The sequence below is a fragment of the Luteimonas sp. GW821-FHT14E02 genome, from assembly GCF_058803905.1.
The window spans coordinates 53,983-280,094 of sequence record NZ_JBXAPK010000007.1; the positions used below are offsets into that span (position 1 = coordinate 53,983).

General features: G+C 64.5%; 194 protein-coding genes, 1 tRNA gene and 1 pseudogene (1 of these 196 running past the window's edge). 109 read left to right on the forward strand and 87 right to left on the reverse strand.

Features of this window, described 5'->3' with window-relative positions:
• The 6 genes from AC1RNP_RS12765 to AC1RNP_RS12790 form a co-directional block, all read right to left on the reverse strand.
• A protein-coding gene (locus tag AC1RNP_RS12765; protein WP_493051833.1) for a beta-ketoacyl-[acyl-carrier-protein] synthase family protein crosses the window boundary here: on the reverse strand, positions 1 to 271 show its 5' end (the start). The gene continues 950 nt to the left of window position 1, outside the view; the window shows 271 of its 1,221 coding nt (coding positions 1-271); its start codon is at positions 269 to 271; its stop codon lies off the left edge, out of view.
• Between the two features lie 170 nt (positions 272 to 441).
• Positions 442 to 2,457, reverse strand: a complete 2,016-nt coding sequence (locus AC1RNP_RS12770; RefSeq protein WP_493051640.1) for an XVIPCD domain-containing protein — start codon at positions 2,455 to 2,457, stop codon at positions 442 to 444.
• Positions 2,458 to 2,502: 45 nt separating this feature from the next.
• A complete protein-coding gene (locus AC1RNP_RS12775) occupies positions 2,503 to 3,027 on the reverse strand; it encodes a hypothetical protein (protein WP_493051641.1) in 525 nt (174 codons plus the stop codon).
• 158 nt (positions 3,028 to 3,185) lie between these two features.
• Positions 3,186 to 3,845, reverse strand: coding sequence for a hypothetical protein (locus AC1RNP_RS12780; protein WP_493051642.1), 660 nt, complete (start codon positions 3,843 to 3,845; stop codon positions 3,186 to 3,188).
• 66 nt (positions 3,846 to 3,911) lie between these two features.
• Positions 3,912 to 4,571 (reverse strand): orotate phosphoribosyltransferase, encoded by a 660-nt coding sequence (gene pyrE, locus AC1RNP_RS12785; protein WP_493051643.1) that lies wholly within the window; start codon positions 4,569 to 4,571, stop codon positions 3,912 to 3,914.
• A gap of 65 nt (positions 4,572 to 4,636) precedes the next feature.
• On the reverse strand, positions 4,637 to 5,140 hold the full coding sequence (locus AC1RNP_RS12790; protein WP_493051644.1) for a GNAT family N-acetyltransferase: 504 nt from the start codon (positions 5,138 to 5,140) through the stop codon (positions 4,637 to 4,639).
• Between the two features lie 111 nt (positions 5,141 to 5,251).
• On the opposite strand from AC1RNP_RS12790, the gene AC1RNP_RS12795 reads away from it, so the two are divergent.
• On the forward strand, positions 5,252 to 6,067 hold the full coding sequence (locus tag AC1RNP_RS12795; RefSeq protein WP_493051645.1) for an exodeoxyribonuclease III: 816 nt from the start codon (positions 5,252 to 5,254) through the stop codon (positions 6,065 to 6,067).
• Complete coding sequence (locus tag AC1RNP_RS12800) at positions 6,064 to 7,377, forward strand: AmpG family muropeptide MFS transporter (RefSeq protein WP_493051646.1); 1,314 nt, start codon at positions 6,064 to 6,066, stop codon at positions 7,375 to 7,377. The genes AC1RNP_RS12795 and AC1RNP_RS12800 overlap by 4 nt, the downstream gene beginning before the upstream one ends.
• A 36-nt stretch (positions 7,378 to 7,413) precedes the next feature.
• On the opposite strand, the gene AC1RNP_RS12805 is transcribed toward AC1RNP_RS12800, so the two are convergent.
• Positions 7,414 to 8,520: an anhydro-N-acetylmuramic acid kinase gene (locus tag AC1RNP_RS12805; RefSeq protein ID WP_493051647.1), complete on the reverse strand. Its 1,107-nt coding sequence runs from the start codon at positions 8,518 to 8,520 to the stop codon at positions 7,414 to 7,416.
• A gap of 4 nt (positions 8,521 to 8,524) precedes the next feature.
• On the opposite strand from AC1RNP_RS12805, the gene AC1RNP_RS12810 reads away from it, so the two are divergent.
• Positions 8,525 to 8,815: a hypothetical protein gene (locus tag AC1RNP_RS12810; protein ID WP_493051648.1), complete on the forward strand. Its 291-nt coding sequence runs from the start codon at positions 8,525 to 8,527 to the stop codon at positions 8,813 to 8,815.
• Positions 8,816 to 9,133: 318 nt separating this feature from the next.
• Here the strand turns inward: AC1RNP_RS12810 and AC1RNP_RS12815 are convergent, their stop codons facing one another.
• Positions 9,134 to 10,594 carry a M23 family metallopeptidase gene (locus AC1RNP_RS12815; RefSeq protein ID WP_493051649.1) on the reverse strand — a complete coding sequence of 487 codons (1,461 nt, stop codon included), beginning with the start codon at positions 10,592 to 10,594 and terminating at the stop codon, positions 9,134 to 9,136.
• Positions 10,595 to 10,778: 184 nt separating this feature from the next.
• Here AC1RNP_RS12815 and tyrS point away from each other — a divergent pair, with 184 nt between their 5' ends.
• Positions 10,779 to 11,999, forward strand: a complete 1,221-nt coding sequence (tyrS, locus tag AC1RNP_RS12820) for a tyrosine--tRNA ligase (RefSeq protein WP_493051650.1) — start codon at positions 10,779 to 10,781, stop codon at positions 11,997 to 11,999.
• Positions 12,000 to 12,073: 74 nt separating this feature from the next.
• Here the strand turns inward: tyrS and AC1RNP_RS12825 are convergent, their stop codons facing one another.
• The gene (locus AC1RNP_RS12825; RefSeq protein ID WP_493051651.1) at positions 12,074 to 12,466 is read right to left on the reverse strand and encodes an MAPEG family protein; all 393 of its coding nucleotides are present in this window, start codon (positions 12,464 to 12,466) and stop codon (positions 12,074 to 12,076) included.
• Between the two features lie 92 nt (positions 12,467 to 12,558).
• Here AC1RNP_RS12825 and AC1RNP_RS12830 point away from each other — a divergent pair, with 92 nt between their 5' ends.
• Entirely contained in the window at positions 12,559 to 12,744 is a 186-nt protein-coding gene (locus tag AC1RNP_RS12830; protein ID WP_493051652.1) for a hypothetical protein, read from the forward strand.
• A gap of 89 nt (positions 12,745 to 12,833) precedes the next feature.
• On the opposite strand, the gene AC1RNP_RS12835 is transcribed toward AC1RNP_RS12830, so the two are convergent.
• Together AC1RNP_RS12835 and AC1RNP_RS12840 are read right to left on the reverse strand one after the other, a co-directional pair.
• On the reverse strand, positions 12,834 to 14,561 hold the full coding sequence (locus AC1RNP_RS12835) for a M28 family metallopeptidase (protein WP_493051653.1): 1,728 nt from the start codon (positions 14,559 to 14,561) through the stop codon (positions 12,834 to 12,836).
• 77 nt (positions 14,562 to 14,638) lie between these two features.
• Positions 14,639 to 15,328 (reverse strand): DUF4097 family beta strand repeat-containing protein, encoded by a 690-nt coding sequence (locus AC1RNP_RS12840; protein WP_493051654.1) that lies wholly within the window; start codon positions 15,326 to 15,328, stop codon positions 14,639 to 14,641.
• Positions 15,329 to 15,462: 134 nt separating this feature from the next.
• Here AC1RNP_RS12840 and AC1RNP_RS12845 point away from each other — a divergent pair, with 134 nt between their 5' ends.
• Both AC1RNP_RS12845 and AC1RNP_RS12850 read left to right on the forward strand, forming a co-directional pair.
• Positions 15,463 to 16,767, forward strand: a complete 1,305-nt coding sequence (locus tag AC1RNP_RS12845) for a murein hydrolase activator EnvC family protein (protein ID WP_493051655.1) — start codon at positions 15,463 to 15,465, stop codon at positions 16,765 to 16,767.
• 113 nt (positions 16,768 to 16,880) lie between these two features.
• Positions 16,881 to 18,242 (forward strand): annotated as a pseudogene (locus AC1RNP_RS12850) (S41 family peptidase); the annotation flags it as partial.
• Positions 18,243 to 18,296: 54 nt separating this feature from the next.
• On the opposite strand, the gene AC1RNP_RS12855 reads toward AC1RNP_RS12850, so the two are convergent.
• The 3 genes from AC1RNP_RS12855 to AC1RNP_RS12865 form a co-directional block, all read right to left on the reverse strand.
• Positions 18,297 to 18,749 (reverse strand): hypothetical protein, encoded by a 453-nt coding sequence (locus AC1RNP_RS12855; RefSeq protein ID WP_493051656.1) that lies wholly within the window; start codon positions 18,747 to 18,749, stop codon positions 18,297 to 18,299.
• Positions 18,750 to 18,841: 92 nt separating this feature from the next.
• Positions 18,842 to 19,171 (reverse strand): DUF1820 family protein, encoded by a 330-nt coding sequence (locus AC1RNP_RS12860; RefSeq protein ID WP_493051657.1) that lies wholly within the window; start codon positions 19,169 to 19,171, stop codon positions 18,842 to 18,844.
• A gap of 75 nt (positions 19,172 to 19,246) precedes the next feature.
• Positions 19,247 to 19,939, reverse strand: coding sequence for a rhomboid family intramembrane serine protease (locus AC1RNP_RS12865; protein WP_226469555.1), 693 nt, complete (start codon positions 19,937 to 19,939; stop codon positions 19,247 to 19,249).
• A 196-nt stretch (positions 19,940 to 20,135) separates the two neighbouring features.
• On the opposite strand from AC1RNP_RS12865, the gene AC1RNP_RS12870 reads away from it, so the two are divergent.
• From AC1RNP_RS12870 to AC1RNP_RS12885, 4 genes are all read left to right on the forward strand, one after another.
• Positions 20,136 to 21,518: an OmpP1/FadL family transporter gene (locus AC1RNP_RS12870; RefSeq protein ID WP_493051658.1), complete on the forward strand. Its 1,383-nt coding sequence runs from the start codon at positions 20,136 to 20,138 to the stop codon at positions 21,516 to 21,518.
• Between the two features lie 313 nt (positions 21,519 to 21,831).
• Positions 21,832 to 22,839: a Fic family protein gene (locus AC1RNP_RS12875; protein ID WP_493051659.1), complete on the forward strand. Its 1,008-nt coding sequence runs from the start codon at positions 21,832 to 21,834 to the stop codon at positions 22,837 to 22,839.
• Between the two features lie 12 nt (positions 22,840 to 22,851).
• Complete coding sequence (locus AC1RNP_RS12880) at positions 22,852 to 27,105, forward strand: RHS repeat-associated core domain-containing protein (RefSeq protein ID WP_493051660.1); 4,254 nt, start codon at positions 22,852 to 22,854, stop codon at positions 27,103 to 27,105.
• The gene (locus AC1RNP_RS12885; RefSeq protein ID WP_493051661.1) at positions 27,102 to 27,500 is read left to right on the forward strand and encodes a hypothetical protein; all 399 of its coding nucleotides are present in this window, start codon (positions 27,102 to 27,104) and stop codon (positions 27,498 to 27,500) included. The genes AC1RNP_RS12880 and AC1RNP_RS12885 overlap by 4 nt, the downstream gene beginning before the upstream one ends.
• A gap of 236 nt (positions 27,501 to 27,736) precedes the next feature.
• Here AC1RNP_RS12885 and AC1RNP_RS12890 read toward each other — a convergent pair whose 3' ends face one another.
• Entirely contained in the window at positions 27,737 to 28,576 is an 840-nt protein-coding gene (locus AC1RNP_RS12890; protein ID WP_493051662.1) for a class I SAM-dependent methyltransferase, read from the reverse strand.
• 281 nt (positions 28,577 to 28,857) lie between these two features.
• Here AC1RNP_RS12890 and AC1RNP_RS12895 point away from each other — a divergent pair, with 281 nt between their 5' ends.
• The 7 genes from AC1RNP_RS12895 (at position 28,858) to AC1RNP_RS12925 (ending at position 42,592) form a co-directional block, all read left to right on the forward strand.
• Positions 28,858 to 31,308 carry a GH92 family glycosyl hydrolase gene (locus tag AC1RNP_RS12895; RefSeq protein ID WP_493051834.1) on the forward strand — a complete coding sequence of 817 codons (2,451 nt, stop codon included), beginning with the start codon at positions 28,858 to 28,860 and terminating at the stop codon, positions 31,306 to 31,308.
• On the forward strand, positions 31,305 to 32,393 hold the full coding sequence (locus tag AC1RNP_RS12900; RefSeq protein ID WP_493051663.1) for a LacI family DNA-binding transcriptional regulator: 1,089 nt from the start codon (positions 31,305 to 31,307) through the stop codon (positions 32,391 to 32,393). The genes AC1RNP_RS12895 and AC1RNP_RS12900 overlap by 4 nt, the downstream gene beginning before the upstream one ends.
• A gap of 183 nt (positions 32,394 to 32,576) precedes the next feature.
• Positions 32,577 to 35,492 carry a TonB-dependent receptor plug domain-containing protein gene (locus AC1RNP_RS12905; RefSeq protein ID WP_493051664.1) on the forward strand — a complete coding sequence of 972 codons (2,916 nt, stop codon included), beginning with the start codon at positions 32,577 to 32,579 and terminating at the stop codon, positions 35,490 to 35,492.
• A gap of 77 nt (positions 35,493 to 35,569) precedes the next feature.
• On the forward strand, positions 35,570 to 38,263 hold the full coding sequence (locus tag AC1RNP_RS12910) for a beta-mannosidase (protein WP_493051835.1): 2,694 nt from the start codon (positions 35,570 to 35,572) through the stop codon (positions 38,261 to 38,263).
• An 8-nt stretch (positions 38,264 to 38,271) separates the two neighbouring features.
• Positions 38,272 to 39,684, forward strand: coding sequence for a glycoside hydrolase family 47 protein (locus AC1RNP_RS12915; RefSeq protein WP_493051665.1), 1,413 nt, complete (start codon positions 38,272 to 38,274; stop codon positions 39,682 to 39,684).
• A 128-nt stretch (positions 39,685 to 39,812) separates the two neighbouring features.
• Complete coding sequence (locus tag AC1RNP_RS12920; RefSeq protein ID WP_493051666.1) at positions 39,813 to 41,399, forward strand: PKD domain-containing protein; 1,587 nt, start codon at positions 39,813 to 39,815, stop codon at positions 41,397 to 41,399.
• 176 nt (positions 41,400 to 41,575) lie between these two features.
• Entirely contained in the window at positions 41,576 to 42,592 is a 1,017-nt protein-coding gene (locus AC1RNP_RS12925) for a class I SAM-dependent methyltransferase (RefSeq protein ID WP_493051667.1), read from the forward strand.
• Positions 42,593 to 42,706: 114 nt separating this feature from the next.
• Here AC1RNP_RS12925 and AC1RNP_RS12930 read toward each other — a convergent pair whose 3' ends face one another.
• The 6 genes from AC1RNP_RS12930 to AC1RNP_RS12955 all read right to left on the reverse strand — a co-directional run bounded on the left by AC1RNP_RS12930 (position 42,707) and on the right by AC1RNP_RS12955 (position 45,993).
• Positions 42,707 to 42,949 (reverse strand): hypothetical protein, encoded by a 243-nt coding sequence (locus AC1RNP_RS12930; protein WP_493051668.1) that lies wholly within the window; start codon positions 42,947 to 42,949, stop codon positions 42,707 to 42,709.
• Between the two features lie 151 nt (positions 42,950 to 43,100).
• Entirely contained in the window at positions 43,101 to 44,168 is a 1,068-nt protein-coding gene (arsB, locus tag AC1RNP_RS12935) for an ACR3 family arsenite efflux transporter (protein ID WP_493051669.1), read from the reverse strand.
• Positions 44,169 to 44,273: 105 nt separating this feature from the next.
• Positions 44,274 to 44,768: an arsenate reductase ArsC gene (locus AC1RNP_RS12940; RefSeq protein ID WP_493051670.1), complete on the reverse strand. Its 495-nt coding sequence runs from the start codon at positions 44,766 to 44,768 to the stop codon at positions 44,274 to 44,276.
• Complete coding sequence (gene arsN2 / locus AC1RNP_RS12945; protein ID WP_493051671.1) at positions 44,765 to 45,235, reverse strand: arsenic resistance N-acetyltransferase ArsN2; 471 nt, start codon at positions 45,233 to 45,235, stop codon at positions 44,765 to 44,767. The genes AC1RNP_RS12940 and arsN2 overlap by 4 nt, the downstream gene beginning before the upstream one ends.
• Positions 45,199 to 45,645, reverse strand: a complete 447-nt coding sequence (locus AC1RNP_RS12950; protein WP_493051672.1) for an ArsI/CadI family heavy metal resistance metalloenzyme — start codon at positions 45,643 to 45,645, stop codon at positions 45,199 to 45,201. Before AC1RNP_RS12950 ends, arsN2 begins: the two co-directional genes overlap by 37 nt.
• Before the next feature lie 9 nt (positions 45,646 to 45,654).
• Entirely contained in the window at positions 45,655 to 45,993 is a 339-nt protein-coding gene (locus tag AC1RNP_RS12955; protein ID WP_493051673.1) for an ArsR/SmtB family transcription factor, read from the reverse strand.
• A gap of 187 nt (positions 45,994 to 46,180) precedes the next feature.
• Between AC1RNP_RS12955 and rpoH the strand changes: the two genes are divergently transcribed.
• On the forward strand, positions 46,181 to 47,068 hold the full coding sequence (gene rpoH / locus AC1RNP_RS12960; protein ID WP_493051675.1) for an RNA polymerase sigma factor RpoH: 888 nt from the start codon (positions 46,181 to 46,183) through the stop codon (positions 47,066 to 47,068).
• Between the two features lie 83 nt (positions 47,069 to 47,151).
• Here the strand turns inward: rpoH and AC1RNP_RS12965 are convergent, their stop codons facing one another.
• The 6 genes from AC1RNP_RS12965 to AC1RNP_RS12990 all read right to left on the reverse strand — a co-directional run bounded on the left by AC1RNP_RS12965 (position 47,152) and on the right by AC1RNP_RS12990 (position 55,564).
• Complete coding sequence (locus tag AC1RNP_RS12965) at positions 47,152 to 48,135, reverse strand: hypothetical protein (RefSeq protein WP_493051676.1); 984 nt, start codon at positions 48,133 to 48,135, stop codon at positions 47,152 to 47,154.
• A gap of 281 nt (positions 48,136 to 48,416) precedes the next feature.
• A complete protein-coding gene (locus tag AC1RNP_RS12970) occupies positions 48,417 to 49,592 on the reverse strand; it encodes a vWA domain-containing protein (RefSeq protein WP_493051677.1) in 1,176 nt (391 codons plus the stop codon).
• 162 nt (positions 49,593 to 49,754) lie between these two features.
• The gene (locus AC1RNP_RS12975; RefSeq protein ID WP_493051678.1) at positions 49,755 to 50,600 is read right to left on the reverse strand and encodes an AAA family ATPase; all 846 of its coding nucleotides are present in this window, start codon (positions 50,598 to 50,600) and stop codon (positions 49,755 to 49,757) included.
• 60 nt (positions 50,601 to 50,660) lie between these two features.
• Entirely contained in the window at positions 50,661 to 51,920 is a 1,260-nt protein-coding gene (locus AC1RNP_RS12980) for an NAD(P)/FAD-dependent oxidoreductase (protein ID WP_493051679.1), read from the reverse strand.
• A 5-nt stretch (positions 51,921 to 51,925) separates the two neighbouring features.
• On the reverse strand, positions 51,926 to 53,245 hold the full coding sequence (locus AC1RNP_RS12985; protein WP_493051680.1) for an MFS transporter: 1,320 nt from the start codon (positions 53,243 to 53,245) through the stop codon (positions 51,926 to 51,928).
• Between the two features lie 84 nt (positions 53,246 to 53,329).
• Positions 53,330 to 55,564, reverse strand: coding sequence for a primosomal protein N' (locus AC1RNP_RS12990; protein ID WP_493051682.1), 2,235 nt, complete (start codon positions 55,562 to 55,564; stop codon positions 53,330 to 53,332).
• Positions 55,565 to 56,145: 581 nt separating this feature from the next.
• Between AC1RNP_RS12990 and AC1RNP_RS12995 the strand changes: the two genes are divergently transcribed.
• Positions 56,146 to 57,207, forward strand: a complete 1,062-nt coding sequence (locus AC1RNP_RS12995) for a hypothetical protein (protein WP_493051683.1) — start codon at positions 56,146 to 56,148, stop codon at positions 57,205 to 57,207.
• Positions 57,194 to 57,856, forward strand: a complete 663-nt coding sequence (locus AC1RNP_RS13000; protein WP_493051684.1) for a DUF3106 domain-containing protein — start codon at positions 57,194 to 57,196, stop codon at positions 57,854 to 57,856. The genes AC1RNP_RS12995 and AC1RNP_RS13000 overlap by 14 nt, the downstream gene beginning before the upstream one ends.
• 18 nt (positions 57,857 to 57,874) lie before the next feature.
• Here the strand turns inward: AC1RNP_RS13000 and AC1RNP_RS13005 are convergent, their stop codons facing one another.
• Complete coding sequence (locus AC1RNP_RS13005) at positions 57,875 to 59,038, reverse strand: DUF3667 domain-containing protein (RefSeq protein WP_493051685.1); 1,164 nt, start codon at positions 59,036 to 59,038, stop codon at positions 57,875 to 57,877.
• 153 nt (positions 59,039 to 59,191) lie between these two features.
• Between AC1RNP_RS13005 and AC1RNP_RS13010 the strand changes: the two genes are divergently transcribed.
• Both AC1RNP_RS13010 and sppA read left to right on the forward strand, forming a co-directional pair.
• Positions 59,192 to 60,592, forward strand: coding sequence for an MATE family efflux transporter (locus AC1RNP_RS13010; protein ID WP_493051686.1), 1,401 nt, complete (start codon positions 59,192 to 59,194; stop codon positions 60,590 to 60,592).
• 185 nt (positions 60,593 to 60,777) lie between these two features.
• On the forward strand, positions 60,778 to 62,694 hold the full coding sequence (sppA, locus tag AC1RNP_RS13015; protein WP_493051687.1) for a signal peptide peptidase SppA: 1,917 nt from the start codon (positions 60,778 to 60,780) through the stop codon (positions 62,692 to 62,694).
• A 69-nt stretch (positions 62,695 to 62,763) separates the two neighbouring features.
• On the opposite strand, the gene AC1RNP_RS13020 is transcribed toward sppA, so the two are convergent.
• Positions 62,764 to 62,985: a hypothetical protein gene (locus tag AC1RNP_RS13020; protein ID WP_493051688.1), complete on the reverse strand. Its 222-nt coding sequence runs from the start codon at positions 62,983 to 62,985 to the stop codon at positions 62,764 to 62,766.
• Between the two features lie 62 nt (positions 62,986 to 63,047).
• Here AC1RNP_RS13020 and AC1RNP_RS13025 point away from each other — a divergent pair, with 62 nt between their 5' ends.
• Positions 63,048 to 63,824, forward strand: coding sequence for an SDR family oxidoreductase (locus tag AC1RNP_RS13025; protein WP_493051689.1), 777 nt, complete (start codon positions 63,048 to 63,050; stop codon positions 63,822 to 63,824).
• 147 nt (positions 63,825 to 63,971) lie between these two features.
• On the opposite strand, the gene AC1RNP_RS13030 is transcribed toward AC1RNP_RS13025, so the two are convergent.
• The 4 genes from AC1RNP_RS13030 to gltB form a co-directional block, all read right to left on the reverse strand.
• Positions 63,972 to 64,646, reverse strand: coding sequence for a DUF4124 domain-containing protein (locus tag AC1RNP_RS13030; protein ID WP_493051690.1), 675 nt, complete (start codon positions 64,644 to 64,646; stop codon positions 63,972 to 63,974).
• On the reverse strand, positions 64,646 to 65,473 hold the full coding sequence (locus tag AC1RNP_RS13035; RefSeq protein ID WP_493051691.1) for a DUF4124 domain-containing protein: 828 nt from the start codon (positions 65,471 to 65,473) through the stop codon (positions 64,646 to 64,648). Before AC1RNP_RS13035 ends, AC1RNP_RS13030 begins: the two co-directional genes overlap by 1 nt.
• Positions 65,474 to 65,538: 65 nt before the next feature.
• Entirely contained in the window at positions 65,539 to 67,023 is a 1,485-nt protein-coding gene (locus AC1RNP_RS13040; protein ID WP_493051692.1) for an FAD-dependent oxidoreductase, read from the reverse strand.
• On the reverse strand, positions 67,020 to 71,495 hold the full coding sequence (gene gltB / locus AC1RNP_RS13045) for a glutamate synthase large subunit (RefSeq protein WP_493051693.1): 4,476 nt from the start codon (positions 71,493 to 71,495) through the stop codon (positions 67,020 to 67,022). Before gltB ends, AC1RNP_RS13040 begins: the two co-directional genes overlap by 4 nt.
• 522 nt (positions 71,496 to 72,017) lie before the next feature.
• Here gltB and AC1RNP_RS13050 point away from each other — a divergent pair.
• Positions 72,018 to 72,332 carry a hypothetical protein gene (locus AC1RNP_RS13050; RefSeq protein ID WP_493051694.1) on the forward strand — a complete coding sequence of 105 codons (315 nt, stop codon included), beginning with the start codon at positions 72,018 to 72,020 and terminating at the stop codon, positions 72,330 to 72,332.
• 80 nt (positions 72,333 to 72,412) lie between these two features.
• Here AC1RNP_RS13050 and AC1RNP_RS13055 read toward each other — a convergent pair whose 3' ends face one another.
• From AC1RNP_RS13055 to AC1RNP_RS13105, 11 genes are all read right to left on the reverse strand, one after another.
• Positions 72,413 to 72,844 carry a hypothetical protein gene (locus AC1RNP_RS13055; protein ID WP_493051695.1) on the reverse strand — a complete coding sequence of 144 codons (432 nt, stop codon included), beginning with the start codon at positions 72,842 to 72,844 and terminating at the stop codon, positions 72,413 to 72,415.
• Between the two features lie 72 nt (positions 72,845 to 72,916).
• A complete protein-coding gene (locus AC1RNP_RS13060; RefSeq protein ID WP_493051696.1) occupies positions 72,917 to 73,246 on the reverse strand; it encodes a hypothetical protein in 330 nt (109 codons plus the stop codon).
• A gap of 41 nt (positions 73,247 to 73,287) precedes the next feature.
• Entirely contained in the window at positions 73,288 to 73,911 is a 624-nt protein-coding gene (locus AC1RNP_RS13065) for a DUF1579 domain-containing protein (RefSeq protein ID WP_493051697.1), read from the reverse strand.
• A gap of 89 nt (positions 73,912 to 74,000) precedes the next feature.
• Complete coding sequence (tsaC, locus tag AC1RNP_RS13070) at positions 74,001 to 74,564, reverse strand: L-threonylcarbamoyladenylate synthase type 1 TsaC (protein ID WP_493051698.1); 564 nt, start codon at positions 74,562 to 74,564, stop codon at positions 74,001 to 74,003.
• Between the two features lie 66 nt (positions 74,565 to 74,630).
• Positions 74,631 to 77,132 (reverse strand): DNA topoisomerase I, encoded by a 2,502-nt coding sequence (locus AC1RNP_RS13075; protein ID WP_493051699.1) that lies wholly within the window; start codon positions 77,130 to 77,132, stop codon positions 74,631 to 74,633.
• Positions 77,133 to 77,313: 181 nt separating this feature from the next.
• A complete protein-coding gene (locus AC1RNP_RS13080) occupies positions 77,314 to 78,198 on the reverse strand; it encodes an RDD family protein (protein ID WP_493051700.1) in 885 nt (294 codons plus the stop codon).
• Between the two features lie 67 nt (positions 78,199 to 78,265).
• Positions 78,266 to 78,682: a pilin gene (locus AC1RNP_RS13085; RefSeq protein WP_493051701.1), complete on the reverse strand. Its 417-nt coding sequence runs from the start codon at positions 78,680 to 78,682 to the stop codon at positions 78,266 to 78,268.
• 178 nt (positions 78,683 to 78,860) lie between these two features.
• Positions 78,861 to 79,379 carry a pilin gene (locus AC1RNP_RS13090; RefSeq protein ID WP_493051702.1) on the reverse strand — a complete coding sequence of 173 codons (519 nt, stop codon included), beginning with the start codon at positions 79,377 to 79,379 and terminating at the stop codon, positions 78,861 to 78,863.
• Between the two features lie 159 nt (positions 79,380 to 79,538).
• Positions 79,539 to 80,012: a DUF494 family protein gene (locus AC1RNP_RS13095; RefSeq protein WP_226469515.1), complete on the reverse strand. Its 474-nt coding sequence runs from the start codon at positions 80,010 to 80,012 to the stop codon at positions 79,539 to 79,541.
• Positions 80,009 to 81,202: a DNA-processing protein DprA gene (dprA, locus tag AC1RNP_RS13100; RefSeq protein WP_493051703.1), complete on the reverse strand. Its 1,194-nt coding sequence runs from the start codon at positions 81,200 to 81,202 to the stop codon at positions 80,009 to 80,011. Before dprA ends, AC1RNP_RS13095 begins: the two co-directional genes overlap by 4 nt.
• 100 nt (positions 81,203 to 81,302) lie before the next feature.
• Positions 81,303 to 82,481 (reverse strand): LysM peptidoglycan-binding domain-containing protein, encoded by a 1,179-nt coding sequence (locus AC1RNP_RS13105; RefSeq protein ID WP_493051704.1) that lies wholly within the window; start codon positions 82,479 to 82,481, stop codon positions 81,303 to 81,305.
• Positions 82,482 to 82,617: 136 nt separating this feature from the next.
• Here AC1RNP_RS13105 and def point away from each other — a divergent pair, with 136 nt between their 5' ends.
• From def to AC1RNP_RS13135, 6 genes are all read left to right on the forward strand, one after another.
• Positions 82,618 to 83,133, forward strand: coding sequence for a peptide deformylase (gene def / locus AC1RNP_RS13110; RefSeq protein ID WP_493051705.1), 516 nt, complete (start codon positions 82,618 to 82,620; stop codon positions 83,131 to 83,133).
• A 224-nt stretch (positions 83,134 to 83,357) separates the two neighbouring features.
• Positions 83,358 to 84,281 carry a methionyl-tRNA formyltransferase gene (gene fmt, locus AC1RNP_RS13115; protein ID WP_493051707.1) on the forward strand — a complete coding sequence of 308 codons (924 nt, stop codon included), beginning with the start codon at positions 83,358 to 83,360 and terminating at the stop codon, positions 84,279 to 84,281.
• Between the two features lie 24 nt (positions 84,282 to 84,305).
• The gene (locus AC1RNP_RS13120; protein ID WP_493051708.1) at positions 84,306 to 84,725 is read left to right on the forward strand and encodes a hypothetical protein; all 420 of its coding nucleotides are present in this window, start codon (positions 84,306 to 84,308) and stop codon (positions 84,723 to 84,725) included.
• Entirely contained in the window at positions 84,722 to 86,035 is a 1,314-nt protein-coding gene (gene rsmB / locus AC1RNP_RS13125; protein WP_493051709.1) for a 16S rRNA (cytosine(967)-C(5))-methyltransferase RsmB, read from the forward strand. The genes AC1RNP_RS13120 and rsmB overlap by 4 nt, the downstream gene beginning before the upstream one ends.
• Positions 86,036 to 86,128: 93 nt before the next feature.
• The gene (locus AC1RNP_RS13130) at positions 86,129 to 87,847 is read left to right on the forward strand and encodes an ArnT family glycosyltransferase (protein WP_493051710.1); all 1,719 of its coding nucleotides are present in this window, start codon (positions 86,129 to 86,131) and stop codon (positions 87,845 to 87,847) included.
• 58 nt (positions 87,848 to 87,905) lie between these two features.
• A complete protein-coding gene (locus AC1RNP_RS13135) occupies positions 87,906 to 88,913 on the forward strand; it encodes a glycosyltransferase (protein WP_493051712.1) in 1,008 nt (335 codons plus the stop codon).
• On the opposite strand, the gene AC1RNP_RS13140 is transcribed toward AC1RNP_RS13135, so the two are convergent.
• From AC1RNP_RS13140 to AC1RNP_RS13155, 4 genes are all read right to left on the reverse strand, one after another.
• Positions 88,898 to 89,761: a glycosyltransferase family 2 protein gene (locus AC1RNP_RS13140; protein WP_493051713.1), complete on the reverse strand. Its 864-nt coding sequence runs from the start codon at positions 89,759 to 89,761 to the stop codon at positions 88,898 to 88,900. The two genes, AC1RNP_RS13135 and AC1RNP_RS13140, sit on opposite strands and share 16 nt — an antisense overlap.
• Positions 89,758 to 90,669 (reverse strand): glycosyltransferase family 2 protein, encoded by a 912-nt coding sequence (locus tag AC1RNP_RS13145; RefSeq protein ID WP_493051715.1) that lies wholly within the window; start codon positions 90,667 to 90,669, stop codon positions 89,758 to 89,760. Before AC1RNP_RS13145 ends, AC1RNP_RS13140 begins: the two co-directional genes overlap by 4 nt.
• A gap of 205 nt (positions 90,670 to 90,874) precedes the next feature.
• On the reverse strand, positions 90,875 to 91,681 hold the full coding sequence (locus AC1RNP_RS13150; protein WP_493051716.1) for a glycosyltransferase family 2 protein: 807 nt from the start codon (positions 91,679 to 91,681) through the stop codon (positions 90,875 to 90,877).
• Complete coding sequence (locus tag AC1RNP_RS13155) at positions 91,678 to 93,234, reverse strand: DUF6798 domain-containing protein (RefSeq protein WP_493051717.1); 1,557 nt, start codon at positions 93,232 to 93,234, stop codon at positions 91,678 to 91,680. Before AC1RNP_RS13155 ends, AC1RNP_RS13150 begins: the two co-directional genes overlap by 4 nt.
• Positions 93,235 to 93,430: 196 nt before the next feature.
• On the opposite strand from AC1RNP_RS13155, the gene AC1RNP_RS13160 reads away from it, so the two are divergent.
• Positions 93,431 to 94,483 carry a UDP-N-acetylglucosamine 2-epimerase gene (locus AC1RNP_RS13160; protein WP_493051719.1) on the forward strand — a complete coding sequence of 351 codons (1,053 nt, stop codon included), beginning with the start codon at positions 93,431 to 93,433 and terminating at the stop codon, positions 94,481 to 94,483.
• 24 nt (positions 94,484 to 94,507) lie between these two features.
• Here the strand turns inward: AC1RNP_RS13160 and AC1RNP_RS13165 are convergent, their stop codons facing one another.
• From AC1RNP_RS13165 to AC1RNP_RS13175, 3 genes are all read right to left on the reverse strand, one after another.
• Positions 94,508 to 96,004 (reverse strand): PH domain-containing protein, encoded by a 1,497-nt coding sequence (locus tag AC1RNP_RS13165; RefSeq protein WP_493051836.1) that lies wholly within the window; start codon positions 96,002 to 96,004, stop codon positions 94,508 to 94,510.
• Between the two features lie 43 nt (positions 96,005 to 96,047).
• Positions 96,048 to 96,593, reverse strand: a complete 546-nt coding sequence (locus AC1RNP_RS13170) for a PH domain-containing protein (protein ID WP_493051720.1) — start codon at positions 96,591 to 96,593, stop codon at positions 96,048 to 96,050.
• Positions 96,594 to 96,660: 67 nt separating this feature from the next.
• Complete coding sequence (locus tag AC1RNP_RS13175) at positions 96,661 to 97,602, reverse strand: lauroyl acyltransferase (protein ID WP_493051721.1); 942 nt, start codon at positions 97,600 to 97,602, stop codon at positions 96,661 to 96,663.
• Positions 97,603 to 97,721: 119 nt separating this feature from the next.
• On the opposite strand from AC1RNP_RS13175, the gene AC1RNP_RS13180 reads away from it, so the two are divergent.
• The 4 genes from AC1RNP_RS13180 (at position 97,722) to AC1RNP_RS13195 (ending at position 101,979) form a co-directional block, all read left to right on the forward strand.
• The gene (locus AC1RNP_RS13180; protein WP_493051722.1) at positions 97,722 to 98,870 is read left to right on the forward strand and encodes a CDP-glycerol glycerophosphotransferase family protein; all 1,149 of its coding nucleotides are present in this window, start codon (positions 97,722 to 97,724) and stop codon (positions 98,868 to 98,870) included.
• A 57-nt stretch (positions 98,871 to 98,927) separates the two neighbouring features.
• A complete protein-coding gene (gene dtd, locus AC1RNP_RS13185) occupies positions 98,928 to 99,380 on the forward strand; it encodes a D-aminoacyl-tRNA deacylase (protein WP_493051723.1) in 453 nt (150 codons plus the stop codon).
• A 149-nt stretch (positions 99,381 to 99,529) separates the two neighbouring features.
• Positions 99,530 to 101,386: an RNA polymerase sigma factor RpoD gene (gene rpoD / locus AC1RNP_RS13190; RefSeq protein WP_493051724.1), complete on the forward strand. Its 1,857-nt coding sequence runs from the start codon at positions 99,530 to 99,532 to the stop codon at positions 101,384 to 101,386.
• Positions 101,387 to 101,487: 101 nt separating this feature from the next.
• Positions 101,488 to 101,979, forward strand: a complete 492-nt coding sequence (locus AC1RNP_RS13195; RefSeq protein ID WP_493051725.1) for a hypothetical protein — start codon at positions 101,488 to 101,490, stop codon at positions 101,977 to 101,979.
• A gap of 95 nt (positions 101,980 to 102,074) precedes the next feature.
• On the opposite strand, the gene AC1RNP_RS13200 is transcribed toward AC1RNP_RS13195, so the two are convergent.
• The 5 genes from AC1RNP_RS13200 to AC1RNP_RS13220 form a co-directional block, all read right to left on the reverse strand.
• On the reverse strand, positions 102,075 to 102,446 hold the full coding sequence (locus tag AC1RNP_RS13200) for a SnoaL-like domain-containing protein (RefSeq protein ID WP_493051726.1): 372 nt from the start codon (positions 102,444 to 102,446) through the stop codon (positions 102,075 to 102,077).
• 47 nt (positions 102,447 to 102,493) lie between these two features.
• Positions 102,494 to 103,795 (reverse strand): AGE family epimerase/isomerase, encoded by a 1,302-nt coding sequence (locus AC1RNP_RS13205; RefSeq protein ID WP_493051727.1) that lies wholly within the window; start codon positions 103,793 to 103,795, stop codon positions 102,494 to 102,496.
• A complete protein-coding gene (locus AC1RNP_RS13210; protein ID WP_493051728.1) occupies positions 103,792 to 104,796 on the reverse strand; it encodes a carbohydrate kinase family protein in 1,005 nt (334 codons plus the stop codon). The genes AC1RNP_RS13205 and AC1RNP_RS13210 overlap by 4 nt, the downstream gene beginning before the upstream one ends.
• Positions 104,796 to 106,103: a sugar MFS transporter gene (locus tag AC1RNP_RS13215; protein ID WP_493051729.1), complete on the reverse strand. Its 1,308-nt coding sequence runs from the start codon at positions 106,101 to 106,103 to the stop codon at positions 104,796 to 104,798. Before AC1RNP_RS13215 ends, AC1RNP_RS13210 begins: the two co-directional genes overlap by 1 nt.
• A gap of 169 nt (positions 106,104 to 106,272) precedes the next feature.
• The gene (locus tag AC1RNP_RS13220; protein WP_493051730.1) at positions 106,273 to 106,452 is read right to left on the reverse strand and encodes a hypothetical protein; all 180 of its coding nucleotides are present in this window, start codon (positions 106,450 to 106,452) and stop codon (positions 106,273 to 106,275) included.
• Between AC1RNP_RS13220 and AC1RNP_RS13225 the strand changes: the two genes are divergently transcribed.
• From AC1RNP_RS13225 to AC1RNP_RS13255, 7 genes are all read left to right on the forward strand, one after another.
• Positions 106,451 to 108,754: a GH92 family glycosyl hydrolase gene (locus tag AC1RNP_RS13225; RefSeq protein ID WP_493051837.1), complete on the forward strand. Its 2,304-nt coding sequence runs from the start codon at positions 106,451 to 106,453 to the stop codon at positions 108,752 to 108,754. The genes AC1RNP_RS13220 and AC1RNP_RS13225 overlap by 2 nt on opposite strands.
• 101 nt (positions 108,755 to 108,855) lie before the next feature.
• A tRNA-Ile gene (locus tag AC1RNP_RS13230) sits at positions 108,856 to 108,931 on the forward strand.
• Between the two features lie 385 nt (positions 108,932 to 109,316).
• Positions 109,317 to 109,910 carry a TetR/AcrR family transcriptional regulator gene (locus tag AC1RNP_RS13235; protein WP_493051731.1) on the forward strand — a complete coding sequence of 198 codons (594 nt, stop codon included), beginning with the start codon at positions 109,317 to 109,319 and terminating at the stop codon, positions 109,908 to 109,910.
• Complete coding sequence (locus tag AC1RNP_RS13240) at positions 109,907 to 111,355, forward strand: phytoene desaturase family protein (RefSeq protein WP_493051732.1); 1,449 nt, start codon at positions 109,907 to 109,909, stop codon at positions 111,353 to 111,355. Before AC1RNP_RS13235 ends, AC1RNP_RS13240 begins: the two co-directional genes overlap by 4 nt.
• A gap of 221 nt (positions 111,356 to 111,576) precedes the next feature.
• Positions 111,577 to 112,023, forward strand: coding sequence for a carboxymuconolactone decarboxylase family protein (locus AC1RNP_RS13245; protein WP_493051733.1), 447 nt, complete (start codon positions 111,577 to 111,579; stop codon positions 112,021 to 112,023).
• Positions 112,024 to 112,092: 69 nt separating this feature from the next.
• The gene (locus AC1RNP_RS13250) at positions 112,093 to 112,785 is read left to right on the forward strand and encodes a glutathione S-transferase family protein (protein ID WP_493051734.1); all 693 of its coding nucleotides are present in this window, start codon (positions 112,093 to 112,095) and stop codon (positions 112,783 to 112,785) included.
• Between the two features lie 20 nt (positions 112,786 to 112,805).
• Positions 112,806 to 113,231: a GFA family protein gene (locus tag AC1RNP_RS13255; protein ID WP_493051735.1), complete on the forward strand. Its 426-nt coding sequence runs from the start codon at positions 112,806 to 112,808 to the stop codon at positions 113,229 to 113,231.
• Between the two features lie 282 nt (positions 113,232 to 113,513).
• On the opposite strand, the gene AC1RNP_RS13260 is transcribed toward AC1RNP_RS13255, so the two are convergent.
• Positions 113,514 to 114,488, reverse strand: coding sequence for a hypothetical protein (locus tag AC1RNP_RS13260; RefSeq protein WP_493051736.1), 975 nt, complete (start codon positions 114,486 to 114,488; stop codon positions 113,514 to 113,516).
• 564 nt (positions 114,489 to 115,052) lie between these two features.
• Between AC1RNP_RS13260 and AC1RNP_RS13265 the strand changes: the two genes are divergently transcribed.
• A complete protein-coding gene (locus AC1RNP_RS13265; RefSeq protein ID WP_493051737.1) occupies positions 115,053 to 115,493 on the forward strand; it encodes a hypothetical protein in 441 nt (146 codons plus the stop codon).
• Positions 115,494 to 115,532: 39 nt separating this feature from the next.
• Here AC1RNP_RS13265 and AC1RNP_RS13270 read toward each other — a convergent pair whose 3' ends face one another.
• From AC1RNP_RS13270 to AC1RNP_RS13285, 4 genes are read right to left on the reverse strand one after another with little or no spacing between them, the layout of a single operon-like run.
• Positions 115,533 to 118,103 carry a CHAT domain-containing protein gene (locus AC1RNP_RS13270; protein WP_493051738.1) on the reverse strand — a complete coding sequence of 857 codons (2,571 nt, stop codon included), beginning with the start codon at positions 118,101 to 118,103 and terminating at the stop codon, positions 115,533 to 115,535.
• Positions 118,072 to 118,878 (reverse strand): choice-of-anchor P family protein, encoded by an 807-nt coding sequence (locus AC1RNP_RS13275; protein WP_493051739.1) that lies wholly within the window; start codon positions 118,876 to 118,878, stop codon positions 118,072 to 118,074. Before AC1RNP_RS13275 ends, AC1RNP_RS13270 begins: the two co-directional genes overlap by 32 nt.
• Entirely contained in the window at positions 118,875 to 119,591 is a 717-nt protein-coding gene (locus AC1RNP_RS13280; protein WP_493051740.1) for a zf-HC2 domain-containing protein, read from the reverse strand. Before AC1RNP_RS13280 ends, AC1RNP_RS13275 begins: the two co-directional genes overlap by 4 nt.
• A complete protein-coding gene (locus tag AC1RNP_RS13285) occupies positions 119,588 to 120,181 on the reverse strand; it encodes an RNA polymerase sigma factor (RefSeq protein ID WP_493051741.1) in 594 nt (197 codons plus the stop codon). Before AC1RNP_RS13285 ends, AC1RNP_RS13280 begins: the two co-directional genes overlap by 4 nt.
• 485 nt (positions 120,182 to 120,666) lie before the next feature.
• Here AC1RNP_RS13285 and AC1RNP_RS13290 point away from each other — a divergent pair, with 485 nt between their 5' ends.
• Positions 120,667 to 122,949 carry a hypothetical protein gene (locus AC1RNP_RS13290; RefSeq protein WP_493051742.1) on the forward strand — a complete coding sequence of 761 codons (2,283 nt, stop codon included), beginning with the start codon at positions 120,667 to 120,669 and terminating at the stop codon, positions 122,947 to 122,949.
• Between the two features lie 203 nt (positions 122,950 to 123,152).
• Positions 123,153 to 123,515: a hypothetical protein gene (locus tag AC1RNP_RS13295; protein WP_493051743.1), complete on the forward strand. Its 363-nt coding sequence runs from the start codon at positions 123,153 to 123,155 to the stop codon at positions 123,513 to 123,515.
• A gap of 337 nt (positions 123,516 to 123,852) precedes the next feature.
• Here AC1RNP_RS13295 and AC1RNP_RS13300 read toward each other — a convergent pair whose 3' ends face one another.
• From AC1RNP_RS13300 to AC1RNP_RS13315, 4 genes are read right to left on the reverse strand one after another with little or no spacing between them, the layout of a single operon-like run.
• Positions 123,853 to 124,629, reverse strand: coding sequence for a DeoR family transcriptional regulator (locus AC1RNP_RS13300; RefSeq protein WP_493051744.1), 777 nt, complete (start codon positions 124,627 to 124,629; stop codon positions 123,853 to 123,855).
• 33 nt (positions 124,630 to 124,662) lie between these two features.
• The gene (locus AC1RNP_RS13305; protein ID WP_493051745.1) at positions 124,663 to 125,997 is read right to left on the reverse strand and encodes a D-tagatose-bisphosphate aldolase, class II, non-catalytic subunit; all 1,335 of its coding nucleotides are present in this window, start codon (positions 125,995 to 125,997) and stop codon (positions 124,663 to 124,665) included.
• 30 nt (positions 125,998 to 126,027) lie between these two features.
• A complete protein-coding gene (locus AC1RNP_RS13310; RefSeq protein WP_493051746.1) occupies positions 126,028 to 126,993 on the reverse strand; it encodes an ROK family protein in 966 nt (321 codons plus the stop codon).
• Positions 126,980 to 128,143 carry an SIS domain-containing protein gene (locus AC1RNP_RS13315; protein ID WP_493051747.1) on the reverse strand — a complete coding sequence of 388 codons (1,164 nt, stop codon included), beginning with the start codon at positions 128,141 to 128,143 and terminating at the stop codon, positions 126,980 to 126,982. The genes AC1RNP_RS13310 and AC1RNP_RS13315 overlap by 14 nt, the downstream gene beginning before the upstream one ends.
• A gap of 360 nt (positions 128,144 to 128,503) precedes the next feature.
• Between AC1RNP_RS13315 and AC1RNP_RS13320 the strand changes: the two genes are divergently transcribed.
• From AC1RNP_RS13320 to AC1RNP_RS13370, 11 genes are all read left to right on the forward strand, one after another.
• Positions 128,504 to 131,836, forward strand: a complete 3,333-nt coding sequence (locus AC1RNP_RS13320) for a TIM-barrel domain-containing protein (RefSeq protein WP_493051748.1) — start codon at positions 128,504 to 128,506, stop codon at positions 131,834 to 131,836.
• Between the two features lie 127 nt (positions 131,837 to 131,963).
• A complete protein-coding gene (locus AC1RNP_RS13325) occupies positions 131,964 to 134,972 on the forward strand; it encodes a TonB-dependent receptor domain-containing protein (RefSeq protein WP_493051749.1) in 3,009 nt (1,002 codons plus the stop codon).
• A 104-nt stretch (positions 134,973 to 135,076) separates the two neighbouring features.
• Complete coding sequence (locus AC1RNP_RS13330; protein WP_493051750.1) at positions 135,077 to 136,351, forward strand: DUF3472 domain-containing protein; 1,275 nt, start codon at positions 135,077 to 135,079, stop codon at positions 136,349 to 136,351.
• 129 nt (positions 136,352 to 136,480) lie between these two features.
• On the forward strand, positions 136,481 to 137,836 hold the full coding sequence (locus AC1RNP_RS13335; protein WP_493051751.1) for a Gfo/Idh/MocA family protein: 1,356 nt from the start codon (positions 136,481 to 136,483) through the stop codon (positions 137,834 to 137,836).
• A gap of 139 nt (positions 137,837 to 137,975) precedes the next feature.
• Positions 137,976 to 138,374, forward strand: a complete 399-nt coding sequence (locus tag AC1RNP_RS13340) for a heavy metal-responsive transcriptional regulator (protein WP_493051752.1) — start codon at positions 137,976 to 137,978, stop codon at positions 138,372 to 138,374.
• A gap of 122 nt (positions 138,375 to 138,496) precedes the next feature.
• On the forward strand, positions 138,497 to 140,836 hold the full coding sequence (locus AC1RNP_RS13345) for a heavy metal translocating P-type ATPase (RefSeq protein WP_493051838.1): 2,340 nt from the start codon (positions 138,497 to 138,499) through the stop codon (positions 140,834 to 140,836).
• A gap of 153 nt (positions 140,837 to 140,989) precedes the next feature.
• Complete coding sequence (locus AC1RNP_RS13350; RefSeq protein ID WP_493051753.1) at positions 140,990 to 141,361, forward strand: CopL family metal-binding regulatory protein; 372 nt, start codon at positions 140,990 to 140,992, stop codon at positions 141,359 to 141,361.
• A 114-nt stretch (positions 141,362 to 141,475) separates the two neighbouring features.
• The gene (locus AC1RNP_RS13355) at positions 141,476 to 144,208 is read left to right on the forward strand and encodes a TonB-dependent receptor (RefSeq protein WP_493051754.1); all 2,733 of its coding nucleotides are present in this window, start codon (positions 141,476 to 141,478) and stop codon (positions 144,206 to 144,208) included.
• Positions 144,205 to 144,345, forward strand: coding sequence for a hypothetical protein (locus AC1RNP_RS13360; RefSeq protein WP_493051755.1), 141 nt, complete (start codon positions 144,205 to 144,207; stop codon positions 144,343 to 144,345). Before AC1RNP_RS13355 ends, AC1RNP_RS13360 begins: the two co-directional genes overlap by 4 nt.
• A gap of 12 nt (positions 144,346 to 144,357) precedes the next feature.
• Positions 144,358 to 145,050, forward strand: coding sequence for a hypothetical protein (locus AC1RNP_RS13365; RefSeq protein WP_493051756.1), 693 nt, complete (start codon positions 144,358 to 144,360; stop codon positions 145,048 to 145,050).
• Positions 145,047 to 146,882, forward strand: coding sequence for a 2Fe-2S iron-sulfur cluster-binding protein (locus tag AC1RNP_RS13370; protein ID WP_493051757.1), 1,836 nt, complete (start codon positions 145,047 to 145,049; stop codon positions 146,880 to 146,882). Before AC1RNP_RS13365 ends, AC1RNP_RS13370 begins: the two co-directional genes overlap by 4 nt.
• A 138-nt stretch (positions 146,883 to 147,020) precedes the next feature.
• On the opposite strand, the gene AC1RNP_RS13375 is transcribed toward AC1RNP_RS13370, so the two are convergent.
• The 6 genes from AC1RNP_RS13375 to AC1RNP_RS13400 form a co-directional block, all read right to left on the reverse strand.
• Positions 147,021 to 147,296 carry a hypothetical protein gene (locus tag AC1RNP_RS13375; RefSeq protein ID WP_493051758.1) on the reverse strand — a complete coding sequence of 92 codons (276 nt, stop codon included), beginning with the start codon at positions 147,294 to 147,296 and terminating at the stop codon, positions 147,021 to 147,023.
• A 49-nt stretch (positions 147,297 to 147,345) separates the two neighbouring features.
• Complete coding sequence (locus AC1RNP_RS13380; RefSeq protein ID WP_493051759.1) at positions 147,346 to 148,071, reverse strand: c-type cytochrome; 726 nt, start codon at positions 148,069 to 148,071, stop codon at positions 147,346 to 147,348.
• Positions 148,072 to 148,081: 10 nt separating this feature from the next.
• Complete coding sequence (locus tag AC1RNP_RS13385) at positions 148,082 to 149,152, reverse strand: copper resistance protein B (RefSeq protein WP_493051760.1); 1,071 nt, start codon at positions 149,150 to 149,152, stop codon at positions 148,082 to 148,084.
• The gene (locus AC1RNP_RS13390; protein WP_493051761.1) at positions 149,149 to 151,053 is read right to left on the reverse strand and encodes a copper resistance system multicopper oxidase; all 1,905 of its coding nucleotides are present in this window, start codon (positions 151,051 to 151,053) and stop codon (positions 149,149 to 149,151) included. The genes AC1RNP_RS13385 and AC1RNP_RS13390 overlap by 4 nt, the downstream gene beginning before the upstream one ends.
• A gap of 121 nt (positions 151,054 to 151,174) precedes the next feature.
• Positions 151,175 to 151,606 carry a CopL family metal-binding regulatory protein gene (locus AC1RNP_RS13395; RefSeq protein WP_493051762.1) on the reverse strand — a complete coding sequence of 144 codons (432 nt, stop codon included), beginning with the start codon at positions 151,604 to 151,606 and terminating at the stop codon, positions 151,175 to 151,177.
• 118 nt (positions 151,607 to 151,724) lie between these two features.
• Positions 151,725 to 152,552, reverse strand: a complete 828-nt coding sequence (locus AC1RNP_RS13400; protein ID WP_493051763.1) for an AraC family transcriptional regulator — start codon at positions 152,550 to 152,552, stop codon at positions 151,725 to 151,727.
• A 120-nt stretch (positions 152,553 to 152,672) separates the two neighbouring features.
• On the opposite strand from AC1RNP_RS13400, the gene AC1RNP_RS13405 reads away from it, so the two are divergent.
• The 7 genes from AC1RNP_RS13405 (at position 152,673) to AC1RNP_RS13435 (ending at position 158,630) form a co-directional block, all read left to right on the forward strand.
• Positions 152,673 to 153,101 (forward strand): organic hydroperoxide resistance protein, encoded by a 429-nt coding sequence (locus tag AC1RNP_RS13405; protein ID WP_493051764.1) that lies wholly within the window; start codon positions 152,673 to 152,675, stop codon positions 153,099 to 153,101.
• A 37-nt stretch (positions 153,102 to 153,138) separates the two neighbouring features.
• Positions 153,139 to 153,999, forward strand: coding sequence for an alpha/beta fold hydrolase (locus AC1RNP_RS13410; protein ID WP_493051765.1), 861 nt, complete (start codon positions 153,139 to 153,141; stop codon positions 153,997 to 153,999).
• Between the two features lie 352 nt (positions 154,000 to 154,351).
• Complete coding sequence (locus AC1RNP_RS13415) at positions 154,352 to 155,368, forward strand: transporter (RefSeq protein WP_493051766.1); 1,017 nt, start codon at positions 154,352 to 154,354, stop codon at positions 155,366 to 155,368.
• A gap of 59 nt (positions 155,369 to 155,427) precedes the next feature.
• On the forward strand, positions 155,428 to 156,258 hold the full coding sequence (locus tag AC1RNP_RS13420; RefSeq protein ID WP_493051767.1) for a helix-turn-helix transcriptional regulator: 831 nt from the start codon (positions 155,428 to 155,430) through the stop codon (positions 156,256 to 156,258).
• 186 nt (positions 156,259 to 156,444) lie between these two features.
• Positions 156,445 to 156,600 (forward strand): hypothetical protein, encoded by a 156-nt coding sequence (locus tag AC1RNP_RS13425; protein ID WP_493051768.1) that lies wholly within the window; start codon positions 156,445 to 156,447, stop codon positions 156,598 to 156,600.
• A gap of 2 nt (positions 156,601 to 156,602) precedes the next feature.
• Positions 156,603 to 157,469, forward strand: coding sequence for an alpha/beta fold hydrolase (locus AC1RNP_RS13430; protein WP_493051769.1), 867 nt, complete (start codon positions 156,603 to 156,605; stop codon positions 157,467 to 157,469).
• Between the two features lie 159 nt (positions 157,470 to 157,628).
• Positions 157,629 to 158,630, forward strand: a complete 1,002-nt coding sequence (locus AC1RNP_RS13435) for an alpha/beta fold hydrolase (RefSeq protein ID WP_493051770.1) — start codon at positions 157,629 to 157,631, stop codon at positions 158,628 to 158,630.
• 8 nt (positions 158,631 to 158,638) lie between these two features.
• Here AC1RNP_RS13435 and AC1RNP_RS13440 read toward each other — a convergent pair whose 3' ends face one another.
• Together AC1RNP_RS13440 and AC1RNP_RS13445 are read right to left on the reverse strand one after the other, a co-directional pair.
• Positions 158,639 to 159,220, reverse strand: coding sequence for a hypothetical protein (locus tag AC1RNP_RS13440; RefSeq protein ID WP_493051771.1), 582 nt, complete (start codon positions 159,218 to 159,220; stop codon positions 158,639 to 158,641).
• Between the two features lie 110 nt (positions 159,221 to 159,330).
• The gene (locus tag AC1RNP_RS13445; RefSeq protein ID WP_493051772.1) at positions 159,331 to 159,915 is read right to left on the reverse strand and encodes a hypothetical protein; all 585 of its coding nucleotides are present in this window, start codon (positions 159,913 to 159,915) and stop codon (positions 159,331 to 159,333) included.
• An 83-nt stretch (positions 159,916 to 159,998) separates the two neighbouring features.
• Between AC1RNP_RS13445 and AC1RNP_RS13450 the strand changes: the two genes are divergently transcribed.
• The 7 genes from AC1RNP_RS13450 (at position 159,999) to hemC (ending at position 167,900) form a co-directional block, all read left to right on the forward strand.
• Positions 159,999 to 161,021: a helix-turn-helix transcriptional regulator gene (locus AC1RNP_RS13450; protein WP_493051773.1), complete on the forward strand. Its 1,023-nt coding sequence runs from the start codon at positions 159,999 to 160,001 to the stop codon at positions 161,019 to 161,021.
• A 91-nt stretch (positions 161,022 to 161,112) separates the two neighbouring features.
• The gene (locus tag AC1RNP_RS13455; RefSeq protein ID WP_493051774.1) at positions 161,113 to 161,595 is read left to right on the forward strand and encodes a hypothetical protein; all 483 of its coding nucleotides are present in this window, start codon (positions 161,113 to 161,115) and stop codon (positions 161,593 to 161,595) included.
• A 236-nt stretch (positions 161,596 to 161,831) separates the two neighbouring features.
• On the forward strand, positions 161,832 to 163,358 hold the full coding sequence (locus AC1RNP_RS13460) for an OpgD/OpgG family glucan biosynthesis protein (protein ID WP_493051775.1): 1,527 nt from the start codon (positions 161,832 to 161,834) through the stop codon (positions 163,356 to 163,358).
• Between the two features lie 8 nt (positions 163,359 to 163,366).
• On the forward strand, positions 163,367 to 165,292 hold the full coding sequence (mdoH, locus tag AC1RNP_RS13465) for a glucans biosynthesis glucosyltransferase MdoH (RefSeq protein WP_493051776.1): 1,926 nt from the start codon (positions 163,367 to 163,369) through the stop codon (positions 165,290 to 165,292).
• Between the two features lie 151 nt (positions 165,293 to 165,443).
• Positions 165,444 to 166,112, forward strand: a complete 669-nt coding sequence (locus tag AC1RNP_RS13470; protein ID WP_493051777.1) for an alpha/beta hydrolase — start codon at positions 165,444 to 165,446, stop codon at positions 166,110 to 166,112.
• An 84-nt stretch (positions 166,113 to 166,196) separates the two neighbouring features.
• A complete protein-coding gene (locus AC1RNP_RS13475; protein ID WP_226469452.1) occupies positions 166,197 to 166,934 on the forward strand; it encodes a LytR/AlgR family response regulator transcription factor in 738 nt (245 codons plus the stop codon).
• 51 nt (positions 166,935 to 166,985) lie between these two features.
• A complete protein-coding gene (gene hemC, locus AC1RNP_RS13480; protein ID WP_493051778.1) occupies positions 166,986 to 167,900 on the forward strand; it encodes a hydroxymethylbilane synthase in 915 nt (304 codons plus the stop codon).
• Between the two features lie 43 nt (positions 167,901 to 167,943).
• Here the strand turns inward: hemC and AC1RNP_RS13485 are convergent, their stop codons facing one another.
• The 4 genes from AC1RNP_RS13485 to AC1RNP_RS13500 all read right to left on the reverse strand — a co-directional run bounded on the left by AC1RNP_RS13485 (position 167,944) and on the right by AC1RNP_RS13500 (position 173,465).
• On the reverse strand, positions 167,944 to 168,702 hold the full coding sequence (locus AC1RNP_RS13485) for a DUF481 domain-containing protein (RefSeq protein WP_493051779.1): 759 nt from the start codon (positions 168,700 to 168,702) through the stop codon (positions 167,944 to 167,946).
• Between the two features lie 148 nt (positions 168,703 to 168,850).
• Positions 168,851 to 169,807, reverse strand: a complete 957-nt coding sequence (locus AC1RNP_RS13490) for a dimethyl sulfoxide reductase anchor subunit family protein (protein ID WP_493051780.1) — start codon at positions 169,805 to 169,807, stop codon at positions 168,851 to 168,853.
• Between the two features lie 36 nt (positions 169,808 to 169,843).
• Positions 169,844 to 170,602: a 4Fe-4S dicluster domain-containing protein gene (locus tag AC1RNP_RS13495; protein ID WP_493051781.1), complete on the reverse strand. Its 759-nt coding sequence runs from the start codon at positions 170,600 to 170,602 to the stop codon at positions 169,844 to 169,846.
• A gap of 10 nt (positions 170,603 to 170,612) precedes the next feature.
• Positions 170,613 to 173,465 carry a molybdopterin oxidoreductase family protein gene (locus AC1RNP_RS13500; protein WP_493051782.1) on the reverse strand — a complete coding sequence of 951 codons (2,853 nt, stop codon included), beginning with the start codon at positions 173,463 to 173,465 and terminating at the stop codon, positions 170,613 to 170,615.
• Between the two features lie 202 nt (positions 173,466 to 173,667).
• Here AC1RNP_RS13500 and AC1RNP_RS13505 point away from each other — a divergent pair, with 202 nt between their 5' ends.
• The 14 genes from AC1RNP_RS13505 (at position 173,668) to AC1RNP_RS13570 (ending at position 187,429) form a co-directional block, all read left to right on the forward strand.
• Positions 173,668 to 174,015 carry a DUF7709 family protein gene (locus AC1RNP_RS13505; RefSeq protein ID WP_493051783.1) on the forward strand — a complete coding sequence of 116 codons (348 nt, stop codon included), beginning with the start codon at positions 173,668 to 173,670 and terminating at the stop codon, positions 174,013 to 174,015.
• Between the two features lie 75 nt (positions 174,016 to 174,090).
• Positions 174,091 to 175,059 (forward strand): helix-turn-helix transcriptional regulator, encoded by a 969-nt coding sequence (locus tag AC1RNP_RS13510; protein ID WP_493051784.1) that lies wholly within the window; start codon positions 174,091 to 174,093, stop codon positions 175,057 to 175,059.
• A gap of 162 nt (positions 175,060 to 175,221) precedes the next feature.
• Positions 175,222 to 176,118: a patatin-like phospholipase family protein gene (locus AC1RNP_RS13515; RefSeq protein WP_493051785.1), complete on the forward strand. Its 897-nt coding sequence runs from the start codon at positions 175,222 to 175,224 to the stop codon at positions 176,116 to 176,118.
• 92 nt (positions 176,119 to 176,210) lie between these two features.
• The gene (locus tag AC1RNP_RS13520; RefSeq protein WP_493051786.1) at positions 176,211 to 176,591 is read left to right on the forward strand and encodes a hypothetical protein; all 381 of its coding nucleotides are present in this window, start codon (positions 176,211 to 176,213) and stop codon (positions 176,589 to 176,591) included.
• A gap of 94 nt (positions 176,592 to 176,685) precedes the next feature.
• Positions 176,686 to 178,872: a prolyl oligopeptidase family serine peptidase gene (locus tag AC1RNP_RS13525; protein ID WP_493051787.1), complete on the forward strand. Its 2,187-nt coding sequence runs from the start codon at positions 176,686 to 176,688 to the stop codon at positions 178,870 to 178,872.
• A gap of 165 nt (positions 178,873 to 179,037) precedes the next feature.
• On the forward strand, positions 179,038 to 181,215 hold the full coding sequence (locus AC1RNP_RS13530) for a S9 family peptidase (RefSeq protein ID WP_493051788.1): 2,178 nt from the start codon (positions 179,038 to 179,040) through the stop codon (positions 181,213 to 181,215).
• Between the two features lie 90 nt (positions 181,216 to 181,305).
• Positions 181,306 to 181,665: a YbaN family protein gene (locus tag AC1RNP_RS13535; protein ID WP_493051789.1), complete on the forward strand. Its 360-nt coding sequence runs from the start codon at positions 181,306 to 181,308 to the stop codon at positions 181,663 to 181,665.
• Between the two features lie 93 nt (positions 181,666 to 181,758).
• A complete protein-coding gene (gene lptM, locus AC1RNP_RS13540; RefSeq protein WP_493051790.1) occupies positions 181,759 to 182,040 on the forward strand; it encodes an LPS translocon maturation chaperone LptM in 282 nt (93 codons plus the stop codon).
• A 57-nt stretch (positions 182,041 to 182,097) separates the two neighbouring features.
• On the forward strand, positions 182,098 to 182,958 hold the full coding sequence (gene dapF / locus AC1RNP_RS13545) for a diaminopimelate epimerase (protein WP_493051791.1): 861 nt from the start codon (positions 182,098 to 182,100) through the stop codon (positions 182,956 to 182,958).
• Positions 182,955 to 183,635, forward strand: a complete 681-nt coding sequence (locus tag AC1RNP_RS13550) for a DUF484 family protein (RefSeq protein WP_493051792.1) — start codon at positions 182,955 to 182,957, stop codon at positions 183,633 to 183,635. The genes dapF and AC1RNP_RS13550 overlap by 4 nt, the downstream gene beginning before the upstream one ends.
• A gap of 32 nt (positions 183,636 to 183,667) precedes the next feature.
• Positions 183,668 to 184,555 carry a tyrosine recombinase XerC gene (gene xerC, locus AC1RNP_RS13555; protein ID WP_493051793.1) on the forward strand — a complete coding sequence of 296 codons (888 nt, stop codon included), beginning with the start codon at positions 183,668 to 183,670 and terminating at the stop codon, positions 184,553 to 184,555.
• A 217-nt stretch (positions 184,556 to 184,772) separates the two neighbouring features.
• Entirely contained in the window at positions 184,773 to 185,324 is a 552-nt protein-coding gene (gene hslV / locus AC1RNP_RS13560) for an ATP-dependent protease subunit HslV (protein WP_493051794.1), read from the forward strand.
• Positions 185,325 to 185,399: 75 nt separating this feature from the next.
• Positions 185,400 to 186,770 (forward strand): ATP-dependent protease ATPase subunit HslU, encoded by a 1,371-nt coding sequence (hslU, locus tag AC1RNP_RS13565; RefSeq protein WP_493051795.1) that lies wholly within the window; start codon positions 185,400 to 185,402, stop codon positions 186,768 to 186,770.
• A gap of 209 nt (positions 186,771 to 186,979) precedes the next feature.
• The gene (locus tag AC1RNP_RS13570) at positions 186,980 to 187,429 is read left to right on the forward strand and encodes a type II 3-dehydroquinate dehydratase (protein WP_493051839.1); all 450 of its coding nucleotides are present in this window, start codon (positions 186,980 to 186,982) and stop codon (positions 187,427 to 187,429) included.
• A 57-nt stretch (positions 187,430 to 187,486) separates the two neighbouring features.
• Here AC1RNP_RS13570 and AC1RNP_RS13575 read toward each other — a convergent pair whose 3' ends face one another.
• Positions 187,487 to 187,942 (reverse strand): OsmC family protein, encoded by a 456-nt coding sequence (locus tag AC1RNP_RS13575; RefSeq protein WP_493051797.1) that lies wholly within the window; start codon positions 187,940 to 187,942, stop codon positions 187,487 to 187,489.
• 49 nt (positions 187,943 to 187,991) lie between these two features.
• Between AC1RNP_RS13575 and AC1RNP_RS13580 the strand changes: the two genes are divergently transcribed.
• Positions 187,992 to 189,299 (forward strand): SDR family oxidoreductase, encoded by a 1,308-nt coding sequence (locus tag AC1RNP_RS13580; protein ID WP_493051798.1) that lies wholly within the window; start codon positions 187,992 to 187,994, stop codon positions 189,297 to 189,299.
• 4 nt (positions 189,300 to 189,303) lie between these two features.
• Complete coding sequence (locus AC1RNP_RS13585; protein WP_493051799.1) at positions 189,304 to 189,765, forward strand: DUF2269 family protein; 462 nt, start codon at positions 189,304 to 189,306, stop codon at positions 189,763 to 189,765.
• 99 nt (positions 189,766 to 189,864) lie between these two features.
• Here the strand turns inward: AC1RNP_RS13585 and AC1RNP_RS13590 are convergent, their stop codons facing one another.
• On the reverse strand, positions 189,865 to 190,692 hold the full coding sequence (locus AC1RNP_RS13590; RefSeq protein WP_493051800.1) for an alpha/beta hydrolase: 828 nt from the start codon (positions 190,690 to 190,692) through the stop codon (positions 189,865 to 189,867).
• A 109-nt stretch (positions 190,693 to 190,801) separates the two neighbouring features.
• The gene (locus AC1RNP_RS13595) at positions 190,802 to 191,257 is read right to left on the reverse strand and encodes a nucleoside deaminase (RefSeq protein ID WP_493051801.1); all 456 of its coding nucleotides are present in this window, start codon (positions 191,255 to 191,257) and stop codon (positions 190,802 to 190,804) included.
• A 139-nt stretch (positions 191,258 to 191,396) separates the two neighbouring features.
• On the opposite strand from AC1RNP_RS13595, the gene ubiE reads away from it, so the two are divergent.
• The 6 genes from ubiE to AC1RNP_RS13625 all read left to right on the forward strand — a co-directional run bounded on the left by ubiE (position 191,397) and on the right by AC1RNP_RS13625 (position 199,087).
• Positions 191,397 to 192,161 (forward strand): bifunctional demethylmenaquinone methyltransferase/2-methoxy-6-polyprenyl-1,4-benzoquinol methylase UbiE, encoded by a 765-nt coding sequence (gene ubiE / locus AC1RNP_RS13600; RefSeq protein ID WP_493051802.1) that lies wholly within the window; start codon positions 191,397 to 191,399, stop codon positions 192,159 to 192,161.
• Between the two features lie 10 nt (positions 192,162 to 192,171).
• A complete protein-coding gene (locus AC1RNP_RS13605; RefSeq protein WP_493051803.1) occupies positions 192,172 to 192,642 on the forward strand; it encodes a YbaK/EbsC family protein in 471 nt (156 codons plus the stop codon).
• A 95-nt stretch (positions 192,643 to 192,737) separates the two neighbouring features.
• A complete protein-coding gene (locus AC1RNP_RS13610; protein WP_493051804.1) occupies positions 192,738 to 194,687 on the forward strand; it encodes a M1 family metallopeptidase in 1,950 nt (649 codons plus the stop codon).
• A gap of 228 nt (positions 194,688 to 194,915) precedes the next feature.
• The gene (locus AC1RNP_RS13615) at positions 194,916 to 195,875 is read left to right on the forward strand and encodes an alpha/beta fold hydrolase (RefSeq protein ID WP_493051805.1); all 960 of its coding nucleotides are present in this window, start codon (positions 194,916 to 194,918) and stop codon (positions 195,873 to 195,875) included.
• Between the two features lie 56 nt (positions 195,876 to 195,931).
• The gene (locus AC1RNP_RS13620) at positions 195,932 to 196,666 is read left to right on the forward strand and encodes a hypothetical protein (protein WP_493051806.1); all 735 of its coding nucleotides are present in this window, start codon (positions 195,932 to 195,934) and stop codon (positions 196,664 to 196,666) included.
• A 99-nt stretch (positions 196,667 to 196,765) separates the two neighbouring features.
• Positions 196,766 to 199,087 carry an XVIPCD domain-containing protein gene (locus tag AC1RNP_RS13625; RefSeq protein ID WP_493051807.1) on the forward strand — a complete coding sequence of 774 codons (2,322 nt, stop codon included), beginning with the start codon at positions 196,766 to 196,768 and terminating at the stop codon, positions 199,085 to 199,087.
• 149 nt (positions 199,088 to 199,236) lie between these two features.
• Here the strand turns inward: AC1RNP_RS13625 and AC1RNP_RS13630 are convergent, their stop codons facing one another.
• The 5 genes from AC1RNP_RS13630 to AC1RNP_RS13650 form a co-directional block, all read right to left on the reverse strand.
• On the reverse strand, positions 199,237 to 201,156 hold the full coding sequence (locus AC1RNP_RS13630; protein WP_493051808.1) for an XVIPCD domain-containing protein: 1,920 nt from the start codon (positions 201,154 to 201,156) through the stop codon (positions 199,237 to 199,239).
• 11 nt (positions 201,157 to 201,167) lie between these two features.
• On the reverse strand, positions 201,168 to 201,761 hold the full coding sequence (locus tag AC1RNP_RS13635) for a hypothetical protein (RefSeq protein WP_493051809.1): 594 nt from the start codon (positions 201,759 to 201,761) through the stop codon (positions 201,168 to 201,170).
• 192 nt (positions 201,762 to 201,953) lie between these two features.
• Positions 201,954 to 203,948, reverse strand: a complete 1,995-nt coding sequence (locus AC1RNP_RS13640; RefSeq protein ID WP_493051810.1) for an alpha/beta hydrolase family protein — start codon at positions 203,946 to 203,948, stop codon at positions 201,954 to 201,956.
• A gap of 125 nt (positions 203,949 to 204,073) precedes the next feature.
• Positions 204,074 to 205,075: an alpha/beta hydrolase family protein gene (locus AC1RNP_RS13645; RefSeq protein WP_493051811.1), complete on the reverse strand. Its 1,002-nt coding sequence runs from the start codon at positions 205,073 to 205,075 to the stop codon at positions 204,074 to 204,076.
• A 115-nt stretch (positions 205,076 to 205,190) separates the two neighbouring features.
• Positions 205,191 to 206,123 (reverse strand): carbohydrate kinase family protein, encoded by a 933-nt coding sequence (locus AC1RNP_RS13650; RefSeq protein WP_226469424.1) that lies wholly within the window; start codon positions 206,121 to 206,123, stop codon positions 205,191 to 205,193.
• Between the two features lie 318 nt (positions 206,124 to 206,441).
• Here AC1RNP_RS13650 and AC1RNP_RS13655 point away from each other — a divergent pair, with 318 nt between their 5' ends.
• From AC1RNP_RS13655 to AC1RNP_RS13690, 8 genes are all read left to right on the forward strand, one after another.
• Positions 206,442 to 207,485 carry a rod shape-determining protein gene (locus AC1RNP_RS13655; protein WP_226469423.1) on the forward strand — a complete coding sequence of 348 codons (1,044 nt, stop codon included), beginning with the start codon at positions 206,442 to 206,444 and terminating at the stop codon, positions 207,483 to 207,485.
• Positions 207,486 to 207,706: 221 nt separating this feature from the next.
• Entirely contained in the window at positions 207,707 to 208,693 is a 987-nt protein-coding gene (mreC, locus tag AC1RNP_RS13660) for a rod shape-determining protein MreC (protein ID WP_493051812.1), read from the forward strand.
• Positions 208,690 to 209,169, forward strand: coding sequence for a rod shape-determining protein MreD (gene mreD, locus AC1RNP_RS13665; protein WP_493051813.1), 480 nt, complete (start codon positions 208,690 to 208,692; stop codon positions 209,167 to 209,169). The genes mreC and mreD overlap by 4 nt, the downstream gene beginning before the upstream one ends.
• A gap of 13 nt (positions 209,170 to 209,182) precedes the next feature.
• A complete protein-coding gene (mrdA, locus tag AC1RNP_RS13670) occupies positions 209,183 to 211,291 on the forward strand; it encodes a penicillin-binding protein 2 (RefSeq protein ID WP_493051814.1) in 2,109 nt (702 codons plus the stop codon).
• Positions 211,288 to 212,400, forward strand: a complete 1,113-nt coding sequence (gene rodA, locus AC1RNP_RS13675; protein ID WP_493051815.1) for a rod shape-determining protein RodA — start codon at positions 211,288 to 211,290, stop codon at positions 212,398 to 212,400. The genes mrdA and rodA overlap by 4 nt, the downstream gene beginning before the upstream one ends.
• Positions 212,401 to 212,625: 225 nt before the next feature.
• Complete coding sequence (gene mltB / locus AC1RNP_RS13680; RefSeq protein WP_493051816.1) at positions 212,626 to 213,774, forward strand: lytic murein transglycosylase B; 1,149 nt, start codon at positions 212,626 to 212,628, stop codon at positions 213,772 to 213,774.
• Positions 213,771 to 215,273 (forward strand): septal ring lytic transglycosylase RlpA family protein, encoded by a 1,503-nt coding sequence (locus tag AC1RNP_RS13685; protein ID WP_493051817.1) that lies wholly within the window; start codon positions 213,771 to 213,773, stop codon positions 215,271 to 215,273. Before mltB ends, AC1RNP_RS13685 begins: the two co-directional genes overlap by 4 nt.
• Positions 215,274 to 215,414: 141 nt before the next feature.
• A complete protein-coding gene (locus AC1RNP_RS13690) occupies positions 215,415 to 216,641 on the forward strand; it encodes a D-alanyl-D-alanine carboxypeptidase family protein (RefSeq protein ID WP_493051818.1) in 1,227 nt (408 codons plus the stop codon).
• An 82-nt stretch (positions 216,642 to 216,723) separates the two neighbouring features.
• Here the strand turns inward: AC1RNP_RS13690 and AC1RNP_RS13695 are convergent, their stop codons facing one another.
• The gene (locus AC1RNP_RS13695) at positions 216,724 to 217,674 is read right to left on the reverse strand and encodes a CsgG/HfaB family protein (RefSeq protein WP_493051819.1); all 951 of its coding nucleotides are present in this window, start codon (positions 217,672 to 217,674) and stop codon (positions 216,724 to 216,726) included.
• Between the two features lie 114 nt (positions 217,675 to 217,788).
• On the opposite strand from AC1RNP_RS13695, the gene AC1RNP_RS13700 reads away from it, so the two are divergent.
• The 5 genes from AC1RNP_RS13700 (at position 217,789) to AC1RNP_RS13720 (ending at position 223,338) form a co-directional block, all read left to right on the forward strand.
• Positions 217,789 to 218,067, forward strand: coding sequence for a DUF493 family protein (locus AC1RNP_RS13700; RefSeq protein ID WP_493051820.1), 279 nt, complete (start codon positions 217,789 to 217,791; stop codon positions 218,065 to 218,067).
• Positions 218,055 to 218,741, forward strand: a complete 687-nt coding sequence (gene lipB, locus AC1RNP_RS13705; RefSeq protein ID WP_493051821.1) for a lipoyl(octanoyl) transferase LipB — start codon at positions 218,055 to 218,057, stop codon at positions 218,739 to 218,741. Before AC1RNP_RS13700 ends, lipB begins: the two co-directional genes overlap by 13 nt.
• A 58-nt stretch (positions 218,742 to 218,799) precedes the next feature.
• Positions 218,800 to 219,819 (forward strand): lipoyl synthase, encoded by a 1,020-nt coding sequence (lipA, locus tag AC1RNP_RS13710; protein WP_493051822.1) that lies wholly within the window; start codon positions 218,800 to 218,802, stop codon positions 219,817 to 219,819.
• Between the two features lie 264 nt (positions 219,820 to 220,083).
• Positions 220,084 to 222,270, forward strand: a complete 2,187-nt coding sequence (locus AC1RNP_RS13715) for a carboxy terminal-processing peptidase (protein ID WP_493051823.1) — start codon at positions 220,084 to 220,086, stop codon at positions 222,268 to 222,270.
• A 222-nt stretch (positions 222,271 to 222,492) separates the two neighbouring features.
• Positions 222,493 to 223,338: a methylated-DNA--[protein]-cysteine S-methyltransferase gene (locus AC1RNP_RS13720; protein ID WP_493051824.1), complete on the forward strand. Its 846-nt coding sequence runs from the start codon at positions 222,493 to 222,495 to the stop codon at positions 223,336 to 223,338.
• An 18-nt stretch (positions 223,339 to 223,356) separates the two neighbouring features.
• Here AC1RNP_RS13720 and AC1RNP_RS13725 read toward each other — a convergent pair whose 3' ends face one another.
• Positions 223,357 to 223,851 (reverse strand): Lrp/AsnC family transcriptional regulator, encoded by a 495-nt coding sequence (locus AC1RNP_RS13725; protein ID WP_493051825.1) that lies wholly within the window; start codon positions 223,849 to 223,851, stop codon positions 223,357 to 223,359.
• A 154-nt stretch (positions 223,852 to 224,005) separates the two neighbouring features.
• Between AC1RNP_RS13725 and yedA the strand changes: the two genes are divergently transcribed.
• The 3 genes from yedA to AC1RNP_RS13740 all read left to right on the forward strand — a co-directional run.
• Positions 224,006 to 224,935 carry a drug/metabolite exporter YedA gene (gene yedA, locus AC1RNP_RS13730; RefSeq protein WP_493051826.1) on the forward strand — a complete coding sequence of 310 codons (930 nt, stop codon included), beginning with the start codon at positions 224,006 to 224,008 and terminating at the stop codon, positions 224,933 to 224,935.
• 8 nt (positions 224,936 to 224,943) lie between these two features.
• Positions 224,944 to 225,846: an EamA family transporter RarD gene (rarD, locus tag AC1RNP_RS13735; RefSeq protein WP_493051840.1), complete on the forward strand. Its 903-nt coding sequence runs from the start codon at positions 224,944 to 224,946 to the stop codon at positions 225,844 to 225,846.
• A 59-nt stretch (positions 225,847 to 225,905) separates the two neighbouring features.
• Positions 225,906 to 226,112: hypothetical protein (locus tag AC1RNP_RS13740; protein ID WP_493051827.1), on the forward strand; the 207-nt coding region annotated here is incomplete at its 3' end.

A 226,112-nucleotide genomic window follows, 5' to 3' on the forward strand; every position in this document is an offset into this window, starting at 1 on the left:
GCGCGAGGACGGCGTCGAACAGCCCGTCCTGTTGCAGCGCGAGCCAGGCCAGACGGTTGTTGCGGCAGTCCCACTGGGCGAATTCCGCCGGCAGGGGCGAGGTCTCCAGGCCGTCGACGCGGCCGATCCAGCAGTCCAGCCGCTCCCGGGCGGCGGCGCCCTCGCCGAAATCGTTCGGCCTCAGGCCGCCACGGCGCTCGCGCAGCGCCCGTGCCTGGGCCTCACGCCCACGCCCGAGCGCGGTCGTGGCCGTGTAGGCCCGGATCGCCAGCGTCGACGGGGGAGGCGACGGTTTCGATGACGGCACCCGGGGCACCTTTTCCTGGAAAGCCGGGGAGTATAGCGGCCGTACCGTGGCGCGAACCTGAGCGGAAAACCCCGGAAATCCGGCCGGCGCGGGGCCTCAACCGCCGGCGGAGCCGCCTTGCCGGCCGATGGGCGTCAGACCACCCTGGGCCCGCGATTGGGGTCCTCTCCGCGCTGCAGGGCCTCCTCTCGCACGGACTGCTGCGCCATCTGCTGGTTCGCCACTTCGATCCGCTGCATCGAGTCGTTCACCGGCGTCTGCGCGGCGGCGGCGGTCGGCATGGATTCGCGCTGCATCGCCGGGTCGGAGCGGTTGCCCTGCACGAGGAAGACCAGCTCGCCGGCCTGCAGGGTCGGCGTCCGGTTGTTCACCGCGACATCGTCGACGCGGGAGATGCCGCTCTGCTTCGCCAGCGCCAGCAGGCTCATCGACATCCGCTCGCTGGCGGCGTCGAAGCTGCGCCCGTGCTGGGCGTCGAGGCGCTGCACGCCTTCGCGGATCTGTTCGTAGAGGGCGTGGTCGGGGTGTGTGGGATCGCGCGGATCGCGGGAGTCGTGTGGGCCGAGGGAGCGGATTGGGTTCTGGATGCTGGGCGTGCCGGGGTCGGCGGGCATGCCGGTGGGAATGGCATTGCTTGGGGCGCGGTCGCCGTCTTGCAGCCGCTGGCGCTCGTTGCGTTCCGGCTGCAGCGGGTCGGGTTGTGTCTGGCCACCACCGCCCCTCGTGCCGGATGTCGGACCGGACAGATTGATCCCGAGATGTCCGCTTTGGAAGTTCTCGATGACCACTCGCTCCCGAAGCGTCTGATCGGTCGGCGTATTGTCCGTGATCGCGAGATTGCCGCCTTCCAGCGTGTAGGTATAACGTCCGTCGGCACTGCGATATGTATTGGCGGGATCGGATTCGTTGCGGGTGCCACCCGTCAACTGACGACCACCCCAGCGGACTTCGCCCAGGCCATCGCTATCCATTACGGTGTCGCCCGCGCCGACGACGTAAGTGTCGCGGCCTTCGCCTCCTTCCATCCGGTCGCGGCCTTCGCCGCCGATGAGGATGTCGTCGCCGCGGTGGGCGCGCAACGTGTCGTTGCCGCCCCTGCCGATCAGCAAATCGTTGCTGGCAACTTCGGTGTTGCCACGCATCCGGCGGGAGTCGAGAGTGGCGGCATGGTTCTCGTCGACGTCCTGTGTCGTTGAATTGCGCTGGTCGGCGCGCAGTCCGTTGCTGGCTCTCAAGTCGCGTCCTGGATCCAGGTAAATCGCTGCAGTCGCGAAATCCTGATCGCGTAATCTGCCCGCGAGATCGGGATGTTCGGTTCGCAGGTCGGTGAGCAGTCGTAGTCGGGCCGGCTCCATCGCCTCGTTGATGGTCGGTACCTGTCCGTATTCTTGAACGAGGCCAGGCCAGTTGGCATTCGCTTGCGCGATGGCGTTCCGGTTGCGTGCCGCTGCATTGCCTTCGAAGTCGACTCCCCAGCCCCTTTCGTTTTCTTCGATGTTTCCGCGGTGGAGCTGGAACATCTGCAGTACGCTGCGGGCCTCCTCGGAAGTGACGTTCTGAGGATCGTTGTACAGCCCGAAAGCCTGGGCCTCCATGTTTCTGCGTGCGCGCAATCCGAATTCGACATCCGGGTCCGGATTCGTTCCCCGACTGTTATAGCGAAGCTGATACCAGGCTTCAGCACGATCGCCATCCGCGATCGCGTCGTTGAATCCCTGCATGTGCGTTTGCATGCGCCCGGTGCCGCGGTTGTACGTGATCGAGACGACCGTGGCTCTCTCGTCGGAAAACGGCATGTTCAAGCTGGCGGCATGCCCTTCGTATCTCGACAGGCTGGCATTTTCCAGCAGGCTGCGCGCCTCTTCGCGGGTGATCTGGACGCGGAATGCAAGTCCGAGGCCGGTTTTCTGGTCACCGGGCGCCGCGTCGATGGCAGCCAGCTGCCGGCGTTCGGCAGGGGAAAGCTGCACGCCCGCCCTGTCCCATAGCTCGAGATTGTTGTTTCTGTTGAAGGTGTAACCGTAACCGATTGTCGCCATGTTGTCGCCGGCGTCGTAGGGGCCGGCGCGGTAACCTTCAAAATTCTGGATCATCACGCTCGCTCGGCGGCGATACTCTTCCTGAGTGCGTTCTTGATAATCGATCGGCATACGATTTCTCCCTGAATGATCGTGTCCCTTATGACCCGCTACGTGTCAGTGCTTTTGATCCGCCCATTGGCATGGAGCAGCTTCAATCTCTTTGAGGTGCTCAAGCTGTTCCGGCGCCGTGCTCTTCGTCAGAGTATCCGTCTGCGGGATGATAGGAGGCTCGTCATCCATGCCGGGCACGGCCATGCCGACTCGGTGCCATGTGAGGCGGTCATCCGAGATCTCGCCCTTCGCCATGTACCACGCGTTGTTTCTCGTGCTCTTGATGAGAAGAACGGCTTCTTTCCCGTCAGAAGTTCCAAGCACGGTGCCGGGATCACCTTCGTCGACACGGGCAAGACCCGCGGTGGCGACAAAATGCTCGCCGCAAATACGATCGCCTTGCTGGGTCAGGTAGAGGTAGAAGACCCCGCATTCGCGGTTCGGTTCGGCCTTGTCGCAATGTTTTGCGGACCAGACGCCACTGAAGTCGGTCTTGGCGGCTTGTACGGGCTGACTCGACGCGCACGCGATCAATCCAATGCACATGGCTGGCAACAAGCCCATGGTCGCGAAAACAGATCGGCTCATCCTGGATGCCTTTGGCTGAGAGCTGGTCCGGATGCTACCGAATTTTCCGGGAGGGCGTGTGTGAAGACGGTGTCCGGGCTCCTGCTGAAATCCCGGCTTTTCTATTGATCTTCAGGCGCCGAATCCCGTCAAGCGGTCTCCAGCGATGATTCGAGGTGTCAATCGTGCGCGGTGCTGCCCGCCCCCTTCAGCGCACGATACCGCTCCAGCGTCTGTTCCAGATCTGTGCCCAGCGAGGCACGTTCGGCCATCTGCTGTTGCAGTGTGTCTTCCAGGTGCAGCAGGTCGGCATGCTGCTGCTGGATCTTCTCGGTCAGCGGCTTCGCGACCGGCTTGGATTGCAGTTCGAGATCGGCGGCCTGGCGCAGCAGGCCGAGCAGGCTCTGGCGCAGGTTGAGGACGGCCAGGCGCGAGCCCTTGAGGGATTCCTCGATGAGGACGATGCGGTCGCCGTAGGCGCGGCGCAATTCCTCTTCGCTGGCGTAGGACTCGGCCATCGCCAGGTCGCGGCGCTTGGCGGCGGCCTCGCTTTCGGCGGCGAGCTTGGCCTGCTTTTCCGCCAACACGGCGGCGGCGCGCTCTTCGTCGGTCTGGGTGCGGTCGAGTGTCTTGACCGTCTTGCCGTTGCTGGCGTTGATTTCGGTGCGCGCGCGATCGACGGCTTCAGGAGGCAGGGTGTCGCCGCAGATCCGGCGGCCGCCTTCATCCCAGCAGTACAGCTTCTTCGCCGCGGCGGCCTTCTGGTTCTTCTGCTGCGCGGGGATGGCCGCCGGCAGCAACAACAAGGCGCCGACCGTGCATGCGATGGCTGTTTTCATCGATACGGCTTTCATCAATGCCGTCCCCCCGGCCGGCTCAATACGACATGCTTCCGAATGGCACGTTTATGACGATACCCGGCTCCCGTAGCGCGCGCGGTAGGCGAGCAGGCGGTCGCGTTCTGCGGCCAGTGTGGAGTTTTCGCCGGCGAACGCAAGCAGGTCGGACAGAGTTGCGATGGCGATCACGGGGATGCCGTGTTCGGTGGCGACGGTCTGTGCCGCGGAGCGGTCGTCGTCCTCGAACACGCGCTCTTCACGATCGAGCGCGATGGCGATCGCGGCCGGCGTGCCGCCACCCTCGCGGATCAGGGTGAGCGCCTCGCGGATCGCGGTGCCGGCGGTGATCACGTCGTCGACGATCAGCACGCGGCGGCCCGCCAGCGGCGCGCCGATGAGGTTTCCGCCCTCGCCGTGCGTCTTGGCCTCCTTGCGGTTGAAGGCCAACGGCAGATCGCGGCCACGGCGCGCGTATTCGCAGGCGATCGCCGCGGCGAGCGGGATGCCCTTGTAGGCGGGGCCGAACAGCAGATCGAAGGAGGTGCCGGCGGTGTCGATGGCATCGGCGTAGCAGCCGGCCAGTGTCGCCAGCGCCGCGCCGGAGTCGAAGCGGCCGGCATTGAAGAAATACGGACTGGTACGGCCGGATTTCAGGACGAACTCGCCGAAGCGCAGCGCGTCGGCTTGCAGGGCGAGTTGCAGGAAGCGGGTGCGGTGATCGGTCATGTGGCGCATTGTCCCATGCGGGATGCTATCGGGATGTCACATCGCCGTCGCCGTTGCGGCCTCGGCTAGGTTCGGGCGTTCAGCCCACGCACCATCAAGTGCTGAGGTCCGGCCTTGCCGCCGAAATACAGTTCGCCTGTGTCGACGAAGCCCGCCTTGCGATAGGCGCGGATGGCGCCGAGGTTGCTGCAGTTCACGGTGAGCGCGAGCAGGCGGCGCTCGGGGTGGCGGCGTTGAAGATCGGCGCAGCAGGCGTTGATCGCCCGCGTGCCGAGGCCGCGGCCCTGCCAGTCGCGGTCGAGCATGAAGGCGCGCAGGCCGACGCCAGCCTTGCCATGGGGATTCCAGCCGGCCATGGCGCCGGCGAAGTCGAGCCGGTAGAAACCGATCACGGTATCGCCGACCAGGATCGCCATGGCCTCGCTGTTCGGATCGGCTTCGGCCAGGGCGAGGTTGAGGGTGGCGTCGCCGACGAACGGATACTGATCTTCGGTCACTCGCAAGGTGCGCACGACACTGGCGAGTTCGGGCGTGACCGGCGCGACGTGCAGGTCGGGAATGGCGATCATGGAGGAGATGATAAGGCGCGGGCGGCGCCGGACGCATCGCGAATCGCCAGTCAGGCCGCTGGCGCCCGAATCCGTTACGCTTGCGCGATTCGCCACTGCCCATTCGATCCCATGCGCATCATGAGCTTCAACGCCAACGGCCTGCGCTCGGCCGCCAGCAAAGGTTTCTTCGAGTGGTTCACGCAGCAGAAGACCGACGTGCTGTGCGTGCAGGAGACCAAGGCGCAGGAGCATCAGCTCGCCGGGGATGCTGGCTTGGACGGTAAATTTCTGCCCAAGGGTTACAAGGCCTGGTTCAAGGATGCGATCACGAAGAAGGGCTACAGCGGCGTGGCCATCTACAGCAAGCGCGAGCCGGACGAGGTACGCACCGCGCTCGGCTGGGCGCCGTTCGACGACGAAGGCCGTTATCTGGAAGCGCGTTTCGGCAATCTGAGCGTGGTGTCGTTCTACATCCCGTCCGGCTCGTCCGGCGAGCTGCGCCAGGGCTTCAAGTACGAAGTGATGGAGTGGCTGAAGCCCGTGCTCGAGGAATGGCTGCACAGCGGACGCGATTATGTGTTGTGCGGCGACTGGAACATCGTGCGCGCCAAGAACGACATCAAGAACTGGACTTCCAACCAGAAGAACTCCGGCTGCCTGCCACCCGAGCGCGCCTGGCTCAACGGCATGATCACCGACGGTTGCGGTGACGGCACGCAGGAACCCGATCTGGGCTGGCTCGACAGCTTCCGCGTGGTGAAGCCGGACGCCGTCGAATACACCTGGTGGAGCCAGCGCGGCGCCGCGCGCGCCAACAATGTCGGGTGGCGCATCGACTATCAGCTGATCACGCCGGCGTTGGGCAAGAAGGTGAAGGGCTGCGCGATTCATCCGGAGCCGCGGTTCTCGGATCATGCGCCGTTCGTGGTGGATTACGCCCTGTGAGCACAACGGCGGACACGTCCACGCAAGTGTCGTACAAGGGCTGGGCCGGCATCAGGCGTGCCTTCGGCACGCCGTCGGCATTGACGATGGCGGTGTTCGGTTTCGGTTCCGGACTGCCGTTCCTGCTGATCGCCTCGCAGACATTGTCCACGCGCCTGCGCGATGTCGGCCTTGATCTGGGCAGCATCGGCTTGATCAGCCTCGCCAGCTTCTTCTATCTGTTGAAGTTCCTGTGGGCGCCGCTGCTGGATCGTTACGCGTTTCCGCTCACCGCATTCCTGGGCCGCCGCCGTTCCTGGCTGATCGTTTCGCAGGCGGTGGTCACCGTCAGTTTGTTCGCACTGGCGTACATGCGACCGGAGCTGAGCGTGACGGGGCTCGTTGCCTGGGTGCTCGTGGCTTCGTTCGCGGGCGCGACGCAGGATTCGGTGGTCGATGCCTATCGCATCGAGATCGCGCCCGCCAATTCGCAGGCCGCCTTGGCGGCGACGTACACGCTTGGTTACCGGGTCGGCTTGATCGTCGGCGGCGCCGGCGCGTTGTACATCGCCGAATACGGCAGCTGGACGGCTGCCTATGTCGCGATGTCGTCGCTGATGCTGCTGCCCATGCTTGCGACGCTGTTGTCGCGTGAGCCGGCCGCGGCACCGGAAACGGCGGTGGCGCGCAAGATCGATCTGGCCGGTGCGTTCTGGCAGCCGTTCACGAGCTTCTTCTCCCATCACGGGCTGTCTTTCGGAATCGCGCTGCTGCTGTTCGTCGGGCTGTACAAGTTCCCGGATCAGGTGATCGGCGTGATGGCAGGGCCGTTCTATCTCGATTCGGGTTACACCAAGGCGGACATCGCCACGGTGTCGAAGCTGTTCGGCGTGTGGATGGGCATCCTCGGCGCTTTCGCGGGCGGTGTGGCGGTGGCGGCGTTTGGTTTTCGGCGCATGCTGCTGGTGGCCGTGCTCGGTGTGGCCTTGTCGAATCTCGCGTTCCTGCTCATGGCGCAATATCCGTCGCAGATCTGGGCGTTCTATGCGGCGCTGCTGGCGGACAATCTGTGCCAGGGATTCGCCGGCACGGTGTCGATCGCCTTCATGTCATCGCTTACCGATCGCAATTTCACGGCCACGCAGTTCGCGCTGCTGGTGTCGCTGGCGAATCTGCCGGGCAAGTTTGTTGGCGGTGTCTCCGGCTATATCGTCGAGGCGACGTCGTACAGCGTTTTCTTCATGCTGAGCGCGGCGACGGTCATCCCGGCATTGGCGCTGCTGGCATGGCTGTGGCGGCGGATCAAGGAGCCTGTCGCGCAGGCGCAGTGATGCGGAGCGCGACCGATCGCGGATGACCCGCGACGATCAAGCCGAATAGACACCACCGAGAATCCGCGGCCCGCTCGCACCGCTGACGCTGGGCAGGTTGCCCGGAAGTCCCCGCAAGGTGGCGTGCGCGAGCCAGGCGAAGCCCATGGCCTCGACGAAATCCGGATCGATGCCGTGCGCCGCGCTCGATTCGACGATGCATTCCGGGAGCGTCGCCGCCAGCGCCGACATCAATGCGGTGTTGTGCACGCCGCCGCCGCAGGCGATCACGCGTGCAGTGCGTGGCTGCGCGGCGCGCAAGGCGTCGGCGATGCTGCGCGCACTGAGCATCAGCAACGTGGACTGCACATCCTGGGGCGCTTCGTTGCCCGCCAGCTTGGATTCGAGCCAGCCGAGGTGGAACTGATCGCGGCCGGTGGATTTGGGTGGCGGTAATGCGAACCAGGATTCGTCGAGCAGGCGCGCGAGCAGCGCTTCATCGATTCTGCCTGACAGCGCGAACACGCCATCGCGATCGAAACCGTGGCCGGTGTGGCGCAGGCACCATGCATCCATCAATCCGTTCGCGGGGCCGGAGTCGAAGCCACGCACGTGGTTGCGATCGGCGGCGGCCTGTTTCGGCAGCAGAGTGAGATTGGCGATGCCGCCGAGATTGAGCACGGCGCGATCTTCGTCCGGCGAACTCAGCAGCGCCGCGTGCAGGGCGGGCAGCAATGGAGCGCCGTGGCCGCCGGCGGCGACATCGCGGCGGCGGAAGTCCGCGACCACGCGGATGCCGGTGCGTTCGGCGATCGTGTTCGGGTCGCCGAGTTGAAGGGTGTAGGGGAATTCTCCATATGGGCGATGGCGCAAGGTTTGTCCGTGCGAGCCGATGGCGGCGATCTGCGTGGCTTGCGTGCCGCTGTCGGTGAGCGCGCGCTGCGCGGCTTCGGCGAAGGCGGCGCCGATGCGGACGTCGAGTTCGGCGATGTCGTCGAGGGTGAGGGTGGCGGATTGCTGGCCGAGGGCGACCAGGCGCTCTTTCAGTTGGGGATCCCAGGCGTAGGTGCGGCCGAAGAGGAGTTCGGGGGTGCCGTCGAAGCTTGCGATGGCGGTGTCGATGCCGTCGACGCTGGTGCCGGAGATGAGGCCCAAGTAGAGCATGGTGATGGTGGATTGGATGGTGTTGGGAAGGGTAACCGCTTTGTGGTGTGGATTCTTGTGTGGTGCTGTTGAAGGTCAAAAGCGTTTCGTCCACTACGCGGCCGAGTTCATTTCTTTTGATAAGCGTCAAAAGAAACGAACCAAAGAAAAACGCTTTTCCCGACGAAGCAGCTCCAGGGTTTCATTGTTATCGGGATTTTTCGACTCGCCATCCTGGCTCGGTCGAAAAACGGCGCACATCCCTGTGCGCCGCCCTCCGGGTCTCCGGATGCCGATGGCGCTCAAGCATTTTTAGAAGCGAAAGGCGAGACAAAGCCGAGCAAAGCTTTTGCTCATGGCTGCTAAACCTTGCGAGCCGCGATTGCCTCTAGACCCGAAGGGCGGCGGGCAGGAAGCCCGCCGTTTTCCGACCGAGCCATGGATGGCGAGTCGGAAAATCCTAGGGTTCAACCCGCCATGGGATTGCTGTGTCGAGAAAAGCGTTTTTCTTTGGTTCGTTTCTTTTGGGGCTTACCAAAAGAAATGAACTCGGCCGCGCAGCGGACGAAACGCCTTTGATCTTCAGTAAAACGAGCGACTACCCAGCAACAACAGGTCAAGGCAGCAAAGAGAATTACCCTTTCTTACCCCGCCGCCCCAACGCCGCCGCCACCCGCGTCCCGGTATCCCCGGCATAAATAATGTTCTCAACCTTCGCAATCCGCGTCAGCGCAGGTCCCACCTGCGCACGGAAAGCGGCGAGCTGCATGCCGGACAACGGCTCCGGCGGCGGCATCGTGATCGAAAGCGGATTGCGATGCACACCATTGATCCGGAATTCGTAATGCAGGTGCGGACCCGTCGCAAGGCCGGTGCTGCCGACGCGCCCGATCATCGTGCCCTGCGCGATGCGCTGACCGGCACGGATGCTGCCGAACGACGACATGTGGCCATACAGCGTGGAATAACCACGGCCATGATCGAGGATCACGGTGCGGCCATAGCCACCCTTCCAGCCGACGAAGGAAACGCGCGCGTCGCCCGCGGCCATGATCGGGGTGCCGGAGCCGGCGGCGTAGTCGACGCCCATGTGCCCGCGCATGCGGCCGAGCACCGGATGCCGGCGCATGCCGAAGCCGGAGGTGATGCGTGCATAGGGAATCGGCATGCGGATGAAGCTGCGCTTGAGCGGCCGGCCGTCGGCGGTGAAGTACTCCGGCTTGCCGTCGCGCACGAAGCGGAAGCCGCTGTACAACCTGCCGCCGGAGGTGAAGGTGGCGGCGAGCACGGGGCCGGTGTTGATCAGTTCGCCTTCGCGCCAGGTCTGCTCGACCACGACGCTGAAGCGGTCGTTGGCGCCGACGTCGGAGTTGAAGTCGATGTCGTACTTGAAGATGTCGTCGGTGAGCGTGTCGATGGCGCCGCCTGACAGGCCGATCTTGCGCGCGGAGCGATACAGCGAGCCGCCGACCTTGCCGCTGAGCACGACGGTGCGGGTCTCGGTGGCACGTTCGATCACCTTCTCGGCGACCTTGTCGCCGGCCAGGGACAGTTCCACGCGATGGCTGTCGTCGCGGTCGTAGCGGAAGCTGCGCAGGGTGGCCGGCTTGCCGTCGGTGCCGACCGGCATGTCGAAGGCGAGTTCGGTGCCCGGCTTGAGTTTGGCGAGGGATTTCTTCAGGCCGGGATGTTCGAGCAGGCGCTGCTGATCGGTTTCCGGCACGTCGAGGCGGTCGAGCAGGTGGCTCAACGTCTCGCCGCGACTCACGCTGACGATCTGCCAGCTGTCGCCGGTCTGCCCTTGCTGTTTCGACAATGCCAGCGGCGGCAGGCTCAGCGACATGGTGGTGCGCTGCGCGCCGGCCGGGGCCTGTAGAGTGTTGGAGAAACCGGGCACGATCGCCGCCACGAGCGCGCCGAGCGAGGCGAACAGGCTGGCGTGCGCCCAATGACGGCGTGTCCAGCGGCCGTCGAAGCCGAGGCGCTGACGAAGGGGGGTGGAACCGAGCTCGGTGCTGTTGCGGGCCGCGTCGCGAAGATTGTTGGAGAGGACGCGGCGATGGGCTGCGTCTCGCGACAGGGTCGGCTCGGTCATTTCGGTATCCCGCCCCCTAGCGTGAAGGGCATGTAAGGGAGGTACCATAGACACGCGAAAAGGTAGCGTCAAGTCATTGATGTAACAGGGGGTTTTGGTGGTTTTGCCTTAACGTCGCTTTAACTCATCTTTTACACTAACCTTCACATTTCAACTGCGATCGTCATCTCTCGGATTGTCCCAAGTGCCTGAATCGACCGACCTCCCCCAAGCCCTAGCTCTGATCTCCCGTGGTGCCGATGAGATCCTCAAACAGGAGGAACTGGAGGCCCGTCTCAAGCTCGGCCGCCCCCTCCGGGTCAAGGCCGGTTTCGACCCGACCGCGCCGGACCTGCACCTGGGCCATACGGTCCTGCTCAACAAGATGCGGCAGTTCCAGGACCTCGGCCATCAGGTGATCTTCCTGATCGGCGACTTCACCGGAATGATCGGCGACCCCAGCGGCAAGAACGTCACCCGCAAGCCGCTCACCCGCGAGGACGTGCTGGCCAACGCCGAGACCTACGCCGAGCAGGTGTTCAAGGTGCTCGATCGGGATCGCACCGAGCTGCGTTTCAACAGCGAGTGGTTCGGCCAGATGACCGCCGCCGACATGATCCGCCTCGCCGCCCAGCACACGGTGGCGCGCATGCTCGAGCGCGACGATTTCGCCAAGCGCTACGCGGCGCAGCAGTCGATCGCCATCCACGAATTCCTGTATCCGCTGGTGCAGGGCTACGACTCGGTCGCGTTGAAGGCCGATGTCGAACTCGGTGGCACCGATCAGAAGTTCAACCTGCTGATGGGCCGCGGTCTGCAGGAGCACTATGGCCAGCCGCCGCAGATCGTGCTGACCATGCCGCTGCTGGAAGGGCTGGACGGCGTGCACAAGATGAGCAAGTCGCTCGGCAACTACATCGGCATCTCGGAGCCGGCGATCGACATCGTCAACAAGACGATGAAGATCGGCGACGAATTGATGTGGCGTTGGATCGAGCTGCTGAGTTTCGAGATCGGCGTCGACGAAGCCAAGCGCTTGCAGGGCGAAGTGGCAGCCGGTCAGTTGAATCCGCGTGACGTCAAGCTGCGCCTGGCGCGCGAGCTGGCCGCGCGTTTCCACGATGCCGCGGCCGCCGATACCGCCATCGCCGGCTGGCACGCGGCTGTACGCGGCGAGGGCGACACCACGCTGCTGCCGCTGCAGGACGTGGCGATTCCCGTCGACGGCATCCGCATCGGCGCGCTGCTGACCGCTGCCGGCATCACGCCGAGCAACTCGGAGGCCGCGCGCAAGCTCAAGGAGCGTGCGGTGCGCGTGGATGGCGCAGTTGTCGAAGACGGGACGACAACATTCGCGCCTGGATTCGAGGGTGTGCTGCAGGTGGGCAAGCGCAACTTCGCGCGCGTGCGCCTGATCCCCGCGTAATTCCGCTTTTGCTCGTCATTCCCGCGAAGGCGGGAATGAGGGACATCGCGATTACGCCGCTTCGCGAATGGTGTTCAGTCGGTGATCGCGATCGCCGCCTGCACCATCAGCGCCAGCACGCAGCCCAAACCAACCAGCCAGGTGAGCGAGCGCAGCGGAGCTTTGTTCGTGAGATAGAAGACGCCGTGCAGGATGCGCGCGCCGATGAAGACCATCGCGAGCAGGTTGATGCGTTGCGGATCGAGACCGCCGAATTGCGCCATCAGCACGCTGGCGGCGAACGGCGCGAATGCCTCGAAACTGTTCAGATGCGCGGCGTTGGCGCGGTGGATGCGCGGGTTTTCCTGCTTGCTCACCCAGCCGCGCGGATCGCGATTGTCGTAGCGCGGCCCGCTCGCCTTGGCGAGGAAGACCCACAGATACGGCAGCAGCGCGGCGATCACGATGCACCAGTAGGCAGTGGCCATCTGTCGTTCCTCCCCTTGGGTGATGGCGCGCAGCTTGCCGCAATGGCTTCGTCTTGAACAGCGGTATGCGCGAAAAGAGAGGAGGTTATGCGGTGGACATCCCGCACGGGCACGATGTGCCGAAGATCGGCGTCGGTCTGGCACGTCGGGACAAAAACTGGCTGCTTGCCTGGCACGTAGACGAAACGGGACACGTCACCGCACGCATCACGCCGGTTTCCGCAACAGGCAAGCAGCTCCCCGAACTCTTGCGAAACAAGAAAACAGTTTCGCGGTGAAGGTTGCGTATAGGTTGCGGGACGCGGCGGAGCCAAATAAAAAAGCCCCTTTCCTCTCGTGGAAAAGGGGCTTCGGAGCGGCGGATGAATTACTTCGCCGGTGTGGTTTCCGACTTGCCTGACATCATCTTGTCACGCGCGGCGCGGAAGGCATTGCCCTGGTACCAGTTCGGCCACTGGTTGCCGTCCACCAGCACGCGGCCGACGCCGTACAGCGCCTGCAGATCCTCGATCGCGCCATCCAGCTTCCACGTCGCGTCGAATTGATCGGCGGGCTTGTGATAACGCTGTTCGTTGTAGGCCTTCGCGGCGGCTTCGCCGGCGGCCTTGCCACCTTCGACCAGATCGTCGCCGCCTTCGGCATACAGCGCCGGCACGCCGGCCTTGGCGAAGTTGAAATGATCGGAGCGGAAGTAGGAGCCGTTCTGCGGCGCGCTTTCCTCAACCAGCGTGCGGCCCTGCTTGTCGGCGATCGGCTTGAGGATGTCTTCCAGCTCGGAATTGCCCTTGCCCACGACCACGAGATCGCGCGCGCGTCCGGCCACGCCCATCGCGTCGATGTTGATCACGCCGACCGTCTTGTCGAGCGGAATGGCCGGATGCGCGACGTAATACTTGGAACCGAGCAGGCCCGATTCCTCCAGCGTCACCGCGGTGAAGACGAGCGAACGTTTCGGCGCGGGCTGCGCCTTGGCGAACTGCCCGGCGATCTCGATGATGCCGGCCACGCCCGTGGCGTTGTCGACGGCGCCGTTGTAGATGTTGTCGCCAGTTTCACTGTCGTGTTTGCCGAGGTGGTCCCAGTGCGCCATGTACACCACGGCTTCGTCCGGTTTTTCCGTGCCGGGCAGGATGCCGACGACGTTGCGCGACTGCTTCTCGGTGATCTTGCTCTTCAGGTCCACCGACAGCTTCGCCTTCAGGGGGATCGCCTTGAAGCCGGGCTTGTTGGCGGCCTTGTACATCGCATCGAGGTCGAGGCCGGATTCGGCGAACAGCTTCTTCGCCGCATCGGCGGTCAGCCAGCCCTGCGCGGGGATGCGCGGCGCCGGATCGTCGGCTGCGCGCAGGTCGTACTGCGCGCCGGACCAGGAGTTCTTCACCACGTCCCAGCCGTAGGACGCGCCGGGCGTGTCGTGCACGATCAGCGCGGCGGCGGCGCCCTTGCGCGCGGCTTCCTCGAACTTGTAGGTCCAGCGCCCGTAGTAGGTCATGCGCTTGCCTTCGAACAGCGAGGCGTCGCTGGTGTGGAAGCCGGGATCGTTGACGAACATCACCACCGTCTTGTTCTTCACATCGACGCCGGCGTAGTCGTTCCACTTGCGTTCGGGCGCGTCGACGCCGTAGCCGACGAAAACCAGTTCGCTGCTATCGATCTTCACTTCCGGCTGGCCGGTGCGCGTGCCGATGACCATGTCGGTGCCGAACTTCAGCGTTTCCGGCTTGCCGTTCACCTCGAGCTTGAGGTCGGTGGTTTCGTCGGCCGTGGTTTCGGTCATCGGCACGTCCTGGAACCAGCTGCCGTTGACGCCGGGCTTCAGGCCGATGCGTTCGAACTGCGACTTGATGTACTCGACCGACTTTTCCTCGCCGGGCGTGCCCGGGCCGCGACCTTCGAAGGCGTCGGAGGCGAGCGTCTTCACCAGCTCGGCGAAATCGTCGGCGTTGATGTCGTCGGCGAAGGTGTGCGTCGGTGCCGGCGCCGCGGCGGCGGGCGTGGACTCCGGCGCGGTCGCGGCCGGCGTGGCGGGTTCGCGCTGGCAGGCGGTGAGGGCGGCCGTGATGGCCAGGCAGAGCAGCAGAGGACGATGACGCATCCGGAACTCCGAAAGACGGGGAGCTCCGGATTCTAAGCGGTGACGCGCGGCGAAGGAGAGTGCCGGTGGGTGGCTGACTACTCGGCAGGCGCGCGCGGCGTGCTGTAGGCGACCGGCGTGGCGCCGGTGACCTTGCCGATGCGGGCGGTCTTGTGCACGTACAACATCACCTCGCGCTCGAACACCAGTTCGCCGTCGACGACCGCGTTCGGGCCGATGATGATGCGCGGCTTGCGCTTGCTGCCGAGACTGATCGGCATCCAGCTCGCGCTCGGCTTCTTGACCTTGACGTCGCCGTGCACGCGCGTGTCGATGCCGACGGTGATGTCGCCGTTGACCGTTTCGATGCCGCCGCCGAGTTCCGTCGCGACCAGGCCGATCGCGCCGTTGACGGTGCCTACGCCCTTGGCGAGATGGCTGCGCCGGTCGACGAAGACGCTGCCGTTGACGGTCTCGATGCCGCCGCTCACCTGCGCGCCGGTGCCCACGCGGACGTTGCCGTTGACGGTGCTGAGGCCGCCGGTGGTCACGTTGTTGCCGGCCTCGATGCTGCCGTTCACCGTTTCCGCATCACCGGTGCGGGCGCCGTCCTCGAGGGTGACGCTGCCGTTGACGGTGTTCAGGTCGCCGTAGGTCTTGCCGGCTTCGGCGGTGATGCTGCCGTTCACCTTGTTGACGCCGGAGTCGTCGGCGGCAAAGGCGGCCGGGCCGGCGAGGGCCAGTGCGACGGCGAGCACGAAGGGGGAGAGGCGGCGGGTCGGGGTCAAGGCGGGCATGCTCGAAAATGACATGGGTGGAACTCCAGCGTGCGGCGGGATGGGTGAGGGCATCGGCCCGTTGCGGTGAGCCTGCACCCGCTTCGCTACAATCGCATCTGTCCTAAGTCACTGGCTACAACGACGTGCCCGAAATCCGGCAGTGCCCGAAATCCGTTGCCCTGCCGGCCCTGTCCGGGCGGAAGGCATCCGGCTCGGTGCTGCGTGGTTTCGCCCTGATCGCGGTACTGCTGACCGTCGCCCTCGTCGGCGATGCGCAAGCGCAAAAGAGCACGCGAGAAGCCCAGCGCAAGCTCGAGAAGATCAACCGCGAGCTCAAGGACGTCGCCGCCGAACGCCGCAAGCTGGAAGGACAGCGCGGCGATGCCAGCCGGCAGCTGCGCACGGTCGACGAGAAGGTCGGCAGCTCGACCCGTGCCCTGCGCAGCACCGAGGCGGAACTGGCGCAGCAGCAGACCTCGCTGGCCGCGCTGCGCGCGAAACGTGACGCCATGCAGAAGAAACTCGGCGCGCAGCGCACCGAGCTGACGCAACTGCTGCGCGCCGCCTATACCGTCGGCGATCAAGCTCCGCTCAAGCTGATGCTGTCGCAGGACACCGCCGCCGACGCCAACCGCACCCTCACCTATCACCGCTACCTGCAGCGTGATCGCGCGCGGCGCATCGAGACGCTGACCGCGGAACTGGCCGAACTCGAACGCGTGGAACGCGACATCGCCGACAAGCAGACGGCCTTGAGCGCCTCGCGCAAGCGGCAGCGCACGCTGCTTGCCGAACTGGAAAGCGACCGGCGCGAACGCGCCGAGACCGTGGCCGACCTCGACAAGCGCTACCGCGATCGCGCCTCGCGCGAGAAGGCGCTCGGCCAGGACGCGAAGGCGCTGCAGAAACTGCTGGCACAGCTGCGCGCCGCCGCGGCGCGCGCCGAGGCCGAACGCCGTGCCGCCGCCGCGGCGGCCGCGCGTGAACGCGAGCGCGAAGTGGCCTCTGGTAAGCCGCCGCGCGCGTACAAGCCGCCGGTCCAGGTGGCGAAGACCGCGCCGATCCAGGTCGGTGGACTGGGCTGGCCGCTGTCCGGCTCCCTGCTGGCCGGTTACGGCGGCACGATGCCTGACGGGCGCAAGAGTTCGGGCGTGCTGATCGCCGCGCCCGCCGGCACGACCGTGAAGGCGGTCGCCGACGGCACCGTGGTGTTCTCCGAATGGATGACCGGCTACGGCATGATCCTGATCATCGATCACGGCAACGGCTACATGAGCTTGTACGCGCACAACGACGCCCTGCTCAAGGATGCCGGTACGCAGGTCAAGCGTGGTGATGCGGTCGCCAGCGTCGGCAGTTCGGGCGGCCAGGGCCGGCCGGCGCTGTATTTTGAACTGCGTCGCAATGGGCAGCCGGTCGATCCCCGCGGCTGGCTGCAACGACAGTGAGCACGGAACGGTGCGGGTCAGGATCGTTTAACGAAACCCATCCGCCGCACCGCATAATCGACTGAACCCGGCTGCCCGCATGCGGTCGAACCCACGTCATTCTGGAGTGTTTCATGCGTCGACCGCTTTCGATTCTCGCACTCGCGCTGCTGCTGGGTCCGGCGTTCGCGCAGGACGCGCCTGTGCAAGGCACACCACCCGCGCAGGCGCAGCCGGCCGCGCCTCCCGACGAGAAGGCCGCCGCGAGCGATGACCCGGATGCCGCCGAGAGCGCCGCCACCAAGGTGCCGCTCGAGGAGATTCGGCGCTACGTCAACGTCTACAACGCGGTGAAGCAGGCTTACGTCGATCCGGTGGACGACAAGAAACTGATGTCCTCGGCGATCAAGGGCCTGCTGCTCGATCTCGATCCGCATAGCGCCTATCTCGAGAAGCGCGACGCCCAGGAATTCGACGAAGACACCAGCGGCGCCTACGACGGCATCGGCGTGGAAGTGCAGCAGCAGCCGGACGGCACCGTGCGCGTGATCGCGCCGATCGACGACACTCCGGCCGCGCGCGCCGGCATCAAGGCGGGCGATCTGATCACCGCCGTCGACGGCAAGCCGCTCACGCCGGCCAGCGACGAGGACGGGCAAGGCCCGCTGCGCGGCAAGCCCGGCACCGACGTCAAGCTCACCGTCGTGCGCGAGGGTGCCGCGAAACCGCTCGACATCACCGTCAAGCGCGAAACCATCCGCGTGATCAGCGTGCGCTCGCGCATGCTGGAGCCGGGTTACGGCTACATCCGCCTGAGCGCATTCCAGGCCGACACCGCGGCCGAATTCGAGAAGCAGCTGCGCAAACTCCAAGATGGCGCCGGAGGTAAGTTGCGCGGCCTCGTGCTGGACCTGCGCAGCAATCCCGGTGGTCTGCTCACCTCGGCGGTGCAGATTGCCGACGACCTGCTCGACAGCGGCAAGATCGTCAGCACGCGCGGCCGCATCTCCGTCAGCGACGCGGAATTCACCGCGGTGCCGGGCGACCTGATGAATGGTGCGCCGGTGGTGGTGATTGCCGACGCCGGTTCGGCCAGCGCCTCGGAGGTGCTGGCCGGCGCGCTGCACGACAACAAGCGCGCGCGTGTGATCGGCAGCCGCACCTTCGGCAAGGGCTCGGTGCAGACGCTGTTGCCGCTGGACAACGGTGATTCGGTCAAGCTGACCACCGCGCGCTACTTCACGCCCAGCGGCAAGTCGATCCAGGCGCGTGGCATCGATCCGGACGTGGTGCTGAAGCCGGAGAAAGCCGACGCCAAGCCGATGGACTATACCGAGGCGATGCTGCCCGGCCATCTGCGCGGCGACGAGGAAATCGCCGGCAGCAACGCTGGCGACGTGCTCGAAGGGGATGGACCGATCACCGCCGCGCTGACGGAGTTGAAGAAGCCCTCAGCGACCACCGCGAAGGCGACACCGCCGGCAGCGGAGGCACGCAAATAATCGTTTGATCATCGACTGATCGCGGGATTGCTCCGCGTTTCGCCGCGTCTATTCCGCGATCAGCTTGCACTCGATCTTGATCGGTTCCTGCGCCGCCACCTGCAGCGTGTCCTGGAACATGCCGCAGTCGAGCACGTTGTCCTGCGAGGCCTTGCGTGCCGAATAGACGTTGATGTTGACCTGCGGCTCGCCCTTCTCGATCAGGCCGAGCTGCTTCTCGTCGAAACTCACGGCGGCGAAGTGCGCCGTGCCGCCGCTCGCGGTCAGTTCGACCTGCGCGCGCTTGAGCGTCATCCACGGATCGCGCGGATCGGCGAGCTTCTGTTGCTGCGCGGCGACGGTGGGATAGCCGAAGTAGTCGACCGACACGATGATGCCTTCCTTCGTCTGCGCCAGCTGCTTCGCCGCCACCGGCGAGAGCGAGACCACGACGTCGAAGGCATCGCTGCGCGGCGCCGGCGTCGCGGCGGGCGGCAGTGCGTCCACGCGTGGTTCGGGCACCGCCGCGCGATCGCATGCGGTCGTCGCCGCGAGGAGTCCTAGAACTGTCAGCGTTCGGGAGCAGGTACGGAGGCGCGACGCGGACATCGGTACTACCTCGGCTTGGCGGGCAATGGGAATGGCGTGACGACCTTCTCGCCGGATTCGGCGTCGCGAATCGCTGATTGGCCCTTCTTTTCCACTTCCTCGATGCGCACGATGCTGTGCATCGGCACGTGCAGCACGCGTGTGTTGCCGAATTCGTCGCGGAGGCGTTCCTCGGTCGGATCGACCACCACGCCGTCGTATACGTCGAACACGAGATCGCCGACCTCGGTGAATCCCCAGATGTCGCTCGCCGATACCTTGCGCGCGTACAGCTCGTAGATCTTGCCGTGATTGTGGAAGACGACTTTGAAGAGGGCGGTCTTGGACCTGGTCATGCGGGCATTGTAGAACCGGGGATTCAAACGTGGGGTTGCTCGCCTCTCAACGCAATGATCGCGTGCGCAACGGCTTCAATAGCCGCGCTGCTTGCGCAGCCTGCGCGCGATCCCCGCCCGCGCCAGCAGCGCGAACCCCACGCCGAACAGGAAGCCGGCCACATGCGCCGCCCACGCCACCGCGCCGAATGCCGGGCCGATGTAGGCGAACACCACCTGCAGCAGCGCCCAGATCCCGATCAGCAGCGAGGCCGGCGCGCGCACGAATTCCAGGAACACGCCGAGCGGCAGCACCACGCCCAGCCGCGCGCCGGGGAACAGCGCCAGATACGCGCCGATCACCGCGGAGACCGCGCCGCTCGCGCCGATGATCAGCCGGTCCGGCACGCCGATCACCAGCACCGCCACCAGATTGGCGACCGCGCCGCCGAGCAGGAACAGCAACAGGAACCGCCACGGCCCCATCATCCGTTCCGCCGGCAGACCGAAGATCAGCAGGAACACGAGGTTGCCAAGCAGGTGCGCCCAGTCCGCGTGCAGGAACAACGCCGTGATCAGGCGCAGCCAGCGTCCACCGTCCGCCCAAGAGCGCAGGATGTCGGCCGGCAGCTGTCCGCCGCTCAACGCGCCCCACTCCAGTAACAGCGCGCGCTGCGCCGCGTCGGGCCGCGTGCTGGCCCAGAGGAACGCCAGCCACAGCAAGGCCACCAGCATCGGCGTGGCCCAGCGTAAAGATGAATGGCGGCGGGTCGGAATCGGAACGAACATGGGGCCGCCAAGATACCCGCTCCGGCCTCGCCATGACCCCTGGCATGAGCGAAATTTTCACATATCGAGGTATAGTGCATGCGGCGGCGTATGTCGGGAGGGCTTCCGGCAGGGACGACGCAGGGCGGGACACATCGCCCATGTCGCACGACGCCGTGAAATGCAATCGAGACCCTGTCCCTCGGAGAGAACCGTAATGCAAACGCAGAACCGCTTTATCCAAATTTCCGCCCTCGCGCTGGGCGTCGCCGGCGCCCTGGCCTTTGGCCAGGTCCACGCCTCGGCCTTCCAGCTCAAGGAAAACAGCGTCAAGGCGCAGGGCCGCGCCATGGCCGGCTCCGCTTCGGCGCTCGGCGACGCCTCCGTCGTCGTCAACAACCCGGCCCTGATGTCGACTTTTGAACAGAAGACCGTGCAGGGCGACCTCACCGCGATCGATCTGTCCTTCAAGTACAAGGGCGGCGGTACCGACGGCCTCGGCAATCCGCTCAATGGTGGCAACGGCGGCGACGCCGGCGGCGTCACCCCGGTGCCGGCGATATCCTTCATCCTGCCGCTGCACGACCGCTTCGAGTACCTAACGCTCGGTGCGATGGTCAGCGCGCCGTTCGGCCTGAAGACGCAGTATGACCGGGGTTGGGTGGGGCGCTACCACGCCATCAAATCCGATGTCCGGATCGTCGATCTGACCCTGGCGGCGTCGGTCAAGCTTAGCGACCGCTTCTCAGTCGGTTTCGGCGCCATCCTCGAGCGTTCCGATGTCACATTGTCCAATCAGATCGATTTCGGCACCGGCGTGTGCAAGATCGCCGCATTCCTATGTAGTCCGACTTCACCTTACGGCCCGCAGAAGAACGATGGGTTTGCCTCGGTGGAAGGCGACGACACCAGCCTAGGCTGGCTGTTTGGCTTGAGCTGGCGTCCCACAGACCAGTTGTCCCTTGGCTACACACACCGTTCCGAGATTGATCACGATATTTCCGGCAGGGCTAAATTCGATGTGCCCTCAAATATTCGGTCGTTGTTGGATTCGCCCCTTGTAGGCCGTCAGAATGACTTCGTGAACACTGGGGGCCATGCTGCACTTACTTTGCCCAGCGTCGACACCATCAGTGCCACTTATCAGTTCAATGAACAGTTCGCGCTGATGGGCGAGATTTCGCAGACCGATTGGAGCTCACTGAAGGAAATCCGCATCAAGTTCGACTCGGGACAGGACGATACGGCGGAAGATTACAGCTGGAAGAAGTCCATGATGTATTCGCTCGGTGGCGAGTACAAGATCAACGAGGCCTTCACCCTGCGCGCCGGTATCGCCCGCGACGAATCGCCAATCAGCCTGCCGCATCGCACCCCGCGCATGCCCGACCAGGATCGCAACTGGTACGCGATCGGCCTGACCTGGGCCCCGAGCGAGAACTTCGAACTGTCCGGCAGCTACACCCGCATCCAGCTGGCCGACACGCCGAAGCTCATGCTGGGCAGCGACCCGAATGGTTCGGGCCAGGGCGCGTTCCTGGATGGCAAGTACGACGGCCATGCCAATCTGTTTGGCGTCTCGGCGCAGTATCGCTTCTGAGTCGTCGGATAAAACAGCAGTCAAGCAAAGCGGGGCGCCTATGGCGCCCCGCTTTGTTTTTGTGCCTCAAGATCATGATCTCGTGATAACTGTTCCAAAGTGCTTTGGGTTGTTCAAAGTCAAAATACATCCAGCAAAGTGATGCCTGTTCATAAATGTCAAGATTCACCAGTCGACTTTTCTTCACCCAAGTGGCCGAAGCGCTTTCTCGGTCAGGCACCATCATGTTAACGTGCTGGCGACTGCGGTTTGTGTCAATCAACGATGTGTGATTGAAGCGGATTAGGATGTGCGTGGTTGCAAGGGGGAGCAATTGAAAGATTACGTACCGCTGGGATGGCAAACCCATGTCCCTGCGATCAGGCTGGAACAGCCGCTCCGGTACTTCACGCCAGAACTGCTTTCGCGGCTCATCACCAATGTCCGCCAAGTGACGGTGGATCCGCCGGAAGATCCGTTCGTGAGCCAAGCCTTGGCATGCGCCATATATGGCGCCATGTTGCGGCAACGCTACGGATTAAGAGAAGAAAGGCTGTGCGCTGCTGCTCGTGAGCAATTTAGACGTTATGTTCTAGAAAGAGTTGAGAGCTTTAAAAAAGCTGATCTTTTGAAAGCCGCCGCATCCATGGCGGGCGAAAGAGCAGGTCGGCTACGCACAGATATTGTTTATTCTGGGGTAGCTGCAGGGGAGGATTCTTTAGTTTTCGCAATTGAAGACTCTGTTGAAGCGCTTTTTGACGACTTGCTAACTGTGTTGAACAGTAAGCATAAAGGCATAGATGTCTTCGATTTCGCTGCTGTTACTCTGTTTTTCTGTTTATCCGTGCACCCCTTCCTCGACGGAAATGGACGTTTCTCTCGTCTGATAACGATCGCATTGTCTGCAGCGCAAGCTGATCCTGGTTGTGGCGCACTGGCAGCGGGCTTACAGCTTTGGAATCGTCAATGGTATGTCGAGGCTTCATTGAGAGCCAGAGAGTCTGGGTTTCATGGCTTCGTCGAGGAAATGCGGGGCGGACGAGATGTCGTAATGGATCGGCTGCGGTTGAAGGTCATTCCCTATTTGAATGAAATTTCTGATCTGATTTCGTCTCAGAAAGAACAGCAAAGAAGCCTGCGCAGAACGGTCATGGATGGACTGCTGGAAGGCGGTATTGGAGTCGAGAGTTTTCAGAGAAAGCAAAGCTGTTCTACGCGGAAGGCTATAGGTTTCTTGTCGCGGCTTGGCGGAAATGGGATTGGTGAGATAGAGGGAAAAGGAGATATTAGTTATTCATCGTTTCATGGCGGGATTGGTGAGTGTTTTCAGCTTCGGACATAAGGGAAAGTATCCATGAGAAGTTTTGGGTGTGAAGTATCAAAAAGCTCAAGAGGCAATCTTCGGAGAGCGATTGTTGGCTGCCTAATTATCGTAGTAGGGGGTAGTTATATTGGTGGTAACGAAGCCCATGCCTATCAATGCTTCTATTCGGGATTTGATCCCGATCATAGGAGTAATGGTGGAAGACTTCTGTGCTTTGGCGGGGGCGGAGGCGGTGGTTGGGGTGGTGGAGGTGGTGGCTGGGGCGGCGGGGGATGGGATACCACCTCTGTGCAGCAAGATATACCGAGTGAGGATGTCGAGTTGCCAAAGACGCCGTCCACAGAAAGCGGTTGCGTCGGAAATCCTGTCGTCTTGGGGACGGGAAACAAGATTGAGAAAGAGACTGACTTTGAGTCAAATAACAATGATGGTCTCGGCCTAACTAGAACATATAACCATTATTGGAATGGTGCGCTGGGTGTCTTTGGAACAGGTTGGGGCCAGAAATGGATTACCAATCACGACTACAGTCTAGTCATCGAATCGATCCCACCGGACGCGTGCGGAATATTTGAATGCGATGAGAGTAGAGCTGATAAAATCGTTCTCTATAGACCTGATGCGCGGAAGCTTGCTTACTACAAGCAAGCAGATGGGACATGGAAGACGCCGAACGATACGTCCAACACTAAGCTCGTTCTGACGGCTCCACATAAGTTTACTTATTATGCGGAAGGCAGATATGTTGAGACATACGAGGCCTTCGCGAGTGGCGCTTCGATTTCCTCAAGAACAAGCCCGACAGGAGAAAAGTGGACGTATGAAGGGTTTCCATTCGTTACAAAGGTGACTCATTCATCTGGACGTTATATCGAATTTATTAGAGATGCAAATTTCGTAGTGAATCAAGTACGGGATCCGCAAGGGAATTTGCATAACTACACATATAAAAATATAGATGATGGTGATGGCACGCCATCTTTAATTTTGCAATCGCATACACAGGCGAGCGCTGGGGTCAATGTTACATATCATTATGAAGACGCTGTTGATCCTTACGCTCTAACAGGAAAATCGTTTAGTGGTGTAAGGTATTCAACATTTTCCTATGATGTGAATGGGAAGATCACGTCAGAAGAGCATGCTGGCGGCGTCGATAAATATACGTTCCGTTACCTTGTTGAGACGGACCCTGATGGATATACGATTAATAAAACAGAGGTTACTAATCCACTCAACCGAGTGGAGACGTATTCGTTTAAGAATGGGCGCCCAATTGCTTTTGCAGGAAAAGCTGCCACATACTGTCCGGCAACAGCATCATCGACGACTTATGATGCCAACGATCAGGTCGATAAAGTCACTGACGCAAACAATGTCGTCGCTGATCATGATTACGACACCAAGGGCCGTTTGTTGAAGAAGATTGAAGCTTACGGCACGACACAAGCGCGGACTACGACCTACGCGTGGGATCCCAATGTTGATCTCATGACAAGCATGACAGTTGCTGGGCTCAAGAAAACCGAATTCACATACACGGCCGATGGATTGCTTTCAAAGCAGCGGGAGATCAATCTCAGCAGCAATGGTGTAGCAAATCAAGCGCGTGATACCACATTCACTTATACAAAGCATTCGAATGGCCTGATAGCCTCAGTCGTGATTGATGGCCCGATCTCGGGTGTCGGTGATGCTGTGAAGATGGCATACAACACATCGGGTGACTTGGTCTCGACTGAGAATTCTCTCGGCCATAAAACGACCTACTTAAATTTCAATGGACTAGGTCTACCAGGTCGAGTCGTAACTGCAAATGGTGCTACGACGGACTATGTCTATGATGCCATTGGGCGTCTTTATACCCAGCGAGAAGCGCGCGATGGAGTTTGGTATGACACGCAGCTTCGGTACGGCAGCGCTGGCAATATGACCACGGTTACAACGCCAGATGGCGTCAAAACTGTATATGAGTACAGTCCTGCGCTACGGCTTAATCGTATTTATCGAGATGTGTCCGGCGTGCTGATCGATGATGGTGCGCGCGAGGAAAGAGCTTATACGTATGACTTGGCGGGAAACGTTACGAAAATCGAAGATAAGGTCGGAACTGCTGTCAAGTTGCGCAGCTACATTGACTATGACGAAATTGGCCGTATTAGAGCTGCGCGAGGAAACAATGGCCAGAACATCCGTTATACCTATGACAACAACAATAACCTGAAGACAACAACAGATTCGTTGGGTCAAACGACTACTCTCACCTTTGATGCTCTAAATCGTGTTGTGGAGTCGAAAGATGCGAAGGGAGGTATTGCCAAGTTTAAATACGATGCAGGTGATAACTTGGCTAGCGTAACAGATCCCAGAGGAAAGATAACATCTTATACATTGGATGGGTTTGGGCAATTGTGGAAGCAAGTCAGCCCTGACACTGGAACAACTACATTTTCTTACAATATCTCTGGTCAGCGAATGACCATGACGCGTAATGATGGCAGCGTGGTGAACTATAGCTACGACACTTTGGGGAGAGAAACGAAGATCGAGGTGGGGGGCAAAGTGCAAAGCTTCACTTACGATACGTGCACAAATGGTAAGGGGCGTTTTTGCGCTAGTTCGGCTCCTAATGCCAATTTAGTGTATGCGTATTCTCCGGAGGGTAAGATTACTATTCGTAGAGAGTTTACGACTGGTAACAATGTTCAATCCGATTATCAAACTCTCTATGGATATGATGGCCTAGGTCGTCTGAGCAATATTAAGTATCCGAACGGTGTGGCGGTTGGTTATGGATATACCGCAGGCAAGTTATCGACTATGACAGTCAATATAGGCGGGGCGGTTAGCAACCTGATAACGGGCGCAAAGTACCAACCCTTCGGTCCAGCTGCGAGTTGGGCCTACGGAAATGGCCTCAATCGTGGATATAACTATGATATCGATGGCCGAATAACGGGAGTGAGCGCAGGGAACACTAGCAAGGTGATCCAGAGTCTAACGTATGCCTACAATGCCAACAATATTATAACCAAGGTCACTAATGGCGCTAATGCGAGTCTAACGCAAGCATTTGAGAATGACGAATTGTCCCGACTGACGAAGGTTACTGCAACTAATGCCAACGAGACCTTTACTTACGATGCTAATAGTAATCGTACAGCCGACTCTGATGGGTGGGGAGCAACTACATACCAAATCTCGACTACCAGCAACCATTTAACCAATCAGGTCGGACCATTCGGTACGTCTAACTTTACTTATGATGCACTCGGCAACGAGAGTAGGGTGGATACGACCAATTTTGGCTGGGGGGCGAGAACATACGATGCCTTCAATCGCTTGTCGACAATCACGGCAGGACCAGAAACGATTGTTAGTTATAGTTACAATACTTACAACGAGCGTGTATATAAAGCAGCTGAACAAGGTCATTTTCGATATGTCTATACGCCAGGTAGCCAGTTGTTGGCTGAGCATAAGGACGAAGGGGATGTCTGGACCAACTATCTCTACTTTGGCGACCAATTAGTTGGGCTAGTTCGAGGAAGTCAACTCAGTTTCGTGCATAACGATCATTTGGGGCGACCGGAGGTTGCCACCAATGGGGCGCAGGCAGTCGTGTGGCGAACCAGTAATTATGCATTCGATCGCAAAGTGACACTTGACAGCATTGGGGGATTGAACATTGGTTTCCCCGGACAGTATTATGATGAAGAATCTGGGTATTGGTACAATATAAATCGTTATTACGACCCTAACAGGGGAAGATATATTCAGTCAGATCCTATAGGATTTAATGGCGGAATCAATAGTTATCTTTATGCTGAAGCCAACCCGGTTAGCAATGCTGATCCTCTAGGTTTGATTACCGTGGGACCTGGGGTCTATGTTGGAGGTCCTAATGAGGCGATTGGGGAGTGTGAAAGTAGGCAATTTATTAATGCCATGGTTAACCTGTCGCCTATTGGCCTGGTAAAGGCCTTAACCGAAGAGCCGAACTCATTGGATGTGTCGACTGGTGCTTTGGAGACAACTGCACTTGCTACGGAAGCAGGTACGGCTAGATCGGACGCTCTAGCCTATAGGCGTCTGCGGGATTTGGAGCGCCTGGATAGGAATAGAAGAGAGCAAACTGAGTTAAAGAGAGCGATTGAATCAAGGAAAGGCTTGAACAGTGGGTTGAGGACAATAGGCAGAGGGCTTGCCGTTCTGGGATTTGCGATAGAATCCGTCAAGCTGATGGAAAACATTTGGAAAGAGTGCGGATGTGAAAAGAAATGATTCGGTTTGATATTTATTTTCGGATTAAACTTTGCCTGCTTATGTCAGCTGTGAGCTTTTTATGTATTTTGATTCCAAATCTTCATAAGCCGCTTCTAATTTTGTCAATCCTACTGGTGGCGATTCTACTTGTTTGCATCGTTACTCTAAGGGGGATAAATCATTCATTTGATATGGATTTATATGTCAAGGCGGCAAAGTTTGCAAAAAAATCATCTCTGCTTCTTGGTTTTTTTATAGCGTTAGTCGTGTTGTTTTTTGCCTATTTTGATGCGTTTAGTATACAAAGAGCTTTGTTTTTGTTCTTCGGCGTTATTTTTTTCTTGTTGCCGTTAGAGATTCTTGATATTGCAATTAAGAGAAGGATTGAGGCTTTTGACTCAAAAGAAAACTAGCAAGCGTAATTTGGCGATGCGAAAGATTGCATTGTATGAAAATTATCGAGTGACCACTCAAGAGGGTTGGTTAAAGCGATTGACGTGGATCTGTAAGGCTGCTTTCTTTTCTTTTGGTGGTATCTTTGCGTGGATTGTTGAGGCTATTTTGAATGAAAACAAATCTATGATAAAAAAATATAAGCGTCGTCCGTAAGACAGGCAGATGGTAAATCCCGCCAAACAGGCGGGATTTTTTAAGCTCCGAATGCGGGGTTGAGGTTGGAGAAATGATCTCTCAAGAAATTATCAATTCGGAATGATGCTGTGTCGGCAGGCTCATTGCCTCGTTGGATAATTAGCCAATTGTCCATGATCCTGATCTCGCGAACGATGTCGCGCGAGCTTGCTCTGATCAATACTAGTTCTAATGGAAGACGAACTAAACAAGGCTCGACTCTCAAACCTTTACTGGCCTTGTATTTTATTGCCGCTGCCACTTCTGCATGTTTAGGATGAGTGGGGTCTACAGAAATGGCTTCAATACCATCTGCTAGGAGGTGGTCACAATTCCAATCCTCGATTACATAAAGCCCTCCGGGCCTTAATAGCGGGAATAGTGTTTCGAAGGAGCTTCGTGTTTCAAGTAACAGATGCGAAGCATCATCAATAATCAAATCAATGTGCCTGCCGTGCAGTTCATCCTCCATGATCGACGAGACTTTCTTACGATCGGCTTGGTTCACGCCGTAGTGTGGTTTTATTATCGACTTCAGTCTGTTAGTTTCGATGTGATTGGAAAGGGCTGATGCCGGTTCCGCGGCGAGTTCAATAGCCACTAACAAGTCGGGTTGGTACAGAGCATGAAGCAGCGCTGTACTGCCCCCTTGTCGAATTCCAAGTTCCACGATGATTTCGGGTTTGAAGCGCGAGGATAACTCAAGATAGCGTTCAACTTGCGCCCGGTTCTTTTGCATTGAAAAGAAACCGTCAGGGGTTGATTCAGCCCAACCCCATTCGTAAGCACAATAAAAATCGAGATCGCCTACGCGAAGGTGATGCTCGTCGACGAATGCCGCGTGTGGCTTATGGTTCATGCGTAATAGAAGGGGAGGACTGGCCTACATCATATCTGGCATGACGGTAGCCCTTCCGACCAAGAGGGCGGCGCCTCCCCAGCGGGGTTCTCAAGTGAGAGGAGGCCGACTTTTGATGCACTGCAAGATGCATTACGTCCGGGAACGTTGCACATTGAATCGTTCCAAAAAAATTTCCCGAGTGTTTGGATCGATCTAACTCCAAGGGCGACATGTCGACGAAAAAACGCCTCGAAATCCTCGCGCGCGCGCGACAGATCCTCGTGCCGGACGCGGCCTCCATGGCACGTCCCCGGCTCCTGCATCGCGCCGCGTTGGCCGTGCTGATACTTGGTGGGCTGGGTACGAGCGCCGCGATCGCCGCCGACGCATCGCTCGCCGCCGAGGTCAACACCTTCATCGGTACCAAGGACGATGGCAACACCTATCCTGGCGCGTCCGCGCCGTTCGGGCAGATTCAGGTCAGCCCGGTTGGCTCGCACTACTCGGGCTGGCGCTACGACGATCCCAAGATCCGCGGCTTCGGACACTCCTTCATTTCCGGCGCCGGCTGCTGGGAGCAGGGCGGACTGGTGTCGGTCCTGCCAATCACCGGCACGATCGGTGCGGGCGGCACGCTCGACACCGGCAATCCCAAGAGCTTCGATCACAAACTCTATGGCGCCGACTACACGCACGAGGGCGAAGTCGGCCAGGCCGGTTACTACAAGGTGCGCCTGACCAGTTACGGCGGCATCACCGCCGAAGCCACGGCGCGCACGCACGCGGCGGCCGAGCGCTACACCTTCGAGGGCGATGCGAAGACTGGGCACATCCTGATCAATGTCGGCCAGGCCGCCGAGCGGCACTCGATCATCGGCAGCACGATCAACGTGGTCGGTGACCGCGTCGTGGAAGGCAAGCTGGTGAGCAAGAGCTTCTGCGGTGGCCAGCAGTACACCACCTGGTACCGCATCGAGTTCGACCGCCCGTTCCGCGCCTTCGGCACCTGGGATGGCGATGGCGCCAGTCCCGGCGCGCGCCACAGCATGGAAGGCGAGGCCAAGCCCAGCGGCGCGTGGGTGAGTTTCGATCTCGGCAAGGATCGCGGCGTCACCGCGATCAGCGCCATTTCGCACGTCGACGCCGAGGGCGCGCGCAACAACCTGCGCAGCGACGGCATGCAGGGCGGCAAGCTGCTGAGCTTCGAGGCGATGCGCAAGCACGCGCAGGCCGCCTGGCAGCAGGAACTCTCGTCCGTGCGCGTGCGCGGCGGCAGCGCCGACGATCGCAAGGTGTTCTACACCGCGCTCTACCACACCTTGTTGCAGCCGCTGATCGGCAACGACGCCGATGGCCGTTATCGCGGCTACGACGAACAGATCCACCGCGCCGACGGCTGGACCTACTACGAATACTTCTCGCTCTGGGACACGTATCGTTCGCAGAACCAGTGGCTGGCGTTGATCCGCCCGCAGCAATCGCGCGACATCGCGCGCTCGCTGCTCGCCATCGACGAACAGGGCGGCTGGCTGCCGCGCTGGGGCTACGCCAACTTCGACACCAACATCATGACGGGCGATCCCGTGACGCCGTTTCTCGTCGACCTGTGGCGCTTCGGCGCGCTGCAGGGACGCGAGCAGGCCGCGTATGCCGCGCTGCGCAAGAACGCGTTCGGTGTACCGCCGCTGCAGTCGCGACACGCCGGGCGCTCGGGCAACACCAACTACCTGAAAGAGGGGTTCGTCCAGTACGACCGCGCGCTTCCCGCCAAGGGAATGGATCTCGATCCGACCCATGGCGGCTCGGCTACGCTGGAGTACGCCCTGGCGGACTGCGCGCTGTCGCAGATGGCCGGCGCGCTGGGACATGCCGACGATGCCGCGGTGCTGCGCCAACGCGGCGGCAACTGGCATCGCGTCTGGGATGCGCAGGCGCGCGACGAAAGCGGCCTCACCGGCTTCCCGCGCCCGCGCGTGGAGGGCGGCGGCTGGTACACCTCGCCGCGCGGCGATTACAGCCCGCGCTCGCAGCACGGGTTCCACGAAGGCACCGCCTGGCAATACCAATGGCTGGCGCAGCAGGACGCCGATGGCCTGGTCGAAGCGATGCAAGGCAAGGACAAGGCGCTGCAGCGGCTCGACCTGTTCTTCGCCTACGACGATCTGCTCGCCGATCCGCAGCAGGGAGCGCGCAAGCATTGGGTGGTCGGCCCCTACAGCTACTACAACCAGTATCGCTACAACCCCAACAACGAGCCCGACCTGCACGCGCCGTGGATGTACACGCTGATCGGCGCGCCTTGGAAGACGGCGACCGTGCTGCGCGCGGCGCAACACCTGTTCACCAACGCGCCCAACGGCGTCACCGGCAATGACGATCTGGGCACGATGTCGGCCTGGTACCTGTTCAGCAGCATTGGCCTGTATCCGGCGGTGCCGGGCACCGGGCAGTTCCTCCTGAATCCGCCGCGCTTCGAGCAGGTCGAACTCGATCTCGGCAACGGCAAGACCCTGCGCATCGAGGCGCCGGGCACGGATGCGAATCGCGTACAGTACGTGGAGAATGTTCGCTACGACGACAAGTCGCAGCTGCAGGTCTGGGTCGATTGGAAGCGCCTGCAAGAAGGCGGGACGCTCCGGTTCGACCTGACCACAACGCCTCCCGAGCAGGGCTGGGGAACGCGTGCGGATGCGCTGCCGTCTTCGCCGTGTTCGACGCGAGGACAACACATGTCAGGAGCCGTGCCGTGACAGCAGGCAAGCAAGGGACCAAGCCGAAGGCCAGCCAGACGAGCAAACGCTCGACGCAGGCCATCACCGTCAACGACATCGCCAAGGCCGCCGGCGTGTCGCGCGCAACGGTGTCGCTGGTCCTGCGTGAAAGCCCGCTGGTGCACGTCGACACGCGCGCCCGCGTGGAAGCGGAACTGAAGAAACAGGGCTACATCTACAACCGCAGCGCCGCCAACCTGCGCCGGCGCACGTCTTCATCGATCGCGCTGGTGATCAACGATCTGACCAACCCGTTCTTCGCCGAATTCGCCGCCGGCGTCGACGAAGCGGTGGGCGCGCGAGGCTACGTCACCCTGCTCGGCAACACCAGCGAATCGCCGGAGCGCGAGGAAGCGGTGCTGGCGTCGCTGATGGAACACCAGCCCGCGGGCGTGATCCTCTCGCCGGCCGAACACAGCGACGGCGAGCGTCTGGAGCGCGTGCTCGGCCAGCGCTCGCCGGTGGTCGTCTTCAACCGCGAACTGACCGGCGCGCACTGGGATTTCCTGGTGCTCGACAACCGCAACGGCGCGCGCATGGCGACCGAACACCTGCTGGAACTCGGCCATCGCCGCATCGCCTTCTTCGGCGGCCACGCCGATTCCAGTTCGTGCCGCGAACGCCGGGCGGGGTTCACCGATGCGATGCGCGCGGCGAAGATCGAGCCGCTGCCGCACTGGTTCGTCGAGACCGCGCCGACGCGGCTGGATGCGGCCACGCGCACCGATGGGCTGTTCGAGAACATCAGCGCGCAGGACGCGCCGACCGCGGCGGTCTGCTACAACGACGCCGTCGCGCTCGGCCTGATGCTCGGTCTGGTGCGGCACGGGCGCAAGCCCGGCGAGGATTTCGCGGTCACCGGCTTCGACGACATTCCCGAAGCCGCTTTCGCCGCGCCACCGCTGACGACGCTGGCGGTGGACCCGCGCGAGCGGGGCCGGCAGGCGGCCGAACTCCTGTTGCAACGCATCGGCACGAAAGAAGGCGAGGAAAGGCAGACCACCGCGCCGGTGCGATTGGTGATACGAGGCAGCAGCTGCAAACCCAAGGGGGCGGCATCGTGAGCCGGTGCGCATCGCACCGACGCATCGATTCCGAGCGAGGGATCGCCGCAACACAACGGATCGCCATCTAAAGCCGTTCGACGGCTGTGGACGGGCGATCGCGCGAGTGGATTTAGATCGTTCAAAACCAATAAAACACATCACTACGAGTTCGATATTCGAATGCTCTTTGGGAGGAGTGGCATGAAGGGGAAGATCACGCAAGAAAAGATCCGGACATCCGCGCTGGCCGCCGCGTTGCTGACGGTGCTGTCCGTGCCGCACGCGGCATCCGCACAGTCGCAGCCGTCTGAGCAGCAGCCGTCCGGGCCGCAATCGTCCGAGCCACAGCCGGCCGCGAGCGCCGCGCCGGCCGCCACCGAACTGGAAAAGGTGGCTGTGACCGGCTCGCGCATCAAACGCGCGCAAGTCGAAGGCCCGGCGCCGGTCACGATCATCAGCGCCGACCAGATCAAGCGCGAAGGCTTCTCCAACGTCTACGAGGCGCTGTCCACGCTGACCGAAGTCACCGGCACGGTGCAGGCCGACGTCAACAAGGGGCCGACGCCCAATGCCAGTCCGTTGAACCTGCGCAACCTCGGCCCCGGCCGCACGCTGTTGCTGATCGACGGTCGCCGCGTCGCCGATTACCCGCTGCCGTATGAAGGCCGCGGCAACTTCGCCAACTTCAACAACATCCCGATGGCGATGGTGGAGCGCATCGAAGTGCTGGCCAGCGGCGGTTCGGCCATCTACGGCTCCGACGCGATGGCCGGCGTGATCAACGTGATCCTGAAGAAGAACTACAACGGCGACGAAGTGCGGCTGAAAGGCGGCACCACCACGCGCGGCGGTGGCGATTCGTTCGACCTGTCCTGGGTCGGCGGACGCACCGGCGAGAAGTGGAGCGCCACCTACGGTCTGCAGTGGAGCGGCCGCGAGACGCTGTTCGCGGGGGATCGCGAGTTCGTCGATTCCGATTACGAGCCCTCTTCCCGCGTCAAGCCACTCGTCAACGACGCCTGGCCGTGGATCTGGGGTGTGGAGCTGATCGACGTCAACAATAAACAGCGGATCACGCCCCCCGCTGGCGCCTGCGATCGCTTCGAAGATCTGCCGCTGCACAATTTCGTCGGCAACGAAGGCAACGCGCCCGAGTTTCCCGGCTACAGCTGTACCCAGGGCAAGGGCAATGCGCTGTGGAGCCTCCGCAACGGTTCCGACAACAAGTCGGCGTTCGGCAACTTCCAATACAACTTCGACAACGGCATGGAGGCATGGGTCAGCGCCTCGCTGTGGGATAGCGAAGGTGAATCGCGCCAGGACGAAGCGCTGCGCTTCACCTTGCTGGAAGGCCGCGGCGGCAGCTGGTACGACCCGCAACTGGGCCAGCGCATGCAGGGACGTCGCGCCTTCACCGTGCGCGAGGCCGGCGGCAGCCGCACACCGTTCCTGTTCTATACCAACGAGCGATCCTGGGATGTGGCGGGTGGTTTGCGCGGCCACTTCGGCGACAAGTTCGACTGGGACGCCACGATCGGCCGCACCGAATACAAGGTGGATTTCAGTTTCCCCGCCATCGTGCAGGGGGCGATTGACAATTATTTCCTCGGCGAGCAACAGGGCGTGACCGCCGATGGCACGCCGATCTACACGCTCAACCAGGAACGTTTCTGGAGCCCGATGTCGGCCGATGCGTTCCGCTCCATGACCACGCATGGTCACAGCAGCGCCGAGTCGTGGATGAACCAGGCGCAGTTCGCGGTCAATGGCGAGTTGTTCAATCTGCCGGCGGGCCCGGTGGGATTCGCCGGCGTGCTGGAAGCCGGCTCGCAAGGCTATCGCCTGCGTCCCGATCCGCTGACCTATGGTCCGAACAAGCAGTACGACCAGCCCGGTGGCGTGAATCAGGGCGGCGGTGATCGCAAGCGTTACGCGGCCGGCGTCGAATTCAAATTCCCGCTGCTGGCCTCGTTGAACCTGACCACGGCCGGCCGCTACGACCACTACAAGGACGACAGCCGCAAGGAAGGCAACTTCACCTGGAACACCGGCCTGGAATGGCGTCCGGTTGACAGGCTGCTGCTGCGCGCCGCCTACAACACCACGTTCCGCGCGCCCGACATGCATTACCTGTTCGCCACCAGCGGCACCGGCACCCAGGAAGACGCCGATATCGCCAACTGCGTGAGACGCGACATGCAGCCAAGCTGCGGTACGCAGGATCTGTACTACCGGCACGATATTGCCCGCACCGGCAACCTGAACCTCGAGAGCGAGACCGGCAAGTCGTGGAGCGCCGGCTTCGTCTGGGATGCGACCGACAATCTGTCGCTGAGCGCGGACTACTGGCGCATGACCATCGACAACCAGGTCCAGGACTTCAGCATCACCGATATCCTCGAACTGGAAAGCGAATGCATCAACGGCGTGCCGAAGAACGCGAGCGACCCGCTTCGCGTGACTCCCGGCTCAGCGGAATGCAGCAGCATCACCTCGCGCGTGACCCGCAGCGCGCCGGGCACAAACGCGTCCGGTTTGCCCGACAGCAACTATCCGTTGGGGCAGGTGCAATCGGTGTTCAGCGGCCCGATCAATCTTTCCTATCGTGAAGTGGCGGGCGTCGACGTATCCGCGCGTTACCGCATCCCGGCTACCGCATGGGGCGACTTCAGCTTCGCCTTCAACTACACCAATCAGCTGAAGACCAACACGCGCCGCAGCCCTAACTCGCCATTGCTGGAAGGGCGCGACGACGAAATCCGCACCTTCGCCCGCGCCAGCGTGAGCTGGGAACGCGGCCCGTGGACCGCCACCTTGTTCGCCAACCGGCTCGGCCACACCAACGGCGATCGATACGGCGAATGCGCGCCGACATTGCCGGGCCAGGATGCCAGCGTGTGCAGGCACGTGGGCAAGTTGAAAGCACCGATCTACTTCAATCTCACGGCCGGTTATCAGCTGACCGAGCAAGCCCGCGTCAATCTGTACGTCGACAACCTGTTCGACGAAGCCGAATACAAGGACCCGTACAAGATGTTCTTCATCTATGCCAACGAGCGCGTGTTTTCGCGAGTGGGTCGCGAGATCTCTGCGGAATTTGTCTATAAGTTCGATTGACACCAATCGCGCCGGGACAGGCGGGGAGGAAGCGGATGCGACATGCGGAATGGCGTCGACGCGGGTGGCTCGCGGTGATGGCGGCGTTGCTGTTAGGAACGTGGGCCGGGTTCGCGCAGGCGGCGCCACCGGTATCGGTGCCGCTGCATGACGGTTGGGAGTTCCGCCTCGCGACCGACGATCCCGCGGTCGCGAAGCAGCCGGAGGCCGCGCGCTGGCACACCGCGCGCGTGCCAGGCAACGTGCACACCGATCTGCTCGCGGCCGGATTGATCCGTGATCCCTACGTCGGCGCGGCGGAAGCCGAGTTGCAATGGATCGGATTGTCGCGCTGGGAATACAGAACCCGCTTCGACGCGGGCGCGGACGTGCGCAAGCGCACGCACGCGGTGCTGGTGCTGGAGGGTGTCGATACCTTCACCGACATCTGGTTGAACGGCGAGCGCCTGGCCACGACCGACAACAGCTTCCGTACCTGGCGCATTCCGGTCGACGGCAAACTGCGCAAGCGCGGCAATGAACTCATCGTCGTGTTCGATTCGCCGATCCGCCGGCTGCTCCCGCGCGTGCAGGCGATGCCGCACAAGATCGCCGGCAACTATCCCTCGCCCTACGGTGACGAGCCGAAGGACGCCATGACCGGTAACTTCGCGCGCAAGCCGGGTTATCACTACGGTTGGGATTGGGGGCCGCGCTACGTGACCGCCGGCTTGTGGCGTCCGGTTCGGCTGGAGGGTTGGGATGCGGCCCGCATCGCGGACCTACAAGTCGTGCAGCGCACGCTGGATGCGGAGCGCGCCGATGTCGATGCTCGCGTCCGGATAGAAAGCGACAAAGCGCGGACCGCATCGATCGAGATCGTCGTTACCGCGCCTGACGGCAAGCCGCTGCCCGCCATCCGCCAGGACGTCACGCTACGCAGCGGCGAGAATGACATCGATGTGCCGGTACAGATCGCGCAGCCACGCCGCTGGTGGCCGGTCGGTTATGGCGAACAGGCGCTGTACACCGTAGAGGCGCGGCTTGCCGGCCGCGGCGCGCAGGACAGTCTGCGCAAGCGCATCGGGCTGCGCACCGTCGAGCTGCGCCGCGACAAGGACGAAACAGGCCAGGGCTTCGCCTTCGTGATCAACGGCGTGCCGATCTTCGCCAAGGGCGCCAACGTCATTCCCTTTGATGCCTTCCCCGCACGCGTCACGCGCGAGCGCCTGCGCCGCGACCTCACTGCCGCGCGCGATGCCAACATGAACATGTTGCGCAACTGGGGCGGCGGTTATTACGAAAGCGATGACTTCTTCGACATCGCCGACGAACTCGGCCTGCTGATCTGGCAGGACTTCATGTTCGGCGGCGGCATGCCGCCGGCTTTCGATCCGGAATTCAGAGCCAATGTCGTCGCCGAGGCGCGCGACAACGTGCGCCGCATCCGTCATCACCCTAGCGTGGTGCTGTGGTGCGGCAACAACGAAGAAGAAACGGCCTGGAAAGACTGGGGGCACAGCAAGACGTTGACCGAAGCCGACCCGACCTTTGCCAAGACGGTGTGGGAAGGCTACGTGCAGCTGTTCGGCCGCGATTTGCGTCAGGTGGTGGCCGAGGAGGGCGGCGGCAACATTCAGTATTGGTCGAGTTCGCCCAGCAACGATCTCGATGAGAAGGCCAACGATACCGATCGCGGCGACAAGCACTACTGGGAAGTCTGGGGCAATCCGGCGCGGCCGCCGGAAGCGTATCTCGACGTCACGCCGCGCTTCATGTCCGAGTACGGTCTGCAGGCGTGGCCTTCGCTGCGCACGGTCGACACGTTCGCCAAACCCGGCGAGCAGGGCATCGATGCGCCGGTGATCCGTGCGCATCAGAAATTCCTGGCCGGCGACGGCAATCAGCGCTTGCTGCTCTACATCCGTCGCGAGTACGGTGAGCCGCGCGATTTCGCCGATTTCGTCTACCTGAGCCAGCAGGTGCAGGCCGATGGCATCGAACTGGCCGCCTTGCACCACCGCGCTTCGCGGCCGCGCACGATGGGGTCGTTGTATTGGCAACTCAACGATGTCTGGCCCGGCGCGTCGTGGTCGAGCCTGGACTACTACGGACGCTGGAAGCCGCTGCACTTCCACGCGCGCCGATTCTTCGCGCCACTGGCGATCGCGCCACTGCGCAAGGATGGCAAGACGCGCGTGTCGCTGATCTCGGACATGACCACGCCGGTCGATGCGGAATGGCGATTGCGCGTACTGGATTTCGGTGGGCGACTTCTGCGCGAAAAACGCAAGCAGATCACGCTGCAGCCGCTCGGCGCGCAGCAGGCGGCCATGCTCACCGACAAGGAACTGCTGCGAGGCGCCGATCCGCGACGCACGGCCGCCGTGTTCGAGTTGTGGGTGCAAGGGCGGGCGGTCTCGCGGCGCGTGGTCTATTTCCGTCCCGCCAAGCAGTTGGTGTGGCCGGCGCCGGCGGTGCGGGCGACGCTGCGCCCCGACGGCGGCGGTTACGCGCTCGAATTGCACGCGCGCAGTCTGATGCGTGGCGTCTGGCTCGACTTCGGCGACCGCGATGTCACGCTGTCCGACAACGCGCTGACCTTGCTGCCAGGCGAGCCGGTCCATCTGCACCTGGGCACGACGGTCACGCCCGATGCGTTGCGCCGGGCATTGCGGTTGCGTTCGCTGTCAGGCTCCCCGGAGCCGGTCTGGGAGATGTCGCAGACCGCCGCATCCGCGACGACATCCGCAGCACCTTCCGAGCCAACATCTTCCGAAAGCACGAAGTGAGCCTTGCCATGATCATGAAACCGCTGGCCGCCCTCTGTCTTGCTTCCGCGCTGTTGCTGGTCCCGCTCGCCGCACCCGCCGAGACGCCCGCTGCCAAGGCAGCATCCGCCGCGATCACCGATGCTGAGGCGGCGAAGCTCGCCGCGCGCGTCAAGGAAGAAACGCGTCACGCCTGGCGCAACTACTGGCGCTACGCACGAGGCCACGATGATCTCAAGCCGCTGAGCAAGGCGGCGCGTGACTGGTATGCCGAGCCGCTGCTGATGACGCCGGTCGACGCGCTCGACACGCTGTTGTTGATGGGGCTCGACAAGGAAGCCGCGCAAGCGCGTGAACTCATCGTCACCCAGCTGTCCTTCGATCGCGATCTCGACGTGCAGAACTTCGAGATCACCATCCGCCTGCTTGGCGGGCTGCTGTCTGGCTATCAGCTCACCGGCGACGCGCGGCTGTTGAAGCTCGCCGAAGACCTCGGCCAGCGGCTGCTGCCGGTCTTTGAATCACCGACGGGCCTGCCGTACACCCACGTCAATCTGCGCACCGGCAAGACCAGCGGCAAGGTGAGCAATCCCGCCGAGACCGGCACGCTGCTGCTCGAATTCGGCATGCTGAGCAAGCTCAGCGGAAAGCCGGTGTTCTACGACAAGGCCAAGCGCGCGCTGGTGGAAACCTACAACCGTCGCGCGAAGGACACGGGCCTGGTCGGCGCCGCGATCGACGTCGAGAGCGGCGAGTGGACGGATTCCGATGCGCACATCGGTGGCGGCATCGATTCCTACTACGAGTATCTCTACAAGTGCTGGCGCCTGTTCGGTGACGAGGACTGCAAGCGCATGTGGGAGGCCAGTATCGTCGGCGTCAATCGCTATCTCGCCGACGAAGTCCGGCAAGGCGAGCTGTGGTACGGCCATGCCGACATGCGCACCGGTCGACGCACCGAGACACGTTATGGTGCGCTGGATGCCTTCATGCCGGCCCTGCTCGCGCTCGGCGGCGATGTCGAGCGTGCGCGCCGGCTGCAAGACTCAGGGCTCAAGATGTGGCGGTTGTATGGCATCGAGCCCGAATCCCTGGATTACGCCGGAATGAAAGTGCTCTCGCCGGGCTACGCGTTGCGTCCGGAGATCATCGAGTCGGCGTATTACCTGCACCACTACACCGGAGATGCGCGTTATCGCGTGATGGGGCGTGAATTCTTCGAGGACTTCGTCCGTAACTGCCGCACCCGCTATGGCTACGCCGCGCTGCAGGATGTGCGGACAAAAGAGAAGAAGGATTCGATGGAAAGCTTCGTCTTCGCCGAGACGTTCAAGTATTTCTATCTGCTGTTTTCGCCCAAGAAAACCCTCGATTTCGACGGCGTCACCTTCAACACGGAGGCGCATCCGCTGCGTGCCGCCGCACCCGGTTCCGCGAAGTAACCGGACGGGAGAGGCGATCGCCGGTCACCCAATCCAACCGCGGCGCCATTGAGTGCCGCGGCGGGGTCCACGAAGCACGATCCACGAAGCATGGGAATAACCGCAACCTGATCCCGGAGGCGTCGATGATGATCCGCAACTCCCGCAATCTGCTTCTCGCATCCACGCACACGCTACTGCTCGCTGCATGTGCCCTCGCACCTGGCAAGGCTCACGCGGAATCCGCCATTTACGGCGGCGGCCCGTTCTACAGCGGCGGACAGTCCGTCATGGATGATCTGCGCGGCTCCGGCTTCACCACCGTGATCCTGTGGAGCTTCCACATCGAAGACAACGGCGATCTGGTCTACAACGACATTCCCGTGGTCAAGAACGGCGCCTACATCGGCGATGCCAACTGGCCCGCGCGGCTGGCCACGCTCAAGACCGCGCCCACTTCCGTCAACCGCATCGAAGTGTCCATCGGTGCCTGGAGCGTTCCCGACTTCGAACGCATGGCCAAGCTGGTCAACGGCACCGCGGCTGGTTGCGGCACCACTATTGTCTGCGGCACTGGCAGCACCAGCATCCTGTACAAGAATTTCCAGGCGCTGAAGACGGCGACCGGCGCCGATGCGGTAAACTTCGACGACGAGAGCGCCTACGATCTGGCGCCGACCACGCAGTTCGGCCAGATGCTCTCCGGTCTCGGCTACAAGATCACTTTCGCGCCGTACACGCAGCAGACCTTCTGGAAAAACCTCAAGACCAACCTCGGCAGCGCCGTCGATGGCATCTATCTGCAGGTGTACGACGGTGGCGCCGGCAACGACCCCGGCGCCTGGTCGACCGCGATGGGCATGACCGTCGATCCCGGCTTGTGGTCCAGGCATGGCAGCGGCTGCAGCAGCGGCGACAGTCCTTCCAGCGTGCAGACAAAAATGACCAACTGGAAGAATTCGGTCGGCATCGTCGGCGGTTTCATGTGGCTCTACGACGACATCCAGGTCTGCTGGTCGCAAGGCACCACGGCGCAGTACGCGGCGGCGATCAACAACGCCGTCAGCGGCAACGCGGCGCCGACCGCGAACTTCTCCTACAACCTTTCGGGCCTGGCCGCGAACTTCACCGACACATCCAGCGACAGCGACGGCACGATCGCTTTGCGCAACTGGAATTTTGGTGACGGCACATCATCCACATCGACCAATCCGAGCCACACCTATGCTTCGGCCGGCACCTACACGGTGACGCTCACTGTCACTGACGACGATGGCGCCACTGCCACCAGGACGCAGACACTGTCGGTTGGCGGCAGTCCGAATCTCGCCCTCAACAAACCCGCGACCGGATCGGCCGCGTGCAACGGCAATGAGTCGCCGGCGAAGGCCGTCAACGGCAGCGTGTCGGGTGGCACCACCGACAAGTTCTGCACACTGGCCACCACGAAATGGCTGCAGGTCGATCTCGGCTCGGCGCAGACGGTGAGCGGCTTCACGGTGAAGCATGCGGGCGCGGGTGGCGAATCGGCATCGTGGAACACCAAGGCGTTCAACATCCAGTTGTCGTCGAACGGTTCCAGCTGGACGACGGTGACCACCGTCAGCGCCAACACAAGTGACGTCAGCACGCATGCGATCACGGCGCAATCGGCGCGTTATGTGAAGCTCAACATCACCACGCCGACGCAGAACGGCGATGCGGCCGCGCGCATCTACGAGTTCGAAGTGCGATAAGCGTTCGTATTCAGAATGCGACTCCGCAACGATTGACGAGAATTCCGGAAGGGCGGAAGGTGCCCCTCCGGCAATGCTCGCGCTGACGTTGGCAGGGAATGTGCCAAGTCGTCGGCAGCGCTCGCGAGCCGGTTTTATCGACTTCGCTGTGATGTGCTTCATCAAAATCAAGATGCATGTCCAGCACATTTGGATTTGAGGATTTGATCACTGCGCAAGCGGCGCGAATAAATATCGTCAGTTCACCATGCATCCATCAGCAATCGGGGGCGGCGATGGTGAGCTATACGCTTGCGGAATGCCTGGATGCCCATGAGCGACTCATCGTTTCCGATCGCACGTTCGATGGGGTGAATTCGTTATCGCGCGCCATGTTCGAGATCCGGATGCGGACGGATGACGAGGCGTGGAGATCCGTTTCCAAGCCTTTCATAGAATCCCATCGTTTGCATGGCTTGCTCCAGCAAGATCCCTATACGAAGCGGGCGAACGAAAAGCCTCGCGGTTATGCCGGCGATGCCGTCATGCTGGACTATCTCTACTATCGTCAGCCTCCCGAAGGGACGACGGATTTCGGGCGCGAGGTGTTCCGCTGTACGGTCGCATCCCCTGGTGGTGAGGCCGTCAGGTGGCGTGCCAAACACTTCGCCGACAGGATCGATCGGCTGAGTTCAAATTCCGATGGAGTGCGTTGCCTGTCGCTGGCATGCGGGCATCTCCGCGAAGCCGAGTATTCGGAGGCGGTCAAGACTCGCCGCGTGCATGTGATAGCGGCGGATCAGGATTCCGAAAGCCTGTCGATGGTGCGTTCCGCCTATGGGACGTATTCCGTGGAGACGCTGCATTGCAGCGTGCGCGATGTCCTCAAGGGAGGAATTTCATTCGACGATGTACATCTGGCCTACGCCGCCGGCTTGTATGACTATCTTCCACAGAAGGAGGCGACGGCACTGACAGCGCGGCTCTTCTCGATGCTGTCTCCGGGCGGAAGTGTCGTGGTCCCCAACTTCCTGGTACGCAATCCTGTCCGCGGATACATGGAAAGCTTCATGGACTGGTATCTGGTCGTCAGAACTCCCGAAGAACTCCATGCGCTGGGGAATGGCATCCCCGAAGCACAGATCGCATCCCGCCGCTATTACGAGGATCCGTTTGGCGTGGTGGGCTATCTGGAAATCACCAAAGCCCTCTGACGCTGAGCGGAAATGCAGCCGCGCATCCACGGATGCGAATCTCCGGGCTTGAATCTAAGAATTCGAGGTGCGATAAGCGTCTGAATCGCGATCCTGCAGCGATTGACCGGAGTGTCATAAAGGCGGGAACAACATACTCCCGACGAAAACCGCCCCGAACTCCGCGAGCACGAAAACGGGAGCATACGCCGGGTGAATGCCGGCGAACGTGTCCGACAACGCCCGTGCCAGCGTGACGGCCGGATTGGCAAACGTAGTGGACGCGGTGAACCAGTAGGCGGCAGTGATATCCCCCGCCACCGAGAGCGCCACGGCAATCGTGCCCTGGTGGCTCGCGCCAAAGATCACCAGCAGCAATCCGAACGTAGAGACGAATTCGCTCCATGCTCGGGAGATCCCTTCACATGAGCGCTGCGAAAGCAAGAAAAATGGATTTTGCGTTGGGCAAAATCTGAACTGAGTAGAGGGAATTAAAAGTTGTGTCTCACCACGGACATGATGAATACTTTCAGACTTGGTTGTCGGTCTGTGCTAGGGCGTGATCAGGCGACGCGCGATTGCCCTCGTACCACCTCTTTGATTGGTTCACGAACCAGACTACGGATAGCATCACCGGCACCTCGATCAGAACACCAACAACCGTTGCCAGGGCTGCGCCGGATTGAAAGCCGAAAAGGCTGATGGCAGCAGCAACGGCAAGTTCGAAGAAGTTGGATGCTCCAATCAGCGCTGAAGGGCCGGCGACGCAATGCTTTTCGCCAGTAACACGATTAAGCAAGTAGGCGAGCGTGGAGTTGAAGTAGACCTGGATCAGGATCGGTACGGCGAGCAAGGCGATGACAAGTGGCTGATCGAGTATCTGTTCGCCCTGAAATCCGAACAAAAGAACCAGCGTCACAAGAAGCGCGACGAGTGACAAAGGCTGCAAGCGGTCCAAAACCCGTTTCAGCGCCGCTTCTCCTCCCCTTGCCAACAATCTGCGCCGCAAGACTTGCGCCGCGATCACCGGCACGACGATGTAGAGAGCGACAGAGAGGAACAGCGTGCTCCATGGCACTGTAATTGCCGAAAGGCCCAGAAGCAGACCGACAATCGGCGCGAACGCAAATAGCATGATGGTATCGTTGAGCGCGACTTGCGAGAGCGTGAAATGCGGCTCCCCTTTGGTCAGGTTCGACCATACGAACACCATGGCCGTACAAGGAGCTGCAGCAAGGATGATGAGGCCGGCGATGTAACTGTCGATTTGATCGGCAGGCAAATATGGTCGGAACAGATATCCGATGAACAACCAGCCCAGGGCCGCCATCGAAAATGGCTTGACCGCCCAATTGACGAACAGTGTGACGCCGATGCCTCGCCAATGCTCCTTTACCTGCCCAAGCGCGGAGAAGTCGATCTTGACCAGCATCGGAATAATCATCAGCCAGATGAGAGCCGCAACCGGCAGGTTCACCTTGGCGATTTCGGCGGCGCCGATAGTGTGAAAGACGCCCGGCATGGCATGGCCTAGGGCAACGCCGGCCGCAATACAGAGTGCCACCCATAGGGTGAGGTATCGTTCAAACGTAGACATTTTTGCCGCCTCAGACATTCGGCCATGGCGCCCGAATTGATTGTGATTGCCAGCAGGAATGCGGTCCCGAGTCCTTCCGCGAACGGGCGTCGCGACAACGCAACGTCAGACATGCCCGATGGCCTTGATCTCGTTGTGCAGCGCCAGGCGATCCAGCTTCTCCAGCGGCAGGCTGAGGAACAGCCGGATGCGGTGCGCGATGGCTTGCGCCGTCTTTGCGAACGCGGCGCGACGCGTGACCTCGTCGCCTTCCACATGCGAAGGATCGGCGAAACCCCAATGCGCGGTCATCGGCTGTCCCGGCCAGTAGGGACAGGCTTCGCCGGCGGCGTTGTCGCAGACGGTGATGATGAAATCCATCTGCGGCGCGCCGGGTTCGGCGTAGACGTCCCAGCTCTTGCTGTGCATGCCGGACGTGTCGCAACCCATTTCCTGCAGTGTCGCGAGCGCGAGTGGATTGACTTGCCCGGCCGGCTGGCTGCCGGCGCTGAATCCATGGAAGCGGCCTTCGCTCAGTTTGGTGACCAGGCCTTCGGCCATGATGCTGCGGGCGCTGTTGCCGGTGCAGAGGAACAGAATGTTGTAGGTGGGTTTGCTCATGGCGTCGCGAGTCGTTTGGACATGCAGGTGGCGGTGGCGGGGCACAGTGCGCGGAATTCCGCGGTTCCCCGGATGGAGTCCGGCGCGCCGCCGCGATCGGCGACGGCGTAGCCGTGTCTGGAGAAGAACGGTGCGGCGGTTTCGGTCAGCAACAACAGTTCGGTCACGCCGCGATCGCGGGCCGTGGTTTCCAGGGCGGCGAGCAGCCGGGCGCCGTGGCCCGCGCCGCGGATCGTGGGAGTCAGCACGAGCGAACGCAGCAGGCCCACGTTTCCAAATGCCTGCAGGCCGATCGCGCCAACGATGCCGTCCACGTCCTCGGCGACAAGGAACTCGACCTCGCTTTGATCGAGATCCAGAATGGGCAGATGCGCTTCCGTGAGCAGATCGCGGATGCGTTCATCGTCCCGGGACGTGGCCGGCCGGATGTTCATCGGCAGCAGCTGGCGCGGGAATCGGAACCGCATGCGGCGGCGCTGGCGGGTTCGATGCCGTTGCGGCCTTCACCGTAGACCGGAATGTCGCCCATCGTGTGGAACGCTTCCCACACCACGCCCTGCGGATCTTCCAGCCAGTGCTTGTCGGAGCGGGCGTAGCAGCAGTTCGCTGCCGGCTCGGCGTCACCGCCCAGATCGGCGGCCACCGCGCGCGCCTGGATCTCGGCCAGTTCCTCGGCGTTCTCGGCCTGGATGCCGAGGTGGTTCACGCCGGTGACGTCGGTGCGCGTGGAGATGGCGAAGTTCACGCGCGGATCGTCGAGCATCCATTTGGCGTAGTCGTCCTTCTGCACGGTGGGCGCGGTGGCGAACAGTCCCGAATAGAAGCGGATGCTGTCGGAAAGATTCTTGACGGAGACGTGGACGTGCAGGCGTTTCATGGAGAGCCTCTAATCAGTGGCGGTGGTGGCGGTCTTGCAGGACGTGTCGGACACCTCGCACGAGGAGCCGGCGCAGCAGTTGTCGGTGAGGAAGCGCAGCAGCCCGTCCATCGCCGGGAAGTTGGCCGAATAGATGACGAACCGGCCGTCCTGCCGGGACTGGGTGAGCCCGGCGATGGTCAGCTCCTTCAGGTGGAAGGAGAGCGTGGCCGGACTGATCTCCAGGCGCTCGGCGATCCGGCCCGCGGGCAGGCCGGCGGGGCCTTCCTCGACCAGCAGTCGGAAGACGGAGAGACGGGTCTCCTGGGCGAGGGCGGCGAGCAGGGTGGCGGCTTGATTTGTTTCCATATTTCGACCATAATGGAAATATGGAAATGAGTCAAGCCGCTGGAACCCGTCGGCCCTCTCCGTTGTCAGACTCCCCCAACTGCATCGTCGAGACTGCTCGAGCCTCCGAAAAGCGCCCAGGCGTTCCATTAACGGAACGCTGGGGAACTTTCCTGCTCCTTAGCAGTCATAGGTGCTCACTGCTAATATGGCCCCCATGACCGACACTACCCTTCGCTATCCCCTGGTCGCCAACAACCTGCCGGTGCCGAGCGCGCTCGGCTCGCTGGATGCCTACGTGGGTGCGGTGCACCAGATTCCCGTCCTGACCGTCGAGGAGGAGCAGGCGCTCGCGCACCGCTTCCGCGACGAGGAAGACCTCAATGCCGCGCGCGAACTGGTGCATTCGCACCTGCGCTTCGTCGTGCATGTGGCCCGTGGCTACAGCGGCTACGGCCTGCCGCTCGGTGACCTGATCCAGGAAGGCAACATCGGTCTGATGAAGGCCGTCAAGCGCTTCGATCCCGAGATCGGCGTGCGCCTGGTGAGCTTCGCCGTGCATTGGATTCGTGCCGAGATGCACGAGTTCATCCTCAAGAACTGGCGCATCGTCAAGGTCGCCACGACCAAGGCGCAGCGCAAGCTGTTCTTCAACCTGCGCAAGAGCAAGACGCGCCTGGGTTGGATGAACGCCGAGGAAGTGCGCGCCGTGGCGCAGGACCTGAACGTATCCGAGCGCGAAGTGCTGGAGATGGAGTCGCGCCTGTCTGGCCGCGACATCGGTTTCGACGCGCCCGCCGACGAGGACGACGAGCATGCGCCGCCATCGCCGGCCGCGTATCTGGTCGCCGAGAACGAAGACCCGTCGCAGGCCTATGAGCGCGCCGACAGCGAAGACCACCAGCTCGACCTGTTGCGTGAAGGCATGAGCCGTCTGGATGCGCGTTCGCGCGACATCATCCGGCGTCGCTGGCTGGACCAGGACAGCAAGGTCACGCTGCAGGAGCTGGCCGATGAGTACGGCGTGTCCGCCGAGCGCATCCGTCAGGTCGAGGCCAACGCGCTGAAGAAGATGAAGGCGCTGTTTGCGGCCTGAGCCGTTGTATCGATATAGATGGATGGACGGCCCGGATTACACCGGGCCGTTTTTATTTGTACTTTTTATTTGCACAAAGCCACTCAGTCCAGCCCGTAACGAAGGACGATATGGCGAACAGATTCGTCGTACTGCCATAAAGCAAAGTTCAGGTCGACGCCATGGGCCGTGCCCGCTTCGGACAGCTCGTTTCTCCACTTCACCAAGTCTGACGCCCGGATGGTGGCGCAAATGGCATCTTTCAGGGCCGCTTGTTTCGCGGGTCCCAGAAACGGGGTTTCGATGAGGCGGAGATGGCTGCCGTCCTCAGGTATGGTTCCATTGATCGACCAGGAATTCCACCAGCGCGGATTATTCCAGTCGCTGCCGAGATTGGCTGGCTGCATGCCCACATCCAGCAACAAGGAACTGGAACCGGATAGCCAGATGACCCAATTCGCGCGCCAAAGGATGTCTTCGATGGTTGCTACAGAAGAAAGCCAGCCGGCAATCGATGGCGAGTCCAGATATTTCGCAACGAAGAACAGCGCTGCCGAAAAACTGCCCTCGGGGCAGAACTGATAACCGTTGGTAGTGAGTCCCAGAGTAGTCAGTGTGCCGCCGGGAATCACCTGGTTGTCATGCCATAGATGTGATTGAAGCAAGGCGCGGCCCACGGTAGCCAGCAGATCCTCACGGAATTGCGGGTAGTGGTACTCGGCTTCGCCGTCCGGGTAATGCACCATGATCGCGCTGACCAGGGATCCATAAATATCACGAGGATCCCATGGGCCAACCAGTGGTGTAATGCGCGCGATCAGATAGGGAAGCCATTCGCTCCATTCCTTCATATGGCCGAAGGAACCTGGGCCCGAGGTAAGCTCCGACAAGGCATCCGCAAGCTCATTGCGAGGCCATCCCGCTGGATTGTCGGTCATCAACGTGTCGAACATGCGCCGCGTTTCGGACATGAACCAGGCTTCCCCCATGGGCGTCCGTGGCCGGGGAAAGTGCTTGCGCAGGCGTTGCAATGCAATTTCAGAAGGTCCAAGGCCGGGGCGCCAGCGGTAGGGCGATGTGCCGGGCATGGAATTATCCGGCGATGTCAGAAATTACGGACAATTTACGCATTTCGCATTGGTGTTTCGTGGCGGCTTTGCGGTTCCGTGGCAGACAATTCCAGTGCGGGATATGCCGCGTCGGCCAATATCAAGATGTCTCGATTGGAATCATTTTGCATGAAAGCATCGTTGGTTTTTTCCATCACGGGCCTGTTGGTGATCGTCGGGGCGATGTTAAGCGTGGCGAATTAGTCGGTCATGCTATCCCTGCGATTTCTCCGCGTGGCCAGGCCGGACCTTGAGTTGATTTAGCGCAATAAAGCCCGTACTGCCTGATCAATGCCTCGAGGCGTCAGTTCGTACATGCGCTGGTCGATCAGTTCGGCGATCAGGCGATTGGAGGCGGTGTAGTGCCAGGTGCGTGACGGCATCGGGTTGAGCCAGGCGAGCTTCGGGAATTTGTTCGCCAACCGTCGCAGCCAAACGGAACCGGCCTCCTCGTTGTAGTGTTCGATGCTGCCGCCGGGCTGCAGGATTTCGTGCGGCGCCATCGCCGCGTCGCCGACGAAGATCAGCTTGGTGTCGGGCGGATGCGTGCGCAGCAGTTCCGCCGTGCTGATGTGGTCGCTGTCGTACTGGCGGTTTCGGTTCCACAGGCGCTCGTACACGCAGTTGTGGAAGTAATAGTGAGTGAGCCGCTTGAATTCGCCGCGCGCGGCGGTGAACAGCTGCTCGCAGAGGTTGATGTGGTCGTCCATCGAGCCGCCGATGTCGAGCAGCAGCAACACCTTGACGGCGTTGTGGCGCTCGGGGCGCATCTTGATATTGAGCAGGCCGGCATCGCGCGCGGTGGCGTCGATGGTGCCGTCGAGATCGAATTCCTCCGCCGCGCCCTGGCGCGCGAAGCGGCGCAGCCGGCGCAGGGCCAGTTGCAGGTTGCGCACGCCGAGCTCGGCATCGTCCGCCAGTTCGCGGAACTGACGGCGTTCCCACACCTTGACCGCGCTGCGCCCACCGCCCTGCGGACCGACGCGCAGGCCTTCCGGATGATAGCCGCCGGTGCCGAATGGGCTGGTGCCGCCGGTACCGATCCAGCGGTTGCCGCCGGCGTGGCGCTCGGTTTGTTCGGCCAGCCGTTCGCGGAAGGCTTTCATCAGGGCGTCGATGCCGCCCAGCTTCTCGATGCGGGCCTTTTCCTCTTCGGTGAGCATGCGCATGAAGTCGCGGCGCAGCCATTCCTCGGGAATGGCCTTGTCCGGCGCGACCGAGTTCGTGGCCACGCCGCGCCACCAATGACCGAAGGCCTGGTCGAAGCGGTCGTAATGGCGCTCGTCCTTCACCCAGGACAGGCGCGCGAGTTCGTAGAAGGCGGCGTGGTCGGCGTAGGCCAGGCGTGCGTCGAGCGCGGCATGCAGGTCGAGCAGCTCGCGCAGGCTCACCGGCACTCCGGCCGCGCGCACTGCGTTGAAGAGGCCGATCAGCATCTGCCGCTCCTGTCGCCCGTCGCTCCGGCGAAAGCCGGGATCCAGCTTTTCCGTGATTTGGCCCAATATCCGTTGCGGAACGAAAGACCGGAGCCCGGCTTTCGCCGGGATGACGAGCAGAAACAGGCGGTGCGCGAAGGCGTCATCGCGTGGACGCTCGTCTCAGCGTGCCTGCCGGCGATGCATGAAGGCGAGTTTCTCCAGCAACTGCACGTCCTGCTCGTTTTTCAGCAGCGCGCCGTACAGCGGCGGAATAGCCTTGGCCGGATCGTGCTCGCGCAGCGCCGAGGCGGGAATGCGGTCGGCCAGCAACAACTTCAGCCAGTCGATCAGTTCGGATGTGGAGGGTTTCTTCTTGATGCCCGGCACCTCGCGCAGCTGGAAGAACACGGCCAGCGCCTCCTCGACGAGGTTGCGTTCGATGCCGGGAAAGTGCACGTCGACGATCCTCGAGAGCGTCGCGGCGTCCGGAAACGCGATGTAGTGGAAGAAACAGCGGCGCAGGAACGCATCCGGCAGCTCCTTCTCGTTGTTGGAGGTGATCAGCACGATCGGGCGGTGTTGCGCGCGCACGGTTTCGTCGGTCTCGTAGACGTAGAACTCCATGCGGTCGAGTTCCTGCAGCAGATCGTTGGGGAACTCGATGTCGGCCTTGTCGATCTCGTCGATCAGCAGCACGGCGCGATGATCGGCCTCGAACGCTTCCCAGAGCTTGCCGCGGCGCAGATAGTTGCGCACATCGTGCACACCCTCGACGCCGAGCTGGGAATCGCGCAGGCGGCTCACCGCGTCGTATTCGTACAGGCCCTGGTGCGCCTTGGTGGTGGATTTGATGTGCCAGGTGATCAGGCGGGCGCCGATCGACCGGGCCAGCTCCTCGGCCAGCAACGTCTTGCCGGTGCCCGGTTCGCCCTTGATCAGCAGCGGGCGCTGCAGGGTGATGGCGGCGTTGACCGCGAGGCTGAGGTCGGCGGTGCTGACGTAGGTATCGGTGCCCAGGAAGGTCATGACGGAAGCATGGAGAAGGGGTTCTCCGCAGACTAACCCAATTCGATTCGATCTCTCGCTCTAAGTCCCGTCACCGTGGTGCCCGAGAATGATCCGCGCCGCGCGCTGATAGCTCCAATACGCCCACGTCCAATTCAGCATGACGATCAGGCGATTGCGGAAGCCGATCAGGAAGAAGATGTGGATCGTCAGCCAGAACAGCCACGCCGGGTATCCCGAGAAACGCAGGCCGTGCAGTTCGACGATGGCCTTGTTGCGGCCGATGGTGGCGAGATTGCCGAAGTCGCGGTAACGGAACGCCGGTGCGTTTCGCTGTGCGATGCGCGCGCGGATCACCTTGGCGACGTGCGCGCCCATTTGCTTGGCGGCGGGCGCCACGCCCGGCACCGGCTTGCCGTCCTGCTGCACGCTGGCCAGATCGCCGGCGACGAAAACCTCGGGAAGGTCCGGCACGCTGAGATCGGGCTGCACGGGCACGCGTCCGGCGCGATCGAGCGGCACGCCGAGCGCGCGCGCGAGCGGCGAGGCGGCGACACCCGCCGCCCACAGCACGGTACGCGCGGCGATGCGTTCCTCGCCGAGCTGCACGCCTTCGCCGTCTATCGCGCCCACCGGCGTGCCGGTGCGCACTTCGACGCCGAGTTTCTCCAGCTGCTTGCGCGCCTTCGCCGAGAGGGATTCCGGGAAGGAGGAAAGCACGCGCGGCCCGGCTTCGAGCAGCATCACGCGCGTTTCGCCCGGATCGATGCGGCGGAATTCGCGCTTCAGGGTATGTCGCGCGATTTCGGCCAGCGTGCCGGCCAGTTCCACACCGGTGGGGCCGCCGCCGACGATGGCGAAAGTGAGCAGCGCACGCCGTGCCTCGGGATCGGATTCGGCCTCCGCGCGCTCGAAGGCGGACAGCACGCGACGGCGGATCAGCAGCGCATCGTCGAGGGTTTTCAACCCCGGTGCGTGCGTGGCCCAGTCGTCATGGCCGAAGTAGGCGTGCGTGGCGCCGGTGCCGACGAGGAGATAGTCATACGAGAGCGGATCGCCATCGCGCATCCGCACCTGGCGCGTGCCCGTGTCGATGCCGGTGACTTCGTCCATCAGCACGGTGACGTTGCGCTGCCGGCGCAGGATGTGCCGCAGCGGCGCGGCGATGTCGGGCGCCGACAGGCCGGCCGTGGCGACCTGATAGAGCAGCGGCTGGAACAGATGGTGATTGCCGCGATCGACGAGCGTGACGCGCACCTCGTCGCCCGCGAGCGCGCGCGTGGCCCACAGGCCTGCGAAGCCGCCGCCGATGATGACGATGTGGGGGACGGGTGAGGCCATGATTGCTATGCCAGTTCGTGATCGCGATCAATGTGCGAATGATGTTTAGTATCGCGCATCGTGCTGTACACCAGCAGCGAGATCGCCGTGCAGCCGCTCACGTACCAGTAGAACCACGGCTCGTGTCCGATTTCCTTGAACCAGATCGCGATCAGTTCCGCGGTGCCGCCGAAGATCGCCAGCGTCAGCGCATAGGGCAGGCCGACGCCGAGCGCGCGGATGTGCGCCGGGAATAATTCCGCCTTCACCACGGCATTGATCGAGGTGTAGAAGCTGGTGACGGCCAGGCCGGTGACGATCCAGGCGAAGGCGGCTTCGGCGGTGGTGGAGCCGGCGATTCCGCTCAGGATCGTATAGCTCAGCAGCGTGCCCAGCACGCCGAAGGCGATCAGCAACGGGCGACGTCCCACGCGGTCGGACAGCGCGCCGAACAGCGGTTGCAGGAAAATGAAGACGATCAGCGACAACGCCGAGATCAGCGTCGCCTCCGACTTGCTGAAGCCGGCGCTGTTGACGAGGAATTTCTGCGGATACGTGGTGTAGGTGTAGTACGAGATCGTGCCGCCGAGCGTCAAACCGATCACGGTGAGCACTTCGCGAGGATATTTCATCAGCTCGCGGATGCTGGCCTTCGGTCGATTGCTCTTGCTGACGAGTTCGAAGGATTCGGTTTCCTGCATCGTGCGGCGCAGATACATGACGGTGACCGCCAGCAGCGCGCCGATCGCGAAGGGAATGCGCCAGCCCCAATCATTGAGCTGCTGCTCGGTCAACAGCCAGCGCTGCAGCACGATCAGGACGAGCAGCGCGAGCAACTGGCCCAGCACCATCGTGACGTACTGGAAGCTCGACCAGAAACCGCGGTGGCGCTTGTCCGCCATCTCGCTCAGATACGTCGCCGAGGTGCCGTATTCGCCGCCGAGGCTGATGCCCTGGATCAGGCGCGCGATCACCAGGATGATCGGCGCGGCGACGCCGATGTGCTCGTAGCCGGGGCAGATCGCGATCAGCAGCGAGCCGCTGCACATCAGCACGATCGACCAGACCAGCGCGGTCTTGCGTCCGTAGCGATCGGCGAACAGTCCCATCAGCCAGCCGCCGATCGGCCGCATCAGGAAGCCGACCGCGAACACCGCGGCGGTGTTGAGCAATTCGAGGTTGCGGCTGCCCTTGGGGAAGAAGTGCGGCGCGAAGTAGATCGCGAGCATGGAGTAGGCGAGCCAGTCGTACCACTCGACCAGATTGCCGGCGGAACCGCTGAAGATGCTGCGCAGGCGCCGCGCGGGCGTCATGGTGGCGGTGTCCGTGACGATCGCGTTCGACATGGCCTGACCTCGTGCGTGCGAAGGCGGCAGGGTAACGCAGGGAGGTTAGGCTGTGGTCAATACAGCGACGAAAGTTCAGTAAAGTCAGTAAAGATCGACGGGGTCGACATCGAGCGACCAGCGCACCTTGCGTGCTTCCGGCGATGCGTACAACGCTGGCAGCGCCGAATCCAGCAGGCGGTGCAGTTGTCGCCTCTCGTTCGACGACACCAGCAATTGCGCGCGATGCATGCCGGCGCGCTTGGGCATCGGCGCCGGCAGCGGGCCGTGGATCGCGATGCCCTGATCCGTAATGGGTTGAGCCGCATCGGCGAACGCTTGTTTCGCGTCGCGCAGGAACATCATCGGCGCGTCGGCATGCTTGGCCTCCGCACGCAGCAGCGCGAGATGGGCGAACGGCGGAAAGCCCGCGGCCTCGCGCTGCGCGAGTTCCTGTTCGGCGAAGGCGTGGTAGCCGCCGTGGATCAGCGTCTGCAGCAGCGGATGCTCGGGGTGGTGTGTCTGCAGCCAGACTTCGCCGGGCTTTTCGGCGCGGCCGGCGCGGCCCGACACCTGAATCAGCAATTGCGCGAGCTTCTCGCCGGCGCGGAAATCGGCGGAGAACAGGCCTTCGTCGATGCCAACCACGGCGACCAGCGTGAGATTCGGCAGATCGTGGCCCTTGGCCAGCATCTGCGTGCCGATCAGGATGCCGGGGCGATCGCCGAGTGTGTCGAAGTGGCGTTCCAGCGCGTCCTTGCGGCGCGTGCTGCCGCGATCCACGCGCACGACCGGCACGTCGGCGAACACGCGCGCCAGTGTTTCCTCGATGCGTTCGGTGCCGTTGCCCTGCGGTTGCAGGGCGAGGCTGGCGCAATCGGGACAGGCCTTCGGCACGGCTTGCCGCGCGCCGCAGTGATGGCATTGCAGGCGGCGGCCGCCGGCGTGCACGGTCATCGGGCTGTTGTGGTCCGGCGTGCTGCAGCGATGGCAGTGCGCGCTCCAGCCGCAGTCGTGGCAGAGCAGGACAGGGGCGTAGCCGCGACGGTTCTTGAACACCAACGCTTGTCCGCCGCGATCGACGGTGTCGCGGATGGCTTCGAGCAGTTCGATCGAGAGTCCCGCGTCGAGCGGACGCTTGCGCACGTCCAGCACGCGCACGCGCGGCGCCTGCGCGTTGCCGGCGCGGCGCGTCAGGCGCAGGTGCGCGTAGCGGCCGGCGTTCGCGTTGTGCAGCGATTCGAGCGAGGGGGTGGCGCTGCCGAGCAGCACGGGCACGTCGAGTGCCTTGCCGCGCACCAGGGCGAAATCGCGGGCGTGATAGCGGATGCCATCCTGCTGCTTGTAGCTGGCGTCGTGTTCCTCGTCGACGACGATCAGGCCGGCTTGCGGCAGGGGCACGAAGATCGCCGAGCGCGTGCCGACGATCACCCGCGCCTCGCCGCGCCAGGCCGCGGCCCAGACGCGTGCGCGCTCGTTGTCGTTCAAGCCCGAGTGCAGCGCGTGTACCGGCACGCCAAGGCGGGCGCGGAAGCGCGCCAGCGCCTGCGGGGTGAGGCCGATCTCCGGTACCAGCACCAGCGCCTGCCGTCCGCGGGCGAGGCAGTCGGCGATCGCCTGCAGGTACACCTCGGTCTTGCCGCTGCCGGTGACGCCGTCGAGCAGCAGCGGCATGAAGCCGGTGCAGGCGCCGATCGCCTCGATGACGGCGGCCTGTTCGTCGTTCGGCGTGGGACCGGGCTGCGGCGCCGGCGCGAGCTGCGAGGCGGGGATGGCGACGCGTTCGACGAATTCACGCTTGGCGAGCGCACGCGCGGCGGTGCGCCAGTCGTCCATCGCCGCATCGAGTGCGTCTTCCCCATGCAGCCCGGCCGCGTGCACCAGATCGGCGAAGCGGCGCGGCCGGCTGCCCGCGCGCAGGGCGGGCAGGTGGGTCGCGCCGGCCTCGGTCAGGCGCCAGGCCCAGGCATGGGTGTCCGGCAGTGGTTCGCCGCGGCGCAGGGCCGCCGGCAGGGCCGTTGCCAGCACTTCGCCAAGCGGGGCGTGGGTGTAGCGCGAGAGCCAGCGCAGGGAGTCGGCCAGTTCACCGTGCAGCAGCGGGGTGTCGTCGAGACAGGCGAGGATTTCGCGCAGCTCGTGGGCGCCGTCTTCCGCGGGGCCGATCTCCGCCACGACGCCGACCAGCTCGCGCGGCCCGAACGGGACACGCACGCGGCGGCCGATCCACTCCGGTGTCGCGGCCTCGGCGCCGGGCGCGCGGTAGTCGAACAGCCGCGGCAACGGCAGCGGCAGGGCGGCGCGCAGGACAGGCTTGATGACAGATGGGTCGGGGACAGACATCGACAAAGTCTAGCGAGCCATCGACGCAGGCATTGCGCCGCGATGCCGGTGTCGCGGGCGTCTTTTCAGGTCATGGCGTCGCGGCGAAGACGGTTCTTGTCGTTGTCGTTCGCCAGAAATTTTTCGTGAGCGCGCTTTGCGTTTCATTGCTGCCTTGACTTATATCAATCGTCTGCAAGTTACGGTCGCCAAAAGGGTTTTTCCCTTATCCACACATGCTGTGGATAACCCTGTGCATCAAGTGGGTGGAGCAGCAAAACTCCCTGAAAAACCGGGCCTGCGGTTCAAGTTGGTCAAAAAAGTGCCAAACCCGTTTTTCCTTTTGAATTCATTGGCTTATCCGTGAAACATTGCGGAAACAAGGGGTCGGTACGCGGGGATGTCCCGCTTCGTGACGGAGTGATGACTGCTGTGTACAACCAAATTCGGCCGAGTTCGCGCCGCGTGGAACATTCACACGAGATGGGCATGCGAGTAGATGGGCCGACAGTCGCTATCATGCGGGCCCGGACCGAGTCGGTCGCCGCATGGCATCGCGCCTGCGAGCGGCACGGCGGGTTCCAGGTTGATTGCACTCGTAGATGATCCCCCGCACGCCGAAAGCCCCTGCTCCCCCGCCAGCCGCCCTGATTGCCTTCCTGCGTGGCGTGGAGCGCCGGGGGGCGGTGTTCGGGCAGTTGCAGTCCGGCAATGCCGATACCGGCGAGCGCGCCCTGGCGGCGGCGATGCGCGCATTCCGGTTCGCGGCCAGCGCCTTGCCGGTCGCCGACTGGCCGCGCCAGTTCTGGGCGCTGTTGCTGGCGACGCCGGAGCTGCGAGAGCCGCCGCCCGCGCCGCACTGGGGTGGCGATTTCGATTTCCTGTCCCAGATCGGCAGCGGCCCGCGCGCCGCGCTGCTGTTGCGGCTGGTGGCCGGGCTGGGCGAGGGCGATGCCGCCGGCGTGCTCGGCGTGGCCCGGCCGACTTATCGCGTGGCGCTGCAGCGCGCGCTGCCGCACCACGAGGACGGACGGCCCGACGCGATCGCCTGGCGCATGCTCGGCGAAGCCGCGCAGCATGCGGTACGCGAATTGCCGCCGGAACGGTTGGCGCACCTGGCGCGTCTGCGCGAGGCGGCACTGCTCGGTCGCCGGCTCGATCCGCTGCCGGAGCCCGAAGCGGAGGATGCGAAGCCGGCGTCTTCTTCTACTTCCGAGGCCGCCACCACGCGCCCGCGTTGGGCGAAGCCCGCGATGGTGGCGGTGGCGATCGCCTGCGTCGCGGCGCTGACGGCGACGTTCTTCCTGCCCGGGGAGGTGTGGTCCGACGATCCGAACGCGCCGCGCGTGCGGATCGCGGCGCTGCCGCCCGCGCAGGCACCGGCGTCGAGGTTCGATGCGCAGGGCGCATTGCTGCTGCATCCGGATTTCGAGCAGATCCTGGAGGACGGCGACGCGTCGGCCGCCACGGGAGACGCCGCGCTCGAACATGCCGCGCGCACCGATCCGGCCTTCTACGCCTGGCTGGCGGCGGGCGCGCCCGAGCCGCGCATCGCGCCGGTCGTGCCCGAGGATTCGGAACCCGCGCCGCCCTCGGCTCCGCCGGTGCCGCCGCCCGACAACGCGCAGGACCCGCGCACGGAGACCGAAGATGCGCTGTTGTAAGCCGGTGTGCTTCAAGACCCTGTGCTCCAGGCTCGTGCTCGGCGCGCTGTTGTCCGTGCTCGCCGCCATCGCGCAGGCGCAATCGCTGCCGTCGGAGTTGCAGGCCGCGGCCGAACAGCTGCCACCCGCAGTGCGCGAGCAGTTGCACCAGCGCAACGCACGCGTGTCGGCGATGAGTCCGGCGCAGTTGGAAGAGTTCCGCAAGCGCGTCGCGGCATGGAATGCGCTGCCGCCGGCGCGACAGGGCGAGCGTCGTGATGCGCGTCATGCCTGGGAAGCGTTGTCCGCGTCCGAGCGCGCGCAATTGATCGAGGCCGCGCGCCGCTACGCCGCGATGCCCGCCACCGAGCAGCAGACGCTGCGGCAGCGTTTCGATCACCTGGATGGCAGTGAACGTCGCGGCTGGCTGCTCGGTCCGGCGCTCGGTGCCGAATGGCCGCGCTTGCAGCCGTTGTTGGCGCAGGTGCCAGGTGCGGAACGCGCTTCGCTGCTCGCAACGCTGCATGCGATGACGCCGGGGCAGCGCGCCGATCTGGCAGTGCTGATCCAGCGCACGCCGCCGCAGCAACGCGACGTGTTGCGTCAGGAATTGCTGTCGACACCCGCCGCCGATCGCGACGCGTGGCTGCAAACGCAAATGGATCGATGAATCCGATCGTGGTCGGACTCAGGACGTGAGTCCGGCGAGCGCGGCATATACCGAGGCGAACACCACAAGCCCCGTGTAGATGAAGCCGATCACCGCGTATCGCAGTAACAGCAACAGCCAGCCGCCGCCGTAGACGCGGCGCTGCATCAGCAGCAGATAGATCGGCGCCCACAGCCACAGCGCCACCCTGCAATAGTCGGCGAGACTGCCCACCCACGAGGTCGCGAATGCGCTCCCCAGCGCGGACAGCAGGAACGCGGCCAGCAGCACCAGCAACAGATAGGCGTGGCTGTACAGCGCCACCACCAGATGCTCCAGATACGAGCGGCCCGAATACAGGTAGAGCAGTCTCAGCAGCAGCGCGAACACCGGGATCAGCGCGAACAGCGCGGTCGGCACCGCACTCATGAACGCCTGGACGAACAGGTCCGGCTGGCCGCCCATGCGGGCGATGTTGGCCTTGGCCCTGCCGATCTTTTTGTTGAGCCAGCGGTTGGCGAAGTCGGGCCACCACGTCAGCGTCACCGGATTGGATGTGGCATCCCAGGGTTTGTCGTTGAACGACCACGGCCGTTGGAACCAAGGAGTCGCGGGGTCCTTCGCCGGGCTTCTCTTGGTCGGCGTCGGCAGCGGTTTTCCTTGCAGTTCCGCGATCCGGCGCGCGGCGTCATCCTGGATCTGGAGGCGCGCGTCGTTCAATGCGGCGCCGATGCCGGGGACGGCCGCAGCTTGCGTCTCCGCGTCGCGGATTTCCCCCAGCAGGCGGGTGCGGACACGCTCGACCTCGGCGACGCTGCCTGCGCGCATGATCGCGGTGCTTCCCGGCGTGGAGGCGCTGACGTTCAGGCCTTCGTCGATGTGCACGGTGAGCTTGCCGACGAAGAAGGTCAGCACGCTCAGGACCAGAAACAGGCGCAGCGGCGGGATGAAGCAGACGCGATGGCCGGCGAGGTATTCCGCGGCGACGCGTCCTGGAATCAGCAGGCCGCGCAGCGTGCTGAAAATGCGGCCGTCCAGATGCCAGAACGATTCGAACAGCTCCTCGATGGCATGCCCGAGATGCTTCAGCGGATTGTGCGCGGACTGGCCGCAGCGATGGCAGAAATGCCCCTGCAGCGGCGTCGCGCAGTGTTCGCAGGCGGCATGCGCCGGCGCGTCGGCGAGCGCGGTGTGTTCTGTCATGGCGTTCCCCGTGCCTGATGCGAGCGTCTTCCCTCATCGGTGTTGATGGCTCGAAGACGACGAACAGGTAAGATAACGGCCTGCCGCGACCCGGTGCCAGCGCCCGACATCCGATCGGACGCGCGGCCGCAGTCGCGAAGTTGTCCTCCTCCGATGTTCGCGTCCCCCGCCCCTCCGCGCTTCCGTGACGAAGTGCGCACGACGGCCGTTCTCGCCGCGCCGCTGGTCCTCGGTCATTTCTCCACCGGATTGATCGGCTTCGTGGACGCCGTGCTCGCTGGTCACCATCACACCGCCACGCTGGCCGCGGTTTCGGTCGGCACGGCGCTGTTCTGGCTGCCGATGATGATTCCGATGGGCACGCTGATGTCGTTGCCGCCATCGGTGTCGCAGCTCAACGGCGCCGGACGGCAGGACGAGATCGGCCCGCTGTTCCGGCAGGGACTGTGGCTGTCGGTCGCGCTGGGCCTGTTCCTGTTCGCGTTCCTGACGGCGGCGGCCTATATGCTGGAACCGATGGGCATCGCGCCAGAGATCCGTCCCGGCGCGGCGGCTTTCCTGCACGGCATCCGCTGGGGCGTGCCGGCGCTGACCCTGTACTACTGCATGCGCTATCTCAGCGATGGCATGCACTGGACGCTGCCGACGATGGTGCTCGGCTTCGGCGGCCTGTTGCTGCTGGTGCCGATGGGCTACGTGCTGACCTTCGGCAAGTTCGGATTCCCGGAACTCGGCGCCGGCGGCCTCGGCATCGCCTCGTCGCTGATGATGTGGACGCAGGCACTGGTGTTCCTCGCTTATCTGGCGCGCACGCGGCGCTTCGCGTCGTTGCGATTGTTCGAGCGTTTCGATCGTCCGCATTGGCCGGCGATCCGCGGCCTGCTCGCCGTCGGCCTGCCGATCGGCGTGATGGTGACGATGGAAGGCGGGTTGTTCATCTGTACGGCGCTGCTGATCGGGCGACTGGGTGAAGTGCCGTCGGCGGCGCACCAGATCGCCATCAACGTGGCCAGCCTCTGCTTCATGATTCCGTTCGGCCTGGCCGAGGCCACCACCGTGCGCGTGGGCCATGCGATCGGCAGCAATCGAGGTGCGCTCGGCGTGCGTCGCGCCGCCTTCGCCGGTTATGTGCTGGTGCTCGGGACGCAGGCGCTGTCGGGTCTGATCCTGCTGATCTGGCACGACGGCATCGTCGCGCTGTACACGCGCGATGCGGCGGTCGCATCGCTGGCGGTGACGCTGCTGTTGCTGGCGGCGGCGTTCCAGTTTCCGGACGGTGTGCAGGCGTTGTCGGCCGGTGCCTTGCGCGGGCTGAAGGACACGCGGGTGCCGATGCTGCTCACCGCCTTCGCCTACTGGGGCATCGGCATGCCGCTCGGGGCCGGTCTCGGCCTGGGGCTGGGCTGGGGGCCGCGCGGGATGTGGCTGGGCCTGATCGCCGGATTGCTGTTCGCGGCGGTGCTGCTGGCGGCGCGCTTCCTGCGCTCCACCCGGGCCGACCGGATCGGGCGTTTCAGCCAGATGGCCGAGGCCGAGGCCAGCGACACCATCTAAGAAAATGCCCGCTCCGCTGATCGGCGGGCCATGACAGGCCACGAAGCGCGAAACTGCTAATGTGGCGTGGGACGGTATTGGCCATCTTTCAGGGTGACCGATGGCGCATGACAGCGCCCTGCCAACGCCGTCACACTTGTCCACAGTCACGCAACGATCGATCCGTCTTTCCGGAGTTACACCGCATGTCTTCCCAGCCGGCCCGCCAGGGCCCCGTCGCCGCCTTCTTCGTCCTCGTCTGGGACGTCATGAACTTCACGCGGCGCCTGATCTTCAACCTCGTCTTCTTCGGTCTGTTGCTGCTGCTCCTGCTCGGCATGCTGTACGGCGCGATCGCCGGCCGCAACGCGCAGCTGCAGGGCCGCACCACGCTGGTGATCGCGCCGGAAGGCACGCTGGTCGAGCAGTACAGCAGTGATCCGGCCAGCCGCGCGCTGGCCAAGGTGATGGGCGACAAATCCGCCGCCGAAGTGCAGCTGCGCGACGTGCTGCGCGCCCTCGACGCCGCCCGCACCGACAAGCGCATCGAGCGCGTGCTGCTGCGCGTGGACGAGCTGCATTTCTCCGGCTACGCCTCGCTGCGCGAAGTCGCCGCCGGGCTCGCCAAGCTGCGCGCTTCCGGCAAGCAGGTGATCGCCTTCGGCGAAAACCTCGACCAGAAGCAGTATCTGCTTGCCGCGCAGGCCAGCGAGGTTTATCTCGATCCGATGGGCGGCCTGCTGCTGGAAGGCCTCGGTCGCTATCACCAGTATTTCCGCGAGCTGCTGCAGGACAAGCTCAACGTCGACGTGCACGTGTTCAAGGTCGGCGAATACAAATCGGCGGTGGAGCCCTTCGTGCTCGACGCCGCCTCGCCGGAAGCCAAGGAAGCCGATCTGTTCTGGATGACCGACGTGTGGCAGCGCTATCTCGGCGACGTCGCCAAGGCGCGTAAGCTGACGCCGCAGCAATTGGCCGCCGACATCGACAACCTGCCGGCCGGCATCGCCGCCACGAAGGGCGACCTCGCCGAATACGCGCTGCAGCACAAGCTGGTCGACGGGCTGAAGACCAAGGAAGAGGTCGAAGACCTGCTCACCAAGCGCGGCGAGCCTGACGAGGATGCCGAGGGCGGCTTCCGCCAGGTCTCGCTCGGCGAGTACGTGAACCATCTGGATCTCGGACTCTCGCCGATCGACGAACGCCCGCAGGTCGCAGTGGTGGTGGCCGAGGGCGAGATCAGCGGTGGCGACCAACCGGCCGGCCGCGTCGGCGGCGAATCGACCGCGGCCCTGCTGCGCGAGGCGCGCGACGACGAATACGTGAAGTCGGTGGTGCTGCGCGTGGATTCGCCCGGCGGCGAAGTGTTCGCCTCCGAGCAGATCCGCCGCGAGATCGTCGGCCTGAAGAAGGCCGGCAAGCCGGTGGTGGTGTCGATGGGCGATCTGGCCGCGTCCGGCGGCTACTGGATCAGCATGAACGCCGATCGCATCTACGCCGATCCTTCGACGATCACCGGTTCGATCGGCATCTTCGGCATGATCCCGACCATTCCGCGCACGCTGCAGAAGGTCGGCATCCACACTGACGGCGTCGGCACCACGCGCTTCGCCGGCGCGTTCGACATCACGCAGCCGCTTCAGCCTGAAGTCGGGCAGATCATCCAGTCGGTGATCGAGAAGGGCTATCGCGATTTCACCGGCCGCGTCGCCACCGCGCGCAAGCGCAGCGTCGAGCAGATCGACGAAGTCGCGCGCGGCCGCGTGTGGAGTGGTGCGCAGGCCAAGGAACGCGGACTGGTCGACCAGTTCGGCGGCATCGCTGATGCGATCAACGACGCCGCCACGCGTGCCAAGCTCGGCAAGCCGGGCAGCTACCGCGTGCGCTATGTTGAAAAGCTGCCGTCGCCGTTCGAGCAGGTGGTCGCCAACTTCGCCAACAGCCGCGTCGGCGGTGCCTGGCTTGGCCGTTCGGTGTTCGGCCAGGACCTCGCGCAGCTGCTGATCGGCCGCACCATGCCGCAGGCCGCGCGCGATCTGCAGTTCCTGCAGCAGTCGGCGATGTCGGTGCGCGAAGGCGGCGCGCCGGTGAAGGCGCTGGCGTATTGTTTCTGCGGGTTCTAAGCCCGCGCGGAAAGATCAGGTGTGACACGAAACGCCCGGCAGTCGCCGGGCGTTTTCGTTTTGGTCAGGTCAACTTTCCGTGTCGATCATGGCTTTCTGTTTCTCGGCGTTGTCCTGCAGGGTCTTCTCGGCTTCCTTGGCCTTGTCGATCGATTGCTTGAGCGTTTTCTGCAGCTGCGTCGCCTGTGGCTCCGGTTTCCGTTCGGTCGGCGGTGGTTCCGGCTTTCTGCAGGCGCCGCATGCGAGCGGCAGGATCACGGCTAGTGCGGCTAGGGAGAACAGGCGCGTCATGACGGCATCTCCGAGTGGTCCGGACGTTATGCTACGCCCAACCTCCTGACCGGACGCACGCTATGGATCCGCATCGTTGGCGCCTCGACGGGCAACTGGCCCTGGTCACCGGCGGCAGTGCCGGCATCGGCCGCGCCATCGCGCGCGAACTGCTCGGTTTCGGCGCGAGCGTGCTCATCGCCGCGCGCAACGGCGACGCCCTGGAGGCGGCCCGCGACGAGCTTGCCGAGGAATTCCCGGATGGCGAGGTGCGGGCCCTGGTCGGCGACGTCGCCGACGACGAACAGCGCCGTGAAATTCTCGATTGGATCGAGGATCGTGGCGAAGGTCTCAACATCCTGATCAACAACGCTGGCGGCAATCTCACCAAGCCCGCCGACGACTACACGGAAGCGGAGTGGCGCGAGATCTTCGAGGTCAACCTGTTCTCCGCCTTCGAGTTGTCGCGCTACGCACATCCGCTGCTGACCAAACATGCGGCTTCCAGCATCGTCAACGTCGGCAGCGTCTCCGGCCTCACCCACGTGCGCAGCGGCGCACCCTACGGCATGAGCAAGGCGGCGCTGCATCAGATGACGAAGAATCTTGCCGTCGAGTGGGCCGAGGACGGCGTGCGCGTCAACGCGGTCGCGCCCTGGTACATCCGCACCCGCCGCACCTCCGGCAAGCTCGCCGATCCGGATTATCTCGACGAAGTGCTGCTGCGCACGCCGATGGGGCGCATCGGCGAACCTGAGGAAGTTGCCGCTGCCGTGGCTTTCCTGTGCCTGCCCGCGGCGGGCTACATCACTGGCGAATGCATCGCCATCGATGGGGGGTTCCTGCGCTATGGGTTCTAGGGAAATGCCGCGTAAAAGCGTTTTTTTAGGAAAACGCTGAAAATAAAATCGTCATCCCGGCGCAAGCTGGGAGCCATTTTGATCTTCATGCGGTCAGCCCCAAGGCAACAAGGACCCTTGCTTGTACTGGGGTGACAAGCATGGGGTTTACTTGCTGCAGGTGCTGTCTTCGTAAATCTGCGTCACGCGCGCGAATTCTTCCTGCAGCGACTGCTTGTCGTTCGCGCGCGCGTGCCGCCACGTGGATTCGACTTCGCGCTGACGCTTCTTCCAGGCTTCGCAGGCCTGGCCGTCAGGCACGCGCTGGCACTGGTCGGTTTTCATTTCGCAGGCGGCGCCACCAGGGACGTTGGCGGGATTGCCGCTCAGATCGGTGGTGTTGAGCGTGATGCAGCGCGGTTTGGGATCGCCGTTCTCGCTGAGGTAGCTGTCGTTGTCCCAGGTGTTGCACTGGAAAATTGGCGGAGGCGGCAGGCGTTCGGCCGGAGGCGCTTTCGCGGTAGGTGTCGCGGGCGGTTGCGGTTGCGCGGCGGTCGCCGGGGCGAGCGCGGGCGTCGGGGTGGGCGTGGGGGTCACGGGCGCCGGCTTCGTCTGTGCCGGCGGCGTGGAGGGCGCGGGTGGCGTGTAGGAAGGCACGACGGTCGGCCCCTGCACGGTGCGCTTTTCTTCCTTGGTGCCCTTCGGACAGGGCGCGCCGTTCTGGATGGTCAGCTTGCCCTTGGCGTCGGTGCAGCGGTAGATCACGACCTCGCCGCTCTGGGCCTGCGCGGCTGGCGACATCACCAGTGCGAACGACAAGGCGAAAATGGTGTTGCGAATCATCAGCTCCCTCCACAATCAGCCGATAGGCGCGCGTTGATGCCGCGCTGTTCCCTGTCCAGTGTCGCACGCTCGGTGGGTTGGGCGTTGAAGAAGCGGCGGCGGATCTCGTCGCGGCGGTCGCGCAGGCGTTCGCAAACCTCCACCTGCGGCAGGGTGTGGCATTCGTCGCGCACCCAAGTGCCGGCGGCGCCGTAGCCATAGCCGTAGGCGGGATAGCGGGGGTGACGGCGGTGCCGGGAGTAGGGATCGGCCGGTTCGACGGGCCTGCTATCGATGCGCACTTCCGCCGAGGTGTGGTCGGTATGGCGCCCGATGGTGGCCGAGATTGCAGGTCCGGTCGAAATGTGCTGCTCCGAGCGGTAGCTGACGCCGCCGACGGGGCCACCCAAGGGGATGGGGTAGTAGGGCACGTAAGGGTCATCCACGGCCCAGATCGGCACCCAGCGCGGATTCCCTTCGCCGGTATCGCTCGTATACACGGTGCCGTCCGGCCGCACGCATTCGAACAATGGCTGCGGGTTGCGGACGACGAGGGTCTGCACCGGCGGCGCGGGCGCGGGCATCGGCGGAACCGGCGCGGCCGTGATGATTGGGCGTGGTGGCGGATCGCGCGGTCGCAGCATCTGTTGCGCTTGCTGGGCGTCGCCTTTGCGACAAGGTGCGTCCTGAAGCGTGAGCTTGCCGCGCGCGTCGGTGCAGCGGTAGATGGTGATGCTGTCCGCCGATCCGACCGAAGGCGGGCTTTGCGCGGCGACACTTCCCGCCGCGACGATTGCCGCGAGGAGCGCGGGGGCGATCAGCAGCGGGTGCCGGGATCGTCTGGCCATGCCGCGCATCATGCGCGAGCCCGCCCCGGCGGGGAAGTTGCCGGGACGGGCCTACGGGCTTTGGTTCAGGCGTTATCCAGCGCGGAACGTCCGGGCACGCGCAGCAGCCGGGCGATGCTGGCCGCCGCGTCGCGGCCTTCCTGCACGGCGGTGACGACGAGGTCCGCGCCGCGCACCACGTCGCCGCCGGCGAACAGCTTCGGCTGCGTGGTCTGGTAGGGCAGCACGCCTTCGCCCGCGTCGATGCCGACGCGGATGCGGTCGTTCGCATTGGCCTGGACGCCTGCCTCCGCCAACCACGCCGGCAGTTCCGGCGAAAAACCGAACGCGATGATCACCACGTCCGCGGCGATCGTCGATTCACTGCCGGGAATGGCGACGGCATTGCGGCGGCCGCGCGCGTCGGGTTCGCCGAGCGTGGTCTCGACCACGCGCACGCCGGTGACGTTGCCGTCGGCATCGCTTTCGACCGACAGCGGCTGGCGGTTGAACAGGAACGACACGCCTTCCTCGCGCGCATTCGCCACTTCGCGCGCGGAGCCGGGCATGTTGGCTTCGTCGCGTCGGTACGCGCAGGTGACGCTGGCCGCGCCCAGGCGGATCGACGAGCGCACGCAGTCCATGCCGGTGTCGCCGCCGCCGAGCACGACCACGCGCTTGCCGCGCAGGTCGGGAATTTCGACGTGATCTTCCCAGCCGGCGATTGCCTTGCCTTGCGGATCGAGACCGGTGACCAGGCGACCGTTGTTGACGAGGAACGGCAGCGCAGGCAGCACCGCGCGCAAATCCTGTCCGGGCAGACCGCCATCGGTGTACCGATACGCGCCGAGTCCGAGGAAGACGGCGTCGAATTCCTGCAGGAGTTGCTCGAGCGAGACGTCGACACCGATCTCGACACCGAGACGGAACTGCACGCCCATGCCCTCGAGCACGCTGCGGCGCGTGGCAACCACCGACTTGTCGAGCTTGAAGCTCGGAATGCCGAATTGCAGCAGACCGCCGATCTGTTCGTAGCGATCGAACACGGTGGCCTGGATGCCGGAGCGCACCAGTCGATCGGCGCAGGCAAGTCCCGCGGGCCCGGCGCCGACCACGGCGACGCGCTTGCCGGTGGCGACCACCTTCGACAAATCCGGTCGCCAACCCTGCGCGAACGCACTGTCGACGATGAACTTCTCCACCGCGCCGATGGTGACCGCGCCGAAGCCGTCCTCCAGCGTGCATGCGCCTTCGCACAGACGATCCTGCGGACAGACGCGGCCGCACATCTCCGGCAGCGGATTGGTCTCGTGGCACAACTCCGCCGCTTCGATCAGACGGCCTTCCTCCACCAGCCGCAGCCAGTTGGGAATGTAGTTGTGCACCGGGCACTTGGCTTCGCAGTAGGGATTGCCGCAGTCGAGGCAGCGGCCGGCCTGTTGCGCGGCGTTGTCGCGCTCGAAGCGGCCGTAGAGTTCGTTCCAGTCGCCGCCGGTGCGCAGTTCCAGCGCCACCTTGCGCGGCATCTCGCGCTGCAGTTCGACGAATTGGAAGGCGTGCTTCTTGCTCATGCAGCCCTCCTTAGTTCGTCCGCCAGCGCTTCCAGGCTCGCCGCCTTCGGTTTCACCAGCCAGAACTTGCCGAGGAAATCGCGATATTCCTCAAGCAGGCGCGCGCTCCAGGCGCTGCCGGTGAGCTTGGCGTGGGTTTCGATCAGGTCGTACAGGTGCTGGCGATAGTTGTCGAAGCCTTCGGGCGTGACGCGCAGGATGTCGATCAGCTCGTGGTTGTAGCGGTCGACGAAATCGCGATCGAGATCGAGCACGTAGGCGAGGCCGCCGGTGAAACCGGCGCCGAAGTTCAAGCCGGTGCGGCCGAGCACCACCACCGCGCCGCCGGTCATGTATTCGCAGCAGTGGTCGCCCGCGCCCTCGATCACCGCCACCGCGCCGGAGTTGCGCACGCCGAAGCGTTCGCCGGCGCGTCCTGCCGCGTAGAGTTCGCCGCCGGTGGCGCCGTACAGGCAGGTGTTGCCGAGGATCGGCGTTTCCTGTGATTCGAAGGTGCTGTTCACGGGCGGACGCAGCACGAGGCGGCCGCCGGCCATGCCCTTGCCGACGTAGTCGTTGGCTTCGCCGATCAGTTCCATCTGCAGGCCGCCGGCGTTGAAGGCGCCGAAGCTCTGCCCGGCCGTGCCGTGCAGCTGCAATGCGATCGGCGCCGCGCTCATGCCGGCGTTGCCGTGACGCCGCGCGATCGCCCCCGACAAGCGCGTGCCGATGCTGCGATCGGTGTTGCGGATGTCGTAGCGGAAGCTGCCGCCACGCGCGTTGGCGATGGTGTCGGCGAGATCGACATCGAGCTTGGCGGCCAGGCCGTTCGGCGGCAGTTGCAGCGCCGGCGTGCCGCAATAGGCCGACGGCAGCATCGGATCGCTCTGCAACAGCTTCGACAGATCGATGCCGACGTGCGCGCGCGGCATCGTCTCGATCTGTTCGAGCAGATCGGTGCGGCCGATCACTTCATCCAGCGAACGCGCGCCGAGCTTCGCGAGCCATTCGCGCACATCCTCGGCGACGTTGCGGAAGAAGCTTTCGGCACGCTCCGGCAGGCCGGTGTAATGATTCGCGCGCAGGTTGGCATCCTGCGTGGCCACGCCGGTGGCGCAGTTGTTGAGGTGGCAGATGCGCAGGTACTTGCAGCCGAGCGCGATCATCGGCGCGGTACCGAAGCCGAAGGTGTCGGCGCCGAGCAGCGCGGCCTTGATCACGTCCAGGCCGGTCTTCAGGCCGCCGTCGGTCTGCAGCAGCACGCGCTCGCGCAGTTCGTTGGCCTGCAACGCCTGGCGCGCTTCCGACAGGCCCAGTTCCCACGGCACGCCGGCGTAGCGGATCGAGCCGAGCGGGCTGGCGCCGGTGCCGCCATCGTGGCCGGAGATTGTGATCAGATCGGCGCCGGCCTTCACCACACCGGCGGCGATCGTGCCGACGCCGGCATGCGCGACCAGCTTCACCGAGATCAGCGCCTGCGGGTTCACCTGGCGCAGGTCGAAGATCAGCTGCGCCAAATCCTCGATCGAATAGATGTCGTGATGCGGCGGCGGCGAGATCAGGCCGATGCCGGGCTTGGCATAGCGCAGTCGCGCGATCAGCGCGTTGACCTTGCTGCCGGGCAGCTGGCCGCCTTCGCCGGGCTTGGCGCCCTGCGCGACCTTGATCTGCAGCACTTCCGCGTTGATCAGGTATTCCGGCGTGACGCCGAAACGGCCGGAAGCCACCTGCTTGATCTTGCTGCGGCGATCGCTGGCGTAGCGCGCCGGGTCCTCGCCGCCCTCGCCGGAGTTGGAGCGGCCGCCGAGGCGGTTCATGGCGATCGCCAGCGCTTCGTGCGCTTCCGGCGACAGCGCGCCGAGACTCATCGCCGCGGAGTCGAAACGCTTGACGATCGACGAGACCGGTTCGACTTCGTCGAGCGGCACCGGCGTGGCATCCTCGCGCGAATCAGCCACGCGCAGGCGCAGCAGATCGCGCAGTGCCGCCGGCGGACGCGAGTTGACGTGATCGGCGTAGACACGCCAATCCTCGCGCGTGCCGCTCTTCACCGCGCGCTGCAGCGACTGCACCACGTCGGGATTGAACTGGTGGTACTCGCCGCCGTGCACGTAATGCAGCAGGCCGCCGGGTTCGGGCAGGGCGTTGTCGTCCCAGCCGTGCGCAGCCAGCAGGTGCGCGTCCGCTTCCAGGCGCTTGTAGCCCGCGCCCTGCACGCGCGAGGGCGTGCCGTCGAAGCAGTCGGCGACGACTTCATCGGCCAGGCCGACGATCTCGAATAACTGCGCGCCGCGATAGCTGGCGACACTGCCGATGCCCATCTTCGAGAGGATCTTGAGCAGGCCTTTCTTGACGCCGCGGCGGTAGCTGCGCCCGACTTCCATCGGCTCGTTGTTGCGCTTGCCGCCGAGGATGCCGCGCCGCGCCAGTGAATGCAGGGTCTGATAGGCGAGGTAGGGATAGACCGCGGTGGCGCCGTAGCCGATCAGGCAGGCGAAGTGGTGCGGATCGCGCGCGGTGCCGGTTTCGACGATCAGGTTGATGTCGCAGCGAAGGCCGGTGCGCACCAGATGCTGGTGCACGGCGCCGGTGGCGAGCAGGGCGTGGATGGCGGCGGTGCCGCGGCGCGGGCGGCGGTCGCTGAGGATCAGCAGCTCGATGCGCTCGCGCGCGGCCTTCTCGGCCTCGTTGCGGATGCGGGCGATGGCTTCCTGCAGCGTCTCGCTGGCGTCGAAGTACAGATCGATGAAGCGGTACTTCTCCTTGAAGCGCGGCAGCGCCAGGATCTGGTTGAGCTTGCGCTGCGACAGCACCGGCGAATTGAGCACGACGTGATCGACGTTCGCCGGCGTGTCGTCAAACAGGTTGCCTTCGCGGCCGATCTGCGTGGTCAGCGACATCACGCAGGATTCGCGCAGCGGATCGATCGGCGGGTTGGTGACTTGCGCGAACGCTTGCCGGAAACAGTCGTACAGCGGCCGCACGCGCTGCGACAGCGGCGCCACCGGGATGTCGTCGCCCATCGAGCCGATGCCTTCCTGCTCGGTTTCGGCGAGCGGGCGCAGCACGGCTTCCTGTTCCTCGCGCGTGAGCTGGAAGAGCTTCTGGAAGCCGAGCAGGGTGTCGGCGTTGAACGGTGCGTCGGTGAGTGCCGGATCGATCAGTTCCGTGTGCAGGTAATGCATGCCCTGCTTCAGCCACTGCTTGTACGGCGCGCGGCGACGGTTGATGCGGTCGATGGCGTCGGTGTCGAGCAGGGTGTCGTTGTACAGATCGACCGCGATCATCTCGCCGGGGCCGAGCTTGCCCTTGGCGACCACCTTCTCGGGCGCGACGTCCCAGACGCCGGCTTCGGAGGCGATCACGAAGATGCCGTCGTCGGACAGCGTCCAGCGCGCCGGGCGCAGGCCGTTGCGGTCGAGCGTGCAGGCGGCGTAGTGGCCGTCGCACATCACCACGCCGGCGGGGCCGTCCCACGGTTCGGAGTTGATTGCGTAGTACTCGTAGAACGCGGCGAGGTCGGTGTCCTTGTATTCCAGCGACTGCGTGGCCGGCGGCATCAGGATGCGCATCGCCTGCAGCAGGTCCATGCCGCCGAGCAGCATCCACTCCAGCATGTTGTCCAGCGATTGCGAATCCGAACCGGTCATCGTCACCACCGGGTCGAACTCGCTCACATCCAGCAGCTTCGACGCCCAGACGCGGCGCCGCGCCTGCGCCCAGCGGCGGTTGCCCTCGATGCTGTTGATCTCGCCGTTGTGCGCCAGCCGCCGGAACGGCTGCGCCAGCGGCCAGCGCGGCAGCGTGTTGGTGGAGAAGCGCTGGTGGAACACCACCGCGCGCGCCGCCAGGTCCGGGCGTTGCAGGTCCGGGAACAGCTGCGGCAGCACGTCCGGCAGCACCATGCCCTTGTAGCCGAGCAGGCGCGAGGACAAGCCGACGAGATAGAAATCCTTGATTTCGCGCAGCGTCTGCTCGCTACGGCGGCGAGCGAGGAACAGGGCGCGCTCGAAGGCGTCGGCGTCGAGCGTGGTCGTGGAGACGAACACCTGCTCGATGTGCGGCATCGTGCTCAGCGCGAGCTTGCCGCAGCCGGAGGTGTCGGTCGGCACCACGCGCCAGCCGGCGACGTCGACACCGACATCCGCCAGCAGGCGCCGCAGCTCGTCGCGACATCGCGCGGCCTCGTCGGCGTCGTGCGGCAGGAACACCATGCCGGCGGTGCAGGCCGCCTCGTCGGCGATCGGGAAGCCGGCCTCGCGCGCGAGCGTGCGCACGAAGGCGTCGACGCCGCACAGCAGCACGCCGCAGCCGTCGCCGGTCTTGCCGTCGGCGGCGACGCCGCCGCGGTGGGTCATCCGCGCCAGCGCCTCCAGGGCACCGTCCACGAGGGCGCGTTCCGGTTTCCCGCGCACGCGCGCGATCAGGCCGAATCCGCAGCTGTCGTGTTCGTTGCCGGGGTCGTAAAGACCCCGATCCGGAGATTTCCGCATCGTCGAGAACCGTGTGGGGTGGGCGCGGCGCGGGGATCGAAGCGCTCCAGGCCTCCGGTTCCCTCCGGCCCGGCGGTTGGCGCAACGCTTCCGCGTCAGTCGACTAAATCACACTTTGTGCGATGCGGCAATCGGGAGGGAGGCGAGAGGAATTCACCGTCGGCCAGTCATCTGGAGGAAGTGGGCCGTCAGCGCATCGCGAGAGTTTCGGTTACAGGTGTAACTGTTCACGGGATGAATGGCGCCAAGGATCGGCGCATGGCCCGGGAGTGGCAAAACCGTACCGTGATCATGCCGGCCTGAAGCAAGACCGAAAGCATTCCTGCGCGCGGGCTCGCTGGATGCGTGCGCAAAACAGCCTGATACCGAATCGATACCGCATCGGGCGTGACATTTCGTTCCCGGATGCCCCGCCTTCGTCGGCCTTAGGCTGGCTTCGTCGCAACCCCTCTTTCGTGGTTGTCACGCACTCCTACTCTCGGGGCTCCTCATTTCCCCGGCCTCGCCGGATGGGACTGTCCGATGAAAGGTGGTTTCGGGTTCGTGCTCGCCGCGATGATGCTCTCGATCCATGCCGATGCCATGGCGGCCTCTGTTTCGAGCCAATGGATCCTCGAAGATATCGCCAGGAAAACCGGAACCAGTCCATGCTTCGTGCGGCAGGCGCTGGGCGATAATTTTTTCATCGCGGCGCAGCAGTACGACATGAGTCGGACATCGCGGGAGCGCATCAGGGGATTGGTTCGGCAGTACTACGAGACGCTTCGAGCGGAGCAGCTTGCCGATACGACAATCCCGTTATTGTTCAGGAATTGCGCCGAGCCTCGAGCAATTTAGAGAGCATACGAGGCTTCGATCCGGAGATGTCCATATCGTCCGGAACCGTATGGAGTGGGCGCGGCGCGGGGTGAAGCATTCTAGGCTTCCGGTTCCTTCCTGGCTCGGGAGTGCAATTCCAATAAGTGATCGTAGACGCGCACCATGACCGGAGTGATTGACTGAGTAAGCCAAACATAGTTGACGATGGCGCGCCCAAGCATAGCGATTGCTTCGCCGGGCTCTACGGTTACTAAGTCCTCGTCTGGATTATTGGCATGCTTGAGCGCGTTTCTAGCGCCATTAACCTCTTTGCGGATTGCTTCGAAATCCCTGCCGCCAGTCAACTCCTTGTCTAATTCAACGAGTCGATCCATCATGGCGAAACCACCGCTGCGGCGGAGTAATGCGCCGAGAATCTCTTCAGCTGCTCCTGCCAAGGTGATGACGGCTAAGTAGTCTCCGCCAGAAAAAAACAGTTCAGAAGCAGTGTCTAGCTGGCGTTTTGCTATGTCTACTTTAGAGAGTTGCATTGCATGTTGATGTTTGAACCAAGCCGGGCCGCGAAGTGGCTTCGGCTTGGATGATCATTGGCTTTTTGGCAATTACTTTGCTTTGCGGGACTTTGAATGGCTTTTCTTCTTGGCAGTCTTTGATTTCCTTGGTGCCGCCTTCCTAGGGTTGCCAGGGTTTCTGTGCGGGATAGAGGCTTGTGCTTCTTGCAACTTTGTTGTCATTGCATCAAAGACCATCCTTGCCCCGTCTTTCTTGCCTTGTTCGTAGATCGCTTCCATTACCTGCGCTAATTTGACGCCTTGAACTAAGTTCATATCTGCGACGACGATATCTAAAGCCGAAGATATCTTCGGGGTCGCATAAACTGCAACTGCCTTAGTGCCAAGTTGAATGATGTTCTTTGTAGATCGAGCTGCCATACTGCCCCCTGTTGCAGTTGTGGTGAAATTCTTGGAGAGATTTATTCGGCTCGAGCGTACTCGATCTCCATACTCTTCCGCTCCTTCCCGTCATGCGTCTCATGCCACTCCATGACGTGATGATCCTTGTCGACGATGCGGACCACCTGGCGGATGTGCGTCTTCGCGCCGGGTTTCATCGGGTCGTGCATGTCGCTGTGGAAGGTGTAGGTGTTCGTGGCGGGGTCGAAGTCGCCCTCGGACAGGTACTGGCCGGTGGCCATGCTGTCGACCCAGCTGCCGACGTACTTGCCGGTGACGTTGTCGTAACTGGTCAGCGAGACGCCCTCGAACGGCTGTCCCATGAACTGGCTCTTGAAGACCATGCGGATGTGGCGGCCGCCGAGTTCGGCGGTGGTGACGCCCTTGCCGGTTTCGACGGTGGGCGGCGCGGACGGGTCCATCCAGATCGTCTGCTTGGTGGTCCAGGTGCCGACGAAATGGTCGGCCAACTGCTTGTGTTGCGGGCCGAGCCTGGTCGCCTTGTCCCAGGCTTCCATCATCGCTTTCTGCTCGGCGCTCATCTCGGGCGCGGCCGCGGGCGCCTTGGTCTCTTCGGCGAACGCGGGCGACATCAGGGCGCAGGCGAGCGCGCCGCAAAGCAGGGTGCGGGTGAAAGTACGCATGATCGATTCCCTCCGATGCCGGGGAGTTCCGGCGTGGGCGGGATGCTAGTCCTGGCGACTGCCGCGCGCATGCGGCGGCGCGGCAAGGGTCAGAGGCGCAGTTCGGCGCCGCTGCGGGCGTCGCGGATCGGGGTGGGACGGTCTAGACCGCCGACTTCGCCTTCGAGGATGGCGTCGACGGCCTCGCGCAATCCGGCGTCGAAATCCTGCAGGCGTTTCGGCGGCGCCGCGCCAGCCGGGTTGGCGCTGGTGGAGACGAGCGCGCCGCCGAAGGCATCGCAGAGCGCGATCACGGCCGGGTGCGCGCTCACGCGCACAGCCACGCCCATGTGCGCGCCGGTGATCCAGCGCGGCACGCGCGCGGTGGCGGGTGTGATCCAGGTGTGCGGGCCAGGCCAGGTGCGCAGGACGGCCTCACGGCGTTCGTCCGGCAGGGCGTTCCAGTCGACGAGGCCTTCGAGTTGCGAAAGCGAAGCCGCGATCAGGATCAAACCTTTCTCGACTTCGCGCTGCTTGATCGCCAGCAGGCGCAGCACCGCCGCTTCGTCGAACGGATCGCAGCCCAGGCCCCACACCGCTTCGGTGGGATAGGCGATCACGCCGCCGCGCTTGAGCAGCGTGGTGATGTCGGCGAGGGAGTGGGAGACGTTCATGCGCGTGATGTGCACTCGCGTGTCACGGTCGCGGCCCTGCTTGCGCGGGGCCGTGATGCGTTGTGATCAGAAGGGGGCGTCGTCGTCCTTGATCGCCGCTTTCTTGGTCACGGTTTTCTTCGCCGTTTTCTTGGCGACTTTCTTCGTGGCCTTCTTGGCCGTGGTCTTCTTCGCGGCTTTCTTCGGAGCTGCGTCCTTCGCGGCGGTTTTCTTCGCGGCGGCCTTCTTGGCGGGCGCGGCTGTCTTCTTCGCCGCCGCTTTCTTGCCGAAACGGCCGCGCATCGGCTTGCCGGTTTCCTCCAGCAGCTTGGTCACTTCCTCCAGTGTCAGCGAGGCGGGTTCGCGATCCTTGGGGATGCGGCCGTTGAGCTTGCCGTCGCTGATGTAGGGACCGAAGCGGCCGTTGAGGACCTGGATGTCGCTGCCTTCGAATTCCTTGATGATGCGGTTGCGCGCGATCTCTTCCTTCTCGTTGATCAGGAACACGGCGCGGGTGAGATCGATCGTGTAGGGATCGTCCTCTTTCTTGAGCGAGGCGTAGGTGCTGCCGCGTTTTGCAAACGGACCGAAGCGGCCGATGCCGACGCTGACCTCGTGCCCGTCGTCCTCGCCGAGCTTGCGCGGCAGGCGGAACAGGTCGAGCGCTTCGGCCAGCGTGATCGTATGCATCGACTGGCCGGGGCGCAGCGAGGCGAAGGTCGGCTTGTCCTCGTCGTCGGCGGTGCCGATCTGCGCGTAGGGTCCGTAGCGGCCCAGGCGAACGCTCACCGGCTTGCCGGACTTGGGATCGGTGCCGAGTTCGCGCGCGCCGGTGGCCTCGGTGCGGTCGACGGTCTCGATCTTGTCGTCGACCAGTTCCTTGAACGGGCCCCAGAACTTCTCCATCAACGGCACCCACTCTTCCTCGCCGCGCGAGACCGCGTCGAGTTCGTCCTCGAGTTTCGCGGTGAAGTCGTAGTCGACGTAACGGGTGAAGTGGCCGCTGAGGAAGTTGGAGACGGCGCGGCCGACGTCGGTCGGCTTGAAGGCGCGGCCTTCCATTTCGGTGTACTTGCGGAACAGCAGGGTCTGGATGATCGAGGCGTAGGTCGACGGGCGGCCGATGCCGTATTCCTCCAACGCCTTGACCAGCGCCGCTTCGGTGAAGCGCGGCGGCGGCTGGGTGAAGTGCTGGTCGGCGTGGATGCGGTCCAGCGGCACGCGGTCGCCGGGCTGCATTTTCGGCAGCTTGCGGCCTTCGTCCTCGTCCTCGGCGTTCTTCGCGTCCTTGCCTTCCTCGTACACGGCGAGGAAGCCGGGATCGATGACCGTGGTGCCGGAGGCGCGGAAGCTGTGCTCGGAGCCGGCGGCGAGATCGACGCTGACGGTGTTCAAGGTGGCCGGCACCATCTGGCAGGCGACGGCGCGTTTCCAGATCAATTCGTACAGCTTGCGCTCGTCGTCGGACAGGTAGCGCGACACCTGCGCCGGCGTGCGCAGCGCCGAGGTGGGGCGCACCGCTTCGTGCGCTTCCTGGGCGTTCTTGGATTTGGTCTGGTAGAAATTCGGTTTGTCCGGCAACGCATGCGTGCCGAAATCGCGAGCGATCACGTCGCGGATTTCGCCCAGCGCCTCGACCGACAGGCTCACCGAGTCGGTACGCATGTAGCTGATCAGGCCGACCGTGCCTTCGTCGCCCACGTTCACGCCTTCATAGAGCTTCTGCGCCACCTGCATGGTCTTGCGAGTGGTGAAGCCGAGCTTGCGCGAGGCTTCCTGTTGCAGCGTCGAGGTGGTGAACGGCGGCGCCGGGCGGCGCTTGCGTTCCTTGCTGGCGACGTCGGTGACGTGCAGCGCGCCCTGCGCGGCGGAGACGATGCGGCGGCGCGCGTCCTCGGCGGTGTCGCCGTCGGTGATGGTGAACTGCTCGAACTTCTTGCCGTCGAGCTTGGTGAGCTTGGCGGTGAAGGACTGGCTCGGATGCGCGCACTCGGCCTCGATGCTCCAGTACTCGCGGGCGATGAAGGCTTCGATCTCCTCCTCGCGTTCCACGATCATGCGCAGCGCCGGCGATTGCACGCGCCCGGCCGAGAGGCCGCGCTGCACCTTGCGCCAGAGCACCGGCGAGAGGTTGAAGCCGACGAGGTAGTCCAGCGCGCGACGCGCCTGCTGGGCATCGACCAGGTCGGTGGAGATGCTGCGCGGCGCCGCCATCGCCTCGCGGATCGCGCGCGGGGTGATTTCGGTGAACACCACGCGCTGCAAGGTTTTGTCCTTGAGCAGGCCGCGTTCCTTGAGGATCTCGGCGATGTGCCAGCTGATGGCCTCGCCCTCGCGGTCCGGGTCGGTGGCGAGGTAGATGCCCTCGGCTCCCTTGGCGGCCTTGGCGATGGCCTCGACGTGGCGCTCGTTCTTCTCGATCAGGTCGTAGCGCATGGCGAAGCCGCGCGTGGGGTCGACCGCCCCTTCCTTCGGCACCAGGTCGCGGACATGGCCGTAGGAGGCCAGGACGGTGAAGTCCTTGCCGAGGTATTTGTTGATCGTCTTGGCCTTGGCGGGCGACTCGACGATGAGGAGGTTCTTGGGCATGAGGGGGGAGGATTCCGAGCGCGGCGTGAAGGCCGCGCTGACAGGGGAGGCAAGATAGCGACGCCCGAGACCAGGGCCTCGGGCGTTCAGGTTCGCTCTTTTTATAGTGGAATCACGCCGGGGTGGGCTGTGTCAAGCAAGCCCTCGCCCCGACATGGGGCCATTCAGGAACCGGGGCCGGTCAGAACTTGCCCACGGAGCTGGCGATCGCCCCGATCATCACGACAACGAAGCCGATGATGGCCAGGATGAACAGGGCAGACAGGACCAGGACCACGATCGTGACCGCGCCCAGCTCCTTGCGCTGCAGGTCCGGGCGTTCGGTGTAGGCCCACTGGTCGACCACCAGGGTGCCGACGATCATGTCATGCAGGGCGCGCTTGCGGTCCGTGAAGGCGGCCATGATGTAGCCGATGCACAGGATGAGGTAGCTGATCCAGGAGGCGAAGAAGCGTCCGACGCCGCGGCCGAAGGAAATGCGCCCGCCCGTCTCGGAGACCACCTTGATGCCCACCGCCATCTTGCCCGGCGTGGCCTGTTTGCCGCTGGAGTGGAACCAGGCGAAATAGAACATCTGCAGCAGGATCGGCCCCACGTAGGCCACGATCAGCGCCAGCACCATCCCGGCGGTGGGCGTCTCGTCCTCGAATCCCCCGGTGAACATGCCCAGGGAAAAGAAGATGGGCAGTTGGATGGCATAGCCGGCGATGCCGACGATGAAGCTGTCGATCGTGATGGCGGCGAAGCGCTTCCAGAACCCGGCGTAGACGATTTCCCCGCCCTGGTGCACCGGGCTCTCGTACAGCAGCGGCGCGGCCGGCGGCGCGTAGGGGGAATCGACGACGCGACCGCTGCCGGCGTCGAGCGTGGTCGCGGGGGCGCTGGCCGTGTCCTGCACCGGCAATTCGTTGATGACGCTGGAAAGGGGTTCCCACTGCGACAGGCCTTCGCGCCAGACCAGCGTGTTCCACTGGATGCGTCCTTCGCGGCGCAGGCGCGCGAGTTCCTCGGCATCGACCGGGCCCTGGCGTTCGTGACCGGCATCGGCGTAGTACCAGGTGCTCATCCTTGTCGTGTTCCTTGTTGGTGGCGGCATCGGTGATGGTGAATGCGCACCATCTTGCGGGGGTTCGTCACGGTCGGCAAGCAGGCGGCAGGTAAGGCATCTCGAGATCGGAAGCGCAATGCCACTCGGCCGGATCGTTGCTTGGATCGCGCTCCCAGGTGATGTGCTTGCCGTCGAGCCTGGTCTGTCCTTGCAGGATCAATTTGACGTTGCAGCGGCCTTCTCCCGATTCGCCGAAGGTGATGGAGGCGATGACGGGGTTCGATGTCACGCCATGAGCCTGCAAATCGATGTCGCCGTCGGCGGGGCATTCGCCGTCGCGTATGTAGATTTCCTCGACCTCGGTCCGCAGCGACTGCGCAAGCATCGATGCCTGCAATGCTTTCGAGCGACCCACGTAGCTTTGATATTGCGGAATCGCGATCGCCGCGAGGATGCCGATGATCGGCACCGCGAGCCCGGCGCAGATGATCAGCACGATCATGCAGCCGGACATGCCGCGCTTGGGTGGCGGAAGCGGTGATTGCGGGTGTGGCGGCAACGGCGGCGGCGCGGCGCCGCCGAAGTTCGGTTCGATGCGTTGATTCATGGCGGCCCCCTGCCGTCGAATCGCGCAGTGGATCGGAGTTCGGCCTCGACTTCAAGTGCCGGCGCGCGCCGGCTCATTGCGACTGGCAGACCGGTGGCAGGAAGCGGTTGGCGAGATCGGAATCGCAGCGCCATTGCACGCTGTCGACGGTGGCGACGCGTTCCCACAGGATCTGCTTGCCTTCGAGCGAATCGTCGCCGTGCAGCACCAGCAGGATGCCGCAACGGCCGCCGGCGAACTCGCCTGCGGCAAGGCTGGCGCGGGTGGAGTCGTAGCGGACTTCGCGCAACTGCCGGGCGAGCGTGTCATCGCGCAGGCAGCGTCCGGCGTTGCGCGCCTGCGCCGCGTCGACGGCCGGCTGCAGCGCCTGCGCGCGCGTCAGCAGGTCCTGCACGTCGGCGCGGACCTTGTAGTCGTGATAGGTGCGGTAGCCGAGCACCACCAGGACGGCGACGACCAGCAGTTCGGCGATGACGAACAGGCTCAGTTCGATCATGGAGGCGAGACTGCGCCGCATGCTCGATGGCGCTTGCGGTGCTGCCGAGGCCGGCGTCCCGATGTCGCCCGTGTCGGGCTGTGCGGTCTGGTCCATGACGTCCCCTTCGTCCTGGCGAAACAGCAAACCGGGATTCTGCCGCGCGGGGGATTCGAAAAAATCGACGCACGTCGCAAGCGCGTCGACTGGAGGTGTCGACGCGGGACAGTGATCAGAGGGTTGCGGGCGAAGCGGCGACGCGGCCGCCTCGCGGGTTCAGTGCACCGGCTCGGGTTCGTCGGCGAAGATCTGCGTTTCCATCCAGGCGTAGGCCGCTTCCATGCCCGGCTGGTTGAACAGCACCATCAGCACGACCCATTTCAGGTCGTCGAGATCGAGTTCGTCCTGATCCAGCGCCATGGCGCGATCGAGCACCAACTCGCGCTGGTCGGCATTGAGGATGCCGTGCTGTTCCAGGAACAGCAGGAAGCCGCGACACTCCACGTCGAGCTTGTCCAGCTCCGGTCCGAAGAAGACGCGGGTCGGGCCGCCGGCGCGCGGATGCGCGGCGCTCGGCCGCTGCTCGGCCAGGGCATCGAGCCAGTCGAAGGCCTTGTTGATCTCGGCGGGGCTGAAACCGGCCTGGAGCAGGCCGTTCTGGAGGGAGTCGCGATCGCGGACGAGGTCCGCGTCTTCGGTGAAGTAGTGTTCGAACAGGTAGAGCAGGACGTCCAGGATGCTCTCTTTCATTTCCCCCGGCCTGCGTCCGTAGACGCGTCGTGACAAGACTTTCGGGAATAACGACCGTGCTTGGCGATCACACGGCCTTCCAGCTCCATGAGCAGCAGCATGGAAGACAATTCGGCGGCCGTCAATCCGGTGCGCTCGACCAGCCGATCCATACCGGTTGGGTCGTGGCCGAGGGCCTCCCACAAGCGGTTGTAGTCGGGGTCATCGAGCCGCGGGTCGGCGGCGGAGCCGGAGATCGTCGTTTTCTGGTCATTCCCGGCCCCTGTCATGGGGGCCGACAGGCGCCCGCGCAAGGCCTCGCCCAGTTCCACGGCCAGCGGGGCGATGGCGGTGACCACCTCGCTGGCGCTTTCCACCAGGCCGGCGCCGTCCCGGATCAGGCGGTGGCAGCCACGCGCCATCGGGTTGTGGATCGAGCCGGGCACGGCGAACACGTCGCGGCCGGCCTCGGTGGCCAGCCGGGCGGTGATCAGGGCGCCGGAGCGCTCGGCCGCCTCGACCACCAGCGTCCCCAGCGCCAGCCCGGCGATGATGCGGTTGCGGCTGGGGAAGTGCTCGCGCCGCGCCGCGGTGCCGGGCGGATGCTCGCTGACGACCGCGCCGGCGGCGGCGATCCGGGCGTGCAGCCCGGTGTTTTCGCGGGGATACGGGACATCGATGCCGCTGCCGAGCACGGCGACCGTGATCGCACCCGCATCCAGGGCGGCCTCGTGCGCGGCGGTGTCGATGCCGGCGGCGAGGCCGCTGACGACGCCGAGCCCGGAGGCCGCCAGCGCCCGCGAGAAGTCGTAGGCGTTGTCGCGCCCGCCGGCCGAAGGTGAACGGCTGCCGACCACGGCGACCATCGGGTGCCAGAGCAGGCCCGGATCGCCGGCCACGAACAAGGCCAGCGGCGGATTGCCGACGCGGCGCAGCAGCGCGGGGTAGTCGGGATCGTGCCAGCCGATCAGGTGGTGATCCGGACCGGCCAGCCAGTCCAGCGCGCGCCGGTGTTCGGCGACGGCTTCCGGTGGCGGGGCGTCGAGGGCCCGGATCTGCGCCTCATCCAGCCCGGCGATGCGCCAGGCGCGCGCGCCCGCTTCGACGGCCGCCTGCGGCGTGCCGTGCAGTTCCAGCAGTTGCCGGCGCGGCTGGCTGGCGCCGCCTGTGGTCAGCAGTCGCAACAGCGCTTCGTGATTCGTCTCGCTCATGCGCCATAGCGTAGGCCGAAACGACGACGGCGCCCCGAAGGCGCCGCCGCGATGTTGCGTAGGGTTTTCCCGGTTCGCCGTGGCGCGCCGGGCGAGGCGATCAGAGCGTCGCGTCGGGATGCTTGAGGTGGTAACCGACCTTGGTCGGCTTCACGCTGTCCATCACCAGCCCGTAGCTCATCTTCTCGAACGTGCGGAAGACGATGACGTGGCCCGCGAACTCGTCCGGCAGGCGCACCTTGTTCTCGAAGAACACGGTGTCGGGGTCGCGATCGGCGCCCTTCTCGACGCGGTCCACGGTCTGGCTGCCTTCGCGCCACAGCGAGAACACGGTGCCGTTGTCCACGCCTTCGCGGCTGCCGACGGAAATCGCGATCACGTCGCGCGGGCCGGCGTTTTGCAGGCTGTCGGCCACCGCCAGCACGCGCGCCTTGCCGTACTTGGTGTCCTGCTTGGGCGGATGCGGGAAGAACTGCAGGTCGTATTGCTGCGCGTCGACCGGGATCAGGCGATCACCGATGCGCACCTCGCGGTTGCTCTCGTCCAGCAGCAGGGTGCTGGCCTGGATGCCGGAGCCTTCGCCACGGGTGACAGTGCCGGCGTTCACGCGCTGCAGCTCGTAGCCGAGCAGCTCCTTGCCCTTGTCCGGGAACACCACGTTCGACCAGTAGGTGCCGAAATCAGGCGTGCGGCGGCCGCGGAAATCGAGATCGGCGGTCTGCATACGGTCGCAGCACAGGCCGCGGCGCTTGATCTCGCGGTAGCGCACGGTCGGGCGCACCACCAGGAAGCGGTCGCCGGGCTGGGCCGTGAGCTTGCGGATGTAGGCCACGCGGCCCTGCGTGGTGCGCAGGTGGTCTTCCTCCAGGCCGACGACGTAGGGCAGGTCGTCGAACTTGTCGACCACGCGCAGGTCCTTGAGGAACTTCTCCACGTCCGCCAGCGGGATCGCGTTGATCGGCTCGGGCTCGGCGCGCGGGCCAGGCTGGACCTGGGCCTGCTGCACGCGATCCAGATAAGCCAGGCTGATCACATCACCCGGATAGATCAGGTGCGGATTGCGGATCTGCGGATTGGCCTGCCAGATCTCCGGCCACAGCCACGGGCGTTGCAGGAACTTGCCCGCGATGTCCCACAGCGTATCGCCGCGCTTGACGACGTAGGTATCCGGGTGGCCCTCGCGCAGTGTCTGTGCGGTGGCGTAGGTCGCGACCGTCAGCAGTGCGACGGTAAATACGGTACGCAGCCTTTGAGAAAGGCTTCCAAACTTGCCAGCCATCTAACCGCTCCCCTTGGAATTTCCCCTGTCTAGCCTGGTCAACTATAGCCGACACAGGTCAGCCAGAGGCAACCTTTGCAGCGTTACAATTGCAGAATAGGTCCTCTGTTGTGACCATCGCCACCCTTTTACCGTCATGTCCCTGCTGCCGATCCTCGAATTTCCGCATCCGCGCCTGCGCAATCACGCCGACGGCATCGATGCCGCCCGCATTCACGAGCCGCAATTCCAGAAGCTGCTCGATGACATGTTCGAGACCATGTACCAGGCGCCGGGCATCGGCCTGGCCGCCACGCAGGTCGACGTGCACGAGCGCTTCATGGTGATCGACGTCAGCGAAGGCCGTGACAGCCCGCTCGTTTTCATCAACCCCGTGATCCGCAAGCGCACCGAGCAGTTGCGCGTGCATCAGGAGGGCTGTCTGTCGATTCCGGGCATCTATGCCGATGTCACGCGTGCAGACGGCATCGAGGTCGAGGCGCTGGACCGTCATGGCAAATTGTTCGTGCTGGAAGTGGATGATCTGCTGGCGACCTGCATCCAGCACGAGGTCGATCATCTCGACGGGCGTCTGTTCATCGATCACCTCTCGCCGCTGAAGCGCGAGCGGGCGATGAAGAAGTACGAGAAGCTGCGGAAGGATCACGACTGATCGTCGCCGGTGCGGGGAGGTGCGCTTCACTTCCCGTCGTGATTCCCCCACTTCGTCGCCCCAGCGAAAGCCGGGACCCATTTGGCCTTTGGCTTTCGATCGCGGAGCACACGCGCGAACTCCGTGAAAAGCAAGCTGGGTCCCAGCTTTCGCTGGGATGACAAGTCGCTAGCATTACGCTCTTTCAGATCACAAGTTCAGATCACAAGGCCGAATTCCCCTCCATGCGCATCGTCTTCGCCGGCACCCCCGATTTCGCCGTTCCTTCGCTGCGCGCCGCCGCGTCGCGGCAGGAAGTGGTGGCGGTCTACACGCAGCCCGATCGCCCCGCGGGGCGTGGCCGCGCGCTGACGCCTTCACCGGTCAAGCTGGCGGCGCTGGAGCGCGGCATCACTGTGCTGCAGCCGGAAACGCTGAAGTCGCAGGTCTCGCGCGATGCGCTCAAGGCCCTGCAGCCCGACCTGATGGTGGTGGTGGCCTACGGGCTGATCCTGCCGCGCAAGATTCTCGAGATTCCGCGCTTCGGTTGCTGGAACGTGCACGCCTCGCTGCTGCCGCGCTGGCGCGGTGCCGCGCCGATCCAGCGCGCCATCGAAGCCGGTGATCGCGAGACCGGCGTGTGCCTGATGCAGATGGAGGCCGGCCTCGACACCGGACCGGTGCTGCTCTCGCAATCGCTGGCCATCGGCGAGCAGGACACCGGCGGGCAACTGCATGATCGTCTCGCCGAACTCGGCGCGCAGGTGCTCGCCGACGGCCTCGGCCTGCTGCGCGCCGGCATCCGGCCGGTGCCGCGTCCACAGCCGGAGGCTGGCGTCACCTACGCGCACAAGCTGGAGAAATCCGAAGCCAAACTCGATTGGTCGCTGCCGGCGACGACACTCGCCAACAAGGTGCGCGCGTTCCAGCCGTGGCCGGTGGCCGAAGCGGAGATCGCCGGCGAGCGCCTGCGCATCCACGCCGCGATCGCATTGCCGCTCGCGCATGGCCGCGCACCGGGCAGCGTGCTCGCGGCCGGCCGCGACGGTCTCGACATCGCCTGCGCCGAGGGCGCGTTGCGTATCCGCACGCTGCAGCGCGATGGCGGCAAGATCATCACCGCGGCCGATTACCTCAACGCGCGGCGTGATCTCGCGGCGGCTTCGTGACGGCCGCAGGATGAGGGCGCTGCGATGATTCCGCGATTTCTGACCAAACTGTTCGGCGCTGGCGGCAAGGCGAGGCCGAACGCGGAATCCGCGAGCGACTGGGTCGAAGGCGGTCTGTACGCGACGCCCTGGGGACATCACGGGTATGCCGTCCTGAAAATCCTCAAGCGCGACGAATACGGCGTGCATATCCGGCGCTACAGCAATGTCTACGACGCCTGCCCTTTGTCTCTCGATGAATCGTCACTGCGCCTCCACGGAATCGAAGCCCTGATCGAGGGTGCCGAGATGCGTGAGGATGCGCCGCTCGGCGTGGGGCACATGCCAGTCTCGAGCGGAACGTTCGCGAACAGCGGGGCGATCTTCATCCAGGCCTCCACGGTGTCTCCCGAGGAGCTGGAAGGCTACGAGATGTGGCGCGAGGCCGAAGGCGGTTATTTTTGAGCAGCAATCTCCCTCAGGTCGCGGGTGTCGAACCGCGTGTCGCCGCGGTGCGCGTGCTCGATGCGGTGTTGCGTCGCGGCCGTTCGCTGAAAGCGGAATTCGCGCGGATATTGCCCACCTTGTCCGATCCGCGCGATCGCGCGCTGGTCGAAGCCATCTGCTTCGCGGTGACGCGCGGCCGTGCGCGCTACGACGCCGCGCTGTCGGCCTGGATGCAGAAGCCGCTGGGCAAGCGTGACGACGAGTTGCGAATGCTGCTGTACGCAGGCTTCGCGCAGCTCGATGCGCTGGCGCTGCCGCCGCATGCCGTGCTGTCGGCGACGGTGGATGCGGCGCGCGCTCTCGGGCGCGCGCATCAGGCGGGGCTGGTCAATGCCTTGCTGCGACGCGCGCAGCGCGAAGGCTTGCCGGCATTGCCCGCCGACGCGCTCTGGCCCGCATGGCTGCGCGAACGCATCCGCGCGGACTGGCCGGAAGACGCGGAGGCGATCTTCAGCGCCGGCATGGAACCGGCGCCGCTATGGCTGCGCGTGAACCGCCAGCACGGCACGCGCGAGGCTTACCTGCAGCGTCTTGCCGAGGCGGGCATTGCTTGCGAGACCGTCGAGGAAGTCCCCGAGGCCATTCGTCTCGATGCCAGCATCGCGGTGGCCGCGCTGCCGGGATTCTCCGAGGGCGACGTGTCGGTGCAGGACATCGCCGCGCAGACCGTTGCCGATGCATTGCAGCTCGGGACGGGCATGCGCGTGCTCGATGCCTGCGTCGCACCGGGCGGCAAGGCGGCGCATCTGCTGGAACGCGACGCCACGTTGTCCGTGACCGGTCTCGACATCGATGCGAAACGTCTCGACCGTGTCCGCGACGCGTTCGCGCGCCTGGGTGTCGGCGCGAATGCGATCCTGCGCGCCGCCGATGCGACCGAGCCCGGCGCCTGGTGGGATGGCGAACCGTTCGATGCGGTCCTGCTGGATGCGCCCTGTTCGGCCACCGGTATCGTGCGGCGACAGCCCGATGTGCTGCTGCATCGACGCGCTTCCGACATCGAGGCCCTGTGCGGATTGCAGGCGCGCCTGCTGGACGCAGGCTGGCGGGTGCTGCGTCCCGGCGGCGTGCTGGTCTACACGACCTGCTCGATCCTCAAGGCCGAGAATGCCGCGCAGATCGACGCCTTCCTGGCGCGGACGCCCGACGCGGTGCCCGAATCGCTGGACGACCGTTTCGGCCGGGCTTCCGGCGCGGGTCGGCAACGCCTGACAGGCGAGGGTGGCGGCGACGGATTCTTCTACGCCCGTTTGCGCAAACATTCCTGAGCCCGTCCCCCGCTGGCGGGAGAGCGGCCAGGACAGATCAGAACGATTTTCCGAACGGTTTTCCGACAAGCAGCATCGCTATCATTTCGCGCCATGCTCAAGACACGCAGTCATCGCGAATTCTGGATTCTGGCCCTGATCGCCCTGGTCGTGCTCGGTGCCGGCCTGGGCCTGCGCGATCCCTGGCCCGCCGACGAGCCGCGCTTCGCCCTGGCCGCCAAGCAGATGGTGGAAAGCGGGAACTGGCTGTTCCCGCATCGTGGCATCGAGTTGTATTCGGACAAGCCGCCGTTGTTCATGTGGCTGCAGGCGCTGTTCTACAGCCTCACCGGCAATCTGCGCATCGCCTTCCTGTTGCCGCCGCTGCTGGCCTCGCTCGGCACGCTGTGGTGCGTGTACGACCTCGGCCGCAGGTTGTGGACGCCGCGCGTCGGGCTGTACGCCGCGTATGCGCTGCTGTTCGCGTTCCAGTTCACGTATCAATCGAAGAAGGCGCAGATCGATCCGCTGGTGGTGTTCTGGATCACGCTGGCCAACTACGGACTGCTGCGTCACGTGCTTGCGCGCGGCGGCGGACCGGATTGGCGAATGTGGGCGCTGGGCTGGGCGGCGGCGGGCCTGGGCACGATCACCAAGGGCGTGGGCTTCATCGCACTGCTGATGCTGATCCCGGCCGGCATCGCCTCGCTGCGCGGATGGCCAGGCGTGCGCGTGCATGCGGGTCGCGCGAAGTTCTGGCTCGGACCGCTCGCGTTCGTCGCCGCGGCCTGTGTGTGGCTGGTGCCGATGCTGATCGCCGCGCTGGGCCAGGCATCGCCCGAGTACCAGGCCTATCTCGACGACATCCTGTTCAAGCAGACCGCCAAGCGTTACGGCGCCTCCTGGGATCATGCGCATCCGCCCTGGTATTTCCTGACCGTGATGATCACGGCGTGGCTGCCGACCATCCTCGTCGTGCCGTGGGCGCTGAAGCCGTGGCTGCGGCGCCTGCGCCGGCGCGATGCGCGCTATCTGCTGCCGCTGGCGTGGTGGTTGCTGGTGCTGGTGTTCTTCTCCCTGCCCTCCGGCAAGCGCGACATGTACATCCTGCCGGCGCTGCCGATGCTGTGCCTGGCGCTGGCGCCGCTGCTGGCTGGCATCCTGCGACGTCCGTGGCCGCGACGCCTGGCGCTCGCAAGCACGGCGCTGCTGGCCGTGGTGATCACCGGGCTGGCGCTGGCGATGTGGTTCGGCCACCCATCTTTTGAGGAGAGGCTGACAGTCGACCGCGGTTTCACCGACGGCGCGCGCGGACTGGCGGCGACGCTGCTGCCGATCGGCGTGTGGGGCTTCCTCTGCCTGCTGTGGTTCGGACGGCGGCGTCCGGTGATGGCCTTGGTGTCGACATTGGCCGGCCTGTGGGTGGTGGTGGGATTGTTCGTGCAGCCGTTGCTCAACGATTCCTCCTCCGCGCGCGGTTTGATGCAGTCCGTCGGCGAGCGCATCGGTCCGCGAGCCGAGCTCGGCCTGGTGGCTTGGAAGGAACAGAACCTGCTGATGGCCGATCGCCCCGCCGCGAACTTCGGCTTCAAGATGCCTTGGAGCGAACAGCTCGAACAGGGCATCACCTGGCTGGCGCAAAAGCCGGAGTCGCGCTACCTGCTGGTGCAGGAACCGGCGCTGACGCATTGCGTGGATCGCAAGCGCGCCGAATTCGCCGGCATGTCGAATCGGCGGCGCTGGTGGCTGGTGACGCAGGCGGCGTGGATTCCGGGATGCGAGCCGACCGATGCCGAATCGCGCAGCCAGGTGGACGAGCGGGACGAGAATTGAGTCCGCGCCCGCGTCGTCAGTCGCCTGCGGTTGTCATCCGTCGGCTACCATCGCTGCGATGAAGCCAGCTGCGATGAAGAGCCTCAACCTGATCGCCCGTGACAACGGCGCCGGCCTCAGCCGCGATCTGCAACTGTTGGCCGACATCTTCAGTAATGCCGATTACAGGGTCACGGTGACCGGACTGGGGCATCGCAGCCGCCTGGGCAATCGCCTGCGACGCGCGCGAGCCCGCCTGCAGCGGTTGTGGCGCGGCTGGTTTACCGGCCAGCTCAACGCGGGCTACGACATCAATCTGATGATCGAGCACGTGCGTGCGGACATGTTCGGGCAGGCGCGGCACAACGTGCTGCTGCCCAATCCGGAATGGCTGCGTGCCGAATGGCTCGGACATCTGCGCGACTTCGATCTGGTGCTGGCCAAGACCCGTCATGCCGAACGCATCTTCGGCGAACTCGGTTGCCGCACGCGCTACGTCGGCTTCACCGCCGCCGATTGCCGCGATGCCAGCGTGGCGCGCGAAGCCACGTTCTTCCACGGCCCCGGTCGCAGTGGCAACAAGGGAACGCTGCCGCTGCTCGAACTGTGGGCGCGGCATCCGGAATGGCCGCTGCTGACCGTGGTCTGGCGCCGCAAGCGCGTCGAACTGCCGCCGCTGCCGGCCAACGTGCGCATGATCCGCGACTATCTCGAGGACGCGCAGCTGCGACAGCTGCAGAACGCCAGCCTCTTCCACCTCTGCCCGTCGCAAACGGAAGGCTACGGGCATTCGCTGGTGGAAAGCCTGAGCATCGGCGGCGTCACGATCACCACGGACGCCGAGCCGATGAACGAACTGGTGACCGCCGAACGCGGCGTGCTGGTGTCGGCGCATGCAACCGGGAAGCAGGAACTGGCGACACTCTACGATTTCGATCTGTCCGCCATGGAGCAGGCGATCGAACGTTGCATCGCCATGTCCGAGGAGGAGCGCGTGCGCCTGGGCGCGAATGCCCGGACGTGGTTCGAAGACAATGCCTGCGATTTTCCGAACAGGCTGCTCGGCGCGCTTCAGACCTTGGACTGAGCGCCTGCCTCGTCGAGATACTGGTCGATTCCGCGATCGCAACGCGTCAGCTTCCGCTTCTTGGTTTCGTGCAGGAAACGGTTGTTCGGCATGCTCATGTCGTCCGGATCGATCGGTGCGCGCGATTTGTGATCCAGGTGCACCGCGAGCGCGGTGAACTTGAGCTGCTTCTGCCGCACGCCAGCGTTGCGCAGGCGTGCGGCCAGTTCCAGGTCCTCGCTGCCGTAGCCTTCCAGTCGCTCGTCGAAACCGTTCACCGCCAGCACGTCGCTGCGCCAGAAGCTCATGTTGCAGCTCATCACGCGTCCTGGCCGACGCGCCTTGCGTTCCGCAAGCGCGTTCCAGCGCAAGGCGTGATAGCGGCGGAAGTCGTGCGGCGCATCGAAGATGCCATCCATCAGCATGTCGAAACGCAGGCGGCCGCCGGCCAGCAGTCGCGTGGTCTCGCGCATGCTGGCGCGCAGGCGTCCGCCGGCGAGGAAGCAGCCCGGCGCGGCGAACTCCGCGTGGTCGGCCAGGAAATGCGGATGCACCAGCATGTCGCCGTCTAGCAGCACCACGTAATCGCCGCGACTGGCCGCCATGCCGCGATTGCGGGCGGCGCCGGCGCGGAAGCCGCGATCCTCGTGCCAGACGTGGCGCAGCGGTACCGGAAAATCAGCCATGCGCGATTCCACCAGCGCGCGCGTCGGTTCGGCCGAACCGTCGTCGGCGACGATGACTTCGAGCGGCAACAGCGTCTGCCGCGCCAACGCGTCCAGCGCCAGCCCCAATGCTTCGGGCCAGTTGTAGGTGAGCAGGATCACGCTGATTCTTGCGGCACTGATTCTTTCGGCACTGACGGTCATGGCGCTTCCTTGCCGGCTCGCTTCAAAAGAGAGTGTGAACGCCGCCAACGCGTCCACCATGGGCCCTCGCGCATGGCAAGAAGTTTCGCGTAGCGCTCGGTTTCTTCCCTCGGCGGATCGGGTTTGATCAGGTATTCGTGCCGAGCCATGTCCAGCAATCGTTCGCTGACACCGCAACTGCGCGCGTAGAACTCGATCAGGCAGCGCGTGCGTAGGCTGTTGGCGAAATCGCGGTGCTTGCCCTGGTCGCTCCACCAGTCGTTGTTGCCGTGGATGCGGTAATGCACGGCGCCGGTCGGCAGAAAATATTTGCGTGCGCCGAGGATGCTGGTGCCGAACACCACGCAGTTGTCGGTCGCCAGGCGCCAGGCCTTGAGTTTCTCGTCGGGCAGATCGAGCACCTGCCGCGCCCAGCGCCTGCGCAGGCTCAGCGCCGAGGTCGGCGCGCCGTACCAGGTGTGCAGCAGGTAGGTGCTGAGCACGGTATAGGCCAGATCGACCGGGCGGTCGGCGAAGCTGATGCGGTCGGTTTTCTTGCCGAACATCCGCATGTCGCTGAAGACGAAATCGACATCCTTGCGGCTGTCGTAGATCGCGCCGATCTGTTCGAGGTAGTTCGCGTCCCAGCGGTCGTCGGAATCGAGGAAGCAGACCACGTCGGCGTCGGCGAGCGCGACGCCCTGGCGCGATGCCGACAGCTGCCCGCCGTTGGCGACGCGCAGCAGTCGAACGCGCGGATCGCCGCCGTAGCGCTGTTGCAGCAGTTCCGCCGAACCGTCGGTGGAGCCGTCGTCGACCACGATCACCTGCCTGGGCGCGCGCGTCTGCGCGAGCGCGCTGTCGACGGCCTCGGCGATGAAATCGCGATAGTTGTGATTGGCGATGACGACCGCGAACGAGGTGCTCATGGCGCCTGTCGCTTCGCGGATGGGGAGGGGATGCGATCGGAGCGCGTCGGCATCACCAGTGGCGAGGGTTCGGTTCATGCGCTCGATGGGCCGGGGGCTGCCTAGACATCGGGGTCGGTTCCACGGCATTGTCCGGGATCGCGACGGCGATGGCGAGCCCCGGCTGACAGCGGGATGCTTTGAACATCCCGCCAGGCGCGCCGGTTCAATCGCGCGGTGTCTGCAACGGCCGGCCGTGCTGCAGCAGCCACAACATGATGGTTTTCTGGCGCACGTAGTTGGCGCGCACATAGGCGTAGACCAAACCGTGCCAGCCGTCTAGAAAACCGCCGCGGAATACGTAACCGCGCCAGAAGCGCCATGCGGGCGAAAGAATCAGCTTGGCCAGGGAGGCGCGCTTGCCGCGGGCGAATTCGTGTTCGGCCATCATGCGGGCGTAGCGTTCGGTCTTGTGCAGCAGCTGTTCGAAGGAACGATAGGGGTAGTGGACGAGATCGCCGGGCAGGGTGCGCACGTCGCCGTCGACGCTGGCGGTTTCGTGGATCTCGCGCTTGCCGCGCCAGCCGCCGCGACGGCGGTCGAACAGGCGCAGCACGCGGTCGGGATAGGCGTTGCCGTGGCGCAGGAACTTGCCGAAATATTCGGACAGGCGCGCGAAACGATAGCCGGCCGCATCCGCGAAGCCGCGCGATTGCGCGTCCTGGATGGCGGCGCGCAAGGCATCGCTGACGCGTTCGTCGGCGTCCAGGCAGAGCACCCAGTCGTGCGTGGCCTGGTCGACGGCGAATTGTTTCTGGCTGCGGAAGCCATCGAAGGCGCGTTGCAGCACGCGCGCGCCCGCCTGTTCGCAGATAGCGCGCGTGCGATCGGTCGAACCCGAGTCCACCACCACGATCTCGTCGCAGAACGCCAACGAGGCGAGGCAGTCGCCGATGCGATCTTCCTCGTTGAACGCGATCACGCATGCGGAAAGCCGGCAAGCGGAAGTCACCGGATGTGCGGATGCGTTCATGGCGTCGTGTTCGGTGAGGGCGCATCCAGCGCGATGACGCGGTAACCCTCGTTACGGTACAGCTCGCGGCCTTGCAGCGGGCTTCCAGTCGGGACGACGGCGGCGCCCACGCCGTAATCGCGTGTGAGCGCGGCGAAGCCCGCCGGAGGCAGCCGCGCATAGGCGACATCGAGTGCTTCGGCGACACCGGCGCGGCTCGAACTGGCCGGCAGATCACCGCCCGCCACCGCGCGCAGGCGTTGCAACCACGCCGCGCGTCCGGCGCCGCCGTCGGGATTGATCTTGAATTCCACCAGGGTCGAGCGGTCGCTGCATGCGGTGAAACCGGTGTGTCCCGGCGGCGAGGCATACAGCACGCGCGGCCCCTGCGCGCGCAGCCAGTCGCACAGCTGCGCCCAGTTGCGCTCGGCGCGCGAGGCATCGACCACGCCCAGCGACGGCGGCTGTCCCTTGCCGATATCCGAACCCATCGCGGCGAGCGCGAACAGCGCCGCGACCACCCACGGCCAGATCTCGCGCTTGTTCGCGGATGGCAACCGGATCGCCAGCAGCGCGAAGGCCGCCAGCACCGGCACGAACACGCTCAGCCGCAGCAGCTGGATGCGCGCGATCCAGCCGGTCTTCAACAGGTAGTAATCGGCGTAGTGCAGCAGGGTGAAGGCCATCAGGATGATCGCCATCGACAGCAGCGGCGTGAATAGCGTCGCGCGCACGTCGCCATCCCGACGCCAGCGTCGCCACAGCCACGCGAACAGTCCGAGATAGAGCAGCACCGCGGCGACGCGATTGCCGTGGAACTGGAAATGCTGCGGCATGCGGAAGGCGACATCCTGCATCGCGCCCATCTGCTGCGTCAGGCCCTGTCGCGCCAGCGCGATCAGATCGAACAGCGCCGGCGATGCGATCACCAGTGCCGCGATCAATCCCGGCAGCCACGCGGCAAGTCGTCGCCAGACGCCTTGCCGTGTCGCCTCGATCGCCATCGCCAGCAGCCAGATGCCGCCGATCTGCAGATGCACCAGCGCCACCGCGCCCGATAGCGCGAAGGCGAGATTCCAGCGCCCGCGCACCAATGCCGCGATGGCGAAGACGAGGAAGGCGTGCGCGAAGGTCGGCGGCATGATCGGGCCGTTGCCGAGGAAGCGGTTGGCCTCCACGCCGTGGTCGAGGAAGGCGAAGCCCGTCGCCAGCGCCACCGCCAGCAACAGGCGCCGTCCGCGTGGTAGCGACAGCATGCCGCCGAGGCACCACAACGCGGCGAAGATCAGCGCGTAGCCGGCGAACGTGAGCGCGACGAAGGCGCCGGTTTCGCCCAGCGGTTTGGCCAGCCCCGCCACCATCAGCGCGAAGATGCGGTGGTGATGGGCGCGGATCTCGATGCCGAAGTCGCCCGGCAGGTAGGCCGGATCGAGCAGACGCCGCACCACCGGGATCAGGCCGGCGTGGTTCTCGCGGCCGACCTGGACGCCGTGATCCAGCGCGATCGCCAGCAGCGCGCAGACGAGCACGCAGGCCGCGGCCAGCAACCAGTTCGAGGCGGGCTTGACATGCATGTTCGGGACAGGCGCGGGACGGGACATCGGACGGGGCTCGAACACCGAATCATGGAACCGGCGCGTACCTTACCGCATGCGCACGGCCGGCCCGTGTTTTGCGGGCTCGTGTCTTATGAGGTCGTGTCTTATCAGAATCCGCACATGCGGCGTCAAGGCGGGACGCGCGCTTGGCGAATCGCGTATCTTGCCGCGCATGTCCGCCTATCTGCTGCTCGCCTCCGAGTTGTATTCGCTACCGGTGCTGCGCCCGGTGGCGGCCGCGGCGCTGGCCGCCGGGCATCGGGTCGGCTGGCTCTGCGATGATGCCGTCGCGCCGCGATTACACGCCGACGAACCGCGCATCGCCAGCCGCACCGCGCTGCGCGCCTTCGCCGCGGATGCGACGTTCGCGACCGTGCACCGCATCCCGCCGCAGTTGCCGGGCAAGCAGGTGCAGCTGTTCCACGGCCTGAACATCGACAAACGCGATGATGCCGGGCGTGGTCATTTCCGCATTCGCGGCTTGTTCGATCTGTACTGCACGCATGGCCCGGCGACCACGCCGCGCTTCGCCGCGCTGGCGCGCGAACATGGCGACTTCGCTGTCGCCGAGACCGGCTGGCCGAAGCTCGATCCGCTGTTCGCGCCTTCGCCCGCCGCCGATGCCCTGCGCGTCGCCGCGGGCGGGCGACCGGTGGCGATGGTGGCGTCCACCTTCACCGAATCCTTGAGCGCGGCGCCGGCCCTGCTGACGGTGCTGCCGGAACTGATCGCGCGCGGCGACCGCTACTGGCTACTGACCCTGCACCCGAAATGCCCGCCGGAACTGTTCGCCGCCTATCGCGCGCTGGCCGGTGAGCACGCGCGCTTCCTTGAGGCGCCCGATCTGCTGGACATGCTGCGCGCGACCGACGTGCTGGTCTGCGACACGTCCTCGGTGATTGAGGAGTGCCTGCTGCTGGACAAGCCGGTGGTCACTTTGCGCACGCGGCGGCCGCGGCCGTCTTTGCTGGACGTGCAGACGCCGGAAGAGGTGGATGCCGCGATCGATGTCGCGTTGTCGCGGTCGCCGGCGCTGATGCAGGCGATCCGCGAATACATCGCGCAGATTCATCCGGCGCGTGACGGTCGCTCCGCGCAGCGCGTGATCGAAGCGACGGAGCGGTTGCTGGCGGGCGGTTTCGGCCCCTTGCGGCCACGCAGGCACAGTCTGTGGCGCAAATTGAAGGCGCGCGCGACGATGCGGATGTTATTGCCGGAGCACTGAGAGCCTCGTCGACGCTCGACGAAATCACCAGCGCAAAGGCCGCCGCGCCACCTCGCGCCCGAGCCTGACCAGCAACTCACGCGCCTCCTCCACGGGCAGGAAGCGCAACCGCAGCGACGACTTGGTCGGATCGGCGCCGGCCGTGTCGAAGGACAGCGAGGCCATGCCGAGCATGCGGTCGAGCGGCGAGCGATGCAGCAACAGCACCTGCAGCTTGTCGAGTTCGGCGAAGCGCCAGCGCCGCGACCACCAGCCGCTGCGGATCGCCACCAGCGTGTCGTCGACGGCATAGCCGGCACGGCGCGCGTGCTGCCAGGCGACGAACACGGCCGGCAGCAGCCAGGCCAGTCCGAGCAGTCCCCAGGTGCCGTAGCGCCAGTACAGAGCGGCCGTCAGCACCAGCGACAGCAGCACGCCCGGCAACGACAACCGCAGCCACGCGTGCGCATGCAGCGGTCGCCAGCGCGATGGCGGCCACGTGCCGCCCGGCAGCAGATGACGCACCAGCGCATCGCAGACTTCGGGCGAGGCGACGGGCGCGAGTTCGCGGAACGTGCGGTCGTCGTGATGCGAGCCGGACACCGCCGTGTCGACCTTCAGCGAGCGCCGCGAAAACATCCGGTGCAGCACGGTTTCCTGCAGCTGGAACGCCTGCATGCGCCGCCGTGCCGCGCTGGTGCGCAGGCGTGTCAGCAGCCCGCGCGTGACGGTCAGCCGCCGTCCCTGCTGTTCGAGCCGGAAGCCGGTGTACTGCAGCAGCGCCAGCGATACCGACAGCAGGCGCAGCAGCACGAAGAATCCGAGCGCGAGCACGATCAGCACCGCCGCGACCTGGCTGATGCCGAAATGTCCGAAGAAATAGTTCAGCGCCTGCGTCCAGCGCTGCGCCACCGCATCGGGCAATTGCACGTGCAGCTGCGAGGCCGCGACCAGCGCCGCACCGAAGACCAGCATGCCGCGGTTGGAGATCACGCCCAGCCGCAGCACTTCGCTGGTGGGCAATGTCAGCAGCACGCCGTCGCTGCCGGGGTGCAGCTGCGACAGCGGGGCCTGCACGGCCACGGGTTGCACTTCGACATCGGCGGATGCGACGGTGCCGCGACGCCGGATCAGTGCCTCCAGCGCGTTCGCGTCGGAGAGCTTGAGCACCCGCATTTCCGCTTCGGGCTTGTGCCCGCCCGCGGATTCCAGCCGCACCTCGGCCACGCCGAAGATGCGATGCAGCAGCGTCTGGTGCAGGGCGACGTTGTGGATGCGCGAGAACGGAATCTGCCGCAGGGTGCGATGCAGGATGCCGCTCTTGATGAGGATGCTGTCGGCGCTGATGCGGTAGTGGTAGGTGAGATAGCGCCACACCGAGGCGGCGGCGACCAGGCAGATCACCACCACCGACCACAACTCGTTGCGATCGGTGCGCCCGAAGATCAGGAACGCCAGCAGCGGCACGATGAACGTGCGCATGTGCTGCAGCATCACGAACAGCCACGACATCGGATGCAGGCGATGCTCCGATTCGCCCATCGTGGATGCGGCGGATGGCGCGGATGTCACGGAAGTGTCCGGATCAGGCGTCGTCATCGTCGTCGGTCTGGCTGGCGAGGCGATCGCGCAGCCACTCCGCATCGTGTTCGTCCAGGCCCGACAGCGAGACCGAACTGTGGCGGGTGCCGGCGGTGTGAATTACCAGCGTCGCCAGACGGCAGTAGCGTTCGATCGGTCCGCGCTTGAGGTCCAGATGCTGCACGCGGCTGCCGGGCACGCGCGTTTCCAATTGCCACAGCTTGCCGCGCCGCAGCGCGAAGCCATCGCCGTTCAACCGCCAGCGCGTGTTGATGTAGCGGCGGTTGCCGTAGAGCGCGCCGACCAGCGTGCCGATCAATGCGGCACCCGGCAGGAAGTAGGAGGTCGGCGCGTACAGCCGCGACGTGATCAGGATCACGCCGACCACGCACGCCGCCGCCGCGATACCGAGCGCGGTGCTGACGATGTAGAGCCCACGTGCCCGCGGCGGCAGGGCCTGCCAGCCGTCATCGGGCATGTCGTCGTGCGTGACGGGAGCGGTGTCCGTCATTTGCAGGGATTCGCTTTCGCTGATGCCGGGTGCGTTCATGGCCAGCATCGCACCGCGTGCATGAAGCCGCGCATGCTGCCGCGCACAGATCGTTCCTTGACGTGGATCATCGGTCCAACTCCAGGTCCCGGTAGGGATTGTCCTCGCCCGTGCCGGGCGGTCGCAGCGTATAGCGCTTGTACGTCCATTGGTACTGGGGCGGGTCGCGCCGTGCGATGCGCTCGACTTCGCGATTGAGCGCCGTCACGCCTTCGACCGGGTCCTTCGATCCGATCTCGGGCGGCGCGGGATCGAACCGGAGCGCGAATCCCGGCCCGGCGCCGAGGCGTTCGCAGTAGCCGAACAGCACTTCCGCGCCGGTGCGCTCGGCGAGACGGTTGAGCAGGGTCATGGTCAGCGCCTGCTTGCCGAAGAAGGGCGCGAATTCGCCATCCCCGGCCTTCGGCTGCTGATCGGGCAGGATGCCGACCACGCCGCCATCCTTCAGCACCCTGAACAACTGGCGGATGCCGGGGCCTTCGGCGCGCACCTGCATCACGCGATTGCTCTGACCAGCCCGCCCGCCCTGGTCGGCGCGCACGCGGCGCAGGAACGCCTCGCCGACCGCCGACTCCGGCGGGCGATACAGAATCGCCAACTGCGGGGCGTTCGCCGCGAGCCACTGGTTCAGCAGCTCCCAGTTGCCGTAGTGCGGCGCGGCGACGATCACGCCGCGACCGGCCGCGATCGCGGCGGCGAAGCGATCGGTGCCGTGCGCCTCGCGGATCAGGGCCAGATTCTGGGCGTGCGGCCGCGTCCAGAAGCGCAGCGTCTCCAGTGCCTGGTAGGCGGTGGTGCGCAGGATCACCAGATACATCTGCGTGCGCTGCGCCGGTGTCTGGTCGGGATAGGCGAGCTGGAGATTGCGCAGCGCCACCCGGCTCTCGCGCGCGTCCGCCCGCTGCCAGAGCCAGGCCGCGCCATTGCCCAGCCGTCGCAGCCACGACCACGGCAGGCGGCCGACCATCGTCGCGAGCAGGTACAGCAGGGAGGCGGTGAATTTCGTCATTTATTCAGTCTAGCCGGTGAAGCGGCGTGGGACGGCGACAAGGCCCGGACGGCAGGGATGTCTGCATGTACGATGCGATCGGGGATGTACCAGGGGTAACAAAACGGGGGGAAGGGGAGATGAGCAACTATCTGTTGCTTGCGTCGGAGCTGTATTCGCTGCCGATCTTGCGGCCGCTTGCCGACGAGGCATTGGCACGAGGACATCGCGTGGCATGGCTGGCGTGCGATGCCTTGGCGAAGCGATTGCGTCCACAGGAAGTGCGTCTGCGCAGCAGTCGCGAGCTCAGGCTGTTCTCGGCCGATGCGACGTTCTGCACGGTCAACGAACCGCCACGCGCCTTGCCTGGATTGCAGATCCAGGTGTTCCATGGATTGAACATGCACAAGCGCGATCCTCGCCGCGAAGGGCAACTGCGCGTGCAGGGATTGTTCGATCTCTACTGCACGCACGGACCGGCCACCACCGGCCCCTTGCGCGAGGTCGCGCGGGAGCGGGGAGATTTTGTCGTGGTCGAAACCGGATGGCCGAAGATCGACGTGTTGTTCGGAAGTGAGCCGAGGCTTGGGGAAGCGCTTGGCGACATGGTGCTGGCCGCCGCGCGAGGGCGGCCGATCGTGATGTACACCTCGACCTTCAATCCGCCGATGAGCCAGTCACGCGAATGCCTGCAGGCGATCGAAACGCTGGTGCAGCGTGGTGATCGTTACTGGCTGCTCTGCCTGCATCCGTTGTCGGCGCCGGATATCGTCGAGCGCTATCAGGAACTGGTGGGCGAGAACGCTGTTTTCGTCGATGCGGAATCTCTGCCCGGCCTTCTGCCCATCACGCAGGCGCTGGTGGGCGACACCACGTCGGTCGTCGACGAATTCGCCCTGCTCGGCAAACCGATCGTGACCGTGCGGCATCACAGGCCGCAGCCGTTCATGATCGATGTGAGAGGGCCGCAGCACATCGACGCGGCGCTGACCGCGGCATTGTCGGGCGATGGACGACAGCGCTGCGATGGGATGAAGGCATATGCGGAGACGGTCCATCCCTATCGCGATGGCCGTTCGGCGGCGCGCGTGCTGGATGCGGCCGAAGCGCTGGTGTCCGGTGCGCTGACGCCGCCGCAACGCCGGACGCGATGGTTCTGGCACAAGCGCCGCCGCACCAGGAAGCAGATGCGCGCCCTGCTCCCGGCTCCCGGACTCATCGCCGATTTCATGTCCCGCATGCAGCGGAAGCTGAATCATGAATGGGCGGGTGGTCTTGGCTCCGGCTAGCGCCGCGGCGACCATGGCGCTCCTCAGGCCATTCATCCTCCGGGGTCCACAGCCGACATGCTCGCCCTGATCCAGCGCGTCACCTCCGCCAGCGTCACCGTCGATGGCATCACCATCGGTGCCATCGGCCCCGGCCTGCTGGCGCTGGTGGGGGTCGAGCCCGGCGACGGCGAGGCCGACATCGCCCGCATGTCCGAGCGTCTCCTCGGCTACCGGGTCTTCGCCGACGAGGCCGGGCGCATGAACCGCTCTCTGGCCGATTGCGGAGGCGGGCTGCTGCTGGTCAGCCAGTTCACCCTGGCCGCCGATACCCGCTCGGGCATGCGCCCGGGCTTCAGCACGGCCGCGGCGCCGGCCGAGGCTGAACGGATCTTCAGCCAACTGGTCGCCGTCTGCCGCGAAAAGCACGCGCCGGGGGTGGAAACCGGGCAGTTCGGTGCCCATATGACTGTCAGCCTGGTCAATGACGGCCCGGTGACCTTCCTGCTACGAACCGGCGATCGCAGTTAGACGATGCCGATCCGGGAAGGCCAGGGGACCGTCCACACCCGGCAAACGCCGCCAAATCCCGGCGACGCGCAACGTTTCGTGACCCTGTACCCTCTCATACCGGGTATAATGCAGGGTTCCCTTCTCCTCTTCTTCCGGTGGCGCCCCACATGGCCAACGAACGTCCGGCTCCGCAGTCCGACATCAAGCAACTGATCAGCAAGGGCCTGGAGCAGGGTTACCTGACCTATGCCGAGGTCAACGATCATCTGCCCGACGACCTCGTCGATCCGGAGCAGATCGAAGACATCATCGGCATGATCAACGGCATGGGCATCGAGGTGCACGAAGTTGCGCCCGACGCCGATACCTTGCTGCTCGCCGACGGCAATTCCGGCAATCGCGAAGTCGACGACACCGCGGCCGAAGAAGCCGCGGCCACGCTGACCGCGCTCGACGGCGAGGGCGGCCGCACCACCGATCCTGTGCGCATGTACATGCGCGAGATGGGCACGGTGGAACTGCTCACGCGCGAAGGCGAAATCGCCATCGCCAAGCGCATCGAGGAAGGCCTCAACCAGATGCTGTCCTCGCTGGCCAGCTTCCCCTGGTCGGTGCAGCTGTTGCTGGAAGACTACGAACTGCACAAGGCGGGCAAGAAGCGCCTGGCCGAGATCGTGGTCGGTTTCAATGATCTCGTCGAGGAAGAACCCGAGCCGCCGATCGCCGCCGAAGCCGGCAGCGACGACGATGCCGAGATCGACGAGGAAGACGACGAAAGCGCCGGCGGTGACGACGATACCGGTCCGACCGGCCCCGATCCGGCCGAAGTGGCGCGCCGCATGGAAGCGCTGGCGGCCGGCTATCTCAAGTTCCAGAAGGCCTACGCCAAGAACGGCGCGGCCGCCAAGCCGGTGATCAAGCTGCGCGAGGAGATGGCCGAACAGTTCGTCACCTTCAAGCTGCCGCTCGCGCTCACCGACACGTTGGTGAGGAAGCTGCGTGAAGTGCTGGCCGAGATCAAGGAGCACGAGCGCCGCATCCTCGACCTGTCCACGCGCGTCGCCAAGATGCCGCGCAAGGACTTCATCCGCGCCTGGGAAGGCAACCAGACCAACCTCGGCTGGGTCGACGACGTGCTCAAGCGCAAGCAGAAGTGGTCTTCGGGCCTGCGCGAGGTGAAGGACCAGATCATCGCCGAACAGGAAGCCACCATCGCGATCGAGAAAGCGATGTACGTGACCCTGGCCGACATCAAGGACATCAGCCGTGCCATGGCCTACGGCGAGGCCAAGGCCCGCAAGGCCAAGAAGGAGATGGTCGAGGCCAACCTGCGCCTGGTGATCTCCATCGCCAAGAAGTACACCAATCGTGGCCTGCAGTTCCTCGACCTGATCCAGGAAGGCAACATCGGCCTGATGAAGGCGGTCGACAAGTTCGAATATCGCCGCGGCTACAAGTTCTCCACGTATGCCACCTGGTGGATCCGCCAGGCCATCACGCGTTCGATCGCCGATCAGGCCCGCACCATCCGCATCCCGGTGCACATGATCGAGACGATCAACAAGCTCAATCGCATCTCGCGCCAGATGCTGCAGCAGTTCGGCCGCGAAGCGACGCCGGAAGAGCTGGCGAAAGAGATGGACATGCCGGAGGACAAGATCCGCAAGGTCATGAAGATCGCCAAGGAACCGATCTCCATGGAAACGCCGATCGGCGACGACGAGGATTCGCACCTGGGCGACTTCATCGAGGACACCAACGTGGAGTCCCCGATCGACGCGACCACCAACACGAACCTGTCGGAAACCGTGCGCGACGTCCTCGCCGGCCTCACGCCGCGGGAAGCCAAGGTGCTGCGCATGCGCTTCGGCATCGACATGAACACCGACCACACCCTCGAGGAAGTCGGCAAGCAGTTCGACGTCACCCGCGAGCGCATCCGCCAGATCGAGGCGAAGGCGCTGCGCAAGCTGCGTCATCCCTCGCGTTCGGAGCAGCTGCGCAGCTTCCTCGATATCGAGTAAGGCCCGACGCAGCCGCATCGAAACAGGCCCGCCGAATGGCGGGCCTGTCGTTTGTGCGGGGGCTACAATGCCGGCGCCACTTTCCATCCGTTGGGGAACGCATGGAGGATTTGAATCCGTATCAGCCACCGGCAGCATCGTTGCAGGAGCTGTCGTCCGCCGGAGCCGTGCCCGGCGCCAGGCTGTTCAAGGTGGCCGGAATCGGGCTGGCCACGTTCATCGGCACGGTACTGGCGGGCGGCATCCTGATCGCGATCAATTACCGCGCGGTCGACAGGCCGGCCCTGGCGAGGCGCGTGTTGTGGGGCTCGCTGGCGGCGATCGCGCTGGTCATCGCCAGCAGCATCTTTCTGCCCGGCGGCTGGGTCATGGATCTGGGGGTGCTCGCGCTGCAAGTCGTGAGCATGATGGCGCTCGCGCGCTGGCAGCGCGGAAAGATTGCCGCGTTGCTGCCGGACGATCACCTGCCGCGTTCCAACTGGATGGCGTTCGGCATTTCGCTGTTGGTGCTGATGGGGCTGTTCGGAAGCATCCTTCTGCTGATGTTCCTGGCAATGGCGACAGGCGTGCTGTCTCCTTTTTTGAGCGACTGAAGAATCGTCGGCTCCCGCGATAGCGCATCAGCAAGGCGCGACGCGACGCGACGAGAAAGAGGCCCTGCGCGCCTTGGCGCGCAGGGCCGTGCAACTCAGCCTACGTTGTAGAAGAACTGCTCGCGCACAATCTTGCCGTCGCGCACCTGATACACGCAGATTTCCTGCATCGGCATGCGGCCCATCTGCTTGTAGGTGGCATCGATGGACATGGCCACGCTGAACCAGTCACCGGCGATGATCGGATCACCCACGCTGCCGCCGTGGATCTCGACGATGCCTTCGGCCCATTGGCGGCTTTTCTCACGGATCGCCGGCATGCCCTTGGCGTTGCCGAGCGCGCCGGGCGGCAGGCCGTCCATCTCGATACTGACGGCATCCTCGGCGTAAAGCTCGTTATGGGCTTCCTCGTACTTGCCCTCACGGCACAGTTCGACCAGACGCTTGGCGATTTGTTCGGTACTCATCGACGCTCTCCTTTGGCGGGGAGCGCGGAGCCTACTCCCGCGACGTCTCAGCTCTTGCGACTGAACGCCCCGGGTGCCCCGCGCATCACCGCCAGCACGTCGTGGCAGGCGCCCATCGTGTGATAGTCGGTCTTGCCGGCCGGGCTCTTCTCGTCGCTGTACTTGCGGTTCTGGCGATCGAGGATGCGGTACCAGGCGCCGTAGCGATGATCGACGAGGTGCTGCCAGGAATAGCGCCAGATGCGCTCGTATTCACCGCGATAACGCGCATCGCCGGTGACCGCGAACAGCCGCGCGGCGGCGGCGAGCGCCTCGGCCTGCACCCAGAAATACTTGTCGTCGTCACAGACGGTGGTGGACGTGAAGCCTTGCGCGAATGCCTGTCCATCCGCGCCGGGTTTCTCCAGGCCGGTCGGCGCGAATCCGTAGACGATGCCGCCGAACGTCTCGTCCCAGCCGTTGTCGAGCGCGGCATCGAACAGATGGCGTGCGGTCGGGATCAGCCACGCCGGCGCCTGCTGTTTTGCGCCGAGATGCTCTTGCAACAGCATCAGCAGCTTCGCCCATTCGACCTGATGCCCGGGCTGGAAGCCCCAAGGGCGGAACAGGTGCTTGGGATCGTCGCGGTGGTAATCCCAGTCGACGTTCCAGTCGCGGTCGTAATGCTCCCACACCAGACCGCCGGCCTTGGCGGCCTGTCGGCGCGTCATGTGATCGGCGAGCGTCAACGCGCGTTCAAGATAGCGTGTTTCCCCGCTCGCTTCGAACGCGGCGATCATCGCCTCGCACATGTGCATGTTGGCGTTCTGGCCGCGATAATCGGAGAAACGCCATTGCGCGTCGGCTTCGTCGCGATACAGGCCCGCATCGGCGTCCCAGAAGCGCGATTCGAGCAGCTCCCAGGTCTCGTCCATCCACGCCGCGGTATCCAGGCCCGCCTTGCGCGCGGTCGCGTAGGCGAGCAGCACGAAGGCGACGCCGTAGGCGTGATAGGTGCGGTCTTCCGGCTTGCCGTCGCGCAGCGTCCATGCGTAGCCGCCGCTTTCGGCGTCGCGATGCACCTCGCGCAGATAGCGCAGGCCGTGTGATGCGGCATTGAGATATTCGGCGGCGAGTGGTGAATCGGCGAACTCGCGCGCCGCCATCGCATTGTTGAAGACGAAGCGCGTGCTGCTGACCAGATGCCGGTGCGTGGCGTCGTAGACGCTGCCGTCGTCGCGGAAATAGTGGAAGAAGCCGCCCGCCGGATCGATCGAGCGAGGATGATAGAACGCCATCGTGTCGGCGATGTGCGCGCGCAGGAAAGCGGGATCGCCGAAGTCGGGGATGGGCGTCGCGGGGAGATTCATGGCTTGCTTCCTTCGATCAGGGATTGCACCTCGCCATGCGTCGGCAACGCGGCGAAGGCACCGAAGCGTGTGGTGGCCAGCGCGCCGGCCGCCGCCGCGTAGCGCAGCAGGTCCTGGCGCGTGGCATCGTCCGCGAAGGCGCGGCTCAAGGTGTCCGTGGTGACGGCGTGCACCGTGAGTCGCTGCAGCAGACCGGCCACGAAGGCATCGCCGGCGGCGGTGGTGTCGACGGCGTCGATAGGGAAGGTATCCGCCGAACCCGAAGCCTCGCGCGTCCACCAGCGGATGCGCGCGGGGCCGTCGGTGACGATCGCCGTTTGCGTCACGCCTTCGAACAGGCGCGCGATCACGGCATTCTCGTCGCCGCCGTTCGCCAGAAAGACGAACTCCTCACGGCTGAGCTTCACCAGATGCGCCGACGCGAGCGCATGCCAGAGCGTCGGCGTCGGATCGACATCGGCGGGCCACAGCGACGGACGCAGGTTCAGGTCCATGCTGACCAGCGCGCCGGCGCGCGCGGCCAATTCCATGCCATGCAATGTCGTGCCGGCGATGGCGGGCGCGGTGAGGCTGTTGGAGCAGACGTGGAAGATCGCCGTGTCGGCGAAGGCTTCGCCGTCGAAATCCTGCGGCTGGAACAGCAGATCGGCCGCCGGCGGACGATAGAAATTGAAACTGCGCTCGCCATCATTGCCGAGCGAGACGAAGGCCAGCGCGGTACGCGCGGCATCGGTGTGCCGCACCTGCGCGGTGTCGACGCCGTAGCCTTGAAATTGCGAGAGCAGGAAATCACCAAACATGTCGGTGCTGAGCATGCCGATGAAGCGCGCCTGCCCGCCCAGACGGGCGACGCCGACGGCGACATTGGCGGGCGCGCCGCCGGCGTATTCGGCGAACTGGCGCGGCTCGCCCGCCGCTTTCGCGGGACGGGCGAGGAAATCGATCAGGGCTTCGCCGAAGCAGGCGATGATCGAGCGTGCAGCGGTGCGGGTGGTGGGCATCAGTGCATCGGCCCCGCGACGCGCGCCGTGCCCGCGGCGACTGGAAGGTCACCCGCGAGGCGTGAACCGCGCAATCCGTACCAGGCGATGTAGGCGTAGCAGATCAGCGGCAGCACGAAGGCGTGCTGGATGCCGATGTGATCCGCGAGCCAGCCCTGCAGCAAGGGGATGATGGCGCCGCCGACGATGGCCATGATCAGCAGGCTCGACGCCTTGCTGGTCATCGGCCCCAGCCGCTCGATGGCGATGGTGAAGATGGTGGGGAACATGATCGAGTTGAACAGGCCGATCGCGAGCACACTCCACATCGCGACGTCGTGCTTGGTCGACATCGTGGTCGCCAGCAACAGCAGCGTCATGCCGGCGAAGATCGCCAGCAGCCTGCGCGCATCGATCGTGCGCAGCAGCAGCGCGCCGATGAAGCGGCCGATCATTGCGCCGCCCCAGTAGAAGGAGAGATAGCGGCTCGCCGTGGCCTCGGTGAGGCCGCCGGTCTGCGGGCTGGAGATGTAGTTGATCAGGAAGCTGCCGATGGAGACCTCGGCGCCGACGTAGACGAAGATCGCCAGCACGCCCCAGCGCACATGCGGAAAGCGCAACACTTCGCCGAAGGTGTGGTGGGTTTCGTCGCCGCGATCGGTCGCCTCGCGCAGCGAGGGGATGCGCATCAGCAGCACGAAGACCGCCAGCACTAGCAGGCCGCCCGCCAGCGCCAGATAGGGCACCTGCACCGATTGCGCCTGTTGCGCGCGATAGGCCGCTTGTTCCGTCACGCTCATCGCGGCGAGTTGCTCGGCACCGAGCACCGCGGCCGAGAGGATCAGCGGCCCGATCACGAACGGGAACAGCGTGGTCCCCAGCGAATTCAACGCCTGCGCCAGATTCAGACGGCTCGGCGCACCGGCCGGCTCGCCCAGCAGGCTGATGTAGGGATTGGCCGCCACCTGCAGCAGCGTGATGCCGCTGGCCAGCACGAACAGCGCCGAGAGGAACAGCGGGTACGAAGGCAGCCGCGCCGCCGGATAGAACATCGCCGCGCCGACCGCCGCCACCACCAGCCCGATCACGATGCTCGACTTGTAACCGACCCGCGCCACCACCGCGCCCGACGGCAGCGACATCAGGAAGTACGCCCCGAAGAACGTCATCTGGATCAGCATCGTCTGGAAATAGTTCATCTGAAAGACGGCTTTCAGATGCGGGATCAGCACGTCGTTGAGGCTGGTGAGCCCGCCCCAGGTGAAGAAGATCAGGCTCACCACCGCGATGGCCGCGGAGTGGGAGAGATCGCGTTGCTGTCGACTCATGGATGGGCTCCGGAGGAACGGCGGGCGTGCCTTCGCGTGCGCTCGGGCAGGGAGCGCGCCGGACAGGCGCGCGACATCCCCGGCAACGGCGTCGACGCGATTCCACAGGCCGCGATCGCAGCGGCGGGGGCGAGGCGTTGGACCGGCTTCGGGGTGGCGAACATTTCTTTTAGATCGGTCTAAATCCGAGCGCATGGTGCCGGTAAACGGTTCCCATGGCATTTTGCGGCGCAGCATGGGGCGATCCGGCCCCCATGATAGGGTTTTGTTTGGAACGATCCAAAGATGACGCGACGATGATGGCCAAGCGCGGGTTCGGAGTGGTGATGACGATGAGCGCATTGCTCATGACGGGAATGGCGATGGCGGCGACCGGGCCTTCCTCCGAAGCGGGAGCGCGGGCCGTCGCCGCGGTCGACCCCTTCATCGGCACCGGCGGCGAGGGCCACACCTTCCCCGGCGCCGTCGTGCCCTTCGGCATGATCCAGCTCAGCCCGGACACCCAGATCAAACCGCGCAAGGACGCCTACGGCTGGGCGGCCGGCTACCGCTACGACGACCACACCATCGTCGGCTTCTCGCACACACATTTCTCCGGCACCGGCCATTCCGATCTCGGCGACGTGCTGCTGATGCCGATCGCCGGCGAGGTAAAGCTGGAGCGCGGCGAAGCCGACAAATCCGGCAGCGGCTATACCTCGCGCTTCCGCCACGACGACGAGCGCGCCGAACCGGGCTACTACGCCGTCACGCTGGACGACTACGGCGTGCGCGCCGAGCTCACCGCCAGCCCGCGCGTCGGCGTGCATCGCTACCGTTTCCCGCAAGGCAAGCCCGCGCATGTGCTGATCGACCTGCGCACTTCGATGTACGACTACCCCGGCAAGATCTCGTGGTCGCGTCTGCGCCTGCGCGCGGACGGCACGGTGACCGGCTTCCGCGAAACGCGCGGCTGGGCGCCGGGGCGGCAGCTGTATTTCGCGATGCGGTTCTCCAAGCCGCTACGCGGCCATGCCTTCCACAACACCGAGCAGGACATTCCCTACAAGGGCTTCCCGCCACCGGGCGAACAGGCGCCGGGCGAGCGCGCGCAGATCGAAGGCCGCCAGCTGGTCGGCAGCTTCGACTTCGGCGACGACTTGCGCGAACCCTTGCTGGTGAAGGTATCGATCTCGCCGGTCAGCGAGGAAGGCGCCATCGCCAACCTCGATGCCGAGGTTCCGGGCTGGGATTTCGACGGCGTGCGCGCGGCGGCGAAAGCGCAATGGGCGCAGGCTTTGTCCGCGATCGACGTCGACGCGCCCGAGCCGATGCGCAAGAGTTTCTACACCGCGCTCTATCACAGCTTCATGGGCCCGAGCCTGTTCATGGACAGCGACGGCGGCTACCGCGGCCCCGACAACGCCGTGCATCAGGCCAAGGGCTACACGCACTACTCCACGTTCTCGCTGTGGGACACCTACCGCGCCCTGCATCCGCTGCTCACCATCGCGCAGCCCGAACAGCGCACCAACGACATCGTCAATTCGCTGCTCGCCTCGCGCCGCGAAAGCCCCTACGGCGTTCTGCCGGTCTGGGCGTTCCACGGCCTGGAAACGTGGTGCATGATCGGCTACCACGCCGTGCCGGTAATCGCCGACGCCTACATGAAGGGCATCCGCGGCTACGACACCAGCGAAGCCCTCGATGCGATGGTGGCGAGCGCCAACTACGGCCCATACGACGGCATCCGCCAGTATCGTGAACTGGGCTACGTCCCGATCGACGAGGAAGGCGAGGCCGCCTCGAAGACGCTGGAATACGCCTTCGACGACTGGACCATCGCCCGCATGGCCGAGACGATGGGGCGCGGCGACATCGCGAAGGAATTCGGCAAGCGCGCCGGCAACTGGCGCAACGCCTTCGATCCGGCGACCGGCTTCATGCGCGCGCGCAAGCGCGACGGCAGCTTCCGCGAACCCTTCGACGCCACGGCCAGCGGCTACGGCACCGACTACACCGAAGGCAATGCCTGGCAATACTCCTGGTACGTGCCGCAGGACGTCGCCGGCCTCGCGCAGGCGCATGGCGGCACGGACAAGCTGCTGGACAAGCTCGACCAGGTCTTCAACGCCAAGGTCGATCCCAGGATCTTCGAGCACATGGAAGACATCACCGGCCTGATCGGCTGGTACGCGCACGGCAACGAACCCAGCCACCACGTCGCCTACCTCTACGCCTACGCCGGCCAGCCCTGGCGCACGCAGGCACGCCTGCAGCGGATCATGGATTCGCAATACGCCCCGCGCCCGGACGGACTCGCCGGCAACGACGACCTCGGCCAGATGTCGGCCTGGTACGTCTTCACCGCGCTCGGCTTCTATCCCGTCGCCCCCGGCAGCAACGAATACATCATCGGCCGCCCCTTCCTGCCGCGCGCCACCCTCAACCTGCCCAACGGCAAGCGCTTCACGGTGATCGCCGACGGCCTCGACGCCCGCCATCCCTACATCGGCACGGCCACCTTGAACGGTAAGCCCCTCGACCGCGCCTTCCTGCGCCACGAGGAACTCATGGCCGGCGGCGAACTGCGCTTCACCATGCAGGCGCAACCCGATCGCGAGTGGGGCACGCATCCGTCGCGGCAGCCGTATTCGATGTCTGCACGCTGAGGTCTGCGCGTTGAGGCCCGCACGTTGAGGCGCGCGGAGAGGTAGAGGCGGTTAGCCGATCCTGGCTGTCAGCCTGCCGCCTCCACTAAACTTCCCACCGCGGGCCTATAGCTCAATGGTTAGAGCAGAGGACTCATAATCCTTTGGTTCCAGGTTCGAGTCCTGGTGGGCCCACCAAGCGCTTTGCGTCGAGATCGTATTTGCGCGATCCAATAAAGTTCGGCCGCCTTGGCCAAAACTTGATGGGCGTCCAGGAAGTTTGTCCAAAAAAGACAAGTTCCCTTCCGAAGGGCGGTGTTGCCAGGAAATCATAGAGATGGCCACTCGTCCCTGCCGAGTCTTGGCCGGCAAGTTACAAGCGAAGACTAAAAATACCGCTCCCCTCCGCGCACATCATACGCCCGTGTAGGTGGGCGTCGATGGCGATTCTGCGCGAGAGGACTCCCACTCTTTTGCCGATGTTTTGGGGTGTGTCATTTCGTATACGGCGCCGTATATTGATCAATGCACGTCGTATACGGTACCGTATACGGCGTGCAAGCAACCAATGTGGGTGACTGCAATGGCAACCAGGGATAAGGGCCCCACCCGTGAGGACTGGGTTGCGGCAGGGCTACGACAGCTGGCAATTTCTGGAATCGAGTCGGTAAAGGTCGAGCGCCTCGCCGAGACTTTCGGCATCAGCAAAGGTCCGTTCTATTGGCGATTTTCCGGGCGCGATGAACTGCTCGGGGCAATGCTCCAGCAGTGGAAGCATGAGTTCACGCAGCGCTTGATCGAAGACACCGCCAGCCTTGCCCCTCGCAAGCGCCTCGAAGACCTGTTCGATCGGGTACTGCACCCAAAATCCAACTTTGCGATCGGCCAGACAGACGCAGCGATGCGCAATTGGGCTGCGCAGGACCAAGTGGTCGCACGCACGGTGCGTCAGGTCGATGCAAGACGAGTCGATTACTTGCTCCAGGCGTTCCGGCAAATGGGGGCGTCGGAGCAGAAGGCTTTGCAACTGGCTCGTGGCATCTACATGGCGATGCTCGGACTTTTCAACATTCGCAGATACACCCCTCAACTGGCGGATAAGGAGTCGTTCCTGTTCGTACTGCGGTTGGCGATGGAGGAAGCGGAAAACATAGAGCACGACGAGGTTACGCAATGAAGCGCGCAGATCGGATCGTTATCGTTGGCGGTGGCTTGTCCGGCTTGAGTGCAGGCATTGCGCTGCTTCGGCAAGGGCGGCGCGTGACACTGTTCGAGGCCAGCAGCCGGCTCGGTGGTTGCTGTACAACGACGGAATCGAATGGCTTCTCGTTCAACAACGGCGCGCTTTACGTTGCCTTGCCCAAGCTGTTGGACACGGCCTTCGAACGCCTGGGCATCGATCGCACCGGATTGGTGCCGTTGCGGCAGATTACCGACCTGCAGACCACGCGAGTGGCGGACGACGCTATCGTCAGGTTCCGGCACGGCGGCCAGGTCCACTCCGAACACATCAATAGTTCATTGCCGAGCTCAGGCCGGAGCCCGCAGCAGGATGTGCTCCGTCTACGGGAGCGCTGGGGGCCACTTCTCGATCTGCTGACCAAAGAGATCATTGTTCAGCCCTTCTCGTTGCCTCGGTTGCTGTGGAAAGGCTGGCGGGAGCTACCCAAGCTGCGGGGCACGGTTGCCGACGAACTGAACCGGATGGTTGCCGACTCGTCGGTGCGTGCGGCAATGGGCAGCGTCACTTTGTACACGGGGCTGCCTCCCGAGGACACGCCAGTCATGCAGTTGATTGGCTTGGTCGCGATGCTGGCTGATGAGTTCTATCTGCCTGAAGGAGGCATGGGGCGCATCAGCCATGTTCTGGGCACGCAGTTCCTGCAGCTGGGCGGTGAGGTTCACCTTGAGACGCCGGTCGAGCGCATCCTCGTCGATTCTGGTCACGTCGCCGGCGTCATCGCGGGTGACAGTCAAGTCAGCGCGAGCGCTGTAGTGTCAACAGCGAGCGCGATGGCGACCTATCAGACGCTCCTGCGCCGAAACGACTCGCCGATGAAGCAGGTGCGCAAGGCGACGTTTGCACCGCTGTCCCAAACGTCGCTTTCCATTCAGCTGGGGCTGCGCAATCGCATTGATGCAGATAGCCATTTCATGGGCTACATCCCGGAGATGGAATCGTTGCGAGAGCTGCTCGTTCCCCCGTCTGGCACAACCAAGTGGCTCTGCTACTCCGTACCGACGGTCACCATGCCCAGCCTGGCGCCTCCCGGCGGCAGTGTCATCGAAGTATTCCCGGCGATCGATCAGTCGATCCCGGCTGACGAGTGGAGCCAGTTGCACGCGCAGCGGGTAGCCGAGGAGACCATCGCCATGCTCTCGCGTCTCCACAATCTCGACATTGCCGTGACACGCATTCGCAGTCCAAAGAATTTCCTGCGTGACATGCATCTGTTCGGCGGAGCGATCTACGGCCTGTCTCCCGCGGCCGATGCGCGGGCGCAGTTCTCGCATAAGAGCCCGCTTCCCGGCCTGTATCTCGCCGGGCAGACCACCTATCCCGGCTACGGCGTCGCCCCGGCGATGCTCAGTGGAATCTTCGCTGCCGACCTGGTGCATTGACCGTGCGTATCCGGGCGATTCAACCGTTGTTGTCGTTGGCGTGCTCTGGCGGCCTTGTTCTGTGCGGAAACACCGTGACTGAAAGCCGGCGCAGCAGCTCCGACACATGCCCGTCATCCCGGCAGACACCGCGAAGTCCTCCCGGATAGCTCATTCACGCCGGCACGCTTCGTCAGTCAGAACGTCAACCGCCACAACCTAATTCCAATGAGGCGAGTTCCATGAGTCAAGGTCCCCGCGTCGTCTACTACAAGCTGGCACCCGAGGAATTCCAGAAGGTCCTCGAGTTGTCCGACCTCGTCAAGAAAAGTTCGCTCGGTGGGAGACTGGTGGAGCTCATCTTCCTCCGCTTGTCGCAAATCAATGGCTGCGCCTACTGCATCGACATGCATTGGCGTTTGTTGCTCGACCACGGCATGGAACCGCGCGAAGTCAACGCTGTGTCCGGTTGGCGCGAAGCCCCCTTCTTCAGCGATCGCGAGCGCGCCGCGCTGGAATGGGCAGAGCGGGTCAACGCGATCCCGAATTCGGACCTCAGTGATGACGCGTTCGGGCGCCTGAAGGCGCACTTCAGCGACGACGAGATTGCCAAGCTCACGTTCACCATTTGCGCCATCCGCACCTGGAACCAGATCAACGTGAGTCTGCGCAACCCGATCGCCGCTTGAAATATCGAGTATCCAGAAGGCAAGGGCCGCGTCCCGTTGGCCTAATTGGCTAGGCAACTAACGTCAATCATGAAGCGCATTCTCTACAGTGGTACCCGGAACGCTTCCAGCTGGGCCCTGCGGGCTTGGCTGGGACTCCGCGAGGCAGGCGTTCCTTTCGAAGAGATCATCGTGGACATCCGTGTCCCGCAACGATTCGACAACCTGGCGGCGATCGCGAAGTTCTCTCCACCCGGCGCAGTTCCGGTCCTCGTCGAGGACGATATCGTCATCTACGACTCCCTGGCGATCATGGAGTACGCAAACGAGTTGGCGAACGGAAAGCTGCTCCCCCGGGACATTCATGCGCGGGCGCATTGCCGCTCGCTGCTCGCATGGCAGCACTCGGGGCTGTCCAACATCTGCCCGCGGTTGTCCTTTGAAGCCTCCTTCTATGCCAACAAGCGAGCGATGACGCCCGAGGAGCAACAAGGCGCCGCGCGGGGGTTTGCAGTTTGGGAAAAGGAGCTCGCCGAAAGCGGTGGTCCATTCCTAACCGGCAAGCTGTCTCTGGCCGACCTGGCGTTTGTTCCCACGATTCAGCGCCTGACCACTCACATGCCGAGCCTGGCAGCGTGGCCCCGGGTCAGTCGTTGGGTTGCACGGATGTTGGCCCTGGATTCTGTATCGGAGTGGCTTAGGGATGCCTACGCCCTGCCAGAAGTCCGGCTGGACGACTACAGCGAACCGGTCGGATCGCCGATGGACCCGGACCGGCACTGACATTGAGCATTGAGAGGCGCATGAACGGGAATCTCGTGCAAGGCAGTTGTCTTTGCGGCACCGTGCGGTACGAGGCGGGGCCGGACTTCCGGGTGATGGTGCATTGCCACTGCCTACGCTGTCGCAAAAGCTCCGGGACCGCCCACGCGACCAATCTGGTCGTGGATTGCGGCAATTTCCGTTGGCTGACTGGCGCAGAGCTGATCTCGCGCTTCGATCTCCCCGCCGCCAAGTCATTCGGCAAGTGGTTCTGTCGTCAATGCGGCACGCCGGTGCCGCGCCCGTTCCGTGGCGGTGCGCTCGTGATGGTCCCGGCGGGATCGCTGGACGCAGATCCTCCCGTCGAGCCGACAGATCATATTTTCTGGAGTTCACGGCCGCGTTGGGGCTGTCCCTGCGGAGATCTGCCCACGCATGCCGAATACCCGGCTAGCTGGGGCCCGTAACGGTTTGAACAGCAGAACGAAGGATCAGATTCAGGAGCATCCAGGTGAACCGGTTGATGCCGACGCCCTCATGTTCAATGCAGCCCTTGCCGCGACTGGCGCGACTGCGGCAAATGTTGGAAGGTCCTGTACTGGTCGGTTTCACGCGCGCATGTGTTGGCGAACTGCGCCGTGCCGAAGTGAGCCACCAGCCCGCCGCCACTTGGGCGACGGGCGATGCGGAGATGAAGAGGAGTCACGAATGATGATGCGCTCGCAGGCAACAGCCGTCTGGAACAGGCGCTATCTCAAAGCAACAGCAGTCCCCGATCCATCCGTCGTGTTGCCATTGACCTGATTATTTCCATAGGTGAACAACTGAGCGCCGCCAGAAGCGATGAGGCCGGTCCCGGCGTTTCCTGTCACGGTCGAGCTGCCGATTCTGATGATGGCGTTGCCGCCCGTCGCCTGCACGCCGTCGCCGAGGTTGTTGGCCGACACCACTTTATTCAACATCATGCGAATGGCGCCGCTGGTTCCTTCCGCGACGATGCCATGCAGAGGCGAGCCCGTCGCCGATGTGTCCGCCACCGTGATGCCGATGGCGCCGCTCGTCGCGGCAGTGCTGGTGCGCAGGCCGATCGTGTTGTTCAAGAGCGTGGAGTTGGTGATGTAGACCCTTGCACCGCCTGTGCCTGTGGGAGCGATGTTGATTCCGGCTCCGCTTGAGGCATTGCCACTGCCGGTGATGGTGGAGTTGATGACATGAATTTCGGCGGTCAAGGACGAGTTGAGGACGATAATGCCGTTGCCATTCGGCGCCGCTCCGTTGAAATCACGGATGATGCAATCGTCCACGATCAGCGATGCACCTTGAAGGAATCGGACGCCGTTGAGGCCGGCCGAGGTGGGCGAGCCGCCGTCGATGTCCAGGCCGCGAAGCACGACATCAATGTTCGCTCCGTTCACGATGACGCCCGTGGTGCTGGATGCCAGGGACGATCCTTCGACGTGCTTGCATGAAATCGTGATGGATTTCGTAATCGTCACGGTGCCGAAGCCACCCGGATCGATGCAGTTGATGATGCCGCCTGCGGCTGTCTTTGAAATCGCGCCGGCCCATGTCTTGCAGGGCGCGGTGCGGCTGCAGGGATTGGCGTCATCGCCCACACCTGACACCCAGGTGCGTGTTGCCTGGGCAAAAGCGCTCCCGCTTGCGAGCAGGAGTAATGCCGAGATGATCAAGGACTTGAGGAATACTGATTGTTTGCGGCTCATGACGTTGTCCCCTAAAAGACTTCAATGAGTGGATTGGATTTGTTTCCGTGTCGACATGCGAAATCGTCGGGCGCAATCCGCCCTGGATGCACGATCCATGCCTGCCTGACTGCCCACGTTGCGCATATATCCCCTTCCGGGTCCGGCCGATTGGCTGGCCAGCCGACGTGATCGAATCGGCCTTCCCGGAAGGCCCTTCTAGCACGTTTAGTTACATATCGTGATGCGCGGCTGCCGACTGACAAACGCTAGGCTTGTTGCGGTGCAAAAGGACCGGGTTCCCCTCCTGTCCGGACGACAAAATCCGCAAAATCTCGGGTATCCGGGTTAGCGGCGTTTGCCGGTAAGCGCGACTTGCATGAATTTGATTCGATCCAGCGCGGTTAACAGCCGCGCACGTTCCGCATGGACGGTTTGAGCAGCGTCGAAGTCCGGATGCTGGCGGCAATCCCGCCGGAGACATCGCGTGGATTGCGATCGCGGCTCGATGGCGGAGGTCGCGGCCCTGCATGACGATGCGACACGCACTATGATGCCGGCCTATGCCCTGAGCGGAGAGCTGCGATGAGTCGGAGAATGCGAGTGACGACCGGGCTGATGCTGGTCGTGATGATGACGGCTTGCAGCCCGTCTTCGTCGCCGGAGAAATCCGAAGTCGCGCAACCCGCGGAAGATGCGTCGGCATCGTTGCCTGCCGCCGAACCGACAACGCCCGCGCCGGTCGCGCCCGCACCGACGACTCCTGCGCCTGACGCGCCGCCAGGGAGCATGGTCGTGTATGCCTGCGACGATGGCAGCGGCGTGACCGTCACCTACGACAAATACAGTGCCCTGGTGAAACTGCCCACGGGCTCGACGATGTTGTCGCGCGCCGAGTCCGCATCCGGTGGCGGCGGCGATGCCTATCTCGGCGAGGAACTGTCTCTGTATCGCAACGGTAGTCTCGTCCAGCTGCAGGCCGCCGGGAAATCGCATACCTGCACGCAATCCCCGGCCGGCGGTTAAAGGACCGCCGCGCAAGGACGCCAATGCGCGGAGGTGGAATCACGATCGCGAAGCGGGTGCAAGGCGTGAGGTGTAGATGACGAACGGCGCCCAGTAGTACGGCTTGCGGTACGCGGTGCCGGAATGCAGCAGTTCCAGTTTGGCCAGGCGCAGCGCGGCGATGGGTTCCGCGCCCGCCGCCAGCTGGTGATAGAGATGCGTCATCAATTCGGCGGTGGAAGCGTCTTCGACCGGCCACAGCCCGCCGACGACGCGTTTCGCTCCGGCGCTCAGGAACGCCCAGGACAGGCCCACCAATCCTTCGCCTGAGAAAGTCCGCGTGCCGGCGCTGCGGCAAGTGGAGAGGGTGACGAGTTCGGCGTGGAGCGGAACGGTGACGACGTCGCGAGCATAGAGCTTGTATGCGCTGGCGTCGGCGGACAGGACCACGGCCGAGTCGAGGGGTACCACGGAATTCGCCTGCGCGTGGGCGGCGAGATGGAGGTAGGTGAATCGCTTCGGATCGGCGTCGCGATATGCGGAGGGCGTCGCTTGCTGTCCGGAGTAGACGAGGCGGTTGCCGGATTTGAACAATCTGGAAATCGATGCGACTTCCTTGCCGGCGAATGGCAGCACAGGGAATTCCGCGTCCGGAGGCACCGGATCGCCGAAGACGAGCAGGGAGCGTTCATGCGCGGGCGACGATTCGCTTTCGACTTGCAGCAGTCGCAACGACGGGGTTCTCGCCAGGGCTGCGTCCTCGATCAGATAGTGAGGGTGAGGCCCGGGAACAATCAGGGTGTCGAAATTGAGCGGATTGAGCGGGCCGTCGGAGACGACGATCACCCGTTCCGCTGACGTCATCGCCGCCGCCATGGGCTGCACCAGCAGCCGATACAACTCCGCGCCCTCGGGAGCGGCTTCGGCGAGGGGATCGCGGGAATTGAGGATTCGCTGCTGATAGGTCGAGACGAGCGTGCCCAGGGTTTTCTCGCCCGGCAGCGGGATCAGCTGGATGCCATCGGCGGCGATGGCCCACAGGAAGGATTTCTCGGCACCGGTTGAGTAGAAGAGCAGCAGCGCTTTGGAATCTCGAGCCAGCCGCGGGTAGTCGATCTGGCGCCCTGGAACGGAGCCGGTTCCCTGCAATCGCTCATGCAGCAATCGCGCGCGGCTCTCGTCGGCGACTCGCAACGCCTCGTCGGTGCGTCCCTGTCCGACGAGAAAATCCACGTAGTCGTCGTAGAAGCGATCCAGGTTGGAGAAGAACGGGAGTTGATGCTCCACCTCCAGCAACCGCGCGAGGGAAGTCTCCATTAACGCGAATGCCTTCCGGTATTCGGCCTCGGCCTCGACCGGGCGGCGGTCGCGGGCGTACAGGCGTGCCAGGGCGGCGTGCGCTTCCCACACCATGTCCGGTTTGACGTTCGGGAGGCTGATGACTTCGTTGTAGAGCGCCGCCGCTCGCGACGATTCCCCGCGCCGCTCGCGGATCTCGCCGAGCAGCAGCAACGTCCGTTCGCGGATTTCGCCCAGCAACAACGTTGTCGGACGTCGCCCGGTGAAGAACCGATGCTCGGTCTGGATGCGGAGTGCTTCTTCGGCGCGGGAGGCCGCTTCGTCGTAGTTTCCGCGTTCGAGCGCGAGAGCCGCGCGTGTGGTCTGGATGTCGGCCAGGGTTTCCGCGGCCTCGTTTTGATCCTCGAGTTCCCGCGCGATGGTGGCGGCGCGGGCATAGCTGCGGCTGGCGCGCGCGTAGTCGCCCTGGCGCTGCAGCGTCTGCCCGAGATTTTCCAGGACGACCATGCGATCGCCTTCGTAGCCGAGTTTTTGCGTGAGTGCTTCGGCTTCGGACAACACCTGGATGGCGCGTTCGTAGTCGCCGAGCCGGTAGTAGCACCAGCCGAGCCTGCCCAGATTCCTGGCGCGGAGTCCGCCTGCGGTGAGGCCGGAAGCCAGTGTCTCGGAGCGGCGAAGCCAGCGGACCGCGTCGTCGTATTCGGACGCGTTGATGCGGAGATTGCCAAGGTTTCCTGCCGCCTTTGCTTCGATCAGGCGGAATCCTTGCCGCTCCGCCGTTTCCATCGTCTTGCGGAAGAATGCTTCCGCGGTGACGAGGTCGGCTTGTAGCGCGGCGCAGGTGCCGCGCCGCAGCGTCACCTCGGCGACGAGCCTGGCATTGCCTAGGTCCTCGGCGATGCGCTCCGCCGTTTCCAGATCGGTTCGCGCACGGGTCGGGGCATTGTCGCCATCGGGCGCGTGGCAGCGCGCGTAGCCGCGGGTCATCAGCGCGCGCGCCAGCACGACGTCGCGCGGCCGATCCGCGGACAGGCCTGTGTCGAGCCGGCTCAGTGCCGCCGTGATCTGGCGTTGGCCGACCAGGACCTCCGCGTCCAATACTTCGAAGGCCCAAGCCCATCCTGGCTGGCGTGTCTCTTGCGCTTGCCGCAATCCGTCTTCGGCAAGCGCTTTTGCCGCGCTGAGGTTACCGGATTCAAACTCGCGATAACCATCGCCGTAGAGCTTGTCGAGGGGAACCTTGTCGGCGCCGCATGAGGCAACGAAAAGCGCGAGCAGCGCAAACAGTTTGTTCGCGGTGTTATGGATCCCAGTGGCCGTTGCCGATGGCATTTGCACATACGATACTGCCAGAGATCGGGCAGCCGAGTTCGATGCGCAACATCGTCAGTTGACGCGAGTCACGTGTGATGAGGTATTCGCCGAGGTAGACGATGCCGAAGCCGGGTACGAGGATGCCGTGCTGGCCTTTCGTTCTGCAGCCGACCGGGATGACTCCTTTTTTCTTGTCCAGACGGAATAGCGGCGCCAGGAGTGTTCGATCGGATGGGAAACGTGACTCCTTCTGCTCTTGCGGTTCCTCTGTCTTGATCGGATTGCCGTTCGCGTCGATGAAAGGGAAGCTGCCGGAGCGGGACGAGTGGGTGATTTCCTTGTATCGGCCGCCGCCAAGGAGTTCGGGATAGGATTCCAGCTCGATCGGGATTCCTCCGATGCGCAAGTTCTCGAACTGGCTGCCGAAGGGAAGGATCTCCGACTCGCGTTCGTTTTCCTTGTGCTGGGACGTGATGCGGGCAACGACACGGTCGGCCGTGATCACATCGAGAATGTTCAGCCCTTCGATGGCGGTCGTGACCAGGGTTTCACCGGCCAGCCCGCCGTCATGACGCACCTTTTGGCCAGAAAGAGTACTGGTCACGCGATCGAAGCGAACGATGTTCCTGAAATTGAAATTTTCGACGGCCGCCGAAGCGTAACCGCCTCCGGGAGACAGGACGCAGGCGCCTTGTGGTTCGATGCTTTCTCGTATGGGGCTGGTAATTTGGCCGCCGACGGCCATCGTGCTGCCGCGGAACCAAAACCTGCGCTCATCTTTATCGTGGCTCATTTCATTTCCTCGCGTGTCAGGACGAAAAGGTATCGGGTGCGCTCGGATGCAACGGTTTGCGCATCAGGCGAGTTGAGACCCGACAGTTCGACTGCGTACCGGCCGGAGGCCAGGCCCGACACCGGCAGCAACAATTGCAGCTCATCGCCGGTAGTGGGCGCCGGAACGACAGAAGAGAGAACTTGCGTGCCTTTGGCATCGCGCACGTCGATCCGGTACCGCGCGGAAGACTCGTAGCCGCTGCGGCTCAGTGTAAGACCGATCATGTTCTGTTGTGGGCCCACACGAATCTCCGCCGGATCGCTGCGGGCGACGGACAGGAAATGCCAGCTCGTGGTCTGCAGGTTCTGGCTATGCGCGAGTTCGCCGCGCAGCTGCGGAATGGTCACGGCCGACTGGTAGATCACCGTGCCGAGCGACAGCACGACCGTGGCGGCCACCGCGAGTGCCGGCAGCAGCCGCCACCGCGACTGCCATGGCCCTTGCCGCAGGCGTCGCGTCGCGCTCGCCAGACGGCGGCGCATGGACTGCTTGCCGAGGACGGCCTTGGTGTCGTCGAGAAAGAGGCTGAGCGCCTTGATGTCCTCGGCGCACTCCGGGCAGGTGAAGAAGTGCTCCTCGAATTCGGCGCGCTCTTCCTCGCTCAGCTCGCCCAGGACGTAGCTTTCGGCGATCGCTTTTCGCATGGCTGTGGCGTGATCCATCTTGCTCATCCGCGAGGGCTGGCGGGTTCTGTCCGCGCCAGGTAGAGGGTCCGGAAACGGAGCTTGGCGCGATGCAGCAGCACGCGCAGGTAGCTCCGGTCCACCTTGAATTCCTTGCAGACTTCGTCCTTGTCGCGCTCCTCGACGAAGAGTGCCCGCATCAGGCGCCGGTCGAGGTCGGGGAGGTCGTCGATCACGCGCCGCACCAGTGTCCGCCGTTCGACGGCCAGCAGTCGTTCCTCGACCACCGGCGCATCGTCCTCGACTTCCGGGATCGCGGAGTCCGACATCGTCGGATGACGCTTCTCGGAGCGATACAACTCCAGCAGGACGTGATCGCACACGGTGTTGACATAGGCGCCCAGGCGCTCCGGGTAATGGATTTCCTCGCCGGAGCGCAGGGTCTTGAAGACGCGCAGGAAGGTTTCCTGGCAGGCGTCCTCGATCAGCTGGCGCGAGCGCAGCCGCGAACGCAGTTTGATCCGCAGCAGATCCTTGAAGTAGCCGACGAAATGTCGCTCGGTCTCGGAGTCGCCGCCGCGCAGGCGCTGCACGTAGCCGCCGTCGAAGCGGTGGAGGTCACGCCCCGAGTGCTGCATGGGGTCTCCCCGTCCCGGATGCTGCAGAGGTAGAACGAGTATAGCCACGAGTCCATCCCTAACTGACGTCTGCGTCTTGGCCGAACGCGCCGGCCTTGTGGATTTGCTACGGGCGTCCCCCTCCCGTCCTCATGTAGTGACCTTCGAGGGCCAAACGTTTCAGCTGGAACCGGCCCCATTCCAGCCCCCTGTCCGCCGGCCTCGCCGGGCGGTGGCTTGGCCTGGCTTCCTTTCCGGGATTGCCCGCGCCGGTATTCCACGCCTCGTGCACGAGAGCGGCCCCGGCGAGAAACGTTTCGCCCCCGGACATCACTACACAGAGGCAAGCAGCCCGTAGCCCGGTCGCGATCGCGTCGGGAATCAGGATGGCGGATTGGCGCCGGGATGCTGCATCACGCAATTCATCGGAACACCACACATCAGGCATGTGTCACGCGGTGACGTCGCACCCGGCGTAGGACCGCAACCAACTCAAGGAGAAAGTCATGAGCAAGAGTGGTCCCGGCCAGGAAACGGCAGGCAGGAAGCAAGACGCATACAAACTGGAACTGGTCGGTTTCGCGGCGGGAAGCGAGCGACCGAAGATCCTCCTGCAGGCGCTCGATCGCAAAAACACCGCGCTGTATTCGCAAGAGATCGGCGACGACGGCAATTTCGCTGTTTCGGCCGAGGTGCTCAAGCGCGCCCATCGCGTGGTGATCGGCGCGCCCGACGAGAAGGACAGCGTTCGTGTCGATGCTTCCATCAGCTACCGTGCCGAGGAGTTCCTCGCGCAGATCAAGAACGGCAGGCTCGCGCTGGCCGAAAGTATCTGGTCGCGGTTCCATTTCCACTGGACCTGCGTCAGCGGCAGCGTGCGCGTGTGCCGGCGCCGTCCGTGGTGGTTCGACAGCATCATCTCGAAGGCGGGCACGGTGCTGGCGCGGAAGAATGTGTTGACCAATGCCATCGTGTCGCGCGATATCTCGGTCAGTTCGTCGATCGAGCGGCTCTCACCCTCGCTCAATGACCTGATCTACTGGCCGTATCGCTGCTATCCAGTGTGCCTCGGCACCGTCGAGGTCTATCGTCGCACATGTTGCTGCTGGCCGATCGTGATCGACGATCCGCGGATTCCGGATCTGATCCGTGATCTGGAGATCTACGTCGAGCGTCTGCCGAAGTTTCCGAAGCCCAAACCCGGCTTCCCGCCGCCGCCTCCGCCGCCGGTTGGCGATCCGCTGCGCACGCCGTTCTTCAAGGGCGGTGCGATGAACGAGCTGGCGATCAATGCGAGCAACGACCTGCAGATGCTGCGCACGTTGCCGTCTGACCAGGTCGCGCAGTACATCCAGAGCCGCGCCTACCTGCTGCACCGGTTGTGCAGTTGCGGCCAGGCCAGCAAGGTCGCCACCGGCACGATCCAGCCGGACGGCACCTTCAACATCTGCTGGCTCGAGCCGTGGCGCCTGCTGCTGGTCAACTGCTACGAGCAGTACGCCTATGTGGTGAAGCAGACGATCGGCAACACGACCACGACCATCTACAACGGCCTCACCGCCGGCGCCTGGTTCTCCGCCGGTGAAACGCCGGTGCTCACCACGTACAACGGCAACGCCTATTCGTGCAACGAGACGGGCACTGGTGATGGCGATGCGTATGTCTTCCTCGACCTGATCGGCGATACCGAAAGCCACGAGCTGACGACGCCGGACTCCACGGGTTGGGACCGCGTTGCGGCCCCGGACGCGGCCTCGGGCCTGCTGTTCCCGAATGCCAGCGCGAGCGGCCATTTGCGCAATCTGGGCGGTGCCGTCGAGCTGACCTTCAACTTCAGCCTCGGATTGCGCGATCCCTCGATCGGCGCGCACTACTACCGCATCAGCATCTGCCGCGCCGATGCGGACGGAAACCCGGTGGGTCCACGTCACTACCAGGGGGATGGGTTGGCCTGGCAGAAGATCGTTGGTGCCGACATCGTTCCCGAATCCCTGGGCCCCAACACGGTGGGTGGAGAGGCGAATCTGTATCGCATTCCCTACAGCGACGAGCCCTGGACTGGCACGGTGCGTTACCACGCGCGGGTCAACACGTTGCAGGCGGACTTGAACGTGCCCACGGCCGCCGATCTCGCCAGCCCCGCCGCCAATCATCTGATTACGCTTGAGCTGTTTGACGCGGCCGGTCAACGTTTGCGTCCGCTTGGTGCGCCGGCTTCCGGTCAGTCAGGGACGGAGGTGGTCAAGCCGTTCAAGTACCGTCGCTGGTTCCAGCCCGGCGGCAGCGTGGGCGACGACACCGTCGAGGTGCCATACGCGGCGTTGACGCACCTGTTCTGCTGGGACAACCGCGCACCGGTGGCCGACATCACGCGACTGGTGATGGACAGCGATGCATCGGACGAGGAGTGCCAGTTCCTGCATGGGCCGGACGATTCCACGTTCGCGATCGAGTACCGCGCCTACGTGCCGGATCAGCGCTTCCAGTACGGTCACGGCATCGGTTGGCTGCGCGGGTTGAACGCATCGGCCGCCAACGGTGGAATCGGGACGTTGCCGACGCCGCTCAGCCCGGCCAACGTGGGCAAGCCGCCGGCGCTTCCGATCAACAGCGGCAGCAACACCTTCGAGCACATGCTGACCCGGCTCGACGCGCCCAATCCGCCGACGGTACTGCCGCGCTGTTCGTTCGCCGTCACGCTGACGACCTACGCCAAGACCACCGACGGTTCGAACATGAACTACCCACATGCGCAGGAGACGGCAGCCTTCGCCCTGGCGATCGACTGAGGCAACGCGGAAGGAACCGGCGTTGCCGCACGTCATGGAAGGCGTGCACATGGATCAGGCGCACGCGTGCTCGATCCGATGGAAGCGGGTCCGGGAATAAGCCCGGACTCGCGATCACTGCACAAACCCGGGAAGGGTGTGTGCAGTGAATTTTTTGAAGCGATGACACCAATGGTGATGCGCCACGCATACGGGAGCAGATGATGATCGGCGAGGGCGGCGATTTCTGGTTGAAGCTGACGATCGCCATCCTCGCGACCTGGCGCTTCACACACCTGCTCGCGCGCGAAGACGGTCCGTTCGACCTGATCGCGCGCCTGCGTCTGGGGTTAGGCGATGGCGTGCTGGGCCGGATGCTCGACTGCTTCCAATGCCTGAGCTTGTGGATGGCCGCGCCCGCCGCGCTGTGGGTGACGACGAAGCCACTCGACGCATGTCTGGTCTGGCTGGCCGTGTCCGGCGCGGCCTGCCTGTGCGAGCGCATCGGCGAACCGGAGGTCGTCATGCAGCCGTTGCCCGAACCGAATCAAGGAGAAGAGGATGGGATGTTGCGGACAAAAACGTAGTGCGATGCCGGCGCCGATGCCGGGTGCCGTGCCGGGGCTTCAGCCTCGATCCGGCGTCGTCACCGCAGCGAACACTGGGACAGGCCGGACGGCGCCGGAAGCATCAACCGGTACCCGACACGTGGCATTGCGATACCGCGAGCGGGCCCGGGTACGTGTTCTGGGCCCCGTGACCAGGCGGCATTACGAGTTCTCGCCCGAACAGCCGACGCAATCGGTGGACACCCGCGATGCCGATGCATTGCTGCGCACGCGGCAGTTCCTGCGTGCATAGAGCGCGTTGTCCGGCGGCACCGGCGTGGGTCACGATTGAATCAGGCTGTCGTGAAGGGGCCGATCAGGGCGAAGGTTCGGCGATGATCACTTCGATGCCGAGTTTCTGCAGCCCTTCGCGATATTCGCCGCTGATGCCGTCGTCGGTGATGACGGTGTGCACCTGATCGAGCCGCGCGATGCGATGCAGGCTCACCCGTCCGAATTTCGACGCGTCGGTCAGCACCACCACTTTGCGCGCGCGCTCGACCATGCGATGGTTGAGACTCGCCTCCGCTTCGTGGTGCGTGGTCAGGCCGAATTGCAAATCCAGCCCGTCCACGCCCAGGAACAGGGTGTCGAAGCTGTAGGCGCCGAGACTGGCTTCGGCCTGGCTGCCATGCAATGACAGCGACTGCTTGCGCAGCGTGCCGCCGGCGAGCAACAACGACACACCCGGTGCATTGGCGAGCTCCCACGCGATGTTGAGGCCGTTGGTCATCACCGTGACGTCGCGATGCTCACGCAGATGGCGTGCCAGCGTCATCGTGGTCGAGCCGGAGTCGATGATGATGTTGTCGCCGGGTTTCACCAACTGTGCCGCGCTCGCGCCGATCGATTCCTTCAGCGGCAGGTTGAGCGCGTCCTTCTCGTGGATGTCGCGCTCCTGCGGCGGTGTGCGCACCAGGGTGGCGCCACCGTGATTGCGCGTGGCCAAGCCCTGCGATTCGATGTGGGTGAGGTCGGCGCGGATCGTCACCGAGGACACGTCGAAGCGCTCGACCAGGTCCGCGACCTGGACGTTGCCGTGCTGGACCAGCAGCTGCACGATCTGTTGCCGGCGTTGGCGGGTGTTTCGCATGGCGATCTTTTCGGGCGTCTCGGAAGGGGAAGCTTACCTTTCCGAAAGCGCCGTGGCGTCGGAAGTTTCGTTTTCGCCGCGCGCGCCGGCGCGATTGCGGGCGCAGGCGCGGGCGTACTCGGCCAGTCGGCCGAAGACCTTGTGCTGGATCATGGCATGCGGGTCGGGAGTGAGCCGGCCGGCGACGATCTCGTTGTGCTGTTCGGGCATGAACTGGCTCAACAGGATCAGCGGCGGTGTGTGCCGCTGCAAATTGCCGATCAGCCGGTCCACCGCCGCGCTCACGTCCGGCTCGCCCCAGTAGTAGCGGCAGCGATCGCTGAGCGCGTAGCGGCGCAGCAGGCGCAACTGGTGTTCATCGCCGCTGTAGTGATTCCGCCAATGCGCCGGATGCTCGACCATGCAGCGGTCCAGCACGTCCACCAGTTGCGAGCGTTCCGCCGCCGGCAGGAGTTCGTCCTCGATCGCCGCCAGCGCGAACAAGGCTTCGCGGAATGCGAAGGTGGCGGCCGGGCCGACCTTGAGGATGGCGAAGTGATCGCGCACCAGCGCGTGCAGCGACGCCTCGGTCTGGTAATCGGTGGAATGCGCCTCGAACACGATGCGCGGTTGCGTCTCGACGAAGGCCGACAATGCGGTGGCGGCCTGTGGATCGTAGTGATGCACGGCGCTGTGGTCGAAATCGACGCCGGGCTGCACCACCATCGCGATCACGCGTTCCCACGCGGCAGCGAGATTGGGCGCGGAGAATGCCTGGCGATGGATCTCCAGCGTTTTCGCCGCCGCTTCCGGGCGTGTCACCGCCAAACCGCCCGCCAGTGAAGCTTCGCCGCCCGGCACCGGCACTTCGGTGCCGATCACGTAAACAGGTGGCGGCAATCCAGCTTCGGTCGCGGTGCGTTCGGCGATCCGCGCCAGTTCGGCCGAGCGCGCGGCCACGATTTCGTCGGGAAGCGGCGTCGGGTCGTCGGCGCAGGACATGCTGCAATCCAGATGGATCTTGTGGAAACCGGCGGCGACATAGGCGGCGATCAGATCGCGCGCATGCGCCATGGCTTCGGCGGCCGGACGCTTCTGCCAGGCATTCGGACCGAGATGATCGCCGCCGAGAATCAGGCGTTCGACCGGAAATGCTTGCGTGTTCGCCAATCGCAATACGTAGTCGCGGAATTGCGCCGGCGTCATGCCGGTGTAGCCGCCGAATTGGTCGACCTGGTTGGAGGTCGCCTCGATCAGCAGCACCGTGTCGTAGTGCCGCGCCACCTGCATCGCGGCCAGCAGCACCTGCTCGTTGCTGCAGCACACGCTGTACAGGCCGACGTTCTCGCCACGGCGATGGGCGGCAATGAGGGATTGGACGGCGGACATGGATGCGATCTCTGGAATGGCGAGTGGAAATCAGGGCGCTGGGCTGTGCTGGCGCGCCAGCAAGGCCGCGCCGCGCGCGCCACCGGCGTCGCCGAACGCCGCCGGCAGGATCGGCGGAACGTGCACGCCGTCGAACAGATGCGTCGCGATCGCGGCGGGCAACGCCTGATAGATCTGTTCGAGTTTCGACAAGCCGCCGCCGAGCACGATCACGTGCGGATCCAGCAACAGCACCAGGCCCGCGAGGCCGTGGCCGAGCAGATCGCGATGGACGTCCAGCGCCTGCAACGCGATGGCGTCGCCCGCATACGCACGCATGGCGACCGCGCCGGCATCGATATGTTCGCCACCGAGATGGTGGTGGATCATTTCAAGGCCGCTGCCGGACACGTAACGCTCCATGCAGCCGCGCAGCCCGCAGGCGCAGTCCAGCAGCGGCAGCGCGTGGCGTTCCAGTAGCGTGGCGGGGATGGTCCAATGGCCCCATTCGCCGGCGATGCCGTTGCCGCCGGCGATCAGGCGGCCTTCAAGGCAATAACCGCCGCCGGCGCCGGTACCGAGGATGGCGCCGAACATGCTGGGATAGTCGGCCGCCGCGCCACCGTAGGCTTCCGACAAGGCGAAGCACTGGCAGTCGTTGCCCAGATGCAGCGGGCGTTGCAATCGCGCCTGCAAATCCTGGCCGACTTGCCGACCGGTCAACGCGGGCACGTTGGAACTGAGCTGGCGTCCCGTGACGTGATCGCGCACGCCCGGCATGCCGAGCCCGATGGCATGGCAGGCATTGCCAAGATCGGTATCCGCGGCATGGATCAGTTCGGTGACCGCATGCAGGAAAGCTTCGTAATCCTGCGTTGGCGTGGGAATACGGCGCCGATAGCGGACTTCCAATGCCTCGTCACAGGCGACCAATTCGATCTTGGTGCCGCCGATGTCGAGCCCGTAATAGGTCCGCGCGGCGGTGCCAACACGCGTACCGGGATTAGAGCTGGTCATGGCGATGGATGATCACGCCCCGGACGACGCGATTGACGGTGCCGTCCGGGAAAGGATTGTCGGGCGACAGGCCCAATGCCACCGAACGTCGCAATGCGTAGCGCTGCGCCATGGTCAGCCATAGCGGCGCGAGCCAGGGATCGGGCAGTGCGGGCACAGCCAGGGTGAGGTCGGTCGGTTCGCCGTCGTTCGCCTGTGGTCCGACCGACAGCACGCGTCCGGCGATGCCGTCGCGACGTAGCTCGTCCAACAGATCCTGCTCGTAGCGGCGCGCGATCGGCTGCGCGCTTCGCATCATCACGACTAATGTGTTGGCATCGAGTGTGGACTTGGGGCCGTGGCGGAAACCGAGCGGCGTGTCGGCCAGCGCCAGCACGCGCCCGGCGGTGAGTTCCAGCGTCTTGAGCGCGGATTCGCGCGCCAATGCTTCCAGCGGGCCGCTGCCCAGATAGATCACGCGCGTGTACGGCGATTGCGCCAGTGACGTCACGGCGGGGTCCCAGTCCGACAGCGCCTGTTGGCCATGGGCCGAGAGTGCGTGCAGACGTTGCAGGCGTTCCGGCCACGGCGCGGCGTCGAAGACGGTCAGCGCCGCCAGCAACATGCAGCTGAGGCTGCTGGTCATCGCGAAGGCACGATCGCAGCTGGCGGGCGGCATCAGCAGCGTGAACGTATCCGCGCGGCCCTGGCCGCGTCGCGCCAGTTCGCCCTCGCCGTTACAGGTGATGTCGAGGAAGCGCGCCTGCGCCACGCGTTCGTGGACGAGTTCCACCGCGGCCACGCTTTCCGGGCTGGAGCCGCTGCGTCCGAACGACACCAGTAGCGTCGGGCGTTCGCGATCCAGGTACAGCGCTGGATGCGTCAACAAACTGGTCGTGTGCAGCGCGCGCACGTCGGCCGGCCACTGCGCATTGATCTGGTCGGCCACCATCTCGGCGATGAAGCCGGAGCTGCCGGCGCCAGTGAAGATCACGCGATGCGCGGGTTGGCGCAGCCAGTCTCCGAGAAAGGTGTCGATCTGTGTGCGCGTGCGATCGAGCGAAGCCGCCAGCTCGTCCCAGAGCGCGGGTTGCTGGGCGATTTCTTCGGCGGTGTGGCGTCCGCCGAGGTGTTGCCAGACGGATAAATCAGAGAGCAGGGCGGCTTCCATTCGTGATTCCTGTTAGGCGCGCGCACGATCCGCGTTTTCTTTCGAAAAGTCAAATAACGAAAGAAAAAGGAAAGATTGTGTGTCGGAGTTGGGTCTGGGCTTGCATTTGCGGGGCCGGCAAAGCTTAACGATGAGAGGAGCTAAATTCCTGTGAATTCCGACGGCATGAGCACTCGTTTCGAAAATATTGCCTTGCACAATCTTTCGTTTATTTGAGAATTTCCTTCTTTTTTCTTTCAAATTTGTTGAATGTTTCGATGCGCTGCCCTAGAGTCGGCCGCATCGGTTTCGATTCCACGCATGGCGGGGCTGGGCACGGTGGGAACCCACGCACGACGCAAAGGCAGTCTGCTTGCCGCAATGATGTCCCTGCTGGTCTGGGCCGTCCCGGCTTTGGCCGAGCCTGTGGGCAATCTGCGCGGCATCGCGTCCGCTTCGACCAATGCTTCGACCAGTGAAGGCTCGGCGAGCTGGGAGATCACCACCGACAACGGCACGCGCGTTCGCATCGATCTGTTGCGCGCCGACGTGCTGCGCGTGCAGGCCGGCCACAACGGCAAGCTGCTCCCGGCCGGCGACAAGGCCACGCCGATCGTGTTGCCGCAGCCGGTGTCTGCGGTGCCTTTCAAGCTGGAAGAGGATGCGAATGAAGTACGCATCCGCACCGATGCGCTGGTGCTGCACATCCAGCGCCAGCCGCTGCGCTTCGCGCTCGATCGGATCGAAGCCGGCAAGACGATTCCGCTATGGCGCGAGTTGCAGCCGCTGGATCTGTCGCGAGGGCAGACCGTGCAAGTGCTCTCCAGCGAATCCGACGAACATTTCTACGGTGGCGGGCAGCAGAACGGACGCTTTGAATTCAAGGGCCGCGAGCTGGAGATTTCGTATTCCGGTGGTTGGGAAGAGGGCGATCGTCCGAGCCCGGCGCCGATGCTGCTGAGTTCGCGCGGCTGGGGCATGCTGCGCGACACCTGGAGCGACGGCAATTACGATTTGCGCGAGCCGGAGGCGATCACGCTGCTGCATCGCGAGGACCGCTTCGACGCTTACTACTTCGTCGGCGCGAGTCTGCACGCGCTGCTCGATCGCTACACCGCGCTGACCGGCCGCGCCAAGCTGCCGCCGCGCTGGGCGCTTTCCTACGGCGATGCCGATTGCTACAACGACGGCGACAACGCCAAGAAGCCCGGCACCGTGCCCGAAGGCTGGCGCGATGGCCCCACCGGCACCACGCCGGACGTGGTCGACAGCGTCGCGCGCAAATACCGCGAATACGACATGCCCGGCGGCTGGATCCTGCCCAACGATGGTTACGGTTGCGGCTACAAGGATTTGCCGAAGGTGGTGCAAGGGCTGGCGCGTTATGGCTTCCGCACCGGTTTGTGGACCGAGGACGGCGTCGACAAGATCGCCTGGGAAGTCGGCACCGCTGGCAGCCGCGTGCAGAAACTCGACGTGGCATGGACTGGCAAGGGCTACCAGTTCGCAATGGATGCCAATCATGCCGCCTACGACGGCATTCTGAAGAATTCCGATTCGCGCCCATTCTTGTGGACGGTGATGGGCTGGGCCGGCATCCAGCGTTTCGCGGTGGCGTGGACGGGCGATCAGAGCGGTAGCTGGGACTACATCCGCTGGCACATTCCGACGGTGATCGGCTCGGGGCTGTCGGGCATGGCCTACGCCACCGGCGATGTCGACGGCATCTTCGGCGGCAGCGCCGAGACCTTCACCCGCGATCTGCAGTGGAAAAGCTTCACGCCGGTATTGATGGGCATGTCCGGCTGGTCATCGAACACGCGCAAGCATCCATGGGCGTTCGACGAGCCTTATCGCGGCATCAATCGCGATTATCTGAAGCTCAAGATGCGCCTCACACCGTACATGTACGGACTGGCGCGTGAAACCGAGCGCAGCGGCGCGCCGCTGGTGCGCGCGCTGATGTGGGATGACCCGCAGGATCCGCAGGCGTACACCGAGGCGCACAAATATCAGTTCCTGCTCGGTCGCGAGTTGTTGGTGGCGCCGGTGTATCGCAGCCAGGCCGCCAGTCGCGGTTGGCGGCGCGATATCCATCTTCCGCCTGGCCGCTGGATCGACTACTGGGACGGCCGCCAACTGCTGGCGGGGCCGCAGGGACGCCAGATCGATCGTCAGGTCGATCTGAAGACCTTGCCCGTCTTCGTGCGCGCCGGCGCGATCGTGCCGATGTATCCGGCGATGCTCTACGACGGTGAGAAGCCGATCGACGAACTCACCCTCGATTTGTATCCACAGGGCGAATCGCAATACACCCTGTACGAGGACGACGGCAACACGCGCCGCTACGCGCAAGGCGAATCCAGCGAACAGGACATCGCCATGCGGGCGCCGGAGCAGGGCAGTGGCGAGGTGCACGTGCGCATCGATGCCGTGCGCGGTCAATATGCTGGCCAACTGCCGCAACGCCGCTACGCGTTGCGCGTGCTCAGTCGCGCGCGTCCGCGTGCCGTGGAACTCGATGGTCGTGCGTTGCCGGTAATTGCCAGTGCGGCGGATTGGCAGTCCGCTGCGGAAGGCTGGTATTTCGATCCCGCCGAACGGCGCGGCACGCTGCATGTGCGCACCGCGCCGGTCGATATCCGCCGCGCGTTGGACTTCCGTCTGGATTTTCCGGCTGACTCGGCCTTGCCGGACGACGATTTCCCCGCCGCGCCCGTGCTTGGCCGCGCCTTGCCTTCCGACAGCCTGCTCGTGGTCAACCGTCCCGCGGAAGAACCCGGCCATTCGCTCGAGAACGCCTTCGACGACGATCCCACCACTTGGTTCCGCACCGTGCGCAACCAGGCCGTGCGCACCGGCGCGCACGAATGGACGATCGGTTTCGGCGAACGCCGTCTGATCGACGGCATCGAGTTGGCGCCGCGCAACGACAAGAACTGGAAGCACGGCCAGATTCGCGATTACGAAATCTATCTCGCCGACAGCAACGGCGAGTGGGGCGAACCGGTCAAGCGCGGACGCCTGATGTTGCAACAGGACATGCAGCGCATCGATTTCCCCGCGCATGCTGGCCGGTTGTTGCGCTTCCGCGTGTTGAGCACGCAGAACCCCGAGGGTGATGCCGCCAGCGGCAGCGATCCGATGGTGACGGCCGCGCAAGGTGGTGGCGCGCGTGCCTTCGATGCGTTGCAGCCACGTGATGTCGGGCCGATCGTGCTGTCCACGTTCCATGTGCTCGAACACGCATCGAGCGAGCGCCCGATGCAGCAACGCTATCTTTCCGAACTGACATTGCCGCCCGCGTTCTCGACCGAAGTGGCGCGTGATCACGCGCATGGCGGCGCATCGGAGATGCGCATGAACGGCCTGCATTTCCGCCGCGGCCTGGGCGTCGGCGCCGACAGCCGCATCGATATGCAACTGCAAGGCGACTGGCGCCTGCTGCGCGCCGATCTCGGCATCGATGACAGCTGCCGCGATGCCGGCGGCATGCAATTCCAGGTGTGGGGCGACGACCGGCTGCTCTACGACAGCGGGTTGGTGCGTGCGCCGGGCGTCGTCAAACCCGAACTCGATCTCCGTGGCCTGCACCGTCTGAGCCTGCGCACGCTTGGCGCGCAAGGCGCGCAGCCGGCACGGGTCTGCGGCAACTGGGCCAATGCGGTCCTGATTGGACAGGAGGGCGACACCGCCACGATCGCACCACCTTAGCCGAGTCGTACCCACAGTTCCTGCCTTTCAACTGCGGCTTGTCAGCCGTGGCACGGGCCCGCTGTTGCCTGACGCAAACCCATTCACCACGCAGTCCCCCGCCTGCGGATCGAACAAGGAGACAAAGATGTTGCCAGTACGCCATCGCCATCGCTGCATCCCCGCCACCACCTTGTCCGTTGCGTTGAGCATGGCGCTCGCCGCGGCGGGTCCGGCTTCCGCGCAGACAGCCGATCCCAGCACTCCACAAACGGAAGCGGAAAAACCCGGTGGCGATAGCAAGGCCACCGATCTGGCCCGGATCGAAGTCACCGGTTCCAACATCAAGCGCACCGATGTCGAAACCGCCTCGCCGCTGCAGATCATCAGCGAGCAGGATATCGAGAACATGGGCGCGCGCACCTTGCTCCAGGTGCTCGACAACCTGCCCGCCGCGCGGCCGGCGCAGCAGGACTTCAAGTCACTGTTCACCGGTTCCGACGGCGCATCGCAGGCCAACCTGCGCGGCCTCGGTGCTCAGGGCACGCTGGTGCTGTTGAACGGCCGCCGCCTGTCGTACTACGGCGCACCGGCGGGTTTCCAGACCCAGTTCGTCAACATCGACGCGATTCCCGCCGCCGCGATCGAGCGCATGGAGGTGCTGACCGACGGCGCTTCGGCCGTCTACGGCACCGATGCGGTGGCCGGCGTGATCAACGTGATCACGAAGAAGTCGTTCGATGGCGTCGAGCTCAGCTTGAGCAGCGACACGTCATCGCGCATCGATTCCTACGGCGAGCACCAGGCCAGCATCACCGCCGGCATCGGCGATCTCGAAAAGGATCGCTACAACCTCTATGCCTCGGTCAACCTGTATCGGCGCGACCCGATTCCGCTCAGCGACTGGTACGACAAGAAGCCGCGCCAGTACTACGTCAACAATCCCAACTACATCAACAATTTCCGTCTCAATAATGGCAGCGCGCCGGGCGTGTTCAATCCCGGCAGCTATTTCGCGTTCGATCCGAGCACCGGCGCCCGCGTGCAACAGCCCGCGCCGGGTTGCAACAACGTGCTGACCACCGAGGCGGCCGGCCCGCGCTGCATCTGGCAAACGTGGTTGAACAACGAGATCGATGCGGGCGCCAAGTCGAAGCGCACCACCATTTACCTGCACGGGGATTTCCTGATTGGCGATTCGATGGAAGCCTTCGGCGAGGCGACGTACACGGATATCGAGCTGACCGCCAACGGCGGCACGCCACGCGCCTTCAACAGCACGAGCGGCAACCCGACGAGCTGGTTCGCGCGCAACACGGGTGTGAACGTCAACACGTTCAGCTATCCATTCATGGGCCCGAACAACGTGTACAACAACGCCAGTCCCGAGCTGAAGGCGTTGATGGGCGGCGTGGTCGGCCTGCAATACCTGTTGCAGGACGTGGGCGACGACTATTTCGGCCAGCGCAACACCGACAAGAGTTATCGGGCACTCGCCGGCCTGCGCGGTAACATCGGTGACTGGAACTGGGAGACCGCTCTCGCCACGGCTGGGACACACTCGGTCACGTACCAGACAGTCAACGTCAATCTGGAAGGGTTCGCGAAGGCGTTCGGCCCGTTCACGATCGATCCGGTCACTGGTCGCACGTTGATGGCCGACAATCCGGCCTACCAGTTCGGTGTCATCAACGAAGCGAACGCAAAATTGATCCGCGAGGCCTACCCGACCTTCGACATCCATTCCTGGACGCGCCTCCATACCCTGGACGGCAAGATCGAAGGACCGATCTATACGCTACCGGCCGGTGAAGTGCGCGCGGCATTCGGTTTCAGCGTGATGCGCGAGTCGTTCTTCACGCCTGGCAATCCGGACGCGGCGAACGGCCTGATCACGCAACAAGGCGGTTCATGGTTCGACGGCGAGCGCACGACGAGCGCGCTGTTTGCCGAAGCTGTCGCGCCCATCACCGAGAAGCTGGAAATCGACGCGGCGGTGCGCGTGGACAAGTATCCGAACTTCAGCGCCAACGTCGCGCCGAAGATCGGCATCAAGTACCAGATGCTGCCGGAACTGTTGCTGCGCGGCACCTATTCGGAAGGCTTCCGCGCGCCGAGCCTGGCCGAATCCGGCACCGGTGGCGTCTTCGCCCAGCTCGGCGGCTACCGGGACGAGACCCGTTGCAACGAGACGAATGCGATCGCCAACCTGCTCTTGCAGTCGAATCGCCAGGGCGACAAGGATCTCGGCACGTCACTGTTGAACGCGGATTGCAGCCGCACCGTGGCGCGCATGACGCAGCCCAACCAGGATCTGGAGCCGGAGAAGGCCAAGATCGCCACGCTGGGCTTCGTGTACGAACCGACGAAGTGGTTGTCGCTGTCGGCCGACTATTGGTTCATCTACCGTCGCGACCAGATCGCCGCGCCGGACTTCAGCAAGGCGGCGGACATCGTCTCCTCGACGCGGTTCCCGATCACCGACGCCGATCGCGCGAATCTGGCGACGCTTGCCGCCATGTGCGCCGATCCCGCCAGCGGCGTGACCTGTCCCGGCACGCTACCGACCTACAGCGTGGGCAATGTGTCCAGCGTCGTCGGTCAGTACAAGAACCAGGGGCGCACCCTGGTCGACGGTTTCGACATCGATGCCCGCGGCCACTTCTCGCTGGGCGACTGGGGTGGGCTGAACGTTGGACTGGCCGCGACGATCGCGCGTCGCAACGACACGGTCCTCCTCGACAGCAGCACCGGATGGGCTTATGGCAATACGGTCGGCTACTACGGCAACCCGAGGCTGCGTGCCACGTTGAACGCCGACTGGAACTACGGCAACTGGACCACAAGCCTGTTCATCAACTATGTCGGTGGCACCAAGTGGGCCTACGACAAGACCGATGTCGATTCGTTGCCGGGTAAGTGCATGGCGTACTACAACAAGCCATCGCCCGGACAGTGCAACGGTGTTCCGGCCTGGTGGACGGCGAACCTCGGCGTGACCTGGCGGCCGCTCGAAAACGTGAAGGTCGGTGTCACGGTGAAGAACCTGTTCGATCGACTGCCGTTCTACGACCCGAACAGCTTCCTCGGCGACGCCAGCGACTACGCGAACTTGTATGGCCGCATCTACAGCGTCTCGCTGAACTACAAGTTCTAGTCCCGAAATCACGCAGGCTTCCGCCACGGTCGGCCGACTTCCGGCCGTGGCGATCTTCCAATCCGAACTATCGCGCCAGTACCTCCCCATCACGGAGAACACTCATGAGATCGCTCGTTCGTGCAAGTCTCGCATTGTTGTGGTTCGTATTGCCTGGCATCGCCGGTGCGCAGGAAACCACGGTCACCGTGCCGCTGGGCGGCAATGCTTTCATCAGCAAACCGGCGCCGGCCGCGCATGAAGTCATCACCGAGACCGGTTTGCACAACTGGGATTCGAATCGGGCCGTCGTCAGCGTCTACTTCAGCGTGCAGCAGGCAGGAGAACTGCAGGTGGCGTTGGTGGGAGCGCTCGCGGGCGCGGATCGCAGCACGGTCAAGGTGACCGTAGGCAATCAGTCAATACCAGTGAATCTCTTCGGCACGGAGAGCGCGGTGTTCCCGGTCGGAAGCTTCACCGTCGATCGCCCCGGCTATGTGAAGGTGGATCTGCAGGGCGTGTCCACCGATGGCCGGTACTACGGCGATGTCAGCGACCTGCGCATCGCGGGAAGCGCCGCCGTCGGCGTGGTGTTTGCCAATGATCCGGAGAATTTCTACTGGTCGCGCCGTGGTCCTTCGGTCCATCTGGGCTATCAGGCTCCTGCCGATACCGAGTACGTCTACAGCGAAGTGACGGTACCAGTGGGGCAGGATGCGATCGGTTCCTACTACATGGCCAACGGATTCGACGGCGGCTATTTCGGTATCCAGGTCAACTCGCGCACTGAACGCAGGGTCCTGTTCTCGATCTGGGATGCGCCCGACGGCGGCAAGACGACGCTGGTTGCCAAAGGGCAGAACGTGGTCACCAACGACTTCGGCGGAGAAGGGACGGGCGGCCAGAGTTTTCTCGTCTACCCATGGCAGGCCGGACATACCTATCGCTTCCTCACGCGCGCCCGGCCGGATGGCGGTGGCGGCACGTTGTTCACTTCTTGGTTCGCCGAGGCGGCGAGTTCTGCTCGCAAAAGCAAATGTACGGACTGGCAGTTGATCGCCACCTGGAAGCGCCCTGGCGGTCCCACGTATCTGCGTTCGCTGTATTCGTTCCTGGAGTCGTTTCTTCCGGAAAACGGCTACCTCGGCCGCAGCGCCCGCTACGGCAATCAGTGGGCCAAGCCCGCGGGCGGTGCCTGGACAGAACTGGCGACGGCCCGCTTCACCGTGGATGCGACTGGAAGCAACCAGCAACGGCTGGATTACGCGGGCGGCGTGAACGGCAATCTGTTCTACCTTCGCATGGGTGGTTTCTTCTCGCCGCCCGTCGCTCCCGGGCAGAGTTTCGTGCGAACGACGAACGGGGCGCCGCCGGCTATCGATTTGAATACCTTGCCCTGATTCCGATTACGCGGTTGGCGTTAACCTGAGGCGGGGTTCGCAAGACGCGAAGCCCGTCGAGGGCATGTTATCCGACGCGGGATCGAGCCGACCCCAAAGATTCGCAATGTCGTATGGAGAGAGATCGCAATGCATCGTAGAGACTTCATCCTCGCCGCCGCTGCGCTGGGCGCGACCAGCCTGCTGCCATCCCTGCCGACCCACGCGGCCCGCCGCCGCCTGCGCCTGGGCATGATCGGCACCGGCATGCGGGGGCAGGTGCTGCTGCGCGAACTGTTGCGTCGCGACGATGTCGAGGTCGTCGCGCTGTGCGATATCGAGCCGATCATGCTCAAGCGCGCGCTGGAGATGGCGGACGAGGCCGGAAAGCCTGCGCCAAAAACCTATGGCGAGGACAAGGATGTGCACGCCTATCGCCGTCTGCTGCAACAGCGCGGCCTGGACGCGGTGATCATCGCCACGCCGTGGGAATGGCATGCGCCGATGGCGATCGAAGCGATGGAAGCCAGGATTCCGGTCGGTTGCGAAGTGGTGGCCGGCATCACCCTGCAGGATCACTGGAACGTATTGGAAACGCAGCAGCGCACCGGCACGCCGTACATGCTGTTGGAGAACGTCTGCTATCGGCGCGACGTCATGGCGGCGTTGCAGATGGTGCGCGCGGGCCTGTTCGGTGAACTCGTGCATCTGCAAGCCGGCTACCAGCACGATCTGCGCGGAGTGAAGTTCAATTCCGGAAATCCTGACCAGCCATACGGCAGCGGCGTTGAATTTGGCCCGAAGGCCTGGTCGGAAGCGCGCTGGCGCACCGAGCATTCGGTGCGTCGCAATGGCGAGCTGTATCCGAGTCATGGCATCGGCCCGTGTGCGATGGTTACCGGCATCAATCGCGGCAATCGCTTCACCCACATCAACAGCTTCGCCACCAAGGCACGTGGTCTGCACGATTACACCGCGGCAAAAAGTGGCGGTGCCACCCATCCCAGCACGCAGGTGAAGTTCAAGCTGGGTGACATCGTCACCACGACCCTGGCCTGCGAGAACGGCGAGACCATCCTGCTGCAGCACGACACCTCGCTGCCGCGGCCTTACTCGCTCGGTTTCCGCGTGCAGGGCACCCATGGCCTGTGGATGGATCTGAACCAGTCGATCCACATCGAAGGCCGCAGCCCGCCGCATAAATGGGAGCCGTTCCAGGCCTATCAGGATCAGTACGATCATCCGCTCTGGCGCAAGTACGCCGACAGCGCCGCCAGCGCCGGGCATGGCGGCATGGACTATTTCGTCATCCATGCCTTCGTCGAGGCGGTGAAGGCGGACGCGCCGATGCCCATCGATATCTACGACGCGGTGGCCTGGAGCGCGATCACGCCGCTGTCGGAACAATCCATTGCCGAAGGATTCAAGACGCTCGAGTTTCCGGACTTCACCAAGGGCCTGTGGCGGTCGCGCAAGCCGATTTTCGCGTTCGATGCGAGCTATTGAGGGCCGCTTGAGGTAATCAGACTGGCGCAGCCGCTTCCAAGACGCCACCGCCACACCGGTTCGTAACAAGGGCTTGACTCTGGACCATGGTCCAGGGTGCAGACTTGCCGCATTGAAGGCCCAGAAACCGGAGTGCACGGTGAAAATTGGTGAACTCGCGCAGCGTGTCGGCGTCGGCATCGACACGGTGCGTTACTACGAACGGCAGGGATTGCTGCCGCTGCCGGCCCGCCGGGATTCCGGCTACCGTTCGTTCGAGGCCTCGGACGTGGCGCGCCTGCGCTTCGTGCGGCGGGCCAAGGCGCTCGGCTTCACTCTGGGCGAAATCCGCGATCTGCTGTCGCTCTCCGACCATCGGGACGACGACATGGCCGGCCTCAAGGCGACGGCCGCGGAGAAATTGACCGAGATCGAGGTCAAGATCGCCGAACTCGGCCGCATCCGCGACGGGCTCAAGGCCCTGGTGGATGCCTGCCCCGGTCACGGCACCCTTGATCATTGTCCGATCCTCAATGCGTTGGTGGAGGAGCGGACGTGAGCACGCATCCTCCTTCGGGGCATGGCGGTCACAATGCGGCCGGTCAGGGCCACAGTTGCTGCTCGACGCACAAGACATCCGCCGCCGCGACGCAGTCGTCGGCGCGCGATCCCGTCTGCGGCATGCAGGTCGATCCCGCGACCACAGCACACCACGCCACGCATGCCGGCGTGGAATACCACTTCTGCTCGGCGCGGTGCCGCGAGAAATTCGTGGCCGACCCGGTGCGATACGTGTCATCGGAAGCCGAGGGCACCCCCGGCGCCCCCGCGCACGACCACACCGCGCATGGACATCACGTCACCTCGGCCAAGACCGTGCCATCCGCACCCGCCGGCATGATCTACACCTGCCCGATGCACCCGCAGATCCGTCAGGAAGGGCCGGGTACCTGCCCGATCTGCGGCATGGCGCTCGAACCGGAGATGCCGAGCCTGGAGGAGGACGACAATCCGGAGCTGCGCGATTTCTCGCATCGCTTCTGGTGGACGCTGCCACTATCGCTCGTCGTGCTGGCACTGGCGATGCTCGGGCATCGCATCACCTTTCTCTCGACGGAAGCGCGCACCTGGTTCGAGCTGATCCTGAGCGCGCCCGTGGTACTGTGGGCGGGCTGGCCATTCTTCGTGCGCTGCGCGCAGTCGATCCGCAATCGCAGCCCCAACATGTGGACGCTGATCGGCATCGGCGTGGCGTCCGCATTCGGTTACAGCGTCATCGCCACCGTCGCGCCGGATCTGTTTCCGGCCTCGTTCCGCGAGCATGGCAGGGTTGGTGTGTATTTCGAGGCTGCCGCTGTCATCGTCTCGCTCACGTTGTTGGGCCAGCTACTGGAGCTGCGGGCGCGCTCGAAGACGTCCGCGGCGATCAAATCCCTGCTCGGCCTGGCGCCCAAGACGGCGCGGCGCGTCAACGACGACGGGAGCGAAGAAGACATCCCGCTCGAACACGTGCATGTCGGCAACCGGTTGCGCGTGCGCCCCGGTGAGAAAGTGCCGGTGGATGGCGAAGTGCTCGAAGGCCGTTCCAGCATCGACGAGTCGATGCTGACCGGAGAAGCCATTCCGGTGGAGAAGACTGTCGGGGTCAAGGTGATCGGCGCCACACTCAACGGCACCGGAAGCCTGGTGATCCGTGCCGAGAAGGTCGGGTCGGAGACGGTGCTGTCGCAGATCGTGCAATTGGTCGCGCAGGCGCAGCGTTCGCGCGCACCCATGCAGCGCATGGCCGACAAGGTGGCGTTCTGGTTCGTGCTGGCCGTGCTCACCGTCGCATTGCTCACATTGCTGGGCTGGGGATTGTTCGGGCCGGAGCCGTCGTGGACGTATGCCGTGCTCAACGCCGTTTCCGTGTTGATCATTGCCTGTCCCTGTGCGCTTGGCCTGGCGACGCCGATGTCGATCATGGTCGCGACTGGCCGCGCTGCGAAGGCCGGCGTGCTGTTCCGCGATGCCGAGGCGATCGAGCGGTTGCGCACGATCGATACATTGATTGTCGACAAGACCGGCACCTTGACCGAGGGCCGGCCCGCGTACCGCGACGTGATCGTGACCGAAGGCTTCACCGCGGATCAGGTGCTGCAATGGGCCGCCAGCCTGGAGCAGGGCAGTGAACACCCGCTCGCCGAAGCGATCCTGGGCGAGGCCAAGCGCCGCGACCTGGCATTGGAGCGCACGGAAGATTTCGAATCGGTCACCGGCATGGGCGTGCGCGGACGTGCTTTCAATCGCGCGCTGGCACTCGGCAATCAAGCCTTGATGACGGAAGTGGGCGCCGATGCTGCACCGGTGCGCGGCGATGCCGAACGTTTGCGCAAGGAAGGCGCCAGCGTGATGTATCTCGCGGCCGAGGGCCGTCTTGCCGGCGCGATCGCCGTTGCCGATCCTATCAAGGCCACGACGCTGCCGGCGTTGAACGCACTGCGCGCAGCCGGATTGCATCTGGTGATGGCATCCGGCGATGCGCAGGCCACGGCCGCGGCTGTCGGGCACACGCTGGGGATCGAGGAGGTGTACGGCGAAGTGCGTCCGCAGGACAAGGCGGCGCTGGTGCAGCGGTTGAAGAACGAAGGCCGTCGCGTGGCGATGGCGGGCGATGGCATCAACGATGCGCCGGCGCTGGCCGCGGCCGATGTCGGCATCGCCATGGGCACCGGCACCGATGTCGCCATGTCGAGTGCGCAGGTGACGCTGGTCAAGGGCGACCTGCGCCGGATCCTGCAGGCGATGGAGATTTCCCGCGACACGGTCGCGAACATGAAGCAAAACCTGGGGTTCGCCTTCCTCTACAACGCGCTTGGCGTGCCGTTGGCTGCCGGTGTTCTGTACCCCGTGTTCGGGTGGCTGCTGAGTCCGATGATCGCGGCGCTGGCGATGAGCCTGAGTTCGGTGTCGGTGGTCAGCAATGCGTTGCGTCTGGCGTCCTCGCCGGCGGCTGCTTCTCCGGAGACGCGTCGCGCCTAGCTCGCGCGCGGCGCTTCCTGCCGTTGAACGCGTCATGGCTGGAGTTTCCTCCAGAGTTCTCTGGAGGAGATCTCCGGCCAATAGCTTCACGCGATGTTGACATGCGCTTTTTCGTCATGTTAATTGAGAGTCGAATATCGCTCCCGCACGCCTATGTCCCCGTCCGGCATCCTGTTGCGCTGCCTGCTCATCGTGACGCTCTGTCTCGAGAGTGGCCTGTCGCTGTGGGCTTCCGGTGCCATGGCGGTCGAGCGCGCCGCGCATGCGGCAACGGCCGACCGGCCTGACGCCAGCGGCGACTGCGAGGACGATGCGTCGCCCGGGCAGAAGGGCGCGCCCCACGAGGATTGCGATTGCGGCGCGGGTTCGGGATGTGCCTGTGACTGCGTGCTCCCCGTATTCGCATCCGCGAGTACCGTGCCGTTCGCGGCACAGCATCTGCTGGCCGACCGGCCCGCCGTGCTGCGACAGATGCCGGCGGCACCTGCCGTCGCCGCACGCGTTTTCCGACCTCCAATCGGCTGATCGAGCCGGCCACCGCGTCGTGGCCTCCATTGCCTTGAGTGCACCCGTGGCACGTTTGCCGCGCCGGCTGCGCCGTGGCCATTCGACCGATCAGAATCGTGAGGAGTTTTCTCCATGTTTCGTATGCGCAACCCTCTTGCCCTGGCGATCGGCGCGTTGCTGTCCGCCGGAACGACAGGCATCGCCTTCGCACAAACCACCGAAACGGCTGCCACCTCTCCGGAATCGACCTCGCAGGAAGCGAAGACCATGGAGACCGTGACGGTCACGGGCAGCCACATCAAACGCGCACAGATCTCGGGCGTCGGGCCTGTCACCGTGATCGATCGCGAATCGATCGAACGCTCCGGGGCCATTTCCGTGGAAAATCTGTTGCAGCGATTGCCGGCTAGCGCCGGTTTCGCCGGCAACCAGACCAATGCCTATTGGGCGGACAACGGCTACGGCACGACGCAGGTCAACCTGCGCGGCCTGGGCATCAATCGCACGCTGGTCCTGCTCAATGGCCGCCGCGTCGTTTACGGCGGCACCGGCGCCAACAGCGCCGTCGATCTCAACATCATTCCCGTCGCGCTCATCGAACGCATCGAGGTGCTGAAGGATGGCGCGTCGGCCATCTACGGCGCGGATGCCGTGGCGGGCGTGGTCAACATCATCACCCGGGAAAAATTCGACGGATTCGAGGCCGCGGTGCGCTACGGCAAGACGTTCCATGGAGACGGCGAGGAGCGCGCGGCCGATCTGACCTGGGGCGCGAGCGGCGACAGCGGCTCCTTCATGGCCGCGCTCAACTATTCCGAAAGCGGCACGGTCAACATGGCCGACCGCGCGCCTTGCGGTCTGGGCGAGGAGGACGGGCGTCTGGTCTGCGTGGGAAGCTCCGCCACGATCGGCGGGCGCGCGGTGCTCGCCGACGGACAGCGCATCAACTTCAATCAGGATCCGAACGGCGACGGCGATTCCTACGAAACGTATTCACCAGCCAAGCACAACTTCAACTCCAATCCATATCTCAACGCGGTCAATCCGATCAAGCGGATCAGCGCCAGTGCATTCGGAAATCTTTCGCTGTCAGATGACGTGGAGTTGTTCACGGAGCTGATGTACACCAAGCGCAAATCCGATCAGCTCGCCACGCCTGGCGCCATCGGCCAATATCGTCCGATCAACATCGCTGCCGATCATCCCACCAATCCGACCGGCCAGGACCTGTTGCTGCAACGTCGCCGGCTGCTGGAGGCCGGTCCCCGCAAGTTCTATCAGGACACGGATACATTTCGCGTAGTCCTCGGGTTGGAGGGCAGGATCGGCGTCGGCTGGGACTGGTCCACGGCGTTCAACTGGGGACGTAATACCGGCACCGATCGCACGACCAATGTCGCCAATCTCGATCGCGTCGATCAGACACTGAACACCGCGCTGTGCGGCAATGCGCCGGGTGCGGTGATTCCGTGCGCGGATTACCTCGGTTATGGCGACATCACCCAGGACGTGCTCGACTACATCATGTTCACCACCCGCGACAAGGGCGGCAACGAACAGAAAAGCTTCACCGCCAACCTCAGCGGACAGCTGTTCGAACTGCCCGCGGGGTGGGTCGGCCTGGCCACCGGTGTGGAAGTCCGCAAGGAGCGCGGCTGGCGCGATCCTGATCCGCTGACCGTGCTCGGCATCGCCAACACCAATCAACAGGATCCGATCTTGGGCGAATACACCGCCAAGGAAGTGTTCGCCGAGATCGCGGTGCCGCTGCTGCAAGGCAAGGCACTGGCGGAATCCCTGGACTTGAACGCGGCGGTCCGCTATTCGGACTACGACCTGTTCGGCGCCGATACGAATTACAAGATCGGCATCGATTGGCAGATCGTGCCCGCGCTCAAGCTGCGCGCCAACTACGCCACGGCGTTCCGGATTCCCAACGTTCCGGAACTCTTTGGCGGCGTGTCCGAAGGCAATCTGACGACGACCGATCCCTGCAGCGGCTGGAGCGATACGTCGCCCTCGTCGGTCATCTACCAGAATTGCCAGGCCTCGGGCGTGCCCGTGGGGTACGAGCAGCTCGGCAATACCGTGCTGACCACCGTTGGTGGCAACGATGAGCTGCAACCGGAGGATGCGAGAACGGTGACGGTCGGCCTGGTGTGGACGCCGGCCTTCGTCGATGACCTGACGGTGACGCTGGACTATTTCAACATCAGGATCGAGGACGCGATCCAGCGCGTCGACGGCTCCACCAAGCTTGCGGCCTGCTACAACTCGCCCGGATTGAGTCATCCCTTCTGCAGCGGCCAGTTCACACGCAACCCGCTGACTGGCGAGATCGATTTCCTGCTCTCGCAGCCGCAGAATCTCGCGACCGAAAATGTGTCTGGCGTCGATCTCGGCGTGCTGTACCAGTTCGTGGTCGACGATTGGAACGCCGCGCTGAGCTGGGACGTCTCCTATCTCGACCGATACGACGTGCGCCCGTACCAGGGAGCGGATGAAATCCGCTATGCCGGCAAGATTACCGGTGGACGCGGCAGCTACACCCGCTGGCGCTCGTTCGCCTCGCTGACGCTGGCGCATGGCCCGTGGTCGGGTTCGTACAGCGCGCAGTACATCGGCCGTGCGGAAGACATCAACGCCTTGCCCGGTGACATCGGCGATCACGCCCCGAGCGTCACCTATCACAACCTTCAGGCGAAGTACGCGTTCAACGCATCCTTCGATGTCGCGGTCGGCATCGACAATCTCTTCGACAAGAAGGCGCCCTTCATCCAGAGCTGGACGGATGCCAATACCGACACGATGACCTACGACCTGCTGGGACGACGCTGGAACCTCAAGGCAACCTATCGCTGGTGATCTTGCTGGTGATCTTGCTGGTGATCTTGCTGGTGATCTTGCTGGTGATCTTGCTGGTGATCTTGCTGGTGATCGAGGGTGCGATTCCGTCGATGACTCCGACGGAATCGCACGCCGGCCCAACCGTCCATGTCTAGGCAGGTACTGAAATGAAACCCGCATTCTGGGCGCGCCGCGCCCACAAATGGATCGCTCTGGCGATCGGTGTGCAGGCGCTGCTGTGGATGGCGAGCGGCTTGTACATGACTTCCATCTCGATCGACATCATCCATGGCGATCATCTCGCGCATGCCAAATCCAAACCGTTGGCTCCTGTCGTGTCATTGGTCGATTCGGACGCACTCAAGGAGCGGTATCCGGGGCTGACGTCGTTCCGGCTCAAGCGGCTGCACGAGCGCGAGGTCTACGAACTGCATCAGGACAAGACGATCACGCTGGTCGATGCGCGAACCGGACAGCAACTGAGCCCGCTTGATGAAGCGGCGGCACGGCAACTGGCGCAAGTGCTGTATCGGGGCAAGGCGCCGATCGAGACGGTCCAACTCGTCAGGAAAGCACCGCAGGAAGTCGCGACACGGCCGGTCCCGATGTGGCGTGTCGCGTTCGCCGACCGCAACGAAACCACGCTCTACCTCTCGCCGCAAACCGGGGAACTGCTCGCCAAACGGCATGACCTGTGGCGCTGGTTCGACTTCCTCTGGATGTTTCACATCATGGATTACGAGCAGCGGACCGACGTCAACAACGCACTGCTGCGGTTCGCGGCCGCGCTCGGCTTCGTGTTCGCATCGAGCGGGCTCTGGCTCCTGCTGTACAGCTTCAACCGGAGGCGCGCCGCATGACGCCGTGGATCCGCAGGCTGCACAAATGGGTCGGACTGATCATCGCGCTGCAGTTCGTCATCTGGATGGGCAGTGGTCTGGTGATGAGTCTGCTCGATCACGACACCGTCGAGGGGCATCACCACCGGGCCGAGCATGCGCACAAAGCCCCTGCCTGGCCAGACGACACCGTGGCGCTGGAGAAAATCCTGGCACAGGCCAAACGCCCGGTGCAGATGATTGATGCAACATGGCTGCAGGGAAGGCCGGTCTATCGCCTGACGTACAAGACAACGGCCTGGCTCGTCGATGCGAGGAGCGGACAACCCGTGCGGATCGATGCCGCGCTGGCCGCCGGAATCGCCGCGGCGGATTATCGCGGGGATGGTCGGCCCGATCGCCCGGAATGGCTCGATGCCGCTCCGCTGGAAGCACGCGGGCATCCGGGGGCGATCTGGCGCGTGCACTTCGACGACGAGGACAACACCACGCTCTATGTCTCCGCGCAGGACGGACAGATCCTGGAACGCCGCAACGACACCTGGCGTTTGTTCGACGTGGTCTGGATGCTCCACATCATGGATTACACGGGGCGCCAGAATTTCAACAATCCGCTGGTGATCATGGCCGCATCCGGCGGTCTGTGGATCGCGCTCTCCGGCCTCTGGCTATTGGTGACGAGCCTGCGTCTGAGCGAATTCGTTCCCGCGCGATGGCGTCCGGCGCGGAAATTGACGGTCTTCGACGGCGGCGGCGCGAAGTTGCGTTCGATCGAGTCGCGCGCCGGCGACACCGTCTTCGTGGCGATGGCCAGGAACGGATTGCAGCTGCCCTCCAACTGCGGAGGCGGCCAGAACTGTGGCCTGTGCGAAGTGCGCGTTCGTGGAACGGCGCCGGTGCCCACGAGTGCGGATCGCAGCCACATGACCGACAGTCGGTTGCGATTGGGATACCGTCTCGCCTGTAACCTGCCGGTGAGCGAAGACCTCGAGATCGAAGCTTCAGCCGGTGCCGATCTCTGGATCGAGCGCGTCGCGGAAGTGATCAAGGTGACCGCGGTGACGCCGTTCCTGCGCGAGATCGTCCTGATGCCGCAGGCGGCTCTCGGCACCGAATTCCGTCCCGGCGCCTATCTGCAAATGCATGTGCCGGGCTACGAGCTGTTGCGTCACGATATCGGGCACCCGGAGCATCATCGCGAAGACTGGAAGACGATGGAGTTGCCGGACAAGCTGGTGAACAAGATGCCGGTGCGGCGCTCGTACTCCCTGGCGCTTCCGATCGAAGAGGCAGACGGAAATCTGACATTGCTGGCGCGCTTCAGCCCGGGGCGTCCCTCAGGGAAGCGACATCCCGTCGGCAAGGGCTCCACTTATCTCTACTCCCTGAGGCCGGGTGACATCGTCCGTTTCAGCGGACCATTCGGCGATTTTGCCCTGAAGCCCGGCGGGAACGAAAAAATCTTCATCGGCGGTGGAGCGGGGATGGCGCCCTTGCGCGCGATGCTGCATTCCCGGCTTGCGCAGGGAGCGGAAGAGCGCATCCACTTCTGGTACGGCGCGAGAAATCTCCGCGAAGCGCCTTATGTCGACGAAATGGCCGGAATCGCCGCCAAGCATCCGAATTTCAGCTGGCATCTGGTGTTGTCGGAAGACATCGAACAGGGCGCCGGCCTGCTTCAGGGCTGGGTGCATGACGCCGTGCACGACGGCCTGTTGCGCGATCATCCCGGCCTTTCCGCCTGCGAGTTCTATCTTTGCGGCCCTCCCGCCATGTTGGCGGCAACGCGCAAGTTGTTGCGCGAACTTGGCGTCGCAGAGGAGCAGGTCGCCTTCGACGATTTCAAGATTTGAGCACAGGCGTGGCGATGCGCGATCCTGATGCGGAAATCGGTCGTCACCGGTGATGGAATCGTAGCGACTTTGCGCGGAATGGCACCGCCCCTCTCCTGCATGCGGAGGAGAGGGGCGTTCTCAATCCAGAGGGCGCGCCTACATTCCTTTGCCGGCGGCGAACTCGGCCACGCTCAAACGGCCGTCCTTGTCGGTGTCCAACATGTCGAAGTGCGGGCCAAGCTTGTGCTTCGCCAGCTCCGCCTTGGACAAGCTGCCGTCCTTGTTGGAATCCAATGCGGTGAATTCACTGGATTTGATGGCCTGACCGGCCTTCTCGGTCTTGGGTGGATGCGGGCCGTCATGCGCGTGGGCAACGGCGATGGCGACGAGCAGGGAAAGCGCGAGCAGAAAGAGTGAGGAAGTGCGATTCATGAAAACTCTCCAAAGAGTCGAGGGATTGGCAGATCGAACACTCGAAAGTTCAATGTTCGTGGCCGTCGTGATCAGCCGGTTCGGATCGCGGCACGGAATCGGTGGCCTGCTTCTCCGGTGGCATGGCGTGTTCGTGCGATTTGCCTTCCATCGGCATGGATGCGTCGTTGGCGTCGGGAGCCATTGCATCGTGGGCGTGGCTCCCGGCTTCGCCGTCCTTATGCGAATGCCCGCCGGTTTCGCCGCCGCCGTGTTCGTGGCCGCCGCTGCTCGCCACGAGCGCTTCGTATTCGGCCTGATCGAGCTTCGGCAATGTCTGCAGGAACGCGGCCATGTTCCAGATGTACTCGTCGTCCATGCTCTTACCCCAGGCCGGCATGCCGCTGGCCTTGATGCCGTGCTTGATGGCCCAGAAGGCCTTGGCCGGCGCAACGGCGTGTTGCGAGAAGTCGGGCGGGGGCGGGTACAGGCCCTTGCTCAGTTCCGTTTGCTCCGCGCCGGGAGAAAGATGACAACCGGCGCACATGGCGGCGTAGTTCCCGGCGCCCTGGCGAACGCGAACGGGGCTGGTGATGTCCGAAGGAACCTGCAATGCGTTCGCACGTTTGGCGATCGAGCGCTCGCGGGCAAGGCTCAGGAGCGTATAGACCGGCCGTGTGTGCGGTTCATCCGCGGCGACGTTGTAGGCGCCGGAATAAACGATAGCGGCGCCGCCGGCAGCGGCCACGACGGCGAGCACGCCGATCGTGAGAACGGCGATGGTGATCGTTTTCATGAGAGCCTCCTCAGAACCAGGTGCGAAGGCCGATGACGACACGGGTGTCGTCGACGTCTTCGAATTCTTCGCGGCGCAGGTCGGCCGTGTTCCCGAACGCACGCTCGTAGACCACGCCGATGTACGGCGCGAACTTGCGCGTGAATTCGTAGCGCAGCCGCAGGCCCGCCTCGGCGGTGCTCAAGCCGGAGCCGATGCCGCGCGCGGAGTCGTTCTTGCCGAACAGGTTGACTTCGACCAGCGGTTGCAGGATCAGGCGGTTGGTGAGGAGCAGTTCGTACTCGGCCTCGAAACGGGCTGCGGTCTGTCCGTGCTCGCCGACGTAGGCGGTGGCTTCGACTTCGAACTTCTGCGGCGCCAATCCCTGCACGCCGATGGCGGCGAAGGTTTGCGAATCGCCGGGCTTGAAATCCTGGCGAACGCCAGCGACCAGATCCCACCAGGCGGAGATGCTGCGGCCATAGAGCAGCTCCAGATCCGCTGCTTCGGTGCGGCCGTCGCTGCGTTCGCCTTCGCTGCGCAGCCAGAGGCGATCGAGGTCGGTGCCGATCCAGCCCTGGCCTTCCCAGGCGAATGCGGTGCCTGGATCCGCATCGGAGACTTCGAGGCGATTGATCAGGAAATAGCGCTGGATCGCATTATCGAGCATGTCGTGGCGATGCGATGGCGCGATCGCGGCGGCACGGTCCGCATCGGTGACGGGCGGGATTGGCGTGCGCGGCTGAGTTGGCGCGGCTGGCGTCGTCGATGTCTTGTGCTGCATGCCGGCGTGATCCATCGCCGGCCTCGAAGGGGCGTCCTTGGGCATCGTGCCCATGTCGTGGCCCATCTTCGAGTGATCCATCTCTTGCGCTGGTGATGCAGCCGGCTTCTCTGTTCCATGGCCGGCATGGCTTTCATTTGTCGCCGGCTTGGTTTTTTTCTTCTGAGTGGTTTGTTTTCCGGGTTGCTGGGTCGAAGCCGGTTGCATCGGCATCTGCATCTTGGAGTGATCCATTTCCTGCGCCGCCGCCGTGACGGGAAGCAGCGGGAGCAGCGCGAGAGTCAACAAGCTTGCGCGAAGGAATGCGGAGGCGTTCATGCGCTGGCCTCCTCGACGCGAACGGCGCGCATCATTCCCGCTTCCATGTGATAGAGCAGGTGACAGTGATAGGCCCAGCTGCCCAAGGCGTCGGCGCGCACGCGATAGCTGCGTTTGCTGCCCGGCGGCATGTCGACGGTGTGCTTGCGCACCAGGAAGTTGCCCTTGTCGTCCTCGACGTCGCTCCACATTCCGTGCAGGTGGATCGGATGCGTCATCATCGTGTCGTTGACCAGCACGATGCGCACGCGTTCTCCATAGTTGAGGCGGAGCGGTGCCACTTGCGAGAACTTCTGGCCGTTGAAGCCCCAGGAAAATTTTTCCATGTGGCCGGTGAGATGCAGTTCGATCTCGCGGCCGGGATCGCGGCCGTCGGGATCGTCGAAAGTGCTCTTGAGCATCGCGTAGGTGAGCGCGGTGCGGCCGGTGTCGCGCAGGCCGTTGCCGGGATCGTCGAGACGCGAGGTTGGCGTCATCGCCTGATTGTCGATCAATGGATTGCGCGTCTCGCTCGCCGGATGCGATTGCATGCCGGTGCCGTGATTCATGTTGTCCATCGCGCTTCCTTGCATGGCGCTCATGTCGTGGCCCGCATGTGGATCGGAAGCGGGTTGCTGCGCGGATGCCTTCCCATCATCCTGTGCGCCGTGCTGCATCCCCGCCATGCCCATGTTGGCGCCGCAGCTGCCTTCCATGCCCTTGCCGCCGGACATGTCCATGCCGCCCATGCCATTGTGATCCATGCCCATGTCGGCCATGGTCAGGATCGGACGCGGATCCACCGCCGGCACCGGCGCGCGTAATCCCTCGCGTACCGCCAGTGTGCCGCTGACGTAGCCGGTGCGGCCGGAATCCTGCGCGAAGATCGTGAAGGCGTCCTGGCCGCTCGGCTCGACGATGACGTCGTAGGTTTCGGCCACGGCGATGCGGAATTCATCCACCGTCACCGGATGCACGTATTGCCCGTCGGCGGCGACGACCGTCATCTTCAAGCCGGGAATGCGCACGTCGAAATAGGTCATCGCCGAGCCGTTGATGAAGCGCAGTCGCACCTTCTCGCCGGAACGGAACAAGGCGGTCCAGTTGCCCAGCGCCGTGGTGCCGTTCATGAGGTAGGTGTAGGTGTTCGCGTTGACGTCGGACAGGTCGGTCGGCGTCATCCGCATCTGCCCCCACATCTTGCGGTCCTCGACCGTGGCGGCGAAGCCGCTCTTCTTCACGTCGCGGAAGAAATCACCAACCGTGCGTTTGTAGTAGTTGTCATGGCCCGGCATCTTCTTCAGCCGCGAGAACAGCGAAGCCGGATCCAGATCGGTCCAGTCGGACAGCATCACCACGTAATCGCGGTCGTAGCTGAAAGGTTCGGGTTCGATCGGATCGATCACCAGCGGGCCGTACAGGCCGGCCTGTTCCTGGAACGCGGAATGGCTGTGATACCAGTAGGTGCCGCCCTGGCGGACCGCGAAACGGTAGTGGAAGGTTTCACCACGGCGAATGCCGTCGAAACTCAGTCCCGGCACGCCGTCCATGTTGGCCGGCAGCACGATGCCGTGCCAATGGATCGAGGTGTCGCTGCCGTGTATCGAACCGGCGGGCAGCGCGTTGGACACGCGCAGATTGACCGTGGTGCCTTCGTGCCAGCGCAGCAGCGGTGCCGGGATTGAACCGTTGACGGTGATGGCCGGGCGCGTGCGGCCGGTGAAATTCATCGGCGTCTCGCCGATGCTGAGGTCGAACTCGGTGCCGGAAAGCACGTTGGCATTGCCCGGGCCTTTCAAGGCCCAGCTCGATCTGGGCCACAGGCCGAGGCCGGCGATGGCGCCGCCGGCGGCCAGGCCCTGCACGAAGCGGCGCCGCGACAGATGGCGCGGGCCGCCGATGCCGAAGGAATCAGATGACATGGAAACTCCACATGCGTCGAAAGATTGCCCGGAGTGCGGGCGTTCACGCCGGGCCGCCGACTTCTCTCGATACGAGGAGTCAGGACACGACGAACGGGCGCTCGAGGCGCCGTCGGGACGCTTAGCCGATGGGAGGTCGGATCAGATGTGGCAACGCGGGCGAGGGATGCCCGAGGGCCATGAATCGGGTGCTCAGATCGTGCGGGATGGCGAGCGATGTTTGCACGGCGACGGGAACGGCCGTGGCGCACGCGTGCACGCATGCGCAATCGCAACGCTGCTTGCAGCAGTCAGGAACGGGAGGATCGTCGCCTTGTTCCGGTGATGTCGCCGCCATCGGCGCATCAGTCTCTTGTTTGGCGGCGGCCATGTGATCGCCGTGACTGGCGCAGTGCGAAGCCATCGGTGCATCAGCGCTGGGCGTCGCGGATGCCGTCCGCGACGGCATCGAATCCGACAAGTGCATGTGCGCCGACGCGAACGCCGATGTGGCCCCGTTCAGAACGAGGATCGAGATCAGCACGATGCGCAGCAGGAATGCCGGGAAGGACATGGGCATAAGCGTAGCGCACCGGCCTGTGCGCCAGGTATATGTCCTGTGAATCACCGCTGCGGATTGCGACCATGGAGTCATGGACCAAGGTCGAGACTCCGGTGCGATGTCGCCAGGCTCAAGTGCTCTCGGCTTGCTTCCATTCCCTGGGCGAATGTCCGATCTGCGCCTTGAACGCCCGCGACAAGGCGGCTTCGCTGCCATAGCCGACCTCGTCCGCGACGAGCTTGAGTGGACGCCCGCCCCGCAAGGCCTGCTGAGCCAGTCCGATGCGCCACTTCTGCAGATAGCTGCCCGGCGTGCAGCCCACCGTGTCCCGGAACGTATTGGCGAACACGCTGCGCGACATGCCGGCGCGATCGGCGAGCGTGTGCAGCGACCAGTCCTCGGCGGGCTGTTCGTGCATCGCCACCAGTGCGTGGCGCAATCGCGGGTGTGCCAATCCGGCGAGCATGCCGACCTGGGCGCGTCCGCTTTCCATCAGCTGTCGCAGGATCTGGATGAGGACGATCTCGAACAGACGATTGAGCAAGGCCTGCCGCCCGCAACGATGCAGGGAGGCTTCCTCGAACAGCAGCGCCAGCACGTTCTCCGCGCCCTCGATTTCCTGCAGCGGCAGGCAGACGACATCCGGCAGGGCGGCCGTGATCGGATTCGCGGCGCCGCCTTCGAAACGCAAATAAGCGCAGGCAAAGTCGGCGCCATGCGTCGCGTCGGTGATGAAGCTGTGCGGCAGCGGCCGTGGGTAGAGCAGCAGGCTGGGAGTATCGATGTGCAGATCGTCGGCGCCGCGGTGGCGGACATCGGCCGTTCCACTGCGGATCAGGTGCAACTGGCCGCTGTCGTCCGTGGGGTCGAGCGTGTTGACCCCGCAGAGCACGCCGGTGTGGAAAACCCGGGCGCTGACGGAAAAGCGTTCCAGCAGGGTTTCGAGGCGGTCGACCATGGTCGATACTCCAAATCAAGTTTTTGAGATTTTATGTTGCTTTTAGTTTCAAAGAAAGGTGCAAAGTACACCTCGCCGGCGCAATACGGCGCCTCCCACCCCTCTCAAAGGAACTCAGCCATGTCCCTCGAAAAGATCCTCTACACCGCCCAGGCCAACGTCACCGGTGGTCGCGATGGCCGCGCGGTCAGCTCCGACCGCGCCCTGGACGTCCAGCTTTCCACGCCGCGCGAACTGGGCGGCGCGGGCGGTCCCGGCACCAACCCGGAACAGCTGTTCGCCGCTGGCTACTCGGCTTGCTTCCTCAGCGCCCTGAAGCTCGTGGCCCGTCAGGCCAAGGTGGCCTTGCCGGAGACGACCAGCATCACCGGTAGCGTAGGCATCGGCCCCATCCAGCATGGTTTTGGTCTCCAGGCTGAACTGCGCATCTCCGCTCCAGGCCTGCCACGCGAGCAGGTGCAGGCGCTGGTCGAGCAGGCGCACCAGGTCTGCCCGTACTCCAACGCCACTCGCGGAAACATCGACGTTTCGCTGGTCGTCGCCGACTGACTTCTTCCCCCTCACGAATATCCGGAGAGAAACCGCCATGAACGAATCCACTCGTCCCGCCGTCGCCAAGACGTCGAGCACCATCACCACGCAAGACGGCGTGCAGCTCTACTACAAGGACTGGGGCAGCGGGCGCCCCGTCGTCTTCAGCCACGGCTGGCCGCTCAGCTCGGACAACTGGGAAGCGCAGATGCTGTTCCTCGCTTCGCAGGGCTATCGCGTCATCGCCCACGATCGCCGTGGCCATGGCCGCTCCAGCCAGCCGTGGGACGGTAACGACATGGATCACTACGCCGACGATCTGGCCGCGGTGATCGAAGCCCTGGATCTGAAGGATGCCGTCCTGGTCGGTTTCTCGACGGGCGGTGGCGAAGTGGCGCGCTACATCGGTCGCCACGGCACGAAACGCGTCAGCAAGGCCGTGCTGGTCAGTTCGGTGCCGCCGCTGATGTTGAAGACGCCGGCGAACCCGGGCGGCTTGCCGATCGAAGTGTTCGATGGTCTGCGCAAGAGTTCGATCGACAACCGCTCGCAGTTGTACCTGGACCTGGCATCCGGCCCGTTCTTCGGCTTCAACCGTCCAGGTGCCAAGCCTTCGCAAGGCCTGATCAACTCGTTCTGGATGCAGGGCATGATGGGCGGGCACAAGAACACCTACGATTCGATCGCCGCGTTCTCCGCCACCGACTTCACCGAGGACCTGAAGCGCTTCGACGTGCCGACGCTGGTCATCCACGGCGATGACGACCAGGTCGTGCCGATCGATGCCGCCGGCAAGGCCTCGGCGAAGCTGGTGAAGGACGCCAAGCTCATCGTCTATCCGGGTGCGCCGCACGGCATCACCGACACTCACAAGGATCGCTTGAACAACGATCTGCTCGACTTCATCAAGGCGTGACGGACCTGGCGGCCATGGTTTTCCCAGCCGTGGCCGCTTTTTGAGGCATTGTCCGGCGGGCGCCGGAGGAAAAACGGCCCCGCCCCCTGTAGGAAAAACCCGACACGCCGAAGCGGTGATCACCGATGGGCAGGAGCCGGCGGGTCCGGCAATCTATTCCTGCCAGCAACGACATGCGATACCCCATTCCCCTGGTCAACTCGCATCGCCGGGCGCCGTACGGAAGCGGCGCTGCTGGCGGCTTTGATGACAAGCCGGCGACAAATCGCCGGCTTTTCTGCTTCTGGTGCACGGCCGGCACAAATGCCCGGCTTTCCGCTAGCCTAGCCGCGAGCGACGACAGGCTGGCGACGTGCGGATCATCGACAACACCTACGGTTCGAACGAGCACGGCCTGATCTGGGGCTATCGCTTCGCGCCCGGACAGCCGGCGCAGCCGATCAGCACCGACGCCGTGCCGGAATTCCTGGCGGCGCAAGGCGAGCAGGCCCGCGGCGAATTCCTCTGGCTGCATTTCTCGCTCTCGAACCAGGCGTCGGAACGCTACATGCACCGCGGATTGTCGCTGCCGGAGGCGTTCTTCGAATCCCTGCGCAGCGAAGTCGGTTCCACCCGATTGGAACTGGACGCGGGATCGCTGGTGGCCGTGATCCACGACGTGCTCTTCGATTCCACCTTCGACGCTTCGGAAGTCGGCACCACCAGCCTCTGCATCCAGCCGCGTCTGCTGGTAAGCGCGCGTCTGCGGCCGTTGCGTTCGGTCGATCAGCTGCGCGCGTCCGTGCGTGCCGGCCATGCGTTCCGCTCGCCGGTGGAACTGCTGGCGCATCTGCTGCGCGATCAGGCCGACGTACTCGGCGACATCCTGCGCAAGTCCACGCGCCGGGTCGATGGCATCGAGGACAAGCTGCTGGCCAACCGCATTTCCTCCGACCGCAAGGAGCTCAGCGCCCTGCGGCGCTCGCTGGTGCGGCTGCAGCGCCTGCTGGCGCCGGAGCCGACGGCATTGTTCCGATTGCTCAGCCGGCCGCCGGAATGGATCAGCCGTGATGACGTGCAGGACCTGCAGCAGGCCGCCGAGGAATTCTCCACCGCGATCGGTGATTCGGTGGCATTGGTCGAACGCGTCAAGCTGATCCAGGAAGAACTCGCCGCGCTCGTCAACGAACAGACCGGCCGCAGCCTGTTCGTACTGACGGTCGTCACGGTGATGGCGCTTCCGATCAATCTGATCGCGGGCCTGTTCGGCATGAACGTGGGTGGCATTCCGTTGTCCGAGAATGGTCACGGATTCCTGGCGATCGTCATTTGCCTGATCCTGTTGACCCTGCTGCTGGCCTATTTCGCATTCGGCAGGCGCAAGGACTGATTCCGATGCCGTGAAGCGTTAGAGTAGGCCGACCGCGGGTTCCGGCGCTCGACACAGGCATGTCCGAATTCACAGTCCATCCGTTGCTGAAGACGCCCACCGTCGGGGTGATGGATGTGTGCTGCCGTGGCGAATGCCGGCACAAGAGCGCGGAGGAGTGCGCGAGTTCGACCTATCTGGTGTTTCCCTATCGCGGCGTCTACGTGCGCCATGTGGGCAGTGCGGAAGTGGTGGCCGAGGCCAGCCAGGTGCTGTTCTTCAATGCCGGTGAGGGGTATCAGGTCAGTCATCCCATCGAGGGCGGCGATGCCTGCCTCTCGGTGTCCGTCGACCAAGGCCTCCTGCGCGAACTGGCGCCGAAAGAGCTGCTGCATGGCGGCGAGGATCTGGCGTTCCGGCATCAACGCCTGCGCATCGATCCGCGCGCGCAGGCGCTCGTGGCGATGCTGCGGCACAGCCTGCGGCAGAACGTCGCCGAGCGGCTAGAAGCCGAAAGCCTGGCGCTGACTCTCGTGCAGCGTTCGCTGGGACCGCGCACCACGCATGTCGCAGGCGCCAACGTCGGCAAGCAGCGCCTCGTCGACCGGGCCAAGCTGGTGCTGACCAGCGATCTGTCGCGGCGCTGGACCCTGGCCGACATCGCCGCCGAAGTCGGCGTGTCACCGGTCTATCTCACCCAGGTGTTCCAGCAAGTGGAAGGTTTGCCGCTGTACCGCTACCAGCTGCGCCTGCGGCTCGCCCGCTCACTTGACCTGCTAGGCCAATACGACGACCTGAGCGCGCTCAGCCACGAACTCGGTTTCTCCAGTCACAGCCATTTCAGCGCCGCTTTCCAGCAGACCTACGGCCGTTCGCCCTCCGAATTCCGCCAGTCTGCGCTGCATCGCTGAAAAACAGGGGAGCCGTCATTCCCGCATTCGTGGGAATGATGAAGATCGAACACGCCTGAATTAGGCGTGTCTCGGCCGATTCTGGCAAGTCGCTCCGGCAAATCGCTAAAGATTCTGACAGCGGGGTCCGCACCCCCCGTGGCCTACTGATCACGCCCGGATTTCGGGCGCTCATCGGAGAGTGTCATGGCGGAAAAGACTTGCGCCGCGTGCGATTACCCCCTGGACGAGACTGCCATCCAGGTGAAGATCGGCGGCAAGACCGTGGAAGTGTGCTGCGAGGAATGCGCGCAGAAACTGAAGGAAGCCTCCGACGCCGCGACGGCGCCGAGGAAGGGCTGATCATGGACGGGACGACCTACTCGGCCATCCGCCGCAGCGTCGAGACGCCATCGGGACGGATCAGCTATCTCGAACAAGGTGCCGGACCGGTCGCGTTGTTCGTCCATGGCGTGTTGTTGAACAGCCACCTCTGGCGCCACCAGCTCGCGCACCTGTCGGACATCCGGCGCTGTATCGCCGTGGACCTGCTGGCCCACGGCGATACGGAGATCACGCCGGATCAGGACGTCTCGGTGACGGCGAACGCGAACATGCTCAATGAGTTCCTCGACGCCTTGAACATCGAGCAGGTGGACCTGGTCGGCAACGACAGCGGTGGCGGGATCGCACAGATCTTCGCCGCGCTGCATCCGCAGCGGGTCCGCAGCTTCACCTTGACCAATTGCGACACGCACGACAACTGGCCGCCGGAAGCGTTCAAGCCGTTTCTGGCGATGGCGGCGGCGGGCGGTCTGCGGGGCGCGCTCGAAGGCATGCTGGCCGACACATCTGTCTATCGTTCGCCGCAGGCATTGGGGCCTGCATACGAACGGCCGGAACTGCTGAGCGACGCCAGCATCGAGACCTATCTGCGGCCGCTGGTCCGGACCGAGCAGCGCACGCGTGATTTCCAGCGGTTTCTCGGCGCCTTCGACAACAGCCACACGGTTGCCGTCGAAGAGAAGTTGAAAGCGTTGCAGGCGCCGACGCTGATCGCGTGGGGCACCGACGATATCTATTTCGATATCGAATGGTCGCGCTGGCTGGCTGACACGATTCCCGGTACTCGGGAGCGCATGGAATTCGAAGGCGCCAGAATCTTCTTCCCCGAAGAGCGCTGGCCGGAATTCAACCAGGCGTTGCGCGCGCACTGGCACGCAAGCTCGTAACTCGACACACGTCGTCACGTAATACGACGGCTGCCGCAGAAACGGTGCGGCAGCCGTCGATTGCGATTACTCCCGGATCTCAGAGCAGCGGATCAAGCACATCCTGTGCTGGATCGACGCGGGCGGCGAATCACGCATCCCCATCATTGGAAGAAACACATGCATCGTAGACATTTCATCAAGATGACGGTCGGCGCGCTCGCGGCGGGCACGATGGCGGGCTGCTTGAGCCGTGGCGGCCTGAGCGCGACCACTGTCGCGGAAAGCGAAACCCTGGATGCGGCCGCCTTCCACGCCGCGCGACGCTTCGTGAAGACGTCCTTCGGCAACATCGCCTACGTCGAGCGCGGCACCGGATCGGCGGCGTTGTTTCTGCACGGATTCCCACTCAACAGTTTCCAGTGGCGCGGTGCGCTCGAACGACTGTCGCCGTACCGCCGCTGTATCGCTCCGGATTTCATGGGAATGGGATACACGGAGGTCGCCGAGGGGCAAGGCGTCGGCCCCGACGAACAGGTCGCGATGCTCGTGTCGCTGTTGGATACGCTGGGAATCACGAGTGTCGATCTGGTCGCCAACGACAGCGGCGGTGCGGTGGCGCAGCTGTTCGTGGTCCGGCATCCGCAACGCGTGCGCACGATGCTGTTGACCAACTGCGACGTCGAAACCGACAACCCGCCGCCGGCGTTGCTGCCGGTGATCGAACTGGCCAAGCAGGGCAAGTTCGTGGACCAATGGCTGGCGCCATGGCGCGATGACAAAGTGCTGGCGCGTTCCTCGCAAGGCATCGGCGGGATGTGCTACGCCGATCCATCGCAACCGACGGACGAAGCGATCGACACCTACTTCACGCCACTGCTGGCCAGTGCACGCAGCAAGGCGCTCGCGCATGCGTATGCGATTGGCCTCGAACGCAATGCACTGCTTGGCCTGGAGGCCAAGCTCAAGCGCAGTGCCGTGCCGACCCGCGTCGTCTGGGGCATGAGCGATACGATCTTCTCGCCGGATAGTCCGGCTTATCTGGATCGCGTGCTTGGCAACTCCCGAGGCGTCAGGCGGCTGGAGGACAGCAAGCTGTTCTGGCCGGAAGAGCGTCCGGATGTGATCGCCGAAGAGGCGCGGCTGCTGTGGAATGCCTGGGTGCCGCAGAACGTCGCCTGAGGTGGATCTCAGGCCTTCACGCGGGCGAATTCGCAGGTCCAGTTGGTTTCCCATGCCTTGCCGTCGATGGAAAACGCCTGTTCCCAATGCGCATCATCGGGCCCAAGGCGTTTCCAGCGAAAACGGACCTTGACCGGTCTGCCTTCGTCGGTGTCATCGCCGTAAAACTCGCCGTGATCGCCGTCGAAGCCACCCACCACCGGCGGAAACAATTCACCAGTGATGCTGTTGATCCAGTACAGCGACCACTGCCGTTTCTTCGGGTTGAAGATGCGCACGGTCATGCCCGACCAACCCTTGGTGGCGAAATTGACCTCATCGATGTTGACGCCACCACCCATGCGGTTTTCGCAACGAAGAGCGCCGGGAAAGACATCCCAATCGTCGCTGCCGATCCAGCGCTGCTTCAGGCGCCGGTTGGTGCCGTGCCAGTGGCCGACGAAGAAATCGAAATCGTGGACGCCGCCGGTTGGAATCACGAGATTCGAGGCGGTCTGGCCATGCGTCGATGCTTGCTTGTCGGAGGCGGCTGCGAGGCCTGCGATCGGCAGCAGGCTGGCGGCACTCGCGCCTGTGATGGCATCGATCATGAGCTTTCGGCGCGAAGTGGAAACGGGACAGGTCATCGGGCATTTCTCGATTGGACTGAAGTTGTCATCAAGAGCGGATGTCGTGATGTGCTGTGACGCAGACAGTTGGCTCACGGAACTCGTTGGAAGTCGGAAATCCAGTTCGTCTCCCACGTCTTGCCGCCATCATCGGAGAACGCCTGCTCCCAGCGCGCCGAATTGGCCGTGACGCGCGACCAGATGACGCGCATGCGAATCGGTTTTCCCTTCAGCGTGTCGTTCGCATGAAAGGTGCCGATCCCGTCTTTGAAACGGCCTTTGATCGCGGGATCGAGATTGCCGAACGGATTGCGCCCATCGAGCCACCAGCTGGCCCATTGCCCGGTCTTCGGGTCGTAGGCGCGAAAACCGATGCCGCGATAAGCGCCGCCCGGCACATTGAACAGGTTGTCGCCGACGTTGGCCCGGCCATCCATCAGCTTGCGCATGCTGAGCGTGCCGTCGAACTCGATCCATTCGTCACTGCCGGCCAGGCGTTCCTTCAGTTTGCGGTGATGCACTTTCCAGTCGCCGACGAGGAAGTCGAAGTCGTGCAGGCCGGACAGGTCGCCGGCTTCCGTGGGCGGTTTGGGCGTGTCCTGCGAGGCCCATGCCGGATATGCCGAGCCGGCGGCGACCAGCAGGCCGGTGAGCAGCGCGAAACGAATGGTCTTCATGCCATCCCCCTTTTCGGATGATGCGCGTAGGATGCCCCTCTAAAGATGCCATCTGATGTCATGTATTCGAACGAGGGCGAAACGTGCTGGCAAGCCGCCTCTTGTCGATCCTGATGCTGCTGCAGACGCGCGGCCGCATGAGCGCGCGCGAGCTGGCGGCGGAGTTCGAAGTGGCCGTGCGCACGATCCATCGCGATATCGATCAGCTCAGCGCGGCTGGCATTCCCGTCTATGCCGAACGCGGGCGCAGCGGCGGCTTCCGCTTGCGTGATGGCTATCGCACGCTGCTCACCGGCCTCAACCAGTCCGAGGCGGAGACGCTGTTTCTCGCCGGCCTGCCCGGTCCCGCCGCGCAACTGGGACTGGCGGACGCGTTGTCCACGGCGCGGCTGAAACTGCTGGCGGCGCTACCGCCGGAGATGCAGCTGAAGGCCGAACGCATCGCGGCGCGTTTTCATCTCGATGCGCAGTCGTGGTTCCACAGCGCCGATCAGCTGCCGTCGCTGCCGGTCATCGCGAGCGCGGTGTGGAACGAGCGCATGCTCAGGCTGCGCTATCGCCGTTCCGGCGAAACCGGGGCACATCCGCGCAAGCTGGCGCCGCTCGGGCTCGTGCTCAAGGGCGGTATCTGGTATCTCGTGGCGCGCAGCGGCAAATCCGTGCGCAGCTATCGCGCCACCAACATCCACGATGCCGAGATTTGTGACGAGACCTTCGTGCGGCCGCCGAACTTCGACCTGGTCGTGCATTGGGAGAAGGCGGTGCGCGAGTACGAGGCGGGCGTCTATCACGAACTCGCCGACGTGCGGCTGTCGCCGCAGGGCGTCTACATGCTCGAACTGCTCGGCCCCTATGTGATGCGCATGGCGGCGCAGACCGCGAGCAAGCCGGATCGCAACGGATGGGTGCGTTGCCAGCTGCCGCTCGAATCCTTCAGCTTCGGGATTCGCGAACTGATGCGGCTGGGCGAGGAGGTCGTGGTGCTCGGGCCGCCGGCCCTGCGCGCGCAACTGGTCGCGACGGCCGATCGGATCGCCCGGCTTCATCGCGACCGGCCTCCGAAGCATGGTAGGCCGGCGCGGCGAACGGATGCCATGGCTCGGTGACGCAAATCCGACATGAAAGACGGGCAGAATTGATCAGTTTCGGTCGATGGCAATGCCGGACGATGCATCCGGCGGGATAAGGAGACGAGCGATGTTGAAGAAAAGCGGTCTTGTGGTGGCGATGCTGTTCGCTTCCTTCGCTGCGATGGCGCAGCAGTCCTACGTCGAGATCGAGAAGCGATTGACGCCGGAACAGTTGCGCGAGGTGAACCTGGCCCCGGAGCAGTTGACGCTGCTCAATCGCATGTTGCGCGAAGCCGCTGAGAAAGACGCGAGCGTGCAGAAGCCCGTCGCGGAAGAAGTCCGGCAGCGGCAGGGCATGGGCGCCTCCTCGCTGATCGGCCTGGAGGACGGTCCCATCAAGAGCCGCCTGAAAGGCAGCGTGAGCGAGTGGGGCCCAGGCACCGTGTTCGAACTCGAGAATGGCCAGCGCTGGCAGGTGCTCAAGGGCAGCATGAAGCTGCACAAGCCGTTGCAGGCACCGGAGGTGGTGGTCGTGCCGGGCATCGCCGGGCGCTGGTTCCTGCAGGTCGACGAGGACGTGGCGAAGCCGCGCGTGTTCCGCATCGACTGAGTCGATCGACATCCGTTCGCCGATTCTGGCGGCAAGGCGGAACGAAGTATTTCCGAGTGCGCGGGCATGGATCATGTGCCGCGCATTGGCGCCTGCATCGATATTGCGCTGCCTGGATTGCAGGCGCGTGCGAATGAACTGAGACCTGTACCGCAGCGGCCGCGCGGCCCCGGGATTTACGTTTTGCTGCGGATCGGCTCCGTATAGTGCGCGATCGCTGTCGAGAAGGAGTCCGCGTGCGTCGTCGCGAAGTGGTGTTGGCGGGATTGTCGTTGCCCCTGACCGCGCTGGCCGGTGATTTGAAAACGGTTTCAGCGGTGCCGGCGAGCAGCAACGGTTTCAACGACGATACCGTCGCCGCGCAGGCGAAGGCATTGGCCGCGAGCGCCTATCGGCCGCCGGATCGGCGCCTGCCCGCAGCCCTGGAGAAGCTCGGCTACGACGCCTATCGCGATTTCCGCTATCGCCCGGCGCGCGCGTTGTGGCGCGAGCAGGGCCTGCCGTTCCAGGCGCAATTCTTTCATCGCGGGTTCCTGTTCAAGGAGCGCGTCGATATCTACATGGTGAATGGCGGCAAGGTGACGCCGTTCGCGTTCTCGACGGACCTGTTCGACTACGCGCCGCGACCCGCGTTGCGCGATGCCGACGTCGGCGATCTCGGCTTCGCCGGCTTCCGTCTGCATGCGCCTTTCAATCGGCCCGACTATTTTGATGAAGTCTGCGCCTTCCTTGGCGCCAGCTACTTCCGCGCGGTGGCGAAAGGCTTGAGCTACGGCCTCTCCGCGCGCGGATTGGCGCTGGGCACGGGCGAGCAGCCGGGGCCGGAGGAATTTCCCGTTTTCAAGGCGTTCTGGCTGGAGCAGCCGGCCGCGGGCGCGGATGCGATGGTGGTGCACGCATTGCTCGACAGCCCGAGCGCGGCGGCGGCGATGCGCTTCCGCATCACGCCGGGCGTGGAGACTGTGTTCGATGTGGATCTGCGGCTGTATCCGCGCGTTCCCCTCGCGAAAGCGGGCATCGCGCCGCTCACCAGCATGTTCGATTTCGATGCGAGCGATCGCCTCGGCATCGACGATTACCGCCCGGCAGTGCATGATTCTGATGGTCTCGCCCTGCTCAACGGCAGCGGCGAACAGGTTTGGCGCCAGCTGCAGAACCCGAGGGCGCTGCAGCACAGCGGCTTCCAGGATCGCGATCCGCGCGGCTTCGGACTGATGCAACGCAAACGCGATTACGCCGATTACATGGATGCCGAGGCGAATTATCAGAACCGGCCCGGTCTCTGGGTCGAGCCGGTGGGCGAGTGGGGTGAAGGCGAAGTGCATCTGGTGGAAATTCCGACGCCGAACGAATACAGCGACAACATCGTCGCCTTCTGGCGTCCGCGCGAACCGCTCGCCGCGGGCCGCGAGCATCGCTGGCGCTATCGCCTGCACTGGTGCCGCGATCATGCCTGGCAGCCGCAGCTGGCGCGCGTGGCCGGCACGCGCATCGGCCGTGCCGCGAAGGCGGGCGCGCGCCTGATCGTGATCGATCTGGCCGGCGGACGCCTGATGAACCTGCCGGAGGACGCGGAACCGCAGATCGAGGCGACGGCGTCGCACGGCACCGTGCGCAACGCGGTCGCGTATCGCCATCAGCGCGGATGGCGGCTCAGCTTCGAATTGCAGCCCGGCGAGGCGCGCGCGATCGAACTGCGCGCACGCCTGCTCGACAAGCAAGGCCCGTTGACGGAAACCTGGCTGTACCGGTGGCTGGCATGAGCGTGACGATGAGCACGCCGCTGCCGCCGCGGCAAGGCACACCGCCACCGCTGACTTTGCCGCCGGAAGCGCCGATGACGATGCCGGTGCAGACGCTGCGTGCCGGCCGCTTGCGCAATCGCGTGCTGCCGACCACGCCGAACGGCATGTTCTGGCGCCGCTTCGCGGTGATCGGCAGCGCAGTGTTGCTGACGTTGATCGCGGCCTATCAGATCTGGTGGCTGCTGCGCGGCGACGGCATCGATGTGCTGGAAGGCTCGCTGCTGGCGCTGTTCATCCTGCTGTTCGCCTGGATCGTGCAGTCCTTCGTCGGCGCGCTCGCGGGCTTCGTGCTGGTGATCTCGCGCAGGCGCGCGCGCCTGGGCCTGTCCGCGAAGGCACCATTGCCAACACTGGGTACGCGCACCGCGCTGCTGATGCCGACCTACAACGAAGACCCCGAGCGTTTGCTCGCGGGCCTGCAGGCGATCTACGAATCGGTGGCGGCCACGGGCCGGCTCGCGCATTTCGACTTCTTCGTGCTCAGCGATACGCGCAAGCCGGAGATCCAGGCGGCCGAGGCGGCCGCTTTTGACGCGCTGCGTGCCCGGCTTGGCGCGGACGCGCGCGTTTACTACCGTCTGCGCGAGAACAACCATGAGCGCAAGGCCGGCAACATCGCCGACTGGGTGCGGCGCTGGGGCGCGGCGTATCCGCATTTCCTCATTCTCGATGCCGACAGTCTGATGACCGGCGAGACCATCGTCCGGCTCGCCGGTGCGATGGAGCGGCACGAGGACGTCGCGCTGATCCAGACATTGCCGGTGATCGTCAACGGCGGCACGCTGTTCGCGCGCATGCAGCAGTTCGCCGGACGCGTGTACGGGCCGGTCATCGCCTACGGCGTGGCCTGGTGGCATGGCGCCGAGAGCAACTATTGGGGCCACAACGCGCTGATTCGCACGCGCGCCTTCGCCGAGTGCGCGGGATTGCCGGAGCTGCGTGGCGTGAAGCCATTCCGTGGCACCGTGCTCAGCCACGACTTCGTCGAGGCCGCGCTGTTGCGTCGCGGTGGCTGGGCGTTGCACATGATTCCCGGTTTGCAGGGCAGCTACGAGGAAGGTCCGCCCTCGCTCACCGACATGCTGATCCGCGATCGCCGCTGGTGTCAGGGCAATCTGCAGCATGGCGCGGTGCTGCCGGCGCGCGGGCTGCATTGGGTGAATCGCTGGCATCTGCTGATCGGCATCGGCCATTACTTCACCGCGCCGATGTGGGCGATGCTGATGCTGGTCGGCTTGGCGATCCCGCTGGTGAACGCGGGTTTCGCGTGGGGCAATTTCGTGATCCCCGCGTTCTCGCCGACGGCGTACTGGCGCGAGCAGGACCCGCAGCGCTTCATCTGGGTGTTTATCATCACCATGACGATGCTGCTGTCGCCGAAGCTGATGGGCTTCATCGCCACGATGTTCGATCGCGACATGCGCCGTGGCTGCGGTGGCTTCGTGCGCGCCTTCATCGCGATGCTGCTGGAAACCGTGCTGGCCGCGCTGATGGCGCCGGTGACGATGTATGTGCAATCACGTGGTGTGGCCGAGGTGCTGGCGGGGCGTGATTCGGGCTGGGAATCGCAGCGTCGCGACGACGGCAGCCTGCCACTGTCGAGCCTGCTGCGCAGTTATGGCGGACTGACGCTGTTCGGCGCGGTGGCCGGCATCGCCACGTATCTGGTCTCGCCGGGATTGGCGGCGTGGATGGCGCCGGTGATCCTGGGCTTGGTGCTGTCGATCCCGATCGTGATCCTGACCTCGGCGTTCGCACCGGGGCAGTGGCTGCGCCGGCATCGCATCTTCTGCACACCGGAGGAGTTGAATCCGCCGGAGGTGCTGGTGCGCGCCAGTGCGTTGCGCACGGTCAAAGGCCGGGAGTCGGAAATCGGAAGTCGGGGATCGTAAGAGCCTCCGCTTCGTCATCCCAGCGCAAGCTGGGACCCATTTTGTTGTTGCCGTCGTGCCCAAAATCAGAATGGGTTCCAGCTTGCGCTGGAATGACGAGAAAAGGCATTACGCTATTCCCGATTTCTTCTCCCATCCTCCCAATCCCCGCATGCTCCTCGACACCATCGAACAGGAAACCGGCCCCGCGCCGCGCTACAGCGTGATCTGGCTGCACGGCCTCGGTGCCGACGGCCACGATTTCGCACCGATCGTGCCGGAACTGGTGCGTGGCGACTGGCCGGCGATCCGCTTCGTGTTCCCGCATGCGCCGGTGCGCGCGGTGACGATCAACAACGGCGTGCGCATGCGGGCCTGGTATGACATCCGCGATCTCGATCTGGCCAATCGCGCCGACCAGGAGGGCGTCGACGCATCCGTGGCGCAGGTCGAAACGTTGATCGACAACGAGATCGAGCGCGGCATTCCGGCCGAGCGCATCTTCCTCGCCGGCTTCTCGCAAGGCGGCGCGATCGCGTTGAGCGCCGGCTTGCGTCGCGGCACGCCGCTGGCCGGCCTGATCGGGTTGTCGACCTATTTGCCCGGCGCCGCTGCCGCGGCAGCGGCGCTGAACGCAGGCGCGCAGACGCAGCCGGTGTTCATGGCCCACGGCACGCAGGACCCGGTGGTGCCGTTCGGTGCCGGCGAGCAGAGCGCCGCGTTGCTGCGCAAGTTCGGTTTCCAGGTGGACTGGCACCCCTACCGCATGCCGCATTCGGTGTGCGCCGAGGAAATCAGCGACCTTGGCGGTTGGCTGTCGCGGCGTCTGACGAAAGCTTGACGCATTGCGCGACGCGCGGATGGCTTGCGCGCGGCCGGATGGCTACTATCGTCGTCAACGAGTCCTCGACGTGAGGGTGGTTGGGTGAAAGTAGTCATCGCCGACGACGAGCCGCTGGCACGCGATCGCCTGCGCCAGATGCTGGCCGCGCAGCCGGGCGTGCAGCTGGTGGCCGAGGCCGGCGACGGCCGCGAAGCCTTGCAGGCCTGCGCCGAGTTCGACGCCGATCTTGTGCTGCTCGACATCGCCATGCCCGGTATCGACGGCCTTGAGGCCGCGCGTCATCTCGCCGCTTTCGAACCGCGCCCGGCGGTGGTGTTCTGCACGGCCTACGACGCGCATGCGCTGTCGGCGTTCGAGGCCGCGGCGGTGGACTATCTGGTCAAGCCGGTGCGCCCGGAACGCCTGCAGGCCGCGCTCGACCGCGCCCGCACCTTCATCGCCGGCCGTGCCCGCGGTACCGACGGGCACGGCGCCCGCGCCGGCAAGTCGCGCAGCCACCTGTGCGCGCGCCTGCGCGGCAGCCTGCGTCTGATCCCGATTGAGGACGTGCACTACCTGCAGGCCGAAGAGAAATACGTGGTGGTGCACCACGCGCGCGGCGAGGATCTGGTCGAGGAATCGCTGAAGTCGCTAGAGGAGGAGTTCTCCGACCGCTTCGTGCGCATCCATCGCAACTGCCTGGTCGCGCGGCACGAATTCGTCGAGCTCAAGCGCGACGCCGAGGGCCACGTCCACGCGATCCTGCGCCACGGCAAGCAGCCGCTGGAAGTCAGCCGGCGCTGCGTGGCGAATCTGCGCGAGACCATCCGGCACCTCTGAGTCATTGGGTTCTCCACACCGCATGGGCGGTTCATCACGGATAATGCCGGCATGAGCCTGCTCCGTATCGCCACCCGAAAAAGCCCGCTCGCGCTCTGGCAGAGCGAGCACGTCGCCGCGCGCCTGCGCGCCGCCCATCCCGATCTGGAGGTGGTGCTGGTGCCGATGTCCACGCGCGGCGACGAAGTGCTGGACCGTTCGCTGGCGGCGATCGGCGGCAAGGGCCTGTTCCTGAAGGAGCTGGAACTGGCGATGCTGCGCGGCGAGGCCGATTGCGCGGTGCATTCGCTCAAGGATGTGCCGATGGAACTGGATGCGCCGTTTGCGCTGCCGGCCATCCTCGAACGCGCCGATCATGCCGATGCCTTCGTCAGCGCGCGCTTCGAAAATCTCGATGCCTTGCCGCAGGGCGCGCGCGTGGGCACCTCGTCGCTGCGGCGTCAGGCGCAGCTGCGCGCGCGTCGCGCCGATCTGCAACTCGTCGACCTGCGCGGCAACGTCAACACGCGCCTGGGCAAGCTCGATGCCGGCGAATACGACGCCATCGTGCTGGCCTGCGCCGGCCTGGACCGGCTCGGATTCGCCCACCGCATCCGCGCGCGGCTGGAAGCGCCGGACTGGCTGCCGGCGCCGGCGCAGGGTGCCATCGCCATCGAGTGCCGCGACGACGATCCCCGCATCCGCGCGCTGTGCGCCGTGCTCGACGACGTGCCGACGCGGCTGCGCGTCGAAGCCGAGCGCGCCATGAATCGCGCGCTGCACGGCAGCTGTCACGTGCCGGTGGCGGCGCTGGCCTCGCTGGAAGGCGACGCGTTGTCGCTGGAGGGGTTGGTGGGCGACGCCGCCACGGGCGAGGTCGTGCGCGCGCAGGCGCGGGCGACGGTGGCCGAAGCCGACGCGCTCGGAAAAGCTGTGGCGCAACACCTGCTCGACGCCGGCGCCGCGCGTTTCCTGCCGCCGCGCTGATCGCGCGATCAGTGACTGCGGCGCGTTGGAATCACGTCAGCGCTTAGAACGCGTAGCGGAAATTCATCGAACCTTCGGTGTAGGCCTGGTCGCCGCTGGCCGTCGTCGAGGAGTAGCGGCGCAATTCCGAATCCAGCGTCCACTGCGAGACCAGCGGCATGCGCAGTCCCAGCGTTCGCCGGACCAGCGTGTTGTTGAAGCCGGTGTCCCGGCTGTATTCCACCGCCGAGCTCAACGCCCATTTCGGCGCCAGTGCGATATTGAAGCCGAACGTCTGGCGGATATTGGTGTTGTTCGGAATGGCTTCGATCTGCGCCTGCTGCTGGAAACGGATCACCGGGCTGATTTGCCGCGAATAGGTCAGGCTGCCGCGCGTGACCGGCGCATCGACCCAGGCGTTGTCGTCATAGCTCAGCAATCGGTAGCCGGTGCCGAGCTGCACCTGCAGATCGCTTCCTGGCTTGGACAAGGCCTGAAAACGGTAATTCGCCCCGACCTTGGACTTGTCGAGCTGGGACTCGACCCAGACGCGACGCGAGACGGGCGCATTCAACGCGGCGTAGCGTTTGGAGAACGGCGAGGCCAGGGGAGACGGCAGTTGGCCATCCTTGCGCAGCTGTACGGCCAGCATCGGACTGTCGGCGCTCCATTCGGCATCCGGGCAGACCAGTTCGTAACAGGGGGCCCGCAACGAAATCCGTCCCGCCGCCAAGGCGATCGCCGCCGGCTCGCCCGGGGATTCGGGCAAGGGATGCTGGAAGACGGGAAGGCCGGCGAGCGCCAGCCACCAGACCGCGGACACGTGCGCACCTGTTGAAAACGGTTACAGAATTGGAATTATGTCAGTCCGGGATGACGGCTCCAAGACGGATTTAACATTCTGGGCATCCGTATTCAGAGCTTGTTGTGCCCGGAAGCCCAGTTTCCGTCATCCGAGGGCTCGCCGGCCCTCAGTAATAGAGCATCACCAAGTGCCGCGCCTGGGCGAAGAACAGCCAACGTTCGACGAAGGCGCCCGCCAGCACCGCCAGCGCTGCGGCAGGCAGTGCGCCGATCGCCGTGGCGGGCATCAGCAGCGCGAGCGCCATCAGCAGCAAGGGCAGCATGACGAACAGCACCAGCGCGATCACGCGCAGCTTGCGCGCATGCTTGCGGGCGAGCACGAAGCCCATCTCACGGGTGAGGTAATTGCCTTCGGTATGCGGGCGCTCGAACACGCTCGGGTCCCGGCCGGGCAGGCCGATCGCATCGCCGCGCGTGGCGGGCAGCGCCTGGTGATCGATGCCGCGCCAGTACGCCAGCTTGAGGGCGCCGGTGAGCAAGGCCAGCGCTGCGATCGCGATGCAGACTTCCAGTGACACGCGATCGACAACCGCTTGCGCCGCCGCCAGTAACACCGCGCCGCTCAACAGCGCGAAGGCGAGATAGCCGGGCACGACCAGGGGATGGCGCCATGCGGGGATCGGCTTCAGCGAGGCGTAGATCATTGCCGTGCTGATCACCGTCAGCAGCGCGCAGACGATGAGCGCGATGACCAGCATCGAGGTGGTCATGGCGGTGAAGGCGATGCGATAGGGCGTCCACGTTTCGACGGCGATCGGCGCCAGCAACGCGATCGCGGGCAAATAGGTCAGCACGGCCATCACGCCTTCGCGCGAGAGCCACGAAGTGCGCCATTGCGAGAACGCCCGCCATGCGCGACCAGGTTTTCCAAGATGCAACGTCGAACTGAGCAGGCCGATGCTCACCAGCACCAATGCCTTCAGCAATAACGCTGCCCACAGCCATGGAGGCGTGGTGTCGGCGGGAAACCGTCCGGACAGTTGCAGCAGGCCGAGCCACACCATCAGGCCATAGCCGGCGCCGGAGAGCGTAGTGAAGACGATGACGGAAAAAGCGGGATGCATGTCAGCGACAAGCTCCGCGACGTTTGATGAGGTGCTTCATCGCGACAGGATCCGGTCCAGCCAGCGTAGCGGCGCCGGCAGGGCGTTGCCATCCAGTGCCTCCTCGGAGGCTGCCACCGCATCGCCGCCACGCCGCGGACGGGGGGGCAGATATTTGTTGGTGGGCTGATATCCCAATTGCGGCATCAGATCGACACCACCGCGATCGGCCACGAGTTTGGACACCTTCGATTCCGGATCGGCCAGATCGCCGAAGTGCCGCGCGCGCGTCGGGCAGGCCTGCACGCAGGCGGGCTGGCGCTCGGATTCGTCGAGGTTCTCGTTGTAGATGCGATCCACGCACAGCGTGCATTTCTTCATCACGCCTTCGACCGGCGAATACTCGCGCGCGCCGTACGGGCAGGCCCAGCTGCACAGCTTGCAGCCGATGCATTTGTCCTCGTCGACCAGCACGATGCCGTCTTCGGCGCGCTTGTAGCTGGCGCCGGTCGGGCAGACGGTGACGCAGGCGGGCTGTTCGCAGTGCAGGCAGGAGCGCGGGAAGTGCAGCGTCATCGCGGGCTGTGCCGGCTTGCTCGATTCGGCGGGCTGCGCCGGAAGCTTGTAGCTGTGCACGCGGTTGAACCAGACGCCGATTGGGTCCTTGCCGTAGGGCTGCTCGTCCGTCAGCGGCCCGGCGATGCCGCCGGCATTCCATTCCTTGCAGCTGGTGGCGCAGGCGTGGCAGCCGACGCAGGTGTCGAGGTCGATCACCAGGCCGAGCTTTTTCTTCGAGGGAGGCGGTAGGGATGTCATCGGCCAGAAGTCATCGGTTGGGCCGCTTCCTGAAATCGGCGCCGTAACGCAAGGGAGCCGTATCGGCGGGGGTGAACGGAAGCGAGGCGAACTGCGGCTGAGACTGCTGCACGGCATCCACCTTGCGAATGTTCACGCGCAGGTCGAACCACGCCGCCTGTCCGGTGACCGGGTCGGCGTTGGCGTAGTCGGTCTGCGGCAGCTTGTCGGAGATCAGGTGATTCAACAGGAAGCCCTGATTGCTCTCCGGCGCGTCCTTCGCCAGGCGCCAGGCGCCCTTGCGCTTGCCGATCGCGTTCCAGGTCCACACCGTGTCCGGCTGCACGTTGCCGGCAAATTTCGCCTGTGCGGTGATGCTGCCGTGGTGCGAGGTCACTTCGATCCAGTCTTCGTCGCCGATGCCGTGGTGCGCGCCGGTGTCGGGATGCAGGTACAGGTAATTGCGCGCGGTGATCTGGCGCAGCCAGGCGTTCTGCGATCCCCAGGCGTGGTACATGAACATCGGCCGCTGCGTCACCGCATTGAGCGGGAAGGTCTCGCGGCTGGTCTGGTCGTGTTCGAACGGTTCGTACCAGATCGGCAGCGGATCGAAGTAGGTGGCGATGCGCTCGCGGTGTTCCTTCGGCGGCTGGTGTTCGCCGTGGCCCTGCGCGGCGAGGCGGAAGGTCTGCAGGATTTCCGAATACAGCTGCAGCACGATGGGCTCGGTGGAACCGACGAAGCCGAGTTTCTGCGCCCATTCCAGATAGCCGCGGTTGGCCATCTTGAAGTAGCGCGCGTGTTCGGGGATTTCCTCGCGCCAGAAGCCGCCGTTGTCGATGTAGCGCTGCAACTGCTGCGGATTCGGCGCGCCCTTGCCGTGATGTGTGCCATCGCCGCGCCAGCCGGCGAGCAAGCCGACGCCGGGCGCGCGTTCGTGACGGACGATGTAGTCGGCGTAGTCGCGATACATCGGCGTGCCGTCCTCGCGCGTCATGCCGGGCAGGCCGAGGCGCGCGCCGAGTTCGAGCAGCACGGATTGGAAGCCGCGCACGTCGCGAGGCTTTTGATTGGCATGCCCACGCTGTTTCGCCGAATCGAGCACGGGATGGCGGATCGCATCGCTGGCGCAGTCGGCGTCGGAGATGGGGCGGTCGAGCAGGCTGATCGCGTCGAAGCGTTCGAGATAGGTCGTGTCCGGCAGCACCAGGTCGGCATAGGCGACCATCTCGCTGGCGTAGGCATCGGAATAGATGATGCGCGGGATGCGGTAGCCGCCGTCCTCATCCTTGTCGGTGAGCCAGCGCATCGTCTCGGTGGTGTTCATCGCCGAGTTCCAGCTCATGTTGGCCATGAACATCAGCAGGGTGTCGATGCGGTACGGATCGCCGGCGTGGGCGTTGCGGATCACGGTGTGCAGCATGCCGTGCGCGGACAGCGGATAGGCCCAGGAGAAGGCGTGATCGATGCGGCGCGGCTGGCCTGCGGCGTCGACCAGCAGATCGGCGGGCGAATGCACGAAGCCGAGCGGCGGTGCGTCGAGCGCGCCGTTGTCCTTGCGTGCCTTGCCGGGACGGTTCGGTGGCGGGATCGGTTTGGGATAGGGCGGCTGGTAGCGGAACGAGCCCGGCGCATCCACCGCGCCGAGCAAGACTTGCAGCAGATGCAGTGCGCGGCAGGTGTGGAAACCGTTGCTGTGCGCGCTGATGCCGCGCATCGCGTGCATGGCGACGGGGCGGCCAACCATTTCGGTGTGTTCGCGGCCCCAGGCGTCGGTCCAGGCGATCGGCAGCGTCAGATGGCTGTCGAAGGCGGCTTCGGCCAGTTCGCGCGCGATGCGGCGGATGGTGTCGGCGGGGATGCCACAGCGCTCGCTGACCGCATCCGGGGAATACTGCGGATCGAGATAGCGTTCGGCGATCAGGTGAAAGACGGGAACGGCTTTGTGGCCGCCGGGCAGGTCGTATTCGCCGACCACGGCGGGCGCGATGCCGATCGCGTTCGCATCGGCTGTGGCATCGGCGTTGCGATCCCAGCACAGCGGTCTGCCTTCGGCATCGCGCGCGAACAGCCCGTCATCGGCGCCGCCGGGATTGCGGATCACCAGCCAGTGCGCATTGGCGTAGCGCACCAGGTAGTCGAGGTCGATCCGGTCCATGCGCAGCAGTTCGTGGATCAGCGCGAACGCGAACAGCCCATCGGTGCCCGGGCGGATACCGATCCACTCGTCGGCGATCGCACCGTAGCCGCTGCGCACCGGATTCACCGCCACGATCTTGGCGCCGCGCGCTTTCAGCTTGCCGAGGCCGAGCTTGATCGGGTTGGAGTCGTGATCCTCGGCCACGCCCCACAGCATCAGGTAGCGCGCGTGATCCCAGTCCGGTTCGCCGAACTCCCAGAACGAGCCGCCGAGCGTGTACAGCCCGCCGGCCGCCATGTTCACCGAGCAGAAGCCGCCGTGCGCGGCGTAGTTGACTGTGCCGAACTGCTGCGCCCACCAGCCGGTCAGCGCCTGCGACTGGTCGCGGCCGGTGAAGAAGGCCAGTTCGTCGGGATTGCGCTCGCGGATCGGCTGCAGCCATTCGGTGGCGATCTGCAGCGCATCCTCCCACTCGATTTCCTTGAACTCGCCGCTGCCGCGCTCGCCCGTGCGCAGCAACGGCTTGTCGAGCCGTGCCGGCGAGTAGTGCTGCATGATGCCGGAGGCGCCTTTCGCGCAGAGCACGCCGCGATTCACCGGATGCGCGGGATTGCCCTGGATATAGCGAATTTTGCCGTCCTTGAGCCACACCTTGATGCCACAGCGGCAGGCGCACATGTAGCAGGTGGTGGTCTTGACCTCATCTCCCGGCGAGGGCGACAGGTTGATGGCCGGCTGCTTCATGCGCGGCCCGGCTCCGTGCAGGCTGCGTCGGGCTGGCGGCCGAATTCTCGGTTCGGAGCTGGCGGATGCATCGCGATATTGTGCCTGCGAGCGCGGACGCCGTCATGGGCGTGTCCCATCCAGCGCCATAGCGTCCTTGAAAAGCCGCTGTCGAGCGTCATCTCTTCGAGGTGCGCAATCCGCGCCTGGCCGGAAAATCGTCGTGTCGGCATCCTCCCCCGAGAACACCGATCGCCTGGGCGCGATCAACCACAAGATCGTCGCCGAAGGCGAATCGCTGCCAGTGGTGCGGCTGCAGGACGGCAGTTCTGTACAGACCGGCACGGTCGCCGCCATGCTGCACAACGTCGAGCGCTACAACCACGGCGAGCGCGGCCAGATCGAGGACGAACTGCGGCTGGCGGTGCCCACCTTGGTCAAGGTCGGACTGTTCGCGCTGTTCCCGCCGCAGGATTGGATCGCCGCCGACAACCCCGGCCGCAGCTTCGTCGGACGGGCGGCTGCCCAATATCTCGCGCAGAAGACGGCAGAGGGCCGCCTGTCACAATAATGGGACTGGCGGTGCCGATCATGCCGATGCGATGCTAGGCGGATCGGCGGACGCCACCCGGTTACGGCACTCACAATGGACCGTTACGAACGCATCTTATCGCTGCACCGCATCCTGAAGACCTCGCGCTACCCGGTGACGGTGGTGCGGCTGCAGGACGAACTCGAATGCTCGCGCGCCACCGTCTATCGCGACCTGGCCTTCCTGCGCGATGGCCTGATGGCGCCGGTGGTCGGCGACGGCGAAGCCGGCTTCCGCTACGACGCCGACGAAGGCGGCCGTTTCGAACTGCCCGGCCTGTGGTTGAACTCGGACGAACTGCACGCGCTGCTCGCCGCGCAGCAACTGCTGTCGCGCAGTGGCGGTGGCGTGCTGTCCTCGGCGTTGGCGCCGTTGCAGGGACGCATCGAAAAGCTGCTGTCCGAGCACGCCGCCGGCAAGGCCTGGCCGATGGAGCGCGTGCGCGTGATCCCGCACCGCACCCGGCGCATGGACGAGCACGCGTTCCGTACCGTTTGTTCGGCGGTGCTGTCGCGCAAGCAGCTCAGCTTCGAATACCGCGCGCGTTCCACCGACGAGAAGTCGCGGCGCACGGTCTCGCCGCAGCGCATCACCCACTATCGCGACAACTGGTATCTCGATGCCTGGGATCATGATCGCGAGGCGCTGCGCAGCTTCTCGGTCGATCGCATCGCCGTCGCGCGCCAGCTCGATGCGCCCGCGCGCGACATCGACGAGGCCGAGCTCGATCGTCATCTGGCCGGCAGCTACGGCATCTTCTCCGGACCGCCGAAGGGGGTGGCCACGATCCTCTTCAGCGCCAAGGCCGCGCGCTGGGTGGCCGACGAGCACTGGCATTCGCAGCAGCAGGGGCGCTTCCTGCCCGATGGCCGCTACGAACTGAAGATTCCCTACAGCGCCGCGCGCGAATTGCTGATGGACGTGCTGCACTACGGCAGCGACGCCGAGATCATCGAGCCGAAGGCGCTGCGCGAGCAGGCGCGTTCGCTGCTGGCGCTGGCGCTGAGCAATTACGACGCTTGAACGAAAGGCGAAGATGGTGCCTGCAACGCACTGTCGCGGCGGGCGCGATGGCGCGGCCGTGGCAAAAGGCGCATAACGCGCCCCATTGAAGCCCGCCAATCGAAGCAACGCGCCCGATCGAAGCACACGAAGTTGACGCGTTGAGCTGAAAAGGAGGTTCGCATGTCCCCACCGGCCGCCGATCCACCGAAGATCGCCAAGCGCGAGCCCGTGGCTCTGGCGCTCGGCGCGGGTGGTGCGCGTGGTCTCGCGCAGATCGGGGTGATCGAGGAACTGGAGGCGCGCGGGTTCGAGATCGTCGCGATCGCCGGCGCGTCCAGCGGCGCCCTGGTCGGTGGTGTGTTCGCGGCCGGGAAGCTGCGCGAATTCCGCGAAGGCATGGAGGCGAAGACGCGTGCGGACGTGCTGCGCCTGCTCGATCCAGTGCTCGGCCGTCCCGGCCTGATCAACGGCCATCGTCTGGTCGAGGCGATGCGCGAGGTGGTGGGTAATCCCGATATCGAATCGCTGCCGGTGTCCTTTACCGCGGTCGCGGTGGATCTGGAGCGCCAGCGCGAGGTGTGGCTGCGGACCGGTCCGTTGTGGGACGCGCTGCGTGCCTCGTTCGCCATCCCCGGCTTGTTCACGCCGCACCTGGTGCACGGCCGTGAGCTGGTCGATGGCGGCCTGCTCGCGCCGCTGCCGATCGCGGCCACGCGCATGGCCGATGCGCACCGGCTGATCGCGGTGAACATGAACGGTTGGCCGAAGCGTCCGCCCGGCACGCTCGCGGAGGCGCCTGACGCGCCCGCCCAGGCGCGCGGCGGGCGTTTCACGCGCTGGCTGGATGGGCGAATAGGCAATTCGTCCGGCGAAAAGAGCCTGATCGACACCATGGGCTTGTCGCTGGACACCATGCAGGGCCAGCTTGCGCGCGTGCAGTTGGCGCTGGATCCGCCCGAGCTGGTGATCGAGATTCCGCGCGACACCTGCCATTTCTATGAGTTCTGGCGCGCCAAGGAGGCGATCGAGGTGGGGCGTGCCGAGACGCGCAAGGCGCTGGATGCGGCGGGTTACTGAGGGCGCACGGCAAAATCCGGCGGCGGCGCAAGGATCGCAGTCCGTGAGATGAGGACCGGCGAGCCTGCGCTCCCGATCCCAGGAGCGCCGTCATGCTCGCCAATCGCCGCAGCCACTTCATTTTCCCGGCACCCTCCCCGCATTCGCCGGACATCGCCGATGTCACGGCATCCCGTGTCGACCCGCAGATCGTGTCCTGGCTGCTCGGCGCCGTGTTCCTCGGTGTGATCGCCATGCTGTCGCTGCCGGCCGCCCGTGGCGACAGCGCGGCCTTGGGCTGGATGCCCTTGTGGCTGGTGGGCATGCCCCTCGTCAGCCTGGCGGCATTGCTGCTGGTCCGGGTGGCGGGCTCGCGCGCGCAGGCGCGTGCTGCCATTGCAACATCCGGCGCACGGCGGCGTCCGCGCCCACATGTCCAGGCCCGCCGGCGCAGGGTGCCGGTGCCGCAGCAACGGTGGCCGCAGGCCGCCTGAGCGGCCTTGACCACACTTTCGGCACAACGGGGCGGTGCCTGCCCTGTGTTAGGTTCGCGGGTCTTGAATAGACCCAATCCTGATTGGAGAGCCCATGCCGAAGTTGTCGTCACTCTGCCTGGCCGCGAGCCTGGCCGCCGGTGTTGCCGGCACATCCGCCTTTGCGCAAGCCTCCGGGAACGAAACGAAGGAGGATGCGATGCAAAACGCCGGCGCTGCCGATGCTCCACAGTCCGAGTCTCAACAAGCTGACGCCTATCAGTGGCTGGAAGGCGTCGAGGACGCCAAGGCGCTGGAATGGGTCAAGGCCGAAAACGCCAAGACCGAGGCCGAACTGACGACGACGCCCGAGTTCAAGAAGCTCGAGGGCGACATCCGGGCCATCCTCGATTCCGACGCCAAGATTCCCGGCGTGGAGAAGATCGGCGACTACTACTACAACTTCTGGAAGGACAAGCAGCACGAACGCGGCCTGTGGCGCCGCACCACGCTCGAGGAATATCGCAAGCCGAATCCGCAGTGGGAGACGGTGATCGATCTCGACGCGCTCAACGCGGCCGAGAAGCGCGCTGACAACGAGAAGTGGGTCTGGCATGGCGCCGATTGCTTCAAACCGGAATACAAGCGCTGCCTGATCGCGCTCTCGCCCGGCGGCTCCGACGCCGACGTCACCCGCGAATTCGACCTCACCACCAAGGACTGGGTGAAGGACGGCTTCCAGCGCAAGGAGGCCAAGGGCGGGCTCGGCTGGATCGACCAGGACACGGTGTATGTCTACACCGATTTCGGCCCCGGCTCGATGACCAGCTCCGGCTATCCGCGCATCGTCAAGGAGTGGAAGCGCGGCACGCCGATCGAATCGGCCAAGGTGGTGTACGAAGGCAAGCCGGAAGACATGTACATCGCGGCCTTCCACGACAACACGCCCGGCTATGAGCGCGATTACGTCAGCCGCACCATCGCCTTCTACAACGACGAGCTCTATCTGCGTGGCAAAGACGGCAAACTCACCAAGGTGGACGTGCCGAACTCGGTCAACAAGGGCGTGCGCAAGGACTGGCTGATGCTGGAACTGCGCGAGCCGTGGACCGTGGGCGGCAAGACCTACAAGGCGGGTTCGCTGCTGGCGACCAAGCTCGACGGCTTCATGGGCGGCAAGCGCGACTTCGATGTGCTGTTCGAGCCCACCGACACCACATCGCTGGCCGGCTATACCTGGACCAAGACGCAGCTGGTGCTCAACGTCCTCGACAACGTCAAGAACAAGCTGTTCCTGCTCAAGCACGGTGAAGGCGGCTGGAAATCCGAGCCGCTCGACGTCGGCTCGCTCGAATACGGCACCATCGGTGTCGGTGCGGTGGATAGTGACGAAAGCGATCAGGTGTGGATGACCATCACCGACTTCCTCACGCCGACCACGCTCACGTTGGTCAGTCCGGGCGTGGCGGACGGGATCGAGAAGCTGAAGTCGATGCCGGTCTTCTTCGACGCCTCGAAAGACGCGATCGAACAGCATTTCGCCACCTCGAAAGACGGCACCAAGGTGCCGTACTTCATCATCCACCCCAAGGACATGAAGCTCGACGGCGCGAATCCCACGCTGCTGTATGGCTACGGCGGCTTCGAAATCTCGCTGACCCCGACCTATTCCGGCGGCATCGGCAAGGGCTGGCTGGAGAAGGGCGGCGTCTACGTCCTCGCCAACATCCGCGGCGGCGGCGAATACGGGCCGCGCTGGCATCAGGCCGCGCTCAAGGCCAAGCGACACAAGGCCTACGAGGACTTCGCCGCGGTCGCGCAGGATCTGGTCGCACGCAAGATCACCTCGCCCAAGCGCCTCGGCATCCAGGGCGGCAGTAACGGCGGTCTGCTGATGGGCAACATGCTCACGCAGTATCCGGAGCTGTTCGGCGCGGTGGTGGTGCAGGTGCCACTGCTGGACATGAAGCGCTACAGCCATCTGCTGGCAGGCGCCTCGTGGATGGCCGAGTACGGCGATCCGGATACGGCAGACTGGGACTTCATCAAGACCTTCTCGCCGTATCACCTGTTCGACCCGGCCAAGACCTATCCGCCGACGATCTTCATGACCTCCACCAAGGACGACCGCGTCCATCCCGGCCATGCGCGCAAGATGATGGCGAAGATGCAGGCCGCCGGTAAGGACGTGCGCTACTACGAGAACATCGAAGGCGGGCATGGCGGCGCGGCGAACAACGCGCAGCAGGCGCATATGAACGCGCTGGCGTACACCTTCCTCTGGAAGGAACTGACTAAGTAAAACGATGCTCCCTCCCCTCCGAATGGGTGGGAGGGTTGGGGTGGGGTGGCGCTTTTCCGCGCGTGAGCTTCGGCGTTCCGCGCCTCACACCCCCTCCCAGCCTCCCCCTGCAAGCAGGGGGAGGGGCCAAACGACCATTGCATCGCACACCCGCGAGCCCTACCTATGAAACCGACCGTCCTTTTCCTTGCCGCCGTCTCCATGATGACCACGAACCTGTCCGCCGCCGAACTCCCCGCACCGCCCGATGTCGAGAAGAAGCCGCATACGGTCAAGGCGCCGTTCGGCGCCGAGCGGCAGGACGAGTACTACTGGCTGCGCGACGACACGCGCAAGAACGAAGCCATGCTGGGGTATCTCAAAGCGGAGAACGCCTACGTCGACCAGGTGATGGCGCCGCTCAAGCCGCTGCAGGACAAGCTCTACGACGAGATCGTGGCGCGCATCAAGCAGGACGACAGTTCCGTGCCGTCGCGCGAGCGCGGCTACTGGTACTACACGCGCTTCGAGACCGGCCAGGACTATCCGATCCACGCCCGCCGCAAGGACGCCGAAGGCGCCACGCCGCTGAGCGTGCTCGCCGCGACCCAGCAGGCGGACAAGACCGGCGAGCAGGTGCTGCTCGACGTCAACGCGATGGCGAAGGGCAAGGATTACTTCAGCGTCGGCGACTATGAAATCAGCCAGGACAACAAGCTGTTGGCCTGGGCCGAGGACGCGGTCGGCCGCCGCCAGTACAACATCCGCTTCAAGAATCTGGAGACCGGCGAACTCTATCCGGACGAGATCAAGGGCATCTCGCCCAACCTGGTCTGGGCCGACGACAACAAGACGCTGTTCTACGTCGAGAACGATCCCGAAACCCTGCTCACCGTGCGCGTGAAGAAGCACGTCCTCGGCACCCCGGCGAGCGAGGACAAGCTGGTCTACGAGGAAAAGGACGACAGCTTCTACATGGGCATCTCGCGCACGGGCGACGACAAGTACATCTGCATCGGCGTCAGCAGCACGGTGTCCAGCGAACTGCGTTGCGCACCGGCTGCCAACCCTGAGGCGTTCACGGTGCTGGCCCCGCGCGAGCGCGACGTCGAGTACGACGCCGACCATCTCGGCGACCGCTGGGTCATCCGTACCAACGCCGATGGCGCCAAGAACTTCAAGCTGGTCACGGCCCCCGACGGCAGCACTTCGCGCAAGGACTGGAAGGACTGGATCGCGCATCGCGATGACGTCTTCATCGAAGGCTTCGACCTGTTCGATGGCTTCACCGCGGTCGCCGAGCGTTCCGACGCGCTGGAGCGCATCCGCCTGATCGCCGCCGACGGCAAGGAAAGCCACGTTGCCGCGGATGAGCCGGCCTATTCGATGGGCCTGGACGCCAACCCCGAGCACGACACGCCGTGGCTGCGCTACAGCTACACCTCGATGACCACGCCGGCCACCACTTACGAGCTCAACACGCAGACCGGCGAGCGGCGTCAACTGAAGCAGCAGCCGGTGCTCGGCTACGATCCGACGCAATATGTGACCGAGCGGTTGTGGGCCACGGCGCGCGACGGCACCAGGATTCCGGTCTCGATCGTCTACAAGAAGGGCTTCGAGAAGAACGGCAAGGCCGCGCTGCTGCAGTACGCCTACGGCAGCTACGGCGCCTCGATGGACCCGGGCTTCAGCCTGACCACGGTGAGCCTGCTCGATCGCGGCATGGTCTATGCCATCGCGCACATCCGCGGCGGCCAGGAGATGGGCCGCAAGTGGTACGACGAGGGCAAGCTGTTCAAGAAGAAGAACACCTTCACCGACTTCATCGACGTCACCGACTATCTGGTGAAGGAAGGCTATGCAGCCAAGGATCGCGTCGCCGCCTATGGCGGCAGCGCCGGCGGCCTGCTGATGGGCGCGGTCGCCAACATGGCGCCGGAGAAGTATCACGTGATCCTGTCGCAGGTGCCGTTCGTCGACGTGGTGACCACGATGCTCGATCCGAGCATCCCGCTCACCACCAACGAATACGACGAGTGGGGCAATCCCGAGAAGAAGGATTACTACGAGTACATGCTGTCCTACTCGCCCTACGACAATCTCAAGCAGCAGGCCTACCCGGCGATGTTCGTCGGCACCGGCCTGTGGGATTCGCAGGTACAATACTGGGAGCCGGCCAAGTACGTGGCGCGTCTGCGCGATCTCGACATGCCCAATGAAGCGGGCGTCAAGCAACCGGTCCTGTTCCGCACCAACATGGACGCCGGCCACGGCGGCAAGTCGGGCCGTTTCCGCAAGTATCGCGAACTGTCCGAGATGTACGCGTTCCTGCTCGATCAGCTGAGCGTCGGCAAGCAGTAACGCGCCGGTCAGGCCTCTCCCGCGTTCGTCCGCGCATAATGTGCGGATGAACGCGCGCGACCTGGCGCTCTTGAACATGGTGCCCTGAACATGCCCCGTTGGGCCTGGTGGCTGCTCGCTTATCTCAGTCTTGGTGTCGGCATCGTCGGCATCTTCGTGCCGGGGTTGCCGACCACGGTGTTCGTGCTGATCTCCGCCTGGGCCGCGGCGCGTGGCTCCGAACGCCTGCATCGCTGGCTGCTGTCGCATCCGCGCTTCGGCCCGGCGATCCGCGACTGGCAGGCGCAGGGCGCAGTGAGCCGGCGCGCGAAATGGATGGCGAGCCTCGCGATGGTGGTTTGCGCGGCGATCCTGCTGTGCTTCTCCCAGCCCTGGATCGCCGCGCTCGCCATCGCCTGCATGGCGGCCGTGGCGACCTGGCTGTGGCTGCGACCGGAACCGCGGCGCTGAGCGATCCGCCCGTCGCGTCGCCTGAATCGCGTTGCCACGGATCACCCGCGCCGGGTTGTCTTTCTGTGGACATGAGCGGCTAAACTCCTCCCCATGAAGCCATCTCTCATTCCGCTCCTGCTCGCCGCCGCTTTCGCCCTGACCGGCTGCGGCAACAAAGGCCCGCTGGTCCTGCCGGAGAAACCGGCGCCCCAGCCGGCAACGCCCGCCGCGCCGGCTACCGACAGCACGACGCCGACGGAAGGCGAAAAGAGCGAAACCAGCAGTGGCACGGAAACGCCTGCCGACACCACGACGACGCCGGCTTCCACGGCGCCGGCTGCCACGACGGAGTCGACGACGCCGGCGGAATCGCCGCCTTCCACACAGCCTTGAACGGGCTCGCTTCAAACGGAATGCCGCTCGTCAGGCCAATGTCTTCCACCACGCGACATGGCTAGCACGACAACACTGCGGTTCAGCAAGATGCACGGAGCGGGCAACGATTTCGTCGTGCTCGACCTGCGCACGCGCGCGGCGCCGTCGCCGGAGCTGTGCCGCGCCCTGGCCGATCGCCACACCGGCGTCGGCTGCGATCAGATCCTGACCGTCGAAGGGCCGCGCACCGCGCAATCGGCGGCGGCCTACCGCATCTGGAATTCGGACGGCTCCACCTCGCAGCAATGCGGCAACGGCGCGCGCTGCATCGCCGCCTGGCTGCTGCGCGATGGCGCGGCGAGCGGCGAGCGCTTCTCGCTCGACAGTCCGGCCGGCACGCATGACGTCGATGTGCTCGGGGATGGTCGTTTCCGCATCGCCATGGGCGTTCCGCGCTTCGCGCCGGAGATCGTGCCGATGCGCGGCTTCGGAGAAACACGCGACATTTACGAGGCCGAGCTTTCTTATAAACAGCCCGGCGACGGCGAGCGGGTGCATTTCGGTGCCGTCTCCATGGGCAACCCGCATGTCGTGATCGAAGTCGAAGACATCGATCATGCGCCGGTGGTACGGCTCGGCCCCGCCTTGCAGTCTTCGCCCTGGTTTCCGGAATCGGTGAACGTCGGCTTCGCGCAGGTGGTCGCGCGCGACCGCATCCGCCTGCGCGTGTATGAGCGCGGCGCTGGCGAAACGCTCGCCTGCGGCAGTGGCGCCTGCGCCGCCGCGGCGGTGCTGATGCGGCGCGGGCGCATCGATCGCGACGTCGTCGTCGCGCTGCCGGGAGGAGACTTGCGCATCAGCTGGCCCGACGATGCCGCGCAAATCGCGATGGCCGGGCCGGCCGCATTCGTTTTCGAGGGAGAGTGGACCGCATGATCGACAGCACTGAGAAGCTGGGCGCGCACGAAATCGCCGCATGGCTGCGCCGGCATCCGAAATTCCTGCAGCAGTTCCCGGACCTCGCCCTGAGCATGGTGGTGCCGCGCGAAGAGGGGCCGGCCGCGTCGCTGGCCAGCTATCAGCTCGAAGTGTTGCGCGACAAGAATCGCGAGCTCACGCGCCGTCTGCACGAGTTGTTCGGCAACGCGCAGGAGAACGAGCGCCTGGCCGTGCGCACGCATCAGCTCACGCTGGCGCTGCTCAAGCAGGACAATGCCGCCGATACCGTGCGTGCGATGACCGCGGCGCTGGCCGAGGATTTCAACGGCGATCTGGTGCGGATCGTGCTGTTCAAGCCGATCGCCAGCCTCGATGGCGTCGACTGGCTGCAGACGATCGCCCAGGACGACGCGCGCCTGTCGCCGTTCCGCGACTGTCTGGCTGACGGCGAGCCGCTGTGCGGACGCCTGCAGCCGGAGAAAAACGCGTTGCTGTACGGCATGCGCGCCGAGGAAGTGCTGTCGAGCGCGCTATTGTCGCTGGATGGTACCGCGCTGGTCGCGGTCGGCAGCCGCGATCCGAATCGTTTCTATCCCGGCATGGGCACGCTGTTCCTGCGCATGATGGGCGATGCGTTCGCGGCGTCGTTGCGCCGGTTCGACCGGGCGCCGTAGCGCGGCGCTCGAACACACCGCGAGAACAGAACGTGGCGATCGCCGATTTCATCTCGCACCTGCAAGTCGAGCGCCGGCTTTCGGCGCACACGCTGGATGCCTACCAGCGTGACCTGGACGCGCTCGCACAATGGGCGCAGACGCAGGGCAGGGGCGATCCGGAAGCATTGCAGAACGCCGACATCCGCGCTTTCGTCGCCGCCGAGCGGCGCCGCGGCCTCTCCGCAACGAGTCTGCAGCGCCGTCTGTCGGCGTGTCGCAGCTACTACCAGTGGCTACTCAAGCACGGGCGCATCGAGGCCAATCCCGCCGCCCCGGTGCGCGCACCCAAAGCGCCGCGCAAGCTGCCACAGGTGCTCGATACCGACGAGGCCGTGAAGCTGGTCGAACTGCCCACCGATGCGACGCTGGGATTGCGCGATCGCGCATTGCTGGAGCTGTTCTATTCCTCGGGCCTGCGCTTGTCCGAGCTGTGCCATCTGAGATGGCGCGATCTGGATCTCGACGGCGGCCTGGTCACCGTGCTCGGCAAGGGCAACAAACAGCGCAGCGTGCCGGTGGGCTCGCACGCGCGCGAGGCATTGCGCGCGTGGCGAATGGAGACGGGTGCCGCCAACGATGCCCCGGTGTTCCCGGGACGCCATGGCGCGACGATTTCGCCACGCGCGGTGCAGATCCGCATCAAGCAGCTCGGCGTGCGGCAAGGATTGTTCAAGCACGTGCATCCGCACATGCTGCGGCACAGCTTCGCGAGTCATGTATTGGAATCCTCCGGCGATCTGCGCGGCGTGCAGGAACTGCTGGGGCATGCCGACATCGCCACCACGCAGATCTACACGCATCTGGATTTCCAGCATCTGGCGAAGGTGTACGACGCGGCGCATCCGCGTGCGAAAAGGCGGAAGACGGAAGCCAAGTAAGGCGAGTTGCTTCTGCGGGTAATGTCGTGCTGCCATCCATGGCGTGACAGATCTGGCTTCGGATCCTCCGGCCTATCGCCGCGCTGACGGCGCGACTCTAGATCCATGGCCGGGCGTTCGCCAAGGCGGCGCGGCAGTGCCGCGCTAAGCGCGCCTTGGCTCACCCCTTGCGCTCCTCTCCATCAGCCCCCACCAAGGGGCTAACCAGGAGATTCGCATGGACCCCAGCCAGAACCCCAACGTCTTCCACGCCACCACCATCGTCTCGGTGCGCCGCAACGGCCACGTCGCCATTGCCGGTGACGGTCAGGTCACGCTCGGCCATACCGTGATGAAGGCCAACGCGCGCAAGGTGCGCCGTCTCGGCAAGGATGGTCAGGTACTGGCCGGTTTCGCTGGTGCCGCGGCCGATGCCTTCACCTTGTTCGAGCTGTTCGAATCGAAGCTGGAAAAGCACGGCCAGCTGCTGCGCGCCGCCGTCGAATTGGCGAAGGATTGGCGCACCGAGCGCCGCTTCGGCAAGCTCGAGGCGCTGCTCGCGGTCGCCGACAAGGAAACCTCGTTGATCATCAGCGGCACGGGCGATGTGATCGAGCCCGAGGATGGGCTGGTCGCGATCGGCTCAGGCGGCCCTTATGCGTTGTCCGCGGCGCGGGCGCTGTATGCGCATACCGAACTCGATGCCAAGCAGATCGCGATCGAAGCCCTGAATATCGCGGGCGATATCTGCATCTACACCAACCGTAACGTGGTGGTCGAAGAACTGTAACGTCACGACGCGTTCGATCGTCTTCTCCTGTATTCGAGCGAGAAGAGCCGTCACTCCTTCATCTTCAAGAATCCCATGCCCAACAAGTTCGACACCAGTTCCGCCACCATGACCCCGCGCGAGATCGTGCAGGAACTCGACCGCCACATCGTCGGCCAGCAGTCGGCCAAGCGCGCGGTGGCGATCGCATTGCGCAACCGCTGGCGCCGCGCACAGCTGCCTGACGAACTGCGCAACGAGGTGATGCCGAAGAACATTCTGATGATCGGCCCCACTGGCGTCGGCAAGACCGAGATCGCGCGGCGCCTGGCCACGCTCGCCAACGCGCCGTTCGTGAAGGTAGAGGCCACGCGCTTCACCGAAGTCGGCTACGTCGGCAAGGACGTGGAGCAGATCATCCGTGATCTCGCCGACACCGCGGTCAAGCTCTATCGCGAGCAGGCCAAGACGCGTGTGCGTACACAGGCCGAAGAGCGCGCCGAGGATCGCCTCCTCGACGCGTTGCTGCCCCGGCGCATGCCGGGAGGCTTCGGCTTCGGTGCGGAGAAGCCGGCGGAGGACTACCAGGCGCCCGACAACGACACGCGCGCGAAATTCCGCAAGCAGCTGCGCGCCGGCGAGCTCGACGACCGCGAGATCGAGCTTGAACTCTCCGCGAATGTCGGCGTCGACATCATGACGCCGCCGGGCATGGAGGAGATGGGCCAGCAGTTGCGGCAGATGTTCTCCAATCTCGGCGGCGGCAAGACGCACAAGCGAACCTTGACCATCAAGGCCGCGCGCCCGCAGCTGGTCGAGGAGGAAGCGGCCAAGCTGGTCAACGAGGACGAGGTGCGTGAAGCGGCGATCGAGGCCTGCGAGCAGCACGGCATTGTCTTCATCGACGAGATCGACAAGGTCGCCAAACGCAGCGAAGGCATGGGCGCGGATGTTTCGCGCGAAGGCGTGCAGCGCGATCTGCTGCCACTGGTGGAAGGTTCCACGGTCAGCACCAAGTACGGCTCGGTGAAGACCGACCACATCCTGTTCATCGCCAGCGGCGCGTTCCATCTCGCCAAGCCGTCGGATCTGATCCCCGAGATGCAGGGGCGTTTCCCGATCCGTGTCGAGCTGTCGGCGCTGAGCAAGGACGATTTCGTCCGCATCCTGACCGAGCCGAAAGCGGCTTTGACCAAGCAATACGTCGAGTTGCTGAAGACCGAGGGCGTGCAGCTCGGCTTCACCTCGGATGCCGTGGATCGCCTCGCGGAGATCGCCGCGCAGGTCAACGAGCGGCAAGAGAATATCGGCGCCCGCCGTCTGCATACCGTGCTCGAGCGGCTGCTGGACTCGCTCAGTTTCGAAGCGCCGGACAAGGGCGGGAGCGTGTCGATCGATCGTGCCTATGTGGATTTGCACCTGGGTGAGCTGGTGCAGGATCCGGATCTGTCGCGCTACATCCTGTAAGGAATGCCTTGCCCGTCATTCCCGCATTGAGGCGGGAATGACGGTAACCGGCAGGTGACTGCCGGTGGGCTTTACGAGTGTTTTATGCCGCACAATCAGCGCGCGCATAGCGGCTTTATGGCCGCCACTCCTAATCTTGTCCTCGATGCGCGACGGCTGATCGCCGCGAGGCGGCGATGCCGAAGCGCGCATCGGAGTGATGCTTGACCATGTCGATCGTGATGATCCGGATATCGGAACCGCAGGCCGCCACGCAATACGACGCGTCGCTGCTGCCAGGAATTCTTGATGCCTTGCATGCGCGTGCCGCGCGCGCGGGCCGTACCTTGTGTCGTTATCAGTGCGCCGACGAGCGTGAGATTTTGGATCGTCTCGCGCATCTCGCGGACGACCGGGCGGAAATCGTGTTGCTCGATCCCGGGGCCTACTCGCAATCGAAGGCTTCGCTGCGCGATGCGCTGGCGCGGCTGGAGGTGCCCTACATCGAAGTCCACGACGACTTCGTCGGCCAGCAGGAGCCCGTGATCACACCGTCGAGCGGTCCCGTGCTAGCCGTTGTCAGCGGCTGCGGCGCGCAGAGCTACACCGCGGCAATGTCGATCGCGCTTGAGAACATCGGTTGCGCCGAGTGCGAGAACAACTACCACGTCGGTACGTGATCCGGACCCGCTGGTTCGACGTTTTCGTCGCGCCAGCGATCGTGCCTTGACGATCCGTCAGGCGTTCTGCGGCTCCACTGTCACCGCCGTCTTCACGGAATTCGCGATGAAGCAGTGGATGTGTGCCTGCTCGTGCAGATGGGTCAGGCCCGCCGCATCCGGCGCCTTGCCTTCGGCGAACGTGATGCGCGGACGCAGGACCACTTGCGTGACGGCGAGCCGCCCGGCCTCGTTCTTGGCCATCGTGCCGACCGCGTCGTCCTCGTAGCCGTCGATCGTCCAGCCCTTCTTCGCAGCGATGGCGAGCAGGGTCAGCATGTGGCACGAGGACAATGCCGCCACCAGCGCCTCTTCCGGATCGACGCTTTCCGCGCTGCCGAGATAATCGAGCGAGGCCGAGGCGCGGACGCGCTGCCCGCCGTCGAAACGCCACTCATGATCACGCGAATAACCGTTGTAGTCGAAGGGCTTGCCATCGCGGGACCAACGGATCGAAGCCAGATGCTGGGACATGGCGAATACCTCTGCGAAAAGGGGAGTGGGATTCTGCTAGTTTGTGCGCATGCGTGCAGACGAAGCATCCGATCCGGCGACACGGACCGTTCTGGTCGTGGGCGCCAATGGTTTTTTGGGCGGCTTCATCGTGGCGGCCTTGTGCGGACGCGGTCATCAAGTATTGCGCGGCGTCCGGCCGGTCGGCAAACCGCTTCGGGAGGATGAGCGTGCCTGCGATCTGACTCGAATGACGAAACCCGACGACTGGCATGAGGTGCTTGATGGCGTCGATGCGGTGGTGAATGCCTCCGGCATCCTGCGCGAGTCTGGCATCCAGCGCTTCGAAACGATCCATGTCACGGCGCCGCTGGCGCTTGCTCAGGCCTGTGTCGAGCGTGGCATCGATCGTTTTGTGCAGATCTCGGCGCTGGGATTGCCGGAGGACGGCGAATTCATTGCTTCCAAGCATCGTTTCGACGAGGCATTGCAACAATTGCCGTTGCAAGCCGTGGTGCTGCGCCCGTCGGTGGTCTATGCCGCGGCCGGGTCGTATGGCGGCACGTCGTTGTTGCGCGCGTTGGCGGGGTTTCCTGGCGTGCAAGTGCTGCCAGGCGATGGCCGCTGGCCGATTCAGCCAGTGGCGGCAGAGGATCTCGGCGACCTGGCAGCGCTTGCGTTGGAGGCACCACCAGGCATCTACGAAGTCGGTGGTCCGGAACCGATGCCGTTGCGTGATTACCAGCGCGAATGGCGGCGCTGGCTACGCATTTCGGGCCAGCGTGAAATCCACGTTCCGGAAATCCTGGTGACGCTGCAGGTTGGCATCTTCGAGCGCTTGGGCAGCGGCCCGGTCGGCGAAACCATGTGGCGCATGTTGAGACGCGGCAACGTGACGACTCCCGGCGCGCATGCACGCCTGCGGGATGCGTTCGGCTTCGCGCCACGCACGTTGGCGCAGACGCTGGCCTTGCGACCAAGCCAGGTGCAGGACCGCTGGCATGCGCAGCTGTATTTTCTCGTGCCGGGGCTACGGGTCTGCATGGTGGCGTTGTGGCTGCTTTCGGCGGTGGCGGGGTGGTTCACGCCCGCCACCGACATTGAACATCTGGTGGCGGGATCGCCGCTTCAGGGAGTCGAGCCGGTGATGCTGGCGCGTACTGCGGCCGTCATTGATTTCGCGCTGGCGATCTTCTTGTGGATCGGGTGGCGGCCGCGTCTCGTGCTGTCCTTGATGGCGGTGAGCGTGGTGGCGTATACGCTCGTTTTCGGGATCACATTGCCCGCGTTATGGCTGGAACCGCTGGGCGGTCTGGCGAAGAACTTGGCGGTACTGCCGGTGCTTGCAGTGCTCTGGGTGCTGTCCGACAGGAGGTGAGGTGATGTACCTGTGGGTGAAATGGATTCACATCCTGTCGTCGACGCTGCTGCTCGGTACCGGTCTGGGCATCGCGTTCTTCATGTGGCTGGCACACAAGCGCGGAGATGTCAGAGTCATCGCCGAGACTGCACGCACCGTGGTGATTGCCGATGCCTGTTTCACCGCGCCAGCGGTGCTGGTGCAATTCGTCAGCGGCTTCTGGCTGGCGCATGCGCTCGGCAATCCGTATTCCGCCTTCTGGTTGAAGGCGGCACTGCTGCTGTTCTTCGTGGTCGGCGCCTGCTGGCTGCCGGTGTTGTGGCTGCAATGGCGAGCACGCAATCTTGCTCTCGCGGCATCGGCGACGGGGATGCCGCTACCGGCTGCCTATCATCGCGTCATGCGGTGGTGGTTCTGGTTGGGCTGGCCGGCGTTCATCAGCGTGATTGCGATCTTCTGGCTGATGGTGATGAAGCCGGCTTGAACCACGCAGTGCCGGCGTTGTGGATCGAGGGACGAGCCCCTTTGCTTGATCGGCCAGCGCCGGATGCGACTGCCGCGAAATTATCCTTGCACGCCGCCGTCAGTCCTGGGCTTGCGCCGTGGCGCGCTCGGCAAACTCGAATGCATCCTCGATCGCGCGTCGCGACCAGGCGGTATCGTCATGCCAATCAAATGCATGCCGTGCTTCGGGCAGGTTGATGATCGTGATCGGCACGTTGCGGCGCAGGGCGTTCGATGCGAAGGATTCGATGCCTTGATTGATCTCAGGCGTATCCTTGCCTGCGCGGACGATCAGCATGGGCGGCGAAGAAGCTGTGCCGCCCGCCTGCACCGCATCGACGGGGATGAAGCGACGGGTCCAATCGGAAGGCGCGTCGGCAAAGGCGGTGAGTACGGGATAGAAACCGATCGTGCAGCGCAAGGCGGGCGCTGGTTGTGCGAAGGCCAGCGATAACAGGCGTCCGCCCGCGGAGAATCCCCACAAGCAGGTCCGCTTCCGGTCCGCGACGTCGACACGGTCTTGAAGCTGTTCGAGCAGCGAATGGACGTCACCGTATCCCGACTCGATTCCGGCATTCGTGCGCGGAAAGCGTTTGGCCATCACGACGGCGGTGAATCCGCGCTGCGCCGCGAGGCGGCCCAGATCGGCGTACGCTCCCCAAGTGCGCGGGTCGTCATTTCCGCTCAGCAGGATCAAGGTTGCGCGCCTGCCCTTGCGCGTGCCGTCGTAATAGATATCGAAAGGCAGTGTCGTGCCGTCCACGGCCGTGTACGAAGATGTGCGAATCTCCACGGCGGCTGGCGACGGGCGCAGGACCGTGTGCGATTGGGCCGGATCGCCTTGCGCTTGCGCGCTGAGGCAGAATGCCAGCTGCAATATCGCCCCAACGATCCAATATCCGCGCATTCTCCCGCTCCTCATGCATGGCTTGGGCCGACTCTACCCGCCTGTCCGTGGAAAGAGGACTGTGGAAAGTCATGCCTTGGATCTTCGGCCGGACGAAGCGCCTGGAGGCTCAATCCTCGCCGATATCTTCGTTCCACACTTCAGGATTGGCCGCGATCCAATCGCCGAGCATCGTGATGCATTCCTCGCTGGCAAGATCGATCACGTTGACGCCGTTCTCGCGCAGCCAATCGACGCCGCCGGGGAAATTCACCGATTCGCCCACCACCACGGTGCCGATGTTGAACTGGCGCACCAGGCCGCTGCAGTACCAGCAGGGGGCGAGGGTGGTGACCATGATGGTGTCCTTGTAGCGACGCTGGCGGCCGGCCTTGCGGAAGGCGTCGGTCTCGCCGTGCACGGACGGGTCGCCTTCCTGGACGCGGCGGTTGTGGCCGCAGCCGAGCAGGCGGCCGTCGTTGTGATAGAGCGCCGCGCCAATGGGAATGCCGCCTTCGGCCAGGCCCTGGCGGGCTTCGCGAATGGCGGTGTCGAGCAGGGCGCGGTAGTCGGGTATGGCGATCATGGGGATTGGCGCGAGTTAAGGTTGCAGGCAGTCTGCCGCCATCGCGCGGTGGCGTCGAGCCGCCCCTGGCATGGTGAGACGAGGCACGGTAGGAGCGCACGGCGGGCGCAGGCGCGGGCAGGGATGCGATAATCGTGCCATGAGCGAATCCGCAGACAAAAAGCCCGATACCACCCATTTCGGGTTCCGCGAAGTGCCCACCGCTGAGAAGCAGAAGCTGGTGGGACAGGTGTTCTCCTCGGTCGCGGGCAACTACGACCTGATGAACGACCTGATGAGCATGGGCGTCCATCGGGTCTGGAAGCGCTATTTCGTCGCCACCGCGCAGGTGAAGCGCGGCGACCGCGTGCTCGATCTGGCTGGCGGCACCGGCGATATCGCCGCGTTGCTGAAGGATCGCGTCGGCGAAACGGGTGAGCTGGTGCTTGGCGACATCAATGGCGAGATGCTGCGCGTGGGCCGCGACCGCATGACCGACCGCGGCAACGTGCGCGGTTTTGAATATGTGCAATGCAATGCCGAACGTCTGCCGTTCCCGGATGCGAGTTTCGATCTGGTCACGATCGCGTTCGGTCTGCGCAACGTCACCGACAAGCCGGCGGCGCTGCGCGAGATGCTGCGCGTGCTGAAGGTCGGCGGGCAGGCGCGGGTGTTGGAGTTTTCCGAAGTGAAGGCGGACTGGTTCAAGCCGATCTACGACTTCCACTCCTTCAATGTGTTGCCGCGTTTGGGCAAGCTGTTCGCGAACGATGCCGACAGCTATCAGTATCTGGCCGAGTCGATCCGCAAGCATCCGCCGCAGGAAGAACTCAAGGCGATGATGGAGGAGGCCGGGTTCGCGCGTTGCGAATACAAGAATCTCTCCGCCGGCATCGTGGCGATCCATAGCGGATACAAGGTCTGAGGTCGCGCGGGTGAGTCTGGAATCGGTGCGCGCGTTCCTGGCCGAAAAAGCACCCGATCTGCACGTCATCGAATCCGAAGGTTCCACCGCGACGGTGCTGGAAGCCGCGCAGGTGCACGGCGTGGAGCCGGGACGCATCGCCAAGACGCTGGCCTTCCGCGGCCCCGACGAGCGCGCCTTCCTGGTGGTGGTGCGCGGCGATGCACGCATCGACAACGCCAAGATGAAAGCCGCCTTCAACGGCCGGACCAAGATGCTCGATCCGGCGCAGGTGCTGGCGCTGACCAGTCATCCGGTCGGCGGCGTCTGCCCGTTCGGGCTGGCGACGCCGCTGCCGGTGTATTGCGACGTTTCGCTGCGCGCGTTCGACGAAGTGGTGCCGGCTGCGGGCGCGACCAACAGCGCCGTGCGGTTGTCCCCCGAGCGGATGGTCGAGCTGACCGGGGCGGCCTGGGTGGATGTCTGCCAGACCATCGTCTGAACATCGGTGGATGGCGTCCACACTACGAACGCCTAACGATTGCGGGCGTGGGGTGCACTAGAATCCCCGCCTCTCATTAGTTTTCGGATCCGCCCATGCGTCGTTTCGCCCTGTTGTTGTCCTGCCTGGCCGTGCTGGCGGCGGGCTGTTCGCGCGAATCCACCCCCACGCCGGGATCGTCGACACCGGCCAAGCCCGCGGAGGCGAAGATGACGGTCGAACGCGACGAGCACTCCTACGCGGAAGCGGACAAGGTCGCGATCACCGATCTCGCACTCGATCTGAAGATCGATTTCGACACCAAGACCCTCAGCGGCACTGCCACCTACACGCTGGACTGGAAGGATAAGGCCGCCAAGCAGCTCGTGCTCGACACGCGCGATCTGAGCATCGACAAGGTCGAGGGCGAGGACGCGTCCGGCCAATGGCAGCCGCTGCAATACGGACTGGCCAAGCGCGACGACATCCTCGGCAGCAAGTTCACCATCGAGACACCGGCGCAGAATCAGCACGTGCGTGTGACCTACACGACCTCGCCGGATGCTTCCGGCCTGCAATGGCTCGACGCGGCGATGACCGAGGGCAAGAAGCTGCCCTTCATGTTCAGCCAGTCGCAGCAGATCCACGCGCGCAGCTGGGTGCCGTTGCAGGATACGCCGAGCGTGCGCTACACCTACACGGCGCACGTGGTCTCGCGTCCGGACGTGATGGTGCTGATGAGCGCGGACAACAATCCGAAAGCGGAGCGCAACGGCGACTACAACTTCAAGATGCCGCAGAAGATCCCGTCGTACCTGATGGCAATCGCGGCCGGCGATCTGGTGTTCGAGCCACTCTCGCCGCGCGCCGGTGTCTGGGCCGAGCCTGCCATGGCGAAGAAGGCCGCCAAGGAATTCGAAGACACCGAGAAGATGATCGAGACGGCCGAGAAACTCTACGGCCCCTATCGCTGGGAGCGCTACGACATCCTGGTGCTGCCGCCCTCGTTCCCCTACGGCGGCATGGAGAATCCGCGCCTGACCTTCGCCACGCCGACCGTGATCGTCGGCGACAAGTCGCTCGTGTCGCTGGTCGCGCATGAGCTGGCGCACAGCTGGTCGGGCAATCTAGTGACCTTCGCCAGCGCCAAGGACGGGTGGCTCAACGAAGGCTTCACCAGCTACGTCGAGAACCGCATCGTCGAAGCGCTGTACGGCAAGGAACAGGCCGACATGGAGAGCGTGATCGCGCGCGACGAACTCAAGGAAGAGTTCAAGAGCGTGAAGCCCGAAGCACAGGTGCTGGCGCAGAAGCCCGGCACGCAGAAGGACCCGGACGACAATTCCTCCGCGACGATCTACACCAAGGGCGCCTGGTTCCTGCAGTTCCTGGAGGAGCGTTTCGGGCGCGCCGATTTCGATACGTTCCTGCGTGGCTATTTCGACCATTTCGCGTTCCAGAGCATCAACAGCCAGCAGTTCGCCGACTACGCCAAGGCCAATCTGCTGAACAAGTATCCGAACAAGGTGACGCAGGCCGAATTCGACGCCTGGCTGTACGAACCCGGCATCCCGCCGACGGCGCCGCAGGTGCTGGCGGCGCGCTTCGGCGTGGTCAAGACCGCGCGCCTGGGCTGGCTGGGCAGCGGCCAGCTGCCGCCGCCGGCGATCACCGGCGCGTGGAGCACGCAGGAATGGGTGCATTTCCTTGAAGGCATGCCGAAGACGCTCAGGATCGATCAGCTCACGCAGCTCGATGGCGCCTATCACTTCACCGGCACGCCGAACGGCGAGATCGCGCAGCGCTGGTATCCGCTGGCGGTGCGTAGCGGCTACACGCAGGCCAATGATGCGATCGCGGCGTTCCTGGAGCGGGTCGGACGCCGCAAGCTGATCATCCCCACGTACGAGGAACTGGTGAAGACCGAAGCGGGCCTGGCACTGGCCAAGCAGGTGTTCGCCAAGGCCAAGCCCGGCTATCACCCGATCACCACGGGGACCGTGCAAAAACTGATCGACGAGGCCAAGCCGGCGCCGGCGCCGGCGGCGACTCCGCCGGCGCAGTAACAATCATCGCGAGCAGAACGTCCCCTCTCCTTCGCATGCGGAGGGGAGGGTTGGGGTAAGGGGAAGCCGGAGCCTGTTGATGAAAAGCGTCGAATTGTTTTCGAGCGTCGAACATCGGGGGGCTTCCGCATTCGATTGTCTGAAGCGATCGACGGACGGCTGGTTCCGTTCCCCTTCACTCCAAACCTTCTTTCTCGCAAACGAGGGAGAGGGAGCGAGTATTTCGCGATGAGCTGGCAACTCCTTCTCATCATGGCCATCCTCGTGGTGGTCGTGAGCGTGCTGGTAATCGCATGGCGTGTATGGCGCGATCCGCTCTCGCTGATACGCGCCGAATACGCGCGACAGCGCAGGGCGGCCGGATTGAGCGCGCATACCGTGCAGATCGGCGGCAAGCGCTGGGTCTACGCCGAACGCGCCGCGGATCGTGCCGGCGCGCCCACCGTCGTGATGATCCACGGCTACACCGGCAGCAAGGAAAACTGGTACCGCCTCGCGCAACGCCTGCGCGGCCGCTATCGCCTGGTGATTCCCGACCTGCCGGGCTGGGGCGAAAGCCAGCGCGATGCCGGTGCGAATTACGGCTACACGGCGCAGGCCGAAAATGTCGCCGCTTTCATCCGCGCGGTCTGCGGAACGCCGGTGGTGCTGCTCGGTCACTCGATGGGGGGCGGCATCGCCGCGCTCACCGCCGCGCGGCATCCGGAGCTGATCGAGCGCGTCGGTTTGTTCGACGCGTCCGGCGTGAGCTTCGACGAGAATCCCTTCGCGCTCGAAGTGCTGGCCGGGGGCAATCCTTTCGGTGTCACCGATGCGGCGTCGCTGCAGCGCTATCTCGGCATCGTGGTACACGACAAGCGGGCGCTACCGCCGATTCCGTGGCCGGTGTCGAACATCGTCATCGCCTATCGCAGCGCCGAGGGGGCGTTCGAGCAATCGATCCTCGATCACATCGGTCGCGGCACGGATCAGTTCCTGCCGGGCACCGAAGCCTCCAGGATCCGGCAACCCGCACTGCTGGTGTGGGGCGCGCACGATCGGGTCATCGATGCCAGCGCGATGGCGGCCTATGGCGAACGGATTCCGCATGCGCGACAAGTGTTGCTCGATGGAAGCGGCCATTCGCCGATCATCGAGCAGCCGGATGAGGTCGCCAAAGAAGTGGTTGCGCTGATCGAGACGCGCTGAGTCCGTTGTTGTGATCGCTTGAAGAATTCGCTATCCGTTGAAGCAGGAGCTCGCACATGAATCCGAACGCTTTTCCATATGTGGCCGTCCTGTTCGCGATCGCCATCGCCGGTGGCTGCCGCGACCGCGCCGCCGACACCGCGGCCCAGGCGGCCGCCACCGCCGCGGCCAACGAAGCGAAGGCGAAGGAAAACGCCACCGGATTCGACGATGCCGTCGCCAAGGAAAACTGGCCGCTGGCGAAGGCGCAGGCGGACGTGTTGTTCGATCAATATCCCGATACCGAAGCGGCCAGGCGCATCCGCCCGCAGTACGAGGAGATCAAGGCCAAGGCCGAAGCCTCTCGCGAGCAGGCGCGAGTCGCCGCGCTGTGGAGTTACAACACCGAGAACGTGAAGGGCGGGCAGCAATTGTCCGCGGCGATCTATTCCAAGGAGGATGTCGACACCGACGGTAGCGGCGCCAAGCCCGTTCGCCTGATCTTCCGCGACAATCCGGCGTGGGGACGGAGCAGTTATCTCGTGCTGCAGGCCGGCGATTTCGATTGCTACGGTGGCTGCAAGGTCAAGGTGAAGGTGGACGATGCCGCGCCGAAGACAATGGCGGCCCTACGGCCCAAGACCGACGAGGCGATCGCGATGTTCATCAACGATGAGCGCGCGCTGTGGCGGATGACCAAGGGCGCGAAACTGATTGTGATCGAGTTCCCGGTCCAGGCCGGCGGGACGCGCTCGGCGGCGTTCGAAGTGGCGGGGTTGGATCGAGAAAAGTTGCCGAAATGGGGGCGCTGAAAGCCGGCCTGCAACCGTTTTTCTTGACAAGCATTCAGCTGCTATGTCATAGCTATTTGGACTGATATCTATCGAAACCATGGACGGGTGGAGATGGCAATGGATGACCACGACGACAAGAAAAAGCCCAAAGACCCGCAGGATCCGCCCAAGCCGGTGGAGCCGGCCGGCCAGCAATCGGCCGCGCAGATTCCTGATGTCTTCAAGACCACGACGCCGCAGCTGGGCCTGACCTGGCCGCAGTTCTCGTTGCCGGGGACCGGCAGCGGCTATACCTCACGCCTTGGACTCAACGAGCAGAATCAATGGGTGCTTGATGCGTTCGGCCGCCATGCCGATCCGGGTTCGGGCACTACCTTGCTGGGGAACTATTCCGGCAATTTCGATACCCGCACGCATGACCTGCTGTTCGGCGCCAATCGCGGCAACAGCACCTTCGTGGGCGGCCTCGGACTGCATGGCAACGATCTTCTCTTCGCCGCCGGCGGCAAGGGCAGTCAGGGCGAACACAAGTTCCAGGGCGGTCTGGCGGGCAATACCGGCACCGACGTCTATGCGTTGAGTGGCAACTACACCAACGGGCGGCAGCAGTTCGATCTGCTCGCCAGCAGCACGCAGGGTGTGCGCCTGTTCGATCTGACCGGCAAGGGACAGCTCGGCAAGAACGGCAATTTCAACGGTCAGTTCACCTGGGACGAATCGCTCGGCAAGACCGCGCTCGATTTCGATTACACCAATGGCCGCCAGCAGTTCGACCTGCTGGCCAGCAACACCAAGGGCCTGAGTCTGCTCGATGTCACCGGCAAAGGCCGCATCGGCCAGGACGGCGATTTCAACGGTCGCTTCACCTGGGACGAATCGCTGGGCAAGACGGCGCTCGATTTCGACTACAAAAACAGCCGCCAACAGTTCGATCTGCTCGCCAGCCGGACGCAGGGCATGGATTTCGTCGACATCGGCGGCAAGGGCCTGATCGGCAAGGACGGCAATTTCAACGGCCGCTTCCTCTGGGACGAGTCGCTCGGCAAGACGCAGCTCAATTTCGACTATGGCAACGGCCGCCAGCAGTTGAATCTGCTCGCCAGCGACATCAAGGGCATGGGCCTGATCGATCTGAGCGGCAAGAGTAGGCTCGGCGAGAACGGCAATATCGCCGGGCAATTCCTCTGGAACGAACAGCTCGGTAAGACCGACTTCAATCTTGATGTGGGCAAGCAGGATCGCTTCGGCTTTGGCCTCAAGAGTTCGTTCGAGCCGAAGGGGTCGTCGCTCGGCCTGAATGGCTGGTACGCGTTCGGCGAGGAAGGTCGCTTCAATTTCGACTACCTGCGCAACGGCGCCACCAACACGCAGTCGTTGGATGCCAAGCTCGCGTTCGACAAGCGCAATCACCTCAACTTCAACTTCACCGGGCAGCCGAACGGTTACTCGCTGTCAGCCGAATCGGCGTTCGCGTTCTCGGATACGTGGTCGGGACTGGCCAACGGCAAGTACAACAGCGTCGGCAAGCAGTTCGATGCCAATCTCGGCATCGCCGGTCCGAACCTCAAGCTCAACGGCAACTTCGGCGTCAATGGCGATAAGCCCTATTTCGGCGCCAACGGCAGCTATGTCTTCGACAAGCTGGGCTCGAACGTCGGTGCGAATGTTTCCGTCGACCCGAACAACAACAAGTTCCTGGCTGGAGTCGAGATCTCCAAGATGTTCCGCGAGAACGAACATCTGAAGGGAAGCTTCTCGATCGAGGACAGGAAGGGCGAGAAGACCACCTTCCGGCTCGGCGCGGACTACACCCGCGACAATCTGACCGTCTCCGGCAATGTGTACGGGAAGGGCAACGACGTCGGCGTCGGTATCGGCCTGACCTTTCGCTTCGGTGGCGGCTCATCGAAATCCGACCGCGCGACGAAGCCCGCGCCGGTGCCGGCCTATCCGGATTACGCCGACCGAGCGATCGAGAGGGCGGCTCTGCCGCGATCGGTGGCTCCGTTGGAGAGCCAGGATCCCTTGACCAAGGTGAATCAGGCGCTGAGGACGCGCTCCGGCGAAGCGCAGCAGCTGTTCGCCCAGGCGAAGGAAAAGGTGGAGGAACTCAACCGCAATCTTCCGCCGGGCAACAAGGCGTTGCCGGTGCTGGAGACTGCGGCGAGTCTGGCCGTGCTGGCGGAAAAGAACGGATTGCCCAGGATCGGATACGTCACGCTGGGTCAGCCCGTGAACGGTCAGCAGAACCTCTTCATCGGCCAGGAGGCGAACATCGCCGCGCGCACGCCCGCTTCGGACCGGTTGAGCATCAGCGTGCAACAGGCGACCGCGACGCCGGCGCTCGAGAGCGTAAAGAGTCTGCCGGCACCCGCCTCCACGCAATCGCAAGGGGCGACACCGGAAGGGCCGGAAATGGGTGGGCAACATCGGCGCTAGGGCCTTGCCTGGGGTTCCGGCCAACCGATCGATTCCATTGAGGTCAGTGCAAGGTCATTGCATGCCAAGGAAGGGCGGCTGGAGGTAACACGCGAGGCGACAGGCCCTTTCTCTTTCGAGAGAGGGCCTCTGCTGACTATTGATCGGGACTAGCCGTCACCGCCCCCGTCACCCGGGCCGTTCATCGTGATGGCCATCGACATCCTGGGCGCGCTTTCGCTGATTTCTTTCTGCCGGGTAAGTTCTTGCTGTTGCGTCAATTCCCGTGCCTGCGCGAGATCCTGGTTGGCCACCTGCAGCTTTTCATCGGACTGCTCGACCGGAGTGCGGGCAAGCTGCTCGACAGGTGCGAAGGCGCGCTTGTTGGCGGGATCGCCCGGGTCGTTTGGGTTGCCTTCGATCGCGAAGATGTTGCCGTTCTTCGCCAGGATTACATGGTCGACGCGATTGAGCGCGTTTGCTGAGAGCGAATAATCGGCAGCCTCGGGATACATCTCCCGATTGTCCTTGCATGTCACCAGCAAGCCGCGCGCGATGCGCTCGCTCATGTCGTCGTAGGATTTGCCTAACCCATCATCTACCTTGCGCACACCTGCGCGGATTTGCTCCAGCATGGCGTGATCAGGGTGGTCGGGCTCATCGGGACCTTTGCGTTGAGAAGGTGATGATGGCGCGACCGGGACGTATTGGTGATCATGAGCGATATTCACACTTCCGTCCTGGGTATGGTCGAAACGGTGTAGCGCGGCTGGCGTCTGGCTGCTGTCGTAGTAGGGCCGCGGCGTTTTGTTGGTCCCGAGGTCGATGCCTTCCTTCTCCAGCAACTCCTCACTCAAGCGCGCGGCGGCCATGTTGATCGTCATTTGTGGCATCACGCCGTTTACAGGCTGGGCGAAACGCCTTTCGAGACCGATCGTTTGCTCGACGGCGAAAGTGCCATAGTAATTGGAATAGTCCGAGGTTCCCTTTTCACCTATGCCAAGCGAACGCTGGCCTGGCTGTGCATGAGCGTGATCTGGCTTGTTGAAGTAGTGCTGCCCCATCGCGGTGACGTTGCCCGCAGACATGGAAAGAGTTCCGTCCTGATTGAACGTGAGTCCCGATAGGGGGCGAGCCTTGATGGTGGCCGTGACCGTCGGATCCTGCTCGATGAAGTCTTTCACGCGACCGTTTCCAGTCGTCAGCATCAAATCCAGCTCAGGCGCGAGCGGTTGAATTTGCTTTTGACGGCTCATCAGTGCGTTCCAGCCCGCGATCTCCGCTTTTGCTTCATCGTCACGGCCGGCTTGAATGTAATTGCTGATAGGGGCTGTATAGTCGTGTATTGGCTGCGTACTTTTCGCTATATTGCCAGTGTCCGTGAAGAACGTTTGCAATGCTTGCTGTTTGGTCGAGTGATTGAAGCCATGTTGAATTTCATGGCCGAGTACGAAAGTCATATCGTCGCCGTCAAATCGCCCTTGCTGGTTTGCCGTAGTCTTGGTTTGCAGGTCGAGGGCTGGCAGCCGCATCGTCTTGTCGCCACCGTTGTATGTGCCGCCAGCCGCGAAGCCAGGGGCGATCAAGTCGAAATGTTCTAAGTGTGTACGTCGATATCGATCTGTGGTGTCGACCTCGGTTGCGCCCTTCTTGATCTGTTTTGCGAGCAAAGGCGACTGGTTGATTGTTGACTGCAAGTTGTCAACCATGTCCTGTGAGACAGGCTGCGAATTACTCGCGGAATCCAGGTGGGTCTTATGTGCGAACTCGACGGACATCTGCTGCACTTTGACGGTTGCCTTTAGGTCGGCGCTTGCCGTAGTGCCGGATGGTTGAAAGCTGGAATTCGGAAGCGTGACGACACCGCTCTGTATGTCGTATGTTCCGACTAGATTCGGTGTCGAGTTCGTCGCTGATTGCAGCGCGAAGCCTTTCAATTGCCCGGCTTGCGCCTGCTGATTCAACTCATGCAATTGTTGGGCACTGCCAGTAACCGCTGCGCGAAGTTGGGCCGCTTGGTCAGGCGTGACGCCAGGCTGATTGGCGAATTGTGTCAATGCAGCTTCCAGCTGCTGATTTGGGTTTGCCATTCCTTGGCTCCTTATGCGCTAGGTCGCACACCCATCTGACAGACATAGTCATTTTCGATAGCGGTCTCCGTTGGCGTCATCTTTACGCCAATTTCGAGGAAAGACCCGTCGTCCCTGTAATACGTCCATCCCGTTCTCAAACCGTTTGAAACAATGAAAGGCATGCTTGATTCAAAGCGCGGGAGTGAGCGGAGAAGGAAGGTGATTGGTAGGGGGCATGCAGGCGACGAATTGCTGTCGGTAAATTCCACCCCGGCCCCGTTTTTTGGATCAAATGCAATCGTGTACTTGTACCCTTGGCTGAGGTCTCCGGAAGCCACAAAATTTCCCCGGTCAGTCGGCTCTAGCCGAATCCGCATAACGGCTTGGACGCGCTCAAGGGTGATGTCGGAGCTGGATTTGATCTCGTTGATTAGCTTCAGGAACCGATTGCCCATTTCCTCAGCAGTGGGGGCCGGGCTAGCGGTGGGGGCTTCGGGCGATACCATGTTGACGGGCTCCTTGGCGGTCGGCGAGACGGTTTCGGTAAGGCCATGTGCGCAGGCGCAGAGGGACAAGCCGCAGGACACGGCGAGCGCGAGGATGGAAAAGAAGCGTGGCCCCATGAAGCTGTCCTTGCGTGGTTCGCGTAAACCGTAGTGGCGGGGGTGTGAAAGAGGAGTTAAGTCCCGGTGAGAAAACGCGGTAAAACTTCTTTCCGAGAGCAATTCATATCTGATGAAAAAAGATTGGTGGCACTGTCCGTCACTTGCCTTTTCCCGTCACCCGTCTCGCGGAAATTTTGAGTGTTGGCGACATCAGTCGGCAGCGGCCTGTGCTTCGGCTTCCACAGGATTGTGCTTCTCCACGAACGCCACCGCCGCGCGCAGCATGTCGATGCGCGTGGCTTCTCGCGACAAGTAATGATCCTCGCCGTTGAGGGTGATCATCTCCACTGGTTTGTCTGCCTTTTCAAGCGCGCGCTTCATCAGCTGGCTTTGTCGGATCGGAACGATCGTGTCGTCCTTGCCGTGGATCAGCAGCACCGGTGCATCCGCGCGCGTGGCGAGGCGGGTCGGGGAAAGGGCTTCAAGCAGGTCGTCGCCGGTGTTTTTCGCGCCGAGGTACTGCATCCAATAGCGCATGCCATCGGCGCCCAGGCGGGTGCGGCGTTCGGTGAGGAAATCCTTGAGATCGGTGACGCCTGCCACCGCGACGGCGCAGCGATACAGCCCTTGCTGCAAGGTGATGCCGGCCAGCGCGGCGTAGCCGCCATAGCTGGCGCCGACGATGCAGGCGCGTTGCGGATCGACAATGCCTTGGCGTGCGAGTTCGGCCACGCCGTCGGAAATATCGGTCTGCATCTTGCGTCCGAATTCGCCGTGTCCCGCGTTGACCAGGCCGACGCCGTAACCGGCGGAACCGCGGAAGTTCGGCTGCCACACCGCGTAGCCGCGGCTGGCATAGGCCTGCGCCCAGAAATCGAACGACGGGTAGTCGCGCGCCTGCGGGCCACCGTGCGGCAATACCACCAGTGGAAGTTTCTTCGGGTCGCGGCCCGGCGGCAGGGTGAGAACGCCTTGCAGTTTCGTGCCGTCGGCGGCCTTGTAATCGATCATCTTGAAGGGGCCGACCTGCTCGGGCTTCACTCCCGGATATTGCTCGCCCAGGTAGTCGGCCTTGGCGGGTTTGCCGGCGATGCGGGCGTCGACCAGCCACCAGGTGCCGGCGTCGCCCGGCCCTTCGGTCTTCACCACCAGGCGCTTGAAGTCGTCGCTCCACGATTCGAAGCCGACTTGCAGTTGCGGAAAGGCCCGGCGCGTGGCGTCGAGCAGCGCCTGCTGCCTGGCGTCGAACATGATCAGTTCGGGGTTGTCGCCTTCGCGCAGAGTGCCGGTCAGCAGCCCGGTGCCAGGATCGAATTTGAAACTCCGCACGGGATCTTCAGAGAGGATTTCCTGTTTTTCACCCGTGGCGAGTGACGCTTCCATGTAGTGGGTGGCGCCTTGCTCGTCGTGGACCGCGTACAGGACGGTGCCGGCCGTGCGGCCCTGTCCGATGATCCAGTTCTCGCCGAGCGTGTCCTTGCGTTTTTCGATCAGCTTGCCGGACATCGTGCCGGCGTACAGGCGCCAGTCGGCGCTCTTGTCCTCGTAGCGCGCGGTGGCGAGCACGGTGCCGTCCCGGCCGACCAGCCAGCCGGCGCCGTTGCCGGAACTGCTTTCGGCGAGCCTGCGGAAACCGCCGGATTCCAGATCGACGCTGACCAGATCCGGATCGCCGTCGAGCAGGGTGCGCTCGCCCGACAATCCGGTGGAGTTGGACATCAGCGGCGCGGAGAAGAAGCCGACCCAGCGGCCGTCGCGCTGCGCGTAGCCGTAGCGGCCGTTGACCGACCCCAGGAAGCGCGAATCCTTGAGCAGCGGTTTGAGCTGCTTCTTGACCACGTCCAGGATCATCACCTGGGCGAGTTCGTAAGCGCCGCCGTACCACATGCCGAGGTTGTAGCGATCGCTGATGGTGATGGCGATGAAGTTCTCGCCGGCCCAGTCGAGATCGCGCACCTTCACCGTGCCGACATCCACGAGCGTGAGCAGTGCTTTGTCTCCATCCACTTCGCGCACGTACAGGCGGCGCTTGTTGCCGTCGGTGGCGATGAAGGCGAAGCGGTCGCCGGAGGGCGACAGTTCGAGTTCTTCGATGGCGGGCAGGCGGCCGTAGGCCTCGATCGGTGGCGGCGCGGCGCGCAGAGGCGTCGCCGCAAGACAGAGCAATAGCGGCGCGAATGCGCGCAGATTCCGGAAGCTGTACATGGCGGCCCTTTCCATCTGCCCCTGGCCGCCGGGAATTGTGTGACGCGGTTACAGTTCGTGCAACCGATTGGTGCGGTGTTAGCTGGTGCGGATGCCGGCGGCGGCCGGGACGCGCCGGCACGCGTTCATTTCAGGGTCTTGTCGAAGAAGGCGACCGCGTCCCGGTTGATCTGGCGATGCGCGGCGGCGCGATCGATGCCGGCGGGATCGGTGCAGATCACCGGAACCGCCTTGGCCAGTTCTTCCGGGCACGGCGGCAGGAAGACGTAGTGCTCGGCGCCTTCGATCTCGCGATAGCGATAGAGATTGGGCAGCAGCGGACGGATGCGTCTGGCGTTTTCGTCCGGCAGCAGTACCTGGTCCTTGGCGGCGGCGTACAGGAACACGGGATTGCGGACGTCCTTGAGGCCGTCGTCCGGGATGATCAGGCTCAGCGGCGCCATCGAGAAGGCGGCGCGCACGCGCGGGTCAACGGTTGGCGGGGGATCCTTGAGGGTGTACGGGTTCCAGTTCGGCGGCGCCTTCGATCCGGTCGGGCAGACCTCCGGAGTGTTTGGATACTTCTCGCAGAAGTCCTTGAACCGCCAGAAATTCGCGTGGGCGCCCAGCAGGAGCAAGGCGGTATAGCCGCCGGCCGAAAAGCCGGCCGCGCCGATCCGCTTGGGGTCGAGATGTGCTTTCAGCTGCGGATCGGCCAGTGCGGCCGAAATCGTCGCGCTGGCCTGCCAGGCGCGGCCGAGCAGCACGCGGTCGGTGCCGGCGCCGGATTGGTCGTTGTAACTGTCTCCGGTCTGGTCCGGCATCGCGACGACGTAGCCGTGACGCGCCAGTGCCTCGGCCAGATCGTGGTGCCCGAACTTGCTGCCGCCGTGGCCATGCGAGAGCAGGATCAGCGGGAAGCGGCCCTTCGCGATCGGCGCGTCCATCTGCGCCTGCACCGCATACGGGCCCATCTGGGTGACCGCATCGGGTTTGGCTGTGGAGGCGGGATAGACGACCGCGAACGGGACGGTGGTGCCGGTGACCGGTTCCTTGGTTTCCAGGACGCGCAGGCCGAGGCCTTTGGCTTGTGCGGAGCCGGCGGCAAGCGCCAGCAGCAGGAGAAACGCGACGGGCATGCGGGGCATTGCGGCTCTCCCGAAGATTGGGGAGGCGATCCTCGCCTGCATGAAGACGTCGATCCAGTGCCGTTCGTCCCGGCGCAGGATCGACGCTCCGTCGTCAACTCAAACGCGTGAAGCCTTACAGCGCGTAGCCGAACTGCTGTTTGAACTGCTCGGCGAATTCCTCGTAATCGAAGCGCTGGTTCTGCGTGCCTGGATGTTCCACCTTCAGCGCGCCCATCAGGTTGCCGATGCGGCCGATGGTCATCCAGTCGTAGTCCTTCTCGATGCCGAACAGCAGGCCGGCGCGGAAGGCGTCGCCGCAGCCGGTGGGGTCGGTGACGCGGCGTTCGTGTGCGGGCGGCACGTCGTAAATCTTGCCGCCGGCGTAGATCACCGCGCCCTTGGGGCCGCGCGTGGCGATGTAGGCCTTCACCTTGCCGGCGATCTCTTTCTCGCTGTAGCCGGTGCGTTCCTGCAGCAGGTTGGATTCGTAGTCGTTGACGGTGACGTAGTCGGCCTGGTCGATGAAGGCGCGCAGCTCGGCGCCGTTGAACAGCGGCATGGCCTGGCCGGGGTCGAAGATGAAGGGGATGCCGGCCTCGCTGAATTCCTTGGCGTTCTGCAGCATGCCCTCGTAGCCATCGGGGCTGACGATGCCGATGCTCACGTTCGGCACGTCGCGGACGTGGTTCTCGTAGGACCGCATCATCGCGCCCGGATGGAAGGCGGTGATCTGGTTGTTGTCGTGATCGGTGGTGATGAAGGCCTGCGGGGTGAACAGCTCCGGGATTTCCTTGACGCGATCGAGGTTGATCTGCAGTTCCTGGAAATGTTCGCGATATGGGCCGAAATCCTGGCCGACGGTGGCCATCGGGATCGGGTCGCCGCCCAGCAGTTTCAGGTTGTAGGCGATGTTGCCGGCGCAGCCGCCGAACTCGCGGCGCATGCGCGGCACCAGGAACGACACGTTCAGGATGTGCACCTTGTCCGGCAGGATGTGGTTCTTGAACTGGTCGGGGAACACCATGATGGTGTCGTAGGCCAGGGAACCGCAGATCAGTGCAGCCATCTTGAGGAACTCGTCGTTGGTGGTTTGGGCAAGACGGGAAAGGTTAGCGGGACGGGTGCGCGGAGGCCAGCAAAAAGCGCTCGCGCCTCCGGATGCAGGGGGAGGGCTGGGGTGGGCGTCGGCTTTTTCGCGCGGAATTCGGCGCTGCGCGCCTCGTCTCCCTCCCGGGCTCCCCTGTCTCATCGCGCTGAAGGCGCGGTTCGGTGCGGGGAGAGGTGTCAAAGGCGAAAGAACAGGCAATAAAACAGCGTGCTGGCAGCGCTTTTTTGCTAGGCTAACCGCCCTTTTCCCCCAGCCCTCCCAGCGGCGGCGCCCCCGATGTTCAAGAAGTTTCGCGGCCTGTTCTCCAATGACCTGTCCATCGACCTGGGCACCGCCAACACCCTGATTTTCGTCCGTGGCCAGGGCATCGTGCTCAACGAGCCTTCGGTCGTGGCGGTGCGGCAGGACCGCGCCGGTGGTCCCAAGACCGTGGCCGAGGTCGGCACCGCCGCCAAGCAGATGCTGGGCCGCACGCCGGGCCACATCACCACGCACCGGCCGATGAAGGACGGCGTGATCGCCGACTTCACCTACACCGAGGAAATGCTCAAGCACTTCATCAAGAAGGTGCACAAGTCGCGCTTCCTGCGTCCCAGCCCGCGCGTGCTGATCTGCGTGCCCTGCGGCTCGACCCAGGTGGAGAAGCGGGCAATCAAGGAATCGGCACTGGAAGCCGGCGCCCGCGACGTCTCGCTGATCGAGGAGCCCATGGCCGCCGCGATCGGCGCCGGCATGCCGGTGACCGAGGCGCGCGGCTCGATGGTGGTGGACATCGGCGGCGGCACCACCGAGGTGGCGGTGATCGCGCTCAACGGCATCGTCTATTCGCAGTCGGTGCGCATCGGTGGCGATCGCTTCGACGAGGCCATCATCAGCTACGTGCGCCGTCACCACGGCATGCTGATCGGCGATACCACCGCCGAGAAGATCAAGATCGACATCGGCTGCGCCTATCCGCAGGAGCGCGTGCTGGAGATGGAAGTCTCCGGCCGCCACCTCGCCGAGGGCGTGCCGAAGATGGTGAAGATCAATTCCAAGGAAGTGCTGGAAGCCCTGCGCGAACCGCTGTCGGGCATCGTCAGCGCGGTGAAGCAGGCGCTGGAACAGACGCCGCCGGAACTGTGCGCGGACGTGGCCGAGCTTGGCATCGTGCTCACCGGCGGCGGCGCGCTGCTGCGTGATCTGGACCGTCTGCTCAGCGAGGAAACCGGCCTGCACGTGCAGGTGGCGGAGGATCCGCTGACCTGCGTCGCCCGCGGGGGCGGGCGCGCGCTGGAGCTGCTGGACACGCACGGCAACGAGTTTTTCGCTTACGAGTAAGCATCGGGCAGCAAAGCGAAGTATGGTTGCTTTCCCTTCTCCCTCCGGGAGAAGGTGCCCCGCAGGGGCGGATGAGGGCGGGAACATTCCGCGTCATGGAGCGCACCTATATGGAGCGCACCTAGGCTAGTGATTCTCCCGCCATCCTCCGGCGCTGCGCGCCACCTTCTCCCGGGGGGAGAAGGCAAAAACAGCCTTCAAATTCCCTTCCGCGCCAGTCCGTGCCCGCCTACGCCAGTCCAACTCCGAACAACAGCGGCGATGTCGCAGGCACGCTGCGGTTGCTGGCGTTCCTGGCGCTGTCGATCGCGCTGATCGTGTTCGATCATCGCGGCGGCTGGCTGTCGGCGGTGCGCGCGCAAGTCAACGTCGCCGTGCAGCCGCTGTGGTGGCTGGCCGGTCTGCCGGCGCGGCTGGGCGAGAGCATGCGCGACGACGCGGTGACGCGCACGCGGCTCACCGAGGAGAACCGCCGCCTGCGCAACGAGATCCTGGTCGGCAACGCGCGGCAGGCCCGGTTGCAGGTGGCGGCGGCGGAGAACGAGCGCCTGCGTGGCCTGCTCGGCGCGGCCCAACGCGGCCAGCTTGATGTGCAGTTGGCGCCGATCCTGGATATCGACCTCGATCCGACCCGGCAGCGCCTGATCCTCAACGCCGGCACCCGCAACGGCGTGCGCCTGGGGCAGAGCGTGATCGATGCCGGCGGCCTGGTCGGCCAGATCATCGAAGCGACATCGACCACGGCCACGGTGCTGCTGATCACCGACCCTGACCATGCCGTGCCGGTGGCGGTGGCGCGCAACGGCGTGCGCCTGATCGCCTACGGCAAGGGCCGCAGCGACGAACTCGATCTGGCCAACATCCCGCTCTCCGGTGACGTGCAGAAGGGTGATGCCATCATCACCTCCGGCATCGGCGGGCGCTTCCCGGCCGGATTCCCGGTCGGCACGGTGGCGGAATTGCATCCGGACGACAGCCGCGCGTTCCTGGTCGGCAAGCTCAAGCCGGCGGCCCAGCTCGATCGCGGCCGCGACGTGCTGTTGCTGCGCAGCGTGGTGACGGCGCCGCCGCTGGCGACGCCTGCGGCCTCGGCGGCAGCCGAAAATCCGGCGGTGACCGGGGCGGCGGCGACGCGAGTGGAACTTCCGAATGCGCAGCCTCCAGCTGCCGCAGGGGAACAAGCTAAAAGCCAGGAGCCTCGTCGATGAGCCGCCCGCGTCGCGCCTGGCTGCTGCCGGTCAGCGTGCTGCTGGCCCTGCTGCTCGGCCTGTTGCCGATGCCGGCGGTGCTGCAGCCGTTCCGCCCGTACTGGCTGGCGCTGGTGGTGGCGTACTGGGTGATCGAGACGCCGGAGCGCGCCGGCCTCGGCTTCGCCTTCCTCATGGGCCTGCTCGGCGATCTCGTCTTCGGCGGCATCCTCGGCGAACAGGCGCTGCGCCTGACGGTGATGGCCTTCATCCTGCAGCGCTTCCGTTCGCAGTTGCGCTTCTTTCCGTTGTCGCAGCAGGCGCTGGCGATCGGCGGCCTGCTGCTCAACGATCGCGTGGTGACCGCGGCCGTGCATCTGGCGCTGGGCGCGCCGCAGTTGCCGTGGGGCTACTGGTGGGCGCCGCTGATCGGCATGCTGCTGTGGGCGCCGTTGTTCCTGTTGTTCGACGCCTTGCGGCTGGGGCGGAGATCATGAGCAGGCTGTGGTGATGCGGCGGCCACAACGCCAGCGAATCAAGAACCAGCACGCGGAATCGGCGCAGTTCCGCCTGCGCGCCCTGCTCGGTTTCGCGATCGTGGTGCTGTGCCTGGGCGGACTGGCGGCGTGGTACTTCAAGCTGCAGGTGGTCGATCACGCCGACTACGCCAAGCGGTCGGAAGCCAATCGCGTCAAGCCGCGTCCGGTGGTGCCGGCGCGCGGGCTGATCTACGACCGCAAGGGCCGCATCCTCGCCGACAACGTGCCGGCGTTCCGCCTCGACGTGGTGCCCGAAACGGCGGGCGACACGAAAGTGCTGATCGAGCACCTGTCGAAGATCATCGCGCTCACGCCCGACGACATCGCCCAGTTCGAGCGCGTGCGCAAGGCCAAGCGCGGCTTCAATGCCGTCACGCTGAAGCTGCGGCTCACGCCCGAGGAAATCTCGCGCTTCGCCGTCGACCAGTGGCGCTTCCCCGGCGTGACGGTCGAGCCGTACCTGACACGCCGTTACCCCTACGGCGAACTGTTCGCGCACATCGTCGGCTATGTCGGCCGCACCGACGAGAAGGACATCGCCGCCTTCGGCGCCGAGCATGGCGTGTTCACGCATACCGGGCGTTCGGGCATCGAGCGTTTCTACGACGAGGCGCTGCGCGGCAAGATCGGCTTCGAGGAAGTGAAGACCAACGTCGAGGGCCGGCCGCTGGGCCGAGAGGGGCGCGTCCCCGCCATTGCCGGTACCGATCTGCGCCTGTCCGTGGATGCCGATCTGCAGCGCGCGATGGTGGACGCCTTCGGCGACAACGACGGCGCCGCCGTGGCGATCGATCCCAAGACCGGCGAAATCCTCGCCATGGTCAGCCTGCCGAGCTACGACCCGAACCTGTTCGTCAACGGTATCTCCAACACCGACTACCGGCGCCTGATGGACAATCCGTCACGGCCGCTGTTCAACCGCAACGTGCTCGGCGGTGGTCCACCCGGATCGACGATCAAGCCGTTCGTGGCCCTGGCCGGCCTGGAGAGCGGCCTGCGCCGGCCGCAGGATCAGGTGTTCTCCACCGGCGAGTTCCACATTCCGGGGCAGCGCCGCGGTTACCGCGACGCGCATGGCGGCTCGGGCTGGACCAATCTGCGCAAGTCGATCGCGCAATCGGTGAACTACTACTACTACAAGCTCGCCTACGACATGGGCATCGCCCGTTTCGACAGCTACATGCGCCGCTACGGCTTCGGCCAGCCGACCGGCATCGACATGATGGGCGAGAACGACGGCATCGTGCCGTCGCCGCAATGGAAGGCCAAGCGCAGCAAGGAACCGTGGTATGCCGGCGAGACGGTGATCTCCGGCATCGGCCAAGGCTACTGGATCGCGACCACGCTGCAACTCGCGCGCGGCGTGGCCGCGATCGCCGACAACGGGCAGGGGCGCCGCCCGCATCTGGCGCGCGATCGCCGCGACGGTTTCGACAAGCCGTGGACGCCGATGCCGCAGCCGGCGCCGACGCCGCTCACCTCGCAGGTGGGCTACGTGCGCGAGATCCAGGGCGGCATGGAAGGCACGATCTACGATCCGGGCGGCACCGGCCGCGCGATGGCGCGCGGCGCGCCGTATCGCATGGCCGGCAAGACCGGCACGGCGCAGAAGATCAGCCGCCGCGGCAATGTCAGCCTCAACCCGCACAGCCTACCGCTGCATCTGCGCCATCAGGCCTGGTTCGTCGGCTACGCGCCGGCGGAGGATCCGCAGATCGCGATCGCCGTGATCGTCGAGCACGGCGGCTTCGGCGGCAGCGCCGCCGCGCCGGTGGCACGCAAGGTGTTCGACACCTGGCTGCTCGGCAAATTGCCCGAGCGCGATCCGGACAGCATTCCCTTCACCGCGATCGGCGCGGAAGCGGTCGCCGCCGCGGACCTGGATAAATTGCCGCCGAAGCCCGAGGACGCGGTGCCGGAGCGGGCGCGCCGGTTCCTGCCGGTGTCGGGCGCGGCACCTTCGTCCGCGACGCCCGCCGTGGTTGAACCGGTCGAAACGGCCGATACGAGCGAGGAAGACATCGATCCGGCTGCGATCCCGACCGATGCTTCCGCCACGCAAACGGGAGCGACGCATTGAGCACCATCCTGCGCTGGCTTCTGGAGCTGTTCCTGCGCGTCACCCGCACGCTCGACTGGGCCCTGATCGCGCCACTCGTCGCCCTGATGGCGATCGCGCTCGCCGTGCTCTACAGCGCCGGCGGCGACAACGGCATGCAGCTGGTGATCGCGCAGAGCGCGCGCTACGTGGTCGGCCTGGGCGCGATGTGGGCATTGTCGTGGATGTCGCCGCTGCGCCTGCGCGATCTCACGCCGACGGTGTTCGCCGCCACGTTGATCCCGTTATTGCTGGTGCTGGCGATCGGCACCGGCAAGCACGGACGGCACTGGCTGGACCTGAAGCTGTTCTACTTCCAGCCGTCTGAATTGCTCAAGCTCAGCCTGCCGATGATGGCGGCCTGGTATCTCGACAGGCAGTGGCTGCCGCCACGCATCACGACCGTGCTGATGACGGCCGTCATCATCCTGGTGCCGACCGGATTGGTGATGCTGCAACCGGATTTCGGCACGGCGATGCTGGTGGCGATCAGCGGCGCGTTCGTGCTGTTCCTGGCGGGCCTGCCGTGGTGGTGGTTCGCGCTCGGCTTCGGCGGCATCGCGGCGGCGGCGCCGATCGCCTGGTTCTGGTTCCTGCGGCCGTACCAGAAGGACCGCATCCTCACCTTCCTCGATCCCGAATCCGATCCGCTCGGCACCGGCTGGAACATCATCCAGTCGAAGATCGCGATCGGTTCCGGGGGCATGAGCGGGCAGGGCTGGGGGCAGGGCTCGCAATCGCATCTGAACTACCTGCCCGAGCACACCACCGACTTCATCTTCGCGGTGCTGTCGGAGGAATTCGGCTGGATGGGCGTCGCCACGGTGCTGGCGCTGTACCTGTTCATCGTCGGCCGATGTCTGTGGATCGCGGCCGAATCGCGCGATGGTTATTCGCGCCTGCTCGCCGGCAGTCTCGGCCTCGCCTTCTTCGTCTACGTGATCGTCAACGGCGGCATGATTTCCGGCCTGCTGCCCGTGGTCGGCGTACCGATGCCGTTGCTCAGTTATGGCGGCACCGCTGCGGTGTCGTTGCTGGCCGGCATCGGCGTGGTGATGGCGGTGCGCAATCATCGGCCGATTCATGCGTAGGTTTTTCGCGGTCTTGGGACGCTTGGCTTTTGCTCGTCATTCCCGCGAAGGCGGGAATCCAGTGTCTTGCTTGCCTCTCGCGCGGATTCTGACTGAAGAGCCAAAGTCGCTGGATTCCCGCCTTCGCGGGAATGACGAGCGAACTCCTTGAAGTCCGGAAACTCTGACAATCGAGGCTGAACACGTGGTCAGCTGCCTTCGCGCACGCGTGCTACCCTCGCGCCGATGATCCGACGCGCCCACGCCTTCGCACCGTTCATCGCTCTGATCCCGCTCACGCTCGCTGCGTGCGCGACGCAGGCGATCCCTCATCCCTCGACAAGCAAGGTTGCCGCGCCGACACCGGTGATGGCGCCTGCCACGCCGACGTTGTTGCCGAAAGTGCCGCAGCCGCCGGAACGTCCGGTGGCGCCGCCGTCGGTGACCGATCCGGCGATTCCGATGGAGCAGCGCGTCGCCGCCTTCGTCGATTACACCGCGCAGACCTACGGCGTCGATCCGAATTTCATTCGTTCGACGCTGGCGCAGGCGGTGTATCAGCAGAAGATCATCGATGCGATCACGCGCCCGGCCGAAGCGGTGAAGCCGTGGCGCGACTATCGCCCGATCTTCATGACCGACGCGCGCATCGAGGGCGGCCGCGCGTTCTATGCCGAAAACCGCGAGGCGCTCGACCGCATCAGTGCCGAAACCGGCGTGCCTGCGGAGATGATCGTCTCGATCATCGGCGTGGAGACCAATTACGGGAAGAACACCGGCAGCTATCGCGTGATCGATGCGCTGTACACGCTGGCGTTCTGGCACCCCAAGCGTGCGCCGTTCTTCGCGGGTGAGCTGGCACAGTTGTTCGGGCTGGTGAAGGAAGAGCCGCAGCTCGACATCCTGACGCTGAAAGGCAGCTACGCCGGTGCGATGGGCATGGGGCAGTTCATGCCGTCGAGCTGGCGCAACTGGGGCAAGGACGGCGACGGCGATGGCCGCCGCGATTTGCTCACGCACAAACCCGACGTGTTCGCCTCGATCGCCAATTATTTCGTCGCGCATGGCTGGGAGCGCGGCGGCGCGGTGGTCGCACGCGTGGCGCGTGCGCCGGAGGCCGCCGATTTTGTGCCGGAAGGCGACCCGAAGGCGCTGGACCCGATCTATCCGCAGGCCTATTTCGCCGCGCGCGGCTATCGTCCGCAGCCCGGCGAGCCGGTCGTCGAGGGCGCCATATTGCTCTCGCTCGATGGCGAGGCGGGCAAGGAATACTGGTTCGGCTATCGGAACTTCTACGTCATCAGCCGCTACAATCGTTCCCCGATGTATTCGCTCGCCGTCTATCAGCTGGCGCAGGCGATCCGTAACGGTACGGTTGGCAGCGGCACACCATGAGACGGTGGCTGCTCTCGTCGGCGATCCTGGCTTCGATGCCGCTCGTGCTGGCGTCTTGCGCCAGCAACCCCAAGAAATCCGCTTCCGAAGCCGTGGCGCTGCCTGAGAAAGGCTCGATCGGACGTTCGACGCTGCCGCAGGGGCGCAACAAGCGTTCGCCGTATGCGCCGGCGCAGGAAGATCCGAGCAAACGCGGCAATTACACGCGCGGCGGTTTGTACGCGCCGGGCGTCGCAGACAGCGCGCCGGACCATATTCCGGACGTCGATGCGATTCCCGAGCCTGATGTCGTCGATGAACCGCGGTCCTCCTACGGCAACCGCACGCCGTACAAGGTGCTCGGCAAATCGTACCGGGTGCTCGACAGTGCCAAGGGTTACGACGAGAGGGGCACCGCCTCGTACTACGGCAACAAGTTCCACGGCCGCCGCACGTCCAATCTCGAGGTGTACGACATGTACGCCTTCACCGCGGCGCACAAGACGCTGCCGCTGCCGAGCTTCGCGCGCGTGACCAATCTCGACAACGGCAAGTCGGTGGTGGTGCGCGTCAACGATCGCGGGCCGTTCCACGACGGGCGCCTGATCGATCTGAGTTACGCGGCGGCGGTGAAGCTCGGCATCCATCCACGCGGCACCGGTCGCGTCGAGGTGGTCGGTCTGAGCCCCGGTGAGAACGCCCGCAATGATTACGACGCGGTTGCCTCGCGGCGCGACGAGCCGGCGGCGAAGCCGGTTGCCGATGGTGGTGCGACCAGGCTTCCGCCGGGGGTGCGCATCGCCACCGGCAAGCCCACCCCGCTGCGCGCGGGCACGGCTTCGGGCGCGACGACTGCCTCTTCCAGCGCCATCGACACCTTGGTGCAGGCCCTGCCGATCGCCAGCGCCAATGCCAGCGAACGGCCGCCGACCACCGTCGCCAGTGCCGGCTCGCGAACGGCGGCGCCCGCCGCTGACAAGGCGCCGCCGCCCGCTTCCAGCGACCTCGACTGGCGTTTCGACATGCGCCAGGACGGCCGCGCGATGACCGCCGACGAATTCGACGCCTGGATGAAGGCGCGCCGCGCCCGCGTGGCGACCGGCAAGGCCGGGAAGCCCGACCCCTATGGCTCGGCGTCGCCCGAAGCCCGCCTGGCCGCGACGCGCAAGCCGACCAGGGAGGCGCGGAAAGAGGCCCGGATGGAGGCCCGCCGTGCCGAGGTCCCTGTCGCGAAGGAATCCATCGCCGCCGCCGCGGAGCCCGCACCGTCGGTGCCGGTGGCCGCGAAAGACGGCGTGACGCTGCAGGTCGCCGCCTTCGGCGCGCGCGCCAACGCCGAGCGCGCGCTATCGATGCTCAAGGGCGCCGGCGTGTCCGACGCGCGCCTGTTCGACGGCACTTCCGCCGGCAAGCCGATCTGGCGGCTGCGTGTCGGTCCGGTCGACAACGGGCGTGTCGCGGAACTGTCGAGCCGCGTTGTTGGTCTGGGATTCGGCCAGCCCCAGGTCGTTCGCGATTAGAATTCGGGGACGCGGGTCCCTCCGCAAGAGCCCGCACACCTCCCCGCGCTGACGGCGCGGCCCGATGTGCGGACTTTCTAATGCTTTATTCAATTTGGCGTCGAGTCTGGCGCTGTGATCGTCTTTGGAGTTTCGTTGTCGATGAAAACCGCCGTTGTCGCACGTGGTGCGCTGCTCGCCGCATTGTTCACTTCCGCCGTCGGCCTGGCCGTCGCCCAGACGCCACAACCGGCCGCCAAGCCCGCGGCCACGACCGCGCTGAGCGATAACCTGCCGATCCCGCCCGCGCCGGCGCCGAAGGTCTCCAAGGCCTGGGTGTTGCTGGATTACGCCACCGGGCAGGTGCTGGCCGGCGAGAACGCCGACCTGCGCGTGGAACCGGCCAGCATCACCAAGGTGATGACCTCCTACGTGCTGGCCGCCGAACTGAAGGCGGGCAAGATCAAGCGCGACGACCAGGTGCTGATGAGCGAGAACGCCTGGCGCACCGGCGGCGCCGGCACCGACGGCAGCTACAGCGGCTTCGAGGTCAACAAGACCGCGCCGCTGATCGAGATGGAAAAGGGCATGGTGGTGCAGTCGGGCAACGACGCCGCCATCGCGCTCGCCGAACATGCCGCGGGCAGCGAAGGCGCGTTCGCCAACCTGATGAACGCCTATGCCCAGCGCATCGGCATGAAGAACTCGCACTTCGTCAACGCCACCGGTCTGGCGGCGGAAGGGCATTACTCCACGGCGCACGATCTGGCGCTGCTCGGCCGCGCGCTGGTGCGTGATTATCCCGAGGCCTACAGCTTCAACAAGATCAAGGAATTCAAGGTCGGCGCGATGAATCCGCAGACCAACCGCAACCTGCTGCTGTGGCGCGACCCGAGCGTCGACGGCATCAAGACCGGCCACACCTCCTCCGCCGGCTACTGCCTGATGGCCTCGGCCAAGCGCGGTGACCAGCGCCTGATCAGCGTGGTGATGGGCGACAGCAGCGAGAACCAGCGCGCGGTGGATTCGCAGGCGCTGCTCAACTGGGGATTCCGTTTCTACGAAACCCACAAGCTGTACGACGCCAACAAGGTGATCTCCAAGCAGCACGTGTGGAAGGGCCAGACCGAGGAAGTGCAGCTCGGCGTGGCGCAGGAACTGCTCGTCGGCATCCCGCGCGGCAAGTACGCGCAGCTCAAGCCGACCATGGACGTGCCCAAGACGCTGGTCGCACCGATCAAGAAGGGCCAGAAGGTCGGCACGGTGAAGGTGGCGCTGGCCGGCAAGGTGATCGCCACCGCGCCGCTGGTCGCACTCAATGGCATCGAGGAAGCCGGATTCTTCGGGCGCCTGTGGGATTCGTTCTGGATGTGGTGGGATTCCGAATAATCCCTTTCACGCATCGCGTGCAAAACTGCGCGCAAACAAAAGGCCGGCATTGCCGGCCTTTTGTGTGTCATGACGAGGGATCTCAGCGCGAGAGTTCGATCAGGTTCGAACTGACCCAGCCCTTGTTGCCGAGTTCGTCCTCGACTTCCCACATCGCGCCGTCCTTGTTGCCGGTGGGGTAGAGCATCATGCCCGGATCGAGGTCGCGCACCGCGCCGCCCTTGCCGCTGGACTGCTTGAGCAGGCGGCCGGGCTTGTTCACGGTCACGGCCTGCTGCGCGTTGGCGGCGGAGGCGTTCTCGGGCAGGCCGCCCAGCTCGGCGACGAGGTCGGTGTAGGCCTGCAGGTAGGCCATGGTCATCACCTGGCCGATTTCGGTATTCGAATAGCTCGACACGCCCACGCCGCCGGCGAGGGTATTCGACAGCCAGCCCGAGCCGCTGCCGCTGAAGCCGATATCGGTCTTGGTGGCGTGGCCCTCGGCCATCGCCAGTTGCTCGGAGGAGCGCATGTCGGTGACGGTCAGCAGCACGTCGGCGGTCTTCTTCTTCAGGTCGATCCCGCCCAGGATGCGGCCGGCACGGCCTCCGAGCAGCCCGCCCAGCGCGCCGCCGATGCCGGTGCCGCCAGCGTCGGAATTCTTGGAAATCAGGTCGGGCACCAGGGCGTAGTCGGCCGCCTTCATCTGGCCCTTGCCGAGGTTGGAACGGTTGCGCAGCTCGCCGCTGGAGGCGAGATCGCGCTCAGCCTGCATCGCCGCCAGGCCCTTGCCGCGGTCGACCAGGGTGAAGCACTTGGACTTGTTGACGAACAGCTTGATCAGTGCGGCCGGCGATTCGAGCTGGTAGGAGGACCACCAGTGGTTTTCCGGCTCGAGCACGGTGATCGTGCCCAGTTTCTTGCCGCAGGTCGGGATCTGCGTGGTCTTCTCGGCGCGCTCCTGTTGCGCGCTCTTTCTGGCGAAGGCGTCCTGGCTGGTGAGCAGCAGACAGCAGCACGCGATGGCCAGCGCGTGGCCAGTGAAGGTTTTCATTCTGTTATCCCTATGCTTCCAATGAAAAAAACGAACGATCTGTTCAACTTCCTGTTGCCCGCGAACCCTGGCGCGATCTTGGGATCGCGCCCCCCCTGGCCGCATAATCGGGGCATGAACATCATATCCGATAACCCCGAGCACGGATTCCAGTTCCCGGGCGAGTTCGAGATCACCGCGATGGGCGCGGCGAGCGCCGGACTGGAGACGGAAATTCCCAGGCTGCTGACCGCCGCCGGCATCGATGTGCTGCATGAAACCATCAGCTGGCGTGAGTCCAGCGGCGGCAGATTCGTCTCGGTGAAGCTGCGCTTCCGCGCCGACAGCCGCACCCAGTACGAGGCGGCGCACGAGGCCCTGCGCGCGCACCCGGAAGTGAAATGGACGCTGTAGGCGGCATCGGAACGGAGTTGCGCCCCGCCGTGGTCCGTGACCTCGGCCGGCAGCCCTACGAGCCGGTCTGGCATGCAATGCAGCGTTTCACCGATGCGCGCGGCGAGAGCACGCCGGACGAGTTGTGGGTGGTCGAGCACGACCCGGTATTCACGCTCGGTCAGGCCGGCAAGGACGAACACGTGCTGATGCCGGGCGAGATTCCGGTGCTGCACGTCGATCGCGGCGGCCAGGTCACCTATCACGGGCCGGGGCAGATCGTGGTCTACCCGCTGCTCGACCTGAAGCGCCTGAAAGTGGGCGTGCGCGACTATGTCACCCGCATCGAACAGGCCATCATCGACACCCTGGCCACCTGGAACATCCATGCCGAACGCCGCGACGGCGCGCCCGGCGTGTACGTGAACGCAGCCAAGGTCGCCGCCCTCGGCATCCGCGTGCGCCGCGGCTGCACCTTCCACGGGCTGGCGTTCAATGTGGCGATGGATCTGGAACCGTTTCACCGCATCAACCCCTGCGGCTACGCCGGGCTGCAAGTGACCTCGGTGCTAGACTTGGGTGGACCGTCCGGCCTGGACGCCGTCAAGGCGCCTCTGCTGGCCGAGCTGGGCCGCCAGTTCGGGCTCGAACTGCACGCCGAGCCGCGATTGCCCGATCTGTCGCAAGCCGCCTGAGCAAGCTGCCAACCCTAGGCCGCCGACACCAGACGGCGCTTTGCATTCCGAGATTCCGATGAGCGAAACCACTCCCCGCGCGATCCCTCTCCAAGTCGTTTCCGCCGATGCGGCGCCGCAGGCCGGAGCGCTTCAGGCTGGCGTGAAGCAAGTGGCCGGCGACAAGATCGCGCGCTCGCCGGTGCAATTCGTCGACGCCCCGGTGCTGCGCAAGCCGTCGTGGATCCGCGTGCGCATTCCCAGCAACGGCGCGGTGGCCGCGCTCAAGGCCAAGCTGCGCGAGAACCGGCTGGTCACGGTCTGCGAGGAAGCGAGCTGCCCGAACATCCACGAATGCTTCGGCCACGGCACTGCCACCTTCATGATCCTCGGCGAGGTCTGCACGCGCCGCTGCAGCTTCTGCGACGTCGCCCACGGCCGTCCCAAGCCGCCCGATCCGTTCGAGCCGGTGAATCTGGCCAACACCATCGCCGACATGGGGCTGAAATACGTGGTGGTGACCAGCGTCGATCGTGACGACCTGCGCGACGGCGGCGCCCAGCACTTCGTCGACTGCATCGCCCAGATCCGCGCCAGGACGCCGAACACCAAGATCGAGATCCTCACGCCCGACTTCCGCGGCAAGGGCCGCATGGAGCGCGCGCTGGAAATCCTGGCCACCAACCCGCCGGACGTGTTCAACCACAACGTCGAGACCGTGCCGGACCTGTACCGCAACGTCCGACCCGGCGCCGACTACCAGTGGTCGCTGACCCTGCTGCAGCAGTTCAAGCGCCAGCATCCGGAGGTGCCGACCAAGTCCGGCATCATGCTGGGCCTGGGCGAAACCATGGAGCAGGTGCAGGACACGCTGCGCGACCTGCGCGCGCACGACGTGGACATGGTCACCATCGGCCAGTACCTGCAGCCCAGCGCGCACCACCATCCGGTGCTGCGCTACTGGACGCCGGAGGAGTTCAAGGCGCTGGAGACCTACGGCATGTCGCTGGGCTTCACCCACGTCGCCTCGGGGCCATTGGTGCGCTCCTCCTACCATGCCGACCGGCAGGCCGCCGAAGCCGGCGTCGCCGCCGCCTGAGCCTGAATGGGAGCGGGGCGAGGCCCCGCCCTAGGGCGGTCCGCCTACGTTTCATTCACAACCGCTCCAATCGCCGCGGGTAGAGTGGGCCGGCACGCAACTTTCGACCTGTTGCGTCGTCCAAACCGAACCCTATAGTGGTGACATTGTCCGTGGCGCATTTGATCAGGCCCCGGATACCCCCAGCCCGGTTCCGCCGGGTTTCCAGGGCCGCGGCGGCGCCTCGCACACGTTCGCCGACGCGGTTCATCATCGAGTGAACGCATGAATCTGTCCCGCCCGCTGTCCATTTCCCTGATCGCCCTGGCCCTCTCGGTACCGCTGGTGCTGATGGCGCGCGGTGAAGACAAGGCCATCCCCTCGTCCGCCAGCGCCGATCAGGCCACCACGTCCAAGCTGGTCTACGGACTGCTGTCCGATAGCCGCTACGCGTACCGCCCCGGTTCGCTGGACGCGCATCTGTCGGGAGACATCTTCAAGCGTTACCTCGAAGCGCTCGACAGCAGCAAAGTGTTCTTCACCGCCGCCGACATCGCCAAGTTCGAGCCTTACAAGAACACCCTCGGCGATTCCGTCAAGAACGGCCAGCTCGATCCGGCCTTCGCGATCTTCGCCGTCTACAAGCAGCGCGTGAGCCAGCGCCTCGCCTACGCGCGCGCGCTGCTCAACCAGGACATCTTCGACTTCAGCGGCAACGACCGCTGGTACTACGAACGCAAGGACGCGCCGTGGGCGAAGGACGAGGCCGAACTCGATGCGCTGTGGAAACAGTCCGTGCGCAACGACTGGCTGCGCCTGAAGCTGGCCGGCAAGAAGCCAGAAGACATCCGCAAGACGCTCGACAAGCGCTACGCCAACAATGCCTCGTCGATCGCCCAGCTCGACGGCAACGATGCCTTCTCCAGCTTCCTCAACGCCTACGCGTCCTCGATCGATCCGCACACCGACTACTTCGATCCGCGCGAAGCCGAGCGCTTCAACCAGAGCATGTCGCTGTCGCTGGAAGGCATCGGCGCGCAACTGCAGAAGCAGGACGACGTGGTGGTGATCCGCGAGCTGATCGTCGGCGGTCCCGCCGCGCTCAGCAAGAAGTTCAAGCCGGGCGATCGCATCGTCGGCGTCGGCCAGGGCACCAGCGGCACGATGGAAGACGTGATCGGCTGGCGTATCGACGACGTGGTCGAGAAGATCAAGGGCAAGAGCGGCACGCAGGTGCGGCTGGACATCGTGCCGGCCGAAGCCACGCTCGACAGCAAGCCGGTACGCGTGGTGCTTACGCGCGCCCGCATCCGACTGGAAGAGCAGGCGGCGAAATCTCAGATCCTCGATCTGCCCGCCGGCAACGGCGAACCGCAGCGCCGCATCGGCGTGGTCAAGCTCGAAGCGTTCTACCAGGATTTCGACGGCCGCCGGAAGAACAACGGCGACTACGCTTCCGCCACGCGCGACGTAGCGAAGCTGCTGCAGCAGTTCAAGGCGCAGAAGGTCGATGGCGTGGTGCTGGACCTGCGCAACAACGGCGGCGGTTCGCTCAACGAGGCGGTGGAACTCACCGGCCTGTTCATCGACAAGGGCCCGGTGGTGCAGGTACGCGAATCCGGTGGCCGCGTCGGCGTGGACAGCGACGACGAGGGCGGCGTTTCCTGGGACGGCCCGCTGGCCGTACTGGTCAATCGCGGCTCCGCCTCCGCATCGGAAATCTTCGCTGGCGCGATCCAGGATTACGGCCGCGGCCTGGTGATCGGCGAGACCACTTTCGGCAAGGGCACTGTGCAGAATCTGGTTGATCTCGACCGCTGGCCCGGCAACGAACAGAAGCGCTACGGCCAGGTGAAGCTGACCATCGCGCAGTTCTTCCTGCCCGGCGGCAGCAGCACGCAGAACAAGGGTGTGGTGCCGGATATCCAGTTCCCGGTGATGGTCGATGCCTCCAAGTTCGGCGAAAGCACCTACGACAACGCCCTGCCGTGGACCCGCATCGCCGGCGTGCCGCACACGCAGTACGGCAACTTCGCGATCCTGCTGCCCAGGCTCGATACCTTGCATAAGGCGCGCGTGACGAACGACAAGGAATTCCAGTGGGTGGAGGAAGACGTCGCCGAATTCCGCGCCGAGGAAGCGAAGAAGTACATCTCGCTCAACGAGGCCGAGCGCCGCGCCGAGCGCGATCGTCAGGACACCAAGCGCAAGTCGCGCCAGGAACAGCGCAAGGCGCTCGGCCTGCCGCTCGATCCGCTGGCCGACGATGCCGCCGACGACGGCCTGACGTACAGCGAACGCGACATCGCCAAGGACGCGGCGCGCGAGAAGGCGGCGGAGAAGGCTCCCGATCCGCTGTTGCGCGAATCCGCGTCGATTCTCGGCGATGCGATCCAGCTGCTGCACAACGATCGCACCCTGGCCGGACAGGTGTTGCCGGAAGCGAAAACGCCGGGACATTGGGCCGACTGATCGCTTTTCCTTCCCCCTCGGGGGAAGGTGCCCCGAATGGGCGGATGAGGGCGGGAAATCACGAGCCGATCAACGCTCCATGACAAGTCATTCGGCGCCCTCATCCGGCGCTTCGCGCCCCTCAGCCGCTTGAAGCGGCTTCGATCTCCCGGAGGGAGAAGGGAAAGTGGAACAGCAAGAATCGGATAGCGGGCGCCTTGGGCGCCCGTTATCGTTCATGCCATGGACAAGACTGACGACAAACTGGAACGCGCCCGCAAACTGCTCGAAGGCGACGATCTCTCGCTCGCCGAGCTGGCCGGCGCGGTGGGCCTGAGCGCTTCGCATCTGCAGCGTCGTTTTCGCGCGCAGTTCGGACTCAGCCCGGCCGAATACAGCGCGCAGCGCAAGCTCGAACTGCTGAAGGCCGCCTTGCGCGAAGGCGACGACATCAGCGGCGCGCTTTACGACGCTGGCTACGGCTCTCCCTCGCGCGTGTACGAAGGCGGCGCGGTCAAGCTCGGCATGACACCCGCGCGCTATCGCGCTGGTGGCGCCGGCGAGGCGATCCGCTGGAGCGTGATCGACACCGCGTTGGGCCGTGCGCTGGTCGCCGCCACCGAGCGCGGGATTTGCATGGTCGAGGTCGTGGCTTCCTCGGGCGGCGATGCCGAACTCGAAACGAAACTGCGCACCGAATTCCCGAATGCGAATCTCGAACGCGTCGATGCCGGTCGCGACGAATTCCTCGCCCCGCGCGTGCGCGCGGTGGCGGACGCGCTCGCGGGCAAGCGCACGCAGGTGCCGGTCGATCTGCTCGGCACGGCATTCCAGAAGCGCGTCTGGGATGCGCTGATGAAAATCCCGGCCGGGCAGACGCGCAGCTACGCCGAAGTGGCGGCGGGGCTGGGTGAGCCGCGCGCCACGCGCGCGGTCGCCAATGCCTGCGCGCACAACCGCATCGCGGTGATCGTGCCGTGTCATCGCGTGATTCGCGGTGACGGCTCGCTCGGCGGTTATCGCTGGGGCCTGCCGCTGAAGGATCGCCTGTTGCAGCGCGAGCACGCTGGCCGCGGCAATGCGGTTTGATGCTTCGCCGGGGCGGTCTTATTTGCGCCGGCGTGGCGGTGGCCGGGTCGGCAGCTGCAGGCCCAGCTTCACCGTGTCGAACACGAACCGGGTGTCGTAGCGCTTGATGTTGCCCTCGTCGTAGAACAGGCGCTCGGCGACTTCGCGGCAATGGGCGATGCTGGTGGTGGCGAGGATCACCAGATAGTCCCAGTCGCCGGCCAGCACGTAGCACTGCTGTACTTCCGGCGCGGCGCGCATGCGGGCGTGGAAGGCGGTGTGCTGCTTGGCCGATTCGCGCTCCAGCGTCACCAGCACGGCGGCCAGGGTGAGATTGCCGAGTTGCGCGGGATCGAGCACCGCCACCTGACGCAGCAACCCGCTCTTGCGATAGCGCGTCAACCGGCGCTGCACGGCGCTCGCCGACAGGCCGATCGCGTCGCCGAGCGTCGACAGCGTGGTGTCGGCGTCGCGCTGCAGCAGCTCGAGCAGCTTGTGGTCGAACTCGTCGAGAAGCGGAGGTGACGCTGCCATGAATCGTCCTCAAGCCAGCTATGCAAAATTTTCGCGTTTGGATGCACGAAATTTCAAGCACTGTGCTTGCTGCCCCGCTAGTCTGCACCCATAGAGCTGTTGAAACCGATCGTGCGCCGCACGGCTCCCGCAGCTCCGACTCTGGAACCCCCACATGCCAGCCTCTTCTGACTCCGCCATGCCGCGCGGCCTAGCCGTCGCGTTCGCGCTCGCCGCCGTGTACGTGGTCTGGGGGTCGACCTACCTCGGCATCCGCTTCGCGCTCGAAGGCGGGTTTCCGCCATTGCTGATGGCGGGGACGCGCTTCCTGATCGCCGGCACCTTGATGTATGCCGCCCTGCGGATGCGCGGCATGCCGGCGCCGACGCCGCGGCAGTGGCGCAACAGCGCCTTGATGGGCGTGCTGCTGCTCGGTGGCGGCAACGGGCTGGTCTGCATCGCGGAGCAGTCGGTGTCGTCGGGCTTGGCCGCGATGGCGGTGGGGTCTGCGCCGCTGTGGATCGGCCTGTTCTCGGCGATGCGCGGACAATCTCCCACGCGCATCGAATGGTTGGGACTGGGCATCGGTTTCGTGGGCGTGCTGTGGCTCAACGCCGGTGGCAGCCTGACGGCGACGCCGTGGGGACTGGTGGCGCTGCTGGTCGCTTCGATGGTGTGGGCATTCGGTTCGGTGTGGAGCCGGGGCCGTGATCTGCCGACGCCTTTCATGTCGGCGGCGGCGCAAATGCTGTGCGGCGGCGCGGTGATGCTGGTGGTTGGATCGCTGCTGGGCGAACGCTTCACGGCGATGCCCACGCCCAAGGCGCTGGCATCCGTGGGTTACCTGCTGCTGTTCGGCTCGCTGGTGGCGTTCTCTGCTTATGTCTGGCTGCTGCAGAACGTGCGACCGGCGCTGGCCGGCAGCTACGCCTACGTCAATCCGGTGATCGCGGTGATTCTCGGCGCCTTCCTGGCGGCCGAACGCTTCACCGCCCATGATCTTGGCGCGATGGTGGTGATCCTGCTCGGTGTCGTCGCGATCACGCTGGGCAAGGCGCGCGCGCGGAAGCCGGCGCCGCAAGCGGCTTCCGAGGAAACCGCGTGACGCCCTCGATGGCTCTCGATCGTCGCGGCCTGTGGACCGCGGCCGCTTCCTTCGTGCTGTGGGGCTTGATGCCGTTGTACTGGCACGCCCTGAAGGCGGTGCCGTCATTGCAGATTGTGCTGCACCGCGTGGTGTGGAGCACGATCCTGGTGGTCGGCTGGCTGTGCTGGAAGCAGGGCATGCAATGGTGGCGCGCGTTGCTGTCGCAGCCGCGCGTCGCCGGTTTGCTGTTGCTGAGCGGGTTGCTGATCGCGTTCAACTGGAGCCTGTACATCTGGGCGGTGAACGCGGGGCATGTCGTGGAGACGAGTCTCGGCTACTTCATCAATCCCTTGCTCAACGTGGTGCTGGGCGTGCTGTTGTTGCGCGAGAAGCTGACGTCGGCGCAGTGGCTGGCGGCGGGGATCGCGACGATTGGCGTGCTGTGGCTGACGTTCAACTACGGCAGTTTTCCGTGGATCGCCTTGGCGCTAGCTGGTTCGTTCGGCTTGTACGGGCTGGTGCGGAAGGTGGTGGCGGTGGATTCGATTCCCGGGCTCGGGGTCGAGAGCCTGTATCTGTTCCTGCCTGCCCTCGTGCTGCTGGTGTGGAGCGAGACGCACGGGGCCGGACAGTTCTTCTCCGCCGGCTGGGGCACCGGAATGGATGCGCTGCTGGTGCTGGCGGGCGCGCTGACGGCGTTGCCGTTGATCGGGTTCGCTTATGCGGTGCGGCGGGTGCCTTATTCGATCATCGGGTTGATGCAGTACATCGCGCCGACGTTGCAGTTTCTGATTGGTGTGTTTGTGTTGCACGAACCGTTTGATGACAATCGGTTGATTGGGTTCGTGTTTATTTGGGTGAGTTTGGTGATTTTCGCGGGTGAGGGGTGGTGGCGGGCGCGGCGGCGAGTGGTGGTTGGGGCGGCGTAGCTTCTTGCTCGTCATTCCGGCGGAAGCCGGGTGTTTAACAGCCGAATGGCTGGTCATCTATGGGCTTTGCCGTTGGTTTTGCTCGTCATTCCGGCGAAAGCCAGAATCCAGTTTTTGGCGTGATCGTCGTCCCAGCGAAAGCTGGGATCCATTTGGCTTTTGCTGTTGTTGTTGCTTGTGAAGAGCAAGAGCGTTTCGTCCGCTACGCGGCCGAGTTCATTTCTTTTGATAAGCGTCAAAAGAAACGAACCAAAGAAAAACGCTTT

Coding starts and splice junctions, on each gene's coding strand:
- AC1RNP_RS13610 (WP_493051804.1), top strand. CDS start 192,738: ATGCGTCGTTTCGCCCTGTTGTTGTCCTGCCTGGCCGTGCTGGCGGCG.
- AC1RNP_RS13275 (WP_493051739.1), bottom strand. CDS start 118,878: ATGAGCCACGATAAAGATGAGCGCAGGTTTTGGTTCCGCGGCAGCACG.
- pyrE (WP_493051643.1), bottom strand. CDS start 4,571: ATGACCGATCACCGCACCCGCTTCCTGCAACTCGCCCTGCAAGCCGAC.
- AC1RNP_RS13335 (WP_493051751.1), top strand. CDS start 136,481: ATGCATCGTAGAGACTTCATCCTCGCCGCCGCTGCGCTGGGCGCGACC.
- AC1RNP_RS12940 (WP_493051670.1), bottom strand. CDS start 44,768: ATGAGCAAACCCACCTACAACATTCTGTTCCTCTGCACCGGCAACAGC.
- AC1RNP_RS13130 (WP_493051710.1), top strand. CDS start 86,129: ATGCTCAAGACACGCAGTCATCGCGAATTCTGGATTCTGGCCCTGATC.
- AC1RNP_RS13500 (WP_493051782.1), bottom strand. CDS start 173,465: ATGAAGCAGCCGGCCATCAACCTGTCGCCCTCGCCGGGAGATGAGGTC.
- AC1RNP_RS12910 (WP_493051835.1), top strand. CDS start 35,570: ATGGCGGCGTTGCTGTTAGGAACGTGGGCCGGGTTCGCGCAGGCGGCG.
- AC1RNP_RS12985 (WP_493051680.1), bottom strand. CDS start 53,245: ATGTCGAACGCGATCGTCACGGACACCGCCACCATGACGCCCGCGCGG.
- tsaC (WP_493051698.1), bottom strand. CDS start 74,564: ATGAACGTCTCCCACTCCCTCGCCGACATCACCACGCTGCTCAAGCGC.
- AC1RNP_RS13635 (WP_493051809.1), bottom strand. CDS start 201,761: ATGGGGCCACGCTTCTTTTCCATCCTCGCGCTCGCCGTGTCCTGCGGC.
- mrdA (WP_493051814.1), top strand. CDS start 209,183: ATGCGGCGGCCACAACGCCAGCGAATCAAGAACCAGCACGCGGAATCG.
- AC1RNP_RS13005 (WP_493051685.1), bottom strand. CDS start 59,038: ATGACAGAACACACCGCGCTCGCCGACGCGCCGGCGCATGCCGCCTGC.
- AC1RNP_RS13060 (WP_493051696.1), bottom strand. CDS start 73,246: ATGGCAGCTCGATCTACAAAGAACATCATTCAACTTGGCACTAAGGCA.
- arsB (WP_493051669.1), bottom strand. CDS start 44,168: ATGTCTACGTTTGAACGATACCTCACCCTATGGGTGGCACTCTGTATT.
- AC1RNP_RS12965 (WP_493051676.1), bottom strand. CDS start 48,135: ATGCCCGGCACATCGCCCTACCGCTGGCGCCCCGGCCTTGGACCTTCT.
- AC1RNP_RS12835 (WP_493051653.1), bottom strand. CDS start 14,561: ATGCGTCATCGTCCTCTGCTGCTCTGCCTGGCCATCACGGCCGCCCTC.
- AC1RNP_RS13040 (WP_493051692.1), bottom strand. CDS start 67,023: ATGAGCAAGAAGCACGCCTTCCAATTCGTCGAACTGCAGCGCGAGATG.
- dtd (WP_493051723.1), top strand. CDS start 98,928: ATGCTCGCCCTGATCCAGCGCGTCACCTCCGCCAGCGTCACCGTCGAT.
- AC1RNP_RS12975 (WP_493051678.1), bottom strand. CDS start 50,600: ATGACCTTCCTGGGCACCGATACCTACGTCAGCACCGCCGACCTCAGC.
- gltB (WP_493051693.1), bottom strand. CDS start 71,495: ATGCGGAAATCTCCGGATCGGGGTCTTTACGACCCCGGCAACGAACAC.
- AC1RNP_RS13055 (WP_493051695.1), bottom strand. CDS start 72,844: ATGCAACTCTCTAAAGTAGACATAGCAAAACGCCAGCTAGACACTGCT.
- ubiE (WP_493051802.1), top strand. CDS start 191,397: ATGAGCGAATCCGCAGACAAAAAGCCCGATACCACCCATTTCGGGTTC.
- AC1RNP_RS13470 (WP_493051777.1), top strand. CDS start 165,444: ATGCTCCTCGACACCATCGAACAGGAAACCGGCCCCGCGCCGCGCTAC.
- AC1RNP_RS13325 (WP_493051749.1), top strand. CDS start 131,964: ATGTTGCCAGTACGCCATCGCCATCGCTGCATCCCCGCCACCACCTTG.
- AC1RNP_RS13720 (WP_493051824.1), top strand. CDS start 222,493: ATGGACAAGACTGACGACAAACTGGAACGCGCCCGCAAACTGCTCGAA.
- AC1RNP_RS13385 (WP_493051760.1), bottom strand. CDS start 149,152: ATGAACGCCTCCGCATTCCTTCGCGCAAGCTTGTTGACTCTCGCGCTG.
- AC1RNP_RS13120 (WP_493051708.1), top strand. CDS start 84,306: ATGATTCCGCGATTTCTGACCAAACTGTTCGGCGCTGGCGGCAAGGCG.
- AC1RNP_RS12780 (WP_493051642.1), bottom strand. CDS start 3,845: ATGAAAACAGCCATCGCATGCACGGTCGGCGCCTTGTTGTTGCTGCCG.
- AC1RNP_RS13515 (WP_493051785.1), top strand. CDS start 175,222: ATGTCCCCACCGGCCGCCGATCCACCGAAGATCGCCAAGCGCGAGCCC.
- AC1RNP_RS13135 (WP_493051712.1), top strand. CDS start 87,906: ATGAAGCCAGCTGCGATGAAGAGCCTCAACCTGATCGCCCGTGACAAC.
- fmt (WP_493051707.1), top strand. CDS start 83,358: ATGCGCATCGTCTTCGCCGGCACCCCCGATTTCGCCGTTCCTTCGCTG.
- AC1RNP_RS13300 (WP_493051744.1), bottom strand. CDS start 124,629: ATGCGAAACACCCGCCAACGCCGGCAACAGATCGTGCAGCTGCTGGTC.
- AC1RNP_RS13065 (WP_493051697.1), bottom strand. CDS start 73,911: ATGCGTACTTTCACCCGCACCCTGCTTTGCGGCGCGCTCGCCTGCGCC.
- AC1RNP_RS13105 (WP_493051704.1), bottom strand. CDS start 82,481: ATGGCTGGCAAGTTTGGAAGCCTTTCTCAAAGGCTGCGTACCGTATTT.
- AC1RNP_RS13535 (WP_493051789.1), top strand. CDS start 181,306: ATGCCCCGTTGGGCCTGGTGGCTGCTCGCTTATCTCAGTCTTGGTGTC.
- AC1RNP_RS13240 (WP_493051732.1), top strand. CDS start 109,907: ATGAAGCGCGCAGATCGGATCGTTATCGTTGGCGGTGGCTTGTCCGGC.
- AC1RNP_RS13310 (WP_493051746.1), bottom strand. CDS start 126,993: ATGACCAGCTCTAATCCCGGTACGCGTGTTGGCACCGCCGCGCGGACC.
- AC1RNP_RS13365 (WP_493051756.1), top strand. CDS start 144,358: ATGAAACCCGCATTCTGGGCGCGCCGCGCCCACAAATGGATCGCTCTG.
- AC1RNP_RS13425 (WP_493051768.1), top strand. CDS start 156,445: ATGGCGGAAAAGACTTGCGCCGCGTGCGATTACCCCCTGGACGAGACT.
- AC1RNP_RS12825 (WP_493051651.1), bottom strand. CDS start 12,466: ATGGCCACTGCCTACTGGTGCATCGTGATCGCCGCGCTGCTGCCGTAT.
- AC1RNP_RS13200 (WP_493051726.1), bottom strand. CDS start 102,446: ATGAGTACCGAACAAATCGCCAAGCGTCTGGTCGAACTGTGCCGTGAG.
- AC1RNP_RS13520 (WP_493051786.1), top strand. CDS start 176,211: ATGCTCGCCAATCGCCGCAGCCACTTCATTTTCCCGGCACCCTCCCCG.
- AC1RNP_RS13270 (WP_493051738.1), bottom strand. CDS start 118,103: ATGCCATCGGCAACGGCCACTGGGATCCATAACACCGCGAACAAACTG.
- AC1RNP_RS12890 (WP_493051662.1), bottom strand. CDS start 28,576: ATGAACCATAAGCCACACGCGGCATTCGTCGACGAGCATCACCTTCGC.
- sppA (WP_493051687.1), top strand. CDS start 60,778: ATGTCTTCCCAGCCGGCCCGCCAGGGCCCCGTCGCCGCCTTCTTCGTC.
- AC1RNP_RS12770 (WP_493051640.1), bottom strand. CDS start 2,457: ATGCCGATCGATTATCAAGAACGCACTCAGGAAGAGTATCGCCGCCGA.
- AC1RNP_RS13640 (WP_493051810.1), bottom strand. CDS start 203,948: ATGTACAGCTTCCGGAATCTGCGCGCATTCGCGCCGCTATTGCTCTGT.
- AC1RNP_RS12790 (WP_493051644.1), bottom strand. CDS start 5,140: ATGATCGCCATTCCCGACCTGCACGTCGCGCCGGTCACGCCCGAACTC.
- AC1RNP_RS13145 (WP_493051715.1), bottom strand. CDS start 90,669: ATGAGCACCTCGTTCGCGGTCGTCATCGCCAATCACAACTATCGCGAT.
- AC1RNP_RS13175 (WP_493051721.1), bottom strand. CDS start 97,602: ATGACGAAATTCACCGCCTCCCTGCTGTACCTGCTCGCGACGATGGTC.
- AC1RNP_RS13370 (WP_493051757.1), top strand. CDS start 145,047: ATGACGCCGTGGATCCGCAGGCTGCACAAATGGGTCGGACTGATCATC.
- AC1RNP_RS13630 (WP_493051808.1), bottom strand. CDS start 201,156: ATGGCAAACCCAAATCAGCAGCTGGAAGCTGCATTGACACAATTCGCC.
- AC1RNP_RS12980 (WP_493051679.1), bottom strand. CDS start 51,920: ATGGCCTCACCCGTCCCCCACATCGTCATCATCGGCGGCGGCTTCGCA.
- AC1RNP_RS13170 (WP_493051720.1), bottom strand. CDS start 96,593: ATGAACGCACCCGGCATCAGCGAAAGCGAATCCCTGCAAATGACGGAC.
- lptM (WP_493051790.1), top strand. CDS start 181,759: ATGAAGCCATCTCTCATTCCGCTCCTGCTCGCCGCCGCTTTCGCCCTG.
- AC1RNP_RS13085 (WP_493051701.1), bottom strand. CDS start 78,682: ATGATCGTGCTGATCATCTGCGCCGGGCTCGCGGTGCCGATCATCGGC.
- AC1RNP_RS13530 (WP_493051788.1), top strand. CDS start 179,038: ATGAAACCGACCGTCCTTTTCCTTGCCGCCGTCTCCATGATGACCACG.
- AC1RNP_RS13575 (WP_493051797.1), bottom strand. CDS start 187,942: ATGTCCCAGCATCTGGCTTCGATCCGTTGGTCCCGCGATGGCAAGCCC.
- AC1RNP_RS13355 (WP_493051754.1), top strand. CDS start 141,476: ATGTTTCGTATGCGCAACCCTCTTGCCCTGGCGATCGGCGCGTTGCTG.
- AC1RNP_RS13435 (WP_493051770.1), top strand. CDS start 157,629: ATGCATCGTAGACATTTCATCAAGATGACGGTCGGCGCGCTCGCGGCG.
- AC1RNP_RS13395 (WP_493051762.1), bottom strand. CDS start 151,606: ATGTCCTTCCCGGCATTCCTGCTGCGCATCGTGCTGATCTCGATCCTC.
- AC1RNP_RS13080 (WP_493051700.1), bottom strand. CDS start 78,198: ATGAGCACCTGGTACTACGCCGATGCCGGTCACGAACGCCAGGGCCCG.
- AC1RNP_RS13285 (WP_493051741.1), bottom strand. CDS start 120,181: ATGCAGCACTCGGGGCGTGACCTCCACCGCTTCGACGGCGGCTACGTG.
- AC1RNP_RS13645 (WP_493051811.1), bottom strand. CDS start 205,075: ATGCCCCGCATGCCCGTCGCGTTTCTCCTGCTGCTGGCGCTTGCCGCC.
- AC1RNP_RS12990 (WP_493051682.1), bottom strand. CDS start 55,564: ATGTCTGTCCCCGACCCATCTGTCATCAAGCCTGTCCTGCGCGCCGCC.
- AC1RNP_RS12970 (WP_493051677.1), bottom strand. CDS start 49,592: ATGCTGATCGGCCTCTTCAACGCAGTGCGCGCGGCCGGAGTGCCGGTG.
- dprA (WP_493051703.1), bottom strand. CDS start 81,202: ATGAGCGAGACGAATCACGAAGCGCTGTTGCGACTGCTGACCACAGGC.
- AC1RNP_RS13690 (WP_493051818.1), top strand. CDS start 215,415: ATGAAAACCGCCGTTGTCGCACGTGGTGCGCTGCTCGCCGCATTGTTC.
- AC1RNP_RS13210 (WP_493051728.1), bottom strand. CDS start 104,796: ATGCCCACCACCCGCACCGCTGCACGCTCGATCATCGCCTGCTTCGGC.
- hslU (WP_493051795.1), top strand. CDS start 185,400: ATGCCCAACAAGTTCGACACCAGTTCCGCCACCATGACCCCGCGCGAG.
- AC1RNP_RS13260 (WP_493051736.1), bottom strand. CDS start 114,488: ATGAGCCGCAAACAATCAGTATTCCTCAAGTCCTTGATCATCTCGGCA.
- AC1RNP_RS13510 (WP_493051784.1), top strand. CDS start 174,091: ATGGACCGTTACGAACGCATCTTATCGCTGCACCGCATCCTGAAGACC.
- AC1RNP_RS13570 (WP_493051839.1), top strand. CDS start 186,980: ATGTCGATCGTGATGATCCGGATATCGGAACCGCAGGCCGCCACGCAA.
- def (WP_493051705.1), top strand. CDS start 82,618: ATGTCCCTGCTGCCGATCCTCGAATTTCCGCATCCGCGCCTGCGCAAT.
- AC1RNP_RS13655 (WP_226469423.1), top strand. CDS start 206,442: ATGTTCAAGAAGTTTCGCGGCCTGTTCTCCAATGACCTGTCCATCGAC.
- AC1RNP_RS12860 (WP_493051657.1), bottom strand. CDS start 19,171: ATGACCAGGTCCAAGACCGCCCTCTTCAAAGTCGTCTTCCACAATCAC.
- AC1RNP_RS12805 (WP_493051647.1), bottom strand. CDS start 8,520: ATGCTCTACTTGGGCCTCATCTCCGGCACCAGCGTCGACGGCATCGAC.
- AC1RNP_RS13345 (WP_493051838.1), top strand. CDS start 138,497: ATGCAGGTCGATCCCGCGACCACAGCACACCACGCCACGCATGCCGGC.
- AC1RNP_RS12925 (WP_493051667.1), top strand. CDS start 41,576: ATGTCCAGCACATTTGGATTTGAGGATTTGATCACTGCGCAAGCGGCG.
- AC1RNP_RS13330 (WP_493051750.1), top strand. CDS start 135,077: ATGAGATCGCTCGTTCGTGCAAGTCTCGCATTGTTGTGGTTCGTATTG.
- AC1RNP_RS12915 (WP_493051665.1), top strand. CDS start 38,272: ATGATCATGAAACCGCTGGCCGCCCTCTGTCTTGCTTCCGCGCTGTTG.
- AC1RNP_RS13095 (WP_226469515.1), bottom strand. CDS start 80,012: ATGAAAGAGAGCATCCTGGACGTCCTGCTCTACCTGTTCGAACACTAC.
- AC1RNP_RS12995 (WP_493051683.1), top strand. CDS start 56,146: ATGATCCCCCGCACGCCGAAAGCCCCTGCTCCCCCGCCAGCCGCCCTG.
- AC1RNP_RS13035 (WP_493051691.1), bottom strand. CDS start 65,473: ATGGCCAGACGATCCCGGCACCCGCTGCTGATCGCCCCCGCGCTCCTC.
- AC1RNP_RS13725 (WP_493051825.1), bottom strand. CDS start 223,851: ATGGCAGCGTCACCTCCGCTTCTCGACGAGTTCGACCACAAGCTGCTC.
- AC1RNP_RS13090 (WP_493051702.1), bottom strand. CDS start 79,379: ATGGACCAGACCGCACAGCCCGACACGGGCGACATCGGGACGCCGGCC.
- AC1RNP_RS13280 (WP_493051740.1), bottom strand. CDS start 119,591: ATGAGCAAGATGGATCACGCCACAGCCATGCGAAAAGCGATCGCCGAA.
- AC1RNP_RS13020 (WP_493051688.1), bottom strand. CDS start 62,985: ATGACGCGCCTGTTCTCCCTAGCCGCACTAGCCGTGATCCTGCCGCTC.
- AC1RNP_RS13685 (WP_493051817.1), top strand. CDS start 213,771: ATGAGACGGTGGCTGCTCTCGTCGGCGATCCTGGCTTCGATGCCGCTC.
- AC1RNP_RS13410 (WP_493051765.1), top strand. CDS start 153,139: ATGAACGAATCCACTCGTCCCGCCGTCGCCAAGACGTCGAGCACCATC.
- AC1RNP_RS13140 (WP_493051713.1), bottom strand. CDS start 89,761: ATGACCGTCAGTGCCGAAAGAATCAGTGCCGCAAGAATCAGCGTGATC.
- AC1RNP_RS13490 (WP_493051780.1), bottom strand. CDS start 169,807: ATGCATCCCGCTTTTTCCGTCATCGTCTTCACTACGCTCTCCGGCGCC.
- arsN2 (WP_493051671.1), bottom strand. CDS start 45,235: ATGCGGTTCCGATTCCCGCGCCAGCTGCTGCCGATGAACATCCGGCCG.
- AC1RNP_RS13265 (WP_493051737.1), top strand. CDS start 115,053: ATGAGTCGGAGAATGCGAGTGACGACCGGGCTGATGCTGGTCGTGATG.
- AC1RNP_RS12895 (WP_493051834.1), top strand. CDS start 28,858: ATGGCACGTCCCCGGCTCCTGCATCGCGCCGCGTTGGCCGTGCTGATA.
- AC1RNP_RS13615 (WP_493051805.1), top strand. CDS start 194,916: ATGAGCTGGCAACTCCTTCTCATCATGGCCATCCTCGTGGTGGTCGTG.
- hslV (WP_493051794.1), top strand. CDS start 184,773: ATGGACCCCAGCCAGAACCCCAACGTCTTCCACGCCACCACCATCGTC.
- AC1RNP_RS13430 (WP_493051769.1), top strand. CDS start 156,603: ATGGACGGGACGACCTACTCGGCCATCCGCCGCAGCGTCGAGACGCCA.
- AC1RNP_RS13695 (WP_493051819.1), bottom strand. CDS start 217,674: ATGAAAACCTTCACTGGCCACGCGCTGGCCATCGCGTGCTGCTGTCTG.
- AC1RNP_RS12880 (WP_493051660.1), top strand. CDS start 22,852: ATGAGAAGTTTTGGGTGTGAAGTATCAAAAAGCTCAAGAGGCAATCTT.
- AC1RNP_RS13290 (WP_493051742.1), top strand. CDS start 120,667: ATGAGCAAGAGTGGTCCCGGCCAGGAAACGGCAGGCAGGAAGCAAGAC.
- AC1RNP_RS13495 (WP_493051781.1), bottom strand. CDS start 170,602: ATGACATCCCTACCGCCTCCCTCGAAGAAAAAGCTCGGCCTGGTGATC.
- AC1RNP_RS13580 (WP_493051798.1), top strand. CDS start 187,992: ATGCGTGCAGACGAAGCATCCGATCCGGCGACACGGACCGTTCTGGTC.
- AC1RNP_RS12870 (WP_493051658.1), top strand. CDS start 20,136: ATGCAAACGCAGAACCGCTTTATCCAAATTTCCGCCCTCGCGCTGGGC.
- AC1RNP_RS13000 (WP_493051684.1), top strand. CDS start 57,194: ATGCGCTGTTGTAAGCCGGTGTGCTTCAAGACCCTGTGCTCCAGGCTC.
- AC1RNP_RS13590 (WP_493051800.1), bottom strand. CDS start 190,692: ATGCGCGGATATTGGATCGTTGGGGCGATATTGCAGCTGGCATTCTGC.
- AC1RNP_RS13320 (WP_493051748.1), top strand. CDS start 128,504: ATGATGTCCCTGCTGGTCTGGGCCGTCCCGGCTTTGGCCGAGCCTGTG.
- AC1RNP_RS13455 (WP_493051774.1), top strand. CDS start 161,113: ATGTTGAAGAAAAGCGGTCTTGTGGTGGCGATGCTGTTCGCTTCCTTC.
- mdoH (WP_493051776.1), top strand. CDS start 163,367: ATGAGCACGCCGCTGCCGCCGCGGCAAGGCACACCGCCACCGCTGACT.
- yedA (WP_493051826.1), top strand. CDS start 224,006: ATGCCAGCCTCTTCTGACTCCGCCATGCCGCGCGGCCTAGCCGTCGCG.
- AC1RNP_RS13315 (WP_493051747.1), bottom strand. CDS start 128,143: ATGGAAGCCGCCCTGCTCTCTGATTTATCCGTCTGGCAACACCTCGGC.
- AC1RNP_RS13620 (WP_493051806.1), top strand. CDS start 195,932: ATGAATCCGAACGCTTTTCCATATGTGGCCGTCCTGTTCGCGATCGCC.
- AC1RNP_RS13440 (WP_493051771.1), bottom strand. CDS start 159,220: ATGATCGATGCCATCACAGGCGCGAGTGCCGCCAGCCTGCTGCCGATC.
- dapF (WP_493051791.1), top strand. CDS start 182,098: ATGGCTAGCACGACAACACTGCGGTTCAGCAAGATGCACGGAGCGGGC.
- AC1RNP_RS13375 (WP_493051758.1), bottom strand. CDS start 147,296: ATGAATCGCACTTCCTCACTCTTTCTGCTCGCGCTTTCCCTGCTCGTC.
- AC1RNP_RS13215 (WP_493051729.1), bottom strand. CDS start 106,103: ATGAGTCGACAGCAACGCGATCTCTCCCACTCCGCGGCCATCGCGGTG.
- AC1RNP_RS12885 (WP_493051661.1), top strand. CDS start 27,102: ATGATTCGGTTTGATATTTATTTTCGGATTAAACTTTGCCTGCTTATG.
- AC1RNP_RS13595 (WP_493051801.1), bottom strand. CDS start 191,257: ATGATCGCCATACCCGACTACCGCGCCCTGCTCGACACCGCCATTCGC.
- lipB (WP_493051821.1), top strand. CDS start 218,055: ATGGACGCTGTAGGCGGCATCGGAACGGAGTTGCGCCCCGCCGTGGTC.
- mreD (WP_493051813.1), top strand. CDS start 208,690: ATGAGCCGCCCGCGTCGCGCCTGGCTGCTGCCGGTCAGCGTGCTGCTG.
- AC1RNP_RS13350 (WP_493051753.1), top strand. CDS start 140,990: ATGTCCCCGTCCGGCATCCTGTTGCGCTGCCTGCTCATCGTGACGCTC.
- AC1RNP_RS12810 (WP_493051648.1), top strand. CDS start 8,525: ATGGTGGATTGGATGGTGTTGGGAAGGGTAACCGCTTTGTGGTGTGGA.
- AC1RNP_RS13075 (WP_493051699.1), bottom strand. CDS start 77,132: ATGCCCAAGAACCTCCTCATCGTCGAGTCGCCCGCCAAGGCCAAGACG.
- AC1RNP_RS13010 (WP_493051686.1), top strand. CDS start 59,192: ATGTTCGCGTCCCCCGCCCCTCCGCGCTTCCGTGACGAAGTGCGCACG.
- rpoD (WP_493051724.1), top strand. CDS start 99,530: ATGGCCAACGAACGTCCGGCTCCGCAGTCCGACATCAAGCAACTGATC.
- AC1RNP_RS13030 (WP_493051690.1), bottom strand. CDS start 64,646: ATGATTCGCAACACCATTTTCGCCTTGTCGTTCGCACTGGTGATGTCG.
- AC1RNP_RS13420 (WP_493051767.1), top strand. CDS start 155,428: ATGTCCGAATTCACAGTCCATCCGTTGCTGAAGACGCCCACCGTCGGG.
- AC1RNP_RS12905 (WP_493051664.1), top strand. CDS start 32,577: ATGAAGGGGAAGATCACGCAAGAAAAGATCCGGACATCCGCGCTGGCC.
- AC1RNP_RS12950 (WP_493051672.1), bottom strand. CDS start 45,645: ATGAAACGCCTGCACGTCCACGTCTCCGTCAAGAATCTTTCCGACAGC.
- AC1RNP_RS12865 (WP_226469555.1), bottom strand. CDS start 19,939: ATGTTCGTTCCGATTCCGACCCGCCGCCATTCATCTTTACGCTGGGCC.
- AC1RNP_RS13305 (WP_493051745.1), bottom strand. CDS start 125,997: ATGTCCGCCGTCCAATCCCTCATTGCCGCCCATCGCCGTGGCGAGAAC.
- AC1RNP_RS13295 (WP_493051743.1), top strand. CDS start 123,153: ATGATCGGCGAGGGCGGCGATTTCTGGTTGAAGCTGACGATCGCCATC.
- AC1RNP_RS13625 (WP_493051807.1), top strand. CDS start 196,766: ATGGATGACCACGACGACAAGAAAAAGCCCAAAGACCCGCAGGATCCG.
- AC1RNP_RS12795 (WP_493051645.1), top strand. CDS start 5,252: ATGCGCATCATGAGCTTCAACGCCAACGGCCTGCGCTCGGCCGCCAGC.
- AC1RNP_RS13255 (WP_493051735.1), top strand. CDS start 112,806: ATGAACGGGAATCTCGTGCAAGGCAGTTGTCTTTGCGGCACCGTGCGG.
- AC1RNP_RS13245 (WP_493051733.1), top strand. CDS start 111,577: ATGAGTCAAGGTCCCCGCGTCGTCTACTACAAGCTGGCACCCGAGGAA.
- AC1RNP_RS13700 (WP_493051820.1), top strand. CDS start 217,789: ATGAACATCATATCCGATAACCCCGAGCACGGATTCCAGTTCCCGGGC.
- mltB (WP_493051816.1), top strand. CDS start 212,626: ATGATCCGACGCGCCCACGCCTTCGCACCGTTCATCGCTCTGATCCCG.
- AC1RNP_RS13585 (WP_493051799.1), top strand. CDS start 189,304: ATGTACCTGTGGGTGAAATGGATTCACATCCTGTCGTCGACGCTGCTG.
- AC1RNP_RS13405 (WP_493051764.1), top strand. CDS start 152,673: ATGTCCCTCGAAAAGATCCTCTACACCGCCCAGGCCAACGTCACCGGT.
- AC1RNP_RS13220 (WP_493051730.1), bottom strand. CDS start 106,452: ATGAGCAATGCGCTCATCGTCATCACCACTCCGAACCCGCGCTTGGCC.
- hemC (WP_493051778.1), top strand. CDS start 166,986: ATGAGCCTGCTCCGTATCGCCACCCGAAAAAGCCCGCTCGCGCTCTGG.
- AC1RNP_RS13180 (WP_493051722.1), top strand. CDS start 97,722: ATGAGCAACTATCTGTTGCTTGCGTCGGAGCTGTATTCGCTGCCGATC.
- AC1RNP_RS12955 (WP_493051673.1), bottom strand. CDS start 45,993: ATGGAAACAAATCAAGCCGCCACCCTGCTCGCCGCCCTCGCCCAGGAG.
- AC1RNP_RS12775 (WP_493051641.1), bottom strand. CDS start 3,027: ATGAGCCGATCTGTTTTCGCGACCATGGGCTTGTTGCCAGCCATGTGC.
- AC1RNP_RS13650 (WP_226469424.1), bottom strand. CDS start 206,123: ATGGCTGCACTGATCTGCGGTTCCCTGGCCTACGACACCATCATGGTG.
- AC1RNP_RS12920 (WP_493051666.1), top strand. CDS start 39,813: ATGATCCGCAACTCCCGCAATCTGCTTCTCGCATCCACGCACACGCTA.
- lipA (WP_493051822.1), top strand. CDS start 218,800: ATGAGCGAAACCACTCCCCGCGCGATCCCTCTCCAAGTCGTTTCCGCC.
- AC1RNP_RS13380 (WP_493051759.1), bottom strand. CDS start 148,071: ATGAAAACGATCACCATCGCCGTTCTCACGATCGGCGTGCTCGCCGTC.
- AC1RNP_RS13550 (WP_493051792.1), top strand. CDS start 182,955: ATGATCGACAGCACTGAGAAGCTGGGCGCGCACGAAATCGCCGCATGG.
- AC1RNP_RS13205 (WP_493051727.1), bottom strand. CDS start 103,795: ATGAATCTCCCCGCGACGCCCATCCCCGACTTCGGCGATCCCGCTTTC.
- rpoH (WP_493051675.1), top strand. CDS start 46,181: ATGGCCCCCATGACCGACACTACCCTTCGCTATCCCCTGGTCGCCAAC.
- AC1RNP_RS13445 (WP_493051772.1), bottom strand. CDS start 159,915: ATGAAGACCATTCGTTTCGCGCTGCTCACCGGCCTGCTGGTCGCCGCC.
- AC1RNP_RS13390 (WP_493051761.1), bottom strand. CDS start 151,053: ATGTCATCTGATTCCTTCGGCATCGGCGGCCCGCGCCATCTGTCGCGG.
- AC1RNP_RS13400 (WP_493051763.1), bottom strand. CDS start 152,552: ATGGTCGACCGCCTCGAAACCCTGCTGGAACGCTTTTCCGTCAGCGCC.
- AC1RNP_RS12815 (WP_493051649.1), bottom strand. CDS start 10,594: ATGACCGAGCCGACCCTGTCGCGAGACGCAGCCCATCGCCGCGTCCTC.
- AC1RNP_RS13250 (WP_493051734.1), top strand. CDS start 112,093: ATGAAGCGCATTCTCTACAGTGGTACCCGGAACGCTTCCAGCTGGGCC.
- AC1RNP_RS13715 (WP_493051823.1), top strand. CDS start 220,084: ATGAATCTGTCCCGCCCGCTGTCCATTTCCCTGATCGCCCTGGCCCTC.
- AC1RNP_RS13235 (WP_493051731.1), top strand. CDS start 109,317: ATGGCAACCAGGGATAAGGGCCCCACCCGTGAGGACTGGGTTGCGGCA.
- AC1RNP_RS13025 (WP_493051689.1), top strand. CDS start 63,048: ATGGATCCGCATCGTTGGCGCCTCGACGGGCAACTGGCCCTGGTCACC.
- AC1RNP_RS13155 (WP_493051717.1), bottom strand. CDS start 93,234: ATGCATGTCAAGCCCGCCTCGAACTGGTTGCTGGCCGCGGCCTGCGTG.
- rarD (WP_493051840.1), top strand. CDS start 224,944: ATGGCTCTCGATCGTCGCGGCCTGTGGACCGCGGCCGCTTCCTTCGTG.
- AC1RNP_RS13160 (WP_493051719.1), top strand. CDS start 93,431: ATGTCCGCCTATCTGCTGCTCGCCTCCGAGTTGTATTCGCTACCGGTG.
- AC1RNP_RS13150 (WP_493051716.1), bottom strand. CDS start 91,681: ATGAACGCATCCGCACATCCGGTGACTTCCGCTTGCCGGCTTTCCGCA.
- AC1RNP_RS13195 (WP_493051725.1), top strand. CDS start 101,488: ATGGAGGATTTGAATCCGTATCAGCCACCGGCAGCATCGTTGCAGGAG.
- AC1RNP_RS13525 (WP_493051787.1), top strand. CDS start 176,686: ATGCCGAAGTTGTCGTCACTCTGCCTGGCCGCGAGCCTGGCCGCCGGT.
- AC1RNP_RS13050 (WP_493051694.1), top strand. CDS start 72,018: ATGAAAGGTGGTTTCGGGTTCGTGCTCGCCGCGATGATGCTCTCGATC.
- AC1RNP_RS13225 (WP_493051837.1), top strand. CDS start 106,451: ATGACGGGAATGGCGATGGCGGCGACCGGGCCTTCCTCCGAAGCGGGA.
- AC1RNP_RS13165 (WP_493051836.1), bottom strand. CDS start 96,004: ATGGGCGAATCGGAGCATCGCCTGCATCCGATGTCGTGGCTGTTCGTG.